General features: G+C 63.8%; 225 protein-coding genes, 2 tRNA genes and 1 riboswitch (1 of these 228 cut by a window edge). Of the genes, 99 read left to right on the forward strand and 128 right to left on the reverse strand.

What is annotated here, in order from left to right; genetic code table 11:
* Positions 1-25: 25 nt before the first annotated feature.
* Positions 26-1,453, reverse strand: coding sequence for a transcriptional regulator PpsR (gene ppsR, locus RAZWK3B_RS08675; protein WP_157132206.1), 1,428 nt, complete (start codon positions 1,451-1,453; stop codon positions 26-28).
* Between the two features lie 37 nt (positions 1,454-1,490).
* Entirely contained in the window at positions 1,491-2,294 is an 804-nt protein-coding gene (locus RAZWK3B_RS08680; protein WP_157132207.1) for a cobalamin B12-binding domain-containing protein, read from the reverse strand.
* A gap of 336 nt (positions 2,295-2,630) precedes the next feature.
* On the opposite strand from RAZWK3B_RS08680, the gene bchF reads away from it, so the two are divergent.
* The 15 genes from bchF to RAZWK3B_RS08755 all read left to right on the forward strand — a co-directional run bounded on the left by bchF (position 2,631) and on the right by RAZWK3B_RS08755 (position 18,640).
* A complete protein-coding gene (bchF, locus tag RAZWK3B_RS08685) occupies positions 2,631-3,119 on the forward strand; it encodes a 2-vinyl bacteriochlorophyllide hydratase (protein ID WP_007814206.1) in 489 nt (162 codons plus the stop codon).
* Positions 3,116-4,402 (forward strand): ferredoxin:protochlorophyllide reductase (ATP-dependent) subunit N, encoded by a 1,287-nt coding sequence (locus RAZWK3B_RS08690; RefSeq protein WP_007814208.1) that lies wholly within the window; start codon positions 3,116-3,118, stop codon positions 4,400-4,402. The genes bchF and RAZWK3B_RS08690 overlap by 4 nt, the downstream gene beginning before the upstream one ends.
* Entirely contained in the window at positions 4,399-5,973 is a 1,575-nt protein-coding gene (gene bchB, locus RAZWK3B_RS08695; protein ID WP_007814210.1) for a ferredoxin:protochlorophyllide reductase (ATP-dependent) subunit B, read from the forward strand. The genes RAZWK3B_RS08690 and bchB overlap by 4 nt, the downstream gene beginning before the upstream one ends.
* The gene (locus tag RAZWK3B_RS08700; protein ID WP_007814212.1) at positions 5,963-9,535 is read left to right on the forward strand and encodes a magnesium chelatase subunit H; all 3,573 of its coding nucleotides are present in this window, start codon (positions 5,963-5,965) and stop codon (positions 9,533-9,535) included. Before bchB ends, RAZWK3B_RS08700 begins: the two co-directional genes overlap by 11 nt.
* 49 nt (positions 9,536-9,584) lie before the next feature.
* Positions 9,585-10,481: a ferredoxin:protochlorophyllide reductase (ATP-dependent) iron-sulfur ATP-binding protein gene (bchL, locus tag RAZWK3B_RS08705; protein ID WP_007814214.1), complete on the forward strand. Its 897-nt coding sequence runs from the start codon at positions 9,585-9,587 to the stop codon at positions 10,479-10,481.
* Positions 10,481-11,161 carry a magnesium protoporphyrin IX methyltransferase gene (bchM, locus tag RAZWK3B_RS08710; protein WP_007814216.1) on the forward strand — a complete coding sequence of 227 codons (681 nt, stop codon included), beginning with the start codon at positions 10,481-10,483 and terminating at the stop codon, positions 11,159-11,161. Before bchL ends, bchM begins: the two co-directional genes overlap by 1 nt.
* The gene (locus RAZWK3B_RS08715) at positions 11,158-12,606 is read left to right on the forward strand and encodes a PucC family protein (RefSeq protein WP_007814218.1); all 1,449 of its coding nucleotides are present in this window, start codon (positions 11,158-11,160) and stop codon (positions 12,604-12,606) included. The genes bchM and RAZWK3B_RS08715 overlap by 4 nt, the downstream gene beginning before the upstream one ends.
* A 28-nt stretch (positions 12,607-12,634) precedes the next feature.
* Entirely contained in the window at positions 12,635-13,408 is a 774-nt protein-coding gene (puhA, locus tag RAZWK3B_RS08720) for a photosynthetic reaction center subunit H (protein WP_007814220.1), read from the forward strand.
* A 22-nt stretch (positions 13,409-13,430) separates the two neighbouring features.
* Positions 13,431-14,069: a photosynthetic complex putative assembly protein PuhB gene (puhB, locus tag RAZWK3B_RS08725; protein WP_007814221.1), complete on the forward strand. Its 639-nt coding sequence runs from the start codon at positions 13,431-13,433 to the stop codon at positions 14,067-14,069.
* 21 nt (positions 14,070-14,090) lie between these two features.
* Entirely contained in the window at positions 14,091-14,564 is a 474-nt protein-coding gene (puhC, locus tag RAZWK3B_RS08730; RefSeq protein WP_007814223.1) for a photosynthetic complex assembly protein PuhC, read from the forward strand.
* A 16-nt stretch (positions 14,565-14,580) separates the two neighbouring features.
* Complete coding sequence (locus RAZWK3B_RS08735; RefSeq protein WP_007814225.1) at positions 14,581-14,877, forward strand: O2-dependent cyclase accessory protein; 297 nt, start codon at positions 14,581-14,583, stop codon at positions 14,875-14,877.
* Positions 14,874-15,998: a magnesium-protoporphyrin IX monomethyl ester (oxidative) cyclase gene (gene acsF, locus RAZWK3B_RS08740; RefSeq protein ID WP_007814227.1), complete on the forward strand. Its 1,125-nt coding sequence runs from the start codon at positions 14,874-14,876 to the stop codon at positions 15,996-15,998. The genes RAZWK3B_RS08735 and acsF overlap by 4 nt, the downstream gene beginning before the upstream one ends.
* A 100-nt stretch (positions 15,999-16,098) precedes the next feature.
* Entirely contained in the window at positions 16,099-16,911 is an 813-nt protein-coding gene (gene puhE / locus RAZWK3B_RS08745) for a putative photosynthetic complex assembly protein PuhE (RefSeq protein ID WP_007814229.1), read from the forward strand.
* Complete coding sequence (gene hemA / locus RAZWK3B_RS08750) at positions 16,901-18,115, forward strand: 5-aminolevulinate synthase (RefSeq protein ID WP_007814231.1); 1,215 nt, start codon at positions 16,901-16,903, stop codon at positions 18,113-18,115. The genes puhE and hemA overlap by 11 nt, the downstream gene beginning before the upstream one ends.
* 84 nt (positions 18,116-18,199) lie before the next feature.
* Entirely contained in the window at positions 18,200-18,640 is a 441-nt protein-coding gene (locus RAZWK3B_RS08755) for a c-type cytochrome (protein WP_007814233.1), read from the forward strand.
* Positions 18,641-18,728: 88 nt separating this feature from the next.
* On the opposite strand, the gene dxs is transcribed toward RAZWK3B_RS08755, so the two are convergent.
* From dxs to RAZWK3B_RS08820, 14 genes are all read right to left on the reverse strand, one after another.
* A complete protein-coding gene (gene dxs, locus RAZWK3B_RS08760) occupies positions 18,729-20,657 on the reverse strand; it encodes a 1-deoxy-D-xylulose-5-phosphate synthase (RefSeq protein WP_007814235.1) in 1,929 nt (642 codons plus the stop codon).
* Between the two features lie 113 nt (positions 20,658-20,770).
* Positions 20,771-21,889: a photosynthetic reaction center cytochrome PufC gene (gene pufC / locus RAZWK3B_RS08765; RefSeq protein ID WP_007814237.1), complete on the reverse strand. Its 1,119-nt coding sequence runs from the start codon at positions 21,887-21,889 to the stop codon at positions 20,771-20,773.
* A 3-nt stretch (positions 21,890-21,892) separates the two neighbouring features.
* Positions 21,893-22,879, reverse strand: coding sequence for a photosynthetic reaction center subunit M (pufM, locus tag RAZWK3B_RS08770; protein WP_007814239.1), 987 nt, complete (start codon positions 22,877-22,879; stop codon positions 21,893-21,895).
* A 3-nt stretch (positions 22,880-22,882) separates the two neighbouring features.
* Positions 22,883-23,722 (reverse strand): photosynthetic reaction center subunit L, encoded by an 840-nt coding sequence (gene pufL, locus RAZWK3B_RS08775; protein ID WP_007814241.1) that lies wholly within the window; start codon positions 23,720-23,722, stop codon positions 22,883-22,885.
* A 125-nt stretch (positions 23,723-23,847) separates the two neighbouring features.
* On the reverse strand, positions 23,848-24,009 hold the full coding sequence (gene pufA, locus RAZWK3B_RS08780; protein WP_007814242.1) for a light-harvesting antenna LH1, alpha subunit: 162 nt from the start codon (positions 24,007-24,009) through the stop codon (positions 23,848-23,850).
* 15 nt (positions 24,010-24,024) lie between these two features.
* Positions 24,025-24,174 (reverse strand): light-harvesting antenna LH1, beta subunit, encoded by a 150-nt coding sequence (gene pufB / locus RAZWK3B_RS08785; RefSeq protein WP_007814244.1) that lies wholly within the window; start codon positions 24,172-24,174, stop codon positions 24,025-24,027.
* A gap of 139 nt (positions 24,175-24,313) precedes the next feature.
* Positions 24,314-24,538 carry a cytochrome PufQ gene (gene pufQ, locus RAZWK3B_RS08790; protein ID WP_007814245.1) on the reverse strand — a complete coding sequence of 75 codons (225 nt, stop codon included), beginning with the start codon at positions 24,536-24,538 and terminating at the stop codon, positions 24,314-24,316.
* Positions 24,539-24,542: 4 nt separating this feature from the next.
* On the reverse strand, positions 24,543-26,024 hold the full coding sequence (bchZ, locus tag RAZWK3B_RS08795) for a chlorophyllide a reductase subunit Z (RefSeq protein WP_007814247.1): 1,482 nt from the start codon (positions 26,022-26,024) through the stop codon (positions 24,543-24,545).
* 94 nt (positions 26,025-26,118) lie between these two features.
* Positions 26,119-27,681 (reverse strand): chlorophyllide a reductase subunit Y, encoded by a 1,563-nt coding sequence (gene bchY, locus RAZWK3B_RS08800; protein ID WP_007814249.1) that lies wholly within the window; start codon positions 27,679-27,681, stop codon positions 26,119-26,121.
* On the reverse strand, positions 27,678-27,821 hold the full coding sequence (locus RAZWK3B_RS21155) for a hypothetical protein (RefSeq protein WP_007814250.1): 144 nt from the start codon (positions 27,819-27,821) through the stop codon (positions 27,678-27,680). Before RAZWK3B_RS21155 ends, bchY begins: the two co-directional genes overlap by 4 nt.
* Positions 27,808-28,812 (reverse strand): chlorophyllide a reductase iron protein subunit X, encoded by a 1,005-nt coding sequence (locus tag RAZWK3B_RS08805; protein WP_007814253.1) that lies wholly within the window; start codon positions 28,810-28,812, stop codon positions 27,808-27,810. The genes RAZWK3B_RS21155 and RAZWK3B_RS08805 overlap by 14 nt, the downstream gene beginning before the upstream one ends.
* Positions 28,809-29,750: a chlorophyll synthesis pathway protein BchC gene (gene bchC, locus RAZWK3B_RS08810; RefSeq protein WP_007814255.1), complete on the reverse strand. Its 942-nt coding sequence runs from the start codon at positions 29,748-29,750 to the stop codon at positions 28,809-28,811. The genes RAZWK3B_RS08805 and bchC overlap by 4 nt, the downstream gene beginning before the upstream one ends.
* A gap of 137 nt (positions 29,751-29,887) precedes the next feature.
* Positions 29,888-31,018 (reverse strand): methyltransferase, encoded by a 1,131-nt coding sequence (locus RAZWK3B_RS08815; protein WP_007814257.1) that lies wholly within the window; start codon positions 31,016-31,018, stop codon positions 29,888-29,890.
* Between the two features lie 5 nt (positions 31,019-31,023).
* Positions 31,024-31,896, reverse strand: coding sequence for a polyprenyl synthetase family protein (locus RAZWK3B_RS08820; protein WP_083799075.1), 873 nt, complete (start codon positions 31,894-31,896; stop codon positions 31,024-31,026).
* A 94-nt stretch (positions 31,897-31,990) separates the two neighbouring features.
* On the opposite strand from RAZWK3B_RS08820, the gene crtD reads away from it, so the two are divergent.
* Together crtD and crtC are read left to right on the forward strand one after the other, a co-directional pair.
* Positions 31,991-33,583 (forward strand): 1-hydroxycarotenoid 3,4-desaturase CrtD, encoded by a 1,593-nt coding sequence (gene crtD / locus RAZWK3B_RS08825; protein WP_007814260.1) that lies wholly within the window; start codon positions 31,991-31,993, stop codon positions 33,581-33,583.
* Positions 33,580-34,416, forward strand: a complete 837-nt coding sequence (gene crtC, locus RAZWK3B_RS08830; protein WP_502685147.1) for a carotenoid 1,2-hydratase — start codon at positions 33,580-33,582, stop codon at positions 34,414-34,416. Before crtD ends, crtC begins: the two co-directional genes overlap by 4 nt.
* Before the next feature lie 11 nt (positions 34,417-34,427).
* Here crtC and tspO read toward each other — a convergent pair whose 3' ends face one another.
* Genes tspO through RAZWK3B_RS08845 form a run of 3 tightly spaced genes read right to left on the reverse strand, consistent with a single transcriptional unit; the run spans position 34,428 to position 37,497 of the window.
* Entirely contained in the window at positions 34,428-34,904 is a 477-nt protein-coding gene (tspO, locus tag RAZWK3B_RS08835; RefSeq protein WP_007814264.1) for a tryptophan-rich sensory protein TspO, read from the reverse strand.
* Positions 34,901-35,947, reverse strand: a complete 1,047-nt coding sequence (gene crtB / locus RAZWK3B_RS08840) for a 15-cis-phytoene synthase (RefSeq protein ID WP_007814267.1) — start codon at positions 35,945-35,947, stop codon at positions 34,901-34,903. The genes tspO and crtB overlap by 4 nt, the downstream gene beginning before the upstream one ends.
* Entirely contained in the window at positions 35,944-37,497 is a 1,554-nt protein-coding gene (locus tag RAZWK3B_RS08845; protein WP_007814268.1) for a phytoene desaturase, read from the reverse strand. Before RAZWK3B_RS08845 ends, crtB begins: the two co-directional genes overlap by 4 nt.
* Before the next feature lie 110 nt (positions 37,498-37,607).
* On the opposite strand from RAZWK3B_RS08845, the gene crtA reads away from it, so the two are divergent.
* The 10 genes from crtA (at position 37,608) to RAZWK3B_RS08895 (ending at position 49,487) form a co-directional block, all read left to right on the forward strand.
* Positions 37,608-38,315, forward strand: coding sequence for a spheroidene monooxygenase (gene crtA / locus RAZWK3B_RS08850; RefSeq protein ID WP_037295395.1), 708 nt, complete (start codon positions 37,608-37,610; stop codon positions 38,313-38,315).
* Entirely contained in the window at positions 38,312-39,316 is a 1,005-nt protein-coding gene (gene bchI, locus RAZWK3B_RS08855) for a magnesium chelatase ATPase subunit I (RefSeq protein WP_007814272.1), read from the forward strand. The genes crtA and bchI overlap by 4 nt, the downstream gene beginning before the upstream one ends.
* Entirely contained in the window at positions 39,313-41,037 is a 1,725-nt protein-coding gene (locus RAZWK3B_RS08860) for a magnesium chelatase subunit D (RefSeq protein WP_007814274.1), read from the forward strand. Before bchI ends, RAZWK3B_RS08860 begins: the two co-directional genes overlap by 4 nt.
* A 4-nt stretch (positions 41,038-41,041) precedes the next feature.
* Positions 41,042-41,911 (forward strand): alpha/beta fold hydrolase BchO, encoded by an 870-nt coding sequence (gene bchO, locus RAZWK3B_RS08865; RefSeq protein ID WP_007814276.1) that lies wholly within the window; start codon positions 41,042-41,044, stop codon positions 41,909-41,911.
* Between the two features lie 99 nt (positions 41,912-42,010).
* The gene (locus RAZWK3B_RS08870; RefSeq protein WP_007814278.1) at positions 42,011-42,892 is read left to right on the forward strand and encodes a LysR family transcriptional regulator; all 882 of its coding nucleotides are present in this window, start codon (positions 42,011-42,013) and stop codon (positions 42,890-42,892) included.
* A gap of 132 nt (positions 42,893-43,024) precedes the next feature.
* Positions 43,025-44,476: an aldehyde dehydrogenase family protein gene (locus RAZWK3B_RS08875; protein ID WP_007814279.1), complete on the forward strand. Its 1,452-nt coding sequence runs from the start codon at positions 43,025-43,027 to the stop codon at positions 44,474-44,476.
* 65 nt (positions 44,477-44,541) lie between these two features.
* The gene (locus RAZWK3B_RS08880) at positions 44,542-45,477 is read left to right on the forward strand and encodes a membrane dipeptidase (RefSeq protein WP_232279507.1); all 936 of its coding nucleotides are present in this window, start codon (positions 44,542-44,544) and stop codon (positions 45,475-45,477) included.
* A gap of 43 nt (positions 45,478-45,520) precedes the next feature.
* The gene (locus tag RAZWK3B_RS08885; RefSeq protein ID WP_007814283.1) at positions 45,521-47,077 is read left to right on the forward strand and encodes a BCCT family transporter; all 1,557 of its coding nucleotides are present in this window, start codon (positions 45,521-45,523) and stop codon (positions 47,075-47,077) included.
* Positions 47,078-47,142: 65 nt separating this feature from the next.
* Positions 47,143-48,837, forward strand: coding sequence for a hypothetical protein (locus RAZWK3B_RS08890; protein ID WP_007814285.1), 1,695 nt, complete (start codon positions 47,143-47,145; stop codon positions 48,835-48,837).
* On the forward strand, positions 48,834-49,487 hold the full coding sequence (locus RAZWK3B_RS08895; protein ID WP_007814286.1) for a DUF3726 domain-containing protein: 654 nt from the start codon (positions 48,834-48,836) through the stop codon (positions 49,485-49,487). Before RAZWK3B_RS08890 ends, RAZWK3B_RS08895 begins: the two co-directional genes overlap by 4 nt.
* A 21-nt stretch (positions 49,488-49,508) precedes the next feature.
* Here RAZWK3B_RS08895 and RAZWK3B_RS08900 read toward each other — a convergent pair whose 3' ends face one another.
* Positions 49,509-50,480, reverse strand: a complete 972-nt coding sequence (locus tag RAZWK3B_RS08900; protein ID WP_007814288.1) for an MBL fold metallo-hydrolase — start codon at positions 50,478-50,480, stop codon at positions 49,509-49,511.
* 127 nt (positions 50,481-50,607) lie between these two features.
* Positions 50,608-51,195 (reverse strand): riboflavin synthase, encoded by a 588-nt coding sequence (locus RAZWK3B_RS08905; protein ID WP_007814289.1) that lies wholly within the window; start codon positions 51,193-51,195, stop codon positions 50,608-50,610.
* 148 nt (positions 51,196-51,343) lie between these two features.
* Here RAZWK3B_RS08905 and RAZWK3B_RS08910 point away from each other — a divergent pair, with 148 nt between their 5' ends.
* The 3 genes from RAZWK3B_RS08910 (at position 51,344) to RAZWK3B_RS08920 (ending at position 55,948) form a co-directional block, all read left to right on the forward strand.
* On the forward strand, positions 51,344-52,627 hold the full coding sequence (locus tag RAZWK3B_RS08910) for a capsule polysaccharide biogenesis protein (RefSeq protein ID WP_037295505.1): 1,284 nt from the start codon (positions 51,344-51,346) through the stop codon (positions 52,625-52,627).
* A gap of 112 nt (positions 52,628-52,739) precedes the next feature.
* Complete coding sequence (locus RAZWK3B_RS08915; RefSeq protein WP_007814294.1) at positions 52,740-53,888, forward strand: polysaccharide biosynthesis/export family protein; 1,149 nt, start codon at positions 52,740-52,742, stop codon at positions 53,886-53,888.
* Positions 53,888-55,948: a capsule polysaccharide biogenesis protein gene (locus RAZWK3B_RS08920; protein WP_007814298.1), complete on the forward strand. Its 2,061-nt coding sequence runs from the start codon at positions 53,888-53,890 to the stop codon at positions 55,946-55,948. Before RAZWK3B_RS08915 ends, RAZWK3B_RS08920 begins: the two co-directional genes overlap by 1 nt.
* On the opposite strand, the gene RAZWK3B_RS08925 is transcribed toward RAZWK3B_RS08920, so the two are convergent.
* The 7 genes from RAZWK3B_RS08925 to RAZWK3B_RS08955 form a co-directional block, all read right to left on the reverse strand.
* A complete protein-coding gene (locus tag RAZWK3B_RS08925) occupies positions 55,922-56,731 on the reverse strand; it encodes an ABC transporter ATP-binding protein (protein WP_007814301.1) in 810 nt (269 codons plus the stop codon). The genes RAZWK3B_RS08920 and RAZWK3B_RS08925 overlap by 27 nt on opposite strands.
* Positions 56,731-57,753, reverse strand: coding sequence for a FecCD family ABC transporter permease (locus RAZWK3B_RS08930; RefSeq protein ID WP_007814303.1), 1,023 nt, complete (start codon positions 57,751-57,753; stop codon positions 56,731-56,733). Before RAZWK3B_RS08930 ends, RAZWK3B_RS08925 begins: the two co-directional genes overlap by 1 nt.
* Positions 57,726-58,754, reverse strand: coding sequence for an iron ABC transporter substrate-binding protein (locus tag RAZWK3B_RS08935; protein WP_007814304.1), 1,029 nt, complete (start codon positions 58,752-58,754; stop codon positions 57,726-57,728). Before RAZWK3B_RS08935 ends, RAZWK3B_RS08930 begins: the two co-directional genes overlap by 28 nt.
* Before the next feature lie 154 nt (positions 58,755-58,908).
* Positions 58,909-60,402 carry a tripartite tricarboxylate transporter permease gene (locus RAZWK3B_RS08940; RefSeq protein WP_007814306.1) on the reverse strand — a complete coding sequence of 498 codons (1,494 nt, stop codon included), beginning with the start codon at positions 60,400-60,402 and terminating at the stop codon, positions 58,909-58,911.
* A gap of 1 nt (position 60,403) precedes the next feature.
* The gene (locus RAZWK3B_RS08945; protein WP_007814308.1) at positions 60,404-60,853 is read right to left on the reverse strand and encodes a tripartite tricarboxylate transporter TctB family protein; all 450 of its coding nucleotides are present in this window, start codon (positions 60,851-60,853) and stop codon (positions 60,404-60,406) included.
* Positions 60,854-60,856: 3 nt separating this feature from the next.
* The gene (locus RAZWK3B_RS08950; protein ID WP_007814310.1) at positions 60,857-61,807 is read right to left on the reverse strand and encodes a tripartite tricarboxylate transporter substrate binding protein; all 951 of its coding nucleotides are present in this window, start codon (positions 61,805-61,807) and stop codon (positions 60,857-60,859) included.
* 30 nt (positions 61,808-61,837) lie between these two features.
* Positions 61,838-62,566, reverse strand: a complete 729-nt coding sequence (locus tag RAZWK3B_RS08955) for a GntR family transcriptional regulator (protein WP_007814311.1) — start codon at positions 62,564-62,566, stop codon at positions 61,838-61,840.
* An 82-nt stretch (positions 62,567-62,648) separates the two neighbouring features.
* Here RAZWK3B_RS08955 and RAZWK3B_RS08960 point away from each other — a divergent pair, with 82 nt between their 5' ends.
* Positions 62,649-63,464, forward strand: a complete 816-nt coding sequence (locus RAZWK3B_RS08960) for an amidohydrolase family protein (protein WP_007814313.1) — start codon at positions 62,649-62,651, stop codon at positions 63,462-63,464.
* A gap of 208 nt (positions 63,465-63,672) precedes the next feature.
* Here the strand turns inward: RAZWK3B_RS08960 and ribD are convergent, their stop codons facing one another.
* Both ribD and nrdR read right to left on the reverse strand, forming a co-directional pair.
* Positions 63,673-64,746 (reverse strand): bifunctional diaminohydroxyphosphoribosylaminopyrimidine deaminase/5-amino-6-(5-phosphoribosylamino)uracil reductase RibD, encoded by a 1,074-nt coding sequence (gene ribD, locus RAZWK3B_RS08965; protein WP_037295514.1) that lies wholly within the window; start codon positions 64,744-64,746, stop codon positions 63,673-63,675.
* Between the two features lie 20 nt (positions 64,747-64,766).
* Positions 64,767-65,252 (reverse strand): transcriptional regulator NrdR, encoded by a 486-nt coding sequence (gene nrdR, locus RAZWK3B_RS08970; RefSeq protein WP_007814316.1) that lies wholly within the window; start codon positions 65,250-65,252, stop codon positions 64,767-64,769.
* 192 nt (positions 65,253-65,444) lie between these two features.
* On the opposite strand from nrdR, the gene RAZWK3B_RS08975 reads away from it, so the two are divergent.
* Positions 65,445-66,122: an SDR family oxidoreductase gene (locus RAZWK3B_RS08975; protein WP_007814318.1), complete on the forward strand. Its 678-nt coding sequence runs from the start codon at positions 65,445-65,447 to the stop codon at positions 66,120-66,122.
* A 16-nt stretch (positions 66,123-66,138) separates the two neighbouring features.
* Here the strand turns inward: RAZWK3B_RS08975 and RAZWK3B_RS08980 are convergent, their stop codons facing one another.
* From RAZWK3B_RS08980 to RAZWK3B_RS09005, 6 genes are all read right to left on the reverse strand, one after another.
* Positions 66,139-66,561: a secondary thiamine-phosphate synthase enzyme YjbQ gene (locus RAZWK3B_RS08980; protein ID WP_007814321.1), complete on the reverse strand. Its 423-nt coding sequence runs from the start codon at positions 66,559-66,561 to the stop codon at positions 66,139-66,141.
* 429 nt (positions 66,562-66,990) lie between these two features.
* The gene (gene rpoD / locus RAZWK3B_RS08985; protein WP_007814325.1) at positions 66,991-68,979 is read right to left on the reverse strand and encodes an RNA polymerase sigma factor RpoD; all 1,989 of its coding nucleotides are present in this window, start codon (positions 68,977-68,979) and stop codon (positions 66,991-66,993) included.
* Between the two features lie 109 nt (positions 68,980-69,088).
* A complete protein-coding gene (gene dnaG, locus RAZWK3B_RS08990; protein WP_037295397.1) occupies positions 69,089-71,050 on the reverse strand; it encodes a DNA primase in 1,962 nt (653 codons plus the stop codon).
* A 57-nt stretch (positions 71,051-71,107) separates the two neighbouring features.
* A complete protein-coding gene (locus RAZWK3B_RS08995) occupies positions 71,108-71,422 on the reverse strand; it encodes a hypothetical protein (protein ID WP_037295517.1) in 315 nt (104 codons plus the stop codon).
* Positions 71,423-71,497: 75 nt separating this feature from the next.
* Positions 71,498-72,262, reverse strand: a complete 765-nt coding sequence (locus RAZWK3B_RS20185) for a methyltransferase (RefSeq protein ID WP_157132208.1) — start codon at positions 72,260-72,262, stop codon at positions 71,498-71,500.
* A gap of 129 nt (positions 72,263-72,391) precedes the next feature.
* Complete coding sequence (locus tag RAZWK3B_RS09005; RefSeq protein ID WP_007814330.1) at positions 72,392-73,822, reverse strand: Glu/Leu/Phe/Val family dehydrogenase; 1,431 nt, start codon at positions 73,820-73,822, stop codon at positions 72,392-72,394.
* A gap of 388 nt (positions 73,823-74,210) precedes the next feature.
* Here RAZWK3B_RS09005 and RAZWK3B_RS09010 point away from each other — a divergent pair, with 388 nt between their 5' ends.
* The 3 genes from RAZWK3B_RS09010 to RAZWK3B_RS09020 are packed head-to-tail and all read left to right on the forward strand — an operon-like array spanning position 74,211 to position 77,084.
* A complete protein-coding gene (locus tag RAZWK3B_RS09010; protein ID WP_198133273.1) occupies positions 74,211-75,974 on the forward strand; it encodes a Tad domain-containing protein in 1,764 nt (587 codons plus the stop codon).
* Entirely contained in the window at positions 75,971-76,504 is a 534-nt protein-coding gene (locus RAZWK3B_RS09015) for a TadE/TadG family type IV pilus assembly protein (protein ID WP_007814332.1), read from the forward strand. Before RAZWK3B_RS09010 ends, RAZWK3B_RS09015 begins: the two co-directional genes overlap by 4 nt.
* A 4-nt stretch (positions 76,505-76,508) precedes the next feature.
* On the forward strand, positions 76,509-77,084 hold the full coding sequence (locus tag RAZWK3B_RS09020) for a TadE/TadG family type IV pilus assembly protein (RefSeq protein WP_007814333.1): 576 nt from the start codon (positions 76,509-76,511) through the stop codon (positions 77,082-77,084).
* Between the two features lie 24 nt (positions 77,085-77,108).
* Here RAZWK3B_RS09020 and RAZWK3B_RS09025 read toward each other — a convergent pair whose 3' ends face one another.
* Entirely contained in the window at positions 77,109-77,612 is a 504-nt protein-coding gene (locus RAZWK3B_RS09025; RefSeq protein ID WP_007814334.1) for a hypothetical protein, read from the reverse strand.
* A 305-nt stretch (positions 77,613-77,917) separates the two neighbouring features.
* On the opposite strand from RAZWK3B_RS09025, the gene RAZWK3B_RS09030 reads away from it, so the two are divergent.
* The 3 genes from RAZWK3B_RS09030 to RAZWK3B_RS09040 all read left to right on the forward strand — a co-directional run bounded on the left by RAZWK3B_RS09030 (position 77,918) and on the right by RAZWK3B_RS09040 (position 80,711).
* Positions 77,918-78,829 carry a pirin family protein gene (locus RAZWK3B_RS09030; RefSeq protein ID WP_007814335.1) on the forward strand — a complete coding sequence of 304 codons (912 nt, stop codon included), beginning with the start codon at positions 77,918-77,920 and terminating at the stop codon, positions 78,827-78,829.
* Between the two features lie 625 nt (positions 78,830-79,454).
* Positions 79,455-79,790: a hypothetical protein gene (locus RAZWK3B_RS09035; protein ID WP_157132209.1), complete on the forward strand. Its 336-nt coding sequence runs from the start codon at positions 79,455-79,457 to the stop codon at positions 79,788-79,790.
* 249 nt (positions 79,791-80,039) lie between these two features.
* Complete coding sequence (locus RAZWK3B_RS09040; RefSeq protein WP_007814337.1) at positions 80,040-80,711, forward strand: response regulator transcription factor; 672 nt, start codon at positions 80,040-80,042, stop codon at positions 80,709-80,711.
* Positions 80,712-80,828: 117 nt separating this feature from the next.
* Here RAZWK3B_RS09040 and RAZWK3B_RS09045 read toward each other — a convergent pair whose 3' ends face one another.
* Positions 80,829-81,437, reverse strand: coding sequence for a TetR/AcrR family transcriptional regulator (locus tag RAZWK3B_RS09045; RefSeq protein WP_007814339.1), 609 nt, complete (start codon positions 81,435-81,437; stop codon positions 80,829-80,831).
* A gap of 106 nt (positions 81,438-81,543) precedes the next feature.
* On the opposite strand from RAZWK3B_RS09045, the gene RAZWK3B_RS20890 reads away from it, so the two are divergent.
* The 5 genes from RAZWK3B_RS20890 (at position 81,544) to RAZWK3B_RS09070 (ending at position 86,299) form a co-directional block, all read left to right on the forward strand.
* Positions 81,544-81,840 carry a hypothetical protein gene (locus tag RAZWK3B_RS20890; RefSeq protein WP_007814340.1) on the forward strand — a complete coding sequence of 99 codons (297 nt, stop codon included), beginning with the start codon at positions 81,544-81,546 and terminating at the stop codon, positions 81,838-81,840.
* Between the two features lie 88 nt (positions 81,841-81,928).
* Positions 81,929-83,215, forward strand: coding sequence for a homoserine dehydrogenase (locus RAZWK3B_RS09055; RefSeq protein WP_037295528.1), 1,287 nt, complete (start codon positions 81,929-81,931; stop codon positions 83,213-83,215).
* 88 nt (positions 83,216-83,303) lie between these two features.
* A complete protein-coding gene (gene glpX, locus RAZWK3B_RS09060) occupies positions 83,304-84,266 on the forward strand; it encodes a class II fructose-bisphosphatase (protein ID WP_007814345.1) in 963 nt (320 codons plus the stop codon).
* A gap of 15 nt (positions 84,267-84,281) precedes the next feature.
* Positions 84,282-86,024: a single-stranded-DNA-specific exonuclease RecJ gene (gene recJ, locus RAZWK3B_RS09065; RefSeq protein ID WP_007814347.1), complete on the forward strand. Its 1,743-nt coding sequence runs from the start codon at positions 84,282-84,284 to the stop codon at positions 86,022-86,024.
* A 200-nt stretch (positions 86,025-86,224) separates the two neighbouring features.
* Positions 86,225-86,299, forward strand: a tRNA-Glu gene (locus RAZWK3B_RS09070).
* 206 nt (positions 86,300-86,505) lie between these two features.
* Here RAZWK3B_RS09070 and RAZWK3B_RS09075 read toward each other — a convergent pair.
* Positions 86,506-87,156: a recombinase family protein gene (locus RAZWK3B_RS09075; RefSeq protein WP_007814349.1), complete on the reverse strand. Its 651-nt coding sequence runs from the start codon at positions 87,154-87,156 to the stop codon at positions 86,506-86,508.
* A gap of 1,258 nt (positions 87,157-88,414) precedes the next feature.
* On the opposite strand from RAZWK3B_RS09075, the gene RAZWK3B_RS09085 reads away from it, so the two are divergent.
* The 3 genes from RAZWK3B_RS09085 (at position 88,415) to RAZWK3B_RS09095 (ending at position 90,355) form a co-directional block, all read left to right on the forward strand.
* A complete protein-coding gene (locus tag RAZWK3B_RS09085; protein ID WP_007814351.1) occupies positions 88,415-89,179 on the forward strand; it encodes a hypothetical protein in 765 nt (254 codons plus the stop codon).
* 31 nt (positions 89,180-89,210) lie between these two features.
* A complete protein-coding gene (locus tag RAZWK3B_RS09090) occupies positions 89,211-89,879 on the forward strand; it encodes a hypothetical protein (protein WP_007814353.1) in 669 nt (222 codons plus the stop codon).
* A 110-nt stretch (positions 89,880-89,989) separates the two neighbouring features.
* On the forward strand, positions 89,990-90,355 hold the full coding sequence (locus tag RAZWK3B_RS09095; RefSeq protein WP_007814354.1) for a hypothetical protein: 366 nt from the start codon (positions 89,990-89,992) through the stop codon (positions 90,353-90,355).
* A gap of 264 nt (positions 90,356-90,619) precedes the next feature.
* Here RAZWK3B_RS09095 and RAZWK3B_RS20190 read toward each other — a convergent pair whose 3' ends face one another.
* From RAZWK3B_RS20190 to RAZWK3B_RS09140, 9 genes are all read right to left on the reverse strand, one after another.
* Positions 90,620-91,876, reverse strand: coding sequence for a DUF6538 domain-containing protein (locus tag RAZWK3B_RS20190; protein ID WP_007814357.1), 1,257 nt, complete (start codon positions 91,874-91,876; stop codon positions 90,620-90,622).
* 349 nt (positions 91,877-92,225) lie between these two features.
* A complete protein-coding gene (locus RAZWK3B_RS09105) occupies positions 92,226-94,547 on the reverse strand; it encodes a Tex family protein (protein ID WP_007814359.1) in 2,322 nt (773 codons plus the stop codon).
* A 151-nt stretch (positions 94,548-94,698) separates the two neighbouring features.
* The gene (locus RAZWK3B_RS09110; RefSeq protein ID WP_157132210.1) at positions 94,699-95,226 is read right to left on the reverse strand and encodes a hypothetical protein; all 528 of its coding nucleotides are present in this window, start codon (positions 95,224-95,226) and stop codon (positions 94,699-94,701) included.
* Positions 95,227-95,353: 127 nt separating this feature from the next.
* Positions 95,354-96,364, reverse strand: coding sequence for a diguanylate cyclase domain-containing protein (locus RAZWK3B_RS09115; protein ID WP_232279502.1), 1,011 nt, complete (start codon positions 96,362-96,364; stop codon positions 95,354-95,356).
* Positions 96,361-96,954 carry a heme NO-binding domain-containing protein gene (locus RAZWK3B_RS09120; RefSeq protein WP_007814366.1) on the reverse strand — a complete coding sequence of 198 codons (594 nt, stop codon included), beginning with the start codon at positions 96,952-96,954 and terminating at the stop codon, positions 96,361-96,363. Before RAZWK3B_RS09120 ends, RAZWK3B_RS09115 begins: the two co-directional genes overlap by 4 nt.
* Positions 96,955-97,205: 251 nt before the next feature.
* Positions 97,206-98,768, reverse strand: a complete 1,563-nt coding sequence (locus RAZWK3B_RS09125; protein WP_007814368.1) for a trimethylamine methyltransferase family protein — start codon at positions 98,766-98,768, stop codon at positions 97,206-97,208.
* 124 nt (positions 98,769-98,892) lie between these two features.
* The gene (locus tag RAZWK3B_RS09130) at positions 98,893-99,786 is read right to left on the reverse strand and encodes a DMT family transporter (RefSeq protein ID WP_007814370.1); all 894 of its coding nucleotides are present in this window, start codon (positions 99,784-99,786) and stop codon (positions 98,893-98,895) included.
* Positions 99,783-100,499 (reverse strand): HAD family hydrolase, encoded by a 717-nt coding sequence (locus tag RAZWK3B_RS09135; protein WP_007814372.1) that lies wholly within the window; start codon positions 100,497-100,499, stop codon positions 99,783-99,785. The genes RAZWK3B_RS09130 and RAZWK3B_RS09135 overlap by 4 nt, the downstream gene beginning before the upstream one ends.
* Positions 100,496-100,780 (reverse strand): DUF3572 domain-containing protein, encoded by a 285-nt coding sequence (locus tag RAZWK3B_RS09140; RefSeq protein ID WP_007814374.1) that lies wholly within the window; start codon positions 100,778-100,780, stop codon positions 100,496-100,498. The genes RAZWK3B_RS09135 and RAZWK3B_RS09140 overlap by 4 nt, the downstream gene beginning before the upstream one ends.
* A gap of 86 nt (positions 100,781-100,866) precedes the next feature.
* On the opposite strand from RAZWK3B_RS09140, the gene RAZWK3B_RS09145 reads away from it, so the two are divergent.
* Entirely contained in the window at positions 100,867-102,258 is a 1,392-nt protein-coding gene (locus RAZWK3B_RS09145; RefSeq protein ID WP_007814376.1) for a diguanylate cyclase, read from the forward strand.
* A gap of 28 nt (positions 102,259-102,286) precedes the next feature.
* Here RAZWK3B_RS09145 and RAZWK3B_RS09150 read toward each other — a convergent pair whose 3' ends face one another.
* The 4 genes from RAZWK3B_RS09150 to RAZWK3B_RS20560 form a co-directional block, all read right to left on the reverse strand.
* A complete protein-coding gene (locus RAZWK3B_RS09150; protein ID WP_007814378.1) occupies positions 102,287-102,784 on the reverse strand; it encodes a periplasmic heavy metal sensor in 498 nt (165 codons plus the stop codon).
* A complete protein-coding gene (locus RAZWK3B_RS09155) occupies positions 102,784-103,149 on the reverse strand; it encodes a hypothetical protein (RefSeq protein WP_007814380.1) in 366 nt (121 codons plus the stop codon). The genes RAZWK3B_RS09150 and RAZWK3B_RS09155 overlap by 1 nt, the downstream gene beginning before the upstream one ends.
* On the reverse strand, positions 103,142-103,720 hold the full coding sequence (locus RAZWK3B_RS09160; RefSeq protein ID WP_007814382.1) for an RNA polymerase sigma factor: 579 nt from the start codon (positions 103,718-103,720) through the stop codon (positions 103,142-103,144). Before RAZWK3B_RS09160 ends, RAZWK3B_RS09155 begins: the two co-directional genes overlap by 8 nt.
* Positions 103,721-103,818: 98 nt before the next feature.
* Positions 103,819-104,547 (reverse strand): EF-hand domain-containing protein, encoded by a 729-nt coding sequence (locus RAZWK3B_RS20560; protein WP_007814384.1) that lies wholly within the window; start codon positions 104,545-104,547, stop codon positions 103,819-103,821.
* Positions 104,548-104,794: 247 nt separating this feature from the next.
* On the opposite strand from RAZWK3B_RS20560, the gene RAZWK3B_RS09170 reads away from it, so the two are divergent.
* Complete coding sequence (locus RAZWK3B_RS09170; RefSeq protein ID WP_007814385.1) at positions 104,795-105,208, forward strand: DUF983 domain-containing protein; 414 nt, start codon at positions 104,795-104,797, stop codon at positions 105,206-105,208.
* Positions 105,209-105,237: 29 nt separating this feature from the next.
* Complete coding sequence (locus RAZWK3B_RS09175) at positions 105,238-105,945, forward strand: NUDIX hydrolase (protein ID WP_007814387.1); 708 nt, start codon at positions 105,238-105,240, stop codon at positions 105,943-105,945.
* A 27-nt stretch (positions 105,946-105,972) separates the two neighbouring features.
* Here the strand turns inward: RAZWK3B_RS09175 and RAZWK3B_RS09180 are convergent, their stop codons facing one another.
* Positions 105,973-106,875 carry an EamA family transporter gene (locus RAZWK3B_RS09180; RefSeq protein WP_007814389.1) on the reverse strand — a complete coding sequence of 301 codons (903 nt, stop codon included), beginning with the start codon at positions 106,873-106,875 and terminating at the stop codon, positions 105,973-105,975.
* Positions 106,876-106,968: 93 nt separating this feature from the next.
* On the reverse strand, positions 106,969-107,175 hold the full coding sequence (locus RAZWK3B_RS09185) for a DUF2061 domain-containing protein (RefSeq protein WP_007814391.1): 207 nt from the start codon (positions 107,173-107,175) through the stop codon (positions 106,969-106,971).
* 107 nt (positions 107,176-107,282) lie between these two features.
* Here RAZWK3B_RS09185 and RAZWK3B_RS09190 point away from each other — a divergent pair, with 107 nt between their 5' ends.
* Positions 107,283-108,149 carry a helix-turn-helix domain-containing protein gene (locus RAZWK3B_RS09190; protein WP_007814393.1) on the forward strand — a complete coding sequence of 289 codons (867 nt, stop codon included), beginning with the start codon at positions 107,283-107,285 and terminating at the stop codon, positions 108,147-108,149.
* Between the two features lie 18 nt (positions 108,150-108,167).
* On the opposite strand, the gene RAZWK3B_RS09195 is transcribed toward RAZWK3B_RS09190, so the two are convergent.
* Entirely contained in the window at positions 108,168-109,211 is a 1,044-nt protein-coding gene (locus RAZWK3B_RS09195) for an aldo/keto reductase (RefSeq protein ID WP_007814396.1), read from the reverse strand.
* Between the two features lie 132 nt (positions 109,212-109,343).
* Between RAZWK3B_RS09195 and RAZWK3B_RS09200 the strand changes: the two genes are divergently transcribed.
* From RAZWK3B_RS09200 to metG, 4 genes are all read left to right on the forward strand, one after another.
* Complete coding sequence (locus RAZWK3B_RS09200; protein ID WP_037295412.1) at positions 109,344-109,940, forward strand: ImuA family protein; 597 nt, start codon at positions 109,344-109,346, stop codon at positions 109,938-109,940.
* Between the two features lie 34 nt (positions 109,941-109,974).
* Entirely contained in the window at positions 109,975-110,550 is a 576-nt protein-coding gene (locus tag RAZWK3B_RS09205) for a YceI family protein (protein WP_007814400.1), read from the forward strand.
* A 79-nt stretch (positions 110,551-110,629) separates the two neighbouring features.
* Positions 110,630-111,853 (forward strand): MFS transporter, encoded by a 1,224-nt coding sequence (locus RAZWK3B_RS09210; protein WP_007814402.1) that lies wholly within the window; start codon positions 110,630-110,632, stop codon positions 111,851-111,853.
* Between the two features lie 88 nt (positions 111,854-111,941).
* Positions 111,942-113,660 (forward strand): methionine--tRNA ligase, encoded by a 1,719-nt coding sequence (gene metG, locus RAZWK3B_RS09215; RefSeq protein WP_007814403.1) that lies wholly within the window; start codon positions 111,942-111,944, stop codon positions 113,658-113,660.
* A 52-nt stretch (positions 113,661-113,712) separates the two neighbouring features.
* On the opposite strand, the gene RAZWK3B_RS09220 is transcribed toward metG, so the two are convergent.
* Positions 113,713-114,459 carry a rhomboid family intramembrane serine protease gene (locus tag RAZWK3B_RS09220; RefSeq protein ID WP_007814405.1) on the reverse strand — a complete coding sequence of 249 codons (747 nt, stop codon included), beginning with the start codon at positions 114,457-114,459 and terminating at the stop codon, positions 113,713-113,715.
* 108 nt (positions 114,460-114,567) lie between these two features.
* Positions 114,568-118,002: a bifunctional proline dehydrogenase/L-glutamate gamma-semialdehyde dehydrogenase PutA gene (putA, locus tag RAZWK3B_RS09225; RefSeq protein WP_007814407.1), complete on the reverse strand. Its 3,435-nt coding sequence runs from the start codon at positions 118,000-118,002 to the stop codon at positions 114,568-114,570.
* A gap of 108 nt (positions 118,003-118,110) precedes the next feature.
* Here putA and RAZWK3B_RS09230 point away from each other — a divergent pair, with 108 nt between their 5' ends.
* The 4 genes from RAZWK3B_RS09230 to RAZWK3B_RS21930 all read left to right on the forward strand — a co-directional run bounded on the left by RAZWK3B_RS09230 (position 118,111) and on the right by RAZWK3B_RS21930 (position 119,822).
* Positions 118,111-118,587 carry an Lrp/AsnC family transcriptional regulator gene (locus tag RAZWK3B_RS09230; RefSeq protein ID WP_007814408.1) on the forward strand — a complete coding sequence of 159 codons (477 nt, stop codon included), beginning with the start codon at positions 118,111-118,113 and terminating at the stop codon, positions 118,585-118,587.
* 32 nt (positions 118,588-118,619) lie between these two features.
* Positions 118,620-119,192, forward strand: coding sequence for a tetratricopeptide repeat protein (locus RAZWK3B_RS09235; protein WP_007814410.1), 573 nt, complete (start codon positions 118,620-118,622; stop codon positions 119,190-119,192).
* Between the two features lie 45 nt (positions 119,193-119,237).
* Positions 119,238-119,323: transfer RNA gene (locus RAZWK3B_RS09240), tRNA-Leu, on the forward strand.
* A 61-nt stretch (positions 119,324-119,384) separates the two neighbouring features.
* Positions 119,385-119,822 (forward strand): DUF6538 domain-containing protein, encoded by a 438-nt coding sequence (locus tag RAZWK3B_RS21930; RefSeq protein ID WP_353611287.1) that lies wholly within the window; start codon positions 119,385-119,387, stop codon positions 119,820-119,822.
* A 60-nt stretch (positions 119,823-119,882) separates the two neighbouring features.
* Here RAZWK3B_RS21930 and tnpC read toward each other — a convergent pair whose 3' ends face one another.
* From tnpC to RAZWK3B_RS09265, 5 genes are all read right to left on the reverse strand, one after another.
* A complete protein-coding gene (gene tnpC, locus RAZWK3B_RS09245; protein WP_007813144.1) occupies positions 119,883-121,442 on the reverse strand; it encodes an IS66 family transposase in 1,560 nt (519 codons plus the stop codon).
* Between the two features lie 31 nt (positions 121,443-121,473).
* Entirely contained in the window at positions 121,474-121,851 is a 378-nt protein-coding gene (gene tnpB, locus RAZWK3B_RS09250; protein WP_007814413.1) for an IS66 family insertion sequence element accessory protein TnpB, read from the reverse strand.
* On the reverse strand, positions 121,848-122,279 hold the full coding sequence (gene tnpA, locus RAZWK3B_RS09255; protein WP_007811945.1) for an IS66-like element accessory protein TnpA: 432 nt from the start codon (positions 122,277-122,279) through the stop codon (positions 121,848-121,850). The genes tnpB and tnpA overlap by 4 nt, the downstream gene beginning before the upstream one ends.
* A gap of 216 nt (positions 122,280-122,495) precedes the next feature.
* Positions 122,496-122,771 carry an FAD assembly factor SdhE gene (locus RAZWK3B_RS09260; RefSeq protein ID WP_037295415.1) on the reverse strand — a complete coding sequence of 92 codons (276 nt, stop codon included), beginning with the start codon at positions 122,769-122,771 and terminating at the stop codon, positions 122,496-122,498.
* On the reverse strand, positions 122,755-123,159 hold the full coding sequence (locus RAZWK3B_RS09265) for a helix-turn-helix domain-containing protein (RefSeq protein WP_007814417.1): 405 nt from the start codon (positions 123,157-123,159) through the stop codon (positions 122,755-122,757). Before RAZWK3B_RS09265 ends, RAZWK3B_RS09260 begins: the two co-directional genes overlap by 17 nt.
* A gap of 107 nt (positions 123,160-123,266) precedes the next feature.
* Here RAZWK3B_RS09265 and RAZWK3B_RS09270 point away from each other — a divergent pair, with 107 nt between their 5' ends.
* The 3 genes from RAZWK3B_RS09270 (at position 123,267) to RAZWK3B_RS09280 (ending at position 127,421) form a co-directional block, all read left to right on the forward strand.
* Entirely contained in the window at positions 123,267-124,469 is a 1,203-nt protein-coding gene (locus RAZWK3B_RS09270; protein ID WP_007814419.1) for a pyridoxal phosphate-dependent aminotransferase, read from the forward strand.
* Positions 124,470-124,477: 8 nt separating this feature from the next.
* Entirely contained in the window at positions 124,478-124,882 is a 405-nt protein-coding gene (locus RAZWK3B_RS09275) for a hypothetical protein (protein ID WP_007814420.1), read from the forward strand.
* A 244-nt stretch (positions 124,883-125,126) separates the two neighbouring features.
* Positions 125,127-127,421 (forward strand): glycosyl hydrolase family 28-related protein, encoded by a 2,295-nt coding sequence (locus RAZWK3B_RS09280; protein WP_037295545.1) that lies wholly within the window; start codon positions 125,127-125,129, stop codon positions 127,419-127,421.
* 6 nt (positions 127,422-127,427) lie between these two features.
* On the opposite strand, the gene RAZWK3B_RS09285 is transcribed toward RAZWK3B_RS09280, so the two are convergent.
* The gene (locus RAZWK3B_RS09285) at positions 127,428-128,108 is read right to left on the reverse strand and encodes a hypothetical protein (RefSeq protein WP_050774210.1); all 681 of its coding nucleotides are present in this window, start codon (positions 128,106-128,108) and stop codon (positions 127,428-127,430) included.
* Between the two features lie 101 nt (positions 128,109-128,209).
* Between RAZWK3B_RS09285 and RAZWK3B_RS09290 the strand changes: the two genes are divergently transcribed.
* From RAZWK3B_RS09290 to RAZWK3B_RS09315, 6 genes are all read left to right on the forward strand, one after another.
* Positions 128,210-128,530, forward strand: coding sequence for an antibiotic biosynthesis monooxygenase family protein (locus RAZWK3B_RS09290; RefSeq protein ID WP_007814427.1), 321 nt, complete (start codon positions 128,210-128,212; stop codon positions 128,528-128,530).
* Positions 128,527-128,850: a DUF5665 domain-containing protein gene (locus tag RAZWK3B_RS09295; protein WP_007814429.1), complete on the forward strand. Its 324-nt coding sequence runs from the start codon at positions 128,527-128,529 to the stop codon at positions 128,848-128,850. Before RAZWK3B_RS09290 ends, RAZWK3B_RS09295 begins: the two co-directional genes overlap by 4 nt.
* An 80-nt stretch (positions 128,851-128,930) precedes the next feature.
* Positions 128,931-129,338 (forward strand): universal stress protein, encoded by a 408-nt coding sequence (locus RAZWK3B_RS09300; RefSeq protein WP_007814431.1) that lies wholly within the window; start codon positions 128,931-128,933, stop codon positions 129,336-129,338.
* Positions 129,339-129,368: 30 nt separating this feature from the next.
* Positions 129,369-129,926 (forward strand): manganese efflux pump MntP, encoded by a 558-nt coding sequence (locus RAZWK3B_RS20195; protein ID WP_007814433.1) that lies wholly within the window; start codon positions 129,369-129,371, stop codon positions 129,924-129,926.
* Between the two features lie 43 nt (positions 129,927-129,969).
* The gene (locus RAZWK3B_RS09310) at positions 129,970-130,566 is read left to right on the forward strand and encodes a rhodanese-like domain-containing protein (protein ID WP_050774212.1); all 597 of its coding nucleotides are present in this window, start codon (positions 129,970-129,972) and stop codon (positions 130,564-130,566) included.
* Positions 130,567-130,636: 70 nt separating this feature from the next.
* The gene (locus tag RAZWK3B_RS09315; RefSeq protein ID WP_007814437.1) at positions 130,637-130,891 is read left to right on the forward strand and encodes a TFIIB-type zinc ribbon-containing protein; all 255 of its coding nucleotides are present in this window, start codon (positions 130,637-130,639) and stop codon (positions 130,889-130,891) included.
* Positions 130,892-130,895: 4 nt separating this feature from the next.
* Here the strand turns inward: RAZWK3B_RS09315 and RAZWK3B_RS09320 are convergent, their stop codons facing one another.
* From RAZWK3B_RS09320 to uvrB, 3 genes are read right to left on the reverse strand one after another with little or no spacing between them, the layout of a single operon-like run.
* Positions 130,896-131,108 carry a DUF2905 domain-containing protein gene (locus tag RAZWK3B_RS09320; protein ID WP_007814438.1) on the reverse strand — a complete coding sequence of 71 codons (213 nt, stop codon included), beginning with the start codon at positions 131,106-131,108 and terminating at the stop codon, positions 130,896-130,898.
* 59 nt (positions 131,109-131,167) lie between these two features.
* On the reverse strand, positions 131,168-131,479 hold the full coding sequence (locus RAZWK3B_RS09325; RefSeq protein ID WP_353611288.1) for an aspartate aminotransferase: 312 nt from the start codon (positions 131,477-131,479) through the stop codon (positions 131,168-131,170).
* 35 nt (positions 131,480-131,514) lie between these two features.
* Positions 131,515-133,713 (reverse strand): excinuclease ABC subunit UvrB, encoded by a 2,199-nt coding sequence (gene uvrB, locus RAZWK3B_RS09330; protein WP_007814442.1) that lies wholly within the window; start codon positions 133,711-133,713, stop codon positions 131,515-131,517.
* Between the two features lie 247 nt (positions 133,714-133,960).
* On the opposite strand from uvrB, the gene RAZWK3B_RS09335 reads away from it, so the two are divergent.
* From RAZWK3B_RS09335 to RAZWK3B_RS09355, 5 genes are all read left to right on the forward strand, one after another.
* Positions 133,961-134,272 (forward strand): ETC complex I subunit, encoded by a 312-nt coding sequence (locus tag RAZWK3B_RS09335; protein ID WP_007814444.1) that lies wholly within the window; start codon positions 133,961-133,963, stop codon positions 134,270-134,272.
* A 187-nt stretch (positions 134,273-134,459) separates the two neighbouring features.
* Positions 134,460-135,365 (forward strand): polyphosphate kinase 2, encoded by a 906-nt coding sequence (gene ppk2, locus RAZWK3B_RS09340; protein ID WP_007814446.1) that lies wholly within the window; start codon positions 134,460-134,462, stop codon positions 135,363-135,365.
* 77 nt (positions 135,366-135,442) lie between these two features.
* The gene (locus tag RAZWK3B_RS09345) at positions 135,443-136,075 is read left to right on the forward strand and encodes a DUF1007 family protein (RefSeq protein WP_007814448.1); all 633 of its coding nucleotides are present in this window, start codon (positions 135,443-135,445) and stop codon (positions 136,073-136,075) included.
* Positions 136,057-136,965 (forward strand): nickel/cobalt transporter, encoded by a 909-nt coding sequence (locus RAZWK3B_RS09350; protein WP_007814450.1) that lies wholly within the window; start codon positions 136,057-136,059, stop codon positions 136,963-136,965. Before RAZWK3B_RS09345 ends, RAZWK3B_RS09350 begins: the two co-directional genes overlap by 19 nt.
* Positions 136,966-137,015: 50 nt before the next feature.
* The gene (locus RAZWK3B_RS09355; protein WP_007814452.1) at positions 137,016-138,377 is read left to right on the forward strand and encodes an MATE family efflux transporter; all 1,362 of its coding nucleotides are present in this window, start codon (positions 137,016-137,018) and stop codon (positions 138,375-138,377) included.
* 18 nt (positions 138,378-138,395) lie between these two features.
* On the opposite strand, the gene RAZWK3B_RS09360 is transcribed toward RAZWK3B_RS09355, so the two are convergent.
* The 7 genes from RAZWK3B_RS09360 to RAZWK3B_RS09390 form a co-directional block, all read right to left on the reverse strand.
* Positions 138,396-138,797, reverse strand: a complete 402-nt coding sequence (locus RAZWK3B_RS09360; RefSeq protein WP_007814454.1) for a DUF4864 domain-containing protein — start codon at positions 138,795-138,797, stop codon at positions 138,396-138,398.
* Positions 138,798-138,857: 60 nt separating this feature from the next.
* Positions 138,858-139,271, reverse strand: coding sequence for a c-type cytochrome (locus RAZWK3B_RS09365; protein WP_007814455.1), 414 nt, complete (start codon positions 139,269-139,271; stop codon positions 138,858-138,860).
* A 140-nt stretch (positions 139,272-139,411) separates the two neighbouring features.
* Positions 139,412-139,813: a c-type cytochrome gene (locus RAZWK3B_RS09370; RefSeq protein WP_007814456.1), complete on the reverse strand. Its 402-nt coding sequence runs from the start codon at positions 139,811-139,813 to the stop codon at positions 139,412-139,414.
* A 94-nt stretch (positions 139,814-139,907) separates the two neighbouring features.
* On the reverse strand, positions 139,908-140,549 hold the full coding sequence (locus RAZWK3B_RS09375) for a DUF3047 domain-containing protein (protein ID WP_007814457.1): 642 nt from the start codon (positions 140,547-140,549) through the stop codon (positions 139,908-139,910).
* A 101-nt stretch (positions 140,550-140,650) separates the two neighbouring features.
* Entirely contained in the window at positions 140,651-141,634 is a 984-nt protein-coding gene (locus RAZWK3B_RS09380; RefSeq protein WP_007814458.1) for an Ldh family oxidoreductase, read from the reverse strand.
* Positions 141,635-141,926: 292 nt separating this feature from the next.
* The gene (locus RAZWK3B_RS09385; protein ID WP_007814459.1) at positions 141,927-142,610 is read right to left on the reverse strand and encodes an ABC transporter ATP-binding protein; all 684 of its coding nucleotides are present in this window, start codon (positions 142,608-142,610) and stop codon (positions 141,927-141,929) included.
* Positions 142,603-143,853, reverse strand: a complete 1,251-nt coding sequence (locus RAZWK3B_RS09390) for a lipoprotein-releasing ABC transporter permease subunit (RefSeq protein WP_007814460.1) — start codon at positions 143,851-143,853, stop codon at positions 142,603-142,605. Before RAZWK3B_RS09390 ends, RAZWK3B_RS09385 begins: the two co-directional genes overlap by 8 nt.
* A gap of 184 nt (positions 143,854-144,037) precedes the next feature.
* Here RAZWK3B_RS09390 and RAZWK3B_RS09395 point away from each other — a divergent pair, with 184 nt between their 5' ends.
* Complete coding sequence (locus tag RAZWK3B_RS09395) at positions 144,038-145,360, forward strand: ferredoxin reductase family protein (RefSeq protein ID WP_007814461.1); 1,323 nt, start codon at positions 144,038-144,040, stop codon at positions 145,358-145,360.
* A gap of 108 nt (positions 145,361-145,468) precedes the next feature.
* Here the strand turns inward: RAZWK3B_RS09395 and RAZWK3B_RS09400 are convergent, their stop codons facing one another.
* On the reverse strand, positions 145,469-145,978 hold the full coding sequence (locus RAZWK3B_RS09400; RefSeq protein ID WP_007814463.1) for a DUF2937 family protein: 510 nt from the start codon (positions 145,976-145,978) through the stop codon (positions 145,469-145,471).
* A gap of 66 nt (positions 145,979-146,044) precedes the next feature.
* Positions 146,045-147,412 (reverse strand): proline--tRNA ligase, encoded by a 1,368-nt coding sequence (gene proS / locus RAZWK3B_RS09405; protein ID WP_007814464.1) that lies wholly within the window; start codon positions 147,410-147,412, stop codon positions 146,045-146,047.
* A 132-nt stretch (positions 147,413-147,544) separates the two neighbouring features.
* Here proS and RAZWK3B_RS21435 point away from each other — a divergent pair, with 132 nt between their 5' ends.
* The 7 genes from RAZWK3B_RS21435 to RAZWK3B_RS09435 all read left to right on the forward strand — a co-directional run bounded on the left by RAZWK3B_RS21435 (position 147,545) and on the right by RAZWK3B_RS09435 (position 154,029).
* Positions 147,545-147,697: a hypothetical protein gene (locus RAZWK3B_RS21435; protein WP_198133274.1), complete on the forward strand. Its 153-nt coding sequence runs from the start codon at positions 147,545-147,547 to the stop codon at positions 147,695-147,697.
* Positions 147,698-147,742: 45 nt separating this feature from the next.
* Positions 147,743-148,060, forward strand: a complete 318-nt coding sequence (locus tag RAZWK3B_RS09410; protein ID WP_157132211.1) for a hypothetical protein — start codon at positions 147,743-147,745, stop codon at positions 148,058-148,060.
* Positions 148,061-148,154: 94 nt separating this feature from the next.
* Positions 148,155-149,219: an AI-2E family transporter gene (locus RAZWK3B_RS09415; RefSeq protein WP_007814469.1), complete on the forward strand. Its 1,065-nt coding sequence runs from the start codon at positions 148,155-148,157 to the stop codon at positions 149,217-149,219.
* Complete coding sequence (locus RAZWK3B_RS09420; RefSeq protein WP_007814470.1) at positions 149,216-149,884, forward strand: P-loop NTPase family protein; 669 nt, start codon at positions 149,216-149,218, stop codon at positions 149,882-149,884. The genes RAZWK3B_RS09415 and RAZWK3B_RS09420 overlap by 4 nt, the downstream gene beginning before the upstream one ends.
* Positions 149,885-149,942: 58 nt before the next feature.
* Complete coding sequence (locus RAZWK3B_RS09425; protein WP_007814471.1) at positions 149,943-152,117, forward strand: RNA degradosome polyphosphate kinase; 2,175 nt, start codon at positions 149,943-149,945, stop codon at positions 152,115-152,117.
* A 93-nt stretch (positions 152,118-152,210) separates the two neighbouring features.
* Positions 152,211-152,384, forward strand: coding sequence for a DUF1328 domain-containing protein (locus tag RAZWK3B_RS20570; RefSeq protein WP_007814472.1), 174 nt, complete (start codon positions 152,211-152,213; stop codon positions 152,382-152,384).
* A 97-nt stretch (positions 152,385-152,481) separates the two neighbouring features.
* A complete protein-coding gene (locus RAZWK3B_RS09435; protein ID WP_007814474.1) occupies positions 152,482-154,029 on the forward strand; it encodes a Ppx/GppA family phosphatase in 1,548 nt (515 codons plus the stop codon).
* Between the two features lie 6 nt (positions 154,030-154,035).
* Here RAZWK3B_RS09435 and RAZWK3B_RS09440 read toward each other — a convergent pair whose 3' ends face one another.
* The 8 genes from RAZWK3B_RS09440 to RAZWK3B_RS09475 form a co-directional block, all read right to left on the reverse strand.
* A complete protein-coding gene (locus tag RAZWK3B_RS09440) occupies positions 154,036-154,419 on the reverse strand; it encodes a hypothetical protein (RefSeq protein WP_007814476.1) in 384 nt (127 codons plus the stop codon).
* 36 nt (positions 154,420-154,455) lie between these two features.
* On the reverse strand, positions 154,456-155,487 hold the full coding sequence (locus RAZWK3B_RS09445) for an endonuclease/exonuclease/phosphatase family protein (RefSeq protein ID WP_007814478.1): 1,032 nt from the start codon (positions 155,485-155,487) through the stop codon (positions 154,456-154,458).
* On the reverse strand, positions 155,468-156,166 hold the full coding sequence (locus RAZWK3B_RS09450) for a molecular chaperone DjiA (RefSeq protein WP_007814480.1): 699 nt from the start codon (positions 156,164-156,166) through the stop codon (positions 155,468-155,470). Before RAZWK3B_RS09450 ends, RAZWK3B_RS09445 begins: the two co-directional genes overlap by 20 nt.
* A gap of 41 nt (positions 156,167-156,207) precedes the next feature.
* Positions 156,208-156,696 (reverse strand): GNAT family N-acetyltransferase, encoded by a 489-nt coding sequence (locus RAZWK3B_RS09455; protein WP_007814482.1) that lies wholly within the window; start codon positions 156,694-156,696, stop codon positions 156,208-156,210.
* Positions 156,693-157,304 (reverse strand): VOC family protein, encoded by a 612-nt coding sequence (locus tag RAZWK3B_RS09460; protein ID WP_007814484.1) that lies wholly within the window; start codon positions 157,302-157,304, stop codon positions 156,693-156,695. The genes RAZWK3B_RS09455 and RAZWK3B_RS09460 overlap by 4 nt, the downstream gene beginning before the upstream one ends.
* 182 nt (positions 157,305-157,486) lie before the next feature.
* Positions 157,487-157,984 (reverse strand): MAPEG family protein, encoded by a 498-nt coding sequence (locus RAZWK3B_RS09465; RefSeq protein WP_007814486.1) that lies wholly within the window; start codon positions 157,982-157,984, stop codon positions 157,487-157,489.
* Between the two features lie 90 nt (positions 157,985-158,074).
* Entirely contained in the window at positions 158,075-160,204 is a 2,130-nt protein-coding gene (gene scpA / locus RAZWK3B_RS09470) for a methylmalonyl-CoA mutase (RefSeq protein ID WP_007814488.1), read from the reverse strand.
* Positions 160,176-161,123: a hypothetical protein gene (locus RAZWK3B_RS09475; protein WP_007814490.1), complete on the reverse strand. Its 948-nt coding sequence runs from the start codon at positions 161,121-161,123 to the stop codon at positions 160,176-160,178. Before RAZWK3B_RS09475 ends, scpA begins: the two co-directional genes overlap by 29 nt.
* Positions 161,124-161,298: 175 nt before the next feature.
* Between RAZWK3B_RS09475 and RAZWK3B_RS09480 the strand changes: the two genes are divergently transcribed.
* Entirely contained in the window at positions 161,299-161,757 is a 459-nt protein-coding gene (locus RAZWK3B_RS09480; protein ID WP_007814492.1) for a DUF4174 domain-containing protein, read from the forward strand.
* A 13-nt stretch (positions 161,758-161,770) separates the two neighbouring features.
* Here RAZWK3B_RS09480 and RAZWK3B_RS09485 read toward each other — a convergent pair whose 3' ends face one another.
* From RAZWK3B_RS09485 to RAZWK3B_RS09510, 7 genes are all read right to left on the reverse strand, one after another.
* Positions 161,771-162,298, reverse strand: a complete 528-nt coding sequence (locus RAZWK3B_RS09485) for a hypothetical protein (protein WP_007814494.1) — start codon at positions 162,296-162,298, stop codon at positions 161,771-161,773.
* Positions 162,299-162,302: 4 nt separating this feature from the next.
* Positions 162,303-164,303: an acetyl-CoA carboxylase biotin carboxylase subunit gene (locus RAZWK3B_RS09490; RefSeq protein WP_007814495.1), complete on the reverse strand. Its 2,001-nt coding sequence runs from the start codon at positions 164,301-164,303 to the stop codon at positions 162,303-162,305.
* Between the two features lie 117 nt (positions 164,304-164,420).
* Positions 164,421-164,630 carry a hypothetical protein gene (locus RAZWK3B_RS09495; RefSeq protein ID WP_007814497.1) on the reverse strand — a complete coding sequence of 70 codons (210 nt, stop codon included), beginning with the start codon at positions 164,628-164,630 and terminating at the stop codon, positions 164,421-164,423.
* A gap of 373 nt (positions 164,631-165,003) precedes the next feature.
* The gene (locus tag RAZWK3B_RS09500; RefSeq protein WP_007814498.1) at positions 165,004-165,390 is read right to left on the reverse strand and encodes a hypothetical protein; all 387 of its coding nucleotides are present in this window, start codon (positions 165,388-165,390) and stop codon (positions 165,004-165,006) included.
* A gap of 240 nt (positions 165,391-165,630) precedes the next feature.
* Positions 165,631-165,768: a hypothetical protein gene (locus tag RAZWK3B_RS21440; protein WP_007814500.1), complete on the reverse strand. Its 138-nt coding sequence runs from the start codon at positions 165,766-165,768 to the stop codon at positions 165,631-165,633.
* Positions 165,769-165,982: 214 nt separating this feature from the next.
* Positions 165,983-166,399 carry a DUF6497 family protein gene (locus RAZWK3B_RS09505; RefSeq protein ID WP_007814502.1) on the reverse strand — a complete coding sequence of 139 codons (417 nt, stop codon included), beginning with the start codon at positions 166,397-166,399 and terminating at the stop codon, positions 165,983-165,985.
* A 12-nt stretch (positions 166,400-166,411) separates the two neighbouring features.
* On the reverse strand, positions 166,412-167,944 hold the full coding sequence (locus RAZWK3B_RS09510; RefSeq protein WP_037295567.1) for an acyl-CoA carboxylase subunit beta: 1,533 nt from the start codon (positions 167,942-167,944) through the stop codon (positions 166,412-166,414).
* Between the two features lie 305 nt (positions 167,945-168,249).
* On the opposite strand from RAZWK3B_RS09510, the gene RAZWK3B_RS09515 reads away from it, so the two are divergent.
* Positions 168,250-169,467, forward strand: coding sequence for a multidrug effflux MFS transporter (locus tag RAZWK3B_RS09515; protein ID WP_007814506.1), 1,218 nt, complete (start codon positions 168,250-168,252; stop codon positions 169,465-169,467).
* 12 nt (positions 169,468-169,479) lie between these two features.
* Here the strand turns inward: RAZWK3B_RS09515 and RAZWK3B_RS09520 are convergent, their stop codons facing one another.
* Positions 169,480-170,073: a LysE/ArgO family amino acid transporter gene (locus RAZWK3B_RS09520; protein ID WP_007814509.1), complete on the reverse strand. Its 594-nt coding sequence runs from the start codon at positions 170,071-170,073 to the stop codon at positions 169,480-169,482.
* A 302-nt stretch (positions 170,074-170,375) separates the two neighbouring features.
* A complete protein-coding gene (locus RAZWK3B_RS09525; protein ID WP_007814512.1) occupies positions 170,376-171,125 on the reverse strand; it encodes a YebC/PmpR family DNA-binding transcriptional regulator in 750 nt (249 codons plus the stop codon).
* Between the two features lie 124 nt (positions 171,126-171,249).
* Here RAZWK3B_RS09525 and RAZWK3B_RS09530 point away from each other — a divergent pair, with 124 nt between their 5' ends.
* Positions 171,250-173,031: an SLC13 family permease gene (locus tag RAZWK3B_RS09530; RefSeq protein WP_007814514.1), complete on the forward strand. Its 1,782-nt coding sequence runs from the start codon at positions 171,250-171,252 to the stop codon at positions 173,029-173,031.
* Between the two features lie 9 nt (positions 173,032-173,040).
* Here RAZWK3B_RS09530 and RAZWK3B_RS09535 read toward each other — a convergent pair whose 3' ends face one another.
* From RAZWK3B_RS09535 to RAZWK3B_RS21625, 5 genes are all read right to left on the reverse strand, one after another.
* Positions 173,041-174,819: an SLC13 family permease gene (locus RAZWK3B_RS09535; RefSeq protein WP_007814515.1), complete on the reverse strand. Its 1,779-nt coding sequence runs from the start codon at positions 174,817-174,819 to the stop codon at positions 173,041-173,043.
* Entirely contained in the window at positions 174,819-175,769 is a 951-nt protein-coding gene (locus RAZWK3B_RS09540) for a DMT family transporter (protein WP_007814518.1), read from the reverse strand. The genes RAZWK3B_RS09535 and RAZWK3B_RS09540 overlap by 1 nt, the downstream gene beginning before the upstream one ends.
* Positions 175,766-176,578: a TIGR00282 family metallophosphoesterase gene (locus RAZWK3B_RS09545; protein WP_007814519.1), complete on the reverse strand. Its 813-nt coding sequence runs from the start codon at positions 176,576-176,578 to the stop codon at positions 175,766-175,768. Before RAZWK3B_RS09545 ends, RAZWK3B_RS09540 begins: the two co-directional genes overlap by 4 nt.
* Before the next feature lie 96 nt (positions 176,579-176,674).
* Positions 176,675-177,574 carry an HNH endonuclease gene (locus tag RAZWK3B_RS09550; protein WP_232279503.1) on the reverse strand — a complete coding sequence of 300 codons (900 nt, stop codon included), beginning with the start codon at positions 177,572-177,574 and terminating at the stop codon, positions 176,675-176,677.
* Between the two features lie 87 nt (positions 177,575-177,661).
* Positions 177,662-178,084, reverse strand: a complete 423-nt coding sequence (locus tag RAZWK3B_RS21625) for a hypothetical protein (protein ID WP_007814523.1) — start codon at positions 178,082-178,084, stop codon at positions 177,662-177,664.
* 87 nt (positions 178,085-178,171) lie between these two features.
* On the opposite strand from RAZWK3B_RS21625, the gene RAZWK3B_RS09560 reads away from it, so the two are divergent.
* Positions 178,172-178,855: an IS6 family transposase gene (locus tag RAZWK3B_RS09560; protein ID WP_007811879.1), complete on the forward strand. Its 684-nt coding sequence runs from the start codon at positions 178,172-178,174 to the stop codon at positions 178,853-178,855.
* A gap of 176 nt (positions 178,856-179,031) precedes the next feature.
* Here RAZWK3B_RS09560 and RAZWK3B_RS09565 read toward each other — a convergent pair whose 3' ends face one another.
* The 4 genes from RAZWK3B_RS09565 to mgtE all read right to left on the reverse strand — a co-directional run bounded on the left by RAZWK3B_RS09565 (position 179,032) and on the right by mgtE (position 182,129).
* Complete coding sequence (locus tag RAZWK3B_RS09565) at positions 179,032-179,805, reverse strand: hypothetical protein (protein ID WP_007814525.1); 774 nt, start codon at positions 179,803-179,805, stop codon at positions 179,032-179,034.
* Complete coding sequence (locus tag RAZWK3B_RS21630; protein WP_007814527.1) at positions 179,780-180,079, reverse strand: hypothetical protein; 300 nt, start codon at positions 180,077-180,079, stop codon at positions 179,780-179,782. Before RAZWK3B_RS21630 ends, RAZWK3B_RS09565 begins: the two co-directional genes overlap by 26 nt.
* Positions 180,080-180,174: 95 nt before the next feature.
* The gene (locus tag RAZWK3B_RS09575; RefSeq protein ID WP_007814529.1) at positions 180,175-180,741 is read right to left on the reverse strand and encodes a 5-formyltetrahydrofolate cyclo-ligase; all 567 of its coding nucleotides are present in this window, start codon (positions 180,739-180,741) and stop codon (positions 180,175-180,177) included.
* Positions 180,738-182,129, reverse strand: coding sequence for a magnesium transporter (gene mgtE / locus RAZWK3B_RS09580; protein ID WP_007814531.1), 1,392 nt, complete (start codon positions 182,127-182,129; stop codon positions 180,738-180,740). Before mgtE ends, RAZWK3B_RS09575 begins: the two co-directional genes overlap by 4 nt.
* Positions 182,130-182,262: 133 nt before the next feature.
* On the opposite strand from mgtE, the gene guaD reads away from it, so the two are divergent.
* Entirely contained in the window at positions 182,263-183,555 is a 1,293-nt protein-coding gene (gene guaD / locus RAZWK3B_RS09585; RefSeq protein WP_007814533.1) for a guanine deaminase, read from the forward strand.
* A 158-nt stretch (positions 183,556-183,713) separates the two neighbouring features.
* On the opposite strand, the gene RAZWK3B_RS09590 is transcribed toward guaD, so the two are convergent.
* The 3 genes from RAZWK3B_RS09590 to RAZWK3B_RS09600 are packed head-to-tail and all read right to left on the reverse strand — an operon-like array spanning position 183,714 to position 185,470.
* Positions 183,714-184,175: a CAP domain-containing protein gene (locus RAZWK3B_RS09590; RefSeq protein WP_007814534.1), complete on the reverse strand. Its 462-nt coding sequence runs from the start codon at positions 184,173-184,175 to the stop codon at positions 183,714-183,716.
* A gap of 52 nt (positions 184,176-184,227) precedes the next feature.
* Entirely contained in the window at positions 184,228-185,043 is an 816-nt protein-coding gene (locus tag RAZWK3B_RS09595) for an inositol monophosphatase family protein (protein WP_007814536.1), read from the reverse strand.
* A gap of 55 nt (positions 185,044-185,098) precedes the next feature.
* Positions 185,099-185,470, reverse strand: a complete 372-nt coding sequence (locus tag RAZWK3B_RS09600) for a helix-turn-helix domain-containing protein (protein ID WP_007814538.1) — start codon at positions 185,468-185,470, stop codon at positions 185,099-185,101.
* A gap of 314 nt (positions 185,471-185,784) precedes the next feature.
* Between RAZWK3B_RS09600 and RAZWK3B_RS09605 the strand changes: the two genes are divergently transcribed.
* On the forward strand, positions 185,785-186,747 hold the full coding sequence (locus RAZWK3B_RS09605; RefSeq protein WP_007814540.1) for an NADPH:quinone oxidoreductase family protein: 963 nt from the start codon (positions 185,785-185,787) through the stop codon (positions 186,745-186,747).
* Here RAZWK3B_RS09605 and RAZWK3B_RS09610 read toward each other — a convergent pair.
* Entirely contained in the window at positions 186,734-187,612 is an 879-nt protein-coding gene (locus RAZWK3B_RS09610) for a LysR family transcriptional regulator (RefSeq protein ID WP_007814542.1), read from the reverse strand. The genes RAZWK3B_RS09605 and RAZWK3B_RS09610 overlap by 14 nt on opposite strands.
* Before the next feature lie 125 nt (positions 187,613-187,737).
* Here RAZWK3B_RS09610 and RAZWK3B_RS09615 point away from each other — a divergent pair, with 125 nt between their 5' ends.
* Together RAZWK3B_RS09615 and RAZWK3B_RS09620 are read left to right on the forward strand one after the other, a co-directional pair.
* Positions 187,738-187,950 (forward strand): DUF1127 domain-containing protein, encoded by a 213-nt coding sequence (locus RAZWK3B_RS09615; protein WP_007814544.1) that lies wholly within the window; start codon positions 187,738-187,740, stop codon positions 187,948-187,950.
* Between the two features lie 111 nt (positions 187,951-188,061).
* Positions 188,062-188,781: a Bax inhibitor-1/YccA family protein gene (locus tag RAZWK3B_RS09620; RefSeq protein ID WP_007814545.1), complete on the forward strand. Its 720-nt coding sequence runs from the start codon at positions 188,062-188,064 to the stop codon at positions 188,779-188,781.
* Positions 188,782-188,856: 75 nt separating this feature from the next.
* Here RAZWK3B_RS09620 and RAZWK3B_RS09625 read toward each other — a convergent pair whose 3' ends face one another.
* The 7 genes from RAZWK3B_RS09625 to RAZWK3B_RS09655 all read right to left on the reverse strand — a co-directional run bounded on the left by RAZWK3B_RS09625 (position 188,857) and on the right by RAZWK3B_RS09655 (position 197,028).
* Positions 188,857-189,306, reverse strand: a complete 450-nt coding sequence (locus tag RAZWK3B_RS09625; protein WP_007814547.1) for a GNAT family N-acetyltransferase — start codon at positions 189,304-189,306, stop codon at positions 188,857-188,859.
* Positions 189,307-189,464: 158 nt separating this feature from the next.
* Positions 189,465-189,632, reverse strand: a complete 168-nt coding sequence (gene rpmG, locus RAZWK3B_RS09630) for a 50S ribosomal protein L33 (RefSeq protein ID WP_007814563.1) — start codon at positions 189,630-189,632, stop codon at positions 189,465-189,467.
* 103 nt (positions 189,633-189,735) lie between these two features.
* Positions 189,736-190,344, reverse strand: a complete 609-nt coding sequence (locus RAZWK3B_RS09635) for a cell wall hydrolase (protein ID WP_007814566.1) — start codon at positions 190,342-190,344, stop codon at positions 189,736-189,738.
* A gap of 167 nt (positions 190,345-190,511) precedes the next feature.
* Positions 190,512-193,052 carry a putative PEP-binding protein gene (locus RAZWK3B_RS09640; RefSeq protein ID WP_037295571.1) on the reverse strand — a complete coding sequence of 847 codons (2,541 nt, stop codon included), beginning with the start codon at positions 193,050-193,052 and terminating at the stop codon, positions 190,512-190,514.
* 261 nt (positions 193,053-193,313) lie between these two features.
* The gene (gene glyS / locus RAZWK3B_RS09645) at positions 193,314-195,569 is read right to left on the reverse strand and encodes a glycine--tRNA ligase subunit beta (RefSeq protein ID WP_007814569.1); all 2,256 of its coding nucleotides are present in this window, start codon (positions 195,567-195,569) and stop codon (positions 193,314-193,316) included.
* A gap of 5 nt (positions 195,570-195,574) precedes the next feature.
* Positions 195,575-196,099, reverse strand: coding sequence for a DUF6446 family protein (locus tag RAZWK3B_RS09650; protein ID WP_007814572.1), 525 nt, complete (start codon positions 196,097-196,099; stop codon positions 195,575-195,577).
* The gene (locus RAZWK3B_RS09655; RefSeq protein WP_007814574.1) at positions 196,099-197,028 is read right to left on the reverse strand and encodes a glycine--tRNA ligase subunit alpha; all 930 of its coding nucleotides are present in this window, start codon (positions 197,026-197,028) and stop codon (positions 196,099-196,101) included. The genes RAZWK3B_RS09650 and RAZWK3B_RS09655 overlap by 1 nt, the downstream gene beginning before the upstream one ends.
* A gap of 204 nt (positions 197,029-197,232) precedes the next feature.
* On the opposite strand from RAZWK3B_RS09655, the gene RAZWK3B_RS09660 reads away from it, so the two are divergent.
* The gene (locus RAZWK3B_RS09660) at positions 197,233-198,948 is read left to right on the forward strand and encodes a serine protease (RefSeq protein ID WP_007814576.1); all 1,716 of its coding nucleotides are present in this window, start codon (positions 197,233-197,235) and stop codon (positions 198,946-198,948) included.
* Between the two features lie 47 nt (positions 198,949-198,995).
* Here RAZWK3B_RS09660 and RAZWK3B_RS09665 read toward each other — a convergent pair whose 3' ends face one another.
* The 10 genes from RAZWK3B_RS09665 to RAZWK3B_RS09705 form a co-directional block, all read right to left on the reverse strand.
* Positions 198,996-200,582 (reverse strand): 5-guanidino-2-oxopentanoate decarboxylase, encoded by a 1,587-nt coding sequence (locus RAZWK3B_RS09665; RefSeq protein WP_007814577.1) that lies wholly within the window; start codon positions 200,580-200,582, stop codon positions 198,996-198,998.
* A complete protein-coding gene (locus RAZWK3B_RS09670) occupies positions 200,582-202,030 on the reverse strand; it encodes a TrkH family potassium uptake protein (protein WP_007814579.1) in 1,449 nt (482 codons plus the stop codon). The genes RAZWK3B_RS09665 and RAZWK3B_RS09670 overlap by 1 nt, the downstream gene beginning before the upstream one ends.
* Positions 202,031-202,127: 97 nt before the next feature.
* Complete coding sequence (locus RAZWK3B_RS09675; protein WP_007814581.1) at positions 202,128-202,355, reverse strand: DUF1127 domain-containing protein; 228 nt, start codon at positions 202,353-202,355, stop codon at positions 202,128-202,130.
* A 112-nt stretch (positions 202,356-202,467) separates the two neighbouring features.
* Entirely contained in the window at positions 202,468-202,941 is a 474-nt protein-coding gene (locus tag RAZWK3B_RS09680; protein ID WP_037295422.1) for a hypothetical protein, read from the reverse strand.
* A 200-nt stretch (positions 202,942-203,141) separates the two neighbouring features.
* A complete protein-coding gene (gene folE2, locus RAZWK3B_RS09685) occupies positions 203,142-204,242 on the reverse strand; it encodes a GTP cyclohydrolase FolE2 (RefSeq protein WP_037295424.1) in 1,101 nt (366 codons plus the stop codon).
* A gap of 95 nt (positions 204,243-204,337) precedes the next feature.
* Positions 204,338-205,531 carry an O-succinylhomoserine sulfhydrylase gene (gene metZ / locus RAZWK3B_RS09690; protein ID WP_007814589.1) on the reverse strand — a complete coding sequence of 398 codons (1,194 nt, stop codon included), beginning with the start codon at positions 205,529-205,531 and terminating at the stop codon, positions 204,338-204,340.
* A gap of 60 nt (positions 205,532-205,591) precedes the next feature.
* Positions 205,592-205,670, reverse strand: a riboswitch (SAM riboswitch).
* A gap of 145 nt (positions 205,671-205,815) precedes the next feature.
* Complete coding sequence (locus RAZWK3B_RS21165; RefSeq protein ID WP_007814590.1) at positions 205,816-205,980, reverse strand: hypothetical protein; 165 nt, start codon at positions 205,978-205,980, stop codon at positions 205,816-205,818.
* 149 nt (positions 205,981-206,129) lie between these two features.
* Positions 206,130-206,732 (reverse strand): inner membrane-spanning protein YciB, encoded by a 603-nt coding sequence (locus RAZWK3B_RS09695; protein WP_007814592.1) that lies wholly within the window; start codon positions 206,730-206,732, stop codon positions 206,130-206,132.
* A 184-nt stretch (positions 206,733-206,916) separates the two neighbouring features.
* Positions 206,917-208,236 carry a signal recognition particle-docking protein FtsY gene (gene ftsY / locus RAZWK3B_RS09700; protein ID WP_007814594.1) on the reverse strand — a complete coding sequence of 440 codons (1,320 nt, stop codon included), beginning with the start codon at positions 208,234-208,236 and terminating at the stop codon, positions 206,917-206,919.
* 69 nt (positions 208,237-208,305) lie between these two features.
* Positions 208,306-209,991: an NAD(P)H-dependent oxidoreductase subunit E gene (locus RAZWK3B_RS09705; RefSeq protein ID WP_037295574.1), complete on the reverse strand. Its 1,686-nt coding sequence runs from the start codon at positions 209,989-209,991 to the stop codon at positions 208,306-208,308.
* Between the two features lie 175 nt (positions 209,992-210,166).
* Between RAZWK3B_RS09705 and RAZWK3B_RS09710 the strand changes: the two genes are divergently transcribed.
* Positions 210,167-210,565: a hypothetical protein gene (locus RAZWK3B_RS09710; protein WP_007814598.1), complete on the forward strand. Its 399-nt coding sequence runs from the start codon at positions 210,167-210,169 to the stop codon at positions 210,563-210,565.
* A gap of 115 nt (positions 210,566-210,680) precedes the next feature.
* On the opposite strand, the gene xseA is transcribed toward RAZWK3B_RS09710, so the two are convergent.
* Positions 210,681-212,273 carry an exodeoxyribonuclease VII large subunit gene (gene xseA / locus RAZWK3B_RS09715; RefSeq protein WP_007814600.1) on the reverse strand — a complete coding sequence of 531 codons (1,593 nt, stop codon included), beginning with the start codon at positions 212,271-212,273 and terminating at the stop codon, positions 210,681-210,683.
* Between the two features lie 73 nt (positions 212,274-212,346).
* Between xseA and purD the strand changes: the two genes are divergently transcribed.
* Entirely contained in the window at positions 212,347-213,612 is a 1,266-nt protein-coding gene (gene purD / locus RAZWK3B_RS09720; RefSeq protein ID WP_007814602.1) for a phosphoribosylamine--glycine ligase, read from the forward strand.
* Between the two features lie 39 nt (positions 213,613-213,651).
* Here the strand turns inward: purD and RAZWK3B_RS09725 are convergent, their stop codons facing one another.
* Positions 213,652-214,407 carry an FG-GAP repeat domain-containing protein gene (locus tag RAZWK3B_RS09725; RefSeq protein ID WP_007814603.1) on the reverse strand — a complete coding sequence of 252 codons (756 nt, stop codon included), beginning with the start codon at positions 214,405-214,407 and terminating at the stop codon, positions 213,652-213,654.
* A gap of 2 nt (positions 214,408-214,409) precedes the next feature.
* Complete coding sequence (locus RAZWK3B_RS09730) at positions 214,410-214,733, reverse strand: 2Fe-2S iron-sulfur cluster-binding protein (protein WP_007814605.1); 324 nt, start codon at positions 214,731-214,733, stop codon at positions 214,410-214,412.
* A gap of 130 nt (positions 214,734-214,863) precedes the next feature.
* On the opposite strand from RAZWK3B_RS09730, the gene RAZWK3B_RS09735 reads away from it, so the two are divergent.
* Complete coding sequence (locus tag RAZWK3B_RS09735) at positions 214,864-215,247, forward strand: OB-fold nucleic acid binding domain-containing protein (protein WP_007814607.1); 384 nt, start codon at positions 214,864-214,866, stop codon at positions 215,245-215,247.
* Between the two features lie 109 nt (positions 215,248-215,356).
* Positions 215,357-215,878 (forward strand): peptidoglycan-binding domain-containing protein, encoded by a 522-nt coding sequence (locus RAZWK3B_RS09740; protein WP_007814609.1) that lies wholly within the window; start codon positions 215,357-215,359, stop codon positions 215,876-215,878.
* A gap of 53 nt (positions 215,879-215,931) precedes the next feature.
* Here the strand turns inward: RAZWK3B_RS09740 and RAZWK3B_RS09745 are convergent, their stop codons facing one another.
* The gene (locus RAZWK3B_RS09745) at positions 215,932-217,014 is read right to left on the reverse strand and encodes an Mrp/NBP35 family ATP-binding protein (protein ID WP_007814612.1); all 1,083 of its coding nucleotides are present in this window, start codon (positions 217,012-217,014) and stop codon (positions 215,932-215,934) included.
* Positions 217,015-217,252: 238 nt separating this feature from the next.
* Between RAZWK3B_RS09745 and RAZWK3B_RS09750 the strand changes: the two genes are divergently transcribed.
* Both RAZWK3B_RS09750 and RAZWK3B_RS09755 read left to right on the forward strand, forming a co-directional pair.
* The gene (locus tag RAZWK3B_RS09750; RefSeq protein WP_007814615.1) at positions 217,253-217,474 is read left to right on the forward strand and encodes a DUF1127 domain-containing protein; all 222 of its coding nucleotides are present in this window, start codon (positions 217,253-217,255) and stop codon (positions 217,472-217,474) included.
* A 374-nt stretch (positions 217,475-217,848) separates the two neighbouring features.
* Positions 217,849-219,165 carry an ArgE/DapE family deacylase gene (locus tag RAZWK3B_RS09755; protein WP_007814616.1) on the forward strand — a complete coding sequence of 439 codons (1,317 nt, stop codon included), beginning with the start codon at positions 217,849-217,851 and terminating at the stop codon, positions 219,163-219,165.
* A 103-nt stretch (positions 219,166-219,268) separates the two neighbouring features.
* Here RAZWK3B_RS09755 and RAZWK3B_RS09760 read toward each other — a convergent pair whose 3' ends face one another.
* Positions 219,269-221,629 (reverse strand): ATP-dependent helicase, encoded by a 2,361-nt coding sequence (locus RAZWK3B_RS09760; protein ID WP_007814618.1) that lies wholly within the window; start codon positions 221,627-221,629, stop codon positions 219,269-219,271.
* Between the two features lie 99 nt (positions 221,630-221,728).
* A complete protein-coding gene (locus tag RAZWK3B_RS20200; RefSeq protein WP_007814621.1) occupies positions 221,729-222,196 on the reverse strand; it encodes a hypothetical protein in 468 nt (155 codons plus the stop codon).
* A gap of 413 nt (positions 222,197-222,609) precedes the next feature.
* Here RAZWK3B_RS20200 and RAZWK3B_RS09770 point away from each other — a divergent pair, with 413 nt between their 5' ends.
* The 4 genes from RAZWK3B_RS09770 to RAZWK3B_RS09780 form a co-directional block, all read left to right on the forward strand.
* A complete protein-coding gene (locus tag RAZWK3B_RS09770; RefSeq protein WP_007814624.1) occupies positions 222,610-222,909 on the forward strand; it encodes a hypothetical protein in 300 nt (99 codons plus the stop codon).
* Between the two features lie 25 nt (positions 222,910-222,934).
* Entirely contained in the window at positions 222,935-223,396 is a 462-nt protein-coding gene (locus RAZWK3B_RS09775) for a heavy metal-binding domain-containing protein (RefSeq protein WP_037295427.1), read from the forward strand.
* Positions 223,393-224,349 carry a hypothetical protein gene (locus tag RAZWK3B_RS21170; RefSeq protein ID WP_157132213.1) on the forward strand — a complete coding sequence of 319 codons (957 nt, stop codon included), beginning with the start codon at positions 223,393-223,395 and terminating at the stop codon, positions 224,347-224,349. Before RAZWK3B_RS09775 ends, RAZWK3B_RS21170 begins: the two co-directional genes overlap by 4 nt.
* Before the next feature lie 66 nt (positions 224,350-224,415).
* Positions 224,416-224,795: the beginning of a hypothetical protein gene (locus RAZWK3B_RS09780; RefSeq protein WP_007814629.1), read on the forward strand. The gene runs 1,819 nt beyond the window's last position; only the first 380 of its 2,199 coding nucleotides appear in the window; it begins with the start codon at positions 224,416-224,418; the stop codon falls past the right edge of the window.

Raw genomic sequence — 224,795 nt, forward strand, 5'->3', positions numbered from 1 at the left:
TGCTTCAGACCACCCCGGATCGGCGTCAATCGTCTCCGGAATGCAGCAATCCGTGCTTGCGCAGCTTCACATAAAGGCTTTGACGCGACAGGCCCAGCATTTCGGCGGCGGCGACGCGGTTGTTGTTGGTCATCTGCACGGCGGTTTCGATGCACATCTTCTCGATCACGTCGGATGTGGCCGAAACCAGCTCTTTCAGCGAAGCGGTCCCGACAAGGTCCATGACGTTCTTCATGGCGTCGTCGCTGACCATCGCGGAGCTTTCCGCAGCGGCGCCCTGTTCGAGCGGGGTGACATCGCGAATAATCAGGCCGATGCCCATGTCCCCGCCGCGCTGGCGCAGGTGGGCGGCGGAAATCTCGACCGGAAGGCGTGTGCCCACGACGCTCTTGATCTGCGCCGAATAACTGCGCAACCGCCCAGATTTAATCGTATTTTCAAGGATCAGCTTCATGTCCACCGCCCCACGGGACAGGAATTCGGAAAGCGCTTGATCCTTGATGTCGCGCAGCTGTGCGGCGTCGGTCATGACCAGAAACGCCTCATTGGCCTCGCGGATGAACCCCTTGGGATCGACCAGCACGATCGCATCCGTGGTCGAGGCGAAGAGCGAGGACAGGGTGTTGGCCAATTCGGCGCCGCCGGCATCGACATCTTCCAATGTCGCCATGCGGCACAACAGCACAAGATCGCCGGAGGCGCGGAAAAACTGCGGGCAGATCGTGATGACGCGGCCATTGCGGCGGGCCACCACCTCGACCCCCTTCATCTCGTCCGAAGAGGCGGCGGATTTCAGGGTATCCATGAATTCCGAGCGGCGGCGCCCTTCGAAGGCCTGGGCAATCGCGCTGCCGGTCAGAAGATCGGCCTTCCCGCCCATCAGCTCGGCCGCGGCCGAGTTCAGATCGCCGATCCGGCCACTTTCGGGATCCACCAGCGCCATGGGCGTGTCCGAGGCCTCGAGCACGACGCGAAAATAGGTCTCGGCACCGCGCAGCTTTTGCTGGTCACGCTCGCGCGCCATCTGTTCGCGCACAAGCCGCTGCTGCACTTCGGCGAAGGGCTGCATGTCACGGCCCAGCATCAGGATCGCGCCGGTATTGGCGATGCGGTGCAACGAGTAGCGAATGGGGAATTCCCATTTCGCGTTGTCGATGTGGTTGATCTCGATCGGGCGCGGCACAAGAGCCGTATCGGCACGCATCCGCGCGATCCGGTCATTGTACTTGCTGACGGATTCCTCGGTCAGGAAGTCATCGAAAGGACGCCCGACCCAATGATCGAGACAGCCCAGAGAGGCGCTGTCGGAATTGACCGAAATGCCCGTGACGACACCCTGCACATCCACGACGACCGCGATATCGCAGGCCTGCTCGATCAGATGCTCGATATGCGTCGGATCCGGCAGAACACCAGCGCGCAATCGTTCCGATGTTCGAGTTTGTTTGGTCACATTTCCACCTCAAGGGCCGAAAACACCGCCGCGCCGCTTACAGGGCTATATCTGATGACAGTGTCTCGGCAACGGTCGCGAGGCCGCATCGTTCTACAGCCTCACGAACTGATTTTACTGCGAAATCCGCCCCTGTTCGTCGCGCGACATCCGCGATCTCGTTTACCGCACGGCCGCCTACGACCACCGGAGGACAGGTTTCCGTTCTTGACCGTATGTATTCCACCAACCCGCCAAGCTTTTCAACCGTTTTCCGGCTCGCAGCCGTGACCCCGATCATTGAAAATCTTCCGGTTGCAACAAGATTAACCAACTCATCCGGTTTCAGCGCAATGGCCATATGCACCCATAGCCCGTGACGGCGGAACTGATCCGCGGCCACGAAGGCGCCGAGCGAATGCTGTTCGAAGTCCGGGATCACGATGAGGACGGATTGCCCCAACGGGATACTGGTATCGACACCCTTTGCGTGGCCCTTGCCTTCGGCTTCGCGCAAAAGCGTCTGCAGGCGCGCGGCGCCGATCGAGACGTCAACGAAGCTCGCCTCGTCATGCAGCCAGAGCTTGCCCAGATGGCGCGCCGCCTCGGGGACGAAAATCTGATAGATGTCCTTGCTGCTCACGCCGATCGAGATCAATTCCGCGATCACGCTCTGGTAGCTGGTTTCCGAGGTGGACATGAGGGCTTCGCACAGGCGCTCGACCCATTGTGCGCGCGTCGTGGGCCAGTTGGTGACCCGTTCGGAGGCGATACTTCGGAGCGCCGATTCGACCAAGAAGCGGATCCCGTGCCCCTTCGGAGCCGACCTTCCGGAGCGCTGTCTGCGCGGGTCTAGTTCCATGAACCCCTCCCGGCCAATACGGCCATCGCGTGTCGCGCGCATTTCCAATGCCGCCCCTTATATTAAAGCATGAGACCGCGCTTTAAAAATGTCAAATAAACTTGACAGATCGCCCCCCGGAAAACACCGCATATCGCTGTTCCTGATAGAGAAATTGCCCCGGCGGGATCGGATAAACTCGCCTGAGCATTGAGAAAAACCGGTATCAAGACACCTCCGGCTCAGAGAATCATACAAAATTGACAGAACCCCTATTTCAAAGTGTAAGTTTTAGTTGACACTTTCCGGCTCTCACCTCTAGCATCGGACCATACTCATTGGCCTGCGAGGGGGAACATGGCACCGCATTCTGGTCCGGAACACGACCGCTCGGATCTCTATACAGAGGCGCAGCGCGCGCGACGCGACGAAAGCATCTGGACGCTGGTTCAGGGCATTCTTGCGCCGATGCAGTTTCTGGTCTTCCTGATCTCATTGGTGCTGGTGCTGCGCTTCCTGACCACGGGTCTGGGCTATGAGGCGGCGACATGGTCGATCCTGGTCAAGACCGGGTTCCTCTACCTGATCATGGTGACCGGCGCGATTTGGGAAAAAGTCGTTTTTGGTCAATACCTTTTCGCCCCCGCCTTCTTCTGGGAAGACGTGTTCAGCTTTGCCGTGATCGGCCTTCACACAGCCTACGTCTGGGTGCTGTTCAGCGGCTCGATGGGGCCGGATGGACAGATGGTCGTGGCGCTTGCCGCCTATGCCGCCTACGTGGTGAACGCGGGGCAATTCCTGCTCAAACTGCGGGCCGCGCGCCTGCAGGCGGAGGGTGCAGCATGACCCGTCATACCCCCCCGCCGCCCAGCACCGGATGCCGCAACGCGCCGGTTCTCAAACAGCGCGGACAGCACGAGGTGTTCTGCGGTCTGACGGGAATCATCTGGCTGCACCGCAAGATGCAGGACGCGTTTTTCCTTGTCGTGGGGTCGCGCACCTGCGCGCATCTGCTGCAAAGTGCGGCCGGCGTGATGATTTTTGCCGAGCCCCGGTTCGGCACCGCCATCCTGGAAGAAACCGATCTGGCCGGGCTGGCCGATGCCCAGGACGAGCTGGAGCGCGAGGTCGACCGGCTGCTGTCACGCCGTAGCGATATCCGACAGCTGTTTCTGGTCGGCAGCTGCCCGTCGGAAGTGATCAAGCTGGATCTGGCCCGCGCCGCCGAGCGGCTGACGATGAAATACGCACCCCGCGTTCGGGTGCTGAATTATTCCGGATCGGGGATCGAGACCACCTTTACCGAAGGCGAGGATGCCTGCCTTGCCTCGATGGTGCCCACCCTGCCCGAGACCGACAAGCGCCAGCTGATGCTGGTGGGGGCGCTGCCCGATGTGGTCGAGGATCAGGCGCTGGATCTGCTGGCGCAGATGGGGATCGACGATATCACCGTGCTGCCCGCGCGCCATGCCGACACCGAAGTGACCGTCGGTCCGAATACCGTTTTTGCACTAACACAGCCTTTCCTTGGCGGCACCCATGCTGCTTTGGAGAGACGCGGGGCGCGTCATCTCCCCGCGCCGTTCCCGTTCGGCGAGGAGGGCACCACTGCGTGGCTCCAGACCGTTGCGCGGGAGTTCGGCGTCGATCAGGCGCGTTTCGGCGCCGTTACTGACGCGCCCCGCGCACGAGCTCGCAAGGCCGTGGCCAAGGCAACGGAGACACTGAACGGCAAATCGGTGTTCTTCTTCCCCGACAGCCAGATGGAAATTCCGCTGGCGCGGTTCCTCACGCGCGAATGCGGGATGGAAGCGATCGAGGTGGGCACGCCCTTCCTGCATCGCGCCGTTGTCGGCCCCGAGCTGGACCTGCTGGCCGAAGGCCCGCAACTGGCCGAAGGGCAGGATGTGGATTTGCAGCTTGAGCGTTGCCGCGCGGCGCAGCCGGATCTGACGGTCTGCGGTCTGGGTCTGGCCAATCCGCTGGAGGCCGAGGGCCTGACCACCAAATGGGCGATCGAGCTGGTCTTCACGCCGGTGCATTTCTACGAGCAGGCGGGCGATCTGGCGGGCCTCTTCTCGCGTCCGGTGCGCCGCCGCGAAGCCCTAAAGCTGGGGGCCGCGGTATGAAGCTGAGCGTCTGGACATATGAAGGTCCGCCGCATGTCGGCGCGATGCGCGTGGCCACGGCGATGACCGGTCTTCATTACGTGCTGCATGCACCGCAGGGCGACACCTATGCCGATCTGCTGTTCACCATGATCGAGCGGCGCAACCACCGCCCGCCGGTCACCTACACCACATTTCAGGCCCGCGATCTGGGCAGCGACACGGCGAACCTGTTCAAGACCGCGTGTCAGGACGCCTATGACCGGTTCAAGCCGCAGGCGATGATCGTGGGCGCCTCGTGCACCGCCGAGCTGATCCAGGACGATCCCGGCGGCATGGCCGAAACCATGGGGCTGCCGGTGCCGGTGATCGCGCTGGAACTGCCCAGCTATCAGCGCAAGGAAAACTTCGGCGCCGACGAGACGTTTTTCCAGATCGTACGCGCGCTGGCCCGTCCGGTCGAGAAGACCACGCAGGTCACCGCCAATCTGATCGGGCCGACAGCGCTTGGCTTCCGGCATCGCGACGACATCACCGAGGTGACGGCGCTGCTGGAGGAGATGGGTATTTCAGTCAATGTCTGCGCACCTTACGGCGCGTCTCCACAGGACATCACCCGGCTGGGGGCGGCACAGTTCAACGTGCTGATGTATCCCGAAACCGGCGAGGCGGCCTGTCGCTGGATGGAACGCGAGCTGGGCCTGCCCTTCACCAGAACGGTGCCGATCGGCGTTGGTGCGACCCGCGATTTCATCCGCGAAGTCAGTGAATTGTCGGGCCTTCCTGCGAAACTGGATGAAGCGCGGCTGCGCCTGCCGTGGTACTCGGCCAGCGTCGATTCCACCTATCTGACCGGCAAGCGCGTCTTTGTCTTCGGAGATGGCACCCATGTGGCCGCCGCCGCCCGCATCGCACGCGACGAGATGGGTTTCGAGGTGGTGGGGCTGGGCTGCTACAACCGCGAAATGGCCCGCCCGATCCGGGCGCTGGCCAAGGAATACGGGGTCGAGGCGCTGATCTCGGACGATTACCTGGATGTCGAGGCCCGGATCGAGGAACTGGCCCCGGAAATGATCCTGGGCACGCAGATGGAGCGCCACATCGGCAAGCGCCTGGGCATTCCCTGCGCCGTCATCTCGGCGCCGGTGCATGTGCAGGATTTCCCCGCCCGCTACAGCCCGCAGATGGGTCTGGAAGGCGCCAATGTGATTTTCGACACATGGGTGCATCCGCTGGTGATGGGGCTGGAGGAACATCTGCTGCATATGTTCCGCGAGGATTTCGAGTTTCACGACGAGGCGGGTGCCAGCCATCATGGCGGCGCGCATGTGCCGCGCGAGGCAGGGGGGCCGTCTGCCCCCCACGCCGAAATCCCGCAGGATTTCGACGCTCCCCCCGAGGATATTTCCGGCCAGAAGAAAGCGCCCGGCGAGGTCATCTGGCTGGCCGATGCGGAGCGCGAGTTGAAGAAGATACCCTTCTTTGTCCGCGGCAAGGCGCGGCGCAATACCGAGCTGTTCGCCGCTGAACGCGGGATGCAGGAAATCGGCATCGACACGCTCTATGAGGCCAAGGCACATTATGCGCGATGACGTCTCCATGACCGGGCAAACGCCCCGCTACAGCGTCGTGATCCTGACACTGGACAGCCATGCGGCCGGCCCTTGCGAGCGGGCCGCGCTGCGCATGGCGGGGGATTTTCCGGGTCTGGCGATCCGCGTGCATGCCGCCGCCGAATGGGGGGAGAGCCCCGAGGCGCTGGCCGCCGCCAAGCGCGACATCGCGCGGGCCGATATCGTGGTATCGTCGCTGATTTTCCTCGAAGAGCATATCAACGCGATCCTGCCCGATCTGTTGGCGCGTCGCGACCATTGCGATGCGATGGCCGGGGTCATCGCGGATGCGCAGATCGTCAAGCTGACGCGCATGGGCACGCTGGACATGGCCGCGCCGGAAACCGCGACGCGCAAGCTTCTGAAGAAGCTGCGCGGCTCGTCGGCGCCCTCGACCGAAAGCGGCGAGCGCAAGATGAAGATGCTCAAGCGGTTGCCGCGCATCCTCAAGCTCATTCCCGGCAAGGCGCAGGATCTGCGCGCTTGGTTCCTGATCATGCAATACTGGCTGGGTGGATCAGACGACAATATCGAGGGCATGGTTCGGTTCCTGATCTCGCGCTATTGCCGGATCGCGGAGTGGCGCGGGACGCGCGCGCCCGCGCCGCTGGAATACCCCGATACCGGGCTTTATCACCCCGATCTGCCCGACCGCATCACCGAGGATGCCCGCGCCCTGCCCTGCCCCGAAAACGCGACCGGTACGGTGGGTGTACTGCTGATGCGCAGCTATGTGCTGTCGGGAGATACCGCGCATTACGACGCGGCGATCCGCGCGCTGGAGGCCCGCGGGCTGAGGGTTCTGGCGGCGTTCGCGTCAGGGCTGGACGGGCGCCCGGCGATCGAGGCTTTCTTCCGAGATGCGACAGGCGTGAAGATCGACGCGCTGGTGTCGCTGACCGGGTTTTCGCTGGTGGGCGGGCCGGCCTATAACGACAATGAAGCCGCCGTCGGCATTCTGAACGCGCTCGACGTGCCTTATGTGGCTGCACATCCGCTGGAATTCCAGACGCTTGGTCAATGGGCGGCCTCGGCGCAGGGGCTGGGCCCGATCGAGACCACCATGCTCATCGCGCTGCCCGAGCTGGATGGTGCCACGAACCCCACGGTTTTTGCGGGCCGGCATGGCGAGGATATCTGCACCGGCTGCGCGCATCGCTGCCAGGCCGGGCAAAGCGCCAAGGCGATGGCGCCCTGTCTGGACCGCATCGAGCGGCTGGCCACACGGGTCGAGCGGCTGGTGGCGCTGCGCCGCTCGGACGTGGCCGAGCGCCGTCTGGCCATCGTGCTGTTCGGCTTTCCGCCCAATGCGGGTGCTGCGGGCACGGCGGCCTATCTGGATGTGTTCCGCTCGCTTTACAACACGCTGCACGCGCTGGCCGATCGCGGCTATGACGTGACGCCGCCCGACAGCGTCGAGGCGCTGCGCGCCAGCGTACTGGAAGGCAGCGCCCAGCAATACGGGCAGGATGCCAATGTCGCGGCGCATGTGAGCGCGGACGACATCGTGGCGGGAACGCCCTGGCTGGACGAGATCGAGGCGCAATGGGGCCCGGCCCCCGGCAAGGTTCAATCCGACGGGCGCGGCGTGTTCGTTCTGGGCGCGCAAATGGGCAAGGTGTTCGTCGGGCTGCAACCCGCCTTCGGCTATGAAGGCGATCCGATGCGGCTTTTGTTCGAGCGCGGCTTTGCCCCGACCCATGCGTTCAGCACCTTCTATCTGTGGCTTAAGTCCACGTTCCGCGCCGATGTGGTGCTGCATTTCGGGATGCATGGCGCGCTCGAATTCATGCCCGGCAAGCAGGCGGGGGTCGGCCCCTCGGACTGGCCGGACCGGCTGATCGGCGACATGCCGAATGTTTACCTTTACGCGTCCAACAACCCGTCGGAGGCGACGCTGGCCAAGCGCCGCTCGGGCGCGGTGACGGTGACGCATCTGACCCCGCCGCTGGCGGCGTCGGGGCTCTACAAGGGGCTGGCCGAGTTGAAGGACAGCCTGACGCGCTGGCGCGAAATGACGCCCGATGCGCATGAGCGCAACGAGCTCGAGGCGCTGATCGCCGAGCAGGCGGCGGCGGTCGATCTGAATGGCGCGGATCCGCAGGCTCTGTGGCTGCGGCTTTTGGAAACAGAGGATGCGCTGATCCCGGAAGGGCTGCATGTGCTGGGTCAGCCGATGAGCGACGCGGCCCGCGCCGATTACCTGCGCCTGATCGAGGGGGCCGACGCGGAGACCCGCGCACGGGTCGATACCCTGCTGCAACGCAATGGCGAGATCGATGGGCTGTTGAACGCGCTGGATGGCCGGTTCACCGCGCCGGTGCCGGGCGGCGACCTGATCCGGTCGCCCGATATCCTGCCGACGGGGCGCAATATCCATGCCTTCGATCCGTTCCGGATGCCGACCGAGTTTGCCTGTCGCGAAGGCGCGAAACAGGCGCAAGTGCTGCTGGATACCCACAAGAGCCTGCCGCGCAGCGTGGCGCTGGTGCTGTGGGGGTCGGACAACATCAAATCCGATGGCAGCCCGATCGCACAGGCGCTGGCGCTGATCGGCGCCAAGCCGAGATTTGACAGCTTCGGACGGCTCTGTGGTGCCGATCTGATCCCGCTGGCCGAACTGGGCCGGCCGCGCATCGATGTCATCATGACCCTGTCGGGGATTTTCCGCGACCTGCTGCCGCTGCAGACCCGGCTGCTGGCCGAGGCCGCGCTGAAGGCCGCGATGGCCGATGAACCGCCCGAGCAGAATTTCATCCGCGCCCATGCGCTGAGCTATGCCGAAAAGATCGGTTGTGATCTGGAAACCGCAGCCTTGCGGGTGTTTTCCAATGCCGAGGGCGCGTATGGGTCGAACGTCAACCAGCTGGTCGACGGGTCGGCCTTTGGCGACGAGGACGAGCTGGCCGATGCCTATGAGACGCGCAAGAGCTTTGCCTATGGCGTCAATGGCAAGGCCCAGCAGAACACAGCGCTTCTGCAGCAGGCGCTGCGCGATGTGGATCTGGCCTATCAGAACCTTGAATCGGTCGAGCTGGGTGTGACCACGGTGGATCACTATTTCGACACGCTTGGCGGGATCTCGCGCGCGGTCAAGCGCGCACGCGGCGGACAAGAGGCGGCGATCTATATTTCCGACACCACCCGCGGCGCGGGCAAGGTGCGCACGCTGGCCGATCAGGTCTCGCTCGAGACGCGGTCGCGGGCGCTGAACCCGAAATTCCACGAGGCTCTGCTCAAGCATGGCGCCGAGGGCGTCCGGCTGATCGAAAGCCATGTGACCAACACGATGGGCTGGTCGGCCACCACCGGACAGGTGGAGCCGTGGGTCTATCAGCGGATCTCGGAGACCTTCGTGCTGGACGATGCGATGCGCAAGCGTCTGACCGATCTCAATCCGGTGGCGTCCTCGCGCATGGCAAACCGCCTGCTCGAAGCCCATGACCGCGCCTATTGGTCCCCCGATGAAGCGACGCTCAGCGCCCTGCGCAATGCGGCAGACGCCATCGAGGATCGCCTTGAAGGGGTGGCCGCAGAATGACCAACGACACGCGCAACAGGACACGACATTCAGGAAGGACAGGCCAGACATGAGCCCTCGCGACGAAATTCCGACGCTCAAGGGACAGGACGGAGAAGGCTCCGTACAGGTCCATCAAGACGCTTCGACGAAGATCGAGGGCGCCAAGGTGTTCTCGGTCTATGGCAAGGGCGGCATCGGCAAATCGACCACCAGCTCGAACCTGTCGGCGGCCTTCGCCAAGATGGGCAAGCGGGTGCTGCAGATCGGCTGCGACCCCAAGCATGATAGCACCTTCACGTTGACCGGACGGCTGCAACCCACGGTGATCGACATTCTCAAGGAGGTCGATTTCCACCCAGAAGAGCTGCGCCCCGAAGACTTCGTGGCGACCGGCTGGGGCGGGGTGAAATGCGTCGAGGCGGGCGGACCGCCCGCCGGCACAGGGTGCGGCGGCTATGTGGTGGGTCAGACCGTCAAGCTGCTCAAGCAGCATCACATGCTGGAAGACACCGATGTGGTGATCTTCGACGTGCTGGGTGATGTGGTCTGCGGCGGCTTTGCCGCCCCCCTGCAGCATGCCGACCGGGCGCTGATCGTGACGGCCAATGATTTCGACTCGATCTACGCGATGAACCGGATCATCGCGGCGGTGCAGGCCAAGTCGGCCAATTACAAGGTCCGGCTGGCGGGCTGCGTGGCGAACCGCTCGAAGGACACCGACGAGGTGGACCGCTACTGCGCCGAGATCGGCTTCAACCGGATCGCGCATATGCCCGATGTGGATGCCATCCGCCGGTCGCGCCTCAAGAAAAAGACGCTGTTCGAGATGGATGACGAGGAAGATGTCGTCAATTGCCGCAAGGAATACATCCGGCTGGCCGAGACGCTGTGGAACGGCACCGAGCCGCTGGTTCCGGCGCCGATGGAAGACCGCGACATCTTCGAGCTGCTGGGGTTTGACTGATGTCCTATGACCGCACCCTTGCCTCGGTCGAAACCTATTTCGACAAGACCGCGACCCGGACATGGGAACGGCTGACCAGCGATGCGCCGGTCAGCCGCATCCGTGAAACGGTCCGGGCGGGGCGGGACAGGATGCGCGCACAGATCCTGTCGCGCCTGCCCGATGACCTGACCGGCGCACGGGTGCTGGATGCGGGCTGCGGCGCAGGGCAGATGACGGCTGAACTCGCGGCGCGCGGGGCCGATGTGGTGGCGGTGGATATCTCGCCCTCGCTGGTCGCGATCGCGCGCAAACGTCTGCCCATCGATCTGTCGGCGCGGGTGTCGTTTCATTCGGGCGACATGCTGTCCGACAGGCTGGGGTCGTTCGATCACGTGGTCGCGATGGACAGCCTGATCTATTACTCGCAGGCCGATATCTCGCGCGCGCTTGCCGCGCTGGCGCTGCGGATGAGCGGCAAGATGGTGTTCACCGTGGCACCGCGCACGCCGCTTCTGATGGCGATGTGGCGCATGGGGCAGATGTTCCCCCGCGCTGATCGCTCACCCACCATGGTGCCCCATGCCGCGCAGGGGTTGAGCCGCGCGCTGGCCGAAACCGGCACGGATGCGCGCCTCTCGCCGCTCACGCGGATCACCTCGGGCTTCTACATCTCGCAGGCGATGGAGCTGTCACGATGAGCCAGCGCCGTCCCTCTCGCCTGATCCATCTGACAAGCCGCATCCTGCCTTTCGCGGATGCCGCAAGCGAAGGGCTGCCGATGGCGCAGCTTCTGCGTCTGTCGTTGTTTCAGGTGTCGGTGGGGATGGCGACGGTTCTGCTTCTGGGCACGCTTAACCGTGTGATGATCGTCGAGCTTTCGGTGCCGGCGACCATCGTGGCGGTGATGATCGCCCTGCCGGTGCTGATCGCGCCGTTCCGGGCGCTTCTTGGGTTCCGGTCGGACACGCATCGCAGCGCGATCGGCTGGAAGCGGATTCCCTATATCTGGTTTGGCTCGTTGTGGCAGATGGGAGGATTGGCGGTAATGCCTTTCGCCCTTCTGGTGCTGTCGGGTCAGCAGGCCGTGGGCCCGGCATGGGCGGGCGAGGTGCTGGCGGCCCTTGCGTTCCTGATGACGGGCCTCGGCCTGCACATGACACAGACCGCCGGTCTGGCGCTGGCGACCGACCGCGCCGATGACGAGACCCGGCCCCGCGTGGTGGCCCTGCTTTACGTGATGTTCCTTGTGGGTATGGGCCTGTCGGCGGTCATCATCGGCTGGCTGCTCAAGGATTTCTCGCCGTTCCGGCTGATCCGTGTGGTGCAGGGTGCAGCCGTCGTGGGCATCGTTCTGAACCTGATTGCGCTCTGGAAACAGGAAAAAGTCACCCCGATGAGCCGCGCCGAACGCGAGGCCCCTCGCCCGCGCTTTGGCGAGGCATGGGCCGATCTGATCGCGGGCGGACAGGCCGGGCGCCTTCTGGCGGTGGTGTTTCTGGGGACCATGGCCTTCAACATGCAGGATGTTCTGCTTGAACCTTACGGCGGCGAGATCCTGGGCCTTTCGGTGTCCTCGACCACGATGCTGACCGCCGTTTGGGCCATCGGCGCACTGATCGGCTTCACCATGGCGGGCAAGATGCTGGCGCAAGGGCGCGATCCCTACCGTCTGGCTGCATTCGGCCTGCTGACCGGTGTGGCGGCGTTCTCGGTGGTGATCTTCGCCGCGCCCATGGGATCGCCGGTGATGTTCTTTGCCGGCGCCGGCCTGATCGGGCTTGGCGGCGGTTTGTTCGCGGTCTCGACCCTGACCGCCGCGATGACCATGCACACCAGCGGCAAGGCCGGACACGGCCTTGCGCTTGGCGCGTGGGGCGCGGCACAGGCCACGGCCGCAGGCCTCTCGATCGCTCTGGGCGGCGGGCTGCGCGACTGGATCAACGCAGCCGCGACCTCCGGTTCGCTGGGCGAGGCGCTGAACACACCCGCCACAGGCTACTCATTTGTCTATCACCTCGAGATCGGCCTGCTTTTCGTCACCCTCGCTGCCCTTGGACCGCTGGTCCGTCTGGTGCGCGCGGATACCACACCCGAAACCCAAAAGGGGGCGGCCCGTATCGGCCTGGCCGACTTCCCCACATGACCTGCCGTTGCTCGGAAAGGATACCGACATGACCGAGACCTTCTTTGGACAATTCGATCTGGCCAGCTTGTCGCTCTGGCTGTTCTATTTCTTCTTCGCCGCGCTGATCTTCTACATTCAGCGCGAGAACATGCGCGAGGGCTACCCTCTGGAAGACGATGACGGCAACGTCTCGGCCAACCAGGGGCTGTTCCCGGTGCCTGACGACAAGACGTTCCGCCTGCCCCATGGCCGGGGCGACGTGACCGTCCCCTCTGGGCAAACGCCCGAGCGCAAGGACATCGCCCTGCGCAAGACCGCTGCGGGCAACGGCTTTCCCTTCGTGCCGACGGGCGATCCGATGGTCGATGGTGTCGGCCCCGCCTCGTGGGCGCCGCGCCGCGACATGCCCGAGCTTGACGGCAAGGGTCACCCCAAGATCGTCCCGATGGCCGCAACCGAGCATTTCCATGTCGCCGCCGGCCGCGACCCGCGTGGTCTGCCTGTGATGGGAGGCGACGGCGAGGTGGTCGGCGCGATCACCGACATGTGGATCGACGAGCCGGAACAGATGGTCCGCTATCTGGAAATCGACCTCGACGCCGATCATGGCGGCGGCAAGCGGCTGGTGCCCCTGCCGATGGCCCGGATCAAGTCGAACCACGTCAAGATCCGCTCGATCTTCGGCAAGCATTTCGCCGGCGTTCCGCAGCATGCCTCACCCAACCAGGTGACCATGCTCGAGGAAGACAAGATCAGCGGCTACTACGCCGGTGGCACGCTCTATGCCTCCGAAGAGCGGCTTGAGCCGCAACTGGGCTGAAGCAGAACCAAGGGAGACCGCCATGAGCCACGATCACGACGATTTCGCATCAGAGCCCGTCAAGGGACTGCCCGAACGCCCCCCCGAGGGCGAGCATATCCTATGGCAGGGCAAACCCCACTGGTGGGCGCTGACACGCGATTCACTCAACCTTTACTGGGTGGCCGTCTATTTCGTGGTTCTGGCGGTCTGGCGCTATGTCACGCTGATGGATCAGGTGAGCGCAGCCAGCGCCTTCCGGGCCTCGTTTCCGTTCATCATCCTCGGCGGGATCGTGTGCGCGATCCTGCTGATCGTGGGCTACGTACAGGCCCGCGCCACCGTCTACACCATCACCAACCGCCGGGTCGCGATGCGCATCGGTGCGGCACTCACCGTCACGCTGAACCTGCCGTTCAGCCAAGTGCGCAACGCCGATCTGCGCCTGCATCGTGACGGCACCGGAACGATCGCACTGGACCTGATGGGCAACACGCGTCTAAGCTATCTTGTCTGCTGGCCGCATGTGCGCCCCTGGGTCATTCGCCGAACACAACCCGCGCTGCGCTGTATCCCCGACGCCGAGAAGATCGCCCATCTGCTGGCCGAAGCCGCCGAGGCCCGTGTCAGCACGCCAAAGGTCGAACGTCACAGCGCCGCTGCGACCGTCGCGGCCGAATAGTCAGACGAAAGGGACACCGCCATGACCCAGATCGACACCCACGGCCAACCGCGCCGGAACCCCCACGACAAGGAGCTGATCCCGCGCGTCATGACGCGCGCCATGCTGGCCCTTGTTCTGACCGTGCTTGCACTGGTTACCATTGCCCGGGTCACCGACCGCCCGCTGATCGCGACGCCCCCCGAGGGCGAGATCGTGGTCAGCCGCGAGGTGATCTTGGCGGGCGACATGGCCGGCTCGGCCACGGTTCACAATCTCGACGGCACGCTTGTTGCCGACCTGACGCCCGACCAGGGCGGTTTCATTTCGGGCGTCTGGCGCGTTGTTTTGCGCGAACGCACGAAGCATCGCGTGGCCCTTGACGGGCCCGTCGTCTTGATCCGGCGCGACAATGGCCGGGTCGAGATCCAGGATCCCAGCACGGGCTGGGGCGCCGATTTAATGGGATTCGGTGCAGATAACGCCAGGGCCTTCGCGCGGCTGCTGGCACAATAGGGAAAGGAGGCCAAGAATGGGATGGCTTACCAAGGAAATAGAGCACGCGCCGTGCACTGTGGAAATCAGTCATAAATTCGAGTCGCTGCACGCGCATGTGCGGTTCAACAACGGGGCCGTCATCTATCCGGGTGACGAGGTCAAGGTCCAGGGACCCGAGATCATGGCCCCCTTCGGCGAGATCGTATCCGAGGATCGCGACGCGATCATCTTCCGCGCCTCCAAGCTGGAACAGCTCTGGACACGGCTGACCGGCGATTTCGAAGTGATGGAGCTGTGCGAGTTCTCCTTCTCCGAGGAGGTGACGCTATGAACATGCAGCCCAAGCACTCCGCCGACGCCACCACCGTCGAGGAAGGTCTCGCCATTCAGGAAGAGCAGTCCAAGTTCGACAGCAAGGCCGCCACCGATGTGGCCATGCAGAACACCCTGCTCACCCCGCGCTTCTACACCACCGATTTCGACGAGCTCGACGCAATCGACGTCAGCTCGGTGCGCGAGGACTGGGATCACCTGATCGATCAGATGGAAAGCGACCCCAACAAGGGTCATTTCAAGAAGAACGAAGACTGGGATCACGTCGACTGGGACAATATGGAGCCCAAGCTGAAGAAGGAATTCATCGACTTCCTGATCTCCAGCTGCACCGCCGAATTCTCGGGCTGTGTGCTCTACAAGGAAATGAAGCGGCGCGGGTCCAATTCGGACATCACGCAGCTGTTCCAGCTGATGGCGCGCGATGAAGCGCGGCACGCGGGCTTCATCAATGATGCCCTTCGTGAAGCAGGTGTTGCGGTCAATCTCGGGTTTCTGACCCAGAAGAAGAAATACACCTATTTCCGGCCCAAGTTCATCTACTACGCCACCTACCTGTCGGAAAAGATCGGCTATGCCCGCTATATCACGATCTTCCGCCATCTCGAGGCGAACCCGCAGCATCGGTTCCATCCGATCTTCAAATGGTTCGAGGAGTGGTGCAACGACGAGTTCAGCCATGGCGAGGCCTTCGCCCTGTTGATGAAGACCGACCCGAAACTGACATCGGGCGTCAATGTGTGGTGGATCAAGTTCTTCCTCACCGCGGTCTACGCCACGATGTATGTGCGCGATCATCAGCGCCCGGCCTTCCACGAGGCGCTTGGCGTCGATCCCGACTGGTATGCCCACGAGGTCTTTACCAAGACCAGCGTGCTGACCAAGCAGATCTTCCCGATCACGCTGGATATCGAAAATCCGCGCTGGCAGGCCGGGTTGGTCAAGCTGCAAAAGGCGAATGCCGATCTGGCGCGCGCCAAGCAGGACAGCGGTCTGGGTGCCATGCTGCGGCAAGTGTCGGCGCAGGCGCGGGCGGCCACGGCATTTGCGGGGCTTTTCTTCATCCCCGCCAAGCGTCACCAGGTGCCCGCCAGCACCCGGATGGAGCCGGCCTACTGATGCGCGGCGCCTCGGCATATCACGCCACGTGGTGCGGGGGGGCAACCCTTCGCGCCGCGCGCGGCGTGCCGTGCCTCGGGCCGTGTTGTGGGGCGCGCACATGACAAGCCCTTGGATCGCCGCCCTGTTCGCGCTCTTCATCTGGTGGTTTTCCACCGGCGTGATCCTGATGGTGGTCCGTTACGCCGACCGCTCGGGTGGGCGCGCGCGGATCATCGCCACACTGGCCGGTCTGCCGATGCTGGTGGTCGGGATCTGGGGGTTCGAGGCGACATTGCCCTCCGAAACCCTGGCTGCAGCCTATTGGGCGTTTCTGGCCGCCTTGGCGATCTGGGGTTGGATCGAACTGGCTTTCCTGACCGGCGCGATCACCGGGCCGAACCTGCGGGTCTGCCCTGACGATCTGCCTGAATGGGAACGCTTCCTGCGCGCCTGGGGCACCATCGCCTATCATGAAACCCTGCTGACGGCGGTTGTGGTCATCATGTGGCTCTATGGCTACGGGGCCGAGAACACCTTCGGCCTGTGGACCTTCACGACGCTCTATTTCGCGCGCATTTCGGCCAAGCTGAACCTCTATTTCGGCGTGCCGCGGATCAATACCGAATTCCTGCCCGAAGCGCTTGGCCATCTGGCCAGCCATTTCCGGATTTCGCGGCTGAACTGGGTCTTTCCGATCTCGATCACCGCCCTGACATTCGCCGCTGCGTGCTGGCTGGAACGGCTTTACGACGCCACCACGCCCGGTGATATCGCGGGCTTTGCCCTGCTGACCGCCATCACCCTGCTCGCGCTGCTGGAACACTGGCTCATGGTGTTGCCGCTGCCCGATGCGAAACTCTGGCGCTGGATGCTTCCCGCTCCCAAGCCATCACAACACAAGACAAGACCGGAGGGACCTCATGGATTTTGACGCCATGTTCAACGCGCAGCTGGATGCGCTGAAAGAAGAAGGGAACTACCGCATCTTCGCGGAGCTCGAGCGCCGCTGCGGTGAATTCCCCAAGGCGATAAGCCATGATGACGAGGCCCCCGACGAAGTGACGGTGTGGTGTTCGAACGATTATCTCGGCATGGGCCAGCACCCGATCGTGCGGCAGGCCATGAAGGATGCGATCGACCAATGCGGCACCGGCGCAGGTGGCACGCGCAACATCTCGGGCACCAATCACCTGCATGTCAAACTGGAACGCGAACTGGCCGATCTGCACGGCAAGCAGGACGCGCTGCTGTTCACCTCGGGCTACGTGTCGAACTGGGCCGCGCTCTCGACGCTGGGCAGCCGTCTGCCCGACGCGGTGATCCTCAGCGACGAGCTGAACCACGCCTCGATGATCGAAGGCATCCGCCATTCGCGCGCCAGCAAGGTGATCTGGAAGCATAACGACCCCGAGGATCTGGACCGCAAGCTGTCGGCCCTGCCCGCCAATGCGCCCAAGATCGTGGCCTTCGAATCCGTCTATTCGATGGATGGCGATATCTGCCCGATGGCCGAAATCGTCGAGGTGGCCGAAAAGCACGGCGCGATGACTTATCTCGACGAGGTGCATGCCGTGGGCCTTTACGGCCCGCGCGGCGGCGGTGTCAGCGAAGAGCTGGGTCTGGCCGACCGCATCACCCTGATCGAGGGCACGCTCGGCAAGGCCTATGGCTGCATGGGCGGCTATGTGACCGGCTCGACCGCGATGTGCGATTTCATCCGCTCCTTTGCCAGCGGCTTCATCTTCACCACCGCCCTGCCCCCTGCGGTTGCCGCGGCGGCGACGGCGTCGATCGCGCATCTCAAGACATCGGAAATCGAACGCCAGCAACAGCGCGACCGCGTCGCGCGCCTGCGCGCGCAGCTGGATCGCCGGGGCATCCCGCATATCGACAATTCCAGCCATATCATCCCGGTGATGATTAAGGATCCGGTCAAATGCCGGATGCTGGCGGATATCCTGATGCGCGACTGGGGCATCTATGTGCAGCCGATCAATTACCCGACCGTGCCCAAGGGCACCGAACGGTTGCGCTTCACCCCCGGCCCCTTGCACAGCGACGCCGATATCGACCATCTGGTCGAGGCGCTGACAGTGCTCTGGAAGCAATGCGCGATTGCTCACGCCGTGGCATAATCCTGCCTTTTCCGGCAATCACACGGTTGACATCGGGCGCGTAAAGCTACCTGACTATGCCAGAGCAACCAAGGGAGGTTTCGGATGAAACTGAAATATGCAACGCTTCTGACCGCCGTGGCTCTGGCCGCGCCGGCATTCGCAGACGATCACGCCAGCGGCGACGCGGCGGCGGGCGAAAAGGCCTTCAACCAGTGCAAGGCCTGCCACATGATCACCGATGCCGACGGCAACAACATCGTCAGGGGCGGCCAGGTCGGCCCGAACCTTTACGGGATTGTCGGGCGCACCGCAGGGTCAGTCGAAGGCTTCCGCTATTCCGACCTGCTGATCGCGGCAGGCGAACAGGGTCTTGCGTGGGATGAGGCCAGCTTTGTCGGCTACGTCCAAGATCCGACCGACTGGCTCAAGGAGCATACCGGCGAAGATGGTCGCGGCAAAATGACCTTCAAGGTCCGCAAGGAAGAAGACGCCGTGAACGTCTGGGCCTACCTTGCATCGGTTGGCCCCAAAGGCGGCTCGTAAGTCTTACAGATTACACCCCGTTTGAAAGGCCGCGCAGGGCATCTCCCGCGCGGCCTTTTTCAGTGTCCGGCAGTCGCTTGAACGGCCCCTACTTGGCCAGGCTCAGCGGAACCACCCGTGCCGTGCGTTCGACCGCGGCCCGTGCCGTGGCCGCGATATCGGCGGCGGTCATCCCGGCATCGGCATACATATCGGCGGGGCTGGCCTGATCTATGAACCGGTCCGGCAGGCAGACATTGCGCATCGCAAGCCCGCGGTCGAACCCGCCTTCGCGCGCAAGTGCATGCATCACGATCGAGCCGAAGCCGCCCTCGGCCCCCTGCTCCACAGTGATCAGCGCGCGATGCTTTTCGGCCAGCTGCATCACCAGCTCGGTATCCAGCGGCTTGGCAAAGCGCGCATCGGCCAGCGTGACGCTCAGCCCCTCGCGCTCCAGCAGATCGACAGCCTCGATACATTCCGCCAGATGCGCGCCATAAGACAGGATCGCCACGTCCGTGCCCTCGCGCAGCACCCGGCCCTTGCCGATCTTGAGAACCTGGCCGCGCTCGGGGATCTCGACGCCCATGCCCGATCCGCGCGGATAGCGGAAGGCGATGGGGCCGGCATCATGCGCGGCGGCCGTGGCCACCATATGCTTCAATTCGGCCTCGTCAGCCGCCGCCATCACGGTGAATCCCGGCAGACTGGACAGATAACCGATGTCAAAGGCGCCCGCATGGGTCGCGCCATCCGCCCCCACCAGCCCCGCGCGATCAATCGCGAAGCGCACCGGCAAGCCCTGCAGGGCCACGTCATGCACAACCTGGTCATAGCCGCGCTGCAGGAAGGTGGAATAGATCGCGCAGAACGGCTTCAACCCGCTCGCTGCCATCCCGGCGGCGAAGGTCACCGCGTGCTGCTCGGCGATGCCCACGTCGAAGACGCGCGCAGGGAACCTCGCAGCCATCACGTCCAGCCCGGTACCCGAGGGCATCGCGGCGGTGACCGCCACGATATCGGGATCGCGCGCGGCCTCTTCGGTCAGAGATTGGCCGAAAATCGAGGTATAGGACGGAGTGCCGCCCGATGACTTGGTCTGCGTGCCGGTCGCCACATCGAATTTCGCCACGCCATGATACTTGTCGCTGCTGGTCTCGGCGGGGGCATAGCCCTTGCCCTTGACCGTGCAGCAATGGATCAGGACCGGCCCTGTGGCGCGGGTCCGCGCCGCGCGCAACACGGGCAAAAGCTGATCCATGTCATGCCCGTCAATCGGCCCGACATACTCAAAGCCCAGCTCCTCGAACAAGGTGCCTGACCCGGTCAGCCCGGTCACCAACTGGCGGGCGCGCTTGGCGCCCTCGCGCATCGGCGCGGGCATCGCCGCCTCGAAGCCTTCGGCCAGCGACGCCATGCGCGCCAGCGGCTCGTTGGCATAAAGCCGGCTGAGATAGGACGACATCGCCCCCACAGGCGGCGCAATGCTCATTTCATTGTCGTTCAGGATGACAAACAGCCGCCGTCCCTCGTGCCCGGCATTGTTCATCGCCTCATAGGCCATACCCGCACTGATCGACCCGTCGCCGATCACCGCAATCGCATCGCCCGTGGCCTGGCCCATGTCGCGCCCCACGGCAAAGCCAAGTGCGGCACTGATCGAGGTCGAGCTGTGCGCCGCCCCGAACGGATCATAGGGCGACTCGGATCTCTTGGTGAAGCCGCTTAGCCCGTCCTTCTGGCGCAGCGTGCGGATACGGTCCCGCCGTCCGGTCAGGATCTTGTGCGGATAACACTGATGGCCGACATCCCAGATCAGCTTGTCCATCGGGGTGCTGAACACCGCATGGATCGCCACCGTCAGTTCCACCACGCCAAGGCTCGATCCTAGATGGCCGCCGGTTTCCGACACGGCCGAGATCACCTCGGATCGCAACTCCTGGGCCAGCCGGGCAAGATCCCGATCCGGCATCTGGCGCAGGTCCGACGGACCTGCAACACGGTCGAGCAACGGTGTGTGTGGTTTTTCGCTGGGCATCGCGGCCCCCCTTTTCGGTGGCTCTGGCGTCGCCCGCGCAACGGGGTCGGGACGCAGGCGGCGCGATGAGAACGGAACGGCGCGCGGGATGGCGCGCCGTTCCCTGTTTCAGCTCAGTTGCCGTAATCCGGCACGCCCGTCGTGGCCAGTTCCGGCCAGTCCTTGATGACGTTCGTGCCCTGCAGCGGCTGCTGATAGCCCTTGTGGCAAGTCGCACAGGCCGCCTTCGGCGCATCGGCATGAACCGGCCCAAGGCGTTCGGGCGGATACTGATCCTCAAGCGGCACGAGATAGTCGTTGTTCATCTCTAGCACCATCTGGATGCCAAGGCTTTCGGTGGCCCATTGCGGGGTCACTTGCGCACCGTCATAGAAGGCGCGGCTGTTGTGGCAGAACACGCAGTTCACCCCGAGCGAGTTGCTGACATAGTTCATCAGCGAATAGGTCCGCTCGGCCTGCTGGATGCCCGGATAGCCATCCTCGCCCGGAATACCCGCGACGCGGCTTTCCAGATCGTGCACACCGATCATCTCGCCATCGAGCAGGTATTTCTCCAGCGCGTCCGAGGGCAACGAGGTGAACTGGCTTTGTGCCGTCACCCGGTTCTGATTGGCCGACCAGCCCGCCATCGTCTCGTTCACATCGCCCATCTTGAACCAGATGTCGCTGGGAACGTTCTCGCCGCGGTGGCAGGTCATGCAGGTTACGCCGACCTGTTTGTTGGCGTTGACGTGACCGTCCCATGCCTCGTTGATGTTCTGCGTCATCTGGATCATCCGGCGGGCGACGACCTTGGTGTAAAGGTTGTCCTCGCCGTAGGTCTCGATGTCGCCATCGCCGTGGCAATAGGCGCAGCCCTGCTCGGGCGAGACCCACCGGGTCATCGCCGCCATCAGCCGGTTGAAGTTGGCATCGGTCAGATCGCCCAGAACCTGAACGTTCTGGTAGATGTCCTTGGCCAGGGCTTCACCCGGTTCCGGCACGAAGGGCGGATCCTCGATCAGAAGCTCGATATCGGGATCGGGCTTCGCGAGATCGGCGGTGAATTCGGGGACGGACATCCCCGTGCCGCGCGGACCGGTCTGCATGCTGTCGGTTGCGAAGGGCTGCCCCCATGCGATCAGCATGGTGGCGGCAAAGACTGCCCCGCCCACCGTGCCGATGATGATCGCCGGACGGAAGACGTCCGTGGGATTGTCCCGGTTCCATTTGTCAAACCATTTGGGAAACATCGCTCAGTCCTCCTGCCCGATGAAGGCTTCATAAGACCCGTAGTTCTCGTAGCCGTAAGAACCATCATACATCGGCGCGAAGTTGTGCTCCTGAGCCCAGATGAACCAGTTGTCGACAACCGTGCCTGTCAGCAAGATCCCGATACCGCCGGTGATTGGCGTCAGTACCGCGAACCACCAGGCCCAGCGGTGAATACCCTCCATCGTGGCATTGAACCCCATGGTCCAGCGCCAGAACAGGGCCGCACGCTCGCTCGCCGTGCCGCGGTCATAGATCTGCTCCAGCTCGCGGTCGCCGCCGAAGCGGGTCACGGCAAGGATCGTCGCGCCGTGCATCGCGAACAGCAGGACCGAGCCATACAGGAACACAATCGAGAGACAGTGGAACGGGTTGTAGTAAAGATTGCCGTAGCGGATCGAGAACGCCGTGGTCCAGTCGAGATGCGGGAAGATGCCGTAAGGCACTGCCTCGGACCATGACCCCATCAGGATCGGACGGAACAGCCCCAGCACCAGGAACAGCCAGATCGCAGAGCCGAAGGCCCAGGCGATGTGCTTGCCCATCTTGTGCTGCTGCGCCAGCAGATACGAGCGCAGCCACCATGTCATGACACTGACCAGCAGGAAGAAGCTCGAGATGATGTACCAGCCCCCGTCATTGAGCGGCGGCATCGACAGGCCATGTTCGGGGCCCGGCGGTTCAAGCGCCAGCCAGAAACCCTGCCGCAGGAACTCGGGGATCGACCAGCCGACCTGCGCCAGCATGTTCAGACCCACGATATTGAACCACAGGACACCGGTCAGCAGGCTGATCATCCCGGTCCAGCCCAGATAGACGGGACCGATCTGTGCGTTGCCCATCCAGCCCACAAGGGTGCTGAAGAACGGCTTGCCGATCCGCTCCTCGGCCATGTTGTTTTCGTTGTCCATGCCCCATTCGGGCGGGCCCTGGACCTGAACTTGCGTGAATATGTTCTGATATTCGGGCATTGGTTACATCCCCACCTGAGAGGGCCAGATCGGCAGCTCAAGCCACCAGTTCCACCACTCGGGCCAGCCCTTGGTCCAAAGCGGTCCGCTGATGATGATGCAGACCGCCGACCAGAACCCGGCATTGAGCGCCAGCAGCAAACCGACGCGGTGAATCCCCAGCGTACCCACCGAGTAACCGATGAAATCGCGGAAGAACGTATCCTCGTGATCGGGCGATTTGGCCTCTTCGCCCTTCTCGGGATTGGCCGCCGACAGGATCAGGCCGCCATGCAGCGCCAGCGCCAGCGTGGTGGTGAAGAAGAACGTCACCGCCAGCATATGCGCCGGATTGTAATGGAAGTGCAGATAGGCGTAGCCGGTGTTCGACACCCAATCGAGGTGGCTGAAGATGCCATAGGGGAAGCCATGCCCCCATGCGCCCATCAGCAAGGGACGGAACACCACCAGTGTGGCATAGGCGAAGATCGCGACACTGAAGGCGAAGGGCACATGATAGCCCATGCCCAGTTTGCGGCAGATCTCGACCTCTCTTAGCGCCCAGCTGATGAAGGCGCCAAGCGCGCAGATCGTGATGATCTGCCACAGACCGCCCTCCATGAGCGGTGCCAGCCCCAGACCGTATTTCAGGTCGGGCGGCGCGATGTTGATCAGCCAGGGATTGAAGGTGCCCTGATGGGCAGCGCCCCAGAATATAAGGATGGTCCCCAGTGCGGCGAAGAACGCCGTCGTGACACCGAAGAAGCCGACATAGAAAGGTCCGACCCAGAAGTCGAACAGATCGCCGCCGATCAGCGTCCCTCCGCGGACCCGGTATTTTCGTTCGAAACTGAGCACAGCCATTTTCGCAGCCTCCGCATATGGCGACTCGCGGGGCCCTCTGGCCCGGAGCCAACCGGATCTAAACTTGGTCTTGGTGGCCGCGGGCGGGACAGGCCCCGCCCGCAGCGCTGTCTTGCATCAGCTGATCAGCCGCCGTACTTGGCAGCGGCGATTTCAAACCAGTTGAAACCGTCGGTGCTCAGAAGCACGAGGTGGATCATCGCTGCGAGCAGAAACAGGAACGCGCCCTGCGCCACGAAAACGCGGCGGGGGTCGAAGATGAGCCAGATCTTGTAGAATTTAGCCATTTCTATACCCCTTCCTTAGAACCACGGAAACCAGATGAAGGTCGCGATGTGTGCGACCACTGCAATCAGCGCGAACAGCCAAAGGCCGCTCATGTAGACTGAATGCAGCTCCTGGGCCTGCTCGTCTGTGAGACCTGTGAAGGACAGGTCGGATTTATCAGCCATGAACTTTCCTCCGGAACGTTATGCTGACGCCGCGAACCCCGCGGCCGGGTGCCTTCGGGGCCTTCACGGTCCCTCAGGTTTCTGTCCGCCCTTTCGGACAGGCAGCTTGGATCTCGGATCACCGAGCACGCTTGGGTGCTCAGGCCGAGAATATGAATGGCGTCGTGCGATCCGCTTCGGACCATGCACGGGCCAGCGGGCCGCGCAGGTTCAACGTGCGGAGCGCACCGACATCGCGCAGATAACTGATCGTTGCGAAAGGCAGCGCCACGATGAAGATCGTCGCGAAATAGACCTTGAATTCCAGACTGCGGCGACGGCCGTGATGGTTGCGCTGCGGCGGGTTGGATGTCATGTCGGTCATGATGTCAGTCCTCCTTGTGAACTGGCTGTGCCTGGCGCCCCTCGGGCGACAGGGCTTGCACGGTTTCCAGGACCACGCGCTCGGCGCCTTGCCGCAGGGCGGCTTCCTCGGCGGCGTCGCGCAGGGTCTTAGCTGCGGAAATTCGGGTCAGAACCGGATGGCCGGCGACGATCCGGTCGAGTTCGCGTTGCGCGTCCTCGTCCCAGGGGAAGTCGCGGCGCAGCGGCGTCGGCGTGGCGGCGGTGGCGTCCATCTCGGAGCCGAGCGGCAGGATGTGGAACAGCGCATCGAACAACCCGTTGCACACTTCCTGCAAGAGATACGTAGCCCCCGCATAGCCCATCATCGGTGTTCCCGTGGCCCTTCGGATCGCGGCACCGGGAAAGCTGGCGGGGATGAAGGCCGGTTTCGGCCCATGCCCGCCCTGAAGCTCGGCGAGATACATTTTCTCGTTGATCGACCCCATCAGGATCAGCGGACGTGCCTGCCCGATCAGCGCGCGCACTTCCTCGTTGTTGGTCTTGGTCCCGGCGCTGCGCGACACCGCGAAGGCGCACGGCAGTCCAAGATCGCCCTCAAGGTAATTGCGGATACCTCGGGCATAGGTCTCGTTGGCGACGATGCCGAAACTGGCCGTGGCAAAGAAATCCTGCGTGACGCTGCGCCACAGATCCCACACAGGCTTGATCGTCGAATGCTTTTCGCGGGCGATGAACGGCTCAGGGTCCAGCCCCAGAAGATCGCCCAGCTTGCGCAGGAATTTCGTCGTGCTCTCGACCCCGATGGGCGCCTGCAGATAGGGCTTTTCCAGCACCTCGCACAGGCCCCGGCCAAACTCGCGATACATGCAGATGTTCACATCCGCGTTCACCAGATCGCGCATCTCGGCCAGATGCGCGCCAAGCGGCATCACCATGTTGACCTCGGCGCCGATCCCCTCGACCAGACGACGGATCTCGTGCAGGTCGCTCGGCATGTTGAACGTGCCATACATCGGCCCAAGGATGTTGACGCGCGGCGCGGCGCCATCCTCGCGGGCCTTCTCGCGGGGCATCCTGCCCTTGGTCATTCCGAATTCGGTGAACAGCCATGTCATCGCGCGGTCACCGGCTTGCCACTGGTCCTCGTCGATGGTGCGCGGCAGGAAACGCTGGATATTGGTGCCCATCGGCGTCACGCCACCGCCGATCATCTCGGCGATCGAGCCGGTGACGACCACGGCGGGAAGTGCCGGATCAAGCGTGCCCCAGGCGCGCTTCATCGCACCTTCGGTGCCGTCGCGGCCCAATTCCTCTTCGCCAAGCCCCGTCACCACGATCGGCAACTCATGGGGCGGCAGCGCATCGGTGTAATGCAGCACCGAGGTCACGGGCAGGTTCTCGCAGCCCACGGGACCGTCGATGACCACCTGCAGACCCTTGATGGCGCAGAAGGCATAGATCGCCCCCCAATAGCCGCCAGCCCGGTCATGATCCTGGATCAGCATGGCGCACCGCCTGTCTGACGGTGAGTCGCACCGACGCAATACCGACGTGATACCGACGTGATACCGAAGCGGATATTTTGCCCCCGGACACCCATCAGATCATCTCCTGCGCCTTGGCGGCGCGGCGCTGTTTTTCCAGTTTCTTGAGGTTCAGGGCGCGATAATCCTCGCGGATATTCGGATCGCTCTCCCAGACACCGGCGGTATCGCCCGTGCCCACACCCTCGAAGAATTCGCGCATATGTTCCATGCGCGCCTTGCCTGCCATGGCGGCATTGACCACCTCGGCCAGACTGCCTGCCCCTGCAGGTCCCATCAGCGGTCGCGCCGAGATGAGGTTCGTGAAGTAAAGCGCTGGAATCGCAAGCTCTTTGGCCTTTTGCACAACCGGTGTCGTGCCGATGGCCAGATCGGGTTTCAGCCCTTCCATCGCCGCACAATCATCTTCCAGCGAAGCGCGGAATTTCACCGTCACACCGCGCGCGCGCAGCCATTCGGCATCCGCTTCCGACCACGGGGTTTTCGGGCAGGCGGTGCCCACATAAGGCACGTCCGCACCGCTCTCGATCAGCAGACGGGCAACCAAAAGTTCGCTGCCTTCATATCCGCTTAACGTGATCGTGCCATTGATCGGCGCAGCACTCAGCGCGCCCTTGATCGCCGGCAAAAACGCATTCTGCGCCTGCGCCACCTTGTCGGCGGACAAACCGAACGCGTCACCGATCCCCGCCAGCCAGGCGGCGGTGCCGTCATGACCTACGGGCGCGCTGCCCACGATGGGGCGGCCTGCGGCCTGAAACTCGCGGATGGCGGCGGTATAGAACGGATGGATCGCCGCGACCGCGCCGCAATCCAGCGCGGCATAAAGCTCGCGCCATTCGCGGCATGGCACAACCGGCCCTGCCGCAAGCCCCATGGGCGCCAGCATCTGGCCGATCATCACCGGATCGACCGGGAACATCTCGCCCAAAAGGGCCACACTTGGCCTGTCGGACACACCGCCCGCGGGCTTGGGCACCGGGCCGGCCTGAATTTCCTTGCGCGCATAATTCAGCATCGCGCCGGCCAGCACGTCCTTGGCCTCGGCATGGGTCGGAATTCCGAACCCCGGCACATCAATGCCGACGATCCGTACCCCGTTGATTTCACTCGGCAAAAGCCGCAGCGGAACACCGCTGGCGGTTGGTACGCACAGATTGGTCACAACCACCGCATCGAAGCGGTCGGGATCGGCCAGCTCGTGTACGCTGTCGCGGATATCCTCGAAAAGCTTGCCCGTCACCAGACTTTCGGAATTGAACGGCACATAGCCGACGGACCGCCGCGCACCGTAGAAATGGCTCACGAAGGTCAGACCGTAAACGCAGCAAGCCGAGCCGGACAGCACCGTGGCCACCCGCTTCATGCGCAGGCCAACCCGCAGCGAGCCAAAGGCTGGGCACATGCTTTGCGGCTTGTCATGCGGACCTTGTGGATAGTCCTTGGCATACTGGTCCAGCAATTCGGATTGGCCAGCCATGCGGGCGGCCTTTTCCATCTCGGCGCCGGAATGGCAGCCAAGCCCCGGATCGCCCTGAAGTTCAGGTGTAGGGTCTCCGGACTTGCCCTCGATCACCTGCGCATTGGCGGCGTCGTCATATGTGACTTCTTCGCTCATGCGGTCCCCCGATGTTCCTCGTGCTGGTCAGACGTGCGAATATCCTCGATCAAGCGACGGATCTGGTCGGGGCGGGCCCTGGCCAGCATCTCGCGGACGTCGTTCAGGCGGCGGTCACAGGACTGATCATGCTTCGTCATAGATCACCTCCAGGCTCTCGCGCGTGACGGCGTATTTGCCGCGCATGTCCTCGTCGGTCGCGGGCTCCAGCGTAACACCCGCTCCGGTATCCGAGCCGTCGAACAGCGCCAGAAGCCCGTCCTGATCAAGCGGTGCAGGCCGCACCGGCGGCGCCAGAGACACCGCCTCGGCCAGCTCGGCAAACAGCGCGCCCCATTGGCTTTGGGCCGTGCCGACAATCTGGTAATTGGCGGATTTCTTGCGCAGATCGTCATCCTGCGGAATGGCCGCCAGCACGGGGATATCCACCGCCTTGGCAAAAGCCTGCGCCTCGCCCGAGCCATCGTCCTTGTTGATCACCAGACCGGCGATCCCGACATTGCCACCCATCTTGCGGAAATACTCGACCGCCGAGCAGACATTGTTGGCCACATACAGCGATTGCAGATCGTTCGATCCCACAAGGATCACCTTCTGGGCCATGTCCCTTGCGATCGGCAGGCCGAAGCCGCCACAGACCACGTCGCCCAGGAAATCAAGCAGGACATAATCGAAGTCCCAATCGTGAAAGCCCAGCTTTTCAAGAAGTTCGAAGCCGTGGATGATCCCACGACCCCCACAGCCACGGCCCACTTCCGGCCCACCAAGCTCCATCGCGAAGACACCGCCGCGCTTGAAACAGACATCGCCGATCTGCACCTGCTCGCCGGCGAGGTTCTTCTTGGTCGATGTCTCGATGATCGTGGGGCAAGCCTTGCCCCCGAACAAAAGCGAGGTCGTATCGGATTTGGGGTCGCAGCCGATCAACAGGACGCGCTTGCCCTGTTCGGCCATCATGTGACTGAGATTGGCCAGCGTGAAGGATTTGCCAATCCCGCCCTTGCCATAAATCGCGATGATCTGGGTTTTCGAGGTCGGCTCCCCATGCGGAATCTCAAGCGTCGGCTCCTCAGCCGCCTCATCCCGCAGGCGTTTGTCGAAATCCTTCAGATTCGGTACATCGTCCTTCACGCGGCGTCCTCCCAATCAAGTATCATTTTCAAGCATCCGCTGTCTTCGAATGCCGTCCTGTAGGCGTCGGGCGCTTGCAGCGCCGAGGCGCGATGCGTGATCAGCCCCTCCAGCGACAGCGCGCCGCTATTCACCAATGCGGCGGTCGCGGTCAGATCCTCGCGCGCCCACTCCGCTGCGACGCGGAACCGCGCCTCTTTCATGAAAGCGGGCGGAAAGGCGAAACTCAGCGCATCGGGATAAAACCCGGCCAGAACGATCTCACCGCCCTTGCGGATGCGGCCCACCAGATCGTTGAGAATGGTCGAATTGCCCGAGGCATCGTAAATCGCGCCATAGTCACGGCGCGTGTCGTCTTCGGGGGCGATCACCTGGTATCCCGTGGCGCCCGTGCGCCGGTCGGCCTGCGTTTCCCAGACGGTGGGTGCGGGCGCACCGGCAGCGATGGTCAGCCGTGCAAGCAAGCGCCCCAGCACACCATGCCCCACGATCAGATCGGGCACAGCCTTGTCGAGCCCCGCCATCGCATGGCGCGCCGTGGCCGCCAAGGCCAGAAGCGCGCCTTCGGCCCCGAGGGCCGGATCGATTCGCGTGACGCGGTCGGCCTTCGTCACCAGACGCGCCGAGGCGCCACCAAAAAGACCGAACGCTCCGTTAAAACAATCTGCACCGGGAACAAATACATGATCCCCAGGCTTGAAACCGGTGCCGGGGGCGGCCTCAACCACCTCGCCCGCCGCTTCATAGCCGGGAACAAGCGGATAACCCATACCCGGAAAGGGCGGCATCCGGCCTGACCAGAACAGCTTTTCGGTGCCGGTGGAGATTCCGGAATGCGCGATGTCAACGACCAGATCCCCGGCTCCCGGCGCCTTGAGCGCGAGAGTGTCCAAGTGAAGATCCTCTGGACCGTTCAAAAAGACAGCGCGGGCCTCCATTAACATCTCCTTGTTTCCTTGGGCCCCCTGCCGGTCGACAGACTCAGCGCGGATTGCAGGCCTACTTGTAAGTTTAAAGACACACACCATAGTGTCAAGTTTAGTTTACATATTAGGAGAGATTGTTTGCAAAAGCCTTACAGCGGCTTACTGCAACTCAAGGCGCTGGTCACAAAGGGGCGTGGCGCCTTGGCCACGCGCACGGCCTCGAAACCCGCCGCCTCACACAGCTCCGCGATCCTCGCAGCCGAGCGGGTTCGCCCGGTGCCCATCGCCATTGTGTAGAAGGCGAAATAGACATCGCAGATCGGATCGGGCCTTGCGCCGCCCGACATCGGCTCGGATATGATCAGCCTCCCGCCGGGCGGGAGCGCGGCATGCACCTTGGCCAAAAGATCAGCCACGGTTGCGTCATCATGATCATAGAGCACCCGGATCAGGGACATCGCATCCGCCCCGGTCTGCAGAGGACCGTCACGAAACGAGCCCGCACAGCAGATCACGCGCCCATCGAGCCCGGCCGATCCAAGACGCTTTCGCGCATCCGGGATCACCTCGGGCAGATCGAACACGCTCAGTGCGATTCGCGGATACCGCCGCGCCACATGCGACACGAACACCCCCGAGCCGCCGCCCACATCCATCAGACGGCTGACACCGCGCAGCGAGATCATCCGCAACGTGTCCTGCGCCACCAGCTCCTGTGACTGCGCCATCAGATCGGAATAGCGCAGCGCGTCTTCGGGCGGGATATCGCCCTTTGCGCCAAACACATAAGGCCAGAACTGCGCCAGACCCGTCTCGCCCTCGCCGCGCAGCAAGGCCACGGGATCGGCCATGTCCTGATAAAAAACGTGGTGATGCCGGATCATCGCCTCAAGGCCCGGCACACCGATCAAGGCAGCCCCCTTGCGTGACAGCCTGAAGCGGCCATCGCCACGGCGCTTCATCAGCCCCATGGCGGCACCGGCCTGTAAAAGGATCTCCATCCGCTCGGGCGCGATGCCCGCACCTTGCGCCAACTCGACAGGATAGGCGTCACGCTCCATCAGCCACGGCAACACCCGCAACTCGACCAGCGCCCCCAGAACCTGGGAACGCACAAAACCCTGAACAATCTCGAAAATCTCAGCCCCGTCGCGCCGTGCAAGCCCGCGACTGAAGGGCAGTCTTGCGGCAAGGCTCTGGATATCGGGGCGGGCGATCAGCCGGTTCAGCCAACGCGACAGATCGAAACTGCCGCGCGCCGGAGGGTCTTGCGCCGCCACGGTGTTCAGGCCCGGCCTGCCGTCGCCGGCACATTGGGCACGATACGTTCTGCCGTCCTGCGAACCATGCGAGCCAAATCCGCCTCGCCCGGACAGGACGGAATCGATGCGATCGCGCCCGCCAAAATATCCGACAAACGCTTGCTGGCCCCGTCAACGCCCAGCTTGGCAACCGCATTGGGCCGGCCATGCAGCGCATCCTGACCGACAGGCTTGCCAAGCGTGGTCTCGTCCAGCAGCGCATCGCGCAGATCGTCCGCCACCTGGAACGCCTCGCCGATCAAGGCGCCGAGATCGCGCCAGTTATCGGGATCATGGCCCGCCGCGATGGCTCCCATCTCCGTGGCCGCGATGAACAGCGCGCCGGTCTTCGATCGGTGATACGCCGCCAGATCGACCTCGGGCTCGCTTTCCCAACCCTGCCCCGCGCAGATCCCACCGGGCATTCCGGTGCGCTCCGCAAGCGAGGTCATCAGCCGCGCCGCGCGCGCCGGATCGGTGATCGCCTGCCGCGCCAATACCTCGAAGGCCAGCACGATCAGACTGTCGCCCGCCAGCACCGCCAGAGGCTCGGAAAAAGCGCGATGCACCGAAGGCTTTCCGCGCCGAATATCGGCATCGTCGAAACAGGGAAGATCGTCATGCACAAGCGACGCGCAATGGATCAACTCAAGCGCACTGGCCGCCGCGTCGGACACATCGGGCCGGTCGTCTCCGCAGGCCATCGCCACCGACAACAGGATCGTTGGACGTATCCGCGCGCCGCCGGGCGCCGTGGCATAATCCAATGCCGCGCTCAATTGCCTTGGGGCCCTTCCGGCCCGCGCCCTGGCAATGGCGCAGGAGATAGCCGCTTCGATCCGCTCGCTCAGTGGCATCGAGGCCTCCTTTTTGCGACCTGTCCACAAAATTAGGACAGGCAATGTGTAAATCATACTGGACAGTTTGCGTTGCCGAGTCAACAATCAACCCATGACAGCAAACGCATCGGGCATAACCGCCAAAGATCGCATGGTCGTCGTCGGCGCCGGCATTGCCGGCCTCGCTGCTGCTGCGCGTCTGGCTCACGAGGGCCTGCCCGTCCTTCTGCTGGACAGGCAGCCCGCCCCCGGCGGCAAGATGCGCTGCCTGGACAGTCCCGCAGGCCCGGTGGATACCGGACCGACGGTGCTGACAATGCGCGCCGTCTTCGACGAGCTTTTCGCGGAAATGGGCGAGCGTCTCGACGATCACGTGACCCTCGTTCCTCAGCGCATTCTGGCCCGGCATTTCTGGCCCGATGGCAGCCGGCTGGACCTGTTCGACACGGAAACCGAAAGTGCCGAGGCGATCGACGCCTTCGCCGGAGCCAACGCCGCGCGGCAGTTCCGCGCCTTTTCGGCCCGGGCGCGAACCCTCTTTCAAGGATTTGAGCACCCCGTGATGCGTGCCGCCGCCCCGTCGCTGCCGGGGCTTGCCGCGCATGTCATGCGCAATCCACATCTGATTCGCCCGATGGCGCCGCTATCGACGCTGGCGGGTCTTCTGCACAGCACGTTCGACGATCCGCGCCTTGCGCAACTCTTCGGGCGCTACGCCACCTATGTCGGCGGCTCGCCCTACAGGGTGCCGGGCCTTCTGGCGCTGATCTGGCAGGCCGAGGCAGCAGGGGTCTGGGTTGTTCAGGGCGGCATGCATCGCCTGGCGCGGGCGCTCTGCGATCTGGCGCAGGCACGCGGCGCCGAAACCCGGTTTGACACACATGTGGAACGGATCGAGCGGCAGGGCGGGCGCGCGAGCGCCGTGATCCTGACCGATGGCACCCGCATCGCGACAAGCACCGTCATATTCAACGGCGATCCTCGCGCTTTGACCACCGGCGCGCTTGGTCCCGGTTGCGATGCCGCAGCACCCCAGACACTGCGGGCCGGTCGCAGCCTTTCGGCCGAGGTCTGGGCCTTTGCCGCCACGCCGGAAGGCCCCGAGCTTGCCCATCACAACGTCTTTTTCAGCGACGACCCCAAGCCCGAATTCGACGCGCTCGAGCAAGGCCGCCTGCACCCCGATCCGACGCTCTATATCTGCGCACAAGATCGGGGGCTGCCCGGTCCCCTGCCCGCGCCCGAACGGTTTGAGATTATCGCCAATGCACCGCCGCTTGACCCGGCCAAACCCCGCCATGAGGAGTTCGACACATGCCGGACACGCACATTCCAGACGCTGGTCCGTTTCGGACTGAGCTTCGATCCGATCCCGGGACCAGAGGCCCTGACAACGCCGCAGGGCTTCGACCGGCTGTTTCCAGCCTCGCTCGGATCCCTTTACGGGCAGAGCCCGCATGGCATGACAGCGGCCTTTCAGCGCCCCACGGCGCGCAGCCCGATACCGGGACTGTATCTGGCGGGGGGCGGAACGCATCCGGGGGCGGGCGTCCCGATGGCGACCCTCTCAGGCCGGCACGCGGCCGCGGCGATCTTGAGCGACCGAACTTCAACCTCGACGTCCCTTCCAACGGCTACGCTTGGTGGTATATCGACGGAATCAGCGACGACGGCACCCGCGCCCTCAGCGTCATCGCGTTCATAGGGTCGGTCTTTTCGCCCTGGTATGCATGGTCAGGCCGCCGCTCGCCGGACAATAATGTATGCATCAATGTCGCGACCTACGGACCCGGCGGGCGCTTCACCATGACCGACCGTGGCCGCGCCGCGCTTCGCCAGACCGAAACCGAGTTTACCGTCGGACCCTCGTCACTGCGCTGGCAGGGCGACGCTTTGGTGATTGATATCAATGAAATTTCGTCACCGCCGATGATCTCGCGGGTGCGGGGCCAGATCAGGGTCATCCCCTCGGCACTCACCTCGGTGGAAATGCCGCTGACACCGGATGGCGCCCATATCTGGCGGCCCTTCGCGCCGACATGTGACATCGAGGTAGATCTCGACGCGCCGGGCTGGACATGGACGGGGCATGGCTATTTCGATGCCAATTTCGGCACCCGCGCGCTTGAGCAGGATTTCAGCCACTGGACATGGGGCCGCTATCCGACCGGCGGCGGAAGTACCTGTTTCTATGATGCAAAGCGCCTCGATGGCAGCGAGTTGGGGGTCGGGATCCGGTTCGATGCCGCAGGCCGCGCCGAAGCGATCGACAGCCCTCCGCCCAAGACCGCGTTCCGCCGAAGCCTCTGGGCGGTGGCGCGCGACACGCGGGCCGATCCGGGCTACCAGCCGCAACAGGTCAAGGCGATGCTGGATGCGCCGTTCTATTGCCGCTCGGCGGTGCGCACCTGCATCGATGGCAAGGAAACAGTGGGCGTGCATGAAGCCCTGGACCTCACCCGGTTCCGATCACCGCTGCTCAAGCCGATGCTTGCAGTGCGGGTGCCGCGGCGTCCGGGTTGGCGGTTCAGCGACTGAAGAGGCCCGGCTCAGGCCTCTTCGCGCGCAGGTTCCGCATCGGGGTTGAGGCGCAGCACCGAAAAGTTCAGCGCGCCCGCCACCGACACCCAGCACAGATAGGGCACGAACAGCGCCCCCGCGATCCAGTCCACCTGCCACAGGGCCACCATGGTGGCAGCCACAGCCGCCCACAGCGCGCTCAGCACGATCAACCCGAGTTTCATCCGCCGCAGCCCGAAAAAGACCGGCGTCCAGAGACCGTTCAAGGCGATCTGCAGCGACCACAGAGCCATCGCAAGCCCGTTATCGGGACTGACGGCGACCCGTGCACCGGCCCCCGCCATGCACAGATAGAGCACCGTCCACGCCACAGGGAACAGCCAATTGGGTGGCGTCCAGCTTGGCTTTTGCAGCGCGTCATACCATTTGCCCGGCGGGAAAAGCCCACCGGTCGAGCCTGCCGCGAAGCACGCGGCAAGGAAAATTCCGAAATAAAGCCAGATCATGCGGTCTCTCTAACCTGCGCACCCGTCCGGGGCAACGCCATACGGCGCTCCTTGTCCTTTGACTTAAGCTCAGCCAGAGTTTCGTAAAGCGTCTCGCTCCAATCGGTCGCAGGTTTGGCATCCGCCGCCGCTTCGACCAGAAACACCGTTTCCGGCAAGGGCCGCGCGTAGATCAAGGGCGATCCCGGCATAACGACCGAGCCGCCCGCCTGCAGGATCGACAGACCAAGCCAGCCCATCTTCTGCCACCCCCCCGTGCGTGCACGGCGCGAAACCGAATCGTGCCCTGCCGCACGCACCTGTCCGCCGATCCCGGCATAGATATGCCGCGCGGCGAAAATACCCGGACGGCACGCCAGGGGCAGCGCGGCGATCCCTGCCCCCCCGCGCACATACAGATCATCCGCCTCACGCAGCAGGCGCCGGACCATGCTGGCCATCTCGGGACAGGGGCGCGGCGATTCCAGAAAGGCCTCGGGCGCCAGGCCCTCCTGCTCCATCCATTCGGTCGGCATGTAAAGCCGGCCCTCGCGAGCATCTTCGCCCACGTCACGGGCAATATTCGTCAGCTGCATCGCAACGCCCAGATCGCAGGCCCGGGCCAGCGCATCGCGATCCCGCACGCGCATCAACACGCACATCATCACACCAACCGCCGACGCCACCCGCGCCGAATAGGCGCGCAGTTCCGACAGGCTGGCATAGCGCCGGCCACCGGCATCCCAAGCAAGCCCCTCCAACAGCGCCTCGGGCAAGGCGCGCGGCATGTCGAAATCCTCGATCACGGCGGTAAAGGCGCGATCCGCAGGCGCATTGCGCGGCCGACCCGCATAGGCCTTGTCCAGCCGCTCATGCAGCGACAGGACCGCATCCGCCTTGGCATCGTGCAAATCCACCGCATCATCGGCCAGCCGGCAAAACGCATAAAGCGCTAATGCCGGATCACGCAGAGAGCGCGGCAACAGCCGGGACGCCGCATGGAAAGACAAAGACCCATGCCGGATCGCCTCGACGCAATGTTCCATGTCGCGCGGATCGATCATGACGGCATCATCGTTTGCGGATCGGGCACCAGTTGATCCAGCACCTCGGCGCTGGAAATAACGCCCGGAAGGCCTGCGCCGGGATGCGTCCCCGCCCCCACGAGGTAAAGGCCCTTGGCCTCTTCGCTCACATTATGCGGGCGGAACCATGCGCTTTGCAGAATGCGCGGCTCGATCGAAAAGCCGGTCCCATAGGGGCTGAGATATCTGTCTCGAAACGTTTCGGGAGTGAACACGCAAGACGCTGACAGATGATCGCCCAGACCTGGCAAAAGCTGCTCTTCAAGCACCTTTTGGACCTTCAAACGATAGGTTTCTTCCATGTCGGACCAGTCGACGGGATTGGCATGGCCCAGATGCGGCACAGGACTGAGCGCGTAGAACGTATCGCCGCCCTCCGGTGCCACACCGGGATCGGTCACGCTGGGTCTGTGGACATAAAGGCTCATGTCATCGGCCAGAACGCCCTTGCGAAATATGTCGCGCACCAGACCCTTATAACGTGGACCGCTCAGGATCGTGTGATGGCCCGCATCGGGCCACATCTCTGACGTGCCTGTGGTGCCGAAATACCAAACGAATAGCCCCATGGACCATCTCGAGCGTTTCAGCCGCGCCGGCGTCCAGCGGCGCTTGCGGTGATTGCGCAGCAGATGGTCATAGGTGTGGCCCGCATCGGCGTTCGACACCACGATATCGGCAGTCACGATCTCGCCACCAGTCAGGCGCACGCCCCGCGCGCGCCCCGCCTTGAGCAGGATCTCATCGACTTCGGCATTCTGGCGCATGATGCCGCCCTGATCCTCGATCACCCGCACCATGGCCCGGGCAATCGCATCGACGCCGCCCATGGCGTAATGCACACCAAAGGCCTTTTCCAGATGACTGACCAGCGCATACATCGACGTGACATTGAACGGATCGCCACCGATGAACAGCGGGTGGAACGACAGCGCCATGCGCAGGCGCTCATCCTTGACGCGCATCGCGGCATGGGCGGCGACCGAGCGATCGGCGCGCAACATCGCAAAGGTCGGCAGCACCTTAATCAGATCCCACAGCTTGTGCATCGAGCGCCGGCCCAGATCCTCGAACCCGACCCAGTAGCGCCGCTCGCTGTCAGCAAGGAACTTCTCGTAGCCCTTTAGATCGCCGGGCGACAGCCGCGCCACCTCGGCCTTCATCGCGGCATCATCCTGGCGTGCGGTGAAATGGCTGCCATCGGGCCAGCGAATTTCATAGAAAGGATCCAGCGCGCGCAGATCGACATCGGCGTCAAAGTCCCGCCCGCAGGCCTGCCACAACTCGCGGAACACCTGCGGTACCGTGACGATCGTCGGCCCCAGATCGAAGCGATGGCCGTTCTGGGTGATCGACGAGCCGCGCCCACCGGGCGAATCGAGCCTGTCGAGTACCGTGACGCGATATCCTTTCGCCCCCAACCTCATGGCAGAAGCCAGCCCGCCAAGGCCCGCCCCGATGATGATGGCATGGGGCTTCATGGCCCCGGCCACCTGCTTGCTCAGCTCAGGATCAACGCGTGTCAACATATGACAAGACTACACGTGTCTAGTTTAGTTGACAATCTCAACGTGCAGCCCTTTTCACGACCCTAAAACCATGTCAATAATCATGAACAAGACCACGCAGGAGCCGCCCCATACAAACCGTCAGCCTCAGTTTTTATCGTTTTTCCTCAGGCGCCGACCGTTTATGGGCCTTCGCCATGATGGGATTTGCGCGGTTGTCACTGCCGCGCGTTGACGGCATCGGCTTCTGGAAGCTCTGCGGTTCGGGCACCGGCGAAGGTTTCACCCCCGTGCCCAATACGGCTGTTTATGCGATTCTCGCCACCTGGCCCGATCTTGAAACCGCCCGCAGGCAAACCCGCGATGCCGCGATCTTCCGCCGCTACGAGCGCCGCGCCATCGAGGCCTGGAGCGTGTTTCTCGGCCCGACTTCCGTGCGTGGCCACTGGTCGGGCGCGGCCCCGTTCCAATCAGGCCACCACCAAGACGACGGACCCCTCGCTGCCCTAACCCGCGCCACAGTGCGCCCCTCGGCGGCATTGCGGTTCTGGCGGCGGGTCCCCGATATCAGCGCGGTGATCGGGCACGATCCGAATGTCGCCTTCAAGATCGGCATCGGCGAGGTGCCCCTGCTGCATCAGATCACCTTCTCGATCTGGCCCGATGCCGACGCCATGGCCGCCTTTGCGCGTCATGATGGCCCCCATGCCCGCGCCATCCGTGCCGTTCGCGACGGCAACTGGTTTCGCGAAGAACTTTACGCCCGCTTCCGTGTGCTCGATACACGTGGCACATGGAATGGCGGCCAACCGCTTGCCAAACTCTCAGGACAGACATGACAGCAGCTTTCCCGTTTTCCGCCATCGTCGGCCAGGAGCAGATGAAACTGGCCATGATCCTGACCGCGATCGAACCCCGTCTGGGCGGCGTTCTGGTGTTCGGCGACCGCGGCACCGGCAAATCCACAGCTGTCCGGTCTCTGGCCGCCCTCCTGCCACCGATCACAGCAATCAAGGGCTGTCCGGTCAATGCCGCCACCGCCGCCGACTGCCCCGACTGGGCCGGGATCACCACGACCGACACCATCGAACGCCCCACCCCGGTGATCGACCTGCCGCTTGGCGTGACCGAAGATCGTGTGACCGGCGCTCTGGATATCGAACGCGCGCTGACCCAAGGGGAAAAGGCGTTTCAGCCCGGCCTTCTGGCGCGCGCCAATCGCGGCTATCTCTATATCGACGAGGTCAATCTGCTTGAGGATCACATCGTCGACCTGTTGCTCGACGTGGCCCAATCCGGCGAAAACGTTGTCGAACGCGAGGGGCTGTCGATCCGCCATCCGGCGCGCTTCGTTCTGGTCGGCTCGGGCAACCCCGAAGAGGGCGAATTGCGTCCCCAGCTTCTGGACCGCTTCGGCCTCTCGGTCGAGGTGACCTCGCCCACCGATATCGACGAGCGGATCGAGGTGATCCGCCGTCGTGACGCCTTCGACATGACCCCTGATGCTTTCCTTGCCGCATGGCAGGACAAGGATGCCGCGATCCGCGAGCGTATCCTGTCGGCCCGCGCCACATTGGACAGCACCGAAGCAGGTGATGCCATCCTGCGCGATTGCGCCAAGCTGTGCGTGGCCCTTGGTGCCGACGGTCTGCGCGGGGAGTTGACGCTGCTGCGCGCCGCCCGCGCGCTTGCCGCCTATGAGGGCGCCGATACCGTCAGCCGCGATCACCTGCGCGCCGTGGCGCCTCTGGCGCTCAGCCACCGTCTGCGCCGCGATCCGCTGGACGAAGCGGGATCAGGTGCCCGCGTCGCGCGCTGCGTGGCGGATGTGCTGGGATGACCGAAGACCGGGTTCCCGCCTCAGCCTGGTCGCGCGGCCTGCGCGCGCTGGCGCTGTTGGCGGTGGACCCGACGGGCTTGGGCGGGCTGACCCTGCGGGCGCGCTGCGGTCCGGTGCGACAGGCCTTCGAAGATGCGATCACCCGGCTGCCCATGACGCAACGGCGCATCCACCCCGAGATTTCGGACACACAACTTTTCGGCGGCCCTGACATTGCCGCCACACTGGCCGAGGGGCGTCTTGTGCTGGACCCAGGGCTGGCCGAAACGCCGGCCCTGTTGATCCTTCCCATGGCCGAACGCGCCGCACCGGGCCTTGCGGCCCGTCTTGGCCAGATCCTCGACTCCGCGCGCGGGCACGGCCTGATCCTGCTGGACGAGGGGATCGACAGCGACGAACAGGCCCCCTCCGGACTGCGCGACCGGCTGGCTTTTGACGTGGATCTGAACGACACCCGCTGGCCCGAGGCCATCGCCCGGCTGCCCGCCCCCGGCGATCTTGATACCGCCCGTGTCCGATTGGCCCATGTCGCCGCCTCCTCCGACGATCTGACCACGCTCACCACCTCGGCCGCGCGCTTCGGCATAGACAGCCTGCGCGCCCCCAGCCTTGCCCTGCGCGCCGCCCGCGCCATAGCTGCACTCAACGGCCATGACGCGCTCAGCGCCGACGATCTACGCGAAGCGGCCGAACTCGTCTATCCGTCCCGGGCTACCATGCTCCCGCAGGACGAGGACAAAGAGGACGCCCCCGAGCCACCCGCGCCCGAGGATCCCCCCGACCAGCCGCCTGACCAGCCGCCTGACCAGCCGCCCGACGCGGGCGACACCGACGGCGCCATGGATATCCCCGACGAGCTGCTGATCGAGGCTGTGCGCGCCCTGCTGCCCCCATCGCTTCTGGACCAGATCGCCGAAGGCCGCAGCACTCGTGGCGGCGCATCGGGCGCAGGCGCCGGTGCACGGCGCAAGGGCAATCGGCGCGGCCGTCCGCTACCGGCGCGTCCCGGCCATCCCGATGGACGCTCGCGCATCGATGTCGTCGCGACCTTGCACGCCGCGGCACCGTGGCAGGCCGTGCGCCGCCGCCAACGGCCCGACGCGCCGCAAAAGGTCATCATCCACCCATCCGACATCCACCTGCGCCGCTTCGAGGACCGCTCGGACCGACTGCTGGTCTTCACGGTCGACGCTTCGGGCTCCGCCGCGCTGGCTCGTCTGGCCGAAGCCAAGGGCGCGGTCGAGTTGTTGTTGGTGCAGGCCTATGCCCGGCGCGATCAGGTCGCGCTTGTGGCTTTTCGCGGCACCGGTGCCGACGTGCTTTTACCCCCCACAAGATCGCTGGTGCAGGCCAAGCGGCGGCTCGCTGCGATGCTCGGCGGCGGCGGCACGCCGCTGGCCGCTGGTCTGGTGGCCGCCGCCCTGCTGGCCGAGCAATCCCGCAGCCGGGGGCTTTCGCCTGCTCTGGCGCTGCTGACCGACGGACGGGCCAATGTGGCGCTCGATGGCCGCGGCGACCGCGCGCAAGCGACACAAGACGCCGAGATGATCGCCCGCCAGCTTTTCGCGCAGGGCTTTCCCGGCGTGGTGATCGACACCGCCACCCGCCCCGGTGATGCCCCCGCCACGCTGGCCGCCCGCATGGGCGCGCGCTATCTTGCGTTGCCACGGGCCGATGCCGCGCGCATCAGCACCGCCGTATCCGCAGCCCTGGACGGCTAGGCCGATGGACTGGAACCGCGACCTTGCAGGTTGGCCCCTCCATTCCCTGTCCCGCCGCATTCGCCACCGCCCACATGACTGGCACGTGCAGGAAAGCGGCACTGGTCCGACGCTCCTCTTGCTGCACGGCGCCGCTGCCTCGACCCATAGCTGGCGGGACCTGATCCCGACACTGGCCCACAGGTTCCACGTCGTCGCCCTCGATTTGCCGGGGCAGGGCTTCAGCCGCGCTGGCACCCGCCGGCGCCTTGGACTGACCGCCATGTCCGAGGATATCGCCACCCTCTGCGCCGCCGAAGGCTGGCAGCCTCATGCCATCATCGGCCATTCGGCGGGCGCCGCTCTGGCGCTCGATCTTGCGCGCCACATGACACGCCCCGACAGCACGCCCCCCGATGTGATCGGCATCAATGCCGCGCTCGACCGTTTCGAAGGTGTCGCAGGCTGGCTCTTTCCAATGCTGGCCAAGGTGCTGGCACTGAACCCGTTAACCGCGACCGCCTTTACTCTTGGCCGCAACCATGAAGACCGCGCGCGGCGGCTGATCGAAAGCACGGGCTCAACGCTGGATGAGGCGGGGCTTGGCCTTTATGCCCGCCTGATTTCCGACCGCAGCCATGTGGAAGCCACGCTTCAGATGATGGCCCAATGGGATATCGAGGCCCTCCTGCCCCATCTGCCCGGGATCACGGCGCGCTGCCTGCTGATCACCGGCGCGCAGGACAAAGCTGTCTCCCCCGAGGTCTCGACCCGTGCCGCGCGCCTGCTTCCCAATGCGCAAATTCGCCGGATCGAGGGGCTGGGCCACCTTGCCCACGAAGAAGACCCCGCCACGCTGCTGGACATCATCACCGGCTGGCTTGCACAGGACTGACGTGCCGCGCCGCGGCGCGACCGGCTGGACACTGCGAACTCAGCCCCTTAACTTCAGCGCATAGAGCGCATTGGCGCTCAAAATGAAGAGGCGCTGAATTTGGCGATCAAGATCGAGATGCTTCGCTGCTTTCGGGCCGTCGCCGAACAAGGCAGCCTCGCAGATGCCGCCGAGGTACTGGGCCGCACGCCCTCGGCCGTGTCGATGATGCTGCGCCAGTTCGAGGATCACATCGGCGCACCCCTGTTCGAAAGTGCGCGCAAATCCCGCCTGACCCCCCTGGGCGAGTTGATCCACGCCGAGGCCCGCCGCGAGCTTGACCATTTCGACCGCACCATCGCCGCGATCGAAGGCATGTCCCGCGCCGAGGCCGGGCATGTCCGGCTGGCCGTCACCCCCTCCGTGGGTCAGGTCATCATGCCCTCGATCCTGCGCAGCTTCATGGCGGCGCATCCCGGCGTGCATGTGGATATGCGCGACAGCCATTCCGCGGCCGTGCAGGACGATCTTGCCGCGGGCCGGGCCGATATCGGGTTGGCCACCCTGCCCCCAATGCCGGGGTTCGAGCGTCACCTGATCTTCACCGACCGTTTCGGGGTCGTCTGCCGGTCCGATCACCCGCTCGCGCGCGACTGGTCGGATCTGCGTTGGTCGGATCTGAATGGCAGCCAGTTCATCGCCAACGGCCTGTGCCATCTTATTCAGGACGATGGCTTTCTGCCGCTACTCGAAGCGTCGCGTCTCAACGTGGCCAACACTGCCTCGCTGCTCAGCATGGTGCGCGCGGGCGCGGGTGTCACGCTGCTGCCGGAACTGGCCATGCAGCGCGCCGATGAGGATCTGGCCTTCCTGCCGCTTCTGGACAGCAGCGCGCGGCGCGAGGTCTGGATGCTGACACCGCCCGCCCCCCTGATGACGCCTGCCGTTCAGGCGCTTGCGCGCGCGATCCGCAGCGCCGATCTGCCCGCTCCCCAGGCCTGAGCGCACTCAATCCTGGCATCACTTCAGAGTTGCTGAATTTTTCTTCAGAAGTTTGCGTTTGCCTGAAACGCTTCTCTCTGCCCTTCTGCCCCGCATCATCTTCGAAGACCGACTCAGAACGGGGGCTGCACCATGACCGACACCAAATTGAACCATATCGCGGGCGAATGGGTCGCTGGTGGCAGCGAGATTGAAAACCGCAACCCCTCGGATCTGACGGATCTTGTCGGCCTCTTCACACAAGCCACACCCGATCAACTGGACACCGCCCTTGACGCCGCCCGCAGCGCGCAGGCCGAATGGGCCGCTTACGGCCTCGAGCGCAAACAGGCCATCCTGATGGCGATCGGCACCGAAATGATGGCGCGCGCCGAGGAATTGGGCACTCTGCTCAGCCGCGAAGAGGGCAAACCCCTCGCCGAAGGCAAGGGCGAGGTCTATCGCGCCGGGCAATTCTTCACCTATTACGCCCATGAAGTCCTGCGCCAGCTGGGCGAGAATGCCGACAGCGTCCGCCCTGGCATCGAGGTCGATGTGCGCCGCGAACCGGTCGGCACCGTCGCCGTCATCAGCCCGTGGAACTTCCCCACCGCCACGGCCAGCTGGAAGATCGCCCCGGCGCTGGCTTACGGCAACGCGGTGATCTGGAAACCCGCCAACCTGACCCCCGCATCGGCCCATGCCCTGACCGAGATCATCACCCGGCAGGACATCCCCAAAGGTCTGTTCCAACTGGTGATGGGCGCAGGCCGCGACGTGGGCCAGCGCCTTGTCAAAAGCCCCAAGGTCGATGCGATCTCGTTCACCGGCTCGGTGCCCGTAGGCAAGGGGATCGCTATGGCGGCCATCGGAAACCTGACACGGGTGCAGATGGAAATGGGTTCGAAAAACGCCCTTGCGGTGATGGACGACGCCGATCTCGATCTGGCGGTCACGCTGGCACTTGGCGGCGCTTTCGGGGGCACCGGGCAGAAATGCACCGCCTCCTCGCGGCTGATCGTGCATGCGGCGGTGCATGACGCCTTCGTCGAGAAACTGGTGGCCGGCGCGCAGGCGATGAAGGTCGGGCACGCTCTGGCCGAAGGCACCCAGATCGGCCCCGTGGTCAGCGAACAACAGCTTTCGGAAAACCTCGCCTATGTCGAGCTTGGCAAATCCGAAGGCGCCGAGCTGGCCTGCGGCGGCGCGCGCCTCACGCTCGAGACCGATGGCTACTTCATGTCCCCCGGCGTCTTCGTGAACACCACCAACCAGATGCGCATCAACCGCGAGGAAATGTTCGCCCCATTGGCCGCCGTCATCAAGGTCGGCTCCTATGACGAGGCGCTCGCCACCGTGAACGACACCAATTTCGGCCTGACCTCGGGGATCGTCACCAAAAGCCTTTCCCGTGCCACCCATTTCCGCCGCAATGCGCGCACCGGCGTCGTCACCGTCAACCTGCCCACTGCCGGCACCGATTATCACGTGCCCTTCGGCGGACGGGGCGACAGCTCTTACGGGCCGCGCGAACAGGGCATCCATGCGCGCGAGTTCTACACCACCGTCAAGACGGCCTATATCGCCTCAGGCCTGCCGGAGTAAGCGCCGTGGGATATCGCATCGACTGCCTGCAATATGCCAACTGGTCCGAAAAGATCTTCCGCCAGATGCGCGAAGGCGGCGTCGATGCGGTCCATGTCACCATCGCCTATCACGAGAATTTCCGTGAAACCGTCCTCAATATCGAGAAATGGAACCGCTGGTTCGAACAGTTCCCCGATCTGATCTTTCACGGGGAATGGGCCAGCGACGTGGTCCGCGCCCGCGACACAGGGCGCACCGCGATCTTTTTCGGCTTCCAGAACCCCAGCCCGATCGAAGACGATATCGGTCTCGTCGAGGTGCTGCACAAGCTGGGCGCGCGCTTCATGCAGCTCAGCTACAACAACCAGTCCCTTCTGGCGACCGGCTGCTACGAGGCCGAAGACCCCGGCATCACCCGAATGGGCCGTCAGGTCATCAAGGAAATGAATCGGGTCGGCATGGTCGTCGACATGAGCCATTCCGCCGACCGCTCCACCATCGAGGCCGCCGATATCTCCGAGCGTCCCATCGCCATCACCCACGCCAACCTCCACTCATGGCAACCCGCGCTGCGCAACAAGCGCGACGACGTGGTGCGCGCCGTTGTGGACAATGGCGGGATGATGGGCTTTTCGCTCTATCCCCATCACCTGCAGGGCAAGTCCGACTGCACGATCGACAGCTTCTGCCAGATGATCGCCACCGCTGCTGACCGCTTCGGCGTAGAGCATTTCGGCATCGGCAGCGATCTGTGTCAGGACCAGCCCGACAGCGTGGTGGAATGGATGCGCGTCGGTCGCTGGACCAAGGAAATCGACTATGGCGAAGGCTCGGCCACAGCCCCCGGCTTCCCGCCGCAACCCGACTGGTTCCGCGACAACCGCGATTTCAGCAACATCGAGGACGGCCTACGCCGCGCCGGGTTCAACGACACCGAGGTTGCGGGCCTGATGGGCGACAACTGGCTGCGCTTTTTCGAACAGAACTTCACCCCGGCTGACATAACGCCGGACACATAAGGGCCCAAGTGCCCACCCCAAGGATATTCGCAGGGAGAACAGAATGTCCGACATCACACACAAGACCAACGCCTCCAGTGGCGGACTTCATCACATCAACAAGCCGCTTTTCGCCATCACCGGCGGCTTCATCGCGATCTTCTGCCTGATCGCGCTTTTTGACCTAGACCTGCTGTCGCGCATGGTCGATGCCAGCTTTGCCTTCTCGGCAAAATATTTCGGCCTCTACTGGCAGCTTCTGCTGTTGGGAACCTTCCTGATGGGGCTGGTTCTGGTGGTGCTGCCCGGCAGCAAGGCCATTATGGGCGGGCTCGACCGGCCCGAGTTCCCGCTGTTCCAGTGGGGCGCGATGATCATGTGCACCCTGCTGGCCGGCGGTGGCGTGTTCTGGGCCGCGAGCGAGCCAATGGCGCATTTCCTGTCATCGCCGCCCCATTTCGGAGCCGAGGCTGCGACGCCCGACGCCGTCAACCCGGCGCTGGCGCAAAGCTTCATGCATTGGGGCTTTCTGGCATGGGCGATCCTCGGTGCCCTGACCACGGTGATGCTGATGCATTACCACTATGAAAAGGGCCTGCCGCTTTCGCCGCGCACGCTGCTTTATCCGGTGTTCGGCGACAAGGCGATCAACGGCCCCATCGGCCTCATTGCGGATGCCTCCTGCATCATCGCCGTGGTGGCGGGCACCGTCGGCCCCATCGGCTTTCTGGGCCTGCAGGTCAGCTATGGCCTCGGCGCGCTGTTCGGTCTTCCCGACACCTTCGCCACTCAGGCGGTCGTGATCCTCGGGCTGGTCGCGATCTACACGGTCTCGGCGATGACCGGCCTGTCCAAGGGCATCCAGATCCTCAGCCGGTTCAACGTGATCCTTGCCGGGCTTCTGCTGGTGTTCATGCTGATCGCCGGCCCCACGATGTTCATTCTCAAGGGCTTTGTCGGCGGCTTCACGACCTATGTGACCGATTTCTTCGGCATGGCGCTTTATCGCGGCGATGCGGGTCTCTTTGGCGAGCCGGGCTGGCTGGGCTGGTGGACGGTGTTCTTCTGGGGCTGGTTCCTTGGCTACGGACCGCTGATGGCCATGTTCATCGCGCGCGTGTCGCGGGGCCGGTCAATCCGGTCGATCATCATCATGCTGTCGATCGTGGCGCCGATCGTGACCGCTTTCTGGTTCACCATCGTGGGCGGCACCGGCCTCAGCCAGGAGCTTGCCAACCCAGGTTCGGTCTCGACCGCCTTTGAAGGCTTCAACCTGCCTGCGGCGCTTCTGGCCATCACCCAGCAATTGCCGATGGGCTTCATCGTATCTATCCTGTTCCTGATCCTGACCACGGTGTTCGTGGCCACGACGGGCGACTCGATGACCTATGTGATCTCGGTCGCCATGTCCTCCGAGGACAAGCCCGCCCTGCCGGTGCGCATGTTCTGGGGGGCTGCCATGGGCGCGATGGCGCTGATCCTGATCTACACAGGCTCGGGCGGCATCGGCAAACTGCAAAGCTTCATTGTCGTGACCGCAGTTCCGGTGTCGCTGGTATTGCTGCCTTCGCTGTGGGACGCGCTGCGCATCACCCTTGCCAAGGGCCGCGGTGACGCATGATAAAAAGGGGCGGTCCGCTGGCCGGGCCGCCCTATCATCTGATATGACAAGACCGGAGGAGCCCCATGCACCAGCCTGACACGCAGCCCGTAGCGCCCCGGCATCCCGATGTCGTGATGCGGCTTGACCGGCTCGGCTCCTTTCATCAATCCCGCCTCAGTTTCATGCGCATCCTGCTGCGCCGCCTGCAATCCGAGGGCTGGCGCTTCGAATGCGCCCTGTTCGATATCGACGCGCGTGGCGTGGGCCGTGCGGTCTATACCGCCCATGGCCCCGACCGCAGTTATTCGCTTGTCGCCTTCGCCAACGACCTGCCCCCCGAAAAACGCTCGGACCGGGTGATCGCCACCGAATGGGACGCGACCTTCACATTGTTCGACGGCGTGCCCGACGCGGCCGATCTCGACCGCCTGCAGGCCAACGTGCCCCGGCAAGAGGCTGGCCGCGTGTCCGAAAAAGAGCTGTCTCTGAGCCGCGCCAATCGGTCCGTCAGGCTTTGGGATCATGTGGTGGACAGCCTTGCCTCGGGCCATCAACCCGACCCCGCCCGCGTGGCCGAGGTGGGGTATCTGATGCGCACCACCGCCGTCTACGGCTCAGGCAAGTTTGGCGCAGCGGACCGCGAACAAGTCGCCCACCGCCCCGAATGTCAGGCCCCCTTCCAGATCGAGATGCTGTCTGTTTACCTGACTCGCGCCTTCGTCATGGACCTTGTCGAACACATGGCCCGGATGCGCGCGCCCGACACCGCCGTGCCGCTTGATCCCGATCTGCGCCGCCGCTTCGGCATCGGCAATTCCACCGGGCTTGGCATGGCGCCGTTTCTGGTCACCCATCCCGCGCTCCTGAACAACTGGATCGCCACCCGCGAAGAGGCGCTGGCCCGCATCCGCAGCCTGCCCCGTGCCTCCGCCGACGAAGCCCAGACCCTGCGCCGCTTCGCGATCCGTGCACAGCTTCACGCCGCCGACTGGCACTCCGATCACCCCGTGCAGATCGCCAAACTGGAGGCGCTGCGCGCCGACATGGCATCCCTTCTGGCCCATCTCGCCACCGCCGACCTTCAGACCGACCAGCCCTGGAACCGGCTGTGGCTCTGGGCGGAAGGCGCGCTCACGCTCGAAGGTCAGGAACTTCTGGCCTCGCTTCTGCTAGAACCCTACCCGCGTCTTGTCGATCCGCTGGCCTGCTGCATGGCCGCCGACGAATCCGCCACCTGGCGCATCGACGGCGCCATGAGCACCGCACGCCTGCGCGCGCTTGTGCAGGAGATCTACGGCTGGGCGCTCGCCATCGACTGGACAGATCCCGACGCACAGGCCCGCGTCTGGTATACTTCCGAAGCCAAGCTCGAACCCCGCCTTGGCGAACGCTTCGACGAGCCGATCGAACCCTATGAGCAACCGCTCTGCCCCGGTCGCGACGCCGCGCGCCTCTGGTCGGATCTGTCCAAGACAACCGAGGACAGCGTGGCCGGCTTCCTCATGCGCCACCCGCAGCATCGCCACATCGTGCGCCGCGCCCAGATCGCCTCGCGCCTGCCCTATGCCGAGATCCGCGACAACACGATCGACGCCACCATGATGCCGATCGACATGCTGCGCCTGAAACTCAGCTTCTTCGGCGCCTGCCATTTCGATCCCCGCTCGGATCGCTGGCTGCGCATCAACATGTATCAACACGCCCCCTTCCCGCATGAACTGGGTGACCGTTCAGGCGATGACTGGGCCTATCCCTTCCTTGCGGTGGCCGCCGAATGACCTGGTCGCTGAACGAGATCGAGGCCCTGTCGCGCAAGGCCGCGCGCGGCGCGGGCCTGAGCTGGGGTCTGGCCGAAGAGGCCGGCAAGGCCGCCCGCTGGCTGGTGGCGCAAGGGCTACCCGGCCCGCAGGTTCTGGCAGATCTGCTGACCCGCAACGACGGCACGACCTACGAGACGCTCTGCCCCCACGACGAGGATGAAGGCCGCTGGACCGCGCGCGGTGGCACGCTCTGCCCGCTGATTTCCGGCGCAGCCCTGTGCGATCATGCCTCGCGTCTTGCGGCCGGTGAGGCGCTGCATCTGGGCCGCACCGCCAGCCCGATGCTGCTGCTGCCCTATCTCGACGCCGCGGCCCGGATGGCCGGGCGCAGCGTCACCGTGTCATGGGAGGGCGTGTCGGTCACCTGTGGTGCCGCCGATGACATTCCCGACGGCATGACCGACGCTCTGAGCACCACCATGGTGGACGCCGTGTCGATCCTGCCCGGCGCGCTCTGCGACACCGAGACACCATCGCCAACGGCCCGCGCCGACATCCCCGAAGCAACCGCGCGGCAACTCGACGCCTTCGCGCAGCGCACCTATGCGCCGGAAACCGAAACAAGCCGTCTGGCGGGTGCGGGCGCGGGTCTCACCGACAACGACTGATCCCGCGCGCCGATACCCGTCTCAGAACTGCCAGAGCGCCGGGATGAACCGATAGGCATCGCCCTCGCGCTGCACATGACCCACACCCGGGAACGGGAAGTGATAACCCAGAACCGCGATCCGGTCCTCGGCGGCCATGTCCAGCAGCCGCTTGCGCGTGGCGACCGTCTGTTCGCCATCGGCGTCAAAGCCGTTATACCAGTCGGGATGCGCGAAATTCGTATAGGCGTGGCTCATCGAATCCCCAAGCGCGATCAACGACCGGTCGCCGCTATCGACCCGCAGGCTCATATGCCCCGGCGTATGGCCGGGCGTGTCGAACATGGTCAGGCCCGGCACAACCTCGTGCCCGTCCTGCACCAGCGTCCATTCCACACCCTCGGTCTCGATGGAATTGACCGCGCCGACGACGAATTGCTGCATGTCCGGCTCGACCTGATTCACCAGACCATCCTGCATCCAGAACGCATGTTCGGCCTCGCCCATAAGATGCTCGGCATCCGGCAGGATCGGCTCTTCGAAATCGTCGATTATCCCCCAGATATGATCGGGATGCGCATGGGTGATGACCACATGGGTGATCCCCGATGGATCGATCCCGGCACGCTCGAGGTTGCCCATCAACCGGCCCGCGGTATCGGCCATGAAGCGGCTGCCGGATCCCACATCCACCAGCACCCTGGCATCCCCGATTTCGACATAAAGGTGGTTCGTGTGCGAATAGCCCATCTCGGGCGACAGGAAATGCCGCTCGAGGAACGCCTGAACCTCGGCGGGATCGGCATTGATGCCCAGCCCGTCCGTGGGCAGCCGGAAATACCCGTCCGAGACCACGGTCAGCCGGGCATCGCCCACGGAAAAGCTGAAATGCGACGGGTTGCCCCCCTGCGGCGCGCCAAGCTCGGCGCGGGCGGCGGCGGCGGGCAGGGCAAAGGCGGGGGCCGCGGCGGCCATCTTCAGCAGATCACGACGCGTGGGTTTGAGCAAAGTCATGTGGATCCTCCCTTGGTTCGACCCAAGGATACTGGCCACACGGCGCAACGCAACACGTTTCATGAATATGACGGACGATACCGCAACGCGCCGCCGGTGTCCGGACGGGGCGCCGTGCGGCCCCGGGTCAGCTCATCTCTTGCAGCCGCGCCACATAGCGCGCCAGCGTGTCGATCTCGAGGTTGACCGCATCGCCCACCGCCGCCTGTCCCCAGGTTGTCGATTGCTTGGTATGCGGGATGAAATTGATCCCGAACGTGCAGCCCTCCACCTCGTTCACCGTCAGCGATGTGCCGTTCAGCGCGACCGACCCCTTGGGCGCGATGAATTTCGCCAACGCCTCAGGGGCGCGCAATGACACGCGCGTGCTGTCGCCCTCGTCGCGCACCGCCACGATCTCGGCCAGCCCGTCGACATGCCCCGACACGATATGCCCGCCCAATTCGTCCCCGACCTTGAGCGCGCGCTCCAGATTGATCCGATGACCTTCGGTCCAGCCCTTCACGTTGGTCTTGGACACCGTCTCGGCGCTGATATCCACGTCGAACCAGTCCGCGCCCTTGTCCACCACCGTCAGGCACACCCCGTCACAGGCGATCGACGCACCTATATCGACGCTCTGCATGTCATAGCGCGTGCCGATCCGCGCCCGCAGATCGCCGCGCATCTCGACCAAGCGCACCTGCCCCACATCCGTGATGATCCCCGTGAACATGATAGACCTCCGATTGGGTTCTCTACGGGACGTAGCCGCGCCAATCGCCACTGGCAAGGCGCCGAAGCCTCTGCCGGACTTAATTTTGCCGAATTTTTCCGTTATGAATGATATCCGGTAAACGGTTTCACGGGTAATGATCACGCGCATGACTGGCAGCGTTCGGACATTTTTGTTTCTGCAGGGGCCTCACGGGCCCTACTTCTACCGGCTTGCGCAGATGCTGACACGCACCGGTGCAAAAGTGCTACGCGTGGGCTTCAACGCCGGCGATCAGGCGTTCTGGCGTGACCGCTCCAGCTATATCCCGTTTCTCGGCAACGCCGAAGACTGGCCAGACACGCTTTCCGCCATTCTGACTGACAAGGCGGTGACCGATCTCGTGCTCTATGGCGATACCCGTCCGATCCATGCTCAGGCGATCCGCCTTGCCCGTGCTGCGGGCCTGCGTATCCATGTCTTCGAAGAAGGCTACCTGCGCCCCTATTGGGTCACCTATGAACGCGGCGGGGTGAACGGCCATTCGCGCCTGATGGACATGAGCGTGCCCGAAATGCGGGCCGCGCTGGAAAACTCCGACATGGACACCGCCCTGCCCCCCGCCAGCTGGGGCGACATGCGCCAGCATGTGTTCTACGGCGCGCTCTATCATGGCTTCGTGCTTCTGATGAATCGCCGCTACCGCAATTTCCGGCCCCACCGCGCTCTCGACGTGCGGCAGGAGTTCAAGCTCTACCTGCAGCGCCTGTTGCTGATGCCGTTTCAGGCGATCGAACGGCATATCGCCACGTCCCGCATCAAATACGGCGGTTTTCCCTACCACATCGCGCTGTTGCAGCTCGAACATGACGCCTCCTTTCAGGCCCATTCGCCGTTTGCCTCGATGACCGAATTCCTGGAAACCGTGATCGGCGGCTTCGCCAAGGGCGCACCGCGGCACCATCACCTTGTCATCAAGGCCCATCCGCTCGAAGACGGGCGCGTGCCCATCCGCCGCGAACTGCGCAGGCTGGCACGCGATCATGGCCTTGAAGGGCGCGTGCATTACGTGCGTGGCGGCAAGCTGGCGCAGCTTCTCGATGAGGCGCGCAGCGCCGTGACGGTCAATTCCACCGCCGCCCAACAGGTGCTCTGGCGCGGTATTCCGCTCCGGACATTCGGCGCGGCGGTCTATGCCAAGCCTGAATTCGTCTCGACCCGCCCGATCGAAAAATTCTTCGCCGGCGCCGAACGCCCCGACAGGCGCGCATACGCCGATTATCGCAGCTTTCTTCTGGAAACCAGCCAGGTCGCGGGCGGGTTCTATTCGTCTCGCGGGCGGCGCCAATTGCTCCGTCAGACGGTCGACATGATGCTCGCACACGAAGACCCCTACGACGCGCTTCGCCTCGGGACCGCGGCACCTCGGCAACAGTTGCGGGCGGTGACCTGAGCATCTGCAATCACGGCGCTGGATTTTATCGCCGGATTCCGATAGGTTGTCAGAAAAATAAAATCGGCAGGCAAATAAAATCGGCAGGCAAAAAGGTCGAGGAGACCGAGCAGTGAAATTCAGAACCAGTCGCTGGGCGAAAAATGTCGCCCTTGTTGTCAGTGTTGCCACCGTCTCATCCTGTGGGATCCTTCCGCGCGTTGGCCCCACCAAGAACGAAATCTTCGCAGGCTCCGTTCAGCGCGAGGGTGACGCCTTCATCGTATCGGCCAATGACCGCGTGACCCGCGCCACCGCCGTGCAACCCGCGCTCGGCTTCTCCGAGGAATTCCGCAATGCAGGCATCCTTGGCTCCGACACGATCCGCCCCGGCGACGTGCTGGGCCTGACCATCTGGGAAAACGTCGATGACGGGCTTCTGGCCGGCGAAGCCGCCAACCAGACCGTGCTGCAAGAGGTGCAGGTCGATGGCTCGGGCTTCATCTTCGTGCCCTATGCCGGGCGCATCCGCGCCGCTGGCAACACGCCTGACGCGATCCGCCGCATCATCACCTCGAAACTCGACGAACAGACACCCGACCCCCAGGTCGAAGTGCGCCGCCTCGCCGGCGACGGCTCGACCGTGTCGCTGATTGGCGCTGTGGGCGCACAGGGCGTCTACCCGATCGAGCGCCCGACACGGACGCTTTCCGCGATGCTCGCCAATGCCGGCGGCGTGGCCATCGAACCCGAAATCGCTCAGATCACCGTGATCCGCGGCAACCACCGCAGCAAGGTCTGGTTCCAGGATCTGTTCAACGATCCCTCCTTCGACATCGCGCTGCGCGCGGGCGACCGGATCCTCGTCGAACAGGACACGCGCGCCTTCACCGCCCTTGGCGCCACCGGCGCGCAAGCCCGCGTCCCGTTCGAAACCCAGACCCTCAGCGCCGTCGAGGCCCTGGCCCAGGTGGGCGGTCTGACGCCCACCGCCGCCGATCCAACCGGTGTGTTCGTGATGCGCAACGAACCCGCCGCCATCGCCAATCAGGTGCTTGGCCGCGACGACCTCATCGGCGCGCAGCGCATGGTCTATGTGCTCGATCTGACCAAACCCAACGGCATGTTCATCGCGCGTGACTTCTCGATCCGCGACGATGACACGCTCTACGTGACCGAAGCGCCCTTCGCTCAATGGGGCAAGGTCATCTCGGCGCTCACCGGCACGCTTGGCGCGGTCAGTTCGGTCGCGACCTCGGCAGACGTGCTCAGCGGCAACTGATGCCCGCGCCACACGCGCATGATCCCGCCGCAGGCGATGCGCCGCGGCGGGTTTTCCATGCCAATGCAGGCTTTCTGCACCAGCGCCGCCTGCGCCGCATCCTGTCACTTGCCGGTTACGATCTCCGCCTCGGATGGCCCGGCCCCTCGGACCTTGTCGCCGTCTGGGGCCAAAGCCCCTATGCTCCGCGCGGCGAGGCTCTGGCCGCGCGCACCGGCGCCGGGCTCATCCGGATCGAGGATGCCTTCCTGCGCTCGCTGCATCCCGGCCGCTCGGGCGAGCCGCCCCTCGGGCTGGTGATCGACCATCAGGGCGTGCATTTCGATCCCGCCACCCCCTCCGATCTGGAAACCCTGCTGGCGACGCATCCGCTGGACGACACACCCCTGATGGACCGCGCCCGCGCGGCCATCGCCCGCCTGCAAGAAGCGCACCTGACCAAATACACCGCCTTCGATCCCAAGGCACCCTGCCCCGAGCCCGGCTATGTGCTGGTCATCGACCAGACCCGTGGCGACGCCTCGGTGACCCATGGGCGGGCCGACGCCAACACGTTTCGCGAAATGCTCTTTCATGCGCAGACCGATCATCCCGGTGCGCCCGTGCTCATCAAGACCCATCCCGAAACCGTGCAGGGCCACCGCGCAGGCTATTTCGGGGCCGATCTCGAAACCGACCGTATCCGCCTGTTCAGCGATCCGGTCAGCCCTTGGGCGCTGCTCGACGGGGCCATTGCCGTCTACACCGTCAGCTCGCAACTGGGGTTCGAGGCGATCTATGCCGGGCACAAGCCGCATGTCTTCGGCCAGCCTTTCTATGCAGGTTGGGGCCTGACCCAAGACCATCACCCGATGCCCCTGCCACGCCGGGGCCGCCCGCTCAGCCGCGCACAGCTCTTCGCAGGCGCGATGATCCTCTATCCAAAATGGTATGACCCTTGCCGCGACAGGCTCTGCCCGCTCGAAGACGCCATCTCTGCGCTCGAAGCACAAACCCGCACCTGGCGCGAGGATCACGCGGGCTGGGTCGCCTCGGGCATGCGGCTCTGGAAACGCGGCCACCTGCAACGCTTTTTCGGCGGCGTGCGCCCGGTGCGCTTCCGGTCCGATCCGGCCAAAGCCGCCGCACTCGCCCTCAAGACAGGCCGCCGCCATATGTGCTGGGCCTCGGGCACGACGCCCGCGCCCGACGCTCTGCGGCTCGAGGACGGGTTCCTGCGCTCGCGCGGTCTGGGCGCCGATCTGGTCCCGCCCCTGTCGCTGGTCTGCGACGATCTGGGCATCTATTACGATCCCGGCGCCGAAAGCCGCCTTGAACGGCTGATTGCCAGCCGCGCCCAGTTGCGTCCCGATCAGCGCGACCGCGCCGAGGCGCTGATCGCCGCCCTGACTGCCCGTGGCCTGAGCAAATACAATCTTGGCGGGCTGCTTCCCGATCAGGCAGAGTTGCCACCCGGCCAGCGCATCCTCGTGCCGGGTCAGGTCGAAAACGACGCCTCCATCCGGCTTGGCGCAGGCGCCGCGGTGGCGACCAATCTTGCCTTGCTGCAAAAAGCCCGCTCGGAAAACCCCGGCGCGGTGATCCTCTACAAACCCCATCCCGATGTCGAAGCCGGACTTCGCCCCGGCGCGCTGACCCCTGCGCAACTGGCAGGGCTTGCCGATGCGGTGCTCGATCGCACCGATCCGGCGACGCTTCTGGATCATGTGGACGCAGTCTGGACGATGACCTCCCTGTTGGGCTTCGAAGCGCTGCTGCGCGGCCTGCCGGTGACCACGACGGGCGCGCCTTTCTATGCCGGCTGGGGTCTGACCCGCGATCTTGGCCCGGTCCCGCCTCGGCGCCGCGCGCGCCCGTCGCTGGCCGGCCTCGTCCATGCCACGCTGATCGACTATCCGCGCTATCTTGATCCGATCACCAACCTGCCCTGCCCGGTCGAGGTGGTGCTTGATCGTCTCTCGCAAGGTCCCGCCCCGCGACCCGGTCCTGCCAACCGGGCGCTTGCGAAGCTTCAGGGCGCTTTTGCCAGCCAGTCATGGATCTGGCGGCGCGGCGGCTGACGACCCGCGAAGCGACGGCAAACACACCTTGCGGCCCGATGTCGTCGTCTCGACCGAGACGGGCAAACCATAGACATCGCCAAGCGCGCTTGCGGTCAGCACCTCATGGGCCGGGCCATGCGCCCGCATGCCGCCCTCCTTCATGAGCAGAACCCGGGCCTCCAGCGCAAAGGCCTGATCGGGATCATGGGTCGACAGGATGACGCCGCAGCCTTCCGCCGATGCGGCCTGCGCCAGCAGGGCGATCTGCGCCAGAACCTGCGCCTGATTGCCGAAATCAAGGCTGGCCGTGGGCTCGTCCATGACGATCAGCGGCGCCTCTTGGGCCAGCGCCCGGGCGATGAGCACAAGCTGGCGCTGCCCCCCGGACAGGCGGGAATAATCCCTGTGCGCCAGATCCCCGATCCCAAGGCGCTCCATGGCCTCCTGCGCGATGGCGCGGTCCTGCCGTCCCGGTTGCCCGAAGGCGCCAAGCCGCGCGGTCCGGCCCATCAGCACGACCTCCAGCGCCTCGAATGGAAACGGCGGCGCATGCGCTTGCGGCACATAGGCGATCCGTCGGGCGATATCCGCGCGGCTTTGCGCCGTGATCGGCTGGCCCGCCAGCATGACATCCCCGGCAAGCGGCGGCAAAAGACCCAGAAGCGTTCGGAAAAGCGTTGTCTTGCCACAGCCGTTCGGTCCCAGAAGGCACAGGATATCGCCCGGCCTGACCGACAGGCTCAGACCCGCGCCGATCGGCTCCCGGCCATAGCCGATGCTCAGGTCGCGCGCCTCCAGCATCACGACCATCCCTGTCGGCCGCGCGCCAGCAGCCAAACGAAGAACGGCGCCCCGATCACCGCCGTGAGGATCCCCAAAGGCACCTCGGCCTGGGCGATCGTCCGCGCCAGCGTGTCCACCATCAGCAGATATCCCGCCCCGATCAGCACCGAAACCGGCAGCAACCGGCCAAAGCCCGGCCCCACCAGCATCCGCGCGATATGCGGAATGACCAGCCCGACCCAGCCCACGACGCCCGCCAGCGCCGTGACGCTTGCGGTGATCAACGTCGCCGCCACGATCACCACAAACCGCGTGCGCCCGGCCTCGACGCCAAGCGCGCGCGCTTCCTCGTCTCCAAGGCTGAGCACATTGATACGCCAGCGCAACAGCGCCAGCGGCACCAGCCCCACCAGCACCGCAGGCACAGCCGGAAGGATATCCTCGGTTGTGATCGCCGCCAGCGAGCCCAAAAGCCAGAAGGTGATCGCCGGCAATTGGTCATAAGGATCGGCCATCACCTTGAGCAGCGACGTCGCCGCCCCCGCCAGCGCCCCGATCACCACGCCGATGAGCACCAGTGTCAGGGTCCGGTCGGTATTGCGCACCAGCGACGCGACAAGCGTCACCACCCCAACCGCCGCCATGCCGCCCACAAAGGCCGAGGCCTGGATCGCCGCCACCGGCAGCGACAGGAATATCCCCGCCACGGCCCCCAGACCCGCCCCCGCCGACACACCCAGAATATCGGGCGACACCAAAGGATTGCGAAACAGCGCCTGATAGCTGGCCCCAGCCGCGGCCAGCGCCGCGCCGACCAGCAGCGCCGCCCCCACTCTCGGCAGGCGGATGCTCCAGACCACGATCTCGGCCTTCGCATCGCCCCGGCCGAGCAGCGCCGCAAACGTTTGCGCGGGGCTCAGGCCATAAGGCCCGATCATCACCGCACCGAACACCAGCGCCGCAAGAGCCAGCAGCAGAGCGCCCGTCAGGCTCAGGACCGGCCTTCGCAAGCCTATCTTGGCGGTCGTCCCTCGGCCCATTCCAGCACCCCCTCCAGGTCCTCGTCACTCAGCTCGACGTGATAATAGAGCTCATAGAACTCACGTGTATCCCGGCGCAGATCGTCCTCCCACCGATCGGGGTAAAGCAACCCCGCCATCCAGCGCAGACCCATCATCCGGTTCAGCGACGGGGGCCGGTCGATCCAGCCGAAAGGGGCCGTGGGCGACAGATAGACCCGTCCTTCGCGCACCGCCTCGATCCCTTGCCAGAGCGGATCATCGAACACGCTTGCATGAAAATTCCTGTCCCATGTCACGATGATCTCGGGATTGGCCACGATCACCTGTTCCATCGACGCCTGCACCAGACCGCGTGTCGCGCCACCATCATCGGCCACGTTCCGCCCTCCGGCGCGCTCGATGATCTCGGTATTGATCGAGCCTTTCATGCCGGTCTCCAGCCCTTCGGGCCCGCGCGCGAGATAGACACGCGGGCGCGCCTCGGGCGGCACATCCGCAAGGATCGCGTCGATCCGGGCGAATGTCCTCTCGACATCGCGCGCCAAGGCCTCGCCACGCTCCGGAACCCCAAGCACCTCGCCCAGAAGCCGCAGCGCTTGCGGTGTGTTTTCGAACCGGCCATCGATCAGGATATAGGGAATGCCGGTCTGTTCCTGCACGCGGTTTGCAAGATCGACATAGGTATCGCGGACCGATCCGAAATCGACGATCAGATCGGGATTGATCTGCAGCACCCGTTCCAGATTGGCCTCTCCGCCGCGCCCGGTGATGCGCCCGGTCTCGGGCAGGTCGCGGAACGGCTCGGCGATATAGGGGCGTTCTTCGGCGCGCAAGGCGCGTGGCCAGCCGGTCAGCGCCTCGGGCTTCATGATATAGACAAGGATCGAGGCCGGTGGCCCTGCGGCAAAGACAGTGCCGATCTCATCGGGGATATCCACAACGCGCCCGGCGCTGTCAGTGATGCTGCGCGCCTGCGCGGGCAGCGCCAGCAGGGCAAGAATAAGCACCAGATACCGCATCTCTGTCTCCTGTCGGCTGTCGCCTGTTTGGCCGCGTCACAAGACCCGCGCCCGGACCGGACCATGCGCGCGCTTCCGCGATCAGAGCACACTCCGCGCCGCGCGACAACGGCTTGCCGATTCCCTCTTGGCCACTTGAGTTCAACGTTGGTCGTTAGCGCGCTCGAAGCCTGCGCCGCCGCAGCGCCTTGACGACGGGCCAGACGATCACCAGCAGCGTCATGACGATCAGAACAGCCGAAATCGGCCGCGTGAACAGCTCCGTGGCATCGCCGCGGCTGATCAGCAAGGCGCGCCTGACGCTTTGCTCCGCCATCGGCCCAAGGATCATGCCAAGGATGATCGGCGCCAGCGGCACGTTCACTTTCTCGAACAGATACCCGATCAGCCCGGCGCCAAGCATCACCCACAGATCGACCGGACGACCGTTGATGACATAGACGCCAACGCACATCAAAATCAGGATCGACGGCACCAGAAGCACGCCGGGCAACCGCTGGAACTGTGCGAAGACACGCGTCGCAAGCGTTCCGCCCAAGGCAAAGATCAGCACCGAGGTCAGAAGCATTTCCATCATGAAGCCGCCCACAAGAACGGGATTCTGATGGAACAGCTGCGGGCCGGGTTGCAGCCCGTGAATGGTCAGCGCGCTCAGGACCAGCGCCGCGACCACATTGCCGGGAATACCCAGCGACAGCGCCGGGATCATCGAGGCGGCATTGTCCGCATTGTTCCCGCATTCGGCCGCCGCCACGCCCTGCGGATTGCCCTTGCCGAAGCTTTCGGGATCGTCCGAGGCATTCTTGGCCGCGTTGTAACTCAGAAAGGCGGCAATATTGCCGCCCGCGCCGGGCAGGATGCCGACCGCGATACCGATGCCCGAAGACCGCAGCCATGTGGGGAGGAAACTGCGCAGCTCCGCGCGGGTGAACGGCACATTCGTCAGCTTCAGCTGCGCCGCCGACAACCCCTTGAGATCGCATTTCTCGGCCAGTTGCAGAACGGGTGGCAGCGCATAAAGCCCCACCAGCACCACGATCAGATCCAGCCCGCCCAGCAACCATGTCTGATCGAAGGTAAACCTTGCCTGACCTGACAGATTGTCGATCCCCATGGTGCCGATCAACAGGCCCAAAACCGCCGCCATGATCCCCTTCACAGGGTCCGACCCGACCATCACCCCCACCGAGGCCATGCCGAAAATGGCGATCCAGAAATATTCCGCAGGCCCGAAATGCAGCGTGACCCGCGCCAGAAGCGGGCCGACCGTCATCAGCGCAATCGCGCTGGCGACGCCGCCCACCGCCGAGGACCAGCAGGCGATCTTGAGCGCCTTGGACGCCTCGCCCCTGTCGGCCATGGGAAACCCGTCAAAGGTCGTCGCGATCGACGCGGGCGTTCCGGGGATCCGCAACAGAATGGCCGGGATGGCACCGCCATACATCGACCCGTTATAGATGCCCGCGACCATGCCAAGTGCCACCAGCGGATCCATCGAATAGGTCAGCGGCAGAAGAAGTGCGATGGCCATGACCGGGTTCAACCCCGGCAGCGCACCGATGAACACGCCAAGCAGCGTCGCCCCGATCATCGCGACAAGCGGGCCGACCGTCAGAACCTGCGCAAGGGCGTTCGTATAGAACTCCATCTCAGCCCGGACTGCCGAGGATGGAGAGGATCGCCTCGCGGGGCAACGGTTTCTCCAGCAAGACGGTAAACACGAGATAGACAGACGCCATGAAGATCACCGCCACCACCCCCGCCTGGAGAGGGCGCCGCAATCCAAGCCCGAAGGGCATCGCCAGCATCAGCAGAAAGGACGCGGTGTAGAACCCCAAAGGCACGACCGCCGCCACATAGAGCGTCGCGATCCCCACCGCCACCAACAGCTTGCCCGGCGCCTCCACCAGCGCCCGCGCGCTGCGGTTGCCGGACCGGGCGGCCCTTACCGCCACGGCCCCTCCAAGAAGCGTCAGGATCAGGCCCAGCACCATTGGATAAGTGCCGCTGGCCCCGGCATAGCCCCGCGCCATCCAGGCCGCGGCAAGGCCGAGGCCGGCCAGAGCCAGCCCCAGCACAATATCCTGACGCGCCTCCATCCCTCAGAGGCCAAGCGCCTTGGACACGGCCGCCAGCGCATCGAACTCGGCCTGCAACCGCGCGCCCAACGCCTCTCCCTTGACCACATTGGGCACCTCGCCCTTGGTCTTCAGGAACTCCACATAGCCCGGATCGTTGACCGCTTCCTCGATCGTATCCGCCAGAAGGCTCGCGATCTGCGGATCAAGCCCCTTCGGACCCAGAATGGCGCGCCACAGCAGCGTCTCCTTGTCGGCCATGCCAAGCGCCTCGAGCCCCGATGCGCCCGGCAGCGCAGGGACATCCGCCGCCGAGGTTACCAATGGGCATTTCGCCTCTCCGCTCTCGACATAGGGCAACACGGTCGAGATCGAGCCGCCATAGATATCCACGTGACCGCCCAGGAAATTCTGCAGCGTCTCGCCCGCCCCGCCAAAGGGAATGGCCACCGCCTCGATCTGCCTTGTCTGGAAGATCCGCTCGGCGGCAAGCTGCATCGTGCCGCCGATACCATCATTGCCATAGGTATACTTGCCCGGATTGGCCGCCAGTTCCGCCAGGAACTCCTCGCCGGTCGTCGCCGGGAAATCGGCCTTCACGCAAAGCGTATAGGCGGTCTCCGAGGTCGAGGCGATCGGCGTGAAACTGTCCAGCGAATAGGCGACATTCTGAACCTGCGGCACGGTTGTCAGCGGGCTGTTCCATGTCGCGAAAAGCGCATAGCCATCGGGCTTGGCCTGCATGAATTGCGACGCGCCCACCGAGCCGCCACCGCCGCCCACATTCAGGATCGCGATCGAGGTGCCCAGCTTTTCCTCCAGCAGGATCGCAAGCTTGCGTGCGCTGGTATCCGTGCCACCGCCGGCCCCGGCCGGAATGGTCATCTCGATGGTGCGTTCGGGATATTCCGCCAGAACCGGCGCCGCCAGTGCGGCGGCGGCCGTCAGGCCGATACAGGCTGCCTTGAATGTCATCGTCTCTCTCCCTTGATGCATATGTGTTGGTCAGTTGATTTCGCTGCGATAGCGGAACTCAGTGGCGCTGCCGCTTGCAATGCGCCATTCGATCGGGGTGTTCTCGATGTCGAAAGCCGTGCGCTCGATCACCGCAAGCGGATCTCCGGGCTTGATCCGCAGGTGCTGCGCCACCCGCTCCGACGCCCACCCGAAGGACACCTCGTCCGTCGCGTGTTTCACCATTATTCCGAAATGCTCGAAATAAAGCGGATAGAGCAGCGGCCCCAGAGCCGCCTCCGGCAAGGTCTCGAACCCCGCAAAGCGCCGGGTCGGGATATATATTTCCTCGAAAAGAACCGGCTGGTCCGACAGGCTGCGCAACCGCACGATCTTGATGACCTCCCGGGTGCCCAGCACCCGGGCCGCCTCGTCCGGCGCCTCGGTGATGCTGCGCAAGAGAATATGGCTCGACGGGATCGACACGGGCGCGCCATCCTTTTCGCGGATCGGAAAGAAGCGGAACAAGGTCGCATTGAAGGACGGCGCGCGCACGCGAGTCCCCGACCCCTGGCGACGCTCCAGAAGCCCCTCCTCCACCAGCCCGTCCACCGCCTTGCGGACGGTCCCGATGGAGACGTCGAATTCCTTGGCAAGACGCGCCTCGGACGGGATCGGCTGATCGGGCGTCCACTCGCCCTCGGCGATCCGCGCCGTCAGCGTATCCCGCAGCCGGACATAGGCCGGAAGCCTTGCATCGATTGCCTTGAGTCGATCCATCCCGTTCTCCTCCCGGGATCCGGTTTAGTCCATCTTGACCCCTATAGTCAACTAGTCATATATATGTTTTGAGGAGGCCCCGATGATCCGGTTCGACTGTCACGCGCATGTCTATGAAACGCTGGCCGCGGTGGACGGCGCGCGCTACGTCCCGGCGCGCCCCGCGCCGTTGCGCGACTGGCTGGCCCAACTGGAGCAGCGCGGCATCTCGGGGGGCGTGATCGTTCAGGTCAGTTTTCTGGGGGCCGACAATTCCCAGCTCTGTACGGCGCTTTCACATCTCGATCCCGCACGGTTCGCGGGCGTCGGCGTCTTGCCGCTCGACGCAGGCGACGCGGCCTTCGACCGGCTCGCCGCCTGCGGGATCCGCGGCATCCGCTGGAACCTCGTGCGCGGCGCCGATATCCCCGATCTTGGCGCGCCTGTAACACGGGCCTTCCTGCACAGGCTGCGCGCGCGCGGCATGCATCTCGAAATGCATCTCGAAGGCCCGCGCCTCGCACCCCTCCTGCCGGCGCTGAGCGACCTCGGGATCGATGTGGTGATCGATCATTTCGGCCTGCCCTCGGACCCCGCCCCCAAGGACGATCCGATGCTGCGCGCGGTCAGGCAGCTGCAGGACAGACAGGCGCTCTTTTTCAAGTTCTCCGCGCATTACCGGGTCCCATTCGACGTGGCCCCTCATGCCCGGGACCTGCTCGACATGCTCGATGCCGATAACGTGGTCTGGGGTAGCGACTGGCCCCATACCCAACACGAAACGCGCACCGATTATGCTCAGGTCTGGGCGCATGCGCGGCATTTGGGCGCCCTGTCCGATCACCGCGCGGCGCAACGCCTCTATGGGATCGCAGCGGCACAGCTCAAGGCAGATAGGACTGGCGCCGATCCCCAGTGACCCGCCCCAAGCGGGCCTTGGGGCATCCCGATGGGCACAGATCGGTCGATGCAGCGACCCCGGAAGACGGGAGCCTCCGGCGGGGATATTTTAGGCCAGAAGAAACGGAGGGCGGCGCGGCTTTCTTCTGGCTGTAAATATCCCGGGGGAGGCGTTGAAATCCTTCAGGATTTCAATGTCGGGGGCAGAGCCCCCAAAAAAACTCGTTTCAGGACGCGATCCAGCGGCTCATCGCATCATTGCCCAAGGCCCGCAGCTCCTGCAGCCGGAAGCGCTCGGCACCGTCGAGACGATCGAGCCCCATCGCCCCCAGGGACGGCAGGCCTTCGGCGCCGATCATCAGACCGGCGGAAAACAGCACCAGCTCATCCACCAGCCCCGCGCCGAGAAGCGACGCGGCAAGGCTGCCGCCGCCTTCGCAGAAAATCCGCGTGAGGCCCTTTTGGCCAAGTGCGAGCAACACCGCCTCCATGTCGAGTTGCCGGCCCGTCAGATCGCAGGCGATCCGCTCGGCACCGATCCCATCCCAGGCGTCGGCCAGGGCCGCGTCGGGGTCCGGGCCGTGGCACAGCCACACGGGCACCTCGCGCGCGGTCTGCGCCAGCTGCGACATCAGCGGCAGGTCGAGCCTGCGCGAGACGACGATCCGCACCGGTTGGCGCGCAACATCGCCCTGGCCACGCACCGTCAGCATCGGATCATCAGCGCGCGCCGTGCCTGCCCCTACCATCACCGCGTCATGGCGCGCCCGCATCGCATGCACGGCATGGCGCGCTTGCGGCCCGGTGATCCATTGGCTGTGTCCCGAAGCCGTGGCGATCCGCCCATCGAGCGAGGTGGCCAGTTTCAGCGTCAGATGCGGGCGTCCGCCCCCTGCCCGGCGCAGGAAACCACCCAGATCGCGCATCGCCTCTTCGGCCAGAACCCCGGTCGTGACCTCGATCCCGGCGGAACGCAGCCGCGCGAATCCCTTGCCTGACACGCGCGGATCGCTGTCCGAGACCGGCGCCACCACCCGCGCCACACCCGCCGCAATAAGCGCCTCGCTGCAGGGCGGGGTACGTCCGTGATGGGCGCAAGGCTCGAGGCTGACATAGACCGTGGCGCCCCGCGCCGCCGCTCCGGCGCGCGCCAGGGCCTGCGGTTCGGCATGGGGCCGACCACCGACGCCGGTCCAGCCGCGCCCCACCACGCGCCCCTCGCGCACCACGACACAGCCCACCGCAGGGTTGGGCCAGCACCGGCCCTGGCCGCGCCGCCCCAACGACAGGGCGAGGGCCATGAAGCGGGCGTCGTCGCGGCTCACTCGTCCGGTTGCTTGGCTTCGGCGATCGCCTCGTCGGGGCGCAGTTCGCTCACGAACTTGTCGAAATCATCGGCCGCCTGGAAGTTCTTGTAGACGCTGGCAAAGCGCACATAGGCCACCGTGTCGATCCGCGCGAGGCTTTCCATCACGATCTCGCCCACGGTTTTCGACGGGATATCCGTCTCGCCCATGCTTTCCAGCCGGCGCACGATCCCCGAGATCATCTGCTCGATGCGCTCAGGGTCCACGGGCCGCTTCTGCAATGCGATCCGGATCGAGCGTTCCAGCTTGTCACGGTCGAAATCCTCGCGCCGCCCGTTGGTCTTGACCACCACAAGATCGCGCAATTGCACGCGCTCATAGGTGGTGAACCGCCCGCCGCAAGCCGGGCAGAACCGGCGCCGCCGGATCGAAACGTGATCCTCCGCGGGCCGTGAATCCTTTACCTGAGTGTCAATATTTCCACAAAACGGGCAGCGCATCGGCCGTTCCCCTTTCTTATCCGCCTCTTGGTCATGGGTCTGAGGCCCATTTATCCACAGCCACTATAGGAGAGCCGCAAGGTTTTGGGTAGGGGGGAAATTGCACCGCTAGATAGAGGCCCAAGACCCCTCTTTGACCCACGCGAACCTGCACCTACGTGACACAAAGACCAACCAACGAAAGGACATGCCATGACTGCCAAGACCCTGTTCATCACCGGCGCCTCCTCGGGCATCGGCGCCGCCACCGCCCGCGCCGCGGCCCATGCCGGGTGGAACGTGGCGCTTTTTGCCCGCAACCGCGAAAAACTCGGCGCCCTCGCCGACGAGATCGGCCCCGACCACGCGCTGGCCCTGCCCGGCGATGTCACCCGCCTCGACGACATCACCGCCGCGATCGAGCGCGCCGCCACGCATTTTCAGGGGATCGATGCGGTCTTTGCCAATGCCGGCACCGGGCTGTCCACCCCCGGCATCGACCAGGGCGACCCCGAGGAATGGCGCACCATGATGGAGGTCAACGTCATGGGCCTTCTGTGGACCATCAAGGCCGCCCATGCCGCGCTCAAGGCCAGCCGCGGCCACCTGATCCTGACAGGCTCGGCAGCTGGCAAGCGGTACATCCCCGGCTCGGTCTATGGCGCGTCGAAATGGTTCGTGCACGGGTTGGCGGGCAATATGTCCGAAGAGATGCGTGACTGGGGCGGGCGCTGCACGGTGATCGCACCCGGCATGGTCGACACGCCGTTTTTCGACGAAGCCAAACCCGACAAGTTGCAGCCCGAGGATGTCGCGGCCTCGGTCGTTCATGCGCTCGAACAACCGCGCCGCGCCGACCTGCGCGAGATCTTTCTCATGCCGACAGGCTGAGCGCTCAAAGGCGCGCTCAATCCGCCATCAGATGCGCCGCCACCGCGCGCCGGTGCGGCGCATCGCGATGCTCGAAGACGTAAATCCCCTGCCATGTGCCCAGCACCGGATGCCCGGCCTTGACCGGGATCGACAGGCTGACCGGCATCATCGCCGCCTTGATATGGGCCGGCATGTCGTCGGGGCCTTCGGTGGTGTGGCGCAGATAGGCCATCGCCGGATCATTGGCCTTCGGCACCAGCCGCGCAAAATAGGCCCGCAGATCGCCCTGCACATCCGGATCGGCGTTTTCCTGTATCAGCAGGCTTGCAGATGTATGGCGGATGAATAACGTCAGAAGCCCGTCGCCCACACCCGATCCGGCGACCCATGCGGTCACCTGCCGGGTGAACTCGTACAGCCCCTGACCATTGGTTTCGATGGTGAATGTGGTCTGCATCGGCTCAACACCCTGTCCAGTCTTGCGTCTCGCGGGACCAGCATTGGCCCGTTGCACTGGCGTCGGACCCTGCCGCGCCTTCCGGGTCCTTTACCAAGATCTGCGGTGCCGCATACCACGCGCGCGGCGCACCCGGCCAATCCTTTCGACGCCCTTACAGCACCGCGCGGCCTCTTCAGGATCATGCACCGTACGCAAGGCTTACGCTTTCTTGACCCTCATCTGCCGCCGCAGCTCGGCCTTGCCCCGGCCCGGCCAATGGTCAACGCGGCGCGCGCCCCTGCCCCCCGCCGCAACCCCGATCCGCGCCCCGAAACCGGCCCGAACCCCTTTCGTCCCAAAACCGCGTAGGTTTCGTACCATCCGTACAAAGCCGGACATGAAAAAAGGCCGCGTCAAACGCGGCCCTTTCATACACTTTGGTGCAGCTTACTGATCGAGAAACGAGCGCAGCTTGCGCGACCGCGACGGGTGCTTGAGCTTGCGCAGCGCCTTGGCCTCGATCTGCCGGATCCGTTCGCGGGTCACGCTGAACTGCTGGCCCACTTCCTCCAGCGTGTGGTCGGTGTTCATGCCGATGCCGAACCGCATCCGCAGCACACGTTCCTCGCGCGGCGTCAGGCTCGACAGAACCCGCGTCGTGGTTTCGCGCAGGTTGTCCTGAATGGCGCTGTCCAGCGGCAGGACAACGTTCTTGTCCTCGATGAAATCGCCAAGCTGGCTGTCTTCCTCGTCGCCGATCGGGGTTTCGAGGCTGATCGGCTCCTTGGCGATCTTCATCACCTTGCGGACCTTTTCCAGCGGCATCTGCAGCTTTTCGGCCAGTTCTTCCGGCGTCGGCTCGCGGCCGATCTCGTGCAGCATCTGCCGCCCGGTGCGCACCAGCTTGTTGATCGTCTCGATCATGTGCACCGGAATACGGATGGTGCGCGCCTGATCGGCGATCGAGCGGGTGATCGCCTGACGGATCCACCATGTCGCATAGGTCGAGAACTTGTAGCCCCGGCGATACTCGAACTTGTCCACAGCCTTCATCAGGCCGATATTACCTTCCTGAATAAGATCAAGGAATTGCAGGCCGCGGTTCGTGTATTTCTTGGCGATCGAGATGACCAGCCGCAGGTTGGCTTCGACCATTTCCTTCTTGGCCAGACGGGCTTCTTTCTCGCCCTTCTGCACCTGTGCGACGATGCGGCGGAATTCGCTGATGTCGAGGCCCACATACTGGCCCACCTGCGCCATGTCGGCGCGCAGCTCGGACACCTTGTCCAACGAGCGTTCCATGAACATCTTCCAGCCGCGCCCGTCCTTCTCGGCCATGTCGTCCAGCCAGTTGGGGTCCAGCTCGCGACCACGGTATTCGTCGATGAACTCGCGCCGGTTGATTCGGGCCTGATCGGCCAGCTTCACCATTGCGCCGTCGATCTGCATGATCCGGCGGTTGATCCCATAAAGCTGGTCGATCAACGCCTCGATGCGGTTGTTGTGCAGATGCAGCGAGTTGACCAGCTGCACGATCTCGGAGCGCAGCGTCTGGTATGTCTGTTCCTGCTTGGCGCTGAACGATCCATCCTCGTTCAGCGTGGCCGAGATGCGGCTGTCCTGCATCTCGCTCAGTTTCTCGTAATCGTCAGCGATCCGGTCCAGCGTTTCCAGAACCCGGGGCTTCAGCGCGGCTTCCATCGCCGCAAGGCTCATATTGGCCTGTTCGTCCTCGTCGTCATCGTCTTCGCTGGCGATCGGGTTGCCGTCGGCATCCAGTTCCGGCTGGCCATCGTCGCGCCGCTCCGAGGCGGGCGCGGTCGTCACGTTGGCCGCTTCGACCACCGCCTCGGCCTCTCCGTCCTCACCCATCTGGGTGCCGAACGTGGCCTCCAGGTCGATGACGTCGCGCAGCAGGATATCCTCGCCCAGAAGTTCGTCGCGCCAGATGGTGATGGCCTGAAAGGTCAGCGGGCTTTCGCACAGGCCCGCGATCATCGTGTTGCGCCCGGCCTCGATCCGCTTGGCGATGGCGATCTCGCCCTCGCGGCTCAGCAACTCGACACTGCCCATCTCTCGCAGATACATGCGCACCGGATCGTCGGTGCGGTCCAGCTTCTCGTCCTTGCCGGACCCAAGCGCCAGCTCCCCCCGGCGGCCGATCTCGGCCACGGCGGTGGATTTCTGCTCTTCGTCCTCGGCGTCCTCTTCCTCGATGATGTTGATGCCCATCTCGCTGAGCATCGACATCACATCCTCGATCTGCTCCGACGACACCTGATCGGGCGGCAGCACCTTGTTGAGCTGATCATAGGTGATGAACCCCTTCTCGCGCGCCTCACCGATCATCTTCTTGACCGCCGCCTGGCTCATGTCGAGAGAAAGCTCGGCCTCCTGATCCTCGGGTTTCTGGTCGTCGTTATCCTTGGCGGCCATGAAAGTCTCCTGAGCAGTGAGCGGTCGAGTGATTCGAATCAATATAGCGTTCTAGTGATTCGCGCACCCTGTACCCTGTCTTCTTTACCTATTTCTCACCAAACCACAATCAACGGGCCGGTTTGGAAAAGGTGATGCCATTCAGCAGCTTTTCCAGTCTTTCGCGCTCATCGCGACTGATTCGCGCGCCGTTCTCCGCTAGATCGTATTCGGTCGTGTCTTCCGTCTGGCTGCGCAAAGCGCGCTGTCGTTCTTCGGCGGCCTGTCCCAGCCGCCATGTCACTGCCTCGTCGGCAACCCCCGCAAGATCCTCGGCGGCCTCCCTGACTTCGGCGTTGAGTCCGCGCTCGGCCTCGAGCTTTGACAATTCTTCCGCGATGGTCATGCGAGCGATGTCCGGATCGCCCGGACGGCGCACAGCCGGTGCCAGCGCGACATGGGGAAGCGACAACAGCTTTTCAAGGGCATCGCCCCCGGCCTCTGTCTCAAGCCGCGCGCGCAGCGCCTCGCCCGCCTGCCCCGCATGGCGCAGGATCAGCCCGCGAAGCCGCTCATGTTCGGGATCCGAACAGGTCATCCCCTCCAACTGGCCCTCGACATCGTCGAACACCTGCGGCGTGCAGATCACCGTGGCAAGGATCAGCGCCTCCCTGAGACGCTGATGCGCCCCCTCGCCCGCCGCCACCAGAAGCGAGGCGCGGGTGGTCTGGCGTGCGCTGGCCGGAGGCTGCCAGCGACCACCCCGCCCAAAGCCCTGCCGTGCGCCGCCGCCCTCCTGCCGCCGGGGGCTGAAGAGCGCCCAGCGCAATTCCTTGATCGCCTCCCCGTAATGACTGCGGATGGAAGGATCACGGATCAGCATGATCTTCTCGCGCAGCGCCTTGTCCAGCGACGCGCGCCGCTCGGGGCTGTCAAAAATACGGGCCTCGGTCTCGCGCTGCCAGAGCAGTTGCACCATCGGCAAGGCCCGGTCCAGAATCTCCTGCACCGCCACCGGCCCCTTGGCGCGCAAGAGATCGTCGGGGTCCATTCCCTCGGGCATCAGCGCGAAGCGCAGCGATTTGCCGGACTCCAACAACGGCAGCGCCACATCAATCGTGCGATACGCCGCGCGCAGGCCCGCCCCGTCCCCGTCCAGAGCGATGATCGGCTCATCGGCGATGCGCCACAGCAATTGCAGATGATGCTCTGTCACCGCCGTGCCAAGCGGGGCCACAGACGCATCGAACCCCGCCATCGCGAGCGCGATCACATCCATATAGCCTTCGGCCACGATCAGCGGCTTGCCCTTGCCCGCCGCTTCCCGGGCCTGACCGTGATGATACAGAACACGCGACTTGTCGAAGAGTTCCGTATCCTGCGAATTCAGATATTTGGCATCATCGGCAGGGTCCATCGCCCGGCCGCCGAAGGCGATGCAGCGCCCGCGCGGGTCGCGGATGGGAAACATGATGCGGTTGCGGAACGCATCATAGGGCCGCCCCCCGGGCTTGGTGCTGCGTCGGCACAACCCGCAATCGAGGATCAGCTCCTGCTCCACGCCCTTGCTCGTCAGATGGTCCAGCAGCGCCTGCCACGAGGCGGGCGCGAAACCGATCTCGAACCGCTCCTGACCGGCCTCCGCCAGCCCTCTGCCAGCCAGGTAATCGCGCGCCGCGGCGCCTGCACCCATCTTGAGCTGCAGGCGGAAGAACTGCACCGCCATCTCCATGACCTCGGCAAGCTGCTGGCGTCGATCCGCCTTTTGCTGGGCCTGGGGGTCGCGTTCGGGCATCGGCATGCCCGCTTCGGCCGCGAGGATTCGCACGGCCTCCATGAAATCGACATTCTCGGTGTCTTTCACGAAACCGATCGCGTCGCCCTTGGCATGACAGCCGAAGCAGTAATAAAACCCCTTGCGGTCGTCCACGTGAAAGCTGGCGGTCTTTTCCTGATGAAACGGGCATGGCGCCCACATGTCGCCCTTGGCCTGATTGGACTTGCGCATGTCCCACATGACCTTGCGGCCCGCCACCTGAGACAGCGACGTCCTAGAGCGCAATTCATCAAGAAAACCGGGTGGAAGACTCATGCCCGGAATATGGTGGATACGGTCCGCCACGGCAAGGACCGTGCGCGATCATTCCCGCTACTGGCTGAAATCGAGGCACTGTTTTTCAAACGCGCCGCCGACATCGAGCGCCAACTGATCTTCCGGCAGGGTGAACACCCACTCCACCAGCGGCGTGATACCGGGCGCGTATCTGGCAGGAATACCGCTGTCGGCGGCCTCCATCATCGCCTTGGTGGCCTGTGCATCGCGCCCCTCCTGGCGGGCATCGACCGCCGATGTGACGATATCGGCCTGCGCCGCGCAGCGTTCGGCCTTCTGCGCGGCGGTCTCGGCCGAGGCCGCTCCGGCCAGCACGGCAAGCCCACAGGACACTGTAAGAATATGCAGCATGAGACCCTCATTCATCCTCTGTCGCCCGCATCCTGTCAGCCACGGCCAGGCGCCGCAACCCTCTTGGATCGCAGCTCAGACATCCTGTGCCGGACGTCGGAAGGCAAGCAGCCGAGACTCGATCTCGCGACCACCCTTCTCGCCGGTCTTGATGAGGTCCCGATCATGCCGGTGATGGATCAGCGGCGCCATGCGGTCGATATAGTCCTCCACAGGTCTGGCCCAGCCGGATTCCTGATAGCGTATCGGCTCGGGATGGGTCACCACCTGAAGCACGACGACACAGCCGGGTTTGTGCGCCAGTGCCAGCAGCCTGTCATAAAAGGTCTCTTCCTCGTCCGGATGGACATGGCACACCACGTTGAAGGCAAAGACAAGATCAGGGCACAGGTCTGCAGCGGCCTCCAGGGTGTTGTCGAACGTGCCGAGCACCGGGCGCTTGGCGCGCACCAGCTCCGCAAAAGCGGTGCGACCCTCGTCGATCAGCGCCTGCGAGATATCCAACCCGGCGAACCGGCCCGGGCCAAGATGGTCGATGAAATGCGCGCCGATCCGCAAGGTGCCGCAGCCCAGCTCGCAGACCACACTGTCCTTCGGCAAAGCCTTCGCACCGGTCACGCAGCTGAACGCGTCACACACACGACGGAACGAACCCTTGCCCGAAACCCGCCAATCCCCCGTCGTCAGATTGCGCCCCAACGAGGCATGCGGATGCCCCGCCATGATCTTCGGGACGTGAAATCCGTCGAAATATTCCGAAAAACTCTTGCCCGGATTCTTCTTGAGCCATGCTCGATAGCGCGCATCAAGGGCCGTCTCGTCTGGCGTCCTGTCAGTCATCTGGTCCCAACCCATGCCGCTCATGCCGGGATTTTTACGGCGGCCATACCATCACGGCCACCGTTGACTGATAGACATTGCGCGTCGGATTTGCAATCTAAGGTTGTTTTTTTATTTAACCCCGATCGCCTATAGCCCGAGCGCGCGATAGCTTGCGGCAACCTTGTTGATCGACACCAGATAGGCCGCGGTCCGCAGGTCGGTCACATCCTCGCGCCCATGCCACACCTCTCGCATCGACTGGTAAGCGATGCGCATCGTGTCATCGAGACCCGAACGCACCAGTTCAAGCTCGCCCGCGCCGCGCAGGTATTTCTGTTTGAAGTCAGGGCTCATGACCCAGGCATCGCCCAGATGCCGGTCCAGCCGCTCCAGCTCGTCCACGATCAACTGATGCCGCGCCTCTTCCTGGCGGCGGCCCATCCGGCCAAAGCGGATATGGCTGAGGTTCTTGACCCATTCGAAATAGGACACCGTCACGCCGCCGGCATTGGCATACATATCCGGAATGATGACCGTGCCCTTCTTGCGCAGCACTTCATCGGCGCCGGCGGTGACCGGGCCATTCGCCGCCTCGATGATAAGCGCCGCCTTGATGCGCTCGGCATTGCCCATGTTGATCACCCCTTCCATCGCCGCCGGGATCAGGATGTCGCACTCATGCTCGAGCACGGCAGCCCCCTCGGCGGTATGGGTGGCGTCGGGATAGCCGGTCACGCCGCCATGTTTCATGATCCAGGCGCGCACCGCTTCGACGTCCAGACCCTCATCGCTGTAAAGCGCGCCGTCATGTTCGATGATGCCGGTGATGACCGCGCCATCCTCTTCCCGCAGGAACTTGGCGGCATGATAGCCCACATTGCCCAGGCCCTGAACGATCACGCGCTTGCCGTCCAGCGATCCGGACAGGCCGGCGGCGGCCATGTCCTCGGGATGTCGGAAAAACTCGCGCAGCGCGTATTGCACGCCGCGTCCCGTCGCCTCGACACGGCCTGCGATGCCGCCGGCATTCAGCGGCTTGCCGGTCACGCAGGCGCGCGCATTGATGTCGGTGGTATTCATGCGCCGGTATTGATCCGCGATCCAGGCCATCTCGCGTTCGCCAGTGCCCATGTCCGGTGCCGGCACGTTCTGGCTGGGATTGATCAGGTCGCGCTTGATCAGCTCATAGGCAAAGCGCCGGGTGATGCTTTCCAGCTCGTGCTCGTCCCATTCGCGCGGGTCCACGCACAGCCCGCCTTTCGATCCGCCGAACGGCGCCTCGACCAGCGCGCATTTATACGTCATCAGCGCCGCCAGCGCCTCGACCTCGTCCTGATTGACCGACAGCGCATAGCGGATACCGCCCTTGACCGGCTCCATATGTTCCGAATGCACGCTGCGATATCCGGTGAAGGTCTGGATCTTCCCGCGCAGCCGCACGCCGAAGCGCACCGTATAGGTGGCGTTGCAGACGCGGATCTTTTCCTCAAGCCCGGGGGGCAGGTCCATCAGCGCGACAGCGCGGTTGAACATAAGGTCCACGCTTTCGCGAAACGACGGCTCATTCAGGTGTTTCATCAGACGTTCCTTTTCCCCGGTTCTGCTCCGTGATGTTGCAAACGCTGTGCCAGATAGGCGTTAAACCACCGTGAAGGTCAGCGACTTTTTTGTCCACCCATGGGCCGGGCGAATCTCCTGCGCCTGTTTTCTCCGGCATTTTGCAAGGATTCAGAAACAGTCTTTGAGAAACGGTAAAAACTGTCTCACATCATGGGGTTAAATGACGAAATAACTCTGGATTCAGCCTTAATTTTGTCACTAGGATCGCACAGATATTAACGCTCGACTGCCTATTCAAAGTGTTCTGCAAACCAAAGGTGATGCTATGTCTGGCTTGGGAATTACCCCATCCATCCGCAAGACCCCCTCAAACGGCATGCGCATTTCTCGCACCGCCGGGCGTTTTGTGACACGTGACGATGGGGCCATAACAATTCTGTCGCTCTTTTTGTTCGTCGTCATGCTCGCCGTTGCCGGTCTGGGCATCGACACCATGCGCCACGAGATGGCGCGCACCCATCTACAAGCCACGCTCGACAGCGCGGTTCTGGCCGGGGCGGGCGCCCCTGCCGATGCCACCGCCGCGGATGTGAAACTCATCGTCGAGGATTATTTCGACGCAGCGGATCTGAGCCAGTATCTCAACACCATCGATCCCGAAACGGATATCGTCGCATCGCTCAATGCCAAAAGCGTCTCCGCCTCGGTCGAGCTCGAGATGGACACCTTCCTGATGCGCCTGTCCGGCGTGGACACTCTGACGACCGCCGGCGGCGCCACCGCCGCCATCGCCGCGCCGCGCATGGAAATCGTGCTCGCGCTCGATGTCTCCGGCTCCATGGCGGGCGAGCGTTTGACCAAGATGAAATCCGCCGCCAAGCAATTCGTCACCGACGTGATGAGCGCCTCGGATCAGGGCACCACCACGATCTCGATCGTGCCCTACAGCTGGTCGGTCACCCCCAGCGACGAGATGTTCGAGGCGCTCTCGGTGGACGTCCGCCACAATTATTCGACCTGCATCGACTTTCTCGAGTCCGATTTCGAGAAAACCGCCATCGACCCGGCGCGCAGCTACGGGCAGACGATCTATACCTCGCTCACCGGGTCATTCGGCAATATCGGCATCGGTGATCCGACCGTCACAAACACGGCCTATGACCGCACCTGCTACACGGATGAGTATTTCCGCATCCTGCCCTATTCCAACTCGGTCACGGCGCTGCACAACAAGATCGACAGCCTCAAGGCTGCAGGCAGTACTTCGACGCATCTGGGCATGAAATGGGCCGCCGGCCTTCTGGACCCGGCCTTCGCGCCCGTGGTCAGCAGCCTGCAGCAGACGCGCACCAAAACGGATTCCAGCGGCAATCTCGTGACCTACAGTATCGTCGATCCATCGATCAATAACACGCCCGCGCTCTATTCGACCGGACAGGTACTGAAAGTGGCCATCGTCATGGGCGATGGGGCCAATGACTGGACCTATGGCCTCGACGACCCCAACGGCCTGATGAACCCCGATATAGTGGAAAATCACACCCAGCCGGATTACCGCGGACCGGACTCAAATCTCTACAGGGTCCAGTATACCGACGACGTGTTCAAATACCGGTATTTCGTCTTCAACCCGAGCTTCATCGCCTACAGCGAAATGAACTGCAACACGGGCTATTGGGTCTGCGTCTACGAATCCGAGGACATCACCAACTATTACCTCTATTCGACCTACTGGAACGACTATACCGACATCACCAACGGCGTGTATCTCACCCCGGCCCAGTTCGATGCCCTGCCCACCACCCTGCCAAACTTCGAAAGTCAGGAGCGGCTGTCTTGGGAAGAGGCATGGGGCCTGATGACGCCCGATTTCTACTCCCGAACCACCTTTGATTACGCGCCGGACAACATGTTCTCGAAAAACGGCACCGGCAGCATTGCGCCCGAAACCAAGGACGACCGCATGGCCGACATCTGTGGCGCCACCAAGTCCAAGGGCATCGTCGTCTACACCATCGCCTTCGAGATGGGCGAATTCGACAGCGCCGCAGACCGGCTCGAGAACTGCGCCTCCTCCCCGTCGCAGCACTTCAATGCGACCACGCTGAACATCAGCCAGGCGTTCGGGTCGATCGCCGCCAATGTCCAGAAACTGAGGCTGACCCAATGATCCGCGCCCTGTCCGGACGTCTCCGGCGGTTCAGACGTGCCGAAGACGGCAATGCGTCGATCGAATTCGTGATCATTTTCCCGGTTTTCATGATGTTCCTGATCTTCGCACTCGAGCTCAGCTTCATCACTCTGCGCCATGCCATGCTGGAACGCGGTCTCGATCTGACCGTCCGGCAGATCCGGCTGGGCTATGCGACACCGCCCAACCATCCAACGATCAAGAACATGGTCTGCGACTTCGCTCGGCTCGGCGGCAACTGCACCGAAAACCTGCGCCTCGAAATGCGGCCGATCGATCCGCGGGCCTATGTCGGGCTGAATGCGGTCGCGGATTGCACGGATCGGGCCGAACCGACCGCGCCTGTCAACCAGTTCACACCCGGTCAGCGCAACGATCTGATGATCCTGCGGGCCTGCCTGAAATACGACCCCCTGATGCCCGACGCCGTTCTGGGCCGTGCCCTGCAAAAGGATTCCAGCGGGCAATCCGCTGTCGTCTCCGTCTCCGCATTCGTGAACGAGCCATGATCCGATGACATATGCCCGCCTCAAATCCTTCCTGCTGCGCTTTCGCGACGGTGTCCAGGGCACGATCACCGTGGAGGCCGTGGTGATCGTCCCGATCCTGTTCTGGGCGCTTCAGGCAACCTTCGAGATCTTCGAGATGTATCGCTACAAAAGCGTCCGCGAAAAGGCGACCTATACGGTCACCGACATGATCTCGCGCGAACAGGCGGTCATCGATCAGCCCTTTCTGGATGGCGCCAAACAGCTGTTCGACGAGTTCACCAACGATCTTGGGGAAAATCAGCTGCGTGTGACCGTCGTCACCTTCGACTCGTCGACGAATGAATATTCCGTTGTCTGGTCCCAGATCCGCGGCACAGGCCCGATGAGCCCGCTGCAAACCTCCGATGTCGCGACCGATCACGCATCCCTGCCCACTCTGGGCAATGGCCGTCACCTCATCATCGTCGAAAGCTGGTCGAATTACGAGCCGCGCCTCAATGCCGGCTTCGAGCCCTCGGTCCCGGTCACGACCCGTGTGTTCACCGGCCCGCGCTTCGTGGAGAACATCCAATGCCCCAGCTGCACGCCGAGCAGCTGACGCCGCATTCGCCCCGCCCGGGGTTCAGCGCTTGTCCTGCTGCTCCGCCGCGTGCTGCGCCATCATTTGGGTCAGAAGCTCGGCCATCACCCGCGCCTGCGATCCCGGCGTCACGCCGCCGATGCCCACGCGCCGCCCCATGCGCCACCACAGGCCCGGCTCCCAACGCCGTGGCCCGGCGTCGCTCCCGGCTCTCAGCTTCAGCATGAACCCGTTCGACGGCTTGAACGCCAAGGCCCCCCGCTCCAACTGCTCGACATCCGCGACCCGGACCAGCACCTCGCCCGTGCTGCTGCGCAGCTCGCTGCGCGTCAGCTCCAGATGCGCCATCGTGGCATGGCGCATCTTGTTGCTCAGCCACAGCGCCGTCAGCCCCAGCACGATCAGGAACGCGGTCCAGCCCGGATGCCCCGGCGGCTCGAACAGCGCCACATAGACCGCCAGCGCGCCCAGCATCAGCACCGTTCCCACACCAAGCACCCGCCGCGGGGGCGATGCCTTCAAAACCGCCAGAACCTCGTCCGCCATCCATCTCTCCCAAGTTGCCGCTGCGGCTTGAAGCGGTCCGCCCTTGACCTGAGGCATCAGCTAAAGGCGGACCGCGTGCAACGATTGAACAAAGCACTGCATGCCGCGAAAATCTTTGGGTCAGGCTTTTCGCGACACGCTTTAGCCCGAAACCGCCCCGGACGCGAGGGGGTTTCGCAGCACGGCACCGCTGCGTGCCAGCACCTGTTGTCCCCCGCGCACAGCTTGCGTTCATCCGCTCACAGATCGCCCCATTGCGCGGGCCGCGTCCCGGCATATCTCTTGCCCCGAAAGGAGCCACTCCCATGTCCCTCAGACCGACACTCGAAACCCGCCGCGCCCAACCCACGCTCGAGGGCGCGGGCGTCCATCTCCACCGCGCCTTCGGCTTTCATTCCCCCTCCGAGCTCGACCCCTTCCTGCTCTTCGACGATTTCCGCAACGACGATCCGGCGAAATACGCCAGCGGCTTTCCCTGGCATCCCCACCGCGGGATCGAGACGATCACCTATGTCCTCGAAGGCGAGGTCGATCACGGCGACAGCCTGGGCAATACCGGCACGCTCGGGGCGGGCGATGTGCAATGGATGACCGCCGGATCGGGCATCCTGCATCAGGAAATGCCGCGCGGCAACAGCCACGGCCAGATGCATGGCTTCCAGCTTTGGGCGAACCTGCCCTCGGCGCTCAAGATGACCGCGCCGCGCTATCAGGACGTCAAAGCCCCCGACATCCCCGTGGTGACCGATGACGACGGCACCCGCGTCCGGGTGATCGTCGGCAGCTTCTGGGGCCGCACAGGCCCGGTCGACGGCATCGCCGCCGATCCGCAATATCTCGATATCTCCGTGCCCCCCGGCACCCGCAAAACCTTCAAGGTCGACACCTACCGGCGTGCCTTCGCCTATGTGTTCGCGGGCTCCGGCGCCTTTACCGATGCCAGCCAGCCCACCGGCATCCTGCTGGAAAAAGAGGTCATGGGCCAAGAGGTCAATATCCGCGACCTCTCGGGCGACCGCACGCTGGTGCGCTTCGGCACCGGCGACGAGGTAACGGTGCAGGCCGGTCCCGACGGGGTCCGCTTCCTGCTGATCTCCGGCGCCCCCATCCAGGAGCCGGTCGCCTGGCACGGCCCGATCGTGATGAACACCGCGCAGGAATTGCTACAGGCCATGGCCGAGCTGCGCAACGGCACCTTCATCAAACCCGCGCATTGACGGCACTTGCCGAAACGCGCCGCGTGGCCGGTCCTTCGGGACCGGCCTTCTTCCTCTCCATACACGCCTCCGGCCTGCCCCAACCCCACCAGCCGCATCCCCTCCACCAAGGCAGCGTCCGGATCGACACCCGCCCACCCGATACCCGCCCACCCGATACCCGCCTGCCCGATGTCACGTCGCGGGCCCCTGCATCCGCCCTGCATCGCGCCGCGCGCGCCCCCATCCCTTCACCGTTCCCCAAATACTCGCAATGCGCCGCCGCATCCCGCGCGTTGGTCCGGGTGGTGCGCGCATCGCCTGCCCTACGGACCGCTGCAGGCAAGCCCCCCACCGGGCGCTCGCGCGCCGAGCCGCGCGATCGATACGCCGCCGCTCATTTGATCCTCCAGCCGCGCGATGTGTCAGCCTTGCACCGAATGCGCGCCCGCCGACCTGATCGCCCAAGGGACGCGGCCCCCGCCGCATGCTAATGCTGCGTTCCGCCGCCTGTCCAGGAACCACGACCGATGCCCTGCCGCATATCGTCTTGCTCCCGCTACCCCCCGCACACCCCGCGATGGGCGCCGCCTCGCGATGCGCTGCTGATGACGCCGGATATCCGGGCGCTCGGGCGGATCTCGGAATGGGCAAGATCAGCGGGATGCGCGCTCTGCGTGACACCCGGCCCCAAGATCACCAGGCCCCCGGCTGGCTGGTGGTGGCGCGCTATGCCATGGATGACCCGGACACGATGATCGACCGCCTCACCACCTTCAGAATGCGTCACCCTGAGACGCAGGTGATGCTCGTATCGGCAGGCGCAGGCATCAGCCCGGCACCACACCCTGATCTCCCGATCTGCGATGTGGCCCTACCCGATGCGGCCTCCTATGACGTGATCGAAACGGCGGTGCGCATGATGCATGTCAACAATCTTTTATGGCGGACGCAGCGCCAGCCTCGGGTCTTGCTGGCATGATGGCGCATCGCGCGGCGGGCCTGAGCTGCCCGCGTCCCCCCTCCCCAAAATCCGCCACCGCGACCGTCTCCAGGCCTTGCGCTGAAACCTGCCGACACCCAAAAAAGGAAAGTCCAACGGTTGACATTCTCGCTATGAGTGTGTTTGGTGGTGGCGTGCGAGTGGTGGCCGTCGGGCTCATCTCACCGACGGCGATGTTGCGGTAGGGTCATCGAGTATTATTGCAAAGCCCAGTCCCCAGGAGGACGCATGAACATCGCGCAATCCGGTCGAAAGCCGACCAATCCAAGTGACGAGACATCCATCTGCCTCGTTGCGACCAGTCGGATGATCTCGGAAGCCATCCAGCATTTTCTCAAGACTGAATATGGTTTCGATGTGTCCGTCGCAGGCTCCATAGACGAGGTGCGCAGCCTTGTCGCCGATGGCAATATTCCCGACGTGATCCTGCTCGATCCGGCGAATACCGGCATCAAGGGGCTCGATGCGCTGTCACAGGCCGCCCGGGCCAGCAGCGACTCGAAAATCGTGCTCTTCACCCACAAGGTCGACACGAACCTGGCCAAGAACGCCTTGAGCAAGGGCGCCGACGGCATCATCTCGCATGGCCAGAGCCTCAGATCGCTTGTCAACGCGATCGGCCTCATCCAGAGCGGCGAGGTGTTCATTCCCGCCAATATCAATTCCGAACTGCATCACAACTGGGTCGAACCCGCCCGCCCCCGCAACGAGGCGTTGACGCATCGCGAAAAACGCATCCTGCAACTGGCCTCCGACGGCGGCACCAACAAGGAAATCGCCCAGGAACTCGGCATCACCGAAAGCCAGGTGAAGATGGTCATGCGCACGCTCTGCGCCAAGCTGCAGGCGAAAAACCGCACCCATGCGGTTGTGCGTGCGAACCGGCTCGATCTGATCTGACGGCGCGCGGTCGGTTAACCCTTGGCGACAGGGCGCCCGGCACCGATCCCGCACCGACGCGATACCGACGTCATACCGACGTGATACCGAACGGGTTTTTCCTGCATTTTCCGTGCGTTAATTGCGATTCGCAGCAGGTTGCGGAGTCACCGCCCGGCGCACCATATCCCAATAGATCGTCTCGACATCCGGCAGGCTCAACCGCCCCCCGTCCCGAAACCATGTATTCACACCGGTCAACATGGCAATCACCGCCATCGTGGTGATCTTCGGCTCGGCCACATCGAACAGGCCCAGCGCCACGCCCCGCCGCAGAATATGCTCCAGCTGATCCTCATAGCGCCGCCTAAGCCCTTCTATCACCTCGAAATTTTCCGGGCTCAGATTGCGCAGCTCCATATAGGAGACAAAGACCGCATCGGCCCGCTCGGTATTGAACCGGATATGGAACCTTGCGAACCGCTCCAGCGCCTCCAGCGGGTGCTCGGGCGCCGCCTCCGCCTCCCAGGCTGTCAGAAGATCATCCATATGCGCCTTCATCAGATCGAAAAGCAGGGTCTGCTTGTCGGGCGTGTAATTGTACAAGGCCCCCGCCTGCACCCCCACTTCACCGGCGATTTGTCTCATGGAAACAGCAGCATAGCCCTCTCGGGCAAAAAGGCGCAACGCCGCCTCCCGCACCCGCGGGCCGGTGATGTCGGAATGCGATCCTTGGGTTCTGGCCATGACGGGCAAATTATCTGAACACCCGTTCAGATCAAAGCCCTCGCTTGCCCTCGCCCCTCAAACAGTGGCAAGAGAGAGACAACACACCTGTCCCGAGGTCCGATCCATGCGCGCCGGCACCCTTGTTTTCCTGGCTTTCGCCGCCCTTCTATCGGCGGGCTGCACGCAGCTTCCCGCCCTTGACGACGCGATTGACCCCGCCCTGCGCGACGCGCCCTATCCCCAACTTGTGCCCATTGAAACTCTTCGCGCCAGCGCTCCGGCCCCCGACCTCGGCGACGAAGACCGCAGCGAAATCGACGCCCGCACCGCCACCCTCCGCGCCCGCGCCGCCACCCTTCGCGGCGCCGTGATCGACCCCGACACCCGCGACCGCATGGCCCGTGGCGTGCAGGAAAGGTAAGGCCCCTGAAAACCTGCGTTGCAAGGCCCCGTCGAACCCGTTACATCGCGCGTCCATACCACCCCGGAAGCGACGAATGGAGACCGACATGACAGACCCCCTGCGCCTTGGCATCGCCGGATTGGGGACCGTCGGCACCGGCGTCGTCAAGATCGTCCGCCAGAAAGCCAGCCTGCTGGCCGCGCGCGCCGGACGGCCCATCACCATCTCGGCCATCTCCGCACGCACCCGCGACAAGGACCGCGGCGTGACCCTGTCCGACTACGCATGGGAGGATGATCCTGTCGCCCTTGCCACGCGCGACGATGTGGATGTGTTCGTCGAGCTGATGGGCGGCAGCGACGGGCCTGCCAAGGCCGCGACCGAAGCTGCCATCGCCGCGGGCAAGGACGTGGTCACCGCCAACAAGGCGATGCTGGCCCATCACGGTCAGGCTCTCGCAATCGCTGCAGAAAACGCCGGTCGCGTGCTGCGCTTCGAAGCCGCCGTGGCTGGCGGCATCCCGGTCATCAAGGCGCTGACCGAAGGCCTTGCCGGCAACGAGATCACCCGTGTGATGGGCGTGATGAACGGCACCTGCAACTACATCCTGACCCGTATGCAATCGGCGGGCCTGCCCTATGACACGGTGTTCGACGAGGCCGCGCAGCTTGGCTATCTCGAAGCCGATCCAACGCTCGACGTGGGCGGCATCGACGCCGGTCACAAGCTGTCCTTGCTGGCCTCCATCGCCTTCGGCACGCAGGTCGATTTCGACGCGGTCGATCTTGAAGGCATCGAGAAGGTGACGATCGCCGACATCAGCCATGCCGCCGATATGGACTACCGCATCAAGCTGCTTGGCGTCGCCCGGATGACGGGCCGTGGGCTTGAACAGCGCATGTCGCCCTGTCTTGTCCCCGCCGACAGCCCTCTGGGTCAGCTCGAGGGCGGCACCAACATGGTGGTGCTCGAGGGCGACATGGTCGAACAGATCGTCCTGCGCGGCCCCGGCGCGGGCGAAGGCCCCACCGCCAGCGCCGTGATGGGCGACGTGATGGACATCGCCCGCGGCTGCCGCGTATCGACCTTCGGACAGCCCGCCAAGGGCCTGCAAAAAGCCCAAAGCGCCCTCGGTGCGACGCCCGCCCCCTACTACTTGCGCATGGCGCTCGAGGATAAACCCGGCGCTCTGGCCAAGGTGGCCGCGGTGCTGGGCGAGGCGGGAATATCCATCGACCGGATGCGCCAGTATCGCCACGATGACACCACCGCCCCTGTGCTGATCGTGACCCACAAGACCACCCGCAGCGCGCTCGATGCGGCCCTTGATGCCATGTCGCGGCTGGACGTGGTGGCCACCGAGCCTGTTGCCTTGAGAATAGAAACCGTCTGACCGCAGGCATACGAAAGACCCGCGCCACTTGTGCGCAAAGGGTGCTGCCGCTAATGCTTATGCGACTTGCATCAAACAAGGATTTGCCATGACCGCCGCCGATTTCAACGACCGCATGCTGTCTCTGGGCCTTGCCCGTGTCTCCGAGGCTGCGGCCCTCGCCTGTGCCGACCTGATCGGTCGCGGCGACGAGAAAGCCGCCGATCAGGCGGCGGTGAACGCCATGCGCGAACAGCTCAACATGCTCAGCATCAAGGGCGTCGTGGTGATCGGCGAAGGCGAACGCGACGAAGCGCCGATGCTCTATATCGGCGAAGAGGTGGGCACCGGCGATGGCCCCGGCGTGGACATCGCGCTCGACCCGCTCGAGGGCACGACCCTGACCGCCAAGGCCATGCCCAATGCGCTGACCGTGATCGCCATGGCCCCGCGCGGCACGCTGCTGCACGCCCCGGATGTCTATATGGACAAGCTGGCCATCGGGCCGGGCTATCCCACCGATGTCGTCTCGCTCGCGATGTCGCCGCGCGAACGGGTCGAAGCCCTGGCCAAGGCCAAGGGCTGCAAGCCGTCGGATATCACCGTTTGCATCCTCGAACGCCCCCGCCATCAGGAGATGATCGCCGACGTGCGCAGCACGGGTGCAGCGATCCACCTGATCACCGACGGGGACGTTGCCGGCGTCATGCATTGCGCCGAGCCTGAGCAGACCGGGATCGACATGTATATGGGGTCCGGCGGCGCCCCCGAAGGCGTGCTGGCCGCCAGCGCCCTGAAATGCATGGGTGGCCAGATCTGGGGCCGTCTTCTGTTCCGCAACGACGATGAAAAAGCCCGCGCCGCCAAGGCCGGGATCACCGATCTCGACCGCGTCTATTCGCGCGACGAGATGGTGACCGCCGATGTCATCATCGCGGCGACCGGCGTGACCGATGGCTCGGTGGTGTCGGGCATCAAGCGCCGCCCCGGTTACGTCGAAACCGAAACCGTGCTGATGCGGTCCAAGACCGGCTCGCTGCGCCGGATGATTTACCGCAACCCCACCCGCTGATCCGGCGGGGCGGGGGTGGACACCTATCTCGGCATCGCGCAGTCGCTGACTGGGCGGCGCTGGATCGGTCCCGGCGCCGAGGTCGAGCGCCGCGCCGAAGCGATGGCCCAATCCACCGGCCTGCCCCGTCCGCTGTGCCAGACGCTCGCGCGGCTTGGCGTGCCCGAAACCGAGGCCGAACCCTATCTCGAGCCGTCGCTGCGCGACCTCTTGCCCGATCCGCGCAGCCTTCGGGACATGGAAACCGCCGCCGGCCGCTTCATCGCGGCGGTGCGTGCCCGCGAGCGCATCGCGATCTTCGCGGATTACGACGTGGATGGCGGCTCATCCGCGGCGCTGCTGATCGACTGGCTGCGCCAGATGGGCCTTGCCGCGACGCTCTATATCCCCGACCGGATCGACGAGGGCTATGGCCCCAATGAACCCGCCATGGCCGAGCTTGCGGCGGCCCATGACCTGATCATCTGCGTCGATTGCGGCACGCTGAGCCATGACGCCATCGCAGCCGCACGTGGCGCGGATGTCGTGATCCTCGATCACCACCTGGGCGGCGAGACGCTGCCGCCCGCGCTCGCGGTGGTCAATCCCAACCGGCAGGACGAGACCGGCGATCTGGCGCATCTCTGTGCTGCCGCCGTCGTGTTCCTGATGCTGGTCGAAGCAGGGCGGCAGCTGCGCGAGCGTGGCGAGACACGCCCCGACCTTATGGCCATGCTCGATCTGGTGGCGCTGGCGACCGTGGCCGATGTGGCGCCCCTCAGGGGCGTGAACCGTGCCTTTGTCCGGCAGGGTCTGCGCATCATGGCGCATCGCGACCGTCCGGGCCTTGTGGCGCTCAGCGATGTGGCGCGGCTCGATACGGCGCCCTCGGCTTATCACCTTGGTTTCGTGATGGGCCCGCGTGTCAATGCCGGCGGGCGGATCGGCAAGGCCGATCTGGGCGCGCGGCTGCTGGCGACCCGCGACATCTCCGAGGCGCGATCCCTCGCTGAACGGCTGGATCAGCTGAATTCCGAGCGTCGCGACATCGAAGCCGGCGTGCGCGCCGCCGCCCTCGCCCAGGCCGAGGCACGCGGGCTGGACGCGCCGCTGGTCTGGGCCGCGGGCGAAGGCTGGCATCCCGGTGTCGTGGGGATCGTGGCCTCGCGCCTCAAGGAACTGACGAACCGCCCCGCCATCGTGATCGGCATGGATGGCGACGAGGGAAAAGGCTCGGGCCGGTCCATATCGGGCGTCGATCTGGGCGCGTCGATCCAGCGTCTTGCCGCCGAGGGCCTGCTCATCAAGGGCGGCGGGCACCGCATGGCCGCGGGTCTCACCGTGGCGCGCGATCGGCTTGAGGCGGCGATGGAGCGCCTCTCCGAGTTGCTCGACCGGCAAGGATCAGGCGCCGCAGGCCCCGCCGATCTGCGGCTTGATGGCGTCCTGATGCCCGGCGCCGCCACGGTCGAACTGGTCGAGCGGATCGAAGCCGCCGGCCCCTTCGGCGCAGGCGCGCCGGGGCCGCGCTATGTCTTTCCCGACATGCAGATCGGTTTTGCCAAACGCGTGGGCGATGCGCATTTGAAACTGCGCTTCGGCGACGGATTGTCCGGTCAGCTTGACGCCATCGCCTTCGGCGCCTTCGACAGCCCGCTCGGGCAGGCGCTGATGTCGCATGGCGGCGCGCGGTTCCATCTGGCTGGTCGGATCGGGATCAACGAATGGGGCGGGCGCCGCAGCCCGCAGCTCCAGCTGGAAGACGCGGCTCCTGCCTGACACCGACACGCGGCCCTTTTTCCCGGCACTCCACAGGCGGCTCCAAGGCTCCCGACACGTCACGAACAGAGCGGATCGCATCCCCCGAAAACGGCGCAGACAGCTCACCTGCCCGGCATTTCGGAAATTGTGGTTATTGGTGAAAAAACTGCTTGAACAGGTCAGGTCACTTCTCTAGATAGCCATTCACGCGCAACAGTGGCCCGTTCGTCTATCGGTTAGGACGCCAGGTTTTCAACCTGGAAAGAGGGGTTCGATTCCCCTACGGGCTGCCACTTGGTTAAATCCCCTTATTTTATTGACTTAAATGAACCCGGCGGAACACGTTTCCCCATAGGTTTTCCCCGTAGGTTTATCGCAAGGCAAATTTGCCCTTCGGAAACTGAAAGGTATTTTCTTTCCTTTGGATTCCGAGGTGGAAACCAAGCCCAAGATTCCCTCAGCGTCAGAATCTGGGGGGTCCCACGGCCCAACTACACCATCACACCCTTGCGAGAACGTTCTTCACTGTCGTGGGATACCACTTGCCACCACGGGCTGTAGTCACCCCCGAACGGTTCAACGTGTTTGCAATCTGCTGAAGCGTCCTTCCTGCATCGCGTAGGGGCTTGATGGTGTCCATCACCTTGGCGGCGTGGGCGTCTGCTGTGGTCCTTGCAGCTTCATTGGCCTTGTCGATGTTGCCACGGTTGCCACCCAGCTTTCCTGTCCCCTTCAGAGGTGCGAGGGCTTGCTTGGTGCGAAGGCTGATGAACTCACGTTCCTGTTCCGCAAGGGCGGCATAGATGTGCAGCTGGAACTTGTCAGCGTGGGGCATGGACGACACCTTCAGGTCCAGACGCTTCCTGTCCATCACATTGGCGATGAAGGCCACCTTGCGCGACAGCCTGTCCAGCTTGGCAACCAACAGCGTGGCACCTGTCTTCTCTGCAAGGTCTATGGCCTTCCACAGTTCGGGCCTGTCGTCATCCTTGCCAGACTTCATATCGGTGAACTCGCCTATCACCTCGAACGGGACTTCAGCGTAGGTGTCGAGGTAGAGGTCGATGTCACGGCGCTGGGCGTCCAGACCAAGGCCACTGTCCCCTTGGCGACGGGTGCTGACACGGTAGTAGACAACGAACTGTTTCATGGCGATTCCTCCGGTTTCCACCAGACTACACCCTTATTTATAAATATTCAACGTTGGACTCGTTTTATATATTGGGAAATGTCACGTCGACGTGAAGTTCTGTCTTGGGTGAAATCTCCCGACGTCGGGACATTTGGGCTGGTGGAACCGTTGGGGCATTTGCACCATTGCCACTTTGCTGATGGGATTATTCCGACATTTGTCGGATTTCCACCCCCACGCGAAATCCCCTAGACAGCGTGCTGTCGCACCCCCCGCAGTAGGAAATAGCCCCCGATAGGAAATTGGGCCTGAAAATGAATCCAATGCATACAAGGACTTGTGCAAGGTCGCGAAAAAGTTGTGTTACAAACTCCAAAAAAGGTTTCTATAGTATTATAGAGGCCTACATTTCACTACCACAGTCAACCCATCAAAACGCGACATTATGACGCATATTGGCAGAATTTTTGCAACAAATCCCGAAAAAGGTTGCTATTGTATTATGGAGGCCAACGAAACTTCCTTGACAGAGGCAACCGATTCGGCAGTCCACAAGGCCCCTTTCGTTACATCCTATGCGGGTGCATTTGCCCCACTTAATCAATTCCCATTTATATTCTATTTCTTGAATATATTGTCTGTCTTGGACCTGTAGCGTCCCCAAGCACGTTCTGACGGACTAGCCACACCCCTTTCATCAGTCTTCCACCCAAGTCTCCATCGGAAGCACCTCGGGCGGTGGGTTTGAATTGCCCCCCATCTTTTGGGTTCGTTCCCACCGTCCGCTTTTTCCCACCTCACAGCTTTCTCACGTCAGCCCCCATCGGCTAGCGGACTTTTTCGTTCTGAGGTCGTCAGACCGACTGCCTCCGAGGGCCTCCGAGTCCAGGCGAATGAACCCTCCCACGAAACCAACCAACCAAGAAAGGAACACCCATGTGTCACAGCAACTGAAAGCACGAAGTGCGCCGACCTCCGGTCTAAAGGGCATCGGCGCAGCCCGAAAGAACAGCACCAACCACCGCCACAGACGGCATTCATGGTCCCGGCGATACAACAAGACCTGCATCATCAGCGACTGTGAAAGCCCAGTCTATTGCGACGGTGAAGTCTGGTGGTCCTGCTGTCTGCACCACCTCCAACAAAATCAATTCGGCCCGTTCGCCCCACGCATCAATCACGATGTCGAAGGGTGGCCCCTGCGCGGCGCTGACGCCTCATCCGTTGTGGCTGAAGCCCTTTTCTACCGAGACAATCAACAACAAGGAACAGATTGATGAATTTATATTCGACCAATTGGCGACCTCACGGGCGTGAAGCCCAACAGGCGATTGAACAGCTTTCACAGCACCTCGATGGACGCAAGAAATCCCTACAGGACAAGGACAGGAACACACGCATTCTCAGCGGCTTTCTCGCGGTGCGTGAGGGGCCTTTTGATGTCCGCACGACCAAGGCGCCCAAGGGAGACCAAACGGCCGTCAGGGACGCTGTAGAGGGCCTCACAGGGCCTGTGCTGAAGCGGGTGTCCGGCAAGCACACATACGAGTTCGACAACAGCGTTCTGCCCTATCACACACGAGTTGAAACGACGACAGGAACGAACCGTCAGAAGCTGGAAACGCGGTGGGGCGCAATCTACCACGACAACAGCTTCGACCACCTTCCCTTCGAGGCGTTTGGACGCTTTGGATATGCCAAGCCCCAGCTGGTGGAAATCGTCAGCCCTCATCATCATTGGCGCATCTTCCACGGGGAAACCAAAGCCCCTTCACGGTTCTGGCATGAACTGGACGAAACCCAAGGCGAACACCCCAAGCACGACGAACTGATGGACTACATCCTCGACCGTGCAGCCCTCCGAGGTGTGCATGTAGTTCGCTATGGCCCCAACGCCTTCATCTGTGGCCATCACCAACAGTTCACGCGTCAGCTGGACACCAACATCTCACGTTTCACGAACACGTCAGGCCAGCGTCCTTTGCTGCTGGTGACGGACGAACACGGGCGGAAGATTCCTCGCCCCGGTTCCAGCAACTGAAAATCATTCTCAATTCTGAAAGGACATTCCAATGCACCACATTCGCAACATCGACCGTTTCAACCAGAACATCAATTTCAGCACGTTCCCAGCCTGCGCCACAGACCTCGATGGTCTCATCCACGCAAAAGGAAAGTGTTGGCTTTGGTTGGAGGCCAAGGTTGAGGGCTTCGGTCTACCCCAAGGCCAAGAGATTATGGCGAAGGACCTTGTGCGTTCGCTTGGCCAAACAGCCCCAGCCTTCTTTGCCGTAGCGCATCATGACACCCGCGTATCGGAAGACATCACCGGGGACAACCTGCTGGTCTCGAAGGTCTATGCCTCAGCCCCATGGACCAAAGGGAAGGTGTTTGAACACATCTACACCCAAAGGCCAACGTGGACGAACTTCGCATCAGACATCCTGCTGGTGACGGCTGGGAAACGCATTCTGCATCTCGACAAGGCCAACTTCTGCAACGGTGGCGAACCCGGTGACATCAAGGACATGCTGGATGGATACCTCTGGCGGGCGATGGGCAACGAACCCCTGATGCACGAATACACCGAACTGGACTTCGTGGACCGAGACGAAATGTCGGACGAACTGTGGGCTTTCATCGCCAGTTTTGGGTTCGATGAAGACGACGACAAGGCAATTCTGATGTTCGAGGGCTTTGTGTTCAACTGCTGGCTTGCGAACCGTCATCTCATCGCATGACATCCCACGACAAAGGCACTGGGGCGGGCTTCACAGTCTGCCCCGGCTGTGGCCAAGAGTTCCCATATCGCAGCAACAAGAAAGCCTGTTCCGTCAGGTGCAGGAACAAGGTGAATAGGACTACCCAGAACGGCACCGACAGCCTCACCAAGCGCCGCCAACTCATCCACCGCAACGACACGGCCATGGTGCTGGCAGAACGCCTCTACAGCCTCCCTCCATGCGAACGGCTGGGCTACATCAAGGAACTGGTGGAACGGGCGCGTGAGGGCGACACATGGCTTCGTGAGGTGCTTTCGAACCATCGCCTCATCAAGCCGAACCCCATCCTCGACAGACGCTTATTTCATCGTCACAGCACCGCATATTGCACCATTTCCCAAGCGGCCCAGAACTACTGCAAACGCTTCTGGAAGGCGAATGTGTGGGAGGTGGTGCACAACAAAGTCCCAGAACCACCAACCGGGGAGGTATGACGAAAGCGAACCACCCATGTGAAGGGACTACATCATCCCAAAAAGCGAACCACCCACAATAGGGAGAACACTTGAGTCACCCTCTTTCGAGGAAACTACACAATTATAAATAATCCTGATGAGTATATATTCACAAATAGGTTGAGTTCTTGAGATGGTAGCTTGAGTCCTATCCTTGGGTGCTTGGGACTGGGGGCTTCGCCCTTTGATGTGTAGTCCTGTCTTGGGTGTGCAGAAGTGTAAGAGTCCGACTTTTGGGTGTAGTCATCCCATTGCGCTGGGCCTGTAGGAAATGGATTCCATAATCTCGACCTTCCGGCCAAAGCTGATGTCGTTCCCATACAACCCGTAAGTGATGGTGTTGGGTTCATGGCCCACAATCAAGGCCGCTTGGGGTTCTGGGATTCCCCTGTCCCGCATGAGAAATAACAGCGTTTTACGGAAGCTATGGAACACTAGGGTGTCAGGGTAGCCCAGCGCCGTGCGAAGGCGTCCAAATCGCTTTCCTATCGCAGCGCCGCGCTTGCTGTATTTGTTTTCGGAAGACAGGCCAGACAACAGGAAACCGTCTGTGCTTTCATCCACAAGTCTTGCCACGGTTTGCTTGATGTCGCTGTGAATAGGGATTTCACGCCAACCCGCTTCTGTCTTGGCATCCTGCACGATGAACCTGTCGTCTTTCACGTTTGCCACGGGCATCGAACAGATTTCTTCAAGGCGGCAACCGGTATGGGCACCTAGCTTGATAAGGTCCACCAGCTGCGTGTCTTCCGGCTTGGCTACAATCAATCTTTGGTAGTCTTCCACCGTCCAATGGCGTCGCTTGCGCATCATCGCTGCCGTGGCTGTAGCCTTATTCTTTCGAGGCTTGGGGACCAAACCTTCAGGAGGTGGCGTGGCTTTGGTGTATTCCTTTTTGTGGCAATAGGCCCAATATGCGCGAACGTGTCCCACCTTCTTTTTCACTGTCGGGATACTGCGTTCTTTCAACAGGCCCTCGACCCATCCTTCGAGGTCTTTGCGCGTCACCTTTTCGAAGATGCGGAATTCATCACAGAACTGTTGGACATTGGTTCTGGCCTCATCAGCCGTCTTGGGTTGGTATTCCGCGTGTTCCAACCATTCCATGATGTAGTCTGCTGTTGGGTTCCATTCGCCTGTGACGCGGGCAAATAGTTCGTCTGCGTGGTCTTGGTCCGGGTGGTCCCGAAGGTTTGTTGCCAGTTCCAACATTGCATCACCTTCATGGCCCTGCCACTTGCGCCTGATTTCATCACGCAACAAACGCACCTGTGCTGCAATATCCTCTACGTTTACCGGCCCCCTAGCCTTCCTTGCCGCTTTGATTAGTTCTTTCCATTCTGCCACAAGGGGTAGCTTTTTGATTTCCGCTTCCGACAGACTGTCGGTTTGTAGCGTCTGGGAAAACCGAGTCTTGCCGCTAAAATACGGCTGCACATCCTTCGGGATGTAGACCACGGCGTGCCATGTGTTCCACTGCTTTTCGAGGTGCTTCGGCATGATTTCCCCATAGGTTTTCCCTGTAGGTAGAACTAAAAACATCAACAAATCAACAAAATAAGACCACAAAAGCCAATGTCATTCCGTCCCCTACGGGCTGCCACTCCTCCCCCCGAAAATTCCAAGACAAAAACAGACAGTGTTCGGCCTGTCGATCTGCCCGCTTGAAACGCCCGGCCATCCGGCCGTTTGTCATCTGGGACTTGGCAGGCCAGACAGGCCCAAAAGGCCAAAGGCGCGGCACCACCTCGCTTGCCGCGAAGCCTTCAGGCACAAGATAACCGTGCCCCCGCCCCCCAGGACCAAGGCGCCGCACACCATCCGGAAACGGCCCCCGAAGGCCCGGTCTTCACGTCTTGCCGCGCATCGCGTTGCGCAAGGCCTCGCCAAGTGCCCCTTGCGCGCTCTCGCGCGGCTCGGACTTGGCGCTGGTCTTGGGCGGTTGCGTCTTGTGCGGCCTGCGGCCCGTGGGTTTCTTCTCATGCGAAGGTGTTTGCCCCTCGGACGTGGCCTTGCGCATGCTCAACCCGATGCGCTTGCGGGCCACATCCACCTCGACCACCCGCACCCGGACCACGTCCCCCGCCTTGACCACCTCGTGCGGGTCCTTGACGAACCTGTCCGCCAACTGACTGACATGCACCAGCCCATCCTGATGCACGCCGATATCCACGAAAGCGCCGAAGGCCGCCACATTCGTCACCGTTCCCTCCAGCGACATGCCGGGGCGCAAATCCTTGATGTCGTCGATGCCCTCGGCGAAGCGGGCGGTCACGAAATCGGGCCTCGGGTCACGGCCGGGCTTTTCGAGCTCCCCCAGAATATCGCGCACCGTGGGCAGGCCGAAACGGTCATCCACGAAATCTGCCGCATTCAATCCGCGCAAGGCCTCAGGTGCACCCATGATCGCCCGTATGTCGCGGCCACAGGCCTGCACGATGCGCCGGGCCACGTCATAGGCTTCCGGGTGCACCGAGGTGGCATCCAGCGGCTCGCTGCCATCGCGCAGCCGCAAGAACCCCGCGCATTGCTCGAAGGCCTTCGGCCCCATCCCCGTCACCTTGAGCAGCGCCTTGCGCGACCCGAACCGCCCCTGTGCGTCGCGATGCGCCACGATGGACTGCGCAAGCGACGGCCCCACCCCCGCCACCCGCGCCAGAAGCGGCGCCGACGCCATGTTCAGATCGACCCCCACCGCGTTCACCGCATCCTCGACCACCGCATCGAGCGCCTGTGTCAGACGGCGTTGATCGACATCATGCTGATATTGTCCCACGCCGATGGATTGCGGGGTGATCTTCACCAGTTCGGCCAGCGGATCCTGCAGCCGCCGGGCGATCGACACCGCCCCGCGCAGGGACACATCCAGATCGGGGAATTCCTCGGCCGCAAGTTCCGATGCGGAATAGACCGAGGCCCCCGCCTCGGACACGATCACGCTTGCAGGGCGCGCGCTGCCCTTGGGCAGCTGCTTGAGTGTGTCGGCGACCAGCCGCTCGGTTTCGCGGCTCGCCGTCCCGTTGCCGATGGCGATCAGCTCGATCCCGTGGCGCGCGATCATCGCGGTGATCACGGCCTGTGCGCCCGCCACATCCATGCGCGGCTGAAACGGATAGAGCGTCGCGGTCTCCAAAAGCTTGCCCGTGGCATCCACCACTGCAGCCTTGACCCCGGTGCGAATGCCGGGATCAAGGCCAAGCGTCGGGCGCGGCCCCGCCGGGGCCGCCAGCAGAAGATCGCGCAGGTTGCGGGCAAAAACGGCGATGGCCTCTTCATGCGCACGTTTGCGCAGCGTGCCCATCAGATCGACATACATCGTCAGACTGAGCTTGACCCGCCATGTCCAGCCCGCCACCTCGCGCAGCCACTGATCCCCCGGCCCGTTGCCTGCAATGCCGATCGCCGCCTCGAACATGGCGATGGCGCGGGGGGCGTCGGTTTCGGGATCGGGGGCGATATCGACGGTGACGATCTCTTCCTTGGCCGCGCGCAGAATGGCCAGCGCCCGATGCGACGGGATGCTCGCCCATTTTTCACGGTGATCGAAATAATCCGAGAACTTGACCCCCGCCGCTTCCTTGCCGGGCTGGACCCGCGCGGTAATCAGCGCGGTCTCCTGCATGAAGCTGCGCAAGCGCCCCAGCAGATCGGCGTTTTCGCTCAATTCCTCCACGAGGATATCCCGCGCGCCCTCCAGCGCGGCTTTGGCATCCGCCACCGCCTCGCTCAGATACCCGGCAGCCAGATCCTCGGGCCGGGCCGCGCGATCTTCCATGATGGCGCGCAACAGCGGCTCAAGCCCGTTTTCGCGCGCGATCATCGCCTTGGTGCGGCGCTTCGGCTTGAACGGCAGATAGATGTCTTCAAGGGCGGCCTTGGTGTCCGCACCGGCAATGCTTCGCTCCAGCGCCTCGGTCAGCTTGCCCTGTTCCTTGATCGAGCCAAGGATGACCGCGCGACGCGCCTCAAGCTCGCGCAAATAGCCCAGCCTGTCGGCGAGGGTCCGCAACTGCGTATCGTCAAGGCCGCCGGTCGCTTCCTTGCGATAGCGGGCCACGAAAGGCACCGTCGCCCCCCCATCGAGAAGCTGGACGGTCGCGTTCACCTGATCGGGTCGGGCATTGATCTCGGTGGCGATGATGCGGGCGATGCGCTCTGCGGTCTGGGTCAAATCACGCGTCCTCTGCTGTGCGGACTTCCCTGATACAAGGCGCCGACACCAGAGAAAAGGGGCGCGCGACCACAGGCCTCACACCATCGCGCAAGGCCGTGGGACAGGCGCCACCGCCCCGGCAGGACGGATCAGCAGAAGAGCTGGCGCATCATGCCTGACCGGCACTCAGGACATATCGCTTGCGGCCATTATGCTGCACGGTCGTCAGCAATCCGCGGGTTTCAAGCGACTGTATCGCCCTGTATTTGCTCGCGCGCGAGATCTGATCCAGCAAGGGATGATTGGCCAGATCCGCGGCCTTGAAATGCTCTTTTTCTTCCAAAAGCTGCACCGTCGCGGCCAGCGCATCCAGCTCCGCAGAGCTCAGATCCCCCATCCCGAGATCCGCCTCGAGTGTTCTCAAAGCGATACGCAAGCGCGCCATGGCTGACAGAAGAGTAGACTCGACCATATCGATTTCAATCCTGAATTTTAAAATTTTCAGTCGTCCCATCGCCTTGCAGGGCTGATACACACACGCGCACCGCGAAAAAATCAGCATGGAAGACAGCGGGCCACATTCAAAAAACAACTCGTTTACTATTCCAAATTCGTTACAAGTGTCGTGCCTTGGCACAGTCTGCTTCAAATACAGAAAGCCTAGCACTCGGAACGAAAATAACAAGATGTCTTGCATGCGGCGCGCCCGGCTCGGGCCTGCCTTGCAACCGGCCCCGTGTCACCGGTCCCGTGTCACCAGTCCCGTGTCACCGGCCCCATGTCACCGGCCTCATGTCGCCCAGGGCCTCCGCCACCTCCTGTCCTCATGGCTCGCCCCCGTCGGATGGTTCATGAACCACATGCCGCCCGCGGCCCGCCGCCTTGGCCGCGTAAAGCGCGCGGTCGGCATCATCCATCATCCGCGCAATCATCGCCCCCGCCTCCCGCGCGCCATAGTTCTGGCTCAAGGCCGCGCCGATGCTGGCCGAGATGTCCAGCGGTCTGCCCTCCCACCGCATCGGCTCCTCAAGGCGCGCGATCAGCCGCCTTGCGATATCATCCACCCGCGCGCGATCCACCGGCCCCTCGAGGATCACCACGAACTCATCCCCGCCAAGGCGCAGCACCCGGTCACTGTCGCGCGTCTCGGCCCGCATGATGCCGGCGGCTTGCTGCAACACATGATCGCCAGCCGCATGTCCCAGCGTGTCGTTGACCGCCTTGAAGAAATCGAGATCAAGGTTGAGCAGCGCGAACTCACTGCCGGCATCGATCAGCCGCGTCAGAAGCGGCTCCAGCACGCGCCGGTTGCCAAGCCCGGTCAGCGTATCGGTAAAGGCCTTTTCCTCCGCCGCGATGCGCGCGCCCTGCAGCCGCAGGTTCAACTTGCGCGACGCCTCCATCGCGACCGATTTCGCCTCGATCAGATAGAGCATCTCGACAGCCAGATCGGTCGCCGCGAAATCCCCCGCCGTCAGGGAAAAATCGCGCACCGCCTCCTGCAGGGCGATGCCGAAGGACAGGTTGACCACCGCCCCCCCGGCCACCGGCACCAACACTCCCTTCAGCCCCGTGGAAGGGGGCTGGCGCAGCCGCAGCCGCAAACGTACCGCGCCGCCGTCCATCAGAAGATCGACCCTGTCATCGATGCGCGGGCGGCGCAGCTCGAACAGATCGGCAAACCGGCGTCCCACCACGCCCGAGCGCGCATCGAGCTTGGCCAGCATCGGACCTGCATGGACGATCCGCCCCTCCCGGTCCAGCCGCGCATGCATCGGGCAGAGCACATCCAAAGCCGCCTGATCCGGCGACGCTGCCGCGCCGCAATCCCTCACCCGACCGCCCCGAGGGAAAACGCCCGACCCCTTGCATGATCGGCGCTCAGAAAGTCGATCTCCACACGCTCCACACCAGCCTGCTCGCCCTTATGCTCCAGCAGCACAAGTGCGCCGTAATCGTCCGCCAGCGCCCGGAAAAGACCCACCGCCAGATGGCCAAAGCCCTGCGCGGGGCTGTTCGCTGTGCCGACCCGCAGACAGAACCGGCCATCCGCCTCTTCCGACACATCCATCGGCGGCAGGCGCAGGTCCGACACCGCAAGCGCCGCCCGCCCGGGCAGGTCTTCCAGTGAATGCAGCACCTCCTCGAACGTGTCTCCTCCGAAGCGCAGCAGCCGCCGCACAGCCGCCGCATTGGGATGCGAGACAAGATATGTCCCGATATCCTCCAGGATGTCCGCCTGCGGCCTGTCCAGCGCAGCCGCCACCGCCGCCAGAAGACGCGGCGTGATCTCGGGATCGTAATTCAGCATCGCCTCGAACTCGGAAAAGCCCAGATCGAGGCCGCGCGTGATCGCCTGCCATGTCTCGCGCCCATATGTATCGCATACGAACCGCTCCACCGCGCGGTTGACCAATCCTTGCATTCAACGCTCCCTTCTCAGAAGGCTCGGGTTTCCGACAGGCACGAGGATCGCGCATGAGGATTAAAACCTCCTCAACAGATCAAATTGATGCGAATTTTTTTGGGATCGGATCATGAGCAAGCGGCCCAGTGTTACGCCTGCGGACGGTGTTACGCCTGCGCACGGTGTCACGCCTGCGCAAGGACCGGAATTCACCGATACGATACCGACGTAATACCGACGTTATACCGACGCGATACCGAAGCCGTTTTTCAGAAATCCGTGGGCGCCCCGCCCTCGGCCTTGCGCCGCTCCACGAAGGCCGCCAGTTCCTCATGGATGGCCACTTCCATCGGCGGCGGCTCGAAGCTTGCGATGATGTCGTGAAAGACCTGATGCGCCCTCTGTGCCGTCCAGGCAGCCCCCGCCGCCTCCCATGCTTCGTAGTTGCTCCAGTCACTCAGGAAGGGCTGATAGAAGGCCGTGGTATAGCGGTCCTGGGTGTGCTGGATGCCGAAGTAATGGCTCTGGCATCCCACCTCCCGCACCGCCTCGAGCGCGATGTCCTCGGGGCCGGTCGCGGTCAGGGTAGGGTCCATATAGCGTTGAATATGCTGCAAAATCTCGCAATCCATCACGAATTTCTCGGGGCTGGCGATCAGCCCGCCCTCCAGCCAACCGGCGGCATGATAGACCATGTTGGCGCCCGACTGCACCGCCGACCACAGGCTGTTCGAGGTCTCCCACATGGCCTGCCCATCCGGCACATTCGCAGCACACACCCCGCTGGCCCGCATCGGCAGACCGTAGAACCGCGCCATCTGCCCCGTCATCTGCGTGGCGCGCATGTATTCCGGCGTCCCGAAGGCCGGCGCTCCGGTTTTCATATCCACATTCGACGTGAAGGTCCCGATCGCACAACACGCCCCCGGTCGGATAATCTGCGCCAGCACCACCGCACACAATCCCTCCGCCAGACTCAACGTCACCGCCCCCGACATCGTCACCGGCGCCATCGCCCCGGCCAGTGTGAACGGCGTGACCACAAGCCCCTGATTGCGCCGCGCCACCCGCATCCAGCCATCCAGCATGGGGTAGTCATGCTTGAGCGGCGAGGTGGAGTTGATGTTGGTATACATATGCGGCCGCGCCTCGAATTCGGCATCGCTCAGCCCGGCGGCGATACGGACCATTTCCATCACGTCCTCGACCCGCTCTTGGCCCAGGCAATAGGCGTGAGCCACCTTGTCGGTCAGGGTCAGCTTGTCATAAAGCACATCCAGATGGCGCACGCTGGCATGGATGTCCTGCGGTTCCACCGGATAGCCGCCGATGAAATGCACGCAGTTGAAATACTGGCTCAGTTTCAAAAGGTTGCGGCACATCTCACGATTGCCCGTCACCTTTCGGCCGAGGGCCATATCCCAGTAATTCGGCGGCGACGAGACATTGCCAAACACCATGTTGCGCCCGCCGATGGCAAGCTGCCTTGCAGGATTGCGGGGCGTGATCGTCCATTCGCGCGGCGCCTTTGCAATCATATCCATGACGAAGTCGCGGCCCATGCGCACATTCTCGCCGCGTATGGTGCAGCCGCCAGATCCGCGCAGGACCTCCAACGCCTCGGGGTTCAAAAACTCGATCCCGATCTCTTCGAGAATCCGCATCGCGCCATCATGGATCGCGGCGATCCCGGCCTCATCCAGTGGCTCGACGGGCCGGTCGATATTGACTGGCGGCGCCCATGGCATCTGCTCGATCGCCGCGGTGCCCCGGCGCTCCGCGTTGCCTGCCCGCCCGCCCGCGCGCTGCCTGCGTCTCAAAGCTTTTGCCATCGCCGGGATTCCTTTTGCGGCTCTGGATCATGGAACCACCGCGCAAGGCTTTGCGTTTGCCGCTTTGCGACTGATGCTGTCGTTTTTGGAAAACTGGCCCGCGGTGCTCAGATGCGCGGCGCCATCAATGCACAGGCCCGCCCGGTCCGGGTCGGCGACCAGTCCACATGATATACACCGCAAGACTGCCCACCACGATCACACCGCCGACGATCATCATGGGGGTCGGCGCCTCGCCCGTGCCCACCCAGACCCAGACCGGCCCCAGCACGGTTTCCAGCAACAAGAGCAGGCTCACATTCGACGCATGCGTGTAGCGCGAGGCCAGCGACAGCGTGAAGAAAGATACCGGCAGGATGACCAGACCGGTCACGGCAATCGCCCAAACATTGCCATTGGTCATGGCCTGCGGCCCCGCCACACCGAGCGCCGTGGCCCCGGCCAGCGCGGCCCCCACGCCGATCACAAGAAGGATCGGCAATTGCGGACGACGGCGCATCACCACGAAGTTGAGTGCCAGAACCAGCGCCGTGCCAAGCCCGAACAGCGCCCCATAAAGCGAATTCCGGTCCAGCCCGATCTGGCCCTTGTCGCCGCTGAAAACCGCGATCCCGATCCCCGTCATCACCGCCGCGATGGTGACCCAAGTGGCCCTCCGCGTCGGCTCACCAAGGATCAACCACGCCAGGATCGCCGAAAAGACCGGCACGGTCGCCAGCCCGAACAGCACGACGGCGACCGGCGCCACCGATATGCCAAGGCCAAACAAGGTGGCGTTGAAGAACTGACACACCACGATGGTCAGGCCAAAGCCCGAGCCTAGGATCAGCAAATCTGCACGCCGGTCGCGGCTGAGGATCGCCCACATCACCAGCATGGCCGCCCCCATCAGAAGACCGCGCCAGGCCACCATCTCGAAGCCGCCCATCTCGGACCAGCGCATGAACATCGTGTCGGGCGTCAGAACAAGCGTTCCGAACACCGCCAGCAGGATCCCGAAAAGCGGATGCCGCGTCATGCCAGCATCCAGGCCGGCAGATGCCCGATATCCGGCAGCACGGCATCCGCAAGGGGCGCCAGATCGTCATGGCCGGCAAGGCCAGTCAGAACACCCACCGTCTGCATCCCCGCTGCACGGCCCGCCAGCAGGTCATGCGTGCTGTCGCCGACCATCACCACCCGTTCGGGCAAAAGGCTGACATGGCGCGCAAAAGCCAGCAGAGGCCCCGGCGCGGGTTTCGCGCCATGGCCTGAATCGAACCCGGCAATGAAATCGAAATGCCCCTCGACCCCGGCACTGCGTAAATGGCTCCGGGCACCGTATTCTGTATCATTCGTCATCACGCCAAGGGCGATGCCCTGTGCCGCCAACCCCTCGAGAAACGCCGCCAGCGGCACTGCGGGCGCCAGCGGGGCGTCGGCCGCACTCATCATCAGCAAATGTTCGATCTCTTCGATGCTGCGCTCCGGCAGGGCGCGGCCCATGCATTCGGCGGCCTCGCGATTGGTGCCCGCGATCACCGGGCTTTTCGGATTGAAGCGGCCATTCTCGAGATCGAAGTCGATTTCAAGCGCGATCCGGGCCATGATCGCCGGCTCTCCGCCTGCCAGGTCATGGATCGTGGTCTGCGCCCAGACATTCCAGGTGGCATTGAAATCGAACAGCGTGCCATCCTTGTCAAAGAGAATGCCGTCAATCTTTCTTTCGATCCCCGAGGCAGTGGTCGTCATGTCCAGTTGACCTGCTGCCCGCCCGGAAGAGCCGCACGGGCCCGCATCGGCATGTCGTTCCCGATGCCCAATGCGCTGCAGCATTGCACGACCCAGGCATCATCCATCAGGATGAAATCCAGAACGGATCCAAGAAACTCAACATCTTGCGCGTTTTCCCTCATGTCGGCCTCGGAAACCCCGGTGGCGCCCATGAAAACGGGCAAAAGATCTTCGTTCCCCGCAAGCCACCCCAGGCAGCGCAAGGCGACTGTTTCGGCATTATCCTGCGTCAGCGTCAAAATGATTAATTCCCGGAAAGGTTTTCTTAACCACTCACAGGGATAGTCATGGTCACGAAAAGAGCAAGTCCGAAAGGCAACCTCCGATGTCCGGCAAAATTCTCATCCTCGACGACCTTGCGACCAACAGGATCGTCCTGAAGGTGAAGCTGTCGGCCGCCTATTACGATGTGATCCAGGCGCGCACCGGGGCCGAGGCGTTGGCGCTGGCGGCGCGGGAAAACCCGGATCTGGTGATCTGCGCGCCCTCCCTCAGCGATATGTCGAGCCATGGCTTTGTCCAAAGCCTCAAGGCCCGCGACGGGGTCGAGGCGGCGCCGGTCATCATGTTCCTGCATCACGACGATCATCAGGCGCGGCTTGCTGCGCTGCAGTCCGGTGCCGACGAGATCCTCGTCAAACCCGTGGATGAGAGCATGCTGCTCGCACGGCTGCGCAGCCTTCTGCGCCAGCATCAGATGGCCCGTGACCTGCGCGTTCACGCCGGTACGGCATCGGCATTGGGATTCGCCGAAACCGCGCCGATTTTCGACCGGATATGCCATATCGGACTCGTGGCGCATGGCCAGAAAGAGGCTGTCGCACTGGCCGCCAAACTGGGCCAGCTCAGCTGCTACAAGGTCAAGCCGCTCGACCCCGAAAGCGCGCTGGTAAACCCGCGCGACGGCACCGTGCCGGATCTTTACCTGCTCCGGGTCTGTGCGGGCAGCCGCGATGAGAGCGTCGACCTGATAGCACGGCTCAACGCATCGCCGCACAGCCGCAAACGCCCGATCATCGCCCTGCTTTCCCCCGATGCGGCCGGCCTCACGCCGGGGCTGCTGGATATGGGGGCAGATGACGTGATCGACGAAACCTGCGACACCCGCGAATTGCAGTTGCGGCTCGACCGGCAACTGACCCGTGCCCGCAAGGCCGAAGCCATGCGCGAACAGCTGCAGACCGGGCTTGAAGCGGCGGTGATCGATCCGCTGACCGGCCTGTATAACCGCCGATATGCCCTGCCCTTCCTCGACCGGTTGATCGACGAGACGCGGCGCGACGGGCGCGGATTTGCGGTGATGGTGGCCGATCTCGATCATTTCAAGCGAATCAATGATCGCCACGGGCACGCCGCAGGGGATGCCGTGCTCAGCCAGATCGCGCGCCTGTTGAAATCCAACTTGCGCGACGAAGACATGATCGCCCGCATCGGCGGCGAGGAATTCCTGATCGTCATGCCCGATACGGGCCGCGACGAAGCGAGCCGCATGGCGCGGCGGCTCTGCGCTGCGGTCCGGCGCAGCCCCTTGCACGTCATGTCAAGCGAAGCGCCGTTGAACGTGACCATCAGCATCGGCGCCACCCTGGGCCATCCCCGGCCCGATGCGGAAACGCCCCGGGTGGACACCCTTCTGGACGAGGCCGACCGCGCACTTTACGGCTCGAAATCCGATGGGCGCAACATGGTGACCTTCAGCCGCCGCCCCGCCGCGTGATCCGCCACAAGACATCCCCGGTGGCGTGTTACCTGTCGCGACCGCGCTGCCAACCCGCTTCGAGCCTGTCCGCAAAGGCCGCCCGCTCCTGCGGTTCCATGCCTTCCAGCCGGTCCACCAAAAGCCCCTGTCCAAGCTCCAGCCGACCGACCAGCATCCCGCGGATGCGCGCCATATGCCCCTCGACCGCCATCCGGTCAAACGGTGTCTTGCGCAGATCGGCTATCAGCGCATCGAATGCCGCGCGTTGCTCGGCGCGGCCGGGCCTGCCGTCGCGATAGGCCTCGCGCAACTGCCGGGCGATGGCGCGTCGGTCGCGCTCGTCCAGCGCGCGGGTCATCGGCCCACCCGCCGCGTCGATACCGGGCGCGTGATGCCTGCCATGCCCTCCACCGCCCGAGATCAGATGGCCCGCAACCGCCCCTGCCACCAGCAGGTTCAGCGCAAGCGACACCACCAGAAGACCGCGCATCCACTTGCCCATCGGGGCGGTGTCGCGTTTCGGCTGCTCTTGATCCTGCGCCATCACAGCGATCCTCCTGCAAGATCGAACCCCGCCCCCGGAGCGAGATCGACGATATAGGCGGCGTCAGGCGCCGAGAAATAAGCCTCCACCTGCTCGGGCGGACTGAACCCGATCCAGATGCCGGCCACTGTCGCAGCGGCAAGCCCTCCCATGGCGGGCCATCCGCCAAGCGCCCGGACCGCCTGGAGCAGGCGGCTGCCGCGCGCCCGAGGCGCGTGGGCGCAGGGGTGCTGCATGTCGGACTGAACCGCCTCGGCATCGGCCAGCACCCTTGCCAGCAGGGCGTCCGACGGCTCGAGCGGGGCCGCGCGCGCTGCCTTGAAACAGGCATCGAGCGCCCGGATGTCGTCTTGGTCTTTACTCATCGGTGAACCCCAATTCCTCGCGCCGGTCGATCAGATCGGCCGACAATGCCCGTTTCCCTCGCGCCAGCAGACTTTCCACCGCCTCGACGCTGATTTCCATGATCTCGGCGATCTGCGGATTGCCCAGATCCTCGATATGGCGCAGCACGATCGCCTGACGCTGCCTGTCGGGCAGCCGGTCCAGCGCCTCTTGCAGGGCTTTCGTCCGCTCGGCCCCTTGAAGAAGCGCCACCGCCCCCATGGCCGGGTCCACCGGCTCGGCCGCGGCGTCCAGTGCGGAGGCTCGCGCCTGACGCCTGCGGTCGATGCACAGATTGGCCACGACGCGATACAGCCAGGTGGTCACCATCGCCTCGCCCTGCCGCCAGTTCGGGGCGATCTTCCACAGGCGCAGCATGGCCTCCTGGGCCACGTCTTCGGCCTCGGCGGCATTGCCAAGCAACCTGTAGGCATGATTTAGAAGCCTTGGTGTCAGACGCAGGGTCAAGGCTTGCGCGGCCAGCCTGTCACCATTGGCGAAGAGCACCAGCAAGGCCTCGTCCGACATGTCGCTCATCGCATCCAGTGGCATATCCCCTGTCCCCGGCCTTCATGATGCGCCCCTTGGCGTGGCACGGCAACCCCGGGCCATGCCCGGCCCGGGGATCCGATCCGTCGCGCAGGCGCAGATCAGTCGGCCCCACCGCGTTGCATATGGTCGCGCCGCTCCATGCCGGCTCCATCGCCCTGCCCGGAATAGTAGTGATGATGCGTGTGGTAATGGATCTCGCTGACTCCGCCACCCTGCGCATGACCCTCGTGGCTTGTGCGCATGTGATGGCCTTTCATCCCATGCCCGTCCTTGTCATGCCCGTCCTTGTCATGCCCGTGCCGGTAATCGCCTTGCTTGTGATGCCTTTGCTCGCCATGCCCCTTGCCATCACGGGCCCTCGACATCCGTTCGGCGCGCATATTGGCCATGTCTTCGAATTCTTCGGCCGAGATCGCGCCATCCCCGTCAGCATCGTGACGGTCGAACATCCGTCCCATGCGCCCAGCCTGCATCTCTTCCATGCTCAGCAGGCCGTCTCCATCACTGTCCTGACGGGCGATCATCTGTTCGACGCGCCGGGCCATGCGCTCCATCATGCGCGCCTGCATCCGCTCGGCCATTTCTTGGGGTGACAGCTTGCCGTCGCCATCCGCATCAGCCGCGCCAAAACGGGCCTGCGCCTGCGCAGCCATCTCGTCTCGGGTGATCCGACCGTCGCCATCGGCATCGAGCTCCTCGAAATCAAAGGCCGGACCATGCTGACCGCCTCCCATGTCGCCCTGCATGGCTTGCTGCGCGCCGCCCAGACCGGCTGTCGCGATAATCAGGGCCGTCACGGCTCCGGTCATAAGATATGTGCGTTTCATGGCAAACTTCTCCTTTGCTTTCCCATCATGCGAGACCGGCACTCTGGCCGGTTCACAAGGTCATACGGACCAGCCGCAAGGTTCCGTCGCATTGAACCCCGTCAATAAGTCACGCTTGCGTGATCGCCGCAGCGCCCTGCCGTCTTGCGCGCCCGGTATTTGCGACATCACGACGCAATGACCACCTGACACCTTCATATCCTTTGGCGAATGGCCCATTGTCAGCCCCTGACCGGAAAGGACGACCATGGCCAACGCGCAGCACCACGAGCACGAGCACCACCTTGAGCATGAGGGCGAGCGGCAATTATGGCCCGCGCTGCGCAAGGGGTTTCGGCGCAAATGCCCCAATTGCGGCAGTGGGCCAATGCTCAAAAGCTATCTCAAGGTGCGCGATACCTGCACGGTCTGCCGCGAAGATCTCAGCCACCACCGTGCCGATGACGGGCCGGCCTATCTGACGATCCTGATCGTCGGTCACCTCATGGCGCCCCTGCTGCACATCGCATTCGTCGCATGGCGGCCCGAACCTCTGGTGCTGTTCACCATTTTCGCGGTTGGATGCGTGACCCTCTCGCTGTATCTTCTGCCGCGACTGAAGGGGATGATCGTGGCCTTTCAATGGGCGCGACAGATGCACGGGTTCGGGAACCCGGCCTGAACCCCCCTTTCGGCAACGAAAGGGCTGACATGACCACGCCAGACAAAACCGCAATCCGGAATGCGTCCACGGTGATCGCGCTTCGGGATCGCCGGAAAGATCCGCATGTCCTGATGGGCCAGCGCGGCGCGACCGCGGCTTTCATGCCCAACAAGTTCGTCTTTCCGGGCGGCGCCGTGGATGAAGCGGATGCGTCGGTTCCGCTGGCCCGCCCCCTGCCCGGCCTGTGCGCCCAACGCCTGACCGAGGAGTCTCCGCGCGATCTGGCCCATGCGCTGGCCGCAGCCGCCATCCGCGAATTATGGGAGGAAACCGGCCTCATGCTGGGCCGTACCGGCGATTGGCCCTCGCCTGCCGTTCCCACCGACTGGACAGGCTTTGCGGACCGTGGCCTGCTGCCAAGCGCCGAGGCGCTGCAATTCGTGTTCCGCGCCATCACGCCTCCGGGACGCCCGCGCCGCTTCGATGCGCGGTTCTTTCTGGTGGATGCCGATGTGATCGCCGGTGATCTGGATGATTTTTCGGCCGCCTGCGACGAGCTTTCGCATCTGCAATGGGTTCCGCTGGCGCGCGTGCGTGATTTCGACCTGCCCTTCATCACCGAAGTCGTGCTGGCCGAGATCGCCGCCCGCGTGGAGGATACCAAGCCGCCCGCATCCGTGCCGTTCTTCCGCAATGACGACGAGGAAAGCCTGTTTCTGCGCCTTCAGGGCAAAAGCCCCATGGCGCGGACCTGACCGGCCTGACCTGACGCGCCGCACATCTTAGCCCAGCAATACAAGCGCCAAAATGCTGCCGGTCAGCAGGGTGATGCCGACCGCTTCGCGCAGCGTCAGTTTCTCGCGAAAGACCAACCACGAGACGAGCAGCGAAAAGATCACCTCGATCTGTCCCACCGCAAAGACCAGCGCGGCATTCTGCAAGGTGAAGGCCGTGAACCAGCACAGGCTCCCGCCCATGCTGGTCACTCCCATCCACAAGGCGACCCGCCGCGCGCCCCAGACGGCGCGCACCTGCCCCGCCTCGCGCCACGCAAGCCACGCGCCAAGCCCGATGGTCTGCGATACGGTCACAACCGCCAGCGTGACGCCCGCGCGCAATAGCGGATCGTCGCTGGCCACCTCCAGCGTGGCGCCTCGATAGGCCACCGCCGAGATGGCAAAGAACGCCCCCGACGCGATCCCAAGCCCCACCGCCCGGTTCATCATCCGCCGCAGGCTCAGCCCCGGCAGGCCCGCATTGTCCGACAGCACAAGCACCCCGACCAATCCCAGGATGATCGCCGCCAGCGCCAGCCCGCTGATCTTGTCTCCCAGCACCAGCAGACCGACCAGCGCGGTCTGTATCACTTCGGTCTTCTTGAACGTGATGCCCACCGCGAAATTCCGCGCCGCGAACAAGGCCACGACGCACCACGTCGCCAACACCTGCATCAGCGCCCCGATCAGCGCATAGGCCCAGAAGGACCCGCCCCGTGCAGGCAATGCCGCACCGCTCCAGACCAGATATCCCGCGAGCCCCAGCACCACCAGAGGCGCCGAATAGGCAAAGCGCGCGAATGTGGCTCCACCCGCCGACAGCGTGCCGATACTGAGTTGTTTTTGCAGCATGAACCGCAACGTCTGAAACGCCGCGGCCGCCACGGAAAGGATGATCCACGCGTCCATGGCGCAAGCTATGACCTGCTTTCACGCCACGGACCAGAGGGGATTTGATCCGTCGCCGTCCCGGCGGCGTGGGGTGCAGCATCCGCGACGGCCTCAGCCCCGCAGTCGCCCCCAATCGATCCGCGACCAGACCCGCTCATAGGCGACATACATGCTCAGACCGATCGCGGTATTGACCACCGCCATGGCGCCGCCAATCGTCGCCGATCCGGTCATCGCCAGCCCCACAAGGGACATCACAAGAAGCCCGATCAGGTTCCAGACAATCGCCTTCACAAGCGTGCGCCGCCGCGTCTCCATGTGCCATCTCCGATGCTGTTGCTGCCCTCAGAGCTACGCGCCATCACACTGACGGACCATTCCGCACTTGGTTAACATTTCTCTGCATCTGTGATATTAATCAACACATGGTGGAAAAAACCGACAAACGCCTTCGGGCCGATCTCTTTCGTCTGCGCCTGACCACGGCGCTGAACGAGCGGGGCAGCAGTCAAAGCGCGCTGGCCCGGGCGGTCGGGGTGGATCGTTCAACGATTTCGCAACTGCTCAAGGGACAAGGCGCGCGGCTGCCCAATGCACAGGTGGTCGGCGAATGCGCCCGTGCGCTCGGTGTGTCGGCGGACTGGCTTCTCGGCCTCACCGACCGCCCCGAAACCGCCGCCGACATTCTGGCCACCTCGATGTCACTCACCGAAGCCCCCCGCGCGCTGGTGGATGAACAGATCTTTCAGTGGCACAAGGAAGCCGCGGGCTACAAGATCCGCCATGTGCCGGCGGGGCTGTCGGACATGCTCAAGACCCGCGAGATGCTGGAATGGGAATACACGCCCCATCTGGGCCGCAGCACCCAGCAGGCGATCGGCGCCTCCGAGGACCGGCTCGAGTGGATGCGCGGCACCCAATCGGATTACGAGATCGCGATGCCGCTCTCGGAAATCCGCAGCCTCGTGCGCGGCGAGGGCTATTATACCGGATTGCCCCGCGACGTCCGCGAAGCACAGATCGACCGCCTGCTTGAGGTCACGCAGCAGCTTTATCCGCGTCTGCGGGTCTATCTCTATGATGCGCGCCGGCTCTATTCCGCACCGATGACCATATTCGGCCCGCTTCTGACGGTGATCTATATCGGCCAGAACTACATGGCATTCCGCGATACCGAACGCGTGCAGGCCCTGACCCGGCATTTCGACCATCTGGTGCGCGAGGCCCATGTCACCGCCCGGCAATTGCCCGATCACCTGCGCGCCCTGCGCGAGGAGCTGTCGGAGGGCTGACGCGGGCCGTATTGCGCCTCAGAACGGCATGGGATGCGCGCGATGCGCGGTGTCGATCTCGGTCACGACCTCGTCCGACAGCACCAGATCGGCACTGTTCAGCGCGGTGTCCAACTGCTCCAGCGTCGTTGCCCCGAAGATGGCCGAGCACATGAAGGGCCGCGTCAGGCACCAGGCCAGCGCCATCTCCACCGGGTGCAGCCCATGCCGTCCGGCGATCTGCAGATAGGCGTCCACCGCGTCGAACACCCGGTCGGTCACGCGCCCGCCAAGCGTGCTGTTCAGCGCCATGCGCGACGTGCCGGGCATGGCACCGCCCTGATACTTGCCGCTCAGCAGCCCCGCCGCCAGCGGCGAAAACGCCAGCAGCCCCACATCCTCGTTGACGCTCAGTTCCGCCATGTCGGTGTCATAGAGCCGACAGAGCAGCGAATATTCATTCTGGATCGACGCCACCCTTGGCCAGCCCCGCGCCTCGCCGATCCGCAGCCATTGCGCCGTGCCCCAGGCGCTTTCGTTGCTCAACCCGAAATGCCCGATATTGCCCTTGTCGACCTGCTTTTGCAGCGCCTCGAGCGTGTCCTCCATATTCGCGATGGTCTCGGTTCGGCTCTGACCCGACGGATCGAAACTCCAGTTCTTGCGAAACATGTAGCTCCCACGGTTGGGCCAATGCAGCTGATAGAGATCAATATGATCGGTCTGCAGCCGCCGCAGCGATCCTTCGACCGTTTCGAGGATCGTGGTCGAGCTGATCGGCGCCCCGTCGCGCGCGTGCATGAACCCCTCGCCGGAATGCTTGGTGGCCAGGATCACCTCGTCGCGCCGCCCGGTCTTGGCGAACCACTGACCGATGATCTCTTCGGTGCGGCCAGTGGTTTCCTTCAGCGTCGGATTGACCGGATACATCTCGGCGGTGTCGATGAAGTTGACGCCCCGTTCCAACGCCCTGTCGATCTGGGCATGGCCCTCTTCCGGGGTGTTCTGGCTGCCCCATGTCATCGAGCCAAGGCACAGCGCGCTCACCTCAAGCCCTGTGCGGCCAAGCGGGACCCTCTTCATCCGTCATTCCTTCCATATCTTCGCATCGTGCTTTTCCCGGCGCAGCTTACGCTTTTTCCGTCTGTGGTCATCCCCCTCTCCCCCCACATTGCGCGCTTGAGAACGTTTAGTGAACATGCTATCGCTCACCGCATGACAGCCCACTTGCTCGATCGCCGCCAGCATGCCTCCCGCCCCGCCCTGCCGGTGCTGGGCGACATGGCGCTGTCCCTCGCGCGGCTGCACGAAGCCTGCGGTCCGGCGCGGCACACATTGGCGATGCTGGTGGCGGCGGCGACGCGCGGGCCGGTCTTCTGGATCGCACCGGCCTGGCTGGGGGATCGGCTGAACCCCGACGGGATGGCCGCCTTCGTCGATCCCGGACGCTTCACCTTCCTGAGCCCCACCCGCCCCGAGGATCTGCTCTGGACGTTGGAAGAGGTGCTGCGCAGCGGCACCGTGCCCCTGGCCGTGGCGGACCTGCCCGATGCGCCCTCCATGACCCCGGTGCGCCGGCTGCATCTGGCCGCCGAAACCGGCGCGCAGACCGGCCCGTACACCCCCCTCGGGCTGATCCTGACACCCGGCGAGGGCGGGGCGGCGGGGGTGGAAACCCGCTGGCACATGGCGCCCGCGCATGAGACGGCACGCCATGGCTGGACCCTGTCACGCCTGCGCGCGCGTACCGCCCCGCAGGCCACGTGGCAGCTCAACGGCGCGCCCGGCCGGTGGCGCATGACACGAATGTGAGATGCGCCGCCCAAAAACGCGCTAGGGTTACTCCATGAACCGACGTTCCGCGATCCTCGGGCCTCTCGCCCTTTGCGCCCTTGCCCTCCCCGGCGCGGGCCACTCGGCACAGCAACGCTACCGGCTGGATGCCGCACGCTCGACAGTGGCATTCACCTACAGGATCGGCGACGCCGCCAACAGCGGGCAGATGCCCGTCAAATCCGCCGACATGCGGCTGGATCTCGACAATGTCCCCGCCAGCCGTGTCGATGTGGTCCTCGACGCGGCACAGGCGCGCGCGGGGTTCTTTCTGGCCACCCAGGCCCTGCGCGATGCCAACGTTCTGGACACCGTCACCCATCCCGAGATCCGCTTCCGCTCGACCCGGATCACGGGCGACCTGTCGGGGGCCACGATCACCGGCGACCTCACCGTGCGCGGCATCACCCGCGCGGTCACGCTCGATGCCGGCCTTTACCGTCAGCGCGGCACGCAGCCGGGCGACCGTGACAACCTGACCGTGCTGCTGACCGGCAGCGTCAGCCGCTCGGCCTTCGGGGCCACAGGCTATGCCGGGCTTGTGGGCGATCTGATCGGCATCCGCATCGTCGCACGGATCACAAAATAACCGCACCGCGCGGAAAACGACGCGTTTTTGTCGAAAAACCGCAGGCATGCCGCAGCCAGACTGACAGTCTGGCCGGAACATGCGCCTTCTCATTTCCTTCGCCGCCCTTTTCCTGTCGGTCATCCTTCTGCAACTCTCGACGGGGGGCGTGGCGCCGCTTGATGCGATCTCGGGGCTGGCGCTGGATTTCACCACCGCACAGATCGGCTTTCTCGGCTCGGCGCATTTCATGGGCTTCTTCATCGGCTGCTGGTGGGCGCCGCGCCTGATGGGCAGCGTCGGCCATTCGCGCGCCTTCGCCGCCTTTACCGCCACCGGCGCCATCGGACTGCTCATGCATATGATGGTGGTGGACCCCTATGCCTGGGCGGTGATGCGGGTGGCGTCGGGGCTCTGCGTGGCGGGCTGCTACACGGTGATCGAGGCATGGCTTCAGGCCAAGGTCACCAACGAGACCCGAGGCCGCACGATGGGCGTCTACCGGGTGGCCGACATGGGCGCGTCCCTCGTGGCGCAAATGATGATCTCGGTGCTCGAACCGGCCTCCTATGTCTCGTACAATCTTCTGGCGATCCTGTGCTGCGCCTCGCTTCTGCCGCTCACCATCACCCGCGTCAGCCAGCCCGAGACCCCCGCCGCCCCGCGCCTGCGCCCCGGCCTTGCCGTGCGATGTTCGCCGCTGGCGGCCATGGGCGTCATCGTGGCGGCCCTGTCCAGTGCGACCTTCCGCATGGTCGGGCCGGTCTATGGCCAGCAGGTCGGCCTTGTCGTGGACCAGATCGCATGGTTCCTCGCCGCCTTCGTTCTGGGCGGCGCGCTCGCGCAATACCCGGTGGGCTGGCTGGCCGACAGGTTCGACCGCCGTTGGGTCATGCTCTGGCTCTCGGTGGCCGCGATCATCAGCTGCGTCACGACGGCCCTCGCCCATGACCTGAGCTCGACGGGGGTGCTGCTCACCGCCTTCTTCTTTGGCCTGACGACCTTTCCGATCTATTCGGTCGCCGCCGCCCATGCCCATGATTACGCCGACAGTTCCGAACGGGTGGAGCTTTCGGCCGCGTTGATGTTCTTCTACGCCATCGGCGCCATCGCCGCCCCGCTTCCGGCGTCGGCGCTGATCGACCGCTACGGGCCTGCGGCGATGTTCTGGATGATCGCCCTGGGGCACGTGGCCCTGATCGGCTTCGGGCTGATCCGGATGCGCGCGCGTCCTTCGGGCCGGCCCCGGACCTCGTATATCTGGACCCCGCGCACCAGCTTCCTGATCGGCCGCCTCACGGGCCGCAGCCGCGAGCCTGATTGACACAGCCTCGCCAGCAACGGTCGCTGGCATACCCCGGCGACCTGCGTTAAACGAGGCGCGAGACAACTTTCAAAGGGCATCCGACACCATGGCACGGCACCTGATCACCTCGGCGATCCCCTATATCAACGGGATCAAGCACCTGGGAAACCTTGTCGGCTCCCAGCTTCCCGCCGATCTTTATGCCCGCTATCAGCGCGCCCGCGGCCATGAGGTGATGTTTCTCTGCGCCACCGACGAGCACGGCACTCCCGCCGAACTGGCCGCCGCCAAGACCGGCGAGCCGGTGTCCGAATACTGCGCCCGCATGCACAAGGTGCAATCCGATCTGGCCGAGGGTTTCCGCCTCAGCTTCGATCATTTCGGCCGCTCCTCCAGCCCGCAGAACCACAGCCTGACCCAGCATTTCGCGGGCCGCCTCCACGCCGCCGGCCTGATCGAGGAAGTCACCGAAAAACAGGTCTATTCCAAGGCCGATGGCCGCTTCCTGCCTGACCGCTACATCGAAGGCACCTGCCCCAATTGCGGCTATGACAAGGCCCGTGGCGATCAGTGCGAGAACTGCACCAAACAGCTCGATCCCACCGATCTGATCGACCCGCGCAGCGCCATTTCAGGCTCCACCGATCTCGAGGTGCGCGAGACCACGCATCTTTACCTGCGCCAGTCCCTGATGCGCGATCAACTCAGCGACTGGATCGACTCCAAGTCCGACTGGCCGATCCTGACCACCTCGATCGCCCGCAAATGGCTCAACGATGGCGACGGCCTGCAGGATCGCGGCATCACCCGCGATCTCGACTGGGGCATTCCCGTCAAGCGCGGCGACGAAGACTGGCCCGGCATGGACGGCAAGGTGTTCTATGTCTGGTTCGACGCCCCCATCGAATATATCGCCTGCGCCGCCGAATGGGCCGAGGCGCATTCGCTCGACGACAGCGCGTGGGAACGCTGGTGGCGCACCGAACGCGGCGCCGAGGATGTGCGCTACACTCAGTTCATGGGCAAGGACAACGTGCCCTTCCACACCCTCAGCTTTCCCGCCACGATCCTCGGCTCCGGCGAGGACTGGAAGCTGGTGGATTACATCAAATCCTTCAACTACCTCAATTATGACGGCGGCCAGTTCAGCACCAGCCAGGGCCGCGGCGTGTTCATGGATCAGGCGCTCGAGATCCTGCCCGCCGATTACTGGCGCTGGTGGCTGCTCAGCCATGCGCCCGAAAGCTCGGATTCCGAATTCACCTGGGAGAATTTTCAGCAATCGGTCAACAAGGACCTGGCCGATGTTCTGGGCAATTTCGTCAGCCGCGTGACCAAGTTCTGCCGCTCGAAATTCGGCGAAGCCGTGCCGGATGGCGGCGAGATGCGCGCCCGCGAACGCGCGCTGATCGACGATCTGGGCGACCGCATCCGCACCTATCAGGCCCATATGGACGCCATCGAAGTCCGCAAGGCCTCGCAGGAATTGCGGGCGATCTGGGTGGCTGGCAACGAATACCTGCAAGAGGCCGCCCCGTGGTCCACCTACAAGGAAGACCCCGAACAGGCCGCAGCACAAATCCGTCTCGCGCTCAACCTGATCCGGCTTTATGCGGTGCTCTCGGCACCCTTCATTCCCGATGCCTCCGAGTCGATGCTGACCGCCATGCACACCACCGACACCGGCTGGCCCGATGACGTGGCGCAGGCTCTGGCGCATCTGGAGGCGGGCCATGCCTTCAGCGTGCCCGAGGTTCTGTTCACCAAGATCACCGACGAGCAGCGCGAAGACTGGGAAACACGGTTCTCCGGCACCCGCACCTGACCCGCACAAGACCACAAGGCCGGGGCTCACCCTGCCCCGGCTTTTGCACACCTTACCGGCGACGCCTGACGCGGGGAATATCCGTCCGGCGATAGGTATAACTCGCCTCGGGATGCGGCGGATGCCCATCGGTGCTGCGCCAGAAGCGCGGCCCGCCGCGCCGCAGGAACAGCGGCACGGTCAGCGCCATCCCCACCAGAAAACCGCCCGCATGCGCCCAATAGGCCACGCCGCCCGCCATCGGATCGGCCCCTATGCTGCTGAACAATTGCAGGCCGAACCACAGGCACAGCATGATCCAGGCGGGCACTGGTATGATCCTGATAATGAAGACGAAAAACAAAAGCACATCCACCCGCGCCTTGGGAAACATCAACAGATAGCCCCCCATGACACCCGCAATGGCCCCCGACGCGCCCACCGTCGGTACCGGGCTATAGGGTGCCGAGATCATATGTGCCGCCGCCGCCCCGATCCCGGACGCAAGATAGAAGGCGAGATATCCCAGATGCCCCATCTCGTCTTCGAGATTGTCGCCGAAAATCCACAGGAACAGCATGTTGCCCGCAAGATGCATCCATCCGCCATGCAGGAACATCGACGTGGCCATCGTTGACCATGTCCCCTGTTCACTGACCAGCGCGGGAACCAGCGCCCATTCGTAGAAAAACAGGTTCAACTCCCGCGGATCCGCGAAAAGCGGCCAATAGCTCAGGAACACCACCACGTTGATCGCGATCAACGCGTAGGTGACAAAGGGCGTATGACGCGACGGGTTGTGATCACGGATCGGGAACATGCCAGATAGTTGGCGCGCGCCCGGCCTCAGGTCAAGCGCACAGCCTTGTTACCAGACCGAATGCCGCAAAAACACGTCCACGCTCAGGCGCTTGGTGGGGCTGACCGCTCAGGCCATGCCCCCCAGAAGCGCCGCATTGCCGCCCGCCGCCGTCGTGTCCACACAGACATGCCGCTCATGCAGCACATGGCCCGCATCCGGCATCCCGCTGATCAACGGCAGGATCGGTCCCGCCCTCTCGCTCAGAGCCTGGGCATAGGCGCGGGCCGTGGTCATGTCCTGCCCCCAATAGATCGCGCCCGAGATCCCGCCGACACGGCGCAGCGTCTCGCAGGGCACATGCCCCGTGGCTTCAACGGCGATCCCACCCAGCTTTCGCACCGCATGGGCCTGCGCGGCGGCGGCTTGCGCCCCCGGTCCCAGACACAGCACCGCCTCACGGGTATGCGTGGTCAGACGGTTGGACTCTCCCGTCGGCCCCGGCAGTACCAGCGCCTCGCGGCGTTCGGACTTGCGCGCATTGGCGTGATCCAGCGCAGCCTGCAGATCCGTCGCCGCCATGTCCCGCGGCCATGCCTCGTCGCCCAGAGGTGCCGTGCGACGCGTGAAGCGCGGCAGGTAATTCGGCCCGCCCGCCTTTGGCCCGGTGCCCGACATCCCCTCGCCGCCAAACGGCTGCGAGCCGACGATCGCGCCGATCTGGTTGCGGTTGACATACATGTTGCCCGCCTTGATCCGGTCGGTGACATGCTGCACCCGGTCATCGATCCGCGTCTGCAACCCGAAGGTCAGCCCGTATCCCGTGGCGTTGATCGCGTCGATCACACGGTCCAGCTCATGGGCCTTGAAGGTCGCCAGATGCAGTACGGGGCCGAAAATCTCGCGCTCCATCTCACCGATACCGCCCACACGGATCAGCGTGGGCGCCACGTATGTGCCCGCATTGGGTGTTTTCAATTCGTGGATCAACCGGCCCTCGGCGCGGGCCTGTTGGATATGCGCCTCGATCCCGCGCTTGGCCTCGTCGTCAATCACCGGGCCGACATCCGTCGACAGGTGCCACGGCATCCCAAGACGCAGCGCATCCATCGCGCCGGTCAGCATCTCGGTAAAGGGCTTCGCGATATCCTCCTGCACATAAAGACAGCGCAGCGCCGAGCACCGCTGACCCGCCGACTGAAAGGCCGATTCCACAATCGCCTGCACCGCCTGTTCCGGCAGCGCCGTCGAATCCACGATCATCGCGTTCAACCCGCCTGTTTCGGCGATCAGCGGCGCTCCGGGCGCCAGATTTTCGGCCATCGCGGCGCGGATCTTCATCGCCGTCTCTGTCGAGCCGGTAAAGGCCACCCCGTCCACCCTCGGATCGGATGTCAGCCCCGCGCCCACATCGCCTGCGCCGGGCAACAGTTGCAGCGCGGTCTCGGGCACGCCCGCCTCGTGCATCAACCGCACCGCCAGCGCCGAGATGATCGGCGTCTGCTCGGCAGGCTTCGACAGAACCGCATTGCCCGCCGCCAGCGCCGCGCTGATCTGACCGGTGAAGATCGCCAGCGGAAAGTTCCAGGGGCTGATGCAGGTGAAAACGCCCACCGCCTCGCCCTCGGGCGCATTGGCCGCGTAATAGCGCAGGAAATCCACCGCCTCGCGCAATTCGGCCACCGCATCCATCACCGATTTCCCGGCCTCGCGATGGATCGCCGCGAACAATTCGCCGAAATTCTCTTCATAAAGGTCGGCCACCTTGTTCAGCACCGCGGCCCGTGTCGCCACCGGCGCATCCCAAGGCCTTGCCGCCGCCAGCGCCGTCTCCACATCCGCCGGACTGGCCCAGGCGACCGTGCCGGGGCTGTCGGCGGGATCGGCCGGGTTGATCACCGGCTCGGGCGCTTTCGGCGCGGCCTGCCCGGCAAGGATCGGTGTCACACTCCAGCTGTGCTTGGCAAACGGGCCGCGTGCCGCCTCGATATGGTCCAGCGCCGGCTGATGGCTCAGATCGAACCCCATGGAATTGCGCCGCTCGGGCTGGAACAGATCGGGGCCTGTCGGCAACGCCGGCTGCTCATCCCTCAACGCCTCGAACGGATCGCGGGCAACGGTCTCGGGCGGCACATCCTCGTCGACGATCTGGTTGACGAAGCTGGAATTGGCGCCGTTCTCCAGCAGCCGCCGCACCAGATAGGCCAGCAGATCGCGATGCGCGCCAACGGGAGCATAGATCCGGCAGCGCGTGCCCTCGGATTGCAGGACGATATCGTGCAGCGCCTCGCCCATCCCGTGCAGCCGCTGAAACTCGAAGTTGTCCTTGTCCTCGGCCATATACAGGATGGCCTCGGCGGTATGCGCGTTATGGGTAGCGAATTGCGGATAGATCCGGTCGGTCATCCCAAGCAGCTTGCGCGCATTGGCGATATAGGAAATGTCGGTCGCCGCCTTCGAGGTGAAGACCGGGAACCCCTCGACGCCCTCGACCTGCGCCAGCTTGATCTCGGTATCCCAATAGGCCCCCTTGACCAGCCGCACCATAATCCGACGATCCAGCCGGGTCGCCAGATCGTGCAGGTAATCCAGCACATAGGCCGCGCGCTGCCCATAGGCCTGCACGACGACGCCGAACCCGTCCCAACCGGCAAGCGCAGGCTCGCTCAGCACCGTCTCGATCACATCCAGCGACAGCGACAGCCGGTCAGCCTCCTCGGCGTCGATATTCAGCCCCATGCGCGCCGATTTCGCCAGCAACGCCAGACTGCGCAGACGCGGCACCAGCACATCCATCACCTGATCCCGCTGCGCCACCTCATAGCGCGGATGCAGCGCCGACAACTTGACCGAGATACCGGGATTGTCCCGGATATCGGCATTGGTGCAGGCCTCGGCGATGGCGGTGATCGCGCGTGAATAGCTCAGGTGATAGCGGGTGGCATCCGCATCGGTGCGCGCCGCCTCGCCCAGCATGTCATAGGAATAGGAATAGCCCTTCTTCTCCATCTCCGCCGCGCGCTTCATGGCCGACTGGATGCTCTCGCCCAGCACGAACTGGCGCCCCATCTCCTTCATGGCGCGGCCCACGGCCGACCGAATCACCGGCTCTCCAAGACGGCGCACGGCGCCGCGCAGATGGCCCACGATCCCCGGGTCCTCGTCCTTGAGCACCTTGCCCGTCAGCATCAGCGCCCAGGTCGAGGCGTTGACCAGCGGCGACGCCGAATGCCCCATATGCTTGCCCCAGTCCGACGGCGCGATCTTGTCCTCGATCAGCGCGTCGATGGTCTGCGCATCCGGCACCCTCAGAAGCGCCTCGGCCAGACACATGAGCGCTATGCCCTCATCGGTCGACAGGCCATATTCCGCAAGAAACACCTCCATCAGCCCCGGGCTGGACTGCCCGCGGATGTCGCGCACCAATTGCGCGCCGCGCGCGCAGATCTTCGCGCGATCGGTCTCCGACAGCGCGGCGATCTCGGTCAGCCGCTCGATCGTGGCGGCCTCGTCGGCATAGGTGGCAATGTCGATGGCGCGGCGCAGATCACTGTCATATGGCATGGCGTTTCCTCCAAGTGCATTGACCCATGATACCACCGTGCGATAAGTCATTTCTCCTGATTAACGAGGAACCGCAATCCAAAGCGGACAAAATAACGAGGGTTTGCCATGAAAAACGACCACCCTGAACTGGACCGTTTCGACCGGGCGATTCTCGGCGTGCTCGCCGTGGATGGCCGCATCAGCATAACAGATCTGGCGCGCAGAATCGGACTGTCGAAATCACCGACCCAAGCCCGCCTCCGCCGGCTCGAAGCAGACGGGGTCATCACCGGCTACCGCGCGCTCTTCGATCCGATCCGCCTCGGCCTCGATCACGTCAGTTTCGTCGAGGTCCGCCTTCAAGACACCCGCGAAGCCGCTTTGGCCGAATTCAACGCCGCCGTCGCCCGCGTGCCCGAAATCGAACAGGTCCACCTGATCGCCGGGAATTTCGACTACCTGATGAAGGTGCGCACCCAGAACATGTCCGATTACCGCCGCGTGCTGGCCGAACATATCTCGACCCTGCCGCATGTCTCCAACACCTCGACCTATGTGGCGATGCAGGCGGTGAAGGAAAACGCGCTGTCAGATATCATTTGACTGCAGCCGCGGGCGCATCATCTAATTCGCTCATGAAGAATGGTATTGCGTCAACTCTCACCCTGGCCCTGTCCTTGGCCTTTCATGGTCCCGCCCTCGCGCAGGAGCAGACATGCCCGCCCGCCCCCGATCATTCCGCCGCGCTGACCGACCTGATCCGTGCGGCCCAAGCCGCCGAGGATGAACGCAGCGGGCGCATGCTTTCCAACGAGATGTGGGCGCTCTGGTCCGACGCCCCCGACGGCTACGCACAGGAATTGCTGGACGAGGGGATGTCGCGGCGCAATATCTACGATTACGACGGGGCGATGAAGGCCTTCGAGGCTCTGATCGCCTACTGCCCGGATTACGCCGAAGGCTACAACCAGCGCGCATTCATCCATTTCCTGCGCGAGGATTTTTCGGCCGCCCTGCCCGATCTCGACCAAACCCTTGCCCTGTCACCACGCCATGTGGCGGCGATCACCGGGCGCGCGCTGACGCTGTCGGCGCTCGAACGCAAGGCCGAAGCGGTGCTTGCCTTGCGCAAGGCGCTCGACATGAACCCGTGGCTCAGCGAACGCCACCTGTTGCCGGTTCTCGAAGCCGCCGAAGAACAGCTCTGACACCGCTTTACACCCGCCCCCGAACGGATATTGTCCGCGCCCGAGGCCCGCGTGGTGGAATGGTAGACACAGGAGACTTAAAATCTCCAGGCCGCAAGGCCGTGCCGGTTCGAATCCGGCCGCGGGTACCACCTCTTTAGCTAACTCATTGGTTTCGCTCCAGCTTTTAACAACTGCTAGGAGCCGTAGACCATGTCGGAGACCATTTCGCGCCCATTCACCTTCGTCAAAGAAGGGATATTCTACTTCAGCCGTCGAGTTCCTAACGAGCTGAAATCCCATTACACATCACCTCGGATTGCGTTTTCGCTGCGCACAAGGTCGCCAAAAATTGCAGAGGCTCGAGCTAGAAAGGCTGCCGACCAGCTCGACGAGTACTGGTATCATTTGAGGTGCCAAGACGTTCAAATGCCGGGAAAGCATATGCTTCGCCAACAGGGGAGCATCCCCGCTCAGCCGAATATCCAAGCGCTAGACGTGTCTTTCTCATCTGTATTGTTGTCGGAGGCCGTCAGTGTCTACTTGGGCCTAAAAGGCAAAGGGCGCTCAATTACTTTTCACAGAGCGGCCGAGAGGTCTTGTGGATACGTCATTGATGCCTGTGGTGATAGACATGGTCTTGTCGGATAGAGGGTTCTTCGCGGTGGGGGGTACAATATTGGTAAGCGTTCGCTGGACAACACTGACGGCTTAGCTTGACGGCTTGAAGTTCCACGGTAGCAAGTCTTCGATATGGTTTTGCGGGTGGCCATTGGCGATCGCTGTGAGGGTTGCCTTGAGATAGGCGAAGGGCTCGACGCCGTTGATTTTGCAGGTTTCGATGAGCGAGGCAATGCGGCCCCAAGCGATGCCGCCCTCGTCGTGACCCGCGAAGAGTGAGTTCTTGCGGTTCAAAGCGATCGGTCGGATCATGTTTTCGACGCGGTTGTTGTCGATCTCGACGCGACCATCAGCCAAGAAGGTCTGCAGCCCGTCCCAGTGATTGTGGATGTAAGTCAGCTTTTCGCCCAAGCGGGATTTGGCAGAGACCTTGCGTCGCTCAGCCTGCAGCCAATCACCGAAGGCCGCGACCAGTGGAGCGCTGTGGGTCTGGCGGGCAGACAATCGCTGGCCGGGGGAGATGCCACGAATGTCAGCTTCTACGGCATAGATCCCGGCGATGCGGCGCAGGCCTTCGGCGGCGATCTCTGATCTATCGCGGTCAAAGACTTCGTTCAGTTTGCGCCGGGCATGGGCCCAGCAATGGGCCACGCGAATGGGATTGCCGCCCTTGCGGGTAGGCTTGGTCAGCCGGTTGTAGCCCTGGTATCCGTCGATCTGAAGGATGCCATCAAAGCCTGTCAGGAATGTTTCGGCATTCTGGCCCGCGCGCCCGGGGGCATAGAAGTAGACCACGCCTGGCGGGTCCTCACCGCCCCATGGTCGGTCATCGCGGGCCAGTGCCCAGAGATACCCGGTTTTGGTTTTGCCGCGCCCTGGGTCCAGCACCGGGGCCGTGGTTTCATCCATGAACAGCTTGCTGGATCGCTTCAGATGGTCGGTCAGCCGGTCGACGACGGGCTTGAGATGGAACGCCGCCTTACCCACCCAATCGGCCAGCACAGCGCGGTGCAGATCAAGACCCGCCCGCGCCAGAATCTGGCTTTGGCGGTATAGTGGCAGGTGGTCGGCATATTTGCTGACCAGCACATGGGCGATGGTCGCCTCGGTCGGCAGGCCGCCCATGATCAGATGCGATGGTGCGGGGGCTTGGGTCACGCCGTCGGTGCAGGTCCGGCAGGCGTATTTCGGGCGCACGGTGACGATGACGCGCAACTGCGCTGGCACGATATCCAGCCGCTCGCTGCGGTCTTCACCGATCTTGTGCATGACGCCACAGCCACAAGGGCAAATCAGGCTCTCGGGTTCGATGACCTCTTCGATGCGGGGCAATGCTGTCGGCAGATTGCCGATGGTGCGCTTCGGCGCAGGCTTGGTTGTCGTCTTGTCACCTGACCTGTCAGCCAGATGTTCCTTCTGCACCTCGACCTCTGCCAGTGCGATGGACAGATCCTCGAACGCCAGCTGTCGCTCATCCTCGGTCAGCTTTTCCGACCGCTTCCCATGCAGGGCATGGTTCAACTCGGCGATCAGGTGCTCTTGCCGTTGGGTTATTTCTGTGAGCGCCGCTACCTTTTCCATCAACGCCAGAACCGCCGCGCGTTGCGCAGCCGGGATAGCGGAAAGATCAAGTTGCGGGGCAGTTTGCATAGGCCATAGCTACCCAGATGCCCCAGTAAAATCACGCAAAAACATATGGTTGATTCACTCTGCCGCAGCAGGGGGGGCGCGCCTCTAAGGCTTTAACCTTACGCCAGTCCAGCCCGGCAAACAGCGCCTCGAACTGGGCATGGTTCAACGCCATCACCCCGTCCTTGATCGCAGGCCAGGTGAAGGTTGCCTCCTCCAGTCGCTTGTAAGCCATCACCAGACCGGTGCCGTCCCAGTAAAGAAGCTTCAGCCGATCGGCACGGCGCGATCGGAACACAAACACCGTGCCGGTGAACGGATCCTTGCGCAGCACAGATGACACGATTGCCGCCAGACCATCATGACCTTTCCTGAAGTCCACTGGCTGCGTCGAGACCAGAACCCGCACGCGGTTTGACGGGAACATCATGGCCGCGCCCCGATTGCCCGCACGATCTCGGCAATCCGGTCAGAACTGGTGGTGCCATCGACCCGGATTGTCACACGACCTATCGCAATCTCGATGGGTTTACAGGACAACCCGTCAGGCTTTGTGGGCTGCCCGGCGACAGCCGGCACATCCGCACCGCCGCCACCATCCGACACGACGATCGGTGCAAAACAGAAGCTGTCATCTTCAACCACAGGCAAAACCAACCGGCCATCACGTGCCCGACTACGCCATTCCGATAAATGGTTCGCCCGAAGACCATACCGCGCCGCAACTGCATTCACGCTCACACCTGGCTGCAAACTCTCAGCAACGATCCGAGCCTTTATCTCATCCGGCCAGCGTCGCTGTCCGTTGGTCCTTATGTCCACCCCGTAATCCCGGAGAAACTCCAACGTAGTCGCCATCGCGAAACTCCTGCACCGATCTCCATCGGACATGGCATCGCAGGTCAGACAAGCGGGTAAAAGGTGAGGGCCAGCGACCGCTTACGGTCAAAATACCCAAAAATCAGTAAACTGCGGGAAAGACAGATAAAATGCCATCTAAAGCGTTTTAAACACCCCAAGCGGCGGCGCCGGGCCGGCAGGGATGCGCACCAAAGGCGGTGCGCATCGCCGGGATCAGCGCGACGCGTCCGACAGACGCGCGATATCGGCCACCAGATCGGCGTAATCGACAGGGGCCGCCACCTGCCCGGTCACCCATTGGTAGAGGTCCTGATCGTTTTCCCACAGCAGGCGGTCATAAAGATCGAGCTGATCGGGACCGAGGGCCGCCAGACGCGCCTCGCTGTAGCGGGTCAGGATGATGTCCATCTCCTTGATGCCCCGCCGGATCGAGCGCATGTGCAGCCGCCGGAGCCTTGTGTCGCGGTCTTCCTCAGCCACTGGCCTCATCCTTGAGCTTGGCGCGCAGGTTCTTTTCCAGACGGCCCAGACGGTCGGTATATTGGGTGAGATGGGTGCGAATGTCGCGAATTTCGGTCAGCATCTCGGCCACGTCGCGCGACAGCTCGCCCTCTTGGCCAGGGCCATCGGGGCCATCGCCCTGACCCGAGAGCAGCCACAGAAGCGAGACGTTCAAAAGCCCGGCCATCATCGACAGCTTGTTGGCACGCGGCTCGCTCAGGTCGTTTTCCCAGGCCTTGAGGGTCTTGAGCTTGACGCCGAGGCGTTTGGCCAGTTCGACCTGCGTCATGCCGGCCTGCTCGCGCGCGCCTGCGACGCGGTCGCCGAATGTCGTGGTCTCGGGGTCGAACCATCCTTCGGTCGAATCGTCGTTCATCGGTCTTCCTTTCGATCTGCGGTGCCGTGCTGCGTGATCTGGGAGCTTGATCAGGCGTGGCACAGAACCTAAGACATGCGCCATCGCTATACAAATCGGAGCCCGCCATGAACCCCCTTTCCGCGACACTATCGCGCGTCAAACCGTCTCCGACCATCGCGGTGACCACAAAGGCCGCCGAAATGCGCCGCGCCGGGCATGACGTGATCGGGCTGGGCGCGGGCGAGCCGGATTTCGACACGCCCGAGACTATCCGCGCCGCGGGCATCCGCGCCATCGAGGAGGGCAAGACACGCTATACGCCGCCAGATGGGATCCCCGAGTTGAAAGAGGCGATCTGCGCCAAGTTCAAGCGCGACAATGGGCTGGACTATGTCCCGGCGCAGGTCAGCGTGGGCACGGGCGGCAAGCAGATCCTTTACAATGCGCTGATGGCGACGCTCAATCCGGGCGACGAGGTCATCATCCCCGCGCCCTATTGGGTGAGTTACCCCGACATGGTGTTGCTGGCCGGCGGAGAGCCGGTGGTGGTGCCGGCGGGGATCGAGACCGGGTTCAAGCTGAGTGCCGAGGCGCTGGAGGCGGCGATCACGCCGCGCACACGCTGGTTCATCTTCAATTCGCCGTCGAACCCGACGGGTGCGGGCTATACTTGGGACGAGCTGAAGGCGCTGACCGACGTGCTGATGCGGCATCCGCATGTCTGGGTGATGACCGACGACATGTACGAGCATCTGGCCTATGACGATTTCAAGTTCTGCACGCCTGCGCAGGTGGAGCCGGGGCTGTATGACCGGACGCTGACCTGCAATGGCGTGAGCAAGGCCTATGCGATGACGGGCTGGCGGATCGGCTATGCGGCGGGGCCGGAGGTGTTGATCGGGGGCATGCGCAAGATCCAGTCGCAGAGCACCTCGAACCCCTGCACGATCAGCCAGTGGGCGGCCATCGAGGCGCTGAATGGGCCGCAGGATTTCATTGCCGAGAACAACAAGGTGTTCGTGCGGCGGCGCGATCTGGTGGTCGAGATGCTCAATGCCATCGAGGGCGTGACCTGCCCGGTGCCGGAGGGGGCGTTTTATGTCTATCCGTCGATTGCCGGGCTGATCGGACGCACCAGCGAAGGCGGCACCCGGATCGACAGCGACGAGGCGTTTGCCACGGCGTTGCTGGAGGAAACCGGGGTTGCGGTGGTGTTCGGGGCCGCTTTCGGACTTTCTCCGGCGTTCCGGGTAAGCTACGCTACGTCTGATGCGGCGCTGAAAGAGGCCTGCACGCGTATTCAGCGGTTTTGTGCCGCAATGACATAGAGGACGGTATGGCGGGGAACCTCCCGGAATATTATTTCAGGGTCCGCGAGAACGGAGCATTTGTTTTCCGTGTGGATACAGAGAACCGTCAAAGACGGATCGAGATGGACCAGATCGCGGTCATCAACATCCGCAACGGTCAGATCAAGCCCCATGGGGAGCGGGACCTGACCGAGGACGATCTGGAGGTGATCCGCAGCTGGATGGAAGAGCGCACCGCGCTTCTGGCGCGGCGCGATATCGACGATATCCACCGGGCGGTCGATTACCTGAACATGACGACCCATTGGGTGCAGGCGCGCGCCAGCGATGACCAGCTCGACGAGGTGACCGATGCGCTGCTGCTGGCGATGCATGATCTGCGCACGGTGCTGGTGCGCAAGAAGGCCGACCGACTGACGCAGACCGACTGACGCGGACCGGCTGACGCAGACCGACCGGGCCGGGCGGTGCGCGGCGTCTGCGCGGCCTGTCCCCTCCCCATTCCTTGTTCCTGCGCCCGAGAGGCCGCCCCCACCGTCACGGTGCTGTCGGGGGTCGTTAACCCTTTGTTTGATATTCCCGCCCCGGTGATCCGGCGCCATGCGGCGCAGGGGGCAAGCGGAACAACATGGGACATCGCGGGCAGAGGCGGCCCGGATGCGGAAAGGGATCTGGATGAACAAGGCAATCACCGACGGGGTCGTTTTCATGCCGCCCGCCTTCGAGGCGGGGCTCGAGATGTGGTCAAGCGGCGACGGGACACCCGGCTCGCCCTTTTATGCCGAAAGCACGACGGCGGCTTTCGTGCCGGCGGATCAGGATTTCGGCGGCGCGCTGGAGCTGGTGAAGGCCGAGAACGTGCAAAAGCTGCGCCATATGGGGGAAACGCCGCTGCTGCCGGGCTGTTATCTGCAGGTGCGCGCCAGGGTGAAGGCCATAGGCGGCGCCCTGCCCAATGTGCGCATCGCGGCATGGCCCGGCGGCGCGGGCGGTGTCCCGCTGCCCGCCCTGCCCCAGACCGGCCCGCAAGTGAGCCTTACGGCCTATGGCGAGGTGGTCGAGATCAGCGCCATCATCGGCCCCGGCAGCCGGACGGGTGTGGATCTGGTGTGGGGCCGGTCGGCGCTTTATGCGCATATCGGGCTGGATCTGACCGGGCCGAATGGCGGTATCGTGCGGATCGACGATATCGAGATCGAGGATGTCACCGGGGTCTTTCTGCGCGATATGCTGAGCGTGGTGGATGTGCGCGATTACGGCGCGGTGGGCGACGGGACCAGCGATGACAGCGCCGCCTTCGAGGCCGCCGACGCAGACGCACGGGGCCGCGAGGTGCTGGTGCCTGCGGGCATTTACCGACTGGCCGAGAGCGTGACCTTTCAATCCCGCGTCCAGTTCGAGGGCCGGGTCGAGATGCCAGATGACAACATCCTGGCGCTGACCAAGAATTTCGATCTGCCCAGCTATATCGACGCCTTCGGCGATGATGAGGAACTGGCCTTCAAGAAGGCGTTTCAGGCACTTTTGAACAATGCCGGGCACGAGTCGCTTGATCTGGGCGGGCGGCTTCTGGGCATCCGCGCGCCGATCGACATGCAGGCGGCGGTGGCCAACCGGACCTTCTTCAATCAGCGGCGGGTGATCCGGAACGGCCAGTTTTCGGTCTTTTCCGGCCCGGCATGGGATACCGAGGTCGTCACCTCGCAGGCACGCTATGCGCCGGCCGATCCCAAGCGGCTGACGAATGTGCAGAACGTGGCCAGCATCCCCGTGGGCGCGTTGATCGAGGGCAATGGCGTGGGGCGCGAAGTCTATGTGCGGGCGCGCAACATCGCAGCGCAGACCCTTGAGATCAGCGCGCCGCTTTACGATGCGGACGGCGTGCAGGTGTTCACCTTCCGACGGTTCAAATACATCCTCGATTTCAGCGGCTTCGACGATCTGGGGCGCATGACCCTGTCGGATATCGAGTTTCAGTGCAGCGGCGAATGCAGCGCCATCCTGCTGCCGCCGCAGGGCAGCGGCTTTGCGCTGCGCGATTGCTTCATCACACGGCCCAAGGATCGCGGCATCTCGAGCCATGGCGAGGGCTGTCAGGGCATGTTGATCGACCGGTGCCAGTTCCTGTCGAACGAAAGCCCGCTTGCGTCGCTCGAGCGGCAGTCCATCGGGCTGAACACCAACGCCAATGACGTGAAACTGCGCAACAACCGCGCGGTGCATTTCCGGCATTTCGCGGTGATCGGCGGATCGAGCAGCATCATCCTTGGCAATCACTGGTTCCAGGGCGACACGCTGCAGAACTCCCCCAGGCTGGCGGGGCTGGTGCTGACGCGGACCAACAATCGCGGCACGGTGACCGGCAACTATGTGGACAACAGCTTTATCGAATGGGGCAATGAACACGATCAGGCGCCGGAATTCTCATCCGAATTCTCGTTCAGCCAACTGACCGTCAGCGGCAACACCTTTCTGGCCAGCCAGGTGCCGCCGTGGTTCAGCTATCTTGTCATCAAGCCCTATGGCGCGGGGCATTTCCTGAACGGGCTGACGGTGACGGGCAATTCCTTCCGCATCATCGGCACGCCGGTGGACCGGGTGGAAAGCGTGGACACGAGCTTTGCCAGTCTGGATTACAACCGCTTCGCCAATGTCACGTTCCGCGACAACATGTTCAACAATGTGAACAGCCCCTCGGCCAGCCCGGTGACGCTCGAACATACCGAAGCCAGCGCGTCGCAGGCCTGGGTGGTGGCGGTGGATGCCAAGCTGCCGTTCAACGCCTGGGCGCAGGTGGTCGAGGCGGTGACCGCCGCAGGACCGCTGCGCCGGGCGGACGGGTCGATCTATTACGGCGCGCCCTATTATCAGGCCAAGCAGGGGCCGAACAGCGATCAGGTGACCCTGAGATGGGAAACCCCGGTGCAAGGCACGGCGATGGTGACGGTGCGGATCGACGATCCGTTCTGAGCCGCGTCAGAAGCTGTGCCAGAGCGCGATTTTCGCCGCGATGGCAGAGCTGCCCACAAGCCCCGCCGTCACCCCGATTTCGAGGTGGCGGCCGGGGGCGGCAGGGATCACCCAGGATGGCGCGATTTTGAGATATTCGTCGCCATAGGCGGGAACGCCTGCCTGCAGCTGGACGATCGCGCGGGTCTTGCGCCATGTCTCGATCCCGAGGGTGACGTCGGTTTCGAAATCGGCGTCGTAATCCCCGTGCAGCATATCCTGAAAGATCACCACGCGGGTATCGAGCGTGATCCAGCCGGGCCGTCCCGACAGGCTGAAGCCACGCCCGAATGACAGGCCGGGCCGGATGACCGGCTGATCGCGCAGGATGCCCACACCCAGTTCGAACGCCAGCCGCATGCCCCCCGGCGCCTGCCCGAAAGGCAGCCGCGCGAACACGACGGTTTTTTGCATCTCCTGCCGGGTGGCGCCCATGTCGAGACCGAGGGTCAGGCGGTCATTCAGCCCATGTTCGCCATAGAGGGTGAAAAGACCGTCGCCCTGCACAAGCGGCGCCTCGAGCGAGACCGACAGGAAGGTTTCACCCTCGGCGCGCGGCCAGGGACCGGCCTGAGCCTGAACGGCCAGCCAAAGCACAAGATTTGCCACCACCAGCATCCGCATCGCCGGACCTCCGGCGGCGAGCATCGTTCATCTTGGTAAACGATGGGTTAACGCGAGGGGATCGGGGAAAGAATTTGCCCCGGGCGCGCGGCATGGTAGGATGAGGCATCAGACGGAGGCACGCCATGCCGAAGATCGAACAGACCGCAGCCTGCCAGACGGTGATCACCACCTTCGAGATGTCGCCGGGCACCTGTCAGGATCTGCTGGATGAATTGACCGAAGCCTATGAGCAGTTCATCTCGAAGCAGAAGGGCTTCATCGCGGCGGGGCTGCATGTGAACGATGCGCAGACCCGGATCGCCAATTATTCGCAATGGGAGCGCCGCGAGGATTTCCTGGCCATGCTGCGCAGCGACGAGATGCGCCGCCGCAACCGGCGGATCAACGAATTGTGCCGCAGCTTCGAGCCGGTGATGTATGATGTGGCGGCGACATTCGGGTGAGGGACCGCGATCAAGGTCAGGACCGCGCCCACGACGACGCGGCGGAGATGGCGCAGGAGGTGCGCGCGCTGCGCGACGAGCTTGGCCGGTTGAACGCGCATCGCTTCGTGCGCATCCACAACTCGATCCCGCGGCTCTTGGCCTTCAATTTCGCCCGCGGGCTGGCCTTTGGGCTTGGCACGGTGCTGGGGGCGTCGGTGCTGTTGTCGGCGGTGGCCTGGTCGCTGTCGCAGGTGGAATTCCTGCCGATCATCGGGGAATGGGTGTCGCAGATCGCGCGACAGATGGAAGACGCCGCCGGACAATCGGGCGCGCGCTGATGCGCGCGGGCTGACCTGTGTCAATGTCGGGCGCGCGCGAGCCTGACACAGTGGGACCGAACCGAAAGCAGGAGGAGTCCATGTACAAGAACATTCTGGTGCCGATTTCGTTTGATGAGGATCGTGACGCGGCGGGCGCGATCGACGTGGCCCGCACGCTGGCGGGCAAGGACGGCAAGATCACGCTGATCCATGTGATGGAGGATATTCCGGGCTATGCGATCACCTATGTGCCCGAAAATTACCTTGTGGAAAGCCGACAGGCGATCGAGGCCGAGCTGCGCGAGATGGCAGAGGGGCTGGAGAACGGCGCCTCGGAGGTGATCACCGGCCATTCGGGGCGTACGATCGTGGATCACGCCGAGAAGGAGGGCGTCGATTGCATCGTGATCGCCAGCCACCGGCCCGGAATGTCGAACCTTTTGCTGGGCAGCACGGCGACGCAGGTGGTGCGCCACGCCAATTGCGCGGTGCATGTGATCCGCTAAGGTGCGTGCGCCACGAGAGCGGCGGTCATCATGTCCGGTCTGCTTCCGCAGTTGATGCTGGTGGGCATTGCGATTGCCGCGAACAATCTGACGGTGTCGCTGGCGCTTGGGTCGGTGGCGCCCAAGGCGGTTTGGCCGCGCATCCTGACGGTGTTCGCCCTGTTCGAATTCGGGGTGCCCTTGGTGGGCGCGTGGCTGGGCCAACATCTGGCGGGGGTGATCGCGGACCATGCTGCGTGGCTGGGCCCGGCCTGTCTGATCGGGCTTGGCGCGGCGACCGTCGGGATCGCGCAGCGCGACGGTCCGGATCGTGACAGGCTGGCGCGCAGCCTGATCGGGTGGCGCGCGCTGATGGCGCTGGCAGCGGGTTTGTCCGCGGACAATCTGCTGGTCGGCTTCAGCATGGGGCTGAGCGGTGTGCCGCCGCTGGCCTTGGCTGGCACGATCGTCACTTGCTCGGTCAGTTTTGCCTGGCTGGGGCTTGTGGCGGGACGGCGGGCAGAGCGAAACTGGGGCCGGGCTGCCGCGATCGGCAGTGGGCTGATATTGATGGGTCTGGGGATTGCGGGACTGTTCGAGTCAGGGTGATTTCCTGCCCCCCGGTGCGACGTGAAAAAAGGGAGAGAGTGTCATGCGATCAACATTACATGCGATATGCCTTGGACTTTTGGGGCTGACGGGGCTGCCGGCGCTGGCACAGGACGCGGTCAATATCCGTCCGGATATTCCGGCGATCACCATCGAGACGCCGAGCGGGCCGATGACCATCGACCGCATTCAGGACCCTGCCCACGAGATCACCGGCGAATGGGCGCGCACCTCGCGGCCCTGCCCGCCCTTCTGCATCCAGCCGATGACGCCCGCGCCGGGTGTGACCACGATCGGGGAATTGGAGTTGCTGGACATGCTGGCCGATCCCGAGGCCATCGTGATCGACAGCCGCACGCCCGACTGGTTCGAGGGCGGCACCATCCCCGGTGCGGTCAACATCCCCTATACCCAAGTGGTGGACATGCTGGGAGAGTTGGGCTGCGCCATTGATTTCGACGGCTGGGATTGTGGCGACGCGCGGCGCGTGGCGCTGTTCTGCAACGGCTTGTGGTGCGGGCAAAGCCCCTCGGCGATCCGCGCCATGATCGCGGCGGGATATCCGGCGGACCGGATTTTCTATTATCGTGGCGGGATGCAAAGTTGGCGGGTGCTGGGCCTTTCGGTCACAGGGGATTGATCGCCTCTTGAGAGAGGGCCTGTGCGGCACCACATGCAAAGCGTCAAAGGTTCACTGAGGAGATGACGCGATGCAATGCCCGATCGATGGAGAACAGCTTGTGATGACCGACCGTGCGGGGGTCGAGATCGATTATTGCCCGAAATGCCGCGGTGTGTGGCTGGACCGGGGGGAACTGGACAAGATCATCGAGCAATCCGCGCCGCGCGGCGGCGGGTCGGCCGGTGGATCGGGTGGCGGCCGGGATCGCGGCTATGCGCCCGAACCGCAGGAGTACAAACGCAAGAAGCGCGGCGGGTTTCTGGAAGAGCTGTTCGACTTCTGACGGATCAGCGGCCCAACAGCATCCGGACCAGCGCGATCAGCGCGGACAGCACGACCGAGACGATTATCGCGCTGGTTACGGGAATGTAGAGCCGCAGGCTGCCGCGCTCGATGACAATGTCACCGGGAAGCCGGCCCAGACCAAGACGCGACAGCGGCCCCCAAAGCAGGCCAATGACGACCAAAATCACGCCGGCCAAGATCAGGTAACGCGCCATGGGGCGAGCCTATGCGATTTGGCCGAGGATTTACAGGGGATTTGCGGCGTCAGGGGGCGTCAGAGGGCGTCAGGGCGGGCGAAATCTTGAAAAGATTTCGGCCCGATTTCTTTTGAAGAAATCGGGGGTGGAGTCAGCCAGCGCAGGGGCGCGCGATTGCAGAAAATCACCAATTGGCCGGAGTTTTCGACAACCTGATAGCCGCGCCGTTCAATTTCGCGCAGGAAGGCGTCCATCCCGGCGAAGCGTTCCACATCCCGCGCCTTGCGCCGGATCACAGCACCTTGCTGGACCGCCTTGGAGGCAAAAAGATCGTTGAGCCAGATTTCGGGCGAGAGGGGTGAGTTTCTGCTCTGCATACCCGCCAGCATGGCTCGAACATAGTTAAGACCGGGTTAAAGCCGGATCATCGCCCCCGCCGTTTGACATTCCCGCCGCGCTGGCCCGGCCGGCCCGCGGTGGACCGGCCCTTGGCCTTGGTCGCCTCTTCCGACGCCTTTTCGACCGCCTGCTGGCGCGCCAGAGGATCGTCCTGAATGGCCAGATCGACCGCTTCGAGGCGCTTGACCTCGTCGCGCAAGCGGGCGGCCTCTTCGAATTCGAGGTTCTCGGCGGCCTTGCGCATCTCGGTGCGCAGCCCGTCGAGATGGGCCTGAAGGTTCGAGCCGACCATCGGCTTGTCGACCGTGGCGGTCACCCGGTTCATATCCACATCGCCCTTGTAGAGACCGGCCAGGATATCCTCGACATTCTTGCGCACGGTGGCGGGGGTGATGCCATGTTCCTCGTTATAGGCGATCTGCTTGGCGCGGCGGCGGTCGGTTTCATCAAGCGCGCGCTGCATCGAGCCGGTGATCCGGTCGGCATACATGATCACCCGGCCATCCGCGTTGCGCGCGGCGCGGCCAATGGTCTGGATCAGCGAGGTTTCCGAGCGCAGGAAGCCTTCCTTGTCGGCGTCCAGAATGGCGACAAGCCCGCATTCGGGGATATCCAGCCCCTCGCGCAGCAGGTTGATGCCGATCAGCACATCGAAGGCGCCAAGGCGCAGGTCGCGCAGAATCTCGATCCGCTCGATCGTGTCGATGTCCGAATGCATGTAGCGCACGCGGATGCCCTGTTCGTGCAGATATTCGGTCAGATCCTCAGCCATGCGCTTGGTCAGGGTCGTGCACAAGGTCCGGTAGCCCGCTGCCGAGACGCGGCGCACCTCGTCCAGCAGGTCGTCGACCTGCATCTCGACGGGGCGGATCTCGATCTGCGGATCCAGAAGCCCGGTTGGGCGGATCACCTGTTCGGTGAACACGCCGCCGGTCTGCTCGATCTCCCATTTCGCGGGGGTGGCGGAGACGAACACCGATTGCGGGCGCATGGCGTCCCATTCCTCGAACTTGAGGGGGCGGTTGTCCATGCAGGAGGGCAGCCGGAAGCCATGTTCGGCCAGGGTGAACTTGCGCCGGTAGTCGCCCTTGTACATGCCGCCGATCTGCGGGACCGAGACGTGGGATTCGTCAGCGAAGACGATAGCGGTGTCAGGGATGAATTCGAACAGGGTGGGCGGCGGCTCGCCGGGGGCGCGGCCGGTGAGATACCGAGAATAATTCTCGATCCCGTTGCAGACACCGGTGGCTTCGAGCATTTCGAGATCGAAGCTGGTGCGCTGTTCGAGGCGCTGCGCCTCGAGCAGCTTGCCTTCGGCGACCAGTTGATCGAGCCGCTGGCGCAGCTCTTTGCGGATGCCGATCATGGCCTGCTGCATCGTCGGCTTGGGCGTCACGTAATGCGAATTGGCATAAACGCGGATCTGCTCGAAACTGTCGGTCTTTTCGCCGGTGAGCGGATCGAATTCGGTGATCGCTTCCAGCTCTTCGCCGAAGAAGCTGAGTTTCCAGGCCCGGTCATCGAGGTGGGCGGGCCAGATTTCGAGGCTGTCGCCGCGCACCCGGAAGCTGCCGCGCTGAAAGCCCGCATCGTTGCGGCGGTATTGCTGGGCCACCAGATCGGCCATCACCTTGCGCTGGTCATACTCGGTGCCGACCTTCAGATCCTGGGTCATCGCGCCATAGGTCTCGACCGAGCCGATACCGTAGATGCACGAGACCGAGGCCACGATGATGACATCGTCACGTTCCAGAAGCGCCCTTGTGGCCGAGTGGCGCATCCGGTCGATCTGTTCGTTGATCTGGCTTTCCTTCTCGATATAGGTGTCCGAGCGCGCGACATAGGCTTCGGGCTGGTAATAGTCGTAATAGCTGACGAAATATTCCACGGCATTGTTGGGGAAAAAGCCCTTGAACTCGCCATAAAGCTGGGCTGCCAGCGTCTTGTTGGGGGCGAGGATGATGGCCGGGCGCTGTGTTTCCTCGATCACCTTGGCCATTGTGTAGGTCTTCCCGGTGCCGGTGGCGCCCAGAAGCACCTGGTTGCGTTCGCCCGACAGCACCCCGGAACTGAGTTCGGCAATCGCGGTGGGCTGATCGCCGGCGGGCTGGAATTCGGTGACCATCTCGAAGCGCCGCCCGCCTTCGAGCTTGTCACGGACCGCGATATCGGGGGCGGGCGAATGCAGCAGGGCTTCGGTCTTGTCGGAATGGGCGTAGGGCATCAGGTATCCGTTCTGTGATCTGCACCTAGAGTTGTCCTGTTTGGGCGGAGGTTCAAGGGGGGCGCGGCCCCCCCTCGCCGCGAGGCGGCGAGTCCCCCCGGGATATTTGAGGCCAGAAGAAACCCCGGGACCGGTAAAGGCGGCTGGCAGAGGACACGGGCCTGCGCGCATTTGATCCCTTGCCCAAGGCGCGTGTTTTTGGAATAACGGCGGGGTTATCGCAACTGCCGGATCAGGAGTGCCGCCAATGTCCGCCCGCATCTATCAGCCATCGCGCAGCACGACGCAATCGGGGACCGCCCGTAGCAAGCATTGGGTTCTGGAATATTTTCCCGAAACCCCACGCGAGGTGGATCCGCTCATGGGCTGGACAAGTTCGAACGATACACAGGCACAGGTCAGGCTGAAGTTTCCGACCAAGGAAGCGGCGCTGGACTATGCGAGCGAGCACGGTATCGACGCTGTGGTTCTGGAGCCGCACAAGCGCAAGCCCAATATCCGCCCCGGCGGCTATGGCGAGAATTTCGCGACCAACCGGCGCGCCACCTGGACGCATTGAGGCCATCGCGGCTGCGGGCACGCCCGGCGCTTGATGCGGATCAAGGCGCGCGGGCGCATATTCGGATAGGCTTTCACGGATCACAGTGAAGGAGATCCCCGTGAGCGCCACAGCCACAGCAGCAGCCACCCCAGCAGTCAAAGCGAACGCCAAAACCGCCAGCACCACAGCACAGCCGAGCCACGGGATGATCCCGGACGCGGGCGGGGAGGTCGGGGAGACCGGCATATTGCCGACCGACACGCTGACGGAGATGCGCAACGCTTTCGAAACCGGCGACTACCCTTACAGCGACCAGATGGGCCGGCGCAGCTATGAGGCGCAGAAGGCGAAGTTGCAGGCGGAATTGCTGAAGGTGCAATTATGGGCACAGGAGACCGGCGCGCGGTTCGTGCTGCTGTTCGAGGGGCGCGATGCCGCTGGCAAGGGCGGCGCGATCAAACGCTTCACCGAGCACCTGAACCCCAGGCAGGCGCGGGTCGTGGCGCTGAACAAGCCGACCTGGGAAGAAAAGGGCCAGTGGTTCTTTCAGCGCTATATCGAGCATCTGCCGACGGTGGGTGAAATGGTGTTCTATGACCGCTCATGGTACAATCGCGCGGGCGTGGAGCGGGTGATGGGCTTTTGCGAGCCGTGGGAATACCTGGAATTCATGCGGCAGGCCCCGGAGCTCGAACGCATGCTGGTGCGGTCCGGCATCCGGCTTTACAAATACTGGTTCTCGGTCACGCAGGACGAGCAGAAGCGCCGGTTCGAGTCGCGCGCCACGGACCCCTTGAAGCAATGGAAGCTGAGCCCGATCGACAAGCAGAGCCTTGGCAAATGGGACGATTACACCGAAGCCAAGGAGGCGATGTTCTTCTACACCGACACCGCCGATGCGCCCTGGACGGTGGTCAAATCGAATGACAAGAAGCGCGCCCGGCTGGCTTGCATGCGGCATTTCCTGAGCACGATCGACTATCCCGGCAAGGATGTGAAGCTGGTGGGCCAGCCCGACCCGCTGCTGGTCTCGACGGCGCAGCATGTGCTGCATGGCAGCGATCACATCCTTGGAAAGTCATTGCATCCCGAGACGCGCAAGCCGCGCTGATCCGCGATCGGCAAGCCTGCGCGCAAGCCGTGCGACACTGCTTGCCGTGAGGGCGGCGAGCACCTAAGACTTTGGGCATGTTGCGTACCCTCGCTCTTTTGCTGACAATGCTCTGCGCCCCTGCCGCCTGGGCGCATCCGCATGTATTCGTGGATGTCACGCTGCGCTTCCTGCCCGATGCCGAGGGGCGGCTGACCGGGGTCGAGGTGACCTGGGCCTATGACGATTTCTTCTCGTTGCTGGTGCTGGAGGATCGCGGGCTGGACGCCGATGGCGACATGATCCTGACCGAGGCCGAGCGCGCGGCGCTTCTGGGGTTCGATCTGAGCGATTGGCCCGAGGGTTTCGAGGGCGCGATGTTTCTCTATCAGGGCGAGCACAAGATCGCGCTTGGCGCGCCAAGCGCGCTGCAGGCCGGGATGGAGGGGGCGCGGATCGTCACGCGCCATGTGCGCAGCTTCGATCCGATCGATCCCGCCGGGCTGGTGGTGCGGCCTTATGATCCGTCCTATTACGCGGCGCTGAGCCTGAAGGCCGCGGGTGGGCTGCCGGATGGCTGCCGCGCCCGGATCGAGCCGGCCGACACCGAGGCGGCGGATGCCATCGTGGCGAGCCTTGGCGGCACATCCAACGAGACGCTGTTCGAAGAGGTCGAGGTCGGCATCCATTACGCCGACACGCTGGAGATCACATGCGCACCGTCGTCCTGAGCACGGCCCTGGCCCTGCTGGCGCTGGCGGTCTGGCTTTGGGGCATGGGCGGCGCGCAGGACGTGGCGCGATGGGCCGCCGAGGGCCAGCGCGAGGTGCAAGGCGCGATGGCGGGATATCTGCGGGGCCTGCGCGCGGGCGAGCCGGGCGCGCTTCTGGGGCTTTGGGGGCTGTGTTTCGCCTATGGTTTTCTGCATGCCGCCGGGCCGGGACATGGCAAGCTCCTGATCGGCGGCTATGGGCTTGGCACCGGGGTGCCGGTGCTGCGGCTTTCGGGGCTGGCGCTGGCGGCGAGCCTTGCACAGGCTGTGACCGCGGTGGCGCTGGTCTATGCGGGGGTGCTGGCGCTGAACCTGACGCGCGAGGCGATGGTGGGGCTGGCCGACAGGATCATGGCGCCAGCAAGCTATGGCGCGATTGCCGCGGTCGGGCTCTGGCTGATCTGGCGGGGGATCGGCCGGTTCCGGGCCATGCGTCGGAGGCACGATGCGCATCGGCATATCCCGGCCCCGGATGGCACCTGCCAGAGTTGCGGGCATCGCCACGGTCCCACCGCAGAAGAGGCGGCACGGGTGCACGGCGTGAAAGAGGCGCTGGCGCTGATCGCGGCGGTGGCGATCCGGCCCTGCACCGGCGCGCTTTTCCTGCTGATCCTGACATGGCGGATGGGGATCGACATGGCGGGGATCATCGGCGCCTTCATCATGGCGCTTGGCACGGCGAGCGTGACCATCGCGGTGGCGATTGCCGCCGTCACCATGCGCACGGGTCTGTTGGGTCGGCTGAGCGCCGATGACGGCGTGGCGGCACGCGCGCTGCCCCTTCTCGAGGCGGCGATCGGCGCGTTGATCGCGGCGGTGGCGCTACATCTGTTGCGCGGCGCGCTCTGACGCGGCGGGCATCGCTTGCGCCGCGCCCTGTCCCGACCTATGGCCCGATCATGACCAGAGCGCCAAGATATCGCCATCACGCCAGCGCCATCATCGGGCTGGGCCTGCCGCTGATCGGAAGCCATGTGGCGCAGTTCGCCATCACGCTGACCGATGCGCTGATGCTGGGCTGGTATTCGGTCGAGGCGCTGGCGGCCGAAGTGCTGGGGGGCACGCTGTTTTTCGTGCTGTTCATCATGGGATCGGGCTTTGCCTGGGCGGTGATGCCGATGGTGGCCTCGGCACGGGCGGCGGGCAACGAGACGCAGATCCGGCGCGTCACCCGGATGGGGGCCTGGGCGTCGATCCTGTTCGGGATCGCCACGCTGCCCTTGATGCTGTTGGCGCGGCCGATCTTCGAGGCGCTCGGGCAGGATCCGGATATCGCGGTGCTGGCGGGGCAGTATCTGTCGATCATGGGATGGGGCATTCTGCCCGCGCTGCTGGTGATGGTGCTGAAATCCTACCTGGCGGCGCTGGAGCGCACGCAGATCGTGCTGTGGATCACGCTGGCGGCGGTCGGATTGAACGTGGTGATCAACTATGCGCTGATTTTCGGAAATTGGGGCTTTCCCGAATTGGGGGTGCGGGGGGCGGCGATCGCATCTTTGGTGGTGAATGTCGCGTCGCTTGTGGCGATGGCGATCTATGCCGCAAGGGCGCAGCCCGATCACGCGCTCTTTCAGAGGATCTGGCGCCCTGACCGGGAGGCACTGGCCGAGGTGTTCCGGCTGGGCTGGCCGATCGGGATCACCAATCTGGCGGAAGTGGGGCTGTTTGCCGCCTCGTCGATCATGATGGGCTGGCTGGGGGCGCTGCCGCTGGCGGCGCATGGCATCGCGCTGCAGGTGACCTCGGTGGTGTTCATGGTGCATCTGGGCCTGTCGAACGTGGCCACGGTGCGCGCGGGTCAGGCGCATGGGCGGGCCGATGGGCAAGGGCTGCGCGATGGGGCGACGGTGGTTCTGGTGATGTCGGGGCTGGTGGCGGCGGCGACGATGGTGCTGTTTCTGGCGCTGCCGGAATGGATGATGGGCCTTTTCATGAGCCCGGACGAGCCGAACCGCGCCACCGTGATCGAGATCGGTGTGGGGCTTTTGGCCGCGGCGGCGCTGTTTCAGCTGGTGGATGCGGGGCAGGTCATGGCGCTTGGACTGCTGCGCGGGGTGCAGGACACACGGGTGCCGATGGTGATGGCGACGGTCAGCTATTGGCTGATCGGGGTGCCGGCAAGCTATGTGCTGGGCTTCACGCTTGGCCTTGGCGGTGCGGGCATCTGGCTGGGGCTGGCGGTGGGTCTGGCCTGCGCGGCACTGCTGATGCTGGCGCGGTTCTGGGGCTGGTCGGTACGCGGGCTGGCGGGGCCGGGTTGAGCGGTCAGGGCTGAGCGGTCAGGCGGTGCCGTCGGAGGGCTTCAAGAGGCGCACACCGTCGATTTTCCAGCCATCCTCGCCGGGGATCATCTCGTATTCGAGCAGATGCAAGGCCCCTGCCCCATCGCGGATCATGACGGTCTGAAACAGTCGCCCGCCGCGATCCTCGATCGACAGGAACCGGACGCTGTCGGGGCGCCAGACCATCGGATAGCCCTGACGCACCATCTGTCCGAAGCGTTCGGGGTTGCCGAAGATCTGCTTGATCGTGGGGCTGGCAAAGGTGAAGGCGGTCTCGACATCATCCGCCAGAAAGGCGTCGATCTGGGCCGAGATCACGCCGCGAATGGCCTGATCGTCGGCCCGCGCCGGCAGGGACAGACAGGCGGCGAGCGCGACAGCAAGCAGGAGACGGAACATCGGACACCTTCCTTTCTGCTGGCCAAGATAGCCCGCCCGCACCGCGTTTCAAATCGCGCCTCAGCGGATCTGCAGCCCTTCGAGATAGGCGATAAGGTCGGTCACCGGGGTCGAGGTGATGATCGGCTGGCCGCTTTCAGTTTTCAGCGCGGCATCCTGCCCCTGAAAGAAATCGCCATAGATCGGCATCGGGCTGCCATGGGCCACCAGCGGGTCGCGCCCGTCGATGCGCTTGACCACGCGGCCCATCGGAAACACGCCGTCATTGGCGGCACTGAGCGCGGTGAGATCGGTGGGCCGCACGGTCAGCACTGCCTGCATCGGCCCGTCGCCCGTGGCATCGGCGCCATGGCAGGCGGCGCAATAGCGCTCGTAGATCGCCTCGCCGTTGCGGGCATTGCCTTCGGCCAGCGCCGCGCCGGTCAGGGCTGCAACAAGGGCCAAAGCGGCGGTGATGAGGGTTGGGGTCTGCATCTGTGTCCTCCTAAAGTGTTTCGCGAAAAACCTGACTCACAGATTTTCACGAATTGCAGTGCTCCGTTCAATCGTTGTACGCGTTCCGCCTGTCTCTAATGCCTCAGGGTAAAGGCGGAACGCTTTAGATGTCGTCATGCTCAGGTCTTCTGGATGCTGGTCAGATAGCTGGCAAGGTCAACCAGGGCGCGGGGCGTTTCGATCACCGCGCCGGTTTCAGGGTCACGCCACTGGGTCGTGGGACCGGCGAAAATCGGGCCATAGTCGGGCATCACGTCGAACTGACCAGGATAGCCATGGATGCGCGCGATGACCTGCGCATGGGGAAACACACCGCCATTGCGCGCGGCGATGCCCGTCAGATCGGCGGGCGGCGCGTCAAGCTCGGACACGAATGGCCCATCGCCCTTGCCCTGCCGCCCATGGCACACGGCACACAGCGCGCGATAGGTCTGTTCGCCCGCGGCAACGCCCGAGGGCAAGGGCTCCTGCGCCGCGCAGGCCGCAAGGCCGAAAAGGAAAACCGCAAGAGCCGCACGCATGGCAGATGTCCTGTCAGGATCGCTTGCCCGAGCAGACCTCAAGCCGGGCAGTGCTGCATTGACATGGATCACCCCGGGCGGCGCGCTTGCCCGGTTATTGCAGGGTGAGACCCGATATGCGCCCCGTGATGCGTGTGTTGGTGTCGTCGCTGTCGCCCGAGACGGCGAGACCCACAAGGGCGGTGCGTTCGCCGCCGAACGCCCGGGCGAAATCGGCGGCCAGATCGACACGCTCGCGCGCCTCGCCGGTGCCGGCGGGCCGAAGAACCACAGTCTTGCCGCGCGGACCCAGATAGGGGCTGTCGAGAAACGTGCCCGGCGCGTGATCGCCGCCCCAAACATAGACGAGCACCCGCACGTCATCATGTGACAGAAGCCGCGTCACACGCGCGCCTCGGGCACGTTCGGCCTCGGCCTGCGGCAAAAACACGAAATACATCGCCAGATTGCGGTCATCGCCCCCCTTCAGGGCCAGATCGGTGGGCGGCACAGTTTGGCTGACCTGCCAGGACCACGACGCCGACGAGACCTGCCAAAAGGATTCCGGCACGGCCCGGTAGAGCAACGACACGCTGGCATCGGACACCATGTCGAGAGCGCCGCCGCGCAGCGCGTAGTCATTGCCGGAAAACAACGAGAACTTCTGGTGTTTCCAGCTGTCATCGAAGGAGATCTGAGAGGCCGCGGCTGCTGTCGCGGTCAAGGTCATCAGCCCGGCAAATAGGGTCCGTCGCATGGGGCGCCTCCTGTGCTGCGCTGCTGGAAGGCATAGCAGACCTACTGGAGCGGGCAATTCACTGTCCTGTGAGTAAGCCCGTGATCTGGCCTGCCGCCAGCCTAGCCCAACCCGGCCAGGGCGCGGGCCTGCGCCCAGATCGCCGTCTCCAGCGTCACCGGATCGGCGGGCTGTTTGCCCTGCCCCGGAATACGCGCGCCTTCGTCGAGCGCCACACCGGCCTCGACCTGCGCGAGGCGGTCGAAAAACGCGCCCGACACATCGGGATCCATCAGCAGGTAATATTGGCCCAGATCATGCGGCGGGCCATCGGGCGCCTTGAGGGGCTTCACATCGCGGCTGACCACGCCGCCGGTCATGCCTGCGGCCAGAAGTTCTGCCATAAGGCCAAAGCCCCAGCCCTTGTAGCCCCCCATGCTGACCAGAGACCCCGAAAGGGCAGCTTCGGGATCGGTGGTGGGTTGGCCTTGGGCATCGACGGCCCAGCCTTCGGGGATCTGCTCGCCCGCGGCCTTGGCCATGGTGATCTTGCCAAGCGCCACGGTGGTGGTGGATTGGTCGAACTGCATGGCGATGCCGCCCTGCCCGTCGGGCACCGAGAAGGCGATGGGATTGGTGCCGATCACCCGCGTCTTGCCGCCGGGAGGGGCGACGATGGGCGAGGCATTGGTCAGGCCAAGCCCGATCAGCCCGGCGCGCGCGATCTGTTCAGTGAAAAACCCGAGCGACGTGCAGGTATGGGCATGACCCACCGCAAGGCTGGCCACGCCACAGGTGCGCGCGGCCTCGATCGCTTGCGGAAGCGCACGGGCAAAGGCGGGCTGGGCAAAGCCGAAGCCCGCATCGACCGCAACCACGCCGGGGCGCGGCCGGGTCACGACGGGCACGGCGTCGCCCTTGACGCGGCCGGTTTCCAGCTGCGTGCAGTAGCTTTCGAGATAGTACAGCCCGCAAATCCGGTTGCCGACGCTTTCGGCGACACGCACGGCGCGGGCCACTTCGGCGGCGATCCAGTCATGAGCGCCATGGCGCATCAGCGCGGCCTTGGTGGTCTGTTCGATCTCGTCAAGGCTTACGGCGGGCATGAGCGTCTCCGGGCAGGTGGCGGTGTTCGGCGGCGGGGGGTGTGTCGGGTGTCGCGGCACCTTGCTGGGCGGGATGGCAGAGGTCAATTCAAACCTTCTGAAGCGCGCTTCAGCGTCGGAGAAGTGGGGGGCAAGGTCTTGAAAAGACCTTGGGCCGGGATTTTTAGAAAATCCCGGATCGCGCGCATGTCGGACCGTGGCGAGGTGGGCGCCCAGGTCTTCAAAAGACCTGGGACCGGGATTTTTAAAAAATCCCGAGCGCGCGGCACGGCGGATCGCAGGCGGGGATGCCCTAGCCGGGCACCACCTTGCCCTGATCGAGCTTGACCACCCGGTCCATCCGCGCCGCAAGCTCGAGGTTATGGGTGGCGATCAGCGCCGACAGGCCCGTGTCGCGCACCAGCTGCACCAGCGCGCCGAACAACTGATCCGAGGTCGCGGGATCCAGATTGCCCGTCGGCTCATCGGCCAGAAGCAAGCGTGGCGCATTGGCCAGCGCCCGGCAGAAGGCGACGCGTTGCTGTTCGCCGCCCGACATCGCCGAGGGCCGATGACCCGAGCGCGGCCCCACGCCGACCCGCTCCAGAAGATCGGCGGCGCGGGCTGCCGCCTCGGCACGCGCAACGCCATTGGCCAGCTGCGGCAGCACGATGTTTTCCAAAGCGGTGAATTCCGGAAGCAGGTGGTGAAACTGATAGACGAAGCCCACCTCCTGTCGGCGGGCGACGGTGCGGCGTCGGTCACTCAGCCCGGTATAATCGGTGCCCCCGATCTCGACCGTGCCGGCATCGGGCGTGTCCAGAAGCCCCGCGATATGCAGAAGCGTCGACTTGCCCGCCCCCGAGGGCGCCACCAGCGCCACCATCTCGCCCGGGGCCAGCGCGAGATCGGCGTTTGCCAGCACCTGCACCTCGTTTTCGCGGCCCTTGTTGTAGGTTTTCGACACGCCGGAAAGGCGCAGCATCGCATCACTCATAGCGCAGCGCCTCGACCGGGTTCATGCGCGCGGCGCGGCGGGCGGGAAAGATCGTGACCACGAAACTCAGCCCCAGCGACAGCGCCACCGCCGACAGCACGTCGCCCAAATTCAACTGCGCCGGCAGATGATAGATGCCGCGAATAGACGGATCCCAGACCTGACCGCCCATCAGCACATTCACGAGGCTGAAGATCGGGTCGATATAGATCGCGAAGAGACAGCCCAGAACTACCCCCGCCGCCGTGCCGATGATCCCGGTAAAGGCGCCGCAAATGAAGAACACCCGCAGCACAGCCCCTTCGGTCAGTCCCATCGTGCGCAGTATGCCGATATCGCGGCCCTTGTTCTTGACCAGCATGATAAGCCCCGAAGTGATGTTCATCGCCGCGATCAGCACGAGGATGGACAGGATGATGAACATCACGTTGTCCTCGACCTCGAGAGCGCGCAGAAATCCGCCCGAGGCGTCTTTCCACGTCCAGACCTGCGCGCGGTCCCCGGCGGCGGCGATCAGCGGAAGGGTCATGTCCTCGACCCGGTCGGGATCGCGCACCATCACCTCAAGTTCGTCGGCGCGGCCTTCGCGGTTGAAAAAGCTCTGCGACTCCTCGAAGGGCAGATAGACGCGGACCCGGTCGATGTCATAGCGCCCGGCGCTGAAGATATAGACCACGTCATAGGCGTTGATGCGTGGCGATGTGCCAAAGGCCGTGCGCACCCCGTTGGGAGAGATCAGGCGGATGCGGTCGCCCACCCCCACCCCCAGTTCGCGCGCCACGCCCGAGCCGATGGCGATACCTCGCGAAAAAGCGGTGATGTCACCGCGCCCGGTTGCGGGATCGGCGATGCGGGGAATGGTCACCAGATCCTCGGGCTTGATGCCGAACACCTGCACGCCGGCGTTGCTGTCGCGGGCATTGGCCATCACCTGCCCCTTGACCAGAGGGGCCACGCGGGTGACGCCCTCGACCGCTCGGACGCTCTCGGCCATCGCCTCGTACTCGGAGAGGGTGCGATCAAGCCGGCCCGTTTGCGCATCGACCGTGCCCATGTTGTAGACGGTGACATGGGCGTTCGCGCCAAGGATCGTGTCGACGAATTCCGCCCGAAATCCCGAGCGCACCGACAAGGTCGCGATAAGAGCGAAGACCGCCAGCGTGATCCCGATCAGGCTGATCCATGTCATCGTGCTGACCCCGCCCTCGGCGCGTTTGGCGCGCAGGTAACGCCATGCGATCATCCATTCGAACGGAGCGAAGGGCGCAGGGGCGGAAGAACGGCGGGAACGGCCTGTCACGGGAAAACCTCAATTCTCGTTTTGCGCGGACAGTGCGGGTTATCATGATCGGGGTCAAGGCCGCGCGGGCTGCATCCGGTGCAGCATGGCGTATAGGCGCGATTCGCGCCGCCCGGAAAGGACCGCCTTGCCCGCAACTGCCCTCATCCTGATCTACCTGGCGCTTGTCCTGACGCCGCTTGGTCTGGCATGGGTCCAAGGGCTTCCGCCACGCACGGTGTGGGATGAGCTGGCCTCGGGGCTGGGTCTCGTGGCGCTGGCGATGATCCTGGTGGAGTTCGGACAGATTGGCCGCTTTCGTGCGGTCACCGCGCGGGTCGGCAGCGATGTGGTGATGCGAAGCCATCAGCTTGCCGCCCGGGTGGCCTTGGTCTTTGCGGTGCTGCACCCGTTTTTCTATGTCTCGGCGATGTCTGATCCGCCCGATTGGGATGTGACCCGGCAGACGGTGGTGACTTATTCATGGCCCGCGATCTGGCCCGGGATTTTAGCTTGGCTGGGACTGGGTATGGTGGTGACGATGGCGCTGGCGCGCGATGTCGCGGGCTACCGCTACGAGATATGGCGCGGCCTGCACGGTCTGGGCGCGGTCCTCGTGGCCGGCGCAGGCGTGCTGCACGCGCTGCGCGCCGGGCGCTACAGTGGCGACGATCTGCTGGGCTGGGTGTGGATCGGCGGTCTGGGACTGGCGCTGGCCGCGCTGACGATGATCTATGTCGTGGCCCCGGCCCTTCGGGCGCGCAAACCCTGGCGGGTGCTGTCGGTGACCCCTGCAGCGCGGCGGACATGGCGGCTGCGACTGACGCCGGAGGGGGCGCATCGGCTGCGGTACCGAGCGGGGCAATTTGCGTGGCTGACCATCGGACGGCCACCTTTTTCGCTGAACGACAACCCGTTTTCCATCGCCTCCGCGCCGTCACGGGGGCCAGATCTGGAATTCATCATCAAGCAATTGGGGGACATGACCGACCGGATCGGACAGATCCCGCCCGGCACAAGGGTTTACGTGGATGGGCCGCATGGGCATCTGACGCTGACGGGCCAGGAGGATGCACCAGGGATTGCGCTGATCGCGGGCGGCGTCGGGATCGCGCCACTGCTCGGGCTTCTGCGCGAGATGGCGGCACGCGGCGATCCGCGCCCCAGCCTGCTGATCTATGGCAACCGGATCCCCGGGCAGATCGTCTGCGAGGACGAGCTGCAGGCGCTGGCGCGCGATCACGGCACGAAGGTGATCCACGTGCTGTCCGAACCGCCCAAGGGCTGGAGCGGCGAGACCGGGTTTGTCGACGCCCGGATGTTGCGGCGCCATGTGGCCGAGGCCGGGCGGCGGGACTGGCTGTTCGTGGTCTGCGGACCGCCGCCGATGCTGCGCACGGTCGAGGCGGCGTTGCTGGAGTTGGGCGTGCCCGCAAGGCGCATTCTGTCGGAGCAATTCGTCTATGATTGATCGCATCGGACACGCGCCCCTCAGGCAGCGCATCACTTGGGCGATCTGTCTGATCGTCGGGCTGGTGCTGGTCGCGCTGGCGGGCTTTGCCCTGCGTGGCGGAACGCTTTAGCCTTGCCGCGCAGTTTGGCGGCGACGGATGGTCAGCCGGCCAAGCCCGCTCAACGCCCCGCCGATCAGCCCATAGCCCAAGATAAAGCCTGCGGCGGCGAAACCCAGCCCTTCGGCGGTGACCGGCAAGGCCGGGCGATAGGCGGTCCATGTGTCGCGAACAAGTTCGGCATCGGCGAAACGCCGCATATTCAGGGCCTTATGCCAGGAAGATGTCCCAGAAAGGTCGCGTAGCGCATGTTGCAGGCGGTCATGGCGCGCCAGAACCTGCCCCATGGATTGCGCACGTGCGGCTCCCATTGCGCTGCCATGAGCCAGATCCTCGAGCGCGGCGGCACGCGTCAGGCCAAGCCCCGCCGCATCCGCATCGAAGCGCGCCACGATGGTCTCCAGCTCCTTGACCGCGCCGGAGAGGCGTTGGGTGTATTGCTGCGAGAACTCGGGAAATTGCGACAGGCCGACCGCACCGGTCAGCCCGCACGCCATGGCGATCGCCCTCAGGATCATCTGCTCTGCCTCGTCGGTTTTTCGGGGCAGTATACAGCGTTCGGGCGGTTTGGGGAACGCGTCGTGCTAGACCGGCTGCGGCAGGCTGCCGATCCGGTGCGCGGCGTAGATCCGCGCCAGCTTTTCCACGGCCTGTTCGGGTGGCAATTCCTCGCTTTCGCCGGTGCGGCGGCTGGTCAGTTCGACCACCCCGTTCTTGAGCCCGCGCGGCCCCACGGTGATCCGCCACGGCAGGCCAATCAGGTCCATGGTGGCGAATTTCGCCCCGGCCCGATCATCGGTGTCATCGTAAAGCGGCTCGAGCCCGAGGGCCGTCAGGGAGGCATAAATCGCCTCGCAGGCAGCATCGGCCTCGGCGTCGCCGGTCTTGAGGTTGACAATCCCGGCATGGAAGGGGGTCACACCTTCGGGCCAGATGATGCCGCGATCATCGTGGCTGGCTTCGATGATCGCACCGATCAGGCGGCTGACGCCGATGCCGTGGCTGCCCATATGGACCGGCACGGTGTTGCCGTCGCGGTCCTGCACGGTGGCGCCCATCGGTTCGGAATACTTGGTGCCGAAATAGAAGATCTGCCCCACTTCGATGCCCCGCCCGCTGCGGCGGCGCTCTTCGGGGACGCGGTCATGGAACACGGACTCGTCATGGGTGTCGTCGGTGCGGGCATAGCGCGAGGTGAATTCCTCCATCACCGCCTGACAGGCCTCGACGCTGGTATAGTCGATCTCGCGGTCGCCAAAGCGCAGATCGGTGATCTCGCTGTCATAGAACACGCCGGATTCGCCGGTTTCGGCCAGCACCAGGAATTCGTGCGTGTCGTCGCCCCCGATGGGGCCGCTTTCGGCGCGCATCGGAATGGCCTGCAGGCCCATCCGCTCATAGGTGCGCAGATAGCTGACCAGATGGCGATTATAGGCATGCAGCGCATCCTCGCGCGTCAGGTCGAAATTGTAGCCGTCCTTCATGAAGAACTCGCGCCCCCGCATCACGCCGAAACGCGGGCGGATCTCATCGCGGAATTTCCACTGGATATGATAGAGCGTGAGCGGCAGATCCTTGTAGCTACCCACATGGCTGCGGAAAATGTCGGTGATCAATTCCTCGTTGGTCGGCCCATACAGAAGATCGCGCCCCTGACGGTCCTTGATGCGCAGCATTTCCTCGCCGTAGTCGTCGTAGCGGCCACTTTCGCGCCAAAGGTCGGCCGGCTGCAGGGTGGGCATCAGCATCGGCACATGGCGCGCGCGGATCTGCTCCTCGTGGACGATATTTTCCAGCTTGCGCAACACCTTGAAGCCCATCGGCAACCAGGAATAGATCCCGGCGGAGGCCTGTTTGATCATGCCCGCGCGCAGCATCAGGCGGTGGCTGGCGATCTGGGCCTCGGCGGGGGTTTCCTTGAGAACGGGCAGGAAGTAGCGGGACAGGCGCATGACGGACCTCGGGCAATGGGTTTCGGCCTGTCCTAGCCGGAAGGTGCCGCACTGGCAAGCGGGGCAGTGGTCCTTGCACCACGGGCCTTTTCCCGCGATGGTTGCGGCAGACGCGTCAGGGGTGCCGGGGTTATGGAACGCAAGCCATCAAGAAACGTACTGGACTGGATGGGCATAAGCGAAGCGCCGGACTGGTCCGTTGCCCGCCCCTTGGGTGCGCTGGTGTCCTTGCTGCTGTTATTGCTGTTCGCGGGCGCGCTGGCTGCGGCCTTCGTGCTGACTTAACTCAACGACGGACGGATGGACGGGACATACCTCAGCAGCGCGCGGGTGGATAAGACAACAAATTGGACAGCAGCCGTGCTGCGCGAAGCTGCCGTCTGGTCTGTTGATTTCCGCGCCAATCCCATTTCCGCCGACCAAATCAACACAGCATTCGGCGATAAAACGACAAAACTTCCCGACGGTATCCCCCGCCCAACCCATTGGCCCAAGGCGAAACTCGAACCATGGGAATTCCACACCCAATACCAAAAATGGCTCACCAACCCCGACACCTACACCCCGCCCGATCCCGAACCAAGCGGCGCGCCGGGTCTTGCCGACAAAGAACCGCCCGCGTCCCCCGGCCCAAGCCCCGCGAGATGACGGCCAGGTGCGATATGCATGGGATATGCCGCCTTTCCTCTTGAATCCAACCGCCTGCGAGGCGACATAGGAGCAGGCCAGTCACGGAGCTCTCATGGCATTGTCGGTGCGCGATCAGGTGAAGTATTGGGGCGTTGCGGCGGCCGTCTTTGTCCTTGCGCTTTGGTTTCTGGGCGACGTGATCCTGCCCTTCGTGCTGGGCGGGGCTATTGCCTATTTCCTCGATCCGGTCGCGGACCGGCTGCAACGGATGGGCGCCTCGCGCGCCCTTGCGGTCAGTCTCATCACGCTTGGTGCGCTCATGGTCTTTGTGCTGATGGCGCTTCTGGTGATCCCGACGCTGGTGCAGCAGAGCTTGGCGCTGATCGACACCGCGCCGCAATTCTTCAACAAGTTCCAGCAAGTCCTGACCGAGCGTTTCCCGGCCATCGTCGACGAAAACTCGACCCTGCGCCAGTCGCTGATCGCGGTGGGCGAAACGATCCGCGAGCGCGGCGGAGAGGTGCTCAACTCGCTGCTGAGTTCGGCGGCGTCGCTGTTGAACGTGGTGCTTTTATTCGTGATCGTTCCGGTGGTGGCCTTCTACCTGCTGTATGACTGGGACCGGATGGTTGGCCGGATCGACGAGCTTTTGCCGCGAGATCATGCGCCGGTGATCCGCCGTCTGGCCGGTGAGATCGACCAGACGCTGGCCAGCTTCATTCGCGGCATGGGCACCGTCTGTCTGATCCTTGGCACCTATTATGCCGTTGCACTGATGCTGGTGGGGCTGCAATTCGGGCTGGTGGTGGGCGCGCTGGCCGGGCTGATCACCTTCATTCCCTATGTGGGTGCCTTGGTGGGCGGGGCGCTGGCGATCGGGCTGGCGCTGTTTCAGTTCTGGGGCGATTGGGTGAGCATCGGGCTGGTGGTTGCCATTTTCGTGGCAGGGCAAGTGGCCGAGGGCAATTTCCTGACGCCAAAGCTGGTGGGCAGCTCGGTCGGGCTTCACCCCGTCTGGCTGATCTTCGCGCTGTCGGTCTTTGGCGCCTTGTTCGGTTTCGTGGGCATGCTGGTGGCGGTGCCCGTGGCCGCGTCGATTGGTGTTCTGGCGCGGTTCATCGTGGCGCAATACATGGACAGCCGCCTTTATCGCGGACTGTCGACGCGCGACGAATGACCCCTGAGCAACTCAGTTTCGACCTGCCTGTGCGCGAGGCACTCGGGCGCGACGATTTTTTCGTCTCGCCCGCCAATGCCGAGGCCGTGGCGCTGATCGAAGGCTGGCGGGGCTGGCCTTCGCGCAAGCTGCTGCTGGTGGGGCCGCCGGGATCGGGCAAGACCCATCTTGCGCATGTCTGGGCCACGTTGGCCGATGCCCGGATCATCGCGGCGCACGCCCTGACCCGGGCCGATATCCCCGCCTTGGCCACAGGCCATATCGCGGTCGAGGATTGCGATGACATCGCCCGGGATGCCGCCGCCGAAGAGGCGCTGTTTCATCTGCACAACCTTGCGCTTGCCGAAGGTCACACCGTGCTGTTCACCGCGGCCCGTGCGCCGCAACACTGGGGTCTCAGCCTGCCCGATCTGGCCAGCCGGATGCAGGGCACCCCGGCGACCATCCTGCACGAGCCGGATGACACGCTGCTGGCCGCGGTGCTGATGAAGCTGATGACCGACCGGCAATTGTCGCCCTCCCCCGAGACGATCCCCTATCTCACGCGGCGCATCGACCGGTCGTTCGAGGCGGCGCGCGATGTGGTCGACGCGCTGGACGCACTGGCGCTGGCGACAGGGCGGCCGATCAATCGGGCGCTGGCGGCGAAGGTGCTGGACAAGTGACCGGCGAGGCTGCAGACTCCGTCACCGTGACGTTACATGCCAACGCCATAAGGCCCATATGAACAAAGCTGATTTCCTCAAGTCACCACCACCCGCCGCCGTTGAAATCCCCGAACTGGACCTGACCGGGCCGGGGCGGTTTTTCAATCGTGAGCTCAGCTGGCTGGGCTTCAACTGGCGCGTGCTGGAAGAGGCGCAAAACCCGCGCGTTCCGCTGCTCGAGCGGCTCCGCTTCCTGTCGATCTCGGCCACCAATCTGGACGAGTTCTACAACGTGCGCGTCGCGGGTCTGCGCGAGTTGGCACAGGCGGGCAACACCACCCCCGCCGCCGACGGGCTGACGCCCGCAGAGCAGCTTGTTCTGATCAACGAAAACGCCCGTAACCTTCTGGCATCTCAGCAGAAAACCTATGAAACGCTGCGCCGCGAGATGGCAGACGAGAATATCACCATCCTCGATCTCGACCGGCTGACCGAAGAGGACCGCAGCCATCTTGCCGATGTGTTCCTGCACAATGTCTTTCCGGTCCTGTCGCCGCTGGCCATCGACCCCGCGCATCCTTTCCCGTTCATTCCGAACCTGGGCTATTCGCTGGCCCTGCAGCTCGAGCGCAAATCCGACAAGCGCCCGCTTCAGGCGCTGTTGCCGATCCCGCAGCAGATCGAACGCTTCGTGACCCTGCCCGCCGACCCCGGCACACACCGGGTCATCCGGTTGGAAGATGTGCTGCTGCTGCATCTCGACAGCCTGTTTCCGGGCTACAGGTACAAGGGCCATTGCAGCTTCCGGGTGCTGCGCGACAGCGATCTGGAAGTCGAGGAAGAGGCCGAGGATCTGGTGCGCGAGTTCGAGGTGGCGCTGAAGCGCCGCCGCCGTGGCGAAGTCGTACGCATGAAGATCTCGACCGGCGCCCCCGAGGCGCTGCGCCGCGTCATCATGGACGAGCTGCACGTGATCCCCGATGAGGTGGTCGAGGTCGAAGGCATGATCGGGCTTGCGGACCTCAAGGAGCTGGTTCTGGATGACCGGCCCGATCTTCTGTGGCCCTCCTTCACGCCCCGCGTGCCCGAACGCGTGCAAGACCATGACGGCGACATGTTCGCCGCGATCCGTCAGAAGGACATGCTGCTGCATCACCCCTACGAGACCTTCGACATGGTGGTGCGCTTTCTGCATCAGGCCGCGCGCGACCCCGATGTGGTGGCGATCAAGCAGACGCTGTACCGCACCTCCAAGGACAGCCCCATCGTCAGTGCCCTGTGCGAGGCCGCCGAGGACGGGAAATCCGTGACCGCACTTGTGGAATTGAAGGCGCGGTTCGACGAGGCGGCGAATATCCGGCAATCCCGGCGGCTGGAGCGGGCGGGCGCGCATGTGGTCTATGGGTTTCTCGACCTCAAGACCCATGCCAAGATCTCGACCGTGGTGCGTCGCGAGGGCGACAGCCTTGTGACCTACACCCATTACGGGACCGGCAATTACCACCCGATCACCGCCAAGATCTATACCGACCTGAGTTTCTTCACCTGCGATCCGTCGCTCGGGCGGGACGCAACCAAGGTGTTCAACTACCTGTCGGGCTATGCGCAGCCCGAGAAGCTGGAAAACCTTGCCATTTCGCCCATTTCGCTCAAGCCGCGCCTGCTCGAGATGATCGCCCGCGAGGCCGAGAACGTGCGCAACGGCAAGCCGGGGACGATCTGGGCCAAGATGAACGCGCTGATCGAACCCGATGTGATCGACGCGCTGTACGAGGCCAGTCAGGCAGGCGTGCGCATCGATCTGGTGGTGCGCGGCATCTGCGGGTTGCGTCCCGGCATCAAGGGACTGTCCGAGAATATCCGTGTCAAATCGATCATCGGCCGGTTTCTCGAACATTCCCGAATCGTGTGCTTTGGCAACGGGACCGATCTTCCGTCGAAAAAGGCCCGGGTCTTCATCAGTTCGGCGGACTGGATGGGCCGCAATCTCAACCGGCGCGTTGAAACGCTGGTCGAGATCGAAAATCCCACCGTCAAGGCGCAGATCGTCGGTCAGATCATGGCCGCCAACATGGCCGATGTGGCGCAAAGCTGGATCATGGCCCCTGACGGGACGTTCACCCGTGCCGAAACGGTCGAGGGTGAGTTTGCCTTCAACTGCCACCGCTTCTTCATGGAAAACCCGTCATTGTCGGGCCGTGGCTCGGCGGGGGCTGCGGATGTGCCGAAACTGACCCATACCGAGGATTGATCCCGGCAAGGTTTTGCCGACACGCCCCGCAGCCCCCTGACATGACCGTCGGTCCTTCCCACCTCAACAGGAACCGACGAAAGGAGGCTCCACATGCTGGGATGGGCACTCACATTCCTTGTCATCGCGCTGATTGCCGGTGCGTTCGGCTTTGGCGGGATCGCCAGTGCCTCGGCGGGGATCGCGCAAATTCTGTTTGTCATATTCCTTGCGCTCTTCGTGATCGCGATGGTCCTGCGCGTCCTCAAGGGGCGCCCGCCGATGTGACCGGGTGACGGCGCGTCAGGCGCAGATCGGCGCATTCCCGCGATTGACCCATGAGGCGCTGTGGCGCATACAGGGCGTGGAAAGACCCGAGAGGCACATGGACGGCAACAGCACTCCGGCGCAGGAAGATAGCGGGCCCTTTGGGCGCCCGCTGTTCGACAAGCCTTCGGCCCGCGCACTCAGTCGCGTGGGCGTGGTGGATGTTGGCTCGAACTCGGTCCGTCTGGTCGTGTTCGACGGCGCCGCCCGAAGCCCCGCCTATTTCTTCAACGAAAAGATCATGTGCGGGCTTGGAGCCGGCATGTCCGAAACCGGGCGGCTCAACCCCGAGGGGCGTGTGCGCGCCCTCAATGCGCTCAAGCGGTTCAAACTTCTGGGCGATGGGATGGGCACCGGCCCGCTGACCGCCGTGGCCACCGCCGCGGTGCGCGACGCCGAAGACGGCGCCGAGTTCCGCGCCGAGGTCGAACGCGAGACGGGCATCCGCCTGTGGGTGATCGATGGGCGCGAAGAGGCGCGGCTGTCGGCACAAGGCGTGCTTCTGGGATGGCCCGGCTCTTATGGGCTGGTCTGCGATATCGGCGGATCGTCCATGGAACTGGCCGAGATCAATGGCGGCACCGTGGGCAAGCGGATGTCCTGTTCGCTTGGCCCGCTCAAGCTGCGCGACATGAAAGGTGGCCGCAAGGCCCGCAAGGCGCTCATTGCCGATACGGTGGCGCGTCTGCGCGAGGAACTGGGCGAACAGAAAAACCGCCTTTTTCTGGTGGGCGGTTCGTGGCGCGCCATCGCGCGGATCGACATGGAGCGGCGCGGCTATCCGCTGCAGGTGCTGCATGAATACCGCATGACGCCCAAGGCCGTGCGCGCCACCGCCAAGTATATCGCCGCCAACGATCTTGAAGAGCTGCGCAACCGCGCGGGCGTATCGGCGGCGCGCGCCGCTCTGGTGCCCTATGCGATCGACGTGCTGCGCGAAGTGGTCCGCACGTTCAAGCCCCGCGATATCGCCGTCTCGAGCTATGGTATCCGCGAGGGGCTGCTTTATGAGCAGATGCCCCAGCAGTTGCGCGACCGCGACCCGCTGATCGAAGCCTGCCGCTTTGCCGAATCCAAGGATGCCCGGCTGCCGGGCTTTGGCCGTGTGGTCTATGAATTCATCGAACCCCTGTTCAAATCCGCCAAGCCCGACCGGCGCCGCATCATCAAGGCCGCCTGTCTGCTGCATGACGTATCGTGGCGCTCGCATCCCGATTACCGGGCCGAGGATTGCTTCGACAACGCCACCCGCGCCAATCTGGGCGGTCTGAAACATTCCGAACGGATCTATTTGGGGCTGGCGCTCTTGCATCGCTATTCGAACAAACGCGAGGGATCGCGCTTCGAAGATCTCTATGAGCTGATCAACGAACAGGACGCCACCGAGGCCGAGGTTCTGGGCAAGGCGATGCGCTTTGCCGCCATGCTCTGGCTGCGCTCGGATGCGAAGCTTGGCAAGCTGCACTGGTACCCCAAGAAGCGCAAGCTGGAACTCTACCTGTCGCCCGAGGCCGCGGCGCTGTTCGGCGAAGTCGCCGAAGCGCGGTTCATGTCGCTGGTCGAGGCCCTCGGGGCCGAGCCGGTGATCCGCACCGCCAAGACCTGAGCCGCCTCAAATGTCGATCTCGCCCTCCTTGGGCGGCGCCGGTTCGATCTCGTCGGGGGTTTTGCGGCGCATGATGATATCGCCATTGGGCAGCATTTCCGGCGGATGATAGGCACTCAGATCGTCGATCTTGCCCATAAGCTCGCCAAAGGCCGGTCCCATTTCCTGAACGAAGCGGCGCAACTCCGGCCCCATGTCTTCGGCCAGATCGCGCAGATCCCGCATCGCCGGTTCCATCTCGCGCAGGATACCTTCGAGAAACATCTGCGCGCCGCGCTCCATCAGCGACAGCCCCTCATCCGGCGTGCCCGCATCCTGTGCTCTGGCAGGACCTGCGACAGGCGCCGCCAGCGAAAAAGCCACGAGGGATGTCAGGACAATGCGTTTCATCCCCGCAATATAAGCGCATCCGATCGCGATTTTAAGTCACAGATCGACATCCATCGTGACCGGGAAATGATCCGATGCCGCAAGCAGCGCCTCGCGCAACTCGGGGATGCGAAAGCAGCCCGGATCGTCGAACGGATGCCAGATCCGCCATCGCGGCTGACGCGCCTCCAGATCCGAGGACACCATGATGTAATCCAGCAAAGCCTGAAGATACCGCTTCTCGGTGGGCAGATAGAACCGCGCGGTCGCGATCATCGCCCCGATCCGCCGGGTCAAGGCCCGTCTTGCGTGCGGATCAAAAAGCTGCGCCGCCGCATCGCCCCCCTCGCCCATCACGATCTCGACCGAGGAGCGGCCAAAGAGATGCTCATACTCGTCAAGCCCCGGACCGTCATTCAGATCGCCCAGAACGATCAGCGTCTCGCCCTGGGCCAAATGCTCTTCGATCCGGTGGCGCAACCAGACCGCCTGCGCCTGCTGCTTGCGCCGGTTGGCGATTGCCATGCGCATGATCTGATCGCGTGACCGGGCCTTGTGCGGCGCCTTGGATTTCAGATGCGCCCCGATCATCCGGAAGGCGACACCGGTCGCTGTCGTGCAGGCCAATTCCAGCGGCGGCTTGGAAAACGCCACAAGATCCTCGGTATCGTCGATATCCAGATCGATCCGGAACACGCCGTCGAACCGCGGCGCATCGCTCGAGCCCTTCTTGCCCGTGGGCTCTCCCTTTGGGTCATGCGCACAGCTCAGGACATCGGGATCATACAGCAGCGCGATTTCCTGCTGGGTGTCATTGGCAAAGCCGGTGACGGCGCGGCGCGCGCGGATCTGCGCGAAATCGGCAAAGCTTTCGAGCGCTGCGACCGTGCTTCTGCGGTCCGTGTCGTCCGGCGCCTCGATCACCATGACGGCATCGGCATCGAGCGCGGTGAACACGATGCCCAAGGACGCCAGTTGATCGGCCCGTGTTACCCCATGTCGCCTCGACCAGTCATCATCGGCCAAAAGCGCCCCCTCATCGTCGAACAGGGCATCGAACCATTCGACATTATAGGTGGCGATCCGCACCCGCGGCCTCCTCGTTGATCTCCTCCCAGGCGCGGTTGATCGCGACCATGCGATGTTCGGCCAGCCGGATCGCCTCGGGCGGAACGCCGCGCGCGATCATCTTGTCGGGATGACTGTCGCGGACCATCTGCTGCCACGCCTTGCGGATCTGCGGCAGCGGCGTATCGCGGCTGACCCCCAGAACCGAATAGGGATCGGGCTTGGCATCCGGCACGAAGCGGCTGCGCAGCCTGCGGAAATCGCCCTCGTCCAGACCGAAGATCGCCGCAACCCGGCGCAAGAACGCCTCTTCCTGCGGATGATAGGTGCCGTCGGCCATGGCGATGTGGAACAGCCCCTCCATCAGATCGCACAGCGTGCCGGTCTCGCCGTCGAACATGCGCTTGATGTGGCCGGCATATTCCTCGAACCCCGCCACATCCTGCCGCGCCAGATTGAAGACGCGGGCCGCACCGGCCTCATCCTCGCGGGCGATCTGGAACACCTCGCGGAAGGCGGTGACCTCGTCGCGGGTGACCTGCCCATCGGCCTTGGCCATCTTGGCGCCAAGCGCGATCACCGCGATGGTGAAGCCGACGCTACGCTCGGGCGGGCTGCGCAGCCTGTCGAAAACGGCACTCAGGCCCTCTCCCTTGGCAAGGGCGGCAAGAGCTTCGGTGATGCGGGTCCAGATCGACATGATAAAACCTACCCGCTTTCCCGGGCTCTGTCAGCGCGCACTCACAACTGTTTCTGCAAAAGAATCAGATCCAGCCAACGCCCGAATTTCCAACCGATTTGCGGCAGGACCGCGACGCGCGCATATCCCAGCCGCTCATGAAAGGCCACCCCACCCGGATTTTCCCCGCTCACCGCAGCGATCATCGAATGCATGCCGGCACCACGGGCGTGATCCTCGAGCCGATGCAGCAACAGCCGTCCCAGCCCGCGCCCGCGTGCCGACGGGTCCAGCGTGATCGAATGCTCGGCCGTGCGCGCATAGCCCGGACCGGGGCGGAACTGGCCATAGCTTGCCACCCCAAGCAGCGCGCCCGCCTCTTCGACCACAAGCAGTCCATGCCCCAGATCGCGCTTTGCCGCGATGTCATCCGCCACGTCCTGTGCGGTCTTTTCGCGGGTGGTGAAGGTGATGGTCGTGTCGCGGATCACCGGATTGACCAGCCCGGCGATGGCTTGGACATCAGCCGCCTCGGCATCGCGCAGGATCATTCCAGCACCCTCAGCCCACCGGGCGTGGTGATCTCGGCCCGCAAGGATGGCGCGCCGATCTCGAACACCACGCGCGCGTCGCTCAGATCCGGGCCCAGCATATCCGCCAGCCGCCCCGCCTCGGGATGGCGCACCACCAGCCGCGCCAGCCCGCAGCCCGACGCGGTCAGCCGTTCGGCGGGATGCGCGTTGCACTCCCATTGCATGAGCGCGGGAAAGACACCATCGAAGGGCAAGCGCCCGTCACGCGGCACCGCCATTCGCCAGCGCAAATCTCCCCGCGCCAGCGCCACAGGCGCACCGGCTTGCGGATAGCGCACCAGCGCAGACCCCAGATCGTCGCTGCGGCAGATCCATGTCTGCAGCCTCGGGGCGGCATCGAACCGGTCCAGATCGAACCACCGCGCCCCCTCCGGCGCCGGCGCCTCCGGATCGATCGCGATCACCTCCAGATAGAGCCCGTCCTCCAACCCCAAAAGCAGGTTATGCGTGCCGAAATGCGCATGTTGCCCGCCCGGCTGCAACCGCACGCCCAAGGCAGCCTCCACAGCCGCCCGCCCCTCTTCGAGATCGCGCGCCGCCACCGCCAGATGATCGAGCCTCAGCATCCGAACTCTCCCCTGTCGCTCCTGAAGCGCATTCTAAAGCGTTTCGCGAAAAACCTGAATCACGGATTTTCGCGACATGCAGTGCCGCGGTCCATCGTTGCAGGCGGTCTGCCTTTTGCTGTTGCCTCAGACCAAAGGCGGTCCGCTTGAAGCCCGTCGGGTCCTCCGGGCCATCGCAGCCCTCATCCCGCCCCCGCCAGACGCACCAGCGCCCAGACCGCCACAAGCACGGTCGGCCAGAAACTCGCCGCGAAGCCGAAGACCCGCAAGATCCCGCCCTTGTGATACCCCAGCCAGAACAGCAGCCGCGCCACCGCGAAGCCCACACCAAGCGAGGCGATCACGCCCGGCCCCGCATCGCCCAGCATCACCGCCGCCGCAGGCCAGATGCACAGCGCCAGCACCAGTTGCTCGACCGTGTTCTGCAACACCTTCTGATCCACCTCTGCCGGACCCTGCAAGGCCCCGCCCGCGCGCATCTCGTCATCCCCCAACCGGCGCAGCGCCACCCGCAAGACCATCGCCAGCGCCACCAGCCCCGGCACAAGAAACGACACCATGATCGTCGGCATGAGCGTGAATACCGGCAGCGTGACGAACCGCGCCGCCCCCCATAACAGCAGCACCGCCCATAAAAACCCGGCCCCCGAGGCCATCATCGCGCCAAGCCGTCCGCTCATCTGCCCGCCTTTCATCGTTCCCCAAATACTCCGGGGGTGAATTGGCCGCAGGCCAAGAGGGGGCAAGGCCCCCTCCCGCCCACGATCCTGTCAGCCCCGCGCCTCGCGGATGAGACGCAGGATATCCTGTGCCGCATCGGGAATGTTGGTGCCCGGGCCAAAAATCGCCTTGACGCCTGCCGCCTTGAGAAATTCGTAATCCTGCTGCGGGATGACGCCGCCGCAGATCACGATGATATCCCCTGCATCCCTTGCCTTCAGCGCCTCGATCAGCTTGGGCGCCAGCGTCTTGTGGCCCGCCGCCTGGCTCGAGATGCCCACCACATGCACATCATTGTCGATGGCGTCCTGCGCGGCCTCCTCGGGCGTCTGGAACAGCGGGCCCACATCCACGTCGAAGCCGATATCGGCAAAGGCCGTGGCGATCACCTTGGCACCCCGGTCATGGCCGTCCTGGCCCATCTTGACCACCAGCATGCGCGGGCGGCGCCCCTCGGCCTCGGCGAAATCCTCGACCGATTTCTGGATCGCGGCAAAGCCCGCGTCGCCCTCGTAGGCGGCGCCATAGACACCGGCCAGCGTCTTGACCTCGGCGCGGTGCCGGCCGAACTGCTTTTCCATCGCCATGCTGATTTCCCCCACGGATGCGCGTTGACGTGCGGCCTCGACCGCCGCCTCCAGTAGATTGCCGCCTTCGGCGGCGCGGCGCGTGACCTCCTCGAGGGCCGCGGTGCAGGCGGCCTCGTCGCGGCTGGCGCGGATGTTCTCCAGCCGGGCGATCTGACTGTCGCGCACGGCGGAATTGTCGATATCCAGAAGGTCGATCGGGTCTTCCTTATCGCGGCGATACTTGTTGACGCCAACGATCACCTCCTGGCCGCGGTCGATCATCGCCTGCCGGGTGGCGGCACTTTCCTCGATGCGCAGCTTGGGCATGCCGCTTGCGACGGCCTTGGTCATGCCGCCCATCTCCTCGACCTCTTCCATCAGCGCCCAGGCTTTCTCGGCCAGATCCGCGGTCAGCTTCTCGACGTAATAGGATCCCGCCAGCGGATCGACCACCTTGGTCACGCCGGTTTCCTCCTGCAGGATCAGCTGGGTGTTGCGGGCGATGCGGGCGCTGAAATCGGTGGGCAGGGCCATCGCCTCGTCCAGCGCGTTGGTATGCAGCGATTGCGTGCCGCCCAGCACCGCGCTCAGCGCCTCATAGGCGGTGCGCACAACGTTGTTATAGGGGTCCTGTTCCTGCAACGAGACGCCACTGGTCTGGCAGTGTGTGCGCAGCATTTTGGAGGTGTCGTTCTTGGCGCCGAATTCGGTCATCACCCGGTGCCACAACAGACGCGCGGCGCGCAGCTTTGCGGCCTCCATGAAGAAATTCATCCCGATGGCGAAGAAGAACGACAGGCGCGGCGCGAAACGATCCACATCCATCCCCGCCGCGATCGCCGCGCGCACATATTCGCGCCCATCGGCCAGCGTATAGGCCAGCTCCTGCACCAGGTTCGCGCCCGCCTCCTGCATATGGTAGCCCGAGATCGAGATCGAGTTGAAGCGCGGCATCTCGTTCGAGGTGTATTCGATGATATCCGACACGATCCGCATCGACGGCTCGGGCGGGTAGATATAGGTGTTGCGCACCATGAATTCCTTGAGGATGTCGTTCTGGATGGTGCCTGACAAATCCTTGCGCGCCACACCCTGCTCATCGCCGGCGACGATGTAATTGGCCAGCACCGGGATCACCGCGCCGTTCATCGTCATCGACACGCTGACCTGATCCAGCGGGATGCCATCGAACAGGATCTTCATGTCCTCGACGCTGTCGATCGCCACACCCGCCTTGCCCACATCGCCCTCGACGCGCGGGTGATCGCTGTCATAGCCGCGATGGGTCGCCAGATCGAAGGCCACCGATACGCCCTGCTGTCCCGCCGCAAGGTTGCGCCGGTAGAACGCGTTGGATTCCTCGGCGGTCGAGAAGCCGGCATATTGCCGGATCGTCCAGGGGCGCCCGGCATACATCGTGGCGCGCGGGCCGCGCGTGAACGGCGCCTGACCGGGGATCGAGCCCAGATGCTCCAGCCCCTCCAGATCCGCTTCGGTGTAAAGCGGCGCGATGTCGATCCCTTCGAGGGTCTTCCATGTCAGATCCTCCAGTGGTCGGCCCTTCAGCTCGCTCTCGGCGATCTTACGCCAGTCGTCTTTCTTCGATCCCATTGCGGTGTCCTCTTGTCGTCTGACCGGCGGGCGGATGTGTCCCCGCCTTGGCCGGTCCGGTTTCCTCGAATAGTGTTGCAAGCCCATCCGCCCCGGCGCGCAGCCAGAACAGATCGTCTGCATATCCCTCGCTCAGCGCGGCGCTTTGCGCCCGGGTGAAGGGCTGCCAACGTGCGTCATCTTCGCCCTCGCCCAACCGGGCGGGATCGCCGCCGCGGGCCGCCACCGCCCGGCGCAGATCGCCCAGCATCGGCGCGCGGTTGAGCCAGTCGCGCGCATGAGTGCGCGGCATCTCGGCCTCCGGGCGGCCGGTCATGACCGCAAGCCGATGCGCAGGGCGGCTCGCGCTTTCTTCATGGGTCAGCACGATGATATCGGCGCCGGGCAAGGCACAGGCCAGATCGGTGATGACATCGCGCCAGCTGCGCGGGCTCGAGGCCAACGCCGCGATCTGCGCCGCAAGCGGTATCCGGTGCCCGCGCAGCACCGAATAGGCCAGCACCGAGGCCCAGTAACTGTCCAGCCCGCGCACGCTCAGCACCACGCGGCTCACGCGACCGCCGAACGCCTCGGCAAAGCGCGCCATGCGCAGACCGGCGCCCGCATAAAGCGCACCATCGCGCAGGTTACGGCGCGGCGCGCCCAGCATGTTCTCGTCGCTGACCAGCAGCACCGCCATGCCCGCCGCCTCCGCCTTGTGCAGATGAAGTGCGATGCGCCCGCGCGCACGGCTCAACTGGCCCGCCGCATCGCGCAGGCCCGGCTCGGGCATCACGCCGCTCAGCAGCCCGTCGCGCGTCTTGCGCGGCTCCCAGACCTCAATGCCGCCGCGACCGAGCACGCCCGCATTGCGCCGCAGGTAATGCTGCAGGCTGGTCGAAGCGGTCCGATGCGCCCCCAGATGCAGAATGATCTCCATGATGTCACAGCCCCTTTGCCGGTCACCCGCCCGATGCGGATTGGAAAACCCGTTCTGACCCCATGCTGTGCGCGCAAAACTGAGGATGGGATTAACGTTCGAATTTTCCGTGACCTCGGGGTATTCAGTCTTCGCAATTGTCCGTATCGATCCTATATCTTGTCCGACAGGAGCGATGATGCAGAAGATATTTGCCTTTCTTTTCATGGCCATTCTGGCCATTCCCGCGACCGCCCAACAGGCGGAGGACACGAACGGCATGTTCGATCCGCAGATCGTCTTTTCCAGCGACGAGGCGGATTTGAGCGAGTTTTTATGGATAAAACGCCCGCTGATCGTGTTTGCCGACACGCCCGCCGATCCGCGATATATCCAGCAGATGGAATATATCTCGCAGCGGCTTGACGATCTGGACGCGCGCGATGTCATCGTTCTGACCGATACCGACCCTTCGGCCAACAGCGATCTGCGCCGCAAGTTCCGGCCGCGCGGCTTCATGCTGGTGCTGACCGGCAAGGACGGCACGATATATCTGCGCAAGCCGTTTCCCTGGGATGTGCGGGAGATTTCGCGCACCATCGACAAGCTGCCGACCCGCCAGCAGGAAATGCGCGAGCGCGGCGGCGGCAGCTGACAGTGCGCCGCCATCATCCCGCCCCCATCGCCACGACCAGCAGGCCGCTATCGGGATCGAGAATGATGATCGTGCCGCTGACCACATCCCAGGCCAGAACGCCGCGCCGGTTCTGCAGCGCGCGCAGGAATGCATCCTCCATCGGCGCGCTCATGCACACTCGCCCTTCCAGGGCGGCGCGGCGCATGGCCATGCCCCGGGGCCGGTCGATATCGACCAGCGCGACCAACCCCTCATCGGGTGACACACCGCGCATATCGAGTGCCGCGCGCCCCTGACGGTCGAGCTGCTGCAGCATCGCGCGCACCCCCGATACCACCGGCATCTGCGCCTTCACATCGGCAGCACTCAGCCGGAACATCGCTGCCGCACAATCGCGCTCGGCCTGAAACGCGAGGGTCTCCGCGATGGAAAACCACTCCGACAGCCGCGCGCGCAGCACCGCCTCATCCTCGCGGGTGCAGGCCCCGGTAAGACCCAGACAGGCCAGCGCCAAAGGTACCAGCCGCCCGGCCCGGATATGACCCGCGAGGCGTGTCATTCGATCACTCGAACTCCATGATCACTTCATCCACCGCAAGGCTGTCGCCCGGACCGGCATGGATCTTGGTGACAATGGCCTTCTTCTCGGCCCGCAGGATGTTCTCCATCTTCATCGCCTCCACGGTGCACAGCGCCTGCCCTTCCTGAACCTCGTCGCCCTCGGTCACATTGATCTTCACGATCAGGCCCGGCATCGGACACAGCAGCAGCTTGGATGTATCAGGCGGCAGTTTCTCGGGCATTAACGCCGCAAGTTCGGCCTGACGCGGGGTGCGCACATGCACCTTGATATCCGCGCCCCGACTGCGGATGCGGAACCCGCCCGACACCTTGCCCACCTTCAGCACCAGCGGATCACCCCCGACCATCAGATGCGCCAGCTGATCGCCCGGCGTCCAGTCGCTGCTCACCCGCAGCGTCGCGCCATCCGCGAAACCGATGGTCGAGCCTTCGCGGTCGGCCTTCACCGTCACCGCATACTCGTGCCCCTGCAGCGACACGACCCACGCCTCGCCGACGCGGCGCTCGTGGTTGTCCATGCGGCCCGACACGCGGGTGCGGCGAATCTCGGCCACCCGGTGCATCGCGGCACAGCCCGCCGCGATCCGCCGCAGCGCATCCTCACCCAACTGCACCCCGTCGAACCCGTCGGGATATTCCTCGGCGATGAAGGCGGTGGTCATGTCACCGGCCACGAATTTCGGATGATCCATCACCGCACTCAGGAACGGCAGGTTATGGCCGATCCCCTCGACCTCGAAGGCATCGAGCGCGTTGCGCATCCCTTCGATCGCCTCCAGACGGGTATGCCCCCAGGTGCACAGCTTGGCGATCATCGGGTCGTAATACATCGAGATTTCGCCCCCCTCGTAGACGCCAGTATCGTTGCGCACGATGGCGCCCTCGACATCCAGCTCCTGCGGCGGGCGATAACGCGTCAGCCGCCCGATCGAGGGCAGGAAGTTGCGATAGGGATCTTCGGCATAGAGCCGGCTTTCCATCGCCCAGCCGTTGAGCTTCACATCCTCCTGACGCAGCGACAGCTTTTCGCCATAGGCAACGCGGATCATCTGCTCGACCAGATCGATCCCGGTGATCAGTTCGGTCACCGGATGCTCCACCTGCAGACGGGTGTTCATCTCGAGGAAATAGAAATTCCGATCGCCATCGACGATGAATTCCACCGTTCCCGCGCTGGCATAGCCCACCGCATGCGACAGCTTCAGCGACTGTTCGCCCATCGCCTTGCGGGTGGCCTCGTCAAGGAAGGGGCTCGGGGCCTCTTCGATGACCTTCTGATTGCGTCGCTGGATCGAACATTCGCGCTCGCCCAGATAGACGCCGTTGCCATGGGTGTCGCACAGCACCTGGATTTCGATATGCCGGGGCTGCGTCACGAATTTTTCTATGAAGATGCGGTCATCGCCAAAACTGCTGGCCGCCTCGTTCTTCGAGCTTTCGAAGCCCTCGCGCGCTTCCTCGTCGGTCCAGGCGATTCGCATCCCCTTGCCGCCGCCGCCAGCGCTGGCCTTGATCATCACCGGATAGCCGATCTGCTGGCTGATCGTGACCGCCTCATCGGCATCGGCAATCAGTCCCATGACACCCGGCACGGTCGAAACGCCGGCCTCCTGCGCGATTTTCTTCGAGGTGATCTTGTCCCCCATCGCCTCTATCGCGCCCTTGGGCGGTCCGATGAAGGCCACGCCCTCGGCCTCGAGTGCCGCCGCGAATTTCGGGTTTTCCGACAGGAACCCATAGCCGGGATGGACCGCCTCGGCGCCGGTCTGGCGGATCGCGTCCATCACCTTGTCGATCACGATATAGGATTCGTTCGCCGGGGGCGGGCCGATATGCACCGCCTCGTCGGCCATCTGCACATGCAGCGCCTGCGCGTCGGCATCCGAATAGATCGCAACGGTCTGAATGCCCATCCTGCGGGCGGTCTTGATCACCCGGCAGGCAATTTCGCCCCGGTTCGCGATCAGGATCTTCTTGAACATATCTCGTCCCTTCCTCCGGTTTCGGGCCGATAGCTGCCCGCAATAAAAAGACCACCGGCGCAAGGCGCACCGGTGGTCATGGTGGTGGCATCACGCGCCCTCAGGGCGCGGGTGAATTCAGCGGCAGCGGCCCGGATAGGCCTTGCAATAGGCGACGTTGCCAGCCGCCCCGACAAGCGCGCCGGTCGCGATGCTGCCATTGAGCACCGCTGCGGTGCCCGCTCCTGCGCCAGCCCCCAGAAGCGCCTGCTCGGGCAGGCTTTCGCCACAACCCGCAAGCACTGCCAGCCCGACAATCGCGGCACCTCGTAAAAGCAATCTCTGCATGTCTCTCGACCTCTCCATTCTGCTGTCGCAAACCGGCTTTCACAGTGCGACAGGCCGCAGCGCGCGTCAAAGCGCAGACCCCTCCGGCCAGCAGAATGGGCGGACCCCCGCCGAAAGCGGCAAGACGCTGAAGATAATGGAAAAACGGGCGGCTTGCGCCGCATGGCGCAACGCCGCCCGACAGGGGAAGGGTAACGGATCGGACGCAGGGTCCAAGCCCCTTGGGGACGGGGCTCCACTACGCCAATCACCGTGTCTGTCGCCCATGTGAAAGCCAAGCCCGGACGCGCCGACGCGCGGGAATCGGCCATATTTCGCGTAAATCGGCGCAGGCTTGGCAAGAAAGCGCCGCAGCGGTCCGTCCGAGGGGGCATCACCACTCCTCCGGATCGTCGAAATCATCGGACTCGTCGGCATCGTCGAACACGTCCGGAAACGAAGCGCGCGCCACATCCACATCCAGCACCAGAAGTGCCTCATAGCTCGTGGGATCGAACGGCTCTTCGGCGGGTTTGACCTCGCGCCCGATCAACCAGCTCAGACGGCCCGCATCCAGATTGCCGCGCTCAAAAGGCTGGTCCCCGAAGCACTCCCACAAGGCCCGGACAAAGCCCTCATCGGCGCGCCGGTCCGCGGCCCTGCGGTCGCGATACCGTTCGCGGCGAATGATCGCGGTGGCGCCTTTGGGATTGGCGCGGCGCACGGTGAACTGGAAATCGGTTCCCGGCAAACGGCCCGGAAACCCGCGGTGCTTCAGCATGGGAGGTGCTCCAACGGCATGACATGGCCCATCGCAGCGCATCGCTCACCCGGGCGCACAGCGCGACCGCCGCATGTCGGCGTCACAGCGCATGGCACGGGTGCAACGCGGTGCGCGGCGCTAAGCGTATCGAAATTTGGAAAGGGAAAGGGGCGTGTCCGCGTCAGGCGCGCATCGCCGCGCAGGACATCCGAGTTTGAGGCAGGCCCGAAGGCCTGCCTCTGCAAGTCCCGAAAGGGCTTACTTGTACTTGCCTGTGGAAACGGGCTCGGCCGTGACCGGCTCGACCACGACGAATTCTTCTTCGGCCTGCTGTGCGCAAGCTGCGACGAAGGCAACCAGACCGATGGCCAGAATGCTCTTGATGCTGTTCGACATAAGTGTCTCCTGTGTCCTTGTAAGGGCACGCGCGGCAGAGCGCGCGTTTGATGCCCGAGTTCCGAGGTATGGGTTACTTGGGTGCAACCGAGGGCCACAATATCCGAATTTTTCGACAATGCATACGCGGCATAAGCAAACACCGGCGTATGTGGCGGCAAAGCCTCAACCATGACACGATACAGGCCATTGCCCTCAAGATATTGTAGCGTCATCAGAACTCCTCCCAGATGCAGGTGCCATCCTCGATCCGGTAGGCTTCGAACACCTGTGTCACATCCGGGTCGAACACCCCGAATTCCGCCGGGTGATCGGCCAGCGAGATGACCACCTGACGCGGCTGCGGACCGATCGCCGGCAGGCGCGGAATCGCATAGGACATGCACAGATATTCAAGGTCGGCCATGATGCTGTCGAACTCTTCCTTGCCGGTGAACTCCGGCGCCACGAACCGAAAGCGATAGGTCAGCCCCTGCCCCGGCTGATCCGAGATCACCTCCTGCAAACCCGCCTCCAGCCCAGAGGGCAGGACAAGGCGCTCCTCCTTCGCCTTGTCCTGCTGCGCCGTGGCCGGGCTGGCGATCGCCAGCACCAATGCCATGGCGGGGATATGCGCCCCGATGGGCCTCATGCCCCTATCCCGTCACAGCGGAATGTTGTCGTGTTTCTTCCACGGCATCTGCCGGTCCTTGTTGCGCAGTGCGGCAAAGGCGCGGCTCACACGCTTGCGGGTGCTGCGCGGCTGGATCACCTCGTCGATGAAGCCCCGCTCGGCGGCCACGAAAGGATTGGCGAAGCGGTCCTCGTAATCCTGCGTGCGCTGCGCGATCTTCTCGGCATCGCCCAATTCCGAGCGATACAGGATCTCGGTCGCGCCCTTCGCGCCCATCACCGCCACTTCCGAGGTCGGCCAGGCATAGTTGATATCGCCCCGCAGATGCTTGGAGGACATCACCACATACGCCCCACCATAGGCCTTGCGCGTGATGACCGTGACCTTGGGCACCGTCGCCTCGCCATAGGCGAAGAGCAGCTTGGCGCCGTGCTTGATGACCCCGTCATGCTCCTGCTTGGTGCCGGGCAGGAAGCCGGGCACATCCACGAAGGTCAGGATCGGGATTTCGAAGCAATCGCAGAACCGCACGAACCGCGCGGCCTTGCGACTGCTGTCGATGTCCAGACAGCCCGCCAGAACCATCGGCTGATTGGCCACGACACCCACCGTGCGCCCTTCGAGGCGAATAAAACCGGTGATGATGTTCTTGGCGAAATCCTCTTGTATCTCGTAGAAATCCCCCTCATCCGCGACCTTGGTGATCAATTCCTTCATGTCATAGGGCATGTTGGGATTGGCCGGGACCAACGTATCGAGGCTGGGCTCCAAGCGGTCCGAATCGTCGAAGAAGGGGCGCACCGGCACCGGCTCGCGGTTGTTGAGCGGCAGGAAATCCACCAGGCGGCGCACCTCGGCCATGGCCTCCACGTCATTCTCGAACGCGCCATCCGCGACCGAGCTTTTGCGCGTGTGGGTCGAGGCCCCGCCAAGCTCTTCGGCGCTCACCTGCTCGTTGGTGACGGTCTTGACCACGTCAGGCCCGGTCACGAACATGTACGAGCTGTCGCGCACCATGAAGATGAAATCCGTCATCGCCGGCGAATAGACCGCGCCGCCCGCGCACGGCCCCATGATGACGCTGATCTGAGGCACAACGCCCGAGGCTTCGATATTGCGCTGGAACACTTCGCCATAGCCCGCAAGACTGTCGACGCCTTCCTGGATGCGCGCGCCCCCCGAATCGTTGATCCCGATCACCGGCGCGCCGTTTTGCATCGCCATATCCATGATCTTGCAGATCTTCATCGCATGCGTCGCGCTGACCGAGCCGCCCAGAACGGTGAAATCCTGACTGAACACATAGACCTGACGGCCATTTACCGTGCCCCAGCCGGTGACCACCCCATCGCCATAGGGGCGGTTTTCCTCCATGCCGAAATCGATGCAGCGATGCGCCACGAACATGTCGAACTCTTCGAAGCTGCCTTCGTCCAGCAAAAGCTCGATTCGCTCACGCGCGGTCAGCTTGCCCTTGGAATGCTGTGCGTCGATCCGCGTCTGACCACCGCCCAGCCGAGCCTCGCCGCGGCGATCCTCGAGTTCGCGAAGAATGTCTTTCATGGCGCTCCCCTTGCGATTTTGGCCGACCATATGGAAAATACCGCGCGGCACAAAGAGAAAACCGGCAAATTTGCAAAGCAATGCAAAGATCTTGCTGCAAATTTGAAAATATGCAAATTTTCTTGCGGCCACCCCGGCCCGACTGTCTCGCCCTCTCTCGTCCGCCGCACCCGGCCTCACCGGGCGCACGCGACTTCGAAGTCGCCTGCCAAGGCCGTTCGAACGGCCTTGCCCCCGCCTTCTGTGCATCCCGCAACAGGGCGATGTGCGTGGACAAGCGCGCCGCGCGGGCCTAACCGTGATCCATGACCGATCTGCCCGCCTCCCGTTTTCTGGACCGCGCCTCGCCGCCGCATATCCTCACACTGATCCTGCTGGCAGGCATTTCGGCGCTGGCGATGAACATCTTCCTGCCCTCCCTGCCCGGTATGACCGCCTATTTCGACACGGAATACCGGCTGATGCAGCTGTCGGTCGCGCTCTATCTTGCGGTGAACGCGGTCCTGCAGGTGCTGATGGGCCCGATCTCGGACCGGCTGGGCCGCCGCCCGGTGATCCTCGGCGGGCTGGCGATCTTCCTTCTGGCGACGCTCGGATGCATCCTGTCCACCAACGCCTACGTGTTCCTCACCTTCCGCATGATGCAGGCCACGGTGGTGGTGGCGATGGTGCTCAGCCGGGCGATCGTGCGCGACATGGTTCCGCAGGATCAGGCTGCCAGCATGATCGGCTATGTCACCATGGGCATGGCCATCGTGCCGATGATCGGCCCGGCCATCGGCGGCGTGCTGGATCAGCTTTATGGCTGGCAGGCCAATTTCTGGGCGCTCTTCATTCTTGGCGCCGCGGTCATGTGGCTCAGCTGGCGTGATCTGGGCGAAACCGCGCCGCTGACCGGCCAGACGCTGCGTGCACAGATCGCCGACTATCCCGAGCTTTTGTCCTCGCCGCGCTTCTGGGGCTATGCGCTGGCCTCGGCGCTCTCGTCGGGCGCATTCTTCGCCTATCTGGGCGGTGCGCCCTTTGTGGGCGATCAGGTGTTCGGACTGCCCCCGGCCAAGCTCGGCCTCTATTTCGGCGCGCCCGCGATCGGCTACATGCTCGGCAATTTCGTCTCGGGGCGGTTTTCGGTGCGCATCGGCGTGAACCGCATGGTGCTATGGGGCACGCTTATCAATGCCGGGGGCATCGCCGCCAATCTCTCGCTGTTCTACGCAGGCCAAGGCAGCCCCGTGAGCTTTTTCGGCCTGATGACGCTGATGGGGCTCGGCAACGGCATGGTGATCCCCAATGCAACCGCAGGCGCCTTGTCGGTGCGCCCGCATCTCGCGGGCACCGCCAGCGGGCTTGCCGGGGCGCTGATGATCGGCGGCGGCGCGGCCCTATCGGCGCTGGCCGGCATCCTGCTCAAGCCCGGAAGCGGGGCGTTTCCGCTCCTGTGGATCATGCTTGGCACGGCACTGGCCGCCATTGCCGCCATCGCCGTGGTCGTCTGGCGCGAGCGTCAGCTCATCCGGTCCTGACCCAGCCGCGCCTCACATCATCAACAACTTGGCTGCGATCCCCCACATCACCAGCCCCACCAGCGCATCCAGCACCCGCCAGCTCGAGGGCCTCCGGAACAAGGGCGCAAGCATCCGTGCGCCATAGCCCAACCCGAAGAAGAACACGAAACTCGCCAGCACCGCGCCTGCGCCAAAGGCAATCTTGTCGTCATATTGCGCGCTCACCGACCCCAGCAGAACCACCGTATCCAGATAGACATGCGGGTTGAGCCATGTCAGCGCCAGACAGGTCAGAAGTGCCGCGCCAAGCCGCCCCGCCCCCTCGCCCGCCTCAAGCACCTCACCGCCGCGCCAGGCCGACAGGAAATTGCGCGCCCCGTACCAGATCAGGAACACCGCCCCGCCAAAGCGCATGATCCGCTCCAGCCCCGGCACCGCCTCGGCCAGCGCGCCGAACCCGGCCACACCGGCCACGATCAGCACCGCATCCGACAGCGCACAAGTCAGGCACACCGCCAGCACATGCGCGCGCCGCAGCCCCTGCCGCAGCACGAAGGCATTCTGCGCGCCGATCGCCAGAATAAGAGAAAACCCGAGGGCAAAACCCGCCAAAGACGCCTGCATGCACCATATTCCCATCGACCATTGCGCGCGCCAGCCAAAGCATGATGCGGCTCCAAGGACAAGTCGGCACCCGCATGCGACGGGCTCCGGCGCGGACGCCGTCTGATCCTGTCACCCAAAAGTGATATTATCGCCCGCAACCGCCCCCAACCGTCCGGCCGGCCATCCGCGGATCGTTCTCAGGCCCGCCTCAACGCACCGTCACCCCGCAGCGCGCCAAGCGCCTTCGAAGGCGCTTGACCAAGGCTTTTCGAAAAGCCTTGGTCCACCCCCACCCGAAGACCGCCAGACGCCCGGCGCGCCTATTCGGCGGCCAGCTGTGCCATCACCTCGTCGGAGGCTTCGAAATTCGTGGTCACCCGCTGCACGTCGTCGTCATCCTCGAGCGCATCCACCAGCTTCATCAGCTTCTGCATCCCCTCAAGGTCCAGCTCGGTGGTGGTCGCCGGGCGCCATGCCAGCCGGGTCGAGGCGCTTTCGCCCAACTCCGCCTCAAGCGCGGTCGAGACGTCATTGAGATCCGTATCCGCGCACCAGACGGTATGGCCCTCCTCGCTCGACTCGACATCTTCGGCCCCGGCCTCGATCGCGGCCATCATCACCGTGTCCGCATCGCCCGCCTCGGCGGGATAGCTGATCTCGCCCTTGCGCTCGAACATGAAGGCCACGCTTCCGGTCTCGCCCAGATTGCCGCCATGCTTGGTGAAGGTCGAACGCACATTCGACGCGGTGCGATTGCGGTTGTCGGTCATCGCCTCGACGATCACCGCCACGCCCCCCGGACCATAGCCCTCATAGCGGATTTCCTCGTAATCATCGCCCTCGCCCGCCTGCGATTTCTTGATCGCGCGTTCGATCACATCCTTGGGCACCGACACCGCCTTGGCTTCCTTCACCGCCATGCGCAGGCGGGGGTTCTTCTCGGGGTCCGGGTCGCCCATCTTGGCCGCGACGGTGATTTCCTTGGAAAGCTTGGAAAACAACTTCGACCGCGCGGCGTCCTGACGCCCTTTGCGATGCTGGATGTTTGCCCATTTTGAATGGCCGGCCATGCGTGTCTCCGATCGGACTCAAGGTTGATGCGGCCCGATATAGGACAGCCCGCCCCCCTATCGCAACCCGCTTGCACCGCTCGTCCGGATGCGTTTGGCTAAGGATCGGTAAAGGGAGCCCGGTATGAGTCAGGATCAGATCATTCTTTTCGCCCTCTTCGGGGCAGTCTTCGCCCTGCTGATCTGGGGGCGCTACCGCTATGACCTTGTGGCCTTCTGCGCGCTCTTGGCGGCGGTGGTGCTGGGGGTGGTGCAGCCCGATGACGCCTTTGCAGGCTTCGGCCATCCCGCCACGATCATCGTGGCGCTGGTGCTGGTGGTCTCGTCCGGGCTGGTCAATGCCGGCGCCGTGCAGCTCATCACCCGCAAGCTGATGCAGCGCGGCCGCAGCCTGCGCAGCCATGTGGCGCTGATGGGCGGGATCGGCGCGGTGCTCTCGGGCTTCATCAACAACGTGGCGGCGCTGGCGCTGCTCATGCCCGTCGACATGCAGGCCGCCCACCGGGCCAAACGCTCCCCGGCCCTGTCGCTGATGCCGCTCAGCTTCGCCACCATTCTGGGCGGCATGGTCACGCTGATCGGCACCCCGCCCAACATCATCATCGCCTCGATCCGTCAGGACCAGCTTGGCGAACCTTTCGAGATGTTCGACTTCACGCCCGTAGGCGCCGTCACCGCCCTTGCGGGCATGGCTTTCGTCACTTTGGTCGGCTCTCGCTTCATTCCCAAGCGCGCCACCGAAAAGGACCCGACCGAGGCGCTCGAGGACACCGCCGCTTTTCTCGCCGAGCTTTCCGTGCCCGAAGACAACGACATGATCGACCGCCCCCTCTCCGATCTCGACGGGACCGCGACCGAAAGCAATGTCTCCGTGCTCGGGCTGATCCGCGACGGCACCCGCCGCTACGGCAGCTCCCGCACCACCCGGCTCAGGGCCGATGACATCCTGATCCTCGAGGCGCATCCCGATGCCCTCGACGCATTCCGCTCTGCGCTCGGGCTGGCCTATACCGATTCCGACCGCCGCGCCGTGATCGAGGACGAGGCCGAGGGCCTGACCCTGACCCAAGCCGTCGTGCCGCGCGACGCCCGCATCGTCGATACCAGCGCACAGGCGATCGGCCTGCACTGGCGGCAACGCTCGGTGATCGTCGGCATCTCCCGCGAGGGGCGCCGCATCACCGAGAACCTGCGCCGTGCGACGATCCTGCCGGGCGATATCCTGCTGCTGCTCACCCCGGCCGATACCGGCCCGCAGGTGATCCGCTGGCTGGGATGCCTGCCGCTGGCCGAATCCGGCCTGTCGGTCACCCAGGAGAACAAGACCTGGCTCGCCATTGGCCTCTTTGCCGCCGCCGTGGCGGCGGCCACCGCCGGTGTGATCCCGCTCTCCATCGGGCTGGGGATCGTGGTGGTGGGTTATGTGCTCAGCGGCATCGTGCCCCTGCGCGATCTTTATGACGAGATCGAATGGCCCGTCGTGGTCCTGCTCGGCTCGCTGATCCCCTTGGGCGACGCGCTCAATGACAGCGGCGGCACCCAGCTTCTGGCCTCGCAGCTTGTCGATCTGACCGGCGCGCTGCCGGTCTGGGCCATTCTGGCGGTGCTCATGGCGGTGACGATGACGCTGTCGGACGTGCTCAACAACACCGCCACCGCGATCGTCGCCGCCCCCGTCGGCATCGAGATAGCAAGACGCCTCGACGTGGCGCCCGATCCGTTCCTGATGGCGGTGGCAATCGGCGCGTCTTCGGCGTTCCTCACACCCATCGGCCACAAGAACAACACGCTGATCATCGGGCCCGGCGGCTATCGCTTCGGCGATTACTGGCGCATGGGCCTGCCGCTCGAGATCATCGTGATCGCGGTCTCGGTGCCGATGATCCTGTGGGTCTGGCCGCTCTGACAGCCCGCGTCACAACGGCCAGATCACCGGAATAAGCGCACTCGCCAGCACGCCCACGCTCAGGTTCAGCGGAATACCCACCCGCATGAAATCGGTGAACTTGTAGCCGCCGGGCCCATAGACAAGCGTATTGGTCTGATAGCCGATAGGGGTGGCGAAACTGGCCGAGGCGGCGACCATCACCGCCACCACCAGCGGCCGCGCATCGACCCCCATCGCATCCGCAAGGCCGATAGCGATCGGCGTGACCACCACCGCCACGGCATTGTTGCTCACCAGCTCGGTCAGCACCGATGTCAGCAAATAGATCGCCCAGACCACCGCAAAGCCGGGCAGCATCTCAAAGCCGGGCGCCATCGCCCCGACGATCAGCCGCACCGCCCCCGACGCCTCGAGCGCGGCGCCAATCGCCAGCATGGCAAAGATCAGCGCCAGCAGCCGCCCATCGACAAAGGAAAACGCCTCGTCGGCATCGATGCAGCGGGTAATCAACACCACCGCCACCGCGATCACCGCCAGCGCAAGGATCGGCGCCACGCCAAGGGCCGACAGCACCACGATCCCCGCCAGCGCCAACACCGCCAGCGGCGCATGACTGCGCCGGAACGCCCGCGCCGAGGGCTTGGAGACATCCACCAGATCCATCTCGCGCGACAGGCGCTGGATATCCTCGGGCGCCCCTTCGAGCAGCAGTGTATCGCCCACCCGCACCACCAGATCATCCAGCTGACGGCCGATATTCTGGTTCCGCCGATGCACCGCCAGCGGATAGACGCCATAGCGCCGCCTGAGCCGCAGCGCACCAAGCGTCCGGCCCACCATCTTGCACCCCGGCGTAATCAGCACCTCGACCGTGGTCGTCTCCACCGCCGAGACCTGATCCACCCGTTTGAGGCTCTTGGTGCGCTGCAGGCTCAACAGTTCGGTCATCTGCGTGCGCAGCACCACCCGGTCGCCCACCTGCAACTCGACCCCCTTCAGATTGCGCCTGAGCGACTGATCCCCGCGGATCACGTCGATCAGCCGCACACCCTCGCGCTTGAACAGCTGCACGCCGGTCACCTCCCGGCCAATGAGGTTCGATTCCGGCGGGATCACCGCCTCGGTGAAGAACTTCATCCGCGACCGGTCCGACAGCATGTCCGCCATCGACGCCCGCTCCGGCAGCAGCAACGGTCCGATCACCCGCAAATAGATCATGCCCCAGATCACCAGAACCACCGCCAGCGGCGTGACCTCGAAGATCGAGAACGGCTCCATGCCATGCGTGCGCGCCACCCCGTCCACCAGCAGGTTGGTCGATGTCCCGATCAGCGTCAGCGTGCCCCCGAGGATCGCGGCATAGCTGAGCGGAATGAGCAGCTTGGAGGCCGGCATCCCCAAGGTCCGCGCCAGTTGCACGAAAACCGGGATCATCACCACCACCACAGGCGTGTTGTTCATCACCGCCGACCCGACGATCACGAACGCCATCAGCATCACGATGGCGAGCTTCGGGCGGTGCCGCGCCTGCCGGTCCGCCAGCGTCGTCAGCGCATCGAGCGCGCCCGTCCGCACCAGCGCGCCCATCACCAGAAACAGCATCGCGATGGTCCAGGGCGCGGGGTTCGACAGCACCGCAAGCCCCGCCTCATAAGGCAACACCCCAAGCGCCAAGAGCAGCGCCGCACCGCCGATGGCCACAACCTCGGTGGGGAAAATCTCGCGGATGAACAGCGCGAACATCACACCGACCACCGCAAGGGTGATAACGGCCTGCCCTGTCTGTGATGTCGCGATCATGTCCATCATACCGGCCCGCCACCTTTACCTGTATCGCGGCCATCTTCTCGCAATGCGCGAACCGCGGCAAGGCGCATGGCGGGGCGCGGTTGCACCAGAAACATCCCCGCCATCAGCACGCCGAACGCCGCCCAGACATAGCTCGAATAGCTTTCTCCAAGCAGCGCCATGGACCAGGTGACACCAAAAGCCGTCACCAGATAGGCCACCTGCGCGGCAAACACCGCGCCCGCCTGCCCCACCAGCCAGACATAGCTGGCATAGACCACCGCATGAATGATCGAACTGGCCAAGAGCGCCGCATCCGGCGCCCCCCAGGGCGGCAGAGGGCTGATCCATTGCCCGGTGACCAGCGCCAGCGGCAGCGCGATCATCGCCCCCAGCAGCGACGCGCCCGACAACACTTGGATCGCATCCATGCCGCGCGTGCCCCATTTCGACACGATATTGCCCTCCACCGCATAGAAAAACGGCGCCACCAACGCCAGCGGCACAAAGGCGATCATCGCCGGATCCGGCAGGCTGGCCCGGGGCGCCACCATCAGCACGACCCCCGCCAGCCCCGCCATCAGACCGCCAAGCCGCATGAGGCCGAACCGGTCGATGCGCAGGCCGATCGCGATGGGAAAGGCGAACATCGGCACGGTCGAGATCAGGATCGCGATCACCCCCGCAGGCAGATGCACCGCCGCCGCGAACGACGCCGAATTGGGGATCACCGTCCCGGTCAGCGCGATCACCAGGAAAAACCGCAGATCGCCCCTGGCCCTTGGCAGGCCGCGCCCGCGCCACGCATTGAACGCCGACAACAAAAGGCCCGCGATCACCAATTGCCAGAAGATCAACCCGAACGGCATATAGCCTTCACTGACGGCGATCTTCGACAAGGGCGTGGTCAGGCCCCAGCCCGCGCCGACCACGGTCAGCACCGCCAGCAACCCCAGCCGCGATGTCACGGCCCCGTCTGCTCCAGCCGTCCGCCCTGCCGCACCATGGCGACGCGGGTGGCCTTGCCGGTGCGATCATCCGTCTCGACATACAGCCCCGACAGCGTCACATCGCCCATGGCGGGCTGGAACCGCCCGCGCGCCATGCCACTGACAAAGCGGCGCATCGGCTCGGTCTTTTCCATGCCGATCACCGAATTGTAATCGCCGCACATGCCCGCATCGCTCTGAAAGGCGGTGCCTTGGGGCAGGATCTGCGCATCGGCGGTGGGCACATGGGTATGCGTGCCCACAACGACGCTCGCGCGCCCGTCACAGAAATGACCCATACCCATCTTCTCGGACGTGGCCTCGCAATGGATATCGACCAAAGACGCCTGCACGGCACCGCCCGGCGGATGCGCGCGCAGCACCGCATCCACCGCCGAGAACGGATCGTCGAAACACCGCTTCATGAAGACCTGCCCCAAGGCCTGACAGACCAGCACCTTGCGCCCGCGCGCGTCGCTGAACACCCCCTGCCCGCGCCCCGGCGCATCCTTGGCATAGTTCAGCGGGCGCAGCACGCGCGGCTCGGTTTCGATGAATTGCAGCATGTCCTTCTGATCGAAGGCATGATCTCCAAGCGTGATGCAATCGGCCCCGGCCTGCAGCAGCGCGCGGGCGTGATCGCCCGTCAGGCCCATCCCCCCCGACGCATTCTCACCATTGACCACGACGAAATCCAGCCGCCACTCCTGTCGCAGCCTGGGCAAAACATCCGCCACGGCGGCGCGCCCCGCCCGGCCGACAACATCTCCGAGAAAAAGAATTTTCATGACAGCGGTGTTAGGCCCCGCGCGCCTCCGGCGCAAGGGCGCTGTTGCGCTGACGCAATCCACCGAAACCCCGAACACGCTCAAGCACCGGACGCATCAGATAAGCGGACCTGTCTCAGGCTCGTACTGGCCAAAGATGTTTTCACGATGCCAGCGCAGGTTCTCGGGATGCGGCCAGCTTCGCGCATCCTCAGGCAAGCGCAATTTGCCATCCGGCAAGATCAGCCGATCCACCGCATCATTCGGTACCTTGTTGCGCGAAACAAGAATGCTCATGTCCTCAGCGACCGAGATCAATCCCCTGTCAAACATCCAGTGAAGGGTTCCAGACAATGCCAGCCCGTTCCTGACCGAGTCGCTTCCCTGATGCTCTACCGGCTTGATATGCGCCGCCTGCACTTCGGGGCGACCGCCACCATTTCTCAGATACAGTCCCGAAATCGCACAGCGATACCCATAGGCTTCGCGCACCTTTCTGCGAAAGGCGACATCGCGATATGGCCTGCGCGTCAGTCGCTCCAGAACGGGCCGGCGAAACACGGCCGCTTGATCCTGCATATCAGAAGGGTGCGGATCGTATTGCGTCGCCTCGATCTGTTCCAGATCCTCCGGCAAGCCGATATCCAGAATGCGGGCAAAATCCCTCTCCGGCAAACGACGCACAGCCAGCTGCACCGCGCCGCCCTTTTTGGGTGATCCATCCGGCTCGGCCAATGCCGTCTCCAGCGGACTACCCCCTTGCAGCCTTGGAACGGACCTGTCGAAAGGAAGGTACGTTCCCGGCTCGATGAGAGCAAGATAGCGCCCTTCGACCCCGGGCTTGGCAATCACTTCGCCAATTTTGGCGACGGCGAAATAGCCTCTCCGACCGGCTTTGACTGGCTCGTAATAGATAATCCAATCGTCCACGGCCTCGCTCACCGCTTTCAGATAACTGCGCGGAAAATCGTACACCTTGTCCGGCTCGTCATCATAGATCGAGTCCGCTTTGTGCATGAGAACCAGCTTCACCATCCCTTCAGGCAAGACGGTAAATCACCAATTTGCAAGCCTTTTATGATGCGCGCCCCGTCCGCCCCCCGTTCACGGCGCGATGCGATAGCGCGCGGCGACAGCGACCGGAAAAGCCACCGACCGGGCGATGAAGCACACATCATGCACCCGCCCATGCAACGCGTCGGCGGCGGCCAGATCGGTGCCCGCGGGCACGGTGATCCTTGGCCGCAGCGTGGCGCTCAGAAACCGGCCCGCGGCCGCCCCGATCATCTCGGCGCGCTGCTGCTGTTGCTCATCCGTGAGAGTGTTCCCTTCCAGCCCGCCGGCATAGACCGCCTGTGCAATCCCGCCAGCGGCCCCTGCCCCGCAGTCAGCCCCTTGGGCCTCTGCGGCAACACAGCCTGCCAAACCGTGCAGCATGACATGGCCGAGCGATCCCTCGCCGCCATTCGCACCGTCCCGGAAGATGTCCCCAATCCCGGTCTGGGCGTCGGCCAGGCCAAGCGTCACGACGGAGGGTATTGTCGCAAAGTTTTGGGTTCCTTGGTATCCCCGAATATGTGAGCATTGTCAGTGAGTTGGTAAAAGGCGGTTGACGTGATCGATTTCAAGGGCGTGGATTATCCGAAGTCAGTGATCCTGCATGCGGTGTTCTTCTATGTTCGTTACGCAGTCTCCTACCGGGACCTTGAAGAGATCCTTGCGGAGCGCGGCGTCGCGGTTGACCACGCCACGCTTAACCGATGGGTGGTGAAATTCGCGCCACTCATTGCCGATCGGGCCCAGGCGAGAAAGCGCAAGACAGCCAAATCCTGGCGAATTGATGAGACCTACATCAAGGTGAAAGGGCGCTGGACTTACCTCTACCGTGCCGTGGACCGCGATGGTCAAACGCTTGATTTTATGCTGTCCGAGCGCCGGGACCTGGCTGCCGCACGGCGCTTCTTCAATCGGGCGATCGGCATCAACGGCGTTCCCGACAGGGTCGTTATCGACAAGAGCGGCGCAAACCTGGCCGGCCTGCAGGCGGTAAACGTGATCCTGAAATTCACCGGCAAAGGCCGCACGGTCGAGATCCGACAGGTCAAATACTTGAACAATATTCTTGAGCAGGACCATCGCTTCATCAAGCGGATCACCGCCCCGATGATGGGCTTCAAGGCGTTCCACTCGGCCGCCGCAACCATTGCTGGCATCGAGGCCGTTCACATGATCCGCAAGGGTCAAATCGCGGCCAACGGCGCTTCGGCGTTCCAGATCTTTGCGGAGCTGGCAGCATAATCATGTCCGCTGGAAGCCTGTTTGCAGCCATCAGAAAAATTTGCGACAGAGCCGGATCCGTTGCCCCTCTGAATTCAGAAAACGAGCTATTGAATTCCTCTCGCGCAAATGAAATGGCGCACAACTTTATCACGATTTCAGCGGTTATACCTATGTGCAGGCAAACTCGGTCAATATCAATCAGAGCAATAATTGATACTGTGCGCTCCTCGTTGTAGACGCTCGTGCTTATTTTTCCACGATAAATACTCATAGACATAACGCCAGCTTGCCCAAGTCTCCGCATCAATCTCACCATCGGGCAAAAGGCGTATCATTCGGTCCCCCTCGCGCCTTTGGTTAACAAGATAAGACGGTTTCTCAAGCCACGGTTTCGCTTCAGTATCGCGGTTGCCGTAAAAAAAGGCTTCGCGCAACGTATACTGGTAAGTTGGTGGGGTGCCTTTTGTGGCCCTGAAGGTCTTCGAACAGGTCTCGCCAAATCGATAGCAGCGTTGCTGGCCTTTGCGCCAATTCAAGTAACTGTCGATAATATCTTGCGGTACATTCGGATCGACTTTCATCACCCTGCCCAAAACCACCCGGTCCCGGGGTATGATTTCATACTCAAATGAAGACGAAAGCACCTCCTGCTCACACAAAAACTCTCCTTCATAAGCATAGCGGCTGGTCAACCTTACGCGTTTAACATTCCAATTGATTTGCCTCCAGCGCATCACGTTGAGTGGAGTTGTCATCCGGAACTCTTCTTCAAAAACCAGCCCGTCCGGGTCAATGGCCTTCACCGTCCAGACACTGGCGCAGGACGGGTAACCGCCGCCCACACAATAGGTCTGACCTTCCGCGAAATCCAAGGCGAACAGTGGTATGGCCATGAATGGCAAGAGCAAAAGCCCAAGGTAAATCCGAAGCCTCATCAAGACGTTACTCAAGGCCATCGCCTGCTCCATTAATGCGCCCGCCACCGAGCGACGCATTGCCATAGACCCAATTGCTACCAATGGTTTCCCATACAAACTTATCATCTACGACAGGTAAGTCTTCCCCATTCAAGTGCCGTCTCCACAGATCCTGAAACCGCACGGCATCCGCTGCGAAATGCAGGAACCACAGCATGTGGCAGGCGCTCAGCGCCGAGATCAGCATGTCCTCGGGCTTGTGCCGCGCCGGATCATCCCCCGGGATGTTTCGGGCCAGAAGACGCGCGCGCGGCGCCCCTTTCATCGTTCCCCAAATACTCCCGCCGGAGGCTCCTGCCGGCGCGGTGCGGGCCGCGATCCGATCAGGGGGTGCGGGACCGGCAAACCGGCCTCTCCCGCTCACCCCCCGCCAAACCCGATCACCCCGGCCTCGGTCACCACCATGTCGAGCGGCTGATCCGTCGGCTCCAGAGGCAACGCCTCGACCTGCTGTGCGGCATAGGCGAACCCGATGGCCAGCGTAGGCCGCTTGGCGCGCAGCATCTCCAGCGTCCGGTCATAGAACCCCCCGCCATAGCCAAGCCGCCCGCCGCTGCGGTCGAAGGCCACCAGCGGCACGATCAGGATCTCCGGCTCGATGAAATCGTCCACCTCGGGGATCATCGCCCCGAATGGACCTTCCTTCAGCCGGCAACCCGGCTCCCAGCGCGAGAATTTCAGCGGCAGGCCTGCCTCCTGAATGACCGGCACGCAGACCGGGCCGTGCGCTGCGGCCTCTTCCATCGCCGGGACCGGGTCGATCTCGGTGCGGATCGGCATGTAGCCCGACAGCGGCACGCCGCGATGGCCCGCCAGCACCTGCGACAGATGCCCCGCCTCACCCGGTCCCGCCGCTTCATGCGCGGCACGGCGCGCGGCAAATGCGCCCTTGCGCGCCGCCGCCTTGATATCCGCAAGATCGCTCATAGCAACACCAGCGCCGCCAGCCCCAGAAAGGCGAAAAAGCCCACCACGTCCGTCACCGTCGTCACGAACGCCCCCGAGGCAAGCGCCGGGTCGATGCCCACCCGCTCCAGCGCCACGGGAATGACCGTGCCGGCAAGCCCGGCCACCACAAGGTTGATGACCATCGCCGCCCCGATCACATAGCCAAGTTCCGGCCCGCCGAACCACGCGATCCCGACAATCCCCATCACGAGTGCGAAGATGATCCCGTTGACCAGCCCCACCAGAACCTCGCGCCGGATGAAGCGCCACACGTTCGATCCCGTCAAATCGCGCGTCGCGATGGCGCGCACCGCCACGGTCAGGCTCTGCGTCCCCGCATTGCCGCCCATCGACGCCACGATCGGCATCAGCACCGCCAGCGCCACGATCTGCGTGATCGCCTCTTCGAACTGCGCGATGACCAGCGAGGCAAGGATCGCCGTCACCAGATTGACCGCCAACCACGGCAGCCGCTGCCGCGTCGTGTCGATCACCCGGTCGTTCAGACTGCCCTCGCCCACACCGGCAAGGCGCAGGATGTCCTCCTCGTGCTCCTCGTCCAGCACCGCCATCGCGTCATCGATGGTGATGACCCCCACCAGCCGTTCGGTCTCATCCACCACCGGCGCCGAGATCAGGTGATACTGGTTGAACGCATAGGCCACGTCCGCTTCGGCCTGCGTGACCGGGATCACATGGAACGTGTCCTCCACCAGATCGCGCAACAGCACCTCCCGGCGCGACGCCATCAGCTTGCCCAGCGTCACATTGCCCACCGGCCTCAGCCGCGGATCGACCAGCACGATGTGATAGAATTGCTCCGGCAGATCGTCCTGATCGCGCAGGTAATCAATCGCCTCGCCCACATTCCAGTGCTCAGGCGCCATCACCACCTCGCGCTGCATCAGGCGGCCCGCGGAATATTCCGGATAGGTCAGCGATTGCTGCACCGCGATCCGATCACCAGCCTCCAGCGCGCTCAGGATGGTTTGCTGCTCGTGATCCTCCAGATCCTCGACCAGATCGACCACATCATCCGAATCGAGATCCCGCACCGCCTCGGCCAGCACGTCGGGCGGCAACAGGCCGATGACTTCCTGCCGCAGCCCCTCATCCAGCTCCGACAGCACATCGCCATCGAAATCCGAGCCATAAAGCTCGATCAGCCGACGGCGGTCAAAGGCGTTGATCTGCTCCAGAAGGTCCGCGATATCGGCCGGGTGCAGCGCCGACATTTCCTGCAGGAACAGCGCCCGATCCCCGATATCCACCGCATAGATGATCCGCGCCACCGCCTGCGGGTTCAGCGCATAAGAGGTGTCCTCTCGGTCGGCCTCGGTCTCTGCCAGCTGTTCCTCATCCGCCATGACACCCTCCGCCGATGCGCCCCGGCGCAAGACCTACCCAAGCCGCGCCCGGAAAACAATCACATTGCCCGATTTACCGCGTGCGAAGTCCCGCCTATCGTCACCCCTGATCCTTACTGCAGCAGGCCGCCTCATGACACGGCACGAAATCATCACGGGTCACGTGATGTCCTTCACCGAAGACCCGTTCAGCATCGCCCCCACCGCCTCGGTCACATGGCACGAGGCGCTGCTGATCCGCGACGGAACCATCATTGCCACGGGCGATCTGGACACGCTGCGCCAACAGGCCCCCAGCGCAACGCTGACCCGCCATGACGGCTGCCTGATCTGCCCCGGCTTCATCGACGCGCATGTCCATTACCCCCAGACCGCGATCATCGCCAGCTGGGGCGCGCGGCTCATCGACTGGCTCGAACGCTACACCTTCCCCGAAGAGATGCGCTTTGCCGATCCCGCCCATGCCGCCGCCGCAGCCGACCGCTATCTCGACCTGACGCTCGCCCATGGCACCACCACCGTCTCCAGCTTCTGCACCTCGCACGCGGCCAGCGTCGACGCGTTCTTTACCGCCGCCCAAGCGCGCGGGTTGCGCGCGGCCGCCGGAAAGACCTGCATGGACCGCAACGCGCCCCCCGCCCTGTGCGACACCGCCCAATCCGCCTATGACGACAGCGCCGCGCTTATCGCCCGCTGGCATGGGGTCGACCGGCTGTGCTATGTCATCACCCCTCGCTTCGCCCCCACCTCAAGCGCCGATCAGCTGGCCGCTCTCGGGGCGCTCTGGGCCAATCACCCCGACTGCCTGATGCAGACCCATCTGAGCGAACAGATCGAGGAAATCGCCTGGGTGGCCGAGCTTTTCCCCAAGGCCCGCGATTATCTCGATGTCTATGAGACCTTCGGCCTTCTGGGCGACCGCGCGCTGTTCGGCCATGCCATCCACCTCACCGCGCGTGAGGCCTCTCGCCTTTCGCAAAGCGGCGCAGCACTGATCCATTGCCCCACCTCCAACAGCTTCATCGGCTCGGGCCTGTTCGATATCGGGCGCCGTCTGGCCGAAGGGCAGCGCATCGGACTGGCCACCGATACCGGCGGCGGCTCAAGCTTCTCGATGCTGCGCACGATGGCCGCCGCCTATGAGATCGGACAATTGACCGGCACCGTGCTGCATCCCGCGCAGCTTTTGTGGCTGGCCACCGCAGGCTCCGCCCGGGCGCTGCATATGGGCGACAGGATCGGCACGATCGCGCCGGGGATGGAGGCGGATCTGGTGGTGCTCGATCTCGCCTCCACGCCCGCCATCGCCACGCGTCACGCGCGCGCAGACGACATCTGGGACGCGATCTTTCCCACGATCATGATGGGCGATGACCGCGCCATCCGGGATCTGCGCATCATGGGCCAGCCCCTGCGCGCGGGCTGAGGCCACGCCGCCCGCGCGACCGCCCGTCAGGGCGGGCAAGCCCGCCCCGGCCCGGCCCGGACTGTCCTGAACTGGCCCGAACTGACTTTTGAAAGACGTTTCAATCATCACCACGCTGCGCGCCGATGACAGCCACACCCCCTGGGGCAGTCACGCCATCAGCAGCCGGGCCGCCCCAGCACCATGACCCACAGGTTGTCCGGCCCGCGTACCAGCCCGAACTCCACCGCCTGCTCGGCAAGGATGTTGCGCCGATGCCCCGGCGAGGCCATCCACCCCTCCAGCACCTCCTGCAGGCTGCCCTGCCCCTTGGCGATGTTCTCGGCCACGAAACAGAACCCGTAACCCTGCTTCCGGACACGCTGGCCCACGCTGCTGCCATTGCTGCCCTCGTGGCTGAACCGTCCCGAACCCGCCAGATCGTCGGCATGGGCGGCAGCCGCCCGCGTCAGCGGCGCCGAAACCGCCAGCGCGCCGCGCCCGTCCTGTGCCCGCACCTGGCTCAGCCAGCCTTGCGCCGATCCGCCCATATCGGCCATCTGCGCCTGCGCCTGCCCCGAAAGCATCAGCCCCGCAAGTATCAGCGCCGCCGCAATCCGCCCTGAAAACCTTGTCGCCATGTCACACACTCCCGTTCCGTTCCCGCATCACGTCGCGTGATCCGATCCGCGCTCACCCGATCCCCTGCAACAGCGCCAGCGCCTCGGCGTGCTGCTGGCGGCCCGCCGCCGCCAGAACGCGCCCCCCCTCATGGGCCGGGCCGCCGTCCCAATCCGTCACGATGCCGCCCGCCGCCTCGATCACCGCGATCGGCGCCTGTATATCATAGGAATTCAGCCCTGCCTCGATCACAAGATCGATCTGTCCGGCGGCCAGAAGCGCATAGGCGTAGCAATCCATCCCGTAGCGCACCAGCTGCACCGCCTCCGCCACCCGCATGAAGCCCGCCCGCTCCTGCGCTGTGCCCACCTCGGGAAAGGTCGAAAACAGGATCGATTGCGCCATAGGCCGGTCGCCGCGCACCTTCAACCGGCGCTCGCCTTGCGGGCCGACAAGCCGGGCGCGGCCCAGACCGCCCTCGAACCGTTCGTTGATATAGGGCTGGTCGATGATGCCATAGATCGGCCCCTCCGCATCGCGCAGCGCGATCAGCACGCCCCATGTCGGCGCGCCCGACAGAAATGCGCGTGTGCCGTCGATCGGATCGACCACCCAGGTCAGCCCGCTCGTGCCGGGTCGCGCACCGAATTCCTCGCCGAACAGCGCATCATCAGGGCGTCGATCCTGCAGGATGTCCAGTATCGCGCGCTCGGCCGCGCGATCGGCCGCCGTCACCGGGTCGAACCCCGTGGCGGTCTTGTTCTGCGCCGTCAGCCCTTCGGCGCGGAAATGCTCCAGCACCGCCACGCGGGCGGCATCTGCCATGGCATGGGCGGTGGCGACGATGTCATCGCTGCCGCCGGTCTCATCCGTGTCGTCAATGTCCAAACCGGGCGCTCCCCTTGCGGTTGCCCCTCAGCGGTAGACCGCCCGGCCGACAAGCTCAAGCCACGTCGCTCAGAACGCGTGCCAGATCGAACAGGCGGCGTCGCTGGTTCTCGGGGATCGCGTAATACGAGCGCACCAGATCCAGCGCCTCCTTGTCTCCCAGCAGATCGGCAGGCACCTTTTCACCGGCCTCCGATTTCCCACTGTCGGTTTCCAGCCCTTCGAAGAAGAAGCTGACGTCGACATCCAGCGCGTCCGCGATATCCCAAAGGCGCGATGCGCTGACCCGGTTCGCACCGGTTTCGTACTTCTGAATTTGCTGAAACTTGATACCGACGCTTTCGGCCAGTTGCTGCTGGGTCATTCCGACCAGCCAGCGGCGATGGCGAATGCGCTTGCCGACGTGAATATCTACGGGGTGCGGCATCACATCTTCCTTTTCTATTTTTCAGGTTCCGGTCCGACCGAAAATATTGTCGTCCGTTACGACTGCCAAATGATCAGCTTTGGACGCCAGACCACGCGGCAGCGTCGCGTAACCCTAGCATTTTCGAGGTTGAACACAAGAAGTATCACACTACAAAAACGTGACCAGTCAAATTTCCACTCAATCTTAACGAGCACCTATACTTTCGAGGTAAAGCAATACAACCAAGGCTGGCGAATTGACAACCGTATCGCATTTCGTCTAACGCAGACAAGGGCTTGCAGCCCTTTCTTCCACTGGCTCAGGGGGTCCAGATGCGCGCATTTCATATCGATTCGCCCGGTGCCCCTCCCGCCGTGACCGATCTCTCCATGCCCACTCCCGGCCCCGGCGAAATCCGGCTGAAGGTCGGCGCCTGCGGGCTGAATTTCGCCGACCTGCTGATGATGACCGGCGACTATCAGGACACGCCCGCCGCCCCCTTTACCCTCGGGATGGAGGTTGCGGGCACGGTGGAGGCGCATGGTCCCGGCGTCACCGCGCCCGCCATCGGCACCCGTGTCGCGGTGTTCGGCGGGCAAGGCGGGCTCGCCGAATACGGCTGCTTTCCCGCCGACCGCGCCGTGCCCCTGCCCGACGCCATGAGCGATATCGACGCCGCCGCCTTTCAGATCGCTTATGGCACCAGCCATGTGGCGCTCGATCACAAGGCGCAGCTACAGCCCGGCGAAACCCTTCTGGTGCTCGGCGCCGCCGGCGGCGTGGGCCTCACGGCGGTGGAAATCGGCAAGCTGATGGGCGCCCGGGTCATCGCCTGTGCGCGCGGCGCCGACAAGCTGGCCGTGGCACGGCAGGCCGGTGCCGATCACCTGATCGACGCCAAAACCGACGACATCCGTGCCGCCTGCAAGGCGCTTGGCGGGGTGGACGTGGTCTATGATCCCGTCGGCGGCGATCAGTTCGATGCCGCCTTCCGCGCCACCAATCCCGAAGGCCGCATCCTCTCCATCGGCTTCGCCAGCGGCACCGTCCCGCAGATCAAGGCCAATCACCTCTTGGTCAAGAACCTCAGCGTCATCGGCTTCTACTGGGGCGGCTATCTCAAGTTCCGCCCCTCGGTCGTCACCGACAGCCTCGCCACCCTCATGGGCTGGTATGAAGCAGGCCGCATCAAACCCCATGTAAGCCATGTGCTGCCGCTGGATCAGGCCGCCGAGGCGCTCGAATTGCTGCGCAGCCGCACATCCACCGGCAAGGTCGTGGTCACCCCACGCTGAACAGCCCCACAGGTTGCGCCACCGCGCCATAGCCGCTGCGCAATATCTCCGCCAACTGCTCAAGCACCTCGTCGCGCCCGCCGCGCGCATACATGTTGATCTTCTGAACCCCCAGATCCGGCAGGCTCCCCCCCGGCGAAATCGCCTCCTGATGCGGCGGAATACTGTCTTCCAGCAACGCCCCCACCGCCAGATCGGCGCTGATCAGCGCCTCGACCGAGCGGTCATCCTCGGATTCCACCGCCATATCCCAATCCACGCCCGCGGCATCCAGACGCCGCAGCACGATGGGCCGGAAAATGCAGTTGGTCGAAAACGCCAGCCTCAGCGGCCGCCGCTTCCACGCCAGCCCGTCGCGTGCCCCCGTCCAGCGCAGCGGCATTTCGCACAGCGTCTCGCCGCCCGGCCCCAGATCCTCCTCGGTGGTCAGGATAAGGTCCGCCTCCCCCTTGCGCAGCGCCTCGCGCAGCCGCACCGTCCGCGATGACTTGAGGTTCACCTTGACCCTCGGAAACGCCACGTTGAACGCCTTGAGCACGCGCGGCACCACCGGATAGACGATGTCATGCGGCACGCCCAGAATGACCTCGCCCTCAAAGGTCTCCTCGGTCAGGCGCCGCACCACCTCGTCGTTCAATTCCAGCATCCGGCGCGCATAGCCCAGCAATTGCTCGCCCGCCGCCGTCAGGCCGATGGTGCGGTTGCTGCGATCCAGCAGCGACAGGCCCATCATCTCCTCCAACCGCTTGAGCTGCATCGACACCGCCGATTGCGTCAGGTGCAAGACCGCCGCGGCCCGAGTCACCCCGCCCTGATCGGCCACCGCCACGAACGAGCGCAGGGTCGTCGTATCCAGATTCCTCATGTATCACATTCCTTGATGCGTCCGGTCACAAACATTCTTTTTTAAAATGATACCACAGCCGTCATATACATCACCAGAAAACATGAAACGCAAGTCATTCATCACGAAACGGAAAGGATATCGCCATGCCGCCCCTGTCACTCTCCCGCGCCACGCCGCGCGCCCGCCCGCGCCCCTTGCTGGCCTTGCGCCTGATGCTGTCGCTGCACCGCCAGCGGCGGTCTCTTGCGCGGCTCGATGACCGCGCTCTGGCGGATATCGGCCTTGACCGCGACACCGCCCTGACCGAGTCCCGCCGCCCCCTGTGGGACATTCCGGCGCACTGGCGGAATTCATGACCTAAATTGTCACGTTTTCGCTCCGGTAATGCTTGAAATAAAGCCCGGCCTGCCCAATATTGTCTGCAAAGCCCTAAGAATGGGGCTTGGGGTTCAATATCGGAGGCTTTGATGGCTCAGTTTGAAACAATCCGGACGGCGGCAGGCGCCCGTACCGCCCAGATTGATGCGGGGCTTCGCGCCCACATGAACAAGGTCTACGGCACGATGTCCGTGGGCATGCTGCTGACCTTCGCCGCGGCTTGGGCCGTCGGCACGAATGCAGCCCTGTTCGAAACACTGTTTACCGGCATCACGCGCTGGATCGTGATGTTCGCGCCGCTGATCATGGTCTTCGCCTTCAGTGCGATGATCAACAAACTGTCCGCGGCGGCGGCACAACTGTTCTTCTACACCTTCGCGGCCGTGATGGGTGTGTCGATCAGCTATATCTTCGTGGTCTTCACCGACTACTCGATCGCTCAGGTGTTCCTGATCACCGCCGTCGCTTTCGCGGGGCTGTCGCTCTGGGGCTACACCACCAAGAAAGACATCTCCGGCTGGGGCAGCTTCCTCATCATGGGTGTGATCGGCCTTGTGGTGGCGTCGATCGTCAACATCTTCCTTGGCTCGCCCGCGATCATGTTCGCGATCTCGGCCATCGGTGTTCTGATCTTCGCAGGTCTCACCGCCTATGACACGCAGGACATCAAGAACGAGTATCTCGCCCACGCCCATCACGGCGACAGCGAGTGGATGGGCAAATCCGCGATCATGGGCGCGCTGCGTCTCTACCTGGACTTCATCAACATGTTCATCATGTTGCTGAGCCTGTTCGGCCAGCGCGAGTAATCCTCGCCGCGACACGACACAACAGGGGCCGGTCCATGCGACCGGCCCTTTTTTTGTGCCTCCATCCGCACCCCGTCATCCGCTCCAGCACATCTGCATCGCAGGCAGGCTCACGTCCGGCCCCAAATGCAGCAGCACATCCCCCTGCGCCTGCATCCCCATTGCGGCAAAGAACGGCACCGCCCGTTGCGTCGAAAGACACGACAGCCGCGTGACCTGCGCCGCCTGTGCCGTCTCAGCGATCCAGCCGAAGATGGCCCGCCCCACGCCGCTGCGCCGCGCCTTCGGGTGAACCGCCAGATGACGCACATGGCCCAGCCCGTCCACACCGGGCCGCCCGAACGGGGTCTCCCGGCTCCAGCCACCCATGCCCACCACATGCCCTTGCCGCCGCGCCAGCACGTATTGCGCCCCGCGCAGCAACCTCGGCACCGGCTGGCACATCACCGTCAGCGTCTTCTCTACCAGCTCGACAGGGTGATCCCGGGCCAAAAGCTGGCCATAGCTGCAACTCAGCAGCTCCAATATCTCGTCGGGGTCGGCCTCATCAGCCGGACTTAGGTCAATCGTACAGATGGCAGGGATCCTCGGGAAATATCACCCCACCGCCCATACGTTGCCCCCGGAATCAAGAAAGCCGCGCTTGGGCGGCGCGGCTTGTGTCTTGTCGGAACGGGGCGATCTTACTTGATCTTGCCTTCCTTGTACTCGACATGCTTGCGCACCACCGGGTCATACTTCCGTACGACCATCTTTTCGGTCATGGTGCGCGCATTCTTCTTGGTCACGTAGAAATGGCCCGTGCCCGCGGTCGAGTTCAGACGGATCTTGATGGTCGTCGGCTTCGCCATTGTGCTGTCTCCTGCGCCGGGCGCGTCGCACCCGAGAAATTCGTCATGAAGCCTGCCTTTTACAGGCGCTCACGTCCTAGTCAACCGGTTTTTCCCGCTTCCCTCAGTTGGAACTCAACCGCGTCGGCATCCGGTAGAAATGATGCACGCCGATCGTCGCCGTGCGCGGGAAAACGCGCGCCCAACGCGGGTTCACCGCCTGCGTGTGGTAATGCGTCGCCCCATCGGTCAACTGCCGCGGTGCGCCATCCAGCGTCAGCCGCGCCACCTTGGCCACCTGCCGGAACGCGGTCGGGTTGGCGATCACCTCTTCATGGCCATCGCAGGTATAGGTGAACTGACAGGCATATTTCCGCCCGGTGCCCTGATGCACCACACCGCAGACCGTGTTCGGAAACTCCGCACTATCCACCCGGTTCAGAATCACCTCCGCCACCGCGAACTGACCCTTCACGCTTTCGCCGCGCGCCTCGAAGTACAACGCCTCCGCCAGACAGCGCCACTGATCGCCACCCTGGCTCACCTGCTGCGTCGACAGCCACTCCCTGGAATACTCCAGATCGGCCTCCGGGCGCTGCAGATAGCTGGCCTTGATCTCACCCGAGATCCGCCCCAGCGCTGCGCGCTCCTGCTCGAAAAGCCGCTTCACAGGCGTATCGGCCATCGCCGTGCTGCCCATCAAGAACGACAGCATCACAATCATTCTGATCATGGCATAATCCCCCATCGCGATGCATGAGCACCGCAAAACATCTGCGCCATGTAGTCAAAATTGCCCCACGCGTCCAGTCCGCGACAGGAACGCTCCAATTGCGACGAAATTTTCGACGCCCGCAGCCCCGCCCCACCGCGCGAATATTGCGCCCAAGGGGTGATCGCCTACCCGATCTTGTCTTTGACCACCAGTTGTGCGGCAGCAAGTCGCGCCACCGGAACCCGGAAAGGCGAGCATGAGACATAGTCGAATCCCGCCGCCCGGCAGAACGCGATTGATTCGGGATTGCCCCCGTGCTCGCCGCAGATCGACAGCACAAGGTTCGGCTTGACCGCGCGCCCGCGCTCGGCACCCATCCGCAACAGCTCGCCCACACCGTCCACATCCAGCGTATGGAACGGGTCTTCGGGATAGACGCCCTGCTTGACATAGGTCGACATGAACCGCCCCGCATCGTCGCGGCTCAGACCATAGGTCATCTGCGTCAGGTCATTCGTCCCGAAACTCAGGAACGACACATGCGGCGCGATCTCGTTGGCGCGCAGCGCGGCGCGCGGCGTCTCGACCATGACACCCAGACGATAGGTGAAATCGCGCCCCGTCTCGTTGCGCACCGCGGCGGCCACCGCATCGACGCGCGTCTTGACCAGCTCCACCTCGCGCCGCGCCGACACAAGCGGGATCATGATCTCGGGCACCACCGGATCGCCCTCCCGGCTGGCCTCGACCGTCGCCTCGAAGATCGCGCGCGCCTGCATGTCGTAGATTTCCGGCACGGTAATGCCCAGCCGCACCCCGCGCATCCCCAGCATCGGGTTGTATTCGCCCAGCGCCTCGACCCGGCGTGTCACATCCGACAAGGGCAGGTCCAGCGCCTCGGCCAGTTCCAGCAAACCGCTGCGATCGGTGGGCAAAAACTCATGGAGCGGCGGATCGAACAGCCGGATGCACACGGGCTGGCCCTGCATGATGCGGAAAAGATCGATGAAATCGGCCCTCTGCATCGGCAAAAGCCGATCCAGCGCCGCCGCCCGGTCGCGGCTCGAATCGGCAAAGATCATCTCGCGCATCACCGTCAGCCGGTCGGCCTCGAAGAACATATGCTCGGTCCGGCACAGCCCGATCCCCTGCGCCCGGAAATTCCGGGCCGCCTCGGCATCGGCGGGCGTGTCGGCATTGGCCCGCACCGCGATGTCGCGCACCGCGTCGGCCCATTCCATCAGCGTCTGGAACGATTCGTCCCTCGCCGCCTCCAGCAAGGGCGCCGCCCCGGCCAGAACCTCGCCATTGGTGCCGTCGATGGTGATCGTGTCCCCCTTGCGCAGAACACGCCCATCGCGCAGCGTCAGCGTCTTGCGTGACGTGTCGAACCCAATCTCCGACGCCCCCACCACACAAGGCAGGCCGATGCCCCGCCCGATCACCGCCGCATGGCTGGTCATACCGCCGCGTTCCGTCAGCACCGCAACCGCTGCATGCATCCCGCGAATATCCTCGGGGCTGGTTTCGCGCCGCACCAGAACGCAAGGCTCGTCTCGGGCGGCATGGGCCTGTGCGGCCTCGGCGGTGAACACGATCTTGCCGGTCGCCGCACCGGGGCTTGCCGCCACGCCACGCGCCAGCACGTCGCGCGGCGCTTCGGGATCGACCTGCCGGTGCAACAATTCATTGAGCGCGCGCGGCTCGATCCGAATCAACGCCTCCTCGCGCGAGATGATGCCATCATCGGCCAGCGTCACCGCGATCGCCACCGCCGCTCGGGCATTGCGCGCCACCCGCACACCGTCCAGCACATAGACCTCACCATTTTCGATGGTGAACTCGACCTGCATTTCCTCGCGCAGCTTGGCGCGCATCAGCTGGGTATAGCCCTTGAGCTTGGCAAAGGCCTCGGGCGCCACCTCCTCCAGTGATGGACCGCGCGGATCGCGCATCAGGAACATCGCGTCCGACCCCGCGCGCAGCGCGTCCCGGCCCTGGCTCTGGCTCATGTAGCGCCCGGTGATCCGCCGTGCGCCCGTGGTACTGTCCACAAGCTGCATCACCCCCGAGCCGGACTCGCCCTGCCCCAGCCCAAAGGCCATCTCCTGCACCACAAGGCCTAGCCCCGCATCCGCCGGCGCTCCTTTGGCCTGCCGCAGCAAGCGCGCGGTCGTCCCCTCCCAGGCCCGCGCCATCGAGCGCAGCACCTCGGCCAGTTGGACACTCGTCTCTTGCGGAAAATCCTCTTCGGTCTCGTTCTCATAGGCGCGCACCGCCTGCCCGAGCCCCACCACGGGATCAGAATCCACGTCGTCGAAAATATCCGGGTCCAACCGCGCCACATGCGTCGAATAGGACTGAACGAAGCGCAGGTACAATTCCGACGCCGCCTCCTTGCCCAGCCGGTCGCTCAATTCCACGAACTTGGCATCGTTCATTCCGATATTCAGCACCGCCCCCGGCCCGCCCCAGTCAGGGTCTTCCGAAGACGGGCGCACACAGAGCAACGCCTCCGCGCTGAACGGCGCGATCAGCGCATCAAGATCGGGCATATCCCCCGCAGCGATGCCATGCACCGCATCGAATGACAGCGCGATGGTGCGCGGCAATGGCAGATCGAGCCGCACAAGGCGCTGAAGACATTTCGCGCGCCCGCCATGCGTTTGCGCCGCCATCGGAGCGGTCGGTGTGATGAGAGTGATATTCGGATCGTCTTGCTGCACTGCGGCACCCTGATTGCGTTGGCGCAGAATACGCGCGATGTGCCCCTTGGCAAGAGCAAGCACACCCTTGCCCCCGGATTACACGCCCCGGCTGCGCGCCCCTGTTTCCGGCCCCGAAAATGCGACTTGTGTACAAGATGGACACAATTTGCAGGTATCCGGCCCCGGATCGTCCCAAACGCGCGTAGGTTTTGTACAAATCGTACACAAAACCCTCGCCCAGCCCCTTTCGGCGGTCCGGGCCATCCGTGGGAGCGAAATTCAGCCTTCCAGCTTGGTCAGATCCGCCGCCTGCAAACAGATATCCCGTATCTTTCCAAGCAAATTCAGCCGGTTACGCCGCACCACCTGATTGTCGGTATTGACCTGCACCGCGTCGAAAAACGCATCGATCGGCCCCCTGAGCGCCGCCATCGCCGCCATGGCGCCCACGAAGTCCTCAACAGCATTCGCCTTGGCAATCTCATCCTCAGCCTTGGCCAGAGCGGAAAAAAGGTATTTCTCTTCAGACACTTCCGCAAATTTCGGGTCCGCTCCGAACGAATATTCGACGCCGTCTTTCTCTTCGGCCTGACTCAAGATGTTGTTGGCCCTCTTGAAGCCCTGCACAAGATTTACCCCGTCCTCGGTCTCCAACACGTCGCCCAACGCCTTGGCCCGTGCCACGATCAGCGCCAGGTCATCGCCGCCATCCAACATCAGGCAGGCATCGATCACGTCATGCCTAAGCCCCTGATCTCGAAGATAAACTTTCAGACGGTCATGAAAGAACACCAGCAAATCCGTGCTCAGATCCGGCACCAGATCGCCCACCGTTCGCAGCAAACTGCCCTCTTCGGTATCCGGCCCCCCATCTTTTTCCTTCAGCCGATCCATCACCGCCCAAAACGCCGCCCCGAAGACTCCGTGGTCCGCAATCTCGTCCAGAACCTCTTCCAGCGTGTCGATTTCGTCGTCGCTGGCTTTGGCGTGATTGAGGCTTATCTTGTGTCTGAGAAGCTGCGCATCAATATATCTGTCCAGTTTCAGCCGGAAACCGCCATCCAGAATGATCCGGATCACCCCAAGCGCCGCCCTGCGCAGCGCGAAGGGATCCTTCGATCCGGTGGGCTTTTCGTCGATCGCCCAGAACCCCGTCAGCGTATCCAGCTTGTCCGCCAACGCCACCGCCACCGACACCGGCGCCACCGGCACCGCGTCCGATGGCCCAAGCGGGCGGTAGTGTTCCTCGCAGGCGGCCGCCACATCATCCGGCAGGCCCGCCGCCTCGGCATAGTAGCGCCCCATAAGCCCTTGTAATTCCGGGAATTCATAGACCATTTCCGAACTCAGATCGGCCTTGGCCACCCGCGCCGCCTGCTCCGCGCGCCCCGCATCCGCCCCCACATCGGCGGCAATGTCCCGCGCCAGCGCCGCGATCCTGCGGATACGCGCGGCCTGCGTTCCAAGCTGTCGCTGGAATGTCACGTTCGACAGTTGCTCGATCCATTCCTCCATGCCCGCATGCGCGATACGAAGGTCGTTTTCCCAGAAAAACTTGGCATCCGACAGCCGCGCCGCCAGCACTTTCTGGTTCCCGGCAAGGATCGTTGCGCCATGATCCGCGCTTTCGATATTGGCCACGGTGATGAACCTCTCGATCCTTCCAGTCGCCGGATTGCGCACCGAAAAGAACTTCTGATGTTCCTTCATCGAGGTTTGCAGCACCTCGGCCGGCAGGCCCAGAAACTCCTCGTCGATCTGGCCCATCAACACGACCGGCCATTCAACAAGCCCGGCAACCTCGGACAGAAGCCCTTGATCTTCCACAACTTCCAGCCCTGCGGCAAAGGCCTGACTGGTGGCGTCGTGCCAGATATGATCCGCGCGCTGCTGCGCATCCAGGATCACATGATCGCGCTTGAGCCCGGCCTCGTAATCCTCAAAGGACGAGACCGCAAACTGTCCCCCACCCATGAACCGGTGCCCTTCGGTGGTATTGCAGGCCTTGATCCCGTCGATCTCCAGATCGACGATCCGGGCCTCGCCCGCATCATCGGTCAGGATACACAGGATGGATTGCAGCGGACGCACCCATCGCAGGCTACCAGCCCCCCACCGCATCGCCTTGGGCCATGGAAAATTCCGCACGACATGATCCAGCACCTCGGCCACGATCGCCTCGGCTGGTCGGCCTGGCCGCATGATCTTGGCGTAAAACACCTGACCCTTCTTTTCGTCACGAATTTCAAGCTCTTCGCGGGTGACACCTGCGCCGCGCAAGAACCCCTCGATGGCCTTTTCGGGCGCATCTGCCCGTGGCCCCTTGAGCTCTTCGGTGACGGTTGGGCTTGCCGCCAGCAGCCCTTCCACTGCCAGCGTCAGCCGCCGGGGCGTCGCAAAAGCCTGCGCACCGGAATAGGTCAGACCGGCCTCGACCAGCCCATCGGTCATGCGCGCCCTGAGGTCAGCCGCCGCCCGCGCCTGCATGCGCGCCGGGATTTCCTCGGAGAACAGTTCGATCAGAAGATCAGGCATATCGGTCAATTCCGGTTCGGGGGTTCGGGACAGTCTTCGGGGGTCGGCAGGCCATCGAACACGACCTTGCCGCAGCGGTTGATCTGGTGCCAGACATAGCCGCGCCCGTTATCAGTGACGGCGACGATACGATCGATGCCGTATTCGATATCCTTCTGCCCCATGAAGGCCAATGCCGACCCGTCCTTGAGCCCAGTGGCGATATCATCGGCATCGAAGCAATCGAACCAGCCCGGCGCCTCGAGCGGCACGGGCTTGTCGTAGGGCATGTAGGTGTCGGCGAGCACATCCAACCCGAGAGAGGTATTGAAACAGGCGCGATACCGGATCGGCGAGCTTTCCGAGTCGATCGCCTGAAAATCGGCATAGGGGATCGGTTCCGCCTGCTCCGTGGTCAGCAGCGTCATCTGCACATCCTGCCGGCCATCCGGCACCACCTCATCATAATAGGCGTAAACCTGAAGATAATAGAGCCCGCCACCGGCCAATATCGCCGACCCGAGGATCAAAGCTGCGAGGAATTTACCCATTAGGCCACAAATCCCCCTGCCTCGGTTGTCACAAACGCATCAGCACATTTCTTGGCCAGAGCCCGCACACGCCCAATATAGGCCTGCCGCTCGGTGACCGAGATCACGCCGCGCGCATCGAGCAGGTTGAACACGTGGCTGGCCTTGATGCATTGATCATAGGCAGGATGCGCCATGATGATCCGTTGCCCGGTTTTCGGATCGAGCTCGGGCTGCGACAGGATCGCTTCGCACTCGGCCTCGGCCTCTTCGAAGTGACGCAGCAGAACATCGGTATTGGCCACATCGAAATTCCAGCGGCTGTATTCCTGTTCGGTCTGGCGGAACACATCCCCATAGGTCAGCGGGATGGGCGCCTGCGGATCGTTATAGGGCATATCCATCACGTGATCGACGCCCAGAACGTACATCGCAAGCCGCTCCAGCCCATAGGTCAGCTCGCCCGAGACCGGGTGGCAATCATGGCCGCCGACCTGCTGAAAATAGGTGAACTGGCTGACTTCCATGCCGTCGCACCACACTTCCCAGCCAAGCCCCCAGGCACCAAGCGTCGGGCTTTCCCAGTCATCCTCGACAAAGCGGATGTCATGCAGCGCCATGTCGATGCCGATTGCCTCGAGACTGCCAAGATACAGCGCCTGCAGGTTCGGCGGGCTGGGTTTGATGAGCACCTGATACTGATAATAATGCTGCAGGCGGTTGGGGTTCTCGCCATAACGCCCGTCCGTGGGCCGCCGCGAGGGCTGCACATAGGCCGCAGCCCAAGGCTTGCTGCCAAGCGAGCGCAAGGTGGTAGCGGGGTGGAACGTGCCAGCGCCGACTTCCATGTCATAAGGCTGCATCATCGCACAGCCCTGCGCCGCCCAATAGGCTTGCAGCCGCAGGATGACCTCCTGAAAACTGCGTGGCATGCCTGTCTGTTCCGCCATGGTCGCCTCCGGCTGGCCCCCTGAAATCGCCGTTCTTACCTACGGCCACGACACGGCAGGGTCAATTGCGGGAGGCGCCATTATTTTGGGTGCATGACGGCGCATTTTTGCTAAAAGACGGGACAACCGGGGCAAACCAGAACGGGACAGGACCAAGTGGCTTTGATAACGCGTTTTTTTTCAGTAATTCTATGTGTAATCGTGATGGCTGTTCCTGCTGCCCGCGCGCAACAGGGCGACACGGTCTGGGTGCAGATCGAAGCGCAACCAAGCCTGTCCTCGGCCAACGACCGGATACGCGATTACAGCGCCCAGCTTGATGACGTGCACGGCTTTTCCCTTGGCGCAGGCTGGTATGCCATCGCCCTTGGACCCTATGCCCCCGAAGATGCAGACCGGATATTGCGCAGCCTTCGGGCTCAAGGGCTGATCCCGCGCGACAGCTATATCGCGCGCAGTTCGGATTATCAGCAGCAGTTCTGGCCCATCGGAACGAACGCGCTTGATCGTCCCGCACTCGAGATTGTCGATCCGGTCCTGTCGCAGAACGCCCCCTTGGCACAGGACACCCCGATAGAGATACCACTCATCGAACCCGCCGACGAAACCCCCGCCGAGGCGCGCGCCAGCGAAAGCCTTCTGAGCCGCGAGGAACGTGCCGCCCTGCAAGAGGCGCTGCGATGGGCCGGGTTCTACGCTGGTCCGATCGACGCGGCCTTCGGGCGCGGCACGCGGTCCTCGATGGCGGACTGGCAAGCGACCAATGGCCATGACGAAACGGGCATCCTGACCACGCTCCAGCGCGCCGAATTGCTGGGCCAGTACAATGCCGTGCTTGATGGTCTTGGCCTGCAGATCGTGCGCGACGAGGCCGCCGGGATCGAGATCGAGATGCCCACCGCCTTGGTCGCCTTCGAACGCTACGAGCCGCCTTTCGTGCATTACAACGCTCAGGGCGATATCGACGCGCGGGTACTTCTCATCAGTCAGACCGGCACAGATGCCACACTGGCCGGTCTTTACGACATCATGCAAACGCTTGAAATCGTGCCTGAAACCGGACCTCGGACCCTCGAAAGCGATGCCTTCACCCTGATCGGTGAGGGGGCGCTCAGGATCTCGCATACACAAGCCTGGCTCAAAGACGGCGAGATCAAGGGCTTCACCCTTGTCTGGCCCGCAGGCGACGAGGAACGGCGCACCCGCCTTCTGGGGCGCATGCAGGAGAGTTTCACGCGCATCGACGGCGTTCTGGACCCGGCCGAGGGCAGCGACGCCATGCAGGGCATCGACCTTGTGTCGGGCCTGGAAATCCGCAAGCCGCGGCTCAATCGCTCGGGCTTTTACGTGGATCGCACTGGCGCCGTCCTGACCACCGCCGATGTGGTGGATGGCTGCCGCCGCATCACCATCGACGAGGATCACGAAGCCCAGGTGGCCAGCCGTGATGACAGCCTCGGGATCGCGCTTCTGCGGCCACTTGACCGTCTGGCGCCCATGGCGGTCGCGGCCTTCCAACAGGCGATCCCCCGGTTGCGGTCGGATGTTGCCGTGGCGGGATATTCCTATGGCGGTGTGCTCGGTGCGCCGACGCTGACATTCGGCCAGCTCGAGGAGCTGCAGGGCCTGAACGGCGAGGACAAGATCAAGCGCCTGTCGCTCAATGCCCTTGAGGGCGATGCAGGTGGCCCTGTGGTGGATGCGGGCGGCGCGGTTCTGGGAATGCTTATGCCACAAGGCTCGGGCGACCGCAGACTTCCCGATGGTGTGAGCTTCGCGGCGAATAACACTGTTCTGAAACAGCTTTTGCAGGATGCGGGCATCACGCCCTCGGCCACCTCCGAGATCGCCCAGATGGCACCCGAGGCATTGACCGACCGCGCCGCCGGCATGACCGTGCTGGTCAGTTGCTGGGATTGATCCTCTGACACGGCGTCCCGCGCCCGATAGGCGCGCGGGGCGCGGACTCAGCCGCCAAGCAGATCGGGCGTGACCCGGATCAGGGTCGGGCCGCTGGCCGCAAAAGCCGCGTTCACAGCCTTGGTCAACGCGCCAAGACTCTGCGGTTCCTCCGCACCCGCCCCATAGGCGCGCGCAAGGGCGCAGAAGTCGGGATTGCGCGCCACCACCGCATTGGGTGCGATCTGCGAGCGCACCATGCTGTCCTCGATCTCCTTGAGCTTGCCATTGTCCCACAAAAGGATCGGCAGCGGCAAACCCAGCTCCACCGCCACACCCAGTTCCGGCAGCGTGTACTGAAAGCCGTAATCGCCTGCCACGCACATCGTGGGCAGGCCCGGTCGGGCCACCGCGCCGCCGATCGCCGCGGGCAAGGCATAGCCCAACGTGCCGAAGCCACTTGGATGATGCCACAGCCCCGGTGCCTCCAACTCCCAGATTTCATTGGCGTTATAGGCAAATTGCGTCATGTCGGAAAAGATCATGGTGTCTTTGGGCAGACAGGCGCGCAGCGCGTCACAGATCGCACCGATCCCCGGCAATTGCCCATCCACCTCGCGCCGCCACCGATCCCGTGCAGCATCTATTTCCGCCTGTGTCCAAAGCGATTGAAACGGCTTACCAAGCGCCGCACACAACGCCTCAGCCACCGCCGCCGCATCGCCCGCAAGCGTGATGTCGGCGCGCGACAGGTCCGACAGAACCTCGGCGTCGATATCCACACGGATCATCTTGCCCATATGGCCCAGATGATCGCGCCACAGATCGACCTGGCTCAGTTCGGTGCCGATCGCCAGAACCACATCCGCCTTGGCGATCTCGTCCGCCGAGCCGGGTCTGGCCAGGAAATTCCCGTAATGCAGCGGCGTTCCGGGGGTGAAAATGCCGCGTCCGGCATAGGTGGTGAAGGTGGCGGCCCCCGTCACCTCGCGCAGCCGGTTGAGCGCCGCTGCCGCCTTTGTCGCGCCGCCCCCCGCCACGATCAACGGGCGCCGTGCCGCGCGCAGAACCTCGACCGCCGCCGCCACATCCGGCGCCGTTCCGGGGCGTGCCGAAGGCCGCGTCGGCGCGGATGGCGCCGCCTCGGCCATGCCTTGCAACAGGCGGATCGGCACCGACAGATGCTTGGGCCGTGCCCGCCCCAAGGCGAACTCGGTCATCGCCCGGTCGATGAGATCATAGGCCGCCTGTGCCGTGAGCGCGGTTTCAGACCAGTCCGCGACCGCGCGCGCGGCCCCTTCCTGATCCTTCATCTGGTGCAATTGACCGCGCCGTGCCGCGGTTTCATCCAGACAGGAGGATATCACCAGCATCGGCACGCTGTCAGAATAGGCCTGCCCGATCGGCGTCATGATATTGCAAAGCCCCGGACCGGTGATCACATAGGCGATGCACGGCTTGCCGCTGGCGCGGGCATAGCCATCCGCTATGAAGCCCGCACCCTGCTCGTGCCGCGCCAGAATATGCGTGATCCCGGCCTCTTCGATACCGCGATACATTTCCTGATTATGCACACCGGGAATCCCGAAGATCGTCTCCACGCCACGGGATTTGAGCATGTGGCTGATCTGTGCGCCCAAAGGTCGGGTGGTCATCAGGTTCTCCAGAAATTGACGGTGAACATGACATAGACGGCCATGAGCTCCAACCGTCCGATGAGCATAGCAAATGTCAGGATCCATTTCGCCGCGTCGTTCAGCGGCGCGAAATTCCCGGCCGGTCCGATGATATCGCCCAGACCGGGGCCGACATTGGCCAGCGCCGTGGCAGCCCCCGAGACCGAGGTGATGAAATCCAGCCCCGTCAAGCCAAGCGCCACCGCCACGACACCAAGCGTGACAATGAAGAAGACGAAGAACGTCATCACCGAATTGAGGATGTCGTCACTGATCGAGCGCCCTTCGAACCGCGGGGTAAAGACCGCATGAGGCGAATGAATGCGCCCCAGTTGCGCATTCACCGAGGCAAACAGAATCTGATAGCGGAAAATCTTGATCGAACATGTGGTCGATCCCGCACAGCCCCCGATCAGGCCGATGAAAAAGAACAGCGCGATCAGGAATGGACCCCATGTCATGTAATCCACACTGGCATAGCCCGTGCCGCTCATGATCGAGGTGATGTTGAACGCCGCTTCGCGCAGGGCCTGTTCGGGATGATGCGGAAAGATCGTCAGCAGCACCCCGGCGGTGACCACGGCAAGCAGCGCAATCATCATCAGGAATGCCCGCACCTGGCTGTCGCGAAACAGTGCCCGATGGTTCCCGTTCAGAAGCTGCACATAGCGCACGAACGGCAAAGCCGCGAGGACCATGAACAGGGTCGCCACCCATTCGGCGCTGCCCGAGAATGCCCCGAAGGAAGCGTCGTAATTCGCAAAGCCCCCCGTGGAAACGGTGGTCAGCGCATGAACCGTCGCATCGAAGGCACTCATGCCGGTTGCCAGATAGGCCAGCGTGCAAGCCAGAGTGAGCGCCACGTAAATCGTCGAAATACTCGACGCGATCTGCGTGGCGCGCGGCAGGATCTTGCCCATCGTGTCGAAGGCCTCGGACCGGAAAAGCTGCATCCCCCCGATGCGCAGCTCCGGCAGGAAAACCATCGCCACCACGATGATCCCGATCCCGCCCATCCATTGCAGGATGCCGCGCCACAGCAACAGACCCTTGGGCAGCGTATCAAGGCCCGACAGCACCGTTGAGCCCGTGGTGGTCAAACCCGACATCGCCTCGAAAATGGCATCGACGGCCCGCGCCTCGGTCTCGCCCAGCATGAACGGCAGCGCGCCAAACAGCGGCAGGAACACCCAGACCCCGGTTGTCAGCAAAAAGGTTTCCTGAACCGTCAGACTGTCCCTAACCCCGTTCCGGCACGCCAAAGATACCAGACCGCCCACAAGCGTCGTGAGGATTGCGCTTTCGGCAAAGACGGGCCAATGCCCGCGCCCTTCGGCGATATCGACGGCAAGCGGGAAAATCATGGCCAACCCCATGGCCACGACCACCAGTCCTATGACATATCCGACAGGCCGCACATCCAACATGAGGCGCACAGTTGGCCGCGCCCCATGTCACTGTCAAGCGCGAACGGATGACCGCAACAGCCCGGCACGTCGCGCCGGGCCAAGGCGCATTTCGATCTTACCTGTAGAACAGATCGCCATAGACATGACGCACGATATCGTCCCGGCGCAGACCGATGCGGGCCAGCTCGACATCGGACATCGCCTCGAGCGCCTCGATCTGGTCGCGCCGCGATGCCCGGCGGGCATGAGCCTCGAACCCCAGGGCAAGCGCCGTGCCGACGGTTTTGAGCCAGTCGCGCAGACGGGCGGGAGCATCAGAGATGTTGGTAGTGAAAACGGCCATTTGGAAACCTCGCTCGGTTGCTTTCAGGTTTCCTCCCTGATCGCCAAGCTAGGTCAGCAGTGTTGACTTTACCAACATCAATTTCTCAACCCGGCCTTGCACCGGTTGCAACTCAGGCCTGACTGGTGTCGCGTCCGTTCATGGCCACGCTGCGCGGTGCCGGCATCGCTGGCGGCTTGGATGGCGCGCGCGGGCGCTTGGGCGTGCCGGTGTCCGCTTGCAAGTCAATGGTCTTGGCTGCGGGCCGCGCGGGGCTCATCGGAACAACCTGTCCCTGTGCCGCCGGTGCTTTCGGCGCAGCGGGCTTTGGCTCGGACGCCACAAGCGTCACCGCAGACTTGGGCTCGGTCAATACCGGCTCGGCAGATGTGCCAGCGGTCTTGTCCGCCACGGCTGCGGCCTTTTTCTCAACCGGCGCCGTGGTCACGGGACGGACATATGTCGCGCTCTTGCGCAAGAGAAACGGATTGGCAATCAGCGCGGCCCGCCCGAACTCCTGTGCGACGCGCAGGTTGTTTTCCAAAAGGTAGCCAGCCAGACGAAACCCGGCGGCTGAAAGCGTGAACGGTGTCATCACGTGTGTCATCGTGGTATCCCTTAGGCCTAGTGAACTGAAGAAGTCATGACTGGATTTTGTGACGATAAGATAACGCAAACCCGCCGCTCCGTGGCCCTTGGCGCCACTTACTGCCCTGCTCCCCTCGCCTTCTGAGTGTAAAACGCGCAAAAGAAAACGCGGCGCCCAAGAATAGGGCACCGCGCGAACTCGGGCGATGGCCGGACCGTTCAGCCGATGTGGAAGAGCGAGCTGAACATCCGCGGGTCGATGCTGTCCGACGCAAATGTCTCGCCCTCGGTCAGAACGCTGACGGCATCATGGCTGTGCAGGCTTTCCTGATGGCTGGCCACCACGCGGAAATCCCCGATCCGCGGATCCTTGAGCAACTGCTCGCAGAACAGCCTTGCCGCATCCTCGACGAAAATCGGGTTGGCAGCATTCAGCTCGGCAAAGGCCTGCTCATCCTCGCGCTTCACCATGACCTGCGTTTCGGTGGGGACAGCCGCGCGGGCCATGTCGATCAGGTCTTCGAACCACAGGATCTGCGGACCCTCGATCTCGATCGACAGGCGTGCAACCGAGCGTTGGGAATGCGGCGTCGCCAGCTGCCCGCGCGTCTGGCGCGCATGCTCGCTCAACTCCAGCGAGCAGGGGCATGTGGACGAATAGATGTAATCGAGATGCATGAACTTGCGGCGCACCCCGTCCTGCTCGACCAGTTCCATCGCGATGTCGTAATACTGGTAGCCCTGCAGCCCCGAGCGCAGGGATTGCACCTTGGCCGGATAGGAAAACCGCATCTGGAGCCGTGCATCGATCGTGTCCAGATCGGTGATGTAATCATCCAGCGCCGCTTCCATGACCTCGAAGCTGAAAGTCTTTTCGGCATGGCGATAGAAGCTGCGCATGATGCGCGACATGTTGATGCCTTTCTTGCCCGCCTCGAGGCTAACCGTGCCGGTCACACTGGTCTCGAGCGTCAGATCGCCATTGTCGCGGGTGTGAAACTGGATCGGCAGGCGGAAATTCGAAATACCGACATGCTGCAACTGCTGGCGCGCGCCGCGAATGAGCGAGCTGGGACCGTTCTGCAGATCCGGTAGAGACGCCTTGTAGGCGTCGCTGACCTTGAACTCATCCGGATAATCGCGTGACAGATCCGGGTAGTTCGAAAGTGACCGGCCCGGCAAAAGCCGCGCGATGGCCGGGTCCAGATCGGCAACCTCCTCGGGGGTGGCTTGCGCAGCCCAGCTCCGCAGCCGCTCCAGCGCCGCTTTCGCCTCGTCCCGATCCGGCATGTCCGATAGTTCCCGCGTATGAATATTCATTTCCGGCCCCCGATATTCAGCGCCCAGTGTATCTAAACATGGCCGCTAAGGATTTCCAATTTCGAAAGGAATTACGTCGGAAGCGACAGGCCGGATCATTGTTTTTCGCCCGCAATGGTCAAAGCCCGAGAGATATCGGCAATCAGGTCTTCTTGATCTTCGATCCCCACCGACAGCCGCACCAGTCCCGGCGTGATACCCAGCAGGGCCTTTTGATCCGCCGGCAAGCGTTGATGCGTGGTTGTTGCAGGATGGGTGGCGATGGATTTGGCATCACCCAGATTGTTCGAGATCACCACGATCCTCAACGCATTGAGAAACCGGAACGCCGCCGCCTGCCCGCCCGCCAGCTCCAGCGCCACGACCGTGCCACCCTTGCCCATCTGCCGCAGGACCAGATCATGCTGCGCATGGCTGGCATGACCCGGATAGATCACCCGCGACAATTCGGGCCGTCCCTGCAGCGCATCGGTCAGCGCCAGCGCTGTCTGGGCCTGCGCATTGACCCGCAGGCTGATCGTCTCGAGCCCCTTGAGCATCACCCAGGCATTGAACGGGGACATCGCGCCGCCGGTATGCTTCATGTACGGCTCAACCGTGCCCCGGATGAACTCGCGCGTCCCGAGGATCACACCGCCAAGCGCGCGCCCCTGACCGTCGATATGCTTGGTCGCCGAATAAATCACCACATCGGCCCCCTGCTCGATCGCACAGGAAAACACCGGCGTGGCAAAGACATTGTCCACGACGACTGTGGCGCCGACCGCATGGGCGATATCCGCCACCGCCGCGATATCCACAACTTCGAGCGTTGGATTGGCGATGCTTTCGAAGAACACCGCGCGGGTATCGCTGCGTACCGCTGCGCGCCACGCGTCCAGATCCGTGCCGTCAATGAAAGTCACCTCGACCCCGAAGCGCGTCAGCACCTCGTCCAACACATAAAGGCACGACCCGAAAAGCGCGCGTGCGGCCACCACGTGATCGCCCGCCCGCAGCATCGAGGTCAGCGCGCCGCTGACCGCCGCCATGCCGCTGGCGGTGGCAAAGGCAGCCTCGGCCCCTTCCAGACCGGCGATCCGGTCCTCGAACATCGCAACGGTAGGATTGCCATAGCGACCATAGATGAATTCATCCGGTCCAGCCTGCAGGAACCGGGCCTCGGCGGCTTCGGCACTGTCATAAACGAACCCCTGCGTCAGAAAGATCGCCTCGCTGACCTCGCCATACTGGCTGCGGCGGGTTCCGCCATGCACCAGTTTCGTCCGCATGTTCCAATCATCACTCATCTTCGTCCTCCAGGGCGCTTGGCCCAAACAAAAAAACCCCCGTCGCGGTCAAGCGAAAGGGGCTCCTTCATCCTGACCTCTTTAGCGGAGTTGTTTTACGTGGCCCGCAATCCGGTAACAAATCGCCACGCGGTTGCTTTAGACCCGGTCGCGTGATCCGTCAACACCGTCATCCAGCTTTCGCATGGCCGTCACGACGGCGTTCCATGTCTGCCAGGGTGCAAAATCACACCGTGGATTTGCGGCTTGACCACCTCGCCTGCATATCCGTGCCGACGAGCGGTTCAGGCCGGATCATCCCCGGACGGCATCAGCACCGGGACCATGACCCAACAATAGAACCAGTGCAGCACGATCATCAGACCCGGCAGGAGCGTGATCCAGACCAACAGCGTCTCCCCGGCGATCACGATGCTCAACGCCACCCAGAATACGAGTATGACAAGCACAGGCAAAACGTCCTAAGGGCGGATCGGTGGGGTCGACGCACACCGCAGACGATGAAGCAAGGTCAGCGACATGCACTCCGGCCAACCGGAAAACCGGCCCAAATCCGGGCGCCGGCTTGTAGTTTCAAAGACATAACCGGAAACTCCGGTCAGGCGTCCTCGTCCTGTGTGCCATGTTCGCGGAAAAGCCGCCCCTGCGCCATGAAGAACACGAAGATCGCCGCCGTCAGACCGAATGTCTTGAAATAGACCCATGTCTCTTCGCTCGTCAGGCGCCAGACAAGCTCGTTCAAGATCGCCAGACCAAAGAAGAACGCCGCCAGACGCCGGGTGAGGATCATCCAGCCCTCATGGGTCAGCGGCATCATGCCGTCCATCACATATTGCAGCCATGACTGACCACGCAGCAGGCCCGCCCCAAGAACCCCGGCGAAGATCAGATAGATGATCGTGGGCTTCATCTTGAAGAACCGCGGATCGTTGAACCAGACGCTCATACCGCCGAACACGATGATCAGCACCGCTGTGACCACCTGCATCCGCGACAGATGCCCCGTCAGCCACCAAAGTATCCCCATCGCCAGCAGGAAAACCGGAATGAACCCGGCCGTGACCACGATAAAGCCGTCATATTCGGTGCCGCCAAAGGTAAAAACCCGGTCCTTGAGCATCAGATACGCCGCGAAAAACGCAATGATCGGTCCCAGTTCAAGGCCGGTCTTCACCAACGGATTGATCTTGTGCTCGCTCATATCGGCCTCTCCGGTCACCGTCCAAAGCGTGTCTGCCCACCCCCTGAGGTCTCGGGCCGAAACGCGTGCATCGATCTGGCGATGCGCTGGTCTTTCACCTATCACAGCCCCCGGTGCAATCAATGGCATACGGGCATGGCACTGTGCCACAGGCATAGGGGCGGGCCGCGCTCCCGGCCGGGGGTCAGCCGCGCTCAAGCCCGATCAGGGCCGCTGCGAAATCCTCAGGGTCGAACGGGGCCAGATCGTCGATCTGCTCGCCCACGCCGATCGCATGAATCGGCAGGCCAAACTTGTCGGCCAGCGCCACCAGAACCCCGCCCTTCGCCGTGCCGTCGAGCTTGGTCATCACCAGCCCCGACACATCGGCCAGTTTCTGGAACGTCTCGACCTGGCTCAGGGCGTTCTGCCCCGTGGTGGCATCGAGCACCAGAAGCGTATTATGCGGCGCGCCGGGATCTTTCTTGCGGATGACCCGGACGATCTTGGCCAGTTCTTCCATTAGGTCAGCCCGGTTCTGCAATCGCCCCGCCGTGTCGATCATCAGAAGGTCCGCGCCATCGGCCTGCGCCTTTTCAATCGCGTCGAACGCCAGACTGGCCGGATCAGACCCTTCCGGCGCGGTCAGCACCGGCACACCGGCCCTCCCGCCCCAGATCTGCAACTGCTCCACAGCCGCCGCGCGGAACGTGTCACCGGCAGCGATCACCACGCTCTTGCCCGCCGCCTTGAACTGGCTGGCCAGCTTGCCGATTGTCGTGGTCTTGCCCGATCCGTTCACGCCCACCACCAGCACGACCTGCGGGGTCTTGGGATAGATCGGCATGGGCCGGGCGACCGGCTCCATGATCCGGGTGATTTCCTGCGCCAGCAACTCCTTGATTTCCTGACCGGAAAGTTTGCGCCCCATGCGGCCCTCGGCCATGTTGGCGGTCACGCGCAGCGCGGTATCCACCCCCATATCCGCCGAGATCAACAGCTCCTCGAGCTGTTCGAGCATGTCGTCGTCCAGCACGCGCCGCACAACGGTCTTGCCCTCCTTGCGACCCAAAAGACGCCCCAGAAGTCCCGGCTTGGCACTGTCTTGCGCCGGGCTGGTCACCTCATCGATGGGGATTTCCTGCGGCGTCGGCGCAGGCGCCGGATCGGGCGCGCGCACCGGCGCTTCGGGCGGGGCTTGGTCCGGCCATTCAAGGGGCGGTTCGGCAGGCGCCTCCGAGGGCGGCTCGGGGACTTCCTCGGGGCTGGGTTCCGGTTCGGGCGCTGGTTCCGGCTCCGGCGCTGGTTCCGGTTCCGGCGCTGGTTCCGGTTCGGGCGCTGGTTCCGGCTCAGGCTCGGGAACGGGCTCGCGCCGGGGCTCCGGCTCCGGGCGTGGCTCCGGGCGTGGCTCGGGTGCGACAAGCACCTCTTCCTCGACGCCATCCTCCATGATCGCATCCAGACCGTCCTCGATTTTCGAGGAGGATTTGAACAGCCGTTCCTTGAGCTTCGTGAAAAACGCCATGCGGCCTCCGATACCGTCTCAATCCTCACCTAATGCGGATCGTCGGGATTTGGAAGATGCCGACGTCCGTCAGATCTCGTCGGGGAAATGCTTCATTGTAAGACGGATCGGGTTCGGCGCCGCCTGTCCCAGCCCGCAGATCGACGCATCGCCCATCGCCTGACACAGCTCTTCCAGCAGCGGCTGGTCCCATCTGTCGGCCTGCATCAGCTTGACCGCCTTCTCGCAACCGACCCGGCACGGCGTGCACTGCCCACAGCTCTCATCCTCGAAAAACCGCAGCATGTTCAGCGCCGCCGCCTTGGCGGAATCCTTGTCCGACAGCACCACGACCGCCGCCGACCCGATGAAGGTGCCATGCGGCTGAAGCGTGTCGAAATCCAGCGGAATATCGTTCATCGACGCCGGCAACAGCCCCGAGGACGGCCCGCCCGGCTGATAGGCCTTGAAGCTGTGACCCTCCAGCATGCCCCCTGCCGCCTCGATGATATCGGTGATCGTCGATCCCGCAGGCAGCAGATGCACACCCGGCTTGTTGACGCGCCCCGACACCGAATAGGACCGCAACCCCTTGCGCCCGTTGCGTTCGACATCCGACAGGATCTCTTTGCCTTCGCGCAGAACGCGGGTGACCCAGTAAAGCGTCTCGACATTGTTCACCAGCGTCGGGCGATCGAAGATGCCCACCTGCGCCACAAAGGGCGGACGATGGCGCGGCAGGCCGCGCTTGCCCTCGATCGATTCGATCATCGCGCTTTCTTCACCGCAGATATAGGCCCCGGCCCCCCGGCGCAGATCGATATAACCCGGCGCCACGACACCGGCAGTTTCCAAGGCGGCGATCTCACGGCGCAGGATCTCCAGCACGGCGGGGTATTCATCTCGCATGTAGATAAAGCAGGTCTCGGCCTCGACGGCCCAGGCAGCGATCAGCATTCCCTCAAGAAAAACATGCGGTTGCCGCTCAAGGTAAAAGCGATCCTTGAAGGTGCCCGGCTCGCCCTCATCGCCATTCACCGCCAGATAGCGCGGGCCTTTCTCGGCCCGCACGAAGCCCCATTTGCGCCCCGACGGAAAGCCTGCACCGCCAAGCCCACGCAAACCGGCATCCAGCAAGTCCTGCTGCACCGTCTCGAAATCGCCGCCCTCGCGCAGCCGCGCCAGCACCTGATAGCCGCCCGCCTTCGCATAGGCATCATAGGTTTCGTACTGCGGCACATGCGCATGGGTATCGTCGGCGGCGATCGCCGCTTCGACCTTTTCGGGGGTGGCGTGATCGATATGGTTATGGCCGATCTCCAACACCGGCGCTGTATCGCACCGCCCCATGCAGGGCGCGCGCAGAACCCGCACTTTCGCCGGGTCCAACCCGTCCTCCAGCGCCTTTTTCAACTGTTGTGCGCCCGCCAATTCGCAACTCAGCGAATCGCACACCCGGATGGTCAGCGCGGGCGGCGGTGTCTCGCCTTCCTTGACCACGTCGAAATGCGCATAGAACGTTGCCACCTCATAGACTTCGGCCTGCGCGATGCGCAGCTCTTCGGCCAGCGCCCGCAGATGCGCGGCGGACAGATGCCCAAAACGATCTTGAATGAGATGCAGATACTCGATCAGCAGATCGCGGCGGCGCGGCGCGGCGCCAAGCAGCTCCTGCACCTCCTGCCATGGGTGATCCTCGAGCTGGCGGCCCTTTGGCGTGTGACGGCCCTTGCCCTTGCCCGATTTCCAGACGCCCTTGCGTTCATCCAGTGCCATGCGCGTGTTCCCTGTCTGCGTTCCGCCCGACAGATACATATCACCAGCCCCCCGCGCGTGACCAAAAGCGACATCTGCACCACCGGAAACGTTGAGGGCGGGTAAAATGCGGCGGTCCCGGACATGTGATCGCTCCCCACTGGTCGCAACAGGCCCCATCTGTCACTATACCGCCATGCGTCGCGTGATGTGGACCCTGTGCCTTTTGCTTTTGGCCCCCGCCTTGCGGGCCGATCCTGCCATGACCGCAGAGGAATTCGACGCCTACACAACCGGCAAGACCTTCTATTACGGCAATAATGGCGTGCCTTATGGTGCCGAGGAATATCTCGATGACCGGCGTGTGATCTGGTCCTTTCTGGACGGCGAATGTCAGGAAGGCCGCTGGTACGAAGACAACGGGCTGATCTGCTTCGTCTACGACACCAACCCCGACCCGCAATGCTGGAGCTTTCGGCAATCCGGGTCCGGCCTGATCGCGCGATTCGAAAACGATCCGTCCGCCACCGAGCTTTACGAGGTCGAGCAAAGCCGCGACCCGCTGATCTGCCCCGGCCCCGAAATCGGCGTCTGAGAAGGGCCTCTTGGCGCCATTCGGGCTTTCAGAAAATCAACCTGCGCCGGGAAGTCATCCACAGCCCTTTAAGGCCCGCACCGCAAATCCCGACGCAGAAAACCCTTCTCCACAATCAGAACAGACTGCCCTGATCGGGCGGGTCCGAGGGGCGCTTGCCGGGCTTTTTCACCGGTTTTTCGGCAAGCGTCCGGTCCTGTGCGGCCCCGTCATCGGGCGCACCTCCTACCGGCATCCGACCATCTGCAAACTCGATCTCCAGCGCCTGCGCGCCAAGGGCGGCAGCGCGGGTCGTCACCACGTCCCCATCGCCGCGCACCACCGCGTACCCACGCTGCAAGGTCGCCTTGTAGCCCAGTGTCTCGCGCAGCCGGTCCATCGCGTTGATCCGCTCCCGCCAGCCGCGCAGCTGCCGGTCCCCGGCATCCGACAACCGGCGCGCCACCCGGTCCAGCTGCTCGGACTTGCGCGCGATATCGCGCTCGATGGGCCGCAGGCTCAACCGGTCCAGTCTGCGGTCAAGCGTCTCGCGTTTGCGGTCCACCATGCGTTGCAACGCCGGGGCCAGCCGTGCCTCCCATGACAGGAACATCTCGCGCCGCGATGCCAGCCGCGATTGCAGCGCGCCCGGTCGCAGCGCACCCGACGCCTCGAAAAGCCTCACCCTGCGCGCCTGTACCGTGCGCGTGAGCGCCGCAGGCAACCTGTCGGACCATGCATCAAGCCGCTGGCGCGGTGTATCCAGCAGGCGCTCGGGCCTTGGCAAGGCCCGCGCAAGATCGCGCAACCGCTGCCCCCGCGCCGTCACCCCCGAGGTCAGCGCGTGAGTCATCCGCGCCTCTTGCTTGTCCACCCATGCCAACAGATCCATCCGCACAGGCACCGCCAGTTCCGCCGCCGCCGTGGGCGTCGGTGCACGCTGATCCGCGGCAAAGTCGATCAATGTCGTGTCGGTCTCGTGGCCCACCGCCGAAATCAGGGGAATCTCGCTGGCCGCCGCTGCCCGCACCACTGATTCCTCGTTGAACCCCCACAGGTCCTCAATGCTGCCTCCACCCCGCGCGACGATCAGCAGATCGGGCCGGGGCAACGCACCGCCCGGGCTGAGCCGGTTGAAGCCTTGAATCGCGCGGGTCACCTCGGGCGCGCATTTCTCGCCCTGCACCGCCACCGGCCAGATCAGCACCTTGCGCGGAAACCGGTCGCGCAGCCGATGCAGGATATCGCGGATCACCGCGCCAGAGGGCGAGGTCACGACCCCGATCACCTCGGGCAGATACGGCAGAGGCCGCTTGCGCTCGGGCGCAAAGAGCCCCTCGGCAGCCAGTTGCGTCTTGCGCTTTTCCAGCATCGCCATCAGCGCGCCCATGCCCGCCGGCTTGATATCCTCGATCACAATCTGATAGCGCGATTGCCCGGGGAACGTGGTCAAACGGCCCGTGGCCACCACCTCCATCCCCTCTTCGGGCTGCACCGAAAGGCGGCTGGCCACCCCTTTCCAGATCACCCCCGCCAGAACCGAGCGGTCATCCTTGAGGTCCAGATACACATGCCCCGAGCGTGGGCGGCTCACGCGGCCCACCTCGCCCTTGACGCGGATATGGGCGAATTCGCCCTCGATCACCCGTTTCACAGCCCCCGAAATCTCGGAAACCGAGAATTCCGGGGCGTTTTCGCCCTCCATGGGGTCGTCGATCAGGTCGGACATGCGTGCGCCTTGTGTCTGCTCTCGCACCACCTTAGAACGCCCATGATCCAAGGCCAAGCAGGAGAGCGGCGCCATGAACATCCTGATCCTCGGCGGGGGCGGCCGCGAGCACAGCATCGCGTGGGCGGTCATGCAGAACCCCAAATGCGACAAGCTGATCGTGGCCCCCGGCAATGCCGGCATCGCCCAGATCGCCGAATGCGCAAGCCTCGATATCCTGAACGGCGCGGCGGTGGTGAATTTCTGCGACGAAAACACCATCGACTTCGTGATCGTCGGCCCCGAAGCCCCCCTTGCCGCTGGTGTCAGCGACCGTTTGCGCGATGCGGGCCTGTTGGTTTTCGGCCCCTCGCAGGCCGCAGCCCAGCTTGAAGCCTCCAAGCACTTCACCAAGTCGATCTGCGATGCGGCGGGCGCCCCCACCGCAGCCTATGGCCATTTCACCGACGCGGCCTCTGCGCGCGCTTACGTTACGGCACAGGGCGCGCCCATCGTGGTCAAGGCCGACGGGCTGGCCGCCGGCAAGGGCGTGATCGTCGCTGAAACCGAAGCACAGGCGCTGGCCGCGATCGACGACATGTTCGGCGGAGAATTCGGCGACGCAGGCGCCGAAGTGGTGATCGAAGAATTCATGACAGGCGAAGAAGCCAGCTTCTTCGTGCTCTGCGACGGTGAGAATGCCCTGCCCATCGGCACGGCACAGGATCACAAGCGCGTCGGCGACGGTGATACCGGCCCCAATACCGGCGGCATGGGCGCCTATTCCCCGGCCCCCGTCCTGACCGATGCGGTGGCCGATCTGGCGATGGAGCGTATCATACGCCCCACCCTGCGCGAAATGGCCCGGCGCGGCACGCCCTATCAGGGCGTGCTCTATGCCGGCCTGATGATCCAGAACGGCCAGCCCCGGCTGGTGGAATACAATGTGCGCTTCGGTGACCCGGAATGTCAGGTGCTGATGATGCGCCTTGGCGCTCAGGCGCTCGATCTGATGCAAGCCGCCGCAGAGGGGCGTCTGGCCGAGGCTCAGGTCAACTGGGCCACAGATCACGCGCTCACTGTGGTGATGGCCGCCAAGGGCTATCCCGGCTCTTATGAAAAAGGCAGTGCAATCAACGGACTGGACGACACGACAGAAGACAGCTTTCACATGATCTTTCACGCGGGAACCGCAATGGCCGATGGACGGATCGTGGCCTCGGGCGGACGGGTGCTGAACGTCACCGCGCGCGGCGCCTCCCTGCAACAGGCCCGCGACCGCGCCTATATGATGGTTGATCGGATCGACTGGCCCGAAGGCTTCTGCCGCCGCGATATCGGCTGGCGCGCTCTGTCCTGATACCGGACGCCGCTCAGGGCCTCTGACCTCGGTCGCCCCTCAGCGGCAGGCCATCGCCCGATCGAACCCCGCCGCATCGGCCCTTGTCCCCAAGGACCGTGCCACCAACTGGCGCCCCTCGAACGCCACCGACAGCACGCGCCGAAACCCGGCATCCGCCACCACGATTTCCGGCCCCTGCCCGCAATCGCGCAAACCGCCCCAGATCACCTCGTCGCCGATGCGGTGATTGGTGACACCGCTCAGACGCGCGATCTCGGTCAGACCGCCCGGCGCCCAACTCCAGACCCGCAGCGTCTTGCCCAGATGCGGCGTCTCGACATAGGCGATGTCGATCACCCCATCGCCGTTGAGATCGGCAATCGCCGCTGGGGCAAGCCAGCGAAACCTTGTGCCGATATGCGGCGTGGCGGCGGCCTTGACCAGCCGCCCTTGCCGCAGGCTGTAGACCGCAAGCTGCGCGCCAAGGCGCGGATCGGCCTCGACCAGAACCACATCCAGCCGCCCGTCTCCATCCGCATCCACGACGCGTGGCGCGATATCCTCGAACACATGATCCGGCTCCGGCCCCTCGCGCAGATCGAACCGGATCTCCCGGCCCTGCGCATCGCGCACCGCCAGAACCCGGCGCTCGGGAATCGCGCCCATGATCCGGTGCGGATAGCTGTCGTCGGGCACCTCGAACCGGGCCGCGTTGATGCCCTGGCCTTCTGACGTGACCCAAGGCTCCTCAGCGTGCAGCGCCCCGGCAAGACAGGCGGCGGCACATGCGATCCATGCCCCCGCCCGCCGCATTGTCAGATCTGCTTTTCGGGCATCTGGACCACAAGCCCGTCAAGGGCATCCGTGACCTTGAGCTGGCAAGTCAGCCGCGAGCGTGCCGGATCGGGCTGATAGGCGAAATCCAGCATGTCCTCTTCCATGTCATCCTTGGCGGGCAGCTTCTCGACCCAGGCCGGATCGACATAGACATGGCAGGTCGAACAGGCGCAGGCACCGCCGCAATCGGCCTCGATGCCGGGAATGTTGTTGTCGCGCGCACCTTCCATCACGGTCAGGCCGTTGGCCACTTCGACCACGTGCTCGGTCCCGTTATGCTCGATATAAGTGATCTTCGCCATGAACTCTTGCTCTCCCTTGACGTGACGGACGTTCCGTTTCCTAGCCAAGCCATCTAGGTCAGACCAGCCCCATTTGCGACCCCTGTCAAAAAGAGTTGCGACAAAATCCATATGTTCTATCTTTGTTCTCATGCAGGTCTTCTCTTCGTCTTCCGCATCCCCCGCCACCGCCCGTGCGACATGGCCCCGCCCTCCGGCCTGCCTTGTCGCGGCCCGTCTGTCCGAACCGCCCGAAGGCGCGCGTGTCGCGGTCGCCGGGCTGGTGATCCTGCGTCAGCGACCCGGCACCGCAAAGGGGGTGATCTTTCTCACGCTCGAGGATGAAACCGGCGTGGTCAATGTCGTGGTCTGGCGAACGCTCTACGAACAGTTCCGCCGCGCGGTGATCTCGGGGCGGCTCTTGCGGGTCACCGGCCGGGTGCAGCGCCAATCCGGCGTGGTGCATGTGGTGGCCGAAAAGATCGAGGATATCTCACCCCTGCTCGACCGCCTGCTGGACCCGTCCCTGCGCTGATCTTGCCACTCCGGGCCGATCGCGGCACAGCCCCCTGCAAAACTGTGTTTCAGCTTTGCGGCGAAAGGCGATACACTCCGTGCAAAACAACGCCCCCGAGGCCCGAGCAATGACAGTCCGTTCTTTTGCGTTTCTTCTGGCCGCCGGTTTTGTGGCCGGATGTCAGACCACCGCCGCCCTGCGCGAACCCGACATCGTCCAAACCCTGCAAGAGGCCCCCCCAGGCGCCCCGCCCGGCACCTGCTGGGGCAAGCAGGTCACCCCCGCAATCGTCGAAACGGTCACCGAACAGGTCATGCTGCAACCCGCCGAGATCAGGGCCGACGGCACCGTCACCCAGCCCGCGATCTTCAAGACCGAAACCCGGCAGGCCATTCTGCGCGAACGCAAGGCGACATGGTTCCAGACCCCCTGCGCCACCGAGCAGACACCGGATTTCATCGCCTCGCTGCAACGCGCGCTCAAGGTCCGTAACCTCTATCGCGGCCCGATCACCGGCGAGATGGACGCCCGCACCCGCGCCGCGATCCGCGCCTATCAGAAACCCGAAGGTCTGGATTCAGGTATCCTGTCCCTCGCCGCGGCGCGCAAACTGGGTCTCGTGGCCGTGGCCCCCCCTGACGAAAACTGACACGCGCACCCCGCGCTCAGGCCCAGGTTTCAGGCCCCGGTTCAGGCCCAGACTCAGGCCATCCCCCCCTGCACCAGCCGCTCCGCCAGCCGGGCATAGGCCTCGGCCATCGGCCCGTCACCTGCCGCCACGGGAACCCCCGCATCGCCCGCCAGCCGCGTCTCGAGGTCGATGGGCAGCGCCGCCAGCAGCGGCAGGCCCAGCTTCTCTGCCTCGGCTCCCACGCCCCCATGACCGAAGATATGCGCCTCATGTCCGCATTCCGGGCAATGGAAGCTGGACATGTTCTCGATCAGCCCGAGGATCGGCGTCTTGAGCGTCCGGAACATATCCATAGCCTTGCGCGCATCGATCAGCGCCACATCCTGCGGCGTCGACACCACCAGCGCGCCGGTCGGCGCTGCGCGCTGGCACAGCGTCAGCTGCACATCGCCGGTACCGGGCGGCAGATCGACGATCAGCACATCCAACTCGCCCCATTGCACCTGCGACATCATCTGTTGCAGCGCCCCCATCAGCATCGGCCCCCGCCAGATCACCGCCTTGTCCGCCTCCAGCATCAAGCCGATCGACATCATAGTGACGCCATGGGCATGCAGCGGCTCGATGATCTTGCCATCGGGGCTGGCCGGGCGCTGGCTCACCCCCATCATGCGCGGCTGGCTCGGCCCGTGAATATCGGCATCCAGCAGCCCCACGCGCCGCCCCTGCCGGGCCAGCGCCACCGCGAGGTTCGACGAGACCGTGGATTTGCCCACGCCCCCCTTGCCCGACGCGACCGCAAGGATCGAACGCACTTGCGCCGGCCGCACCGACTCCTGCCCGCCCTTGGGGTGCCCGCCGATCTTCAAACTGGGCGCCGGCCCACCGCCGGGCGCCTTGGCCTCGCCCGCATGGGCCGTCAGCGCGACACTGGCCCGCGCGATCCCCGGCACCGACAGGGCGGCGCGCTCGGCGGCGGCGCGCAAGGGCTCCATCTGACGGGCGATATCCGGCGTCGGCGCCTCGATTACGAATCGCACCTGATCCCCCTCGATGGTCAACGCCCGCACCATGTCGCGCGACACGATATTGCCACCATCCGGCAACTCCAACCTTTCGAGCTGCCTCAGAATGATGTCCCGCGTATTCGCCATGCCTATACTCCTATCTTGCTGATGCAATAGGTGGCAGATTCCCCACCACAGACAAGGGCGCCTCCGCACAACGCCCAAAAAATGAACCTGACGCCCAAAGTTAGGTCAATACAGCTTATGCATTTGCTGCATAGCAGCATTGAGCCAATGGGGGATTGTGCAGACGCAGCATCGACGTATTTTGGTATCAACACAGGCACGCACCGACCGGTGCACAGGATGATGACGGAAACCTGAAATGACGTTCGCCAACTACACACGCGCCGCCGAAACCGGACTGGGCCTCGAACTGGCCTCGGCCCTGCATCACATGATGCAGCGTTTCACCGATTACCGCGTGTATCGCAAGACCCTGAACGAGCTGCGCGCACTCGACAACCGCACGCTGGCCGATCTGGGCATTGCACGCTGCGGCATCCGTGCCGAAGCACTGCGCGCCGTTTACGGCATGCGGGACTGAGAATTCGAGTTCAGGGGCCTCTCTCCTCCTCCCTGAGGCCCCTGTCAATGGCGGCGCCCCCCTCCTCCTCCCTGGGGCGCCGCCTTTAAGACCCGGATCCGAACGGATCCAGAAGATTGCGAAAGGTCCTCTCCTCCTCCCTGGACCGATTGCGACACCAGCGAGACGCCCTCTCCTCCTCCCTGGGCTGATCGCGACCCTTACGAACGGCCCTCTCCTCCTCCCTGGGCCAATCGTGAAAATGAAACGGCGGCGCCTCTCCTCCTCCCTGGCGTCGCCGTGTTCTTTTTCTCGCCGCAGGTTATTGCTCTCGACGGGTTGACGCCCCGTCCCTTGCCTGCTGCACTCCTTTCAAAGCCGAAGGAAGGGACAGCATGACACCAGACAGCCAGGATCCCGGCCTGCGCCATGCGATCATCGACGCCGTGGCCGATGGGTTCGACCGCCAAGTGCACTTTCTGGCCGAGTTCACCCGCATTCCCAGCCTCCGCGGCCAAGAGGACGAAGCCCTCGATTTCATGGCAGGCGCCCTGCGCGCACGTGGCTGGTCGGTGGATGACTGGACCGCCCCCCTCGAAAGCCTCCGGCACGAGCCAGGCTTTTGCGACTGCGCGGGCGAAGTGCCCTCGGTCCGCTCCATCGTCGGCACGCTCTCTTCCGGCACGGGGGCCGGGCGCTCGCTTATCCTGCAAGGCCATCTCGACGTGGTGCCCGAAGGCCCCCACGCCATGTGGCACTCGCCTCCCTTCGCCCCCGAGATCCGCGACGGCTGGATGTATGGCCGCGGCGCAGGCGACATGAAAGCCGGCAAGGTCGCGGCCCTCTTCGCCGTCGACGCGCTGCGCCGTGCGGGCGTCACACCGTCGGGGCGGCTGCATTACCAATCTGTGGTCGAGGAAGAAAGCTCCGGTCTGGGCGCCCTCGCGACACTCGCGCGCGGCTACCGTGCCGATTGCGCCTTCATCCCCGAACCGACCGGTCTCGGCCTCGTGCGCGCGCAGGTCGGCGCGATCTGGTTCCGCCTCAAGGTGCGCGGCCGCCCTGCCCATGTGGCCTATGCCAGCACCGGCGCCAGCGCCATCACCGCCACCATGCACCTGATCGCAGCCTTGCAGCAGATGGAAGCGCGCTGGAACGACGCGGCCCGCGACCACCCCCAGTATCGCGATGTCCCGCACCCGCTCAATTTCAATGCCGGCAAGATCGCCGGTGGCGACTGGACCTCGAGCCTGCCCGCCTGGTGCGACGTGGATTGCCGCATGGGGCTTTTGCCCGGCGATGACGTCGCCGCGCGCCGCGCAGAGATCACCCGCACGATCGAGAACGCCGCGGCCGAGCACCCTTTCCTGCGCGACAATCCCCCCGAAATCCTGTGGACGGGCTTCATGGCCGATGGCTACACCCTCAACAATGCCGAGGCGCCCGAAGCCTGCCTCGCGCGCGCCCATCACACAGCCACCGGGCAGGACCGCCCCGAGGATCAATCCTGGACCGCCCTCACCGACACGCGATTCTACGGGCTCTATCACGGCATCCCGAGCCTGTGTTACGGCCCGCTGGCCGACAGCATCCACGGCTTCGACGAACGGGTCGATCTTGCCTCGGTCCAGCGCTGCACCGAGGTGATCGCGCTTTTCATCGCCGATTGGTGCGGCCTCGCCAGCCTGCCCGGCACCCCCGGCAAAGCCTGACCGCCCGCGCGTTTCTTCTGGCTGAAAACATCCCGGGGGGAGGCGGTCAAATCCCCTTGGATTTGACCGGCGGGGGCAGAGCCCCCAAGCCCTTGCCCCGCTCTCAGAACGGCACGTCGTCCGGACCGGTCACGAAACGGGCCACGACCTTTTTCGTTCCCGCCTTCTCGAAGGCGATCTCCAGCTTGTCGCCCTCGATGGCGATGATCGCGCCATAACCGAATTTCTGATGAAACACCCGGTCGCCGACCGTATGCGCGCTGATCGCCTGCGCATCGATCACGCTGGAGCGCTGTTCGCGCGGCTGGCTCACGGGCCGCTCGCCCGCGCGCGCCTGAAGCCGCCGCCAGCCCGGCGAATTATAGACATTCGCCTCCGCCGCCGCCTGCTCGAGCCCCGATTGCACCGCCGGCCCGGCACTGGCCGCAGCCGCGCCGTAAGCCCCGCCATAAAGCCCCGGCGGCGTCAGCACATCGACATGGGCCTGCGGCAATTCATCGATGAAACGCGACGGCATCTGGCTTTGCCATTGCCCATAGACCCGGCGGTTTCCGGCAAAGGAAATCGTGCAGATCTCCTCGGCGCGGGTGATCCCCACATAGGCCAGGCGGCGCTCTTCCTCGACCCCCTTCTGCCCGCTTTCATCCATCGAACGTTGCGACGGAAACAGCCCATCCTCCCAGCCCGGCAGGAACACCACGGGAAATTCCAGCCCCTTGGCCGCATGCAGCGTCATGATCGACACTTTCTCGCCCTGCTCTTCGGACTCGTTGTCCATGATCAGGCTGACATGCTCAAGGAAGCCACTAAGATTCTCGAACTGCTCCAGCGCCTTGACCAATTCCTTGAGGTTCTCCAGACGCCCCGGCGCCTCGGGCGTCTTGTCGGCCTGCCACATGCCCGTATAGCCGCTTTCATCAAGGATGATCTCGGCCAGGTCCACATGGCTCAGATCCGCGTCATGGGTCATCCGGCCCCAACGGGCCAACCCGTCCAGCAGCGTGGCCAGTTCGGTGGCCCCCTTGCCGGTCAGCCCCTTCTCACGCAAGAGGATCGCCGCTCCCTCGACCAGCGGCACACCATGCTGGCGCGCGGTCACCTGGATCTTCTGTTGTGCCTTGTCCCCCAAGCCCCGCTTGGGCGTGTTGACGATCCGCTCGAAGGCCAGATCATCGGCGGGGCTGATCACCAGCCGGAAATAGGCCATCGCGTCGCGGATCTCCATCCGCTCGTAGAATCGCGGCCCGCCGATCACCCGGTAAGGCAACCCGATGGTCAGGAACCGGTCCTCGAAGGCGCGCATCTGATGCGAGGCCCGCACGAGGATCGCCATGTCATCCAGCGAAAAGGGCCGCATCCCGCGCGTGCCGCGCTGCATCGCCTCGATCTCTTCGCCGATCCAGCGCGCCTCTTCCTCACCGTCCCAATGCCCGATCAGGCGGACTTTCTCGCCCGCCTCCGCTTCGGTCCACAAGTCCTTGCCCAACCGCCCCTTGTTGGCCGCGATCACACCGCCCGCCGCCGCCAGGATATGCGGGGTCGAGCGGTAATTCTGCTCCAGCCGGATCACCTTGGCGCCCGGAAAATCCTTCTCGAACCGCAGGATATTGCCCACCTCGGCACCGCGCCAGCCATAGATCGACTGATCGTCGTCGCCCACGCAGCAGATGTTGCGATGCGCCCCCGCCAACAGGCGCAGCCACAGATACTGCGCCACGTTGGTATCCTGATACTCGTCCACAAGGATGAAGCGGAACCGGCGCTGATACTGCGCCAGAACATCCTCATGCGTCTGGAAGATCGTCACCACATGCAGCAGCAGATCGCCGAAATCCACCGCGTTCAGCTCGCGCAGACGCGCCTGATACTGCATGTAAAGCGCCACCCCCTTGCCGTCGAAGGCGCCCGCCTCGGCGGCTGGCACCTTGTCGGGCGTCCAGGCGCGGTTCTTCCAATTGTCGATCACCCCCGCCAAATGCCGCGCAGGCCACCGCTTGTCGTCGATATTCGCCGCCTGAATCAACTGCTTGAGCAGCCGGATCTGATCGTCGGTATCGAGAATGGTGAAGTTGGATTTCAGCCCTACCAGCTCCTGATGGCGCCGCAGGATCTTGACGCAGATCGAATGGAACGTGCCCAGCCACGGCATCCCCTCCACCGCCTCGCCCAGCATCCGGCCCACCCGCGATTTCATCTCGCGCGCGGCCTTGTTGGTGAAGGTCACCGCAAGGATCTCGCTGGGGCGCGCGCTGCCGGTGTTCAGCAGATGCACGATCCGCTTGGTCAGCGCCTTGGTCTTGCCGGTGCCCGCCCCCGCCAGCATCAGAACAGGCCCCTCAAGCGCCTGCACCGCGGCGCGTTGCTCGGGGTTGAGATCGTCGAGATACGGCATCGGCCGCGCCGCCATGGCGCGGGCGGCCAGCGATGCGCCCTCGAACGCGTCGGATTCGTCGAAACTGCTCATGCCGGCCAAGATAGCGCGGCCTCAAGATGAGTTAAAGAGAATGTTCGGGGAATGTTCCCGGCTTTTTGCGCATCATTCCGCCGCAGCGCACGCGACCGTTCAGGAGCCTGTCTCTCCATCGCCGCGCAGCGCCTCCAGATTGCACAGCGATTGCTGAGGCCCCGCCCCCGGCAGGTCATCGCGCCCTTCGCCGGCATTGCCCTGCCGCATCGCGCGGGTCTGCGCCCAACGCACGATGAAATCCTCGCTGCAGGTGGCATAGACGACGCCCGCCGCCTTCGTGACATGGCGCATCTCATACTCGAACCGGCCCTCGTGCCCGTCGCGATCGATCAGGATCACCGCAGGGGCCTTGCCGGTCAGATGCGCAAAGAACAGCGCCTGATGCACGCTGTCGCGCGACGCGCTTTTGCCATCCAGCCCGATCTCGATCACATGCCGGTCCGTCTCGCAATCCACCCGCACATAGCGGCTCATGCCGTTGACGTCGAAATACTTGCGGGTCTCCTGCTCGGATCCGGCCAGAAACGCACATAAGAGCGCCGCAAGTTCCACTTCACCCGCCATTCCAGCCCCTTTGGTTAACGAATATTAACAAAAGGTTATTTTATAAATGTTATTTGTCAATATGTTATACGCGCTTTTAGGGTCCACCTTTGGCCCCAGCATAGGGTCCATATTGCGAGGTCTGCATGACGCTTTATGTTTGTCGAATGACCAGACTCGCCAGCATTTCTAACAACCATTGTTGCGCCAGCAAGCTGTCTGCCTCGCGCTAAAGTGTGAACTGTGCGGTCACAATTCTATGGTTGCGGTTACATCTCTAATTGATACGGTTGAGAGAGAAGTATCTGTTCAGGAAATCATACCCAAGTTGCGCTGTAGCCACTGCAAAACCAAAGGGCGGGCATCGTTCGTTATTACTTTCGTTGGTGGCTCTGGAGAGGCAATGCTGGGAGCCATGCAGCGGAGAAGATAATTTGAAAACTTGGCAGTTTATCTTCTTGGGTGCGCTTATTGTCGGAACTGGCATTTATGTCGTGAATGGCAAGGAATGGCAGGAATCGCGCGCCGCTTGCAGGGAATATCGTGAATGGGTGCGTTTTCAAAATGACATGCCTCGGACCCCCGTCAGATATGACGACTGGTTCAAATGGAGGTCAGTGATCAGGGAACATGGTTGTAGCGAGCTTGAGATAAAGAAAGAAGTCACCAGCTCCGATGCAGAACAAGACCTGACGTGGCCTGAGTATCTCAAAAAATTGCAGGAAGAAGAATAGCGCCGAAGGTGTGAAAGGATCATGAATGGCAGTTTGTAAAAGTTGCGGAAAGAATTTGTCGCTGTTGAACAAAGCGACAGATGAACTTTGCAATAATTGCTTGCGATCCGGTAGCACGGAAAGGCAGGCGACCCAAAAACACAGAGCTGAGGTGGAAGCGGTAGTATTGACAACCGAAACCTACCCCGAGGGCCTGAAGATCACCAAGCGGATTGAGGTAGTCACGGCTGAATGCGCCTTCGGCATGAACATCTTCAAAGACCTGTTTGCTGGTGTCCGAAATATCGTTGGCGGACGCTCAGAGGCTGTCCAGAAGACGCTTAGGGATACCCGACGCACAGCACTCTACGAATTGAAGAAGGAAGCCTATGAGGTGGGTGCTAACGCTGTAGTGGGCGTCGATTTGGATTACGTGGAATTGGCGGCTACAGGGTCAACGATGGTGCTTCTGGTTGCGTCGGGAACTGCTGTGAGAATTGAGGAATGAGAACACGACTTTTGGCACTGAGTGTGCTTTCAATCCTTTGCTCCACCGCTACAGCCCACGCGCAAGATTTGGATGTACTGATATCCGATTGTTTGTCAGCAATTGAAAAGGATGAGCAAGCAGCAGACGCAGCTGCAGACGCCATAATTGGAAGTGGTTCGATTTCCGACCCATACGACCGGGAAGGTGCAATTGAATGCGTAAAAGCTGTGAAGGGAGAGCAGTGGTCTTATTCTGTAGCGCTTGGTGGTTTTTTGTCTGCCGAACAACTAGCTGCAGCAAAAAGACAAGCAGAGCTACAGCTGGAAATCAATTTTGCGAGAGAAAGGGTGGAGAAAACCATTCGGAGAGCGACAGAAGCGTTCAATACCACGAACCGTGAAATGCTTGCCGAAGAAACCTATCAAAGCTGTGCGGAGCTCTATTCAAAAGACAAATCAGAAGCCTTGCTAAATGGAACCTGCCAAAAGGCATTTTTAGAAGTGCAACACCCCAATATGCCTGACAGAACACGGTATATTTTGTCTTTTATAGAAGGGGAATATCCGGAGATCACCGAAGCTGAACGCATCGCAGTCGAGCAACTTAGCTTGTCAGGCCAACCGGCTAAACACACATCTAGAAACAATATGAAAGGTGCATCGGAAGCGGCTTCGTCATTGTCTAGTGTGCAACAATGTTGGAACGTAGGCTCTTTGAATGATGACGCTTTAAGATCAACAATATCGGTTGAGTTTGAAGTGGATGAAACATTCACACCTAAAGCGTCGACATTTAAGCTTTTAAACTCAAATGCCCCGACGGAGGCTGCAGAGCGACAAGCGTTTGAAGCTGCACGTAAGGCCGTCATTCGTTGTGGCGTAAATGGCTACAAAGAGGCAGAGGCCGGAGGCAAAGCAGTCATCACATTTAATGCAAAGCGGATGCGAGTTAGTTTTGAGGTGGAAAAGTAACTTTTTCAGAATTTTAGGTGTCTGATGCCCCCGATTACTTTGGTCCAAGAGGACTGGAAGCGTTTTATGACGCCAGAGGGCCTGTCTGAAAAGGCGGGTGTACCGAAGCACCACTTCAGAAAAATGATCATCAAGGAATTGATCGACAATGCTTGTGACGTGGGCGGTGGGCGCTTGCGATTGGTCAACAGCGACCTTCTTGAGTTCCACGACAATGGTCCGGGCATTCCCCTTGAGGCTCTGTCGATTAAGAGGCCACTGGTATCATCAAAACACTGGAGGCTAGGCGAGCGTGGCGCGCTGGGCAATGGTCTTAGGGCCGTGATGGGGGCGCTATACTGTTTGGGCGGACATCTTGTCATTCATGCTAATGGCAAGGCTACTAAGGTCTTAATCGGGGATGATGGCGAAACAAATTACATTGACCAAGGTGAGGCCCCAGACAC

The organism is Roseobacter sp. AzwK-3b (assembly GCF_000170875.1).
GTDB classification, from domain to species: Bacteria; Pseudomonadota; Alphaproteobacteria; order Rhodobacterales; family Rhodobacteraceae; genus Roseovarius; species Roseovarius litoreus.

Coding starts and splice junctions, on each gene's coding strand:
- RAZWK3B_RS09750 (WP_007814615.1), top strand. CDS start 217,253: ATGACGTTCGCCAACTACACACGCGCCGCCGAAACCGGACTGGGCCTC.
- RAZWK3B_RS09345 (WP_007814448.1), top strand. CDS start 135,443: ATGTTGCGTACCCTCGCTCTTTTGCTGACAATGCTCTGCGCCCCTGCC.
- tnpA (WP_007811945.1), bottom strand. CDS start 122,279: ATGGCGACTACGTTGGAGTTTCTCCGGGATTACGGGGTGGACATAAGG.
- dxs (WP_007814235.1), bottom strand. CDS start 20,657: ATGCCCAGCGAAAAACCACACACACCGTTGCTCGACCGTGTTGCAGGT.
- RAZWK3B_RS09660 (WP_007814576.1), top strand. CDS start 197,233: ATGGCTGTTCCTGCTGCCCGCGCGCAACAGGGCGACACGGTCTGGGTG.
- RAZWK3B_RS20185 (WP_157132208.1), bottom strand. CDS start 72,262: ATGACTGACAGGACGCCAGACGAGACGGCCCTTGATGCGCGCTATCGA.
- RAZWK3B_RS08905 (WP_007814289.1), bottom strand. CDS start 51,195: ATGTTCACGGGGATCATCACGGATGTGGGGCAGGTGCGCTTGGTCGAG.
- RAZWK3B_RS08890 (WP_007814285.1), top strand. CDS start 47,143: ATGCACCAGCCTGACACGCAGCCCGTAGCGCCCCGGCATCCCGATGTC.
- RAZWK3B_RS09155 (WP_007814380.1), bottom strand. CDS start 103,149: ATGAGTAAAGACCAAGACGACATCCGGGCGCTCGATGCCTGTTTCAAG.
- RAZWK3B_RS09130 (WP_007814370.1), bottom strand. CDS start 99,786: ATGACGCGGCATCCGCTTTTCGGGATCCTGCTGGCGGTGTTCGGAACG.
- RAZWK3B_RS09385 (WP_007814459.1), bottom strand. CDS start 142,610: ATGAGTGATGCGATGCTGCGCCTTTCCGGCGTGTCGAAAACCTACAAC.
- RAZWK3B_RS09435 (WP_007814474.1), top strand. CDS start 152,482: ATGGACGGCAACAGCACTCCGGCGCAGGAAGATAGCGGGCCCTTTGGG.
- folE2 (WP_037295424.1), bottom strand. CDS start 204,242: ATGAATATTCATACGCGGGAACTATCGGACATGCCGGATCGGGACGAG.
- RAZWK3B_RS09400 (WP_007814463.1), bottom strand. CDS start 145,978: ATGATCCTGAGGGCGATCGCCATGGCGTGCGGGCTGACCGGTGCGGTC.
- RAZWK3B_RS08860 (WP_007814274.1), top strand. CDS start 39,313: ATGACCGAAGACCGGGTTCCCGCCTCAGCCTGGTCGCGCGGCCTGCGC.
- xseA (WP_007814600.1), bottom strand. CDS start 212,273: ATGTCCGACCTGATCGACGACCCCATGGAGGGCGAAAACGCCCCGGAA.
- RAZWK3B_RS20190 (WP_007814357.1), bottom strand. CDS start 91,876: ATGCCGAAGCACCTCGAAAAGCAGTGGAACACATGGCACGCCGTGGTC.
- RAZWK3B_RS20560 (WP_007814384.1), bottom strand. CDS start 104,547: ATGAAACGCACATATCTTATGACCGGAGCCGTGACGGCCCTGATTATC.
- glpX (WP_007814345.1), top strand. CDS start 83,304: ATGACCGCCGCCGATTTCAACGACCGCATGCTGTCTCTGGGCCTTGCC.
- RAZWK3B_RS09465 (WP_007814486.1), bottom strand. CDS start 157,984: ATGAGCGGACGGCTTGGCGCGATGATGGCCTCGGGGGCCGGGTTTTTA.
- RAZWK3B_RS09125 (WP_007814368.1), bottom strand. CDS start 98,768: ATGGCAAAAGCTTTGAGACGCAGGCAGCGCGCGGGCGGGCGGGCAGGC.
- RAZWK3B_RS09020 (WP_007814333.1), top strand. CDS start 76,509: ATGACATATGCCCGCCTCAAATCCTTCCTGCTGCGCTTTCGCGACGGT.
- RAZWK3B_RS20890 (WP_007814340.1), top strand. CDS start 81,544: ATGCGCGCCGGCACCCTTGTTTTCCTGGCTTTCGCCGCCCTTCTATCG.
- RAZWK3B_RS08690 (WP_007814208.1), top strand. CDS start 3,116: ATGACCCGTCATACCCCCCCGCCGCCCAGCACCGGATGCCGCAACGCG.
- RAZWK3B_RS08980 (WP_007814321.1), bottom strand. CDS start 66,561: ATGCAGACCACATTCACCATCGAAACCAATGGTCAGGGGCTGTACGAG.
- RAZWK3B_RS21440 (WP_007814500.1), bottom strand. CDS start 165,768: ATGTCGAACAGCATCAAGAGCATTCTGGCCATCGGTCTGGTTGCCTTC.
- RAZWK3B_RS09610 (WP_007814542.1), bottom strand. CDS start 187,612: ATGAGGAATCTGGATACGACGACCCTGCGCTCGTTCGTGGCGGTGGCC.
- putA (WP_007814407.1), bottom strand. CDS start 118,002: ATGCCATATGACAGTGATCTGCGCCGCGCCATCGACATTGCCACCTAT.
- RAZWK3B_RS08975 (WP_007814318.1), top strand. CDS start 65,445: ATGACTGCCAAGACCCTGTTCATCACCGGCGCCTCCTCGGGCATCGGC.
- uvrB (WP_007814442.1), bottom strand. CDS start 133,713: ATGCCCTACGCCCATTCCGACAAGACCGAAGCCCTGCTGCATTCGCCC.
- RAZWK3B_RS09420 (WP_007814470.1), top strand. CDS start 149,216: ATGACCCCTGAGCAACTCAGTTTCGACCTGCCTGTGCGCGAGGCACTC.
- RAZWK3B_RS09145 (WP_007814376.1), top strand. CDS start 100,867: ATGTCCGGCAAAATTCTCATCCTCGACGACCTTGCGACCAACAGGATC.
- bchM (WP_007814216.1), top strand. CDS start 10,481: ATGTCCTATGACCGCACCCTTGCCTCGGTCGAAACCTATTTCGACAAG.
- RAZWK3B_RS09510 (WP_037295567.1), bottom strand. CDS start 167,944: ATGAAAGACATTCTTCGCGAACTCGAGGATCGCCGCGGCGAGGCTCGG.
- RAZWK3B_RS09480 (WP_007814492.1), top strand. CDS start 161,299: ATGATGCAGAAGATATTTGCCTTTCTTTTCATGGCCATTCTGGCCATT.
- pufQ (WP_007814245.1), bottom strand. CDS start 24,538: ATGACCGACATGACATCCAACCCGCCGCAGCGCAACCATCACGGCCGT.
- crtB (WP_007814267.1), bottom strand. CDS start 35,947: ATGATCGATCCGCGCGACATGGAACATTGCGTCGAGGCGATCCGGCAT.
- RAZWK3B_RS08920 (WP_007814298.1), top strand. CDS start 53,888: ATGCCCGCGCCACACGCGCATGATCCCGCCGCAGGCGATGCGCCGCGG.
- RAZWK3B_RS09090 (WP_007814353.1), top strand. CDS start 89,211: ATGCACCACATTCGCAACATCGACCGTTTCAACCAGAACATCAATTTC.
- RAZWK3B_RS08910 (WP_037295505.1), top strand. CDS start 51,344: ATGACTGGCAGCGTTCGGACATTTTTGTTTCTGCAGGGGCCTCACGGG.
- proS (WP_007814464.1), bottom strand. CDS start 147,412: ATGCGCCTGTCCCGCTACTTCCTGCCCGTTCTCAAGGAAACCCCCGCC.
- RAZWK3B_RS09695 (WP_007814592.1), bottom strand. CDS start 206,732: ATGAGCGAGCACAAGATCAATCCGTTGGTGAAGACCGGCCTTGAACTG.
- RAZWK3B_RS09550 (WP_232279503.1), bottom strand. CDS start 177,574: ATGCACAAAGCGGACTCGATCTATGATGACGAGCCGGACAAGGTGTAC.
- RAZWK3B_RS09220 (WP_007814405.1), bottom strand. CDS start 114,459: ATGTTCCCGATCCGTGATCACAACCCGTCGCGTCATACGCCCTTTGTC.
- bchC (WP_007814255.1), bottom strand. CDS start 29,750: ATGGAGGCCCGCGCTGTCTTTTTGAACGGTCCAGAGGATCTTCACTTG.
- RAZWK3B_RS08845 (WP_007814268.1), bottom strand. CDS start 37,497: ATGTTGACACGCGTTGATCCTGAGCTGAGCAAGCAGGTGGCCGGGGCC.
- RAZWK3B_RS09195 (WP_007814396.1), bottom strand. CDS start 109,211: ATGAAGAGGGTCCCGCTTGGCCGCACAGGGCTTGAGGTGAGCGCGCTG.
- glyS (WP_007814569.1), bottom strand. CDS start 195,569: ATGCCTGATCTTCTGATCGAACTGTTCTCCGAGGAAATCCCGGCGCGC.
- metZ (WP_007814589.1), bottom strand. CDS start 205,531: ATGAGTGATGATTGGAACATGCGGACGAAACTGGTGCATGGCGGAACC.
- RAZWK3B_RS09035 (WP_157132209.1), top strand. CDS start 79,455: ATGGGCAAGATCAGCGGGATGCGCGCTCTGCGTGACACCCGGCCCCAA.
- RAZWK3B_RS09370 (WP_007814456.1), bottom strand. CDS start 139,813: ATGCGTGCGGCTCTTGCGGTTTTCCTTTTCGGCCTTGCGGCCTGCGCG.
- RAZWK3B_RS09180 (WP_007814389.1), bottom strand. CDS start 106,875: ATGGACGCGTGGATCATCCTTTCCGTGGCGGCCGCGGCGTTTCAGACG.
- RAZWK3B_RS09775 (WP_037295427.1), top strand. CDS start 222,935: ATGGCAGTTTGTAAAAGTTGCGGAAAGAATTTGTCGCTGTTGAACAAA.
- RAZWK3B_RS09380 (WP_007814458.1), bottom strand. CDS start 141,634: ATGCCCGCCGTAAGCCTTGACGAGATCGAACAGACCACCAAGGCCGCG.
- RAZWK3B_RS09135 (WP_007814372.1), bottom strand. CDS start 100,499: ATGACGACCACTGCCTCGGGGATCGAAAGAAAGATTGACGGCATTCTC.
- bchL (WP_007814214.1), top strand. CDS start 9,585: ATGAGCCCTCGCGACGAAATTCCGACGCTCAAGGGACAGGACGGAGAA.
- RAZWK3B_RS09755 (WP_007814616.1), top strand. CDS start 217,849: ATGACACCAGACAGCCAGGATCCCGGCCTGCGCCATGCGATCATCGAC.
- RAZWK3B_RS09190 (WP_007814393.1), top strand. CDS start 107,283: ATGGTGGAAAAAACCGACAAACGCCTTCGGGCCGATCTCTTTCGTCTG.
- RAZWK3B_RS08820 (WP_083799075.1), bottom strand. CDS start 31,896: ATGCCACTGAGCGAGCGGATCGAAGCGGCTATCTCCTGCGCCATTGCC.
- RAZWK3B_RS09605 (WP_007814540.1), top strand. CDS start 185,785: ATGCGCGCATTTCATATCGATTCGCCCGGTGCCCCTCCCGCCGTGACC.
- bchY (WP_007814249.1), bottom strand. CDS start 27,681: ATGAGCGAAGAAGTCACATATGACGACGCCGCCAATGCGCAGGTGATC.
- RAZWK3B_RS09300 (WP_007814431.1), top strand. CDS start 128,931: ATGTACAAGAACATTCTGGTGCCGATTTCGTTTGATGAGGATCGTGAC.
- puhB (WP_007814221.1), top strand. CDS start 13,431: ATGAGCCACGATCACGACGATTTCGCATCAGAGCCCGTCAAGGGACTG.
- RAZWK3B_RS08875 (WP_007814279.1), top strand. CDS start 43,025: ATGACCGACACCAAATTGAACCATATCGCGGGCGAATGGGTCGCTGGT.
- RAZWK3B_RS09675 (WP_007814581.1), bottom strand. CDS start 202,355: ATGGCCGTTTTCACTACCAACATCTCTGATGCTCCCGCCCGTCTGCGC.
- RAZWK3B_RS09485 (WP_007814494.1), bottom strand. CDS start 162,298: ATGACACGCCTCGCGGGTCATATCCGGGCCGGGCGGCTGGTACCTTTG.
- guaD (WP_007814533.1), top strand. CDS start 182,263: ATGACACGGCACGAAATCATCACGGGTCACGTGATGTCCTTCACCGAA.
- RAZWK3B_RS09460 (WP_007814484.1), bottom strand. CDS start 157,304: ATGCTGAGGCTCGATCATCTGGCGGTGGCGGCGCGCGATCTCGAAGAG.
- RAZWK3B_RS09655 (WP_007814574.1), bottom strand. CDS start 197,028: ATGGCGGAACAGACAGGCATGCCACGCAGTTTTCAGGAGGTCATCCTG.
- RAZWK3B_RS09335 (WP_007814444.1), top strand. CDS start 133,961: ATGTCCGCCCGCATCTATCAGCCATCGCGCAGCACGACGCAATCGGGG.
- RAZWK3B_RS09210 (WP_007814402.1), top strand. CDS start 110,630: ATGCGCCTTCTCATTTCCTTCGCCGCCCTTTTCCTGTCGGTCATCCTT.
- bchI (WP_007814272.1), top strand. CDS start 38,312: ATGACAGCAGCTTTCCCGTTTTCCGCCATCGTCGGCCAGGAGCAGATG.
- RAZWK3B_RS09390 (WP_007814460.1), bottom strand. CDS start 143,853: ATGATCGCATGGCGTTACCTGCGCGCCAAACGCGCCGAGGGCGGGGTC.
- RAZWK3B_RS09055 (WP_037295528.1), top strand. CDS start 81,929: ATGACAGACCCCCTGCGCCTTGGCATCGCCGGATTGGGGACCGTCGGC.
- tnpC (WP_007813144.1), bottom strand. CDS start 121,442: ATGCAAACTGCCCCGCAACTTGATCTTTCCGCTATCCCGGCTGCGCAA.
- RAZWK3B_RS09280 (WP_037295545.1), top strand. CDS start 125,127: ATGAACAAGGCAATCACCGACGGGGTCGTTTTCATGCCGCCCGCCTTC.
- acsF (WP_007814227.1), top strand. CDS start 14,874: ATGAACATGCAGCCCAAGCACTCCGCCGACGCCACCACCGTCGAGGAA.
- RAZWK3B_RS09185 (WP_007814391.1), bottom strand. CDS start 107,175: ATGGAGACGCGGCGGCGCACGCTTGTGAAGGCGATTGTCTGGAACCTG.
- RAZWK3B_RS09545 (WP_007814519.1), bottom strand. CDS start 176,578: ATGAAAATTCTTTTTCTCGGAGATGTTGTCGGCCGGGCGGGGCGCGCC.
- tspO (WP_007814264.1), bottom strand. CDS start 34,904: ATGATCTGGCTTTATTTCGGAATTTTCCTTGCCGCGTGCTTCGCGGCA.
- RAZWK3B_RS09150 (WP_007814378.1), bottom strand. CDS start 102,784: ATGGCGCAGGATCAAGAGCAGCCGAAACGCGACACCGCCCCGATGGGC.
- RAZWK3B_RS09315 (WP_007814437.1), top strand. CDS start 130,637: ATGCAATGCCCGATCGATGGAGAACAGCTTGTGATGACCGACCGTGCG.
- RAZWK3B_RS08755 (WP_007814233.1), top strand. CDS start 18,200: ATGAAACTGAAATATGCAACGCTTCTGACCGCCGTGGCTCTGGCCGCG.
- tnpB (WP_007814413.1), bottom strand. CDS start 121,851: ATGATGTTCCCGTCAAACCGCGTGCGGGTTCTGGTCTCGACGCAGCCA.
- RAZWK3B_RS09265 (WP_007814417.1), bottom strand. CDS start 123,159: ATGAACGACGATTCGACCGAAGGATGGTTCGACCCCGAGACCACGACA.
- RAZWK3B_RS09085 (WP_007814351.1), top strand. CDS start 88,415: ATGAATTTATATTCGACCAATTGGCGACCTCACGGGCGTGAAGCCCAA.
- RAZWK3B_RS09525 (WP_007814512.1), bottom strand. CDS start 171,125: ATGGCCGGCCATTCAAAATGGGCAAACATCCAGCATCGCAAAGGGCGT.
- ftsY (WP_007814594.1), bottom strand. CDS start 208,236: ATGGCGTTTTTCACGAAGCTCAAGGAACGGCTGTTCAAATCCTCCTCG.
- RAZWK3B_RS09450 (WP_007814480.1), bottom strand. CDS start 156,166: ATGTCGATCTGGACCCGCATCACCGAAGCTCTTGCCGCCCTTGCCAAG.
- RAZWK3B_RS09730 (WP_007814605.1), bottom strand. CDS start 214,733: ATGGCGAAGATCACTTATATCGAGCATAACGGGACCGAGCACGTGGTC.
- pufB (WP_007814244.1), bottom strand. CDS start 24,174: ATGGCTGATAAATCCGACCTGTCCTTCACAGGTCTCACAGACGAGCAG.
- RAZWK3B_RS09505 (WP_007814502.1), bottom strand. CDS start 166,399: ATGAGGCCCATCGGGGCGCATATCCCCGCCATGGCATTGGTGCTGGCG.
- RAZWK3B_RS09615 (WP_007814544.1), top strand. CDS start 187,738: ATGCCGCCCCTGTCACTCTCCCGCGCCACGCCGCGCGCCCGCCCGCGC.
- pufM (WP_007814239.1), bottom strand. CDS start 22,879: ATGCCCGAATATCAGAACATATTCACGCAAGTTCAGGTCCAGGGCCCG.
- RAZWK3B_RS20195 (WP_007814433.1), top strand. CDS start 129,369: ATGTCCGGTCTGCTTCCGCAGTTGATGCTGGTGGGCATTGCGATTGCC.
- RAZWK3B_RS08955 (WP_007814311.1), bottom strand. CDS start 62,566: ATGGATCGACTCAAGGCAATCGATGCAAGGCTTCCGGCCTATGTCCGG.
- RAZWK3B_RS09735 (WP_007814607.1), top strand. CDS start 214,864: ATGCAGGTCTTCTCTTCGTCTTCCGCATCCCCCGCCACCGCCCGTGCG.
- RAZWK3B_RS09575 (WP_007814529.1), bottom strand. CDS start 180,741: ATGAGCGATCTTGCGGATATCAAGGCGGCGGCGCGCAAGGGCGCATTT.
- RAZWK3B_RS09175 (WP_007814387.1), top strand. CDS start 105,238: ATGACCACGCCAGACAAAACCGCAATCCGGAATGCGTCCACGGTGATC.
- RAZWK3B_RS21630 (WP_007814527.1), bottom strand. CDS start 180,079: ATGAAAGGGGCGCCGCGCGCGCGTCTTCTGGCCCGAAACATCCCGGGG.
- nrdR (WP_007814316.1), bottom strand. CDS start 65,252: ATGCGCTGCCCGTTTTGTGGAAATATTGACACTCAGGTAAAGGATTCA.
- RAZWK3B_RS09760 (WP_007814618.1), bottom strand. CDS start 221,629: ATGAGCAGTTTCGACGAATCCGACGCGTTCGAGGGCGCATCGCTGGCC.
- RAZWK3B_RS09260 (WP_037295415.1), bottom strand. CDS start 122,771: ATGAGGCCAGTGGCTGAGGAAGACCGCGACACAAGGCTCCGGCGGCTG.
- rpmG (WP_007814563.1), bottom strand. CDS start 189,632: ATGGCGAAGCCGACGACCATCAAGATCCGTCTGAACTCGACCGCGGGC.
- RAZWK3B_RS09620 (WP_007814545.1), top strand. CDS start 188,062: ATGGCTCAGTTTGAAACAATCCGGACGGCGGCAGGCGCCCGTACCGCC.
- RAZWK3B_RS09110 (WP_157132210.1), bottom strand. CDS start 95,226: ATGCAAGACATCTTGTTATTTTCGTTCCGAGTGCTAGGCTTTCTGTAT.
- ribD (WP_037295514.1), bottom strand. CDS start 64,746: ATGGCCCTCGCCCTGTCGTTGGGGCGGCGCGGCCAGGGCCGGTGCTGG.
- RAZWK3B_RS09520 (WP_007814509.1), bottom strand. CDS start 170,073: ATGCAGGCGTCTTTGGCGGGTTTTGCCCTCGGGTTTTCTCTTATTCTG.
- RAZWK3B_RS09455 (WP_007814482.1), bottom strand. CDS start 156,696: ATGATCCTGCGCGATGCCGAGGCGGCTGATGTCCAAGCCATCGCCGGG.
- RAZWK3B_RS09680 (WP_037295422.1), bottom strand. CDS start 202,941: ATGACACACGTGATGACACCGTTCACGCTTTCAGCCGCCGGGTTTCGT.
- bchB (WP_007814210.1), top strand. CDS start 4,399: ATGAAGCTGAGCGTCTGGACATATGAAGGTCCGCCGCATGTCGGCGCG.
- RAZWK3B_RS09705 (WP_037295574.1), bottom strand. CDS start 209,991: ATGGCACTGGATGAACGCAAGGGCGTCTGGAAATCGGGCAAGGGCAAG.
- RAZWK3B_RS09710 (WP_007814598.1), top strand. CDS start 210,167: ATGCGTCGCGTGATGTGGACCCTGTGCCTTTTGCTTTTGGCCCCCGCC.
- puhA (WP_007814220.1), top strand. CDS start 12,635: ATGACCGAGACCTTCTTTGGACAATTCGATCTGGCCAGCTTGTCGCTC.
- RAZWK3B_RS09320 (WP_007814438.1), bottom strand. CDS start 131,108: ATGGCGCGTTACCTGATCTTGGCCGGCGTGATTTTGGTCGTCATTGGC.
- RAZWK3B_RS09325 (WP_353611288.1), bottom strand. CDS start 131,479: ATGCTGGCGGGTATGCAGAGCAGAAACTCACCCCTCTCGCCCGAAATC.
- RAZWK3B_RS09740 (WP_007814609.1), top strand. CDS start 215,357: ATGACAGTCCGTTCTTTTGCGTTTCTTCTGGCCGCCGGTTTTGTGGCC.
- bchF (WP_007814206.1), top strand. CDS start 2,631: ATGGCACCGCATTCTGGTCCGGAACACGACCGCTCGGATCTCTATACA.
- RAZWK3B_RS09075 (WP_007814349.1), bottom strand. CDS start 87,156: ATGAAACAGTTCGTTGTCTACTACCGTGTCAGCACCCGTCGCCAAGGG.
- RAZWK3B_RS20570 (WP_007814472.1), top strand. CDS start 152,211: ATGCTGGGATGGGCACTCACATTCCTTGTCATCGCGCTGATTGCCGGT.
- RAZWK3B_RS09275 (WP_007814420.1), top strand. CDS start 124,478: ATGGCGGGGAACCTCCCGGAATATTATTTCAGGGTCCGCGAGAACGGA.
- RAZWK3B_RS08960 (WP_007814313.1), top strand. CDS start 62,649: ATGATCCGGTTCGACTGTCACGCGCATGTCTATGAAACGCTGGCCGCG.
- RAZWK3B_RS08950 (WP_007814310.1), bottom strand. CDS start 61,807: ATGACATTCAAGGCAGCCTGTATCGGCCTGACGGCCGCCGCCGCACTG.
- RAZWK3B_RS09440 (WP_007814476.1), bottom strand. CDS start 154,419: ATGAAACGCATTGTCCTGACATCCCTCGTGGCTTTTTCGCTGGCGGCG.
- ppk2 (WP_007814446.1), top strand. CDS start 134,460: ATGATCCCGGACGCGGGCGGGGAGGTCGGGGAGACCGGCATATTGCCG.
- RAZWK3B_RS09350 (WP_007814450.1), top strand. CDS start 136,057: ATGCGCACCGTCGTCCTGAGCACGGCCCTGGCCCTGCTGGCGCTGGCG.
- puhC (WP_007814223.1), top strand. CDS start 14,091: ATGACCCAGATCGACACCCACGGCCAACCGCGCCGGAACCCCCACGAC.
- RAZWK3B_RS09665 (WP_007814577.1), bottom strand. CDS start 200,582: ATGACCACCCGACCTTTGGGCGCACAGATCAGCCACATGCTCAAATCC.
- RAZWK3B_RS08680 (WP_157132207.1), bottom strand. CDS start 2,294: ATGGAACTAGACCCGCGCAGACAGCGCTCCGGAAGGTCGGCTCCGAAG.
- purD (WP_007814602.1), top strand. CDS start 212,347: ATGAACATCCTGATCCTCGGCGGGGGCGGCCGCGAGCACAGCATCGCG.
- RAZWK3B_RS08940 (WP_007814306.1), bottom strand. CDS start 60,402: ATGGAGTTCTATACGAACGCCCTTGCGCAGGTTCTGACGGTCGGCCCG.
- dnaG (WP_037295397.1), bottom strand. CDS start 71,050: ATGAGTCTTCCACCCGGTTTTCTTGATGAATTGCGCTCTAGGACGTCG.
- metG (WP_007814403.1), top strand. CDS start 111,942: ATGGCACGGCACCTGATCACCTCGGCGATCCCCTATATCAACGGGATC.
- RAZWK3B_RS09270 (WP_007814419.1), top strand. CDS start 123,267: ATGAACCCCCTTTCCGCGACACTATCGCGCGTCAAACCGTCTCCGACC.
- RAZWK3B_RS09230 (WP_007814408.1), top strand. CDS start 118,111: ATGAAAAACGACCACCCTGAACTGGACCGTTTCGACCGGGCGATTCTC.
- RAZWK3B_RS21170 (WP_157132213.1), top strand. CDS start 223,393: ATGAGAACACGACTTTTGGCACTGAGTGTGCTTTCAATCCTTTGCTCC.
- RAZWK3B_RS09600 (WP_007814538.1), bottom strand. CDS start 185,470: ATGCCGCACCCCGTAGATATTCACGTCGGCAAGCGCATTCGCCATCGC.
- RAZWK3B_RS08715 (WP_007814218.1), top strand. CDS start 11,158: ATGAGCCAGCGCCGTCCCTCTCGCCTGATCCATCTGACAAGCCGCATC.
- RAZWK3B_RS09725 (WP_007814603.1), bottom strand. CDS start 214,407: ATGCGGCGGGCGGGGGCATGGATCGCATGTGCCGCCGCCTGTCTTGCC.
- RAZWK3B_RS09045 (WP_007814339.1), bottom strand. CDS start 81,437: ATGGCCAGAACCCAAGGATCGCATTCCGACATCACCGGCCCGCGGGTG.
- mgtE (WP_007814531.1), bottom strand. CDS start 182,129: ATGGCGGATGAGGAACAGCTGGCAGAGACCGAGGCCGACCGAGAGGAC.
- RAZWK3B_RS09205 (WP_007814400.1), top strand. CDS start 109,975: ATGAACCGACGTTCCGCGATCCTCGGGCCTCTCGCCCTTTGCGCCCTT.
- RAZWK3B_RS09415 (WP_007814469.1), top strand. CDS start 148,155: ATGGCATTGTCGGTGCGCGATCAGGTGAAGTATTGGGGCGTTGCGGCG.
- RAZWK3B_RS09515 (WP_007814506.1), top strand. CDS start 168,250: ATGACCGATCTGCCCGCCTCCCGTTTTCTGGACCGCGCCTCGCCGCCG.
- RAZWK3B_RS09475 (WP_007814490.1), bottom strand. CDS start 161,123: ATGGAGATCATTCTGCATCTGGGGGCGCATCGGACCGCTTCGACCAGC.
- RAZWK3B_RS09495 (WP_007814497.1), bottom strand. CDS start 164,630: ATGCAGAGATTGCTTTTACGAGGTGCCGCGATTGTCGGGCTGGCAGTG.
- pufL (WP_007814241.1), bottom strand. CDS start 23,722: ATGGCTGTGCTCAGTTTCGAACGAAAATACCGGGTCCGCGGAGGGACG.
- RAZWK3B_RS08925 (WP_007814301.1), bottom strand. CDS start 56,731: ATGCTGGAGGCGCGCGACCTGAGCATCGGCTATGGCCGGGAGCCGATC.
- RAZWK3B_RS09365 (WP_007814455.1), bottom strand. CDS start 139,271: ATGCAGACCCCAACCCTCATCACCGCCGCTTTGGCCCTTGTTGCAGCC.
- RAZWK3B_RS09670 (WP_007814579.1), bottom strand. CDS start 202,030: ATGTTGGATGTGCGGCCTGTCGGATATGTCATAGGACTGGTGGTCGTG.
- RAZWK3B_RS08930 (WP_007814303.1), bottom strand. CDS start 57,753: ATGGGCCGAGGGACGACCGCCAAGATAGGCTTGCGAAGGCCGGTCCTG.
- RAZWK3B_RS09425 (WP_007814471.1), top strand. CDS start 149,943: ATGAACAAAGCTGATTTCCTCAAGTCACCACCACCCGCCGCCGTTGAA.
- RAZWK3B_RS21930 (WP_353611287.1), top strand. CDS start 119,385: ATGTCGGAGACCATTTCGCGCCCATTCACCTTCGTCAAAGAAGGGATA.
- scpA (WP_007814488.1), bottom strand. CDS start 160,204: ATGGGATCGAAGAAAGACGACTGGCGTAAGATCGCCGAGAGCGAGCTG.
- RAZWK3B_RS20200 (WP_007814621.1), bottom strand. CDS start 222,196: ATGGCGGGTGAAGTGGAACTTGCGGCGCTCTTATGTGCGTTTCTGGCC.
- RAZWK3B_RS08945 (WP_007814308.1), bottom strand. CDS start 60,853: ATGGAGGCGCGTCAGGATATTGTGCTGGGGCTGGCTCTGGCCGGCCTC.
- hemA (WP_007814231.1), top strand. CDS start 16,901: ATGGATTTTGACGCCATGTTCAACGCGCAGCTGGATGCGCTGAAAGAA.
- RAZWK3B_RS09120 (WP_007814366.1), bottom strand. CDS start 96,954: ATGCAAGGATTGGTCAACCGCGCGGTGGAGCGGTTCGTATGCGATACA.
- RAZWK3B_RS09490 (WP_007814495.1), bottom strand. CDS start 164,303: ATGTTCAAGAAGATCCTGATCGCGAACCGGGGCGAAATTGCCTGCCGG.
- RAZWK3B_RS09590 (WP_007814534.1), bottom strand. CDS start 184,175: ATGGCGACAAGGTTTTCAGGGCGGATTGCGGCGGCGCTGATACTTGCG.
- crtD (WP_007814260.1), top strand. CDS start 31,991: ATGACAGCAAACGCATCGGGCATAACCGCCAAAGATCGCATGGTCGTC.
- RAZWK3B_RS09310 (WP_050774212.1), top strand. CDS start 129,970: ATGCGATCAACATTACATGCGATATGCCTTGGACTTTTGGGGCTGACG.
- RAZWK3B_RS09565 (WP_007814525.1), bottom strand. CDS start 179,805: ATGGAGCAGGCGATGGCCTTGAGTAACGTCTTGATGAGGCTTCGGATT.
- RAZWK3B_RS09635 (WP_007814566.1), bottom strand. CDS start 190,344: ATGATCAGAATGATTGTGATGCTGTCGTTCTTGATGGGCAGCACGGCG.
- pufA (WP_007814242.1), bottom strand. CDS start 24,009: ATGGCTAAATTCTACAAGATCTGGCTCATCTTCGACCCCCGCCGCGTT.
- RAZWK3B_RS21155 (WP_007814250.1), bottom strand. CDS start 27,821: ATGACGAAGCATGATCAGTCCTGTGACCGCCGCCTGAACGACGTCCGC.
- RAZWK3B_RS09285 (WP_050774210.1), bottom strand. CDS start 128,108: ATGCTCGCCGCCGGAGGTCCGGCGATGCGGATGCTGGTGGTGGCAAAT.
- RAZWK3B_RS09005 (WP_007814330.1), bottom strand. CDS start 73,822: ATGAAACACCTGAATGAGCCGTCGTTTCGCGAAAGCGTGGACCTTATG.
- RAZWK3B_RS09040 (WP_007814337.1), top strand. CDS start 80,040: ATGAACATCGCGCAATCCGGTCGAAAGCCGACCAATCCAAGTGACGAG.
- pufC (WP_007814237.1), bottom strand. CDS start 21,889: ATGTTTCCCAAATGGTTTGACAAATGGAACCGGGACAATCCCACGGAC.
- RAZWK3B_RS09650 (WP_007814572.1), bottom strand. CDS start 196,099: ATGGGTAAATTCCTCGCAGCTTTGATCCTCGGGTCGGCGATATTGGCC.
- RAZWK3B_RS09015 (WP_007814332.1), top strand. CDS start 75,971: ATGATCCGCGCCCTGTCCGGACGTCTCCGGCGGTTCAGACGTGCCGAA.
- RAZWK3B_RS09290 (WP_007814427.1), top strand. CDS start 128,210: ATGCCGAAGATCGAACAGACCGCAGCCTGCCAGACGGTGATCACCACC.
- bchZ (WP_007814247.1), bottom strand. CDS start 26,024: ATGCTGATCCAGGATCATGACCGGGCTGGCGGCTATTGGGGGGCGATC.
- RAZWK3B_RS08735 (WP_007814225.1), top strand. CDS start 14,581: ATGGGATGGCTTACCAAGGAAATAGAGCACGCGCCGTGCACTGTGGAA.
- RAZWK3B_RS08900 (WP_007814288.1), bottom strand. CDS start 50,480: ATGACTTTGCTCAAACCCACGCGTCGTGATCTGCTGAAGATGGCCGCC.
- RAZWK3B_RS09355 (WP_007814452.1), top strand. CDS start 137,016: ATGACCAGAGCGCCAAGATATCGCCATCACGCCAGCGCCATCATCGGG.
- RAZWK3B_RS08895 (WP_007814286.1), top strand. CDS start 48,834: ATGACCTGGTCGCTGAACGAGATCGAGGCCCTGTCGCGCAAGGCCGCG.
- rpoD (WP_007814325.1), bottom strand. CDS start 68,979: ATGGCCGCCAAGGATAACGACGACCAGAAACCCGAGGATCAGGAGGCC.
- RAZWK3B_RS09535 (WP_007814515.1), bottom strand. CDS start 174,819: ATGGACATGATCGCGACATCACAGACAGGGCAGGCCGTTATCACCCTT.
- RAZWK3B_RS21435 (WP_198133274.1), top strand. CDS start 147,545: ATGGAACGCAAGCCATCAAGAAACGTACTGGACTGGATGGGCATAAGC.
- RAZWK3B_RS09025 (WP_007814334.1), bottom strand. CDS start 77,612: ATGGCGGACGAGGTTCTGGCGGTTTTGAAGGCATCGCCCCCGCGGCGG.
- RAZWK3B_RS09160 (WP_007814382.1), bottom strand. CDS start 103,720: ATGCCACTGGATGCGATGAGCGACATGTCGGACGAGGCCTTGCTGGTG.
- RAZWK3B_RS09170 (WP_007814385.1), top strand. CDS start 104,795: ATGGCCAACGCGCAGCACCACGAGCACGAGCACCACCTTGAGCATGAG.
- RAZWK3B_RS09745 (WP_007814612.1), bottom strand. CDS start 217,014: ATGGCGAATACGCGGGACATCATTCTGAGGCAGCTCGAAAGGTTGGAG.
- RAZWK3B_RS09530 (WP_007814514.1), top strand. CDS start 171,250: ATGAGTCAGGATCAGATCATTCTTTTCGCCCTCTTCGGGGCAGTCTTC.
- RAZWK3B_RS09375 (WP_007814457.1), bottom strand. CDS start 140,549: ATGCGACGGACCCTATTTGCCGGGCTGATGACCTTGACCGCGACAGCA.
- RAZWK3B_RS09500 (WP_007814498.1), bottom strand. CDS start 165,390: ATGCTGAAGCACCGCGGGTTTCCGGGCCGTTTGCCGGGAACCGATTTC.
- RAZWK3B_RS08885 (WP_007814283.1), top strand. CDS start 45,521: ATGTCCGACATCACACACAAGACCAACGCCTCCAGTGGCGGACTTCAT.
- puhE (WP_007814229.1), top strand. CDS start 16,099: ATGACAAGCCCTTGGATCGCCGCCCTGTTCGCGCTCTTCATCTGGTGG.
- bchO (WP_007814276.1), top strand. CDS start 41,042: ATGGACTGGAACCGCGACCTTGCAGGTTGGCCCCTCCATTCCCTGTCC.
- RAZWK3B_RS09200 (WP_037295412.1), top strand. CDS start 109,344: ATGACAGCCCACTTGCTCGATCGCCGCCAGCATGCCTCCCGCCCCGCC.
- RAZWK3B_RS08935 (WP_007814304.1), bottom strand. CDS start 58,754: ATGCGGTATCTGGTGCTTATTCTTGCCCTGCTGGCGCTGCCCGCGCAG.
- RAZWK3B_RS08995 (WP_037295517.1), bottom strand. CDS start 71,422: ATGCTGCATATTCTTACAGTGTCCTGTGGGCTTGCCGTGCTGGCCGGA.
- RAZWK3B_RS08700 (WP_007814212.1), top strand. CDS start 5,963: ATGCGCGATGACGTCTCCATGACCGGGCAAACGCCCCGCTACAGCGTC.
- RAZWK3B_RS09235 (WP_007814410.1), top strand. CDS start 118,620: ATGAAGAATGGTATTGCGTCAACTCTCACCCTGGCCCTGTCCTTGGCC.
- RAZWK3B_RS08880 (WP_232279507.1), top strand. CDS start 44,542: ATGCGCGAAGGCGGCGTCGATGCGGTCCATGTCACCATCGCCTATCAC.
- RAZWK3B_RS09360 (WP_007814454.1), bottom strand. CDS start 138,797: ATGTTCCGTCTCCTGCTTGCTGTCGCGCTCGCCGCCTGTCTGTCCCTG.
- RAZWK3B_RS09030 (WP_007814335.1), top strand. CDS start 77,918: ATGTCCCTCAGACCGACACTCGAAACCCGCCGCGCCCAACCCACGCTC.